The 230,686-nt window shown below is 44.2% G+C and carries 180 protein-coding genes, 26 tRNA genes and 15 rRNA genes (2 of these 221 running past the window's edge); 76 read left to right on the plus strand and 145 right to left on the minus strand.

Going from position 1 to position 230,686, the window contains the following annotated elements; genetic code table 11:
- On the plus strand, positions 1–1,038 hold the final stretch of the coding sequence (gene uvrA, locus QV280_RS11295) for an excinuclease ABC subunit UvrA (RefSeq protein WP_152822843.1). The gene continues 1,788 nt to the left of window position 1, outside the view; only the last 1,038 of its 2,826 coding nucleotides appear in the window; its start codon lies off the left edge, out of view; it ends in the stop codon at positions 1,036–1,038.
- Between the two features lie 18 nt (positions 1,039–1,056).
- Positions 1,057–2,826 (plus strand): PglL family O-oligosaccharyltransferase, encoded by a 1,770-nt coding sequence (locus QV280_RS11300; RefSeq protein ID WP_152822841.1) that lies wholly within the window; start codon positions 1,057–1,059, stop codon positions 2,824–2,826.
- A 28-nt stretch (positions 2,827–2,854) separates the two neighbouring features.
- On the opposite strand, the gene QV280_RS11305 is transcribed toward QV280_RS11300, so the two are convergent.
- The gene (locus QV280_RS11305) at positions 2,855–3,964 is read right to left on the minus strand and encodes a pyridoxal-phosphate-dependent aminotransferase family protein (protein ID WP_152822839.1); all 1,110 of its coding nucleotides are present in this window, start codon (positions 3,962–3,964) and stop codon (positions 2,855–2,857) included.
- A 275-nt stretch (positions 3,965–4,239) separates the two neighbouring features.
- On the opposite strand from QV280_RS11305, the gene lysC reads away from it, so the two are divergent.
- On the plus strand, positions 4,240–5,592 hold the full coding sequence (gene lysC / locus QV280_RS11310) for a lysine-sensitive aspartokinase 3 (protein ID WP_023405574.1): 1,353 nt from the start codon (positions 4,240–4,242) through the stop codon (positions 5,590–5,592).
- A gap of 75 nt (positions 5,593–5,667) precedes the next feature.
- Here lysC and metH read toward each other — a convergent pair whose 3' ends face one another.
- Positions 5,668–9,336, minus strand: a complete 3,669-nt coding sequence (gene metH, locus QV280_RS11315) for a methionine synthase (protein ID WP_152822837.1) — start codon at positions 9,334–9,336, stop codon at positions 5,668–5,670.
- A gap of 184 nt (positions 9,337–9,520) precedes the next feature.
- Here metH and QV280_RS11320 point away from each other — a divergent pair, with 184 nt between their 5' ends.
- Entirely contained in the window at positions 9,521–10,819 is a 1,299-nt protein-coding gene (locus QV280_RS11320) for a cation:proton antiporter (RefSeq protein WP_023405572.1), read from the plus strand.
- 72 nt (positions 10,820–10,891) lie between these two features.
- Here QV280_RS11320 and metA read toward each other — a convergent pair whose 3' ends face one another.
- From metA to QV280_RS11450, 26 genes are all read right to left on the minus strand, one after another.
- Positions 10,892–11,833 carry a homoserine O-acetyltransferase MetA gene (metA, locus tag QV280_RS11325; protein ID WP_023405571.1) on the minus strand — a complete coding sequence of 314 codons (942 nt, stop codon included), beginning with the start codon at positions 11,831–11,833 and terminating at the stop codon, positions 10,892–10,894.
- 97 nt (positions 11,834–11,930) lie between these two features.
- Positions 11,931–12,473: a hypothetical protein gene (locus QV280_RS11330; protein WP_152822835.1), complete on the minus strand. Its 543-nt coding sequence runs from the start codon at positions 12,471–12,473 to the stop codon at positions 11,931–11,933.
- 118 nt (positions 12,474–12,591) lie between these two features.
- Positions 12,592–12,668: transfer RNA gene (locus QV280_RS11335), tRNA-Asp, on the minus strand.
- An 84-nt stretch (positions 12,669–12,752) separates the two neighbouring features.
- Positions 12,753–12,868 (minus strand): 5S ribosomal RNA (gene rrf, locus QV280_RS11340).
- 92 nt (positions 12,869–12,960) lie between these two features.
- Positions 12,961–15,850: ribosomal RNA gene (locus QV280_RS11345) — 23S ribosomal RNA — on the minus strand.
- 367 nt (positions 15,851–16,217) lie between these two features.
- Positions 16,218–16,293: transfer RNA gene (locus tag QV280_RS11350), tRNA-Ala, on the minus strand.
- An 88-nt stretch (positions 16,294–16,381) separates the two neighbouring features.
- A tRNA-Ile gene (locus QV280_RS11355) sits at positions 16,382–16,458 on the minus strand.
- A gap of 99 nt (positions 16,459–16,557) precedes the next feature.
- Positions 16,558–18,110 (minus strand): 16S ribosomal RNA (locus QV280_RS11360).
- A 407-nt stretch (positions 18,111–18,517) separates the two neighbouring features.
- Positions 18,518–18,633: ribosomal RNA gene (gene rrf / locus QV280_RS11365) — 5S ribosomal RNA — on the minus strand.
- A 129-nt stretch (positions 18,634–18,762) separates the two neighbouring features.
- Positions 18,763–21,651 (minus strand): 23S ribosomal RNA (locus QV280_RS11370).
- 413 nt (positions 21,652–22,064) lie between these two features.
- A 16S ribosomal RNA gene (locus tag QV280_RS11375) occupies positions 22,065–23,617 on the minus strand.
- 405 nt (positions 23,618–24,022) lie between these two features.
- Positions 24,023–24,138 (minus strand): 5S ribosomal RNA (gene rrf, locus QV280_RS11380).
- A gap of 129 nt (positions 24,139–24,267) precedes the next feature.
- Positions 24,268–27,156, minus strand: a 23S ribosomal RNA gene (locus tag QV280_RS11385).
- Positions 27,157–27,540: 384 nt separating this feature from the next.
- Positions 27,541–27,616 (minus strand) — tRNA-Glu (locus QV280_RS11390).
- A 69-nt stretch (positions 27,617–27,685) separates the two neighbouring features.
- A 16S ribosomal RNA gene (locus QV280_RS11395) occupies positions 27,686–29,238 on the minus strand.
- The 16S, 23S and 5S rRNA genes sit together here with 4 tRNA genes alongside, the layout of an rRNA operon.
- Before the next feature lie 615 nt (positions 29,239–29,853).
- Positions 29,854–30,627, minus strand: a complete 774-nt coding sequence (locus QV280_RS11400) for a phosphoadenylyl-sulfate reductase (protein WP_023405213.1) — start codon at positions 30,625–30,627, stop codon at positions 29,854–29,856.
- Positions 30,620–32,335 (minus strand): assimilatory sulfite reductase (NADPH) hemoprotein subunit, encoded by a 1,716-nt coding sequence (gene cysI / locus QV280_RS11405; protein WP_023405212.1) that lies wholly within the window; start codon positions 32,333–32,335, stop codon positions 30,620–30,622. The genes QV280_RS11400 and cysI overlap by 8 nt, the downstream gene beginning before the upstream one ends.
- Positions 32,335–34,140: an assimilatory sulfite reductase (NADPH) flavoprotein subunit gene (locus QV280_RS11410; RefSeq protein ID WP_152822455.1), complete on the minus strand. Its 1,806-nt coding sequence runs from the start codon at positions 34,138–34,140 to the stop codon at positions 32,335–32,337. Before QV280_RS11410 ends, cysI begins: the two co-directional genes overlap by 1 nt.
- A gap of 113 nt (positions 34,141–34,253) precedes the next feature.
- On the minus strand, positions 34,254–34,484 hold the full coding sequence (locus tag QV280_RS11415; RefSeq protein ID WP_023405210.1) for a hypothetical protein: 231 nt from the start codon (positions 34,482–34,484) through the stop codon (positions 34,254–34,256).
- Between the two features lie 149 nt (positions 34,485–34,633).
- Positions 34,634–35,293 carry a TIGR04219 family outer membrane beta-barrel protein gene (locus tag QV280_RS11420; protein ID WP_023405209.1) on the minus strand — a complete coding sequence of 220 codons (660 nt, stop codon included), beginning with the start codon at positions 35,291–35,293 and terminating at the stop codon, positions 34,634–34,636.
- An 83-nt stretch (positions 35,294–35,376) separates the two neighbouring features.
- Complete coding sequence (locus QV280_RS11425; protein WP_023405208.1) at positions 35,377–35,583, minus strand: envelope stress response protein PspG; 207 nt, start codon at positions 35,581–35,583, stop codon at positions 35,377–35,379.
- 191 nt (positions 35,584–35,774) lie between these two features.
- A complete protein-coding gene (gene dusA, locus QV280_RS11430) occupies positions 35,775–36,755 on the minus strand; it encodes a tRNA dihydrouridine(20/20a) synthase DusA (RefSeq protein WP_152822432.1) in 981 nt (326 codons plus the stop codon).
- Between the two features lie 214 nt (positions 36,756–36,969).
- Entirely contained in the window at positions 36,970–37,773 is an 804-nt protein-coding gene (locus QV280_RS11435; protein WP_152822429.1) for a MetQ/NlpA family ABC transporter substrate-binding protein, read from the minus strand.
- Positions 37,774–37,950: 177 nt separating this feature from the next.
- A complete protein-coding gene (gene pgi, locus QV280_RS11440) occupies positions 37,951–39,603 on the minus strand; it encodes a glucose-6-phosphate isomerase (RefSeq protein WP_152822426.1) in 1,653 nt (550 codons plus the stop codon).
- Positions 39,604–39,816: 213 nt separating this feature from the next.
- Positions 39,817–40,911 carry an alanine racemase gene (gene alr / locus QV280_RS11445; RefSeq protein WP_023405205.1) on the minus strand — a complete coding sequence of 365 codons (1,095 nt, stop codon included), beginning with the start codon at positions 40,909–40,911 and terminating at the stop codon, positions 39,817–39,819.
- 8 nt (positions 40,912–40,919) lie between these two features.
- Complete coding sequence (locus tag QV280_RS11450) at positions 40,920–42,320, minus strand: replicative DNA helicase (protein WP_023405204.1); 1,401 nt, start codon at positions 42,318–42,320, stop codon at positions 40,920–40,922.
- A 271-nt stretch (positions 42,321–42,591) separates the two neighbouring features.
- On the opposite strand from QV280_RS11450, the gene QV280_RS11455 reads away from it, so the two are divergent.
- On the plus strand, positions 42,592–43,314 hold the full coding sequence (locus QV280_RS11455; protein WP_052029636.1) for a DUF481 domain-containing protein: 723 nt from the start codon (positions 42,592–42,594) through the stop codon (positions 43,312–43,314).
- 73 nt (positions 43,315–43,387) lie between these two features.
- Here QV280_RS11455 and rplI read toward each other — a convergent pair whose 3' ends face one another.
- The 7 genes from rplI to nsrR form a co-directional block, all read right to left on the minus strand.
- Positions 43,388–43,840, minus strand: a complete 453-nt coding sequence (gene rplI / locus QV280_RS11460) for a 50S ribosomal protein L9 (protein ID WP_023405202.1) — start codon at positions 43,838–43,840, stop codon at positions 43,388–43,390.
- A 33-nt stretch (positions 43,841–43,873) separates the two neighbouring features.
- Complete coding sequence (gene rpsR / locus QV280_RS11465) at positions 43,874–44,101, minus strand: 30S ribosomal protein S18 (protein WP_000090472.1); 228 nt, start codon at positions 44,099–44,101, stop codon at positions 43,874–43,876.
- Between the two features lie 16 nt (positions 44,102–44,117).
- Positions 44,118–44,420 (minus strand): primosomal replication protein N, encoded by a 303-nt coding sequence (gene priB / locus QV280_RS11470; RefSeq protein ID WP_021715030.1) that lies wholly within the window; start codon positions 44,418–44,420, stop codon positions 44,118–44,120.
- An 8-nt stretch (positions 44,421–44,428) separates the two neighbouring features.
- A complete protein-coding gene (rpsF, locus tag QV280_RS11475) occupies positions 44,429–44,818 on the minus strand; it encodes a 30S ribosomal protein S6 (protein WP_021715029.1) in 390 nt (129 codons plus the stop codon).
- Positions 44,819–45,159: 341 nt separating this feature from the next.
- A complete protein-coding gene (gene rlmB / locus QV280_RS11480; RefSeq protein ID WP_023405201.1) occupies positions 45,160–45,897 on the minus strand; it encodes a 23S rRNA (guanosine(2251)-2'-O)-methyltransferase RlmB in 738 nt (245 codons plus the stop codon).
- Positions 45,898–45,910: 13 nt separating this feature from the next.
- Positions 45,911–48,370 (minus strand): ribonuclease R, encoded by a 2,460-nt coding sequence (gene rnr / locus QV280_RS11485; protein WP_152822423.1) that lies wholly within the window; start codon positions 48,368–48,370, stop codon positions 45,911–45,913.
- Positions 48,371–48,471: 101 nt separating this feature from the next.
- Positions 48,472–48,897, minus strand: coding sequence for a nitric oxide-sensing transcriptional repressor NsrR (gene nsrR / locus QV280_RS11490; RefSeq protein ID WP_023405199.1), 426 nt, complete (start codon positions 48,895–48,897; stop codon positions 48,472–48,474).
- 109 nt (positions 48,898–49,006) lie between these two features.
- On the opposite strand from nsrR, the gene hmpA reads away from it, so the two are divergent.
- Complete coding sequence (gene hmpA, locus QV280_RS11495) at positions 49,007–50,191, plus strand: NO-inducible flavohemoprotein (RefSeq protein ID WP_152822420.1); 1,185 nt, start codon at positions 49,007–49,009, stop codon at positions 50,189–50,191.
- A 68-nt stretch (positions 50,192–50,259) separates the two neighbouring features.
- On the opposite strand, the gene QV280_RS11500 is transcribed toward hmpA, so the two are convergent.
- The 10 genes from QV280_RS11500 to tsaE all read right to left on the minus strand — a co-directional run bounded on the left by QV280_RS11500 (position 50,260) and on the right by tsaE (position 61,050).
- Positions 50,260–51,573: an adenylosuccinate synthase gene (locus tag QV280_RS11500; RefSeq protein WP_023405197.1), complete on the minus strand. Its 1,314-nt coding sequence runs from the start codon at positions 51,571–51,573 to the stop codon at positions 50,260–50,262.
- 138 nt (positions 51,574–51,711) lie between these two features.
- Positions 51,712–51,897: a DUF2065 domain-containing protein gene (locus QV280_RS11505; RefSeq protein ID WP_023405196.1), complete on the minus strand. Its 186-nt coding sequence runs from the start codon at positions 51,895–51,897 to the stop codon at positions 51,712–51,714.
- A 66-nt stretch (positions 51,898–51,963) separates the two neighbouring features.
- Positions 51,964–52,944, minus strand: a complete 981-nt coding sequence (gene hflC / locus QV280_RS11510) for a protease modulator HflC (protein WP_023405195.1) — start codon at positions 52,942–52,944, stop codon at positions 51,964–51,966.
- 2 nt (positions 52,945–52,946) lie between these two features.
- Positions 52,947–54,143 carry an FtsH protease activity modulator HflK gene (gene hflK, locus QV280_RS11515; RefSeq protein WP_023405194.1) on the minus strand — a complete coding sequence of 399 codons (1,197 nt, stop codon included), beginning with the start codon at positions 54,141–54,143 and terminating at the stop codon, positions 52,947–52,949.
- Between the two features lie 45 nt (positions 54,144–54,188).
- On the minus strand, positions 54,189–55,478 hold the full coding sequence (hflX, locus tag QV280_RS11520; RefSeq protein WP_023405193.1) for a ribosome rescue GTPase HflX: 1,290 nt from the start codon (positions 55,476–55,478) through the stop codon (positions 54,189–54,191).
- A 49-nt stretch (positions 55,479–55,527) separates the two neighbouring features.
- Positions 55,528–55,788 (minus strand): RNA chaperone Hfq, encoded by a 261-nt coding sequence (gene hfq, locus QV280_RS11525; protein ID WP_021715018.1) that lies wholly within the window; start codon positions 55,786–55,788, stop codon positions 55,528–55,530.
- Positions 55,789–55,951: 163 nt separating this feature from the next.
- Entirely contained in the window at positions 55,952–56,884 is a 933-nt protein-coding gene (gene miaA / locus QV280_RS11530) for a tRNA (adenosine(37)-N6)-dimethylallyltransferase MiaA (protein ID WP_152822417.1), read from the minus strand.
- A complete protein-coding gene (gene mutL, locus QV280_RS11535) occupies positions 56,877–58,913 on the minus strand; it encodes a DNA mismatch repair endonuclease MutL (protein WP_152822414.1) in 2,037 nt (678 codons plus the stop codon). The genes miaA and mutL overlap by 8 nt, the downstream gene beginning before the upstream one ends.
- The gene (locus QV280_RS11540) at positions 58,910–60,589 is read right to left on the minus strand and encodes an N-acetylmuramoyl-L-alanine amidase (protein ID WP_152822411.1); all 1,680 of its coding nucleotides are present in this window, start codon (positions 60,587–60,589) and stop codon (positions 58,910–58,912) included. The genes mutL and QV280_RS11540 overlap by 4 nt, the downstream gene beginning before the upstream one ends.
- Positions 60,586–61,050: a tRNA (adenosine(37)-N6)-threonylcarbamoyltransferase complex ATPase subunit type 1 TsaE gene (gene tsaE / locus QV280_RS11545; RefSeq protein WP_152822408.1), complete on the minus strand. Its 465-nt coding sequence runs from the start codon at positions 61,048–61,050 to the stop codon at positions 60,586–60,588. The genes QV280_RS11540 and tsaE overlap by 4 nt, the downstream gene beginning before the upstream one ends.
- Before the next feature lie 200 nt (positions 61,051–61,250).
- Between tsaE and queG the strand changes: the two genes are divergently transcribed.
- Entirely contained in the window at positions 61,251–62,363 is a 1,113-nt protein-coding gene (queG, locus tag QV280_RS11550) for a tRNA epoxyqueuosine(34) reductase QueG (RefSeq protein ID WP_152822405.1), read from the plus strand.
- A gap of 581 nt (positions 62,364–62,944) precedes the next feature.
- Here queG and QV280_RS11555 read toward each other — a convergent pair.
- The 11 genes from QV280_RS11555 to orn form a co-directional block, all read right to left on the minus strand.
- Positions 62,945–63,021, minus strand: a tRNA-Met gene (locus QV280_RS11555).
- A gap of 81 nt (positions 63,022–63,102) precedes the next feature.
- A tRNA-Gly gene (locus QV280_RS11560) sits at positions 63,103–63,178 on the minus strand.
- A 46-nt stretch (positions 63,179–63,224) separates the two neighbouring features.
- Positions 63,225–63,301 (minus strand) — tRNA-Met (locus tag QV280_RS11565).
- Positions 63,302–63,348: 47 nt separating this feature from the next.
- A tRNA-Gly gene (locus QV280_RS11570) sits at positions 63,349–63,424 on the minus strand.
- Between the two features lie 48 nt (positions 63,425–63,472).
- Positions 63,473–63,549, minus strand: a tRNA-Met gene (locus QV280_RS11575).
- A gap of 69 nt (positions 63,550–63,618) precedes the next feature.
- Positions 63,619–63,694: transfer RNA gene (locus QV280_RS11580), tRNA-Gly, on the minus strand.
- 48 nt (positions 63,695–63,742) lie between these two features.
- Positions 63,743–63,819: transfer RNA gene (locus QV280_RS11585), tRNA-Met, on the minus strand.
- Positions 63,820–63,887: 68 nt separating this feature from the next.
- Positions 63,888–63,963 (minus strand) — tRNA-Gly (locus QV280_RS11590).
- 50 nt (positions 63,964–64,013) lie between these two features.
- Positions 64,014–64,090, minus strand: a tRNA-Met gene (locus tag QV280_RS11595).
- 67 nt (positions 64,091–64,157) lie between these two features.
- Positions 64,158–64,233 (minus strand) — tRNA-Gly (locus tag QV280_RS11600).
- A gap of 118 nt (positions 64,234–64,351) precedes the next feature.
- Positions 64,352–64,897 (minus strand): oligoribonuclease, encoded by a 546-nt coding sequence (gene orn, locus QV280_RS11605; protein ID WP_023405689.1) that lies wholly within the window; start codon positions 64,895–64,897, stop codon positions 64,352–64,354.
- 168 nt (positions 64,898–65,065) lie between these two features.
- Between orn and rsgA the strand changes: the two genes are divergently transcribed.
- A complete protein-coding gene (rsgA, locus tag QV280_RS11610; protein WP_023405690.1) occupies positions 65,066–66,121 on the plus strand; it encodes a small ribosomal subunit biogenesis GTPase RsgA in 1,056 nt (351 codons plus the stop codon).
- Positions 66,122–66,191: 70 nt separating this feature from the next.
- A complete protein-coding gene (asd, locus tag QV280_RS11615; protein ID WP_367869624.1) occupies positions 66,192–67,049 on the plus strand; it encodes an archaetidylserine decarboxylase in 858 nt (285 codons plus the stop codon).
- 140 nt (positions 67,050–67,189) lie between these two features.
- On the opposite strand, the gene QV280_RS11620 is transcribed toward asd, so the two are convergent.
- On the minus strand, positions 67,190–67,837 hold the full coding sequence (locus QV280_RS11620) for a TetR/AcrR family transcriptional regulator (RefSeq protein ID WP_023405692.1): 648 nt from the start codon (positions 67,835–67,837) through the stop codon (positions 67,190–67,192).
- A 97-nt stretch (positions 67,838–67,934) separates the two neighbouring features.
- Here QV280_RS11620 and QV280_RS11625 point away from each other — a divergent pair, with 97 nt between their 5' ends.
- The 5 genes from QV280_RS11625 (at position 67,935) to QV280_RS11645 (ending at position 72,748) form a co-directional block, all read left to right on the plus strand.
- Entirely contained in the window at positions 67,935–68,837 is a 903-nt protein-coding gene (locus tag QV280_RS11625; RefSeq protein WP_447026279.1) for a 1,4-dihydroxy-2-naphthoate polyprenyltransferase, read from the plus strand.
- Positions 68,838–68,924: 87 nt separating this feature from the next.
- Positions 68,925–69,437 carry a ribonuclease E activity regulator RraA gene (gene rraA, locus QV280_RS11630; RefSeq protein ID WP_152822393.1) on the plus strand — a complete coding sequence of 171 codons (513 nt, stop codon included), beginning with the start codon at positions 68,925–68,927 and terminating at the stop codon, positions 69,435–69,437.
- A 185-nt stretch (positions 69,438–69,622) separates the two neighbouring features.
- Positions 69,623–71,038 (plus strand): SLC13 family permease, encoded by a 1,416-nt coding sequence (locus QV280_RS11635; protein ID WP_119006105.1) that lies wholly within the window; start codon positions 69,623–69,625, stop codon positions 71,036–71,038.
- A gap of 12 nt (positions 71,039–71,050) precedes the next feature.
- Positions 71,051–71,770: a glycerophosphodiester phosphodiesterase gene (locus QV280_RS11640; protein ID WP_023404498.1), complete on the plus strand. Its 720-nt coding sequence runs from the start codon at positions 71,051–71,053 to the stop codon at positions 71,768–71,770.
- A gap of 90 nt (positions 71,771–71,860) precedes the next feature.
- Positions 71,861–72,748, plus strand: a complete 888-nt coding sequence (locus QV280_RS11645; RefSeq protein ID WP_039970751.1) for a DMT family transporter — start codon at positions 71,861–71,863, stop codon at positions 72,746–72,748.
- Between the two features lie 18 nt (positions 72,749–72,766).
- Here QV280_RS11645 and epmA read toward each other — a convergent pair whose 3' ends face one another.
- Entirely contained in the window at positions 72,767–73,741 is a 975-nt protein-coding gene (gene epmA / locus QV280_RS11650; protein ID WP_152822390.1) for an elongation factor P--(R)-beta-lysine ligase, read from the minus strand.
- A 226-nt stretch (positions 73,742–73,967) separates the two neighbouring features.
- Here epmA and frdA point away from each other — a divergent pair, with 226 nt between their 5' ends.
- The 4 genes from frdA to frdD are packed head-to-tail and all read left to right on the plus strand — an operon-like array spanning position 73,968 to position 77,284.
- Positions 73,968–75,791 (plus strand): fumarate reductase (quinol) flavoprotein subunit, encoded by a 1,824-nt coding sequence (gene frdA / locus QV280_RS11655; protein ID WP_023404494.1) that lies wholly within the window; start codon positions 73,968–73,970, stop codon positions 75,789–75,791.
- On the plus strand, positions 75,791–76,528 hold the full coding sequence (locus QV280_RS11660; RefSeq protein ID WP_023404493.1) for a succinate dehydrogenase/fumarate reductase iron-sulfur subunit: 738 nt from the start codon (positions 75,791–75,793) through the stop codon (positions 76,526–76,528). Before frdA ends, QV280_RS11660 begins: the two co-directional genes overlap by 1 nt.
- Positions 76,528–76,911: a fumarate reductase subunit FrdC gene (frdC, locus tag QV280_RS11665; RefSeq protein ID WP_023404492.1), complete on the plus strand. Its 384-nt coding sequence runs from the start codon at positions 76,528–76,530 to the stop codon at positions 76,909–76,911. The genes QV280_RS11660 and frdC overlap by 1 nt, the downstream gene beginning before the upstream one ends.
- Positions 76,912–76,921: 10 nt before the next feature.
- On the plus strand, positions 76,922–77,284 hold the full coding sequence (frdD, locus tag QV280_RS11670; protein WP_023404491.1) for a fumarate reductase subunit FrdD: 363 nt from the start codon (positions 76,922–76,924) through the stop codon (positions 77,282–77,284).
- Between the two features lie 76 nt (positions 77,285–77,360).
- Here the strand turns inward: frdD and efp are convergent, their stop codons facing one another.
- Positions 77,361–77,927, minus strand: coding sequence for an elongation factor P (gene efp, locus QV280_RS11675; protein WP_023404490.1), 567 nt, complete (start codon positions 77,925–77,927; stop codon positions 77,361–77,363).
- Positions 77,928–77,960: 33 nt separating this feature from the next.
- Between efp and epmB the strand changes: the two genes are divergently transcribed.
- On the plus strand, positions 77,961–78,983 hold the full coding sequence (gene epmB, locus QV280_RS11680; RefSeq protein WP_152822381.1) for an EF-P beta-lysylation protein EpmB: 1,023 nt from the start codon (positions 77,961–77,963) through the stop codon (positions 78,981–78,983).
- A gap of 69 nt (positions 78,984–79,052) precedes the next feature.
- Here the strand turns inward: epmB and QV280_RS11685 are convergent, their stop codons facing one another.
- The 3 genes from QV280_RS11685 to QV280_RS11695 form a co-directional block, all read right to left on the minus strand.
- Positions 79,053–79,616: a VC2662 family protein gene (locus tag QV280_RS11685; protein ID WP_039970747.1), complete on the minus strand. Its 564-nt coding sequence runs from the start codon at positions 79,614–79,616 to the stop codon at positions 79,053–79,055.
- 186 nt (positions 79,617–79,802) lie between these two features.
- Entirely contained in the window at positions 79,803–81,395 is a 1,593-nt protein-coding gene (locus tag QV280_RS11690) for an ABC-F family ATPase (RefSeq protein WP_023404487.1), read from the minus strand.
- 215 nt (positions 81,396–81,610) lie between these two features.
- Positions 81,611–83,047, minus strand: a complete 1,437-nt coding sequence (locus QV280_RS11695) for an ATP-binding cassette domain-containing protein (protein ID WP_152822379.1) — start codon at positions 83,045–83,047, stop codon at positions 81,611–81,613.
- Positions 83,048–83,369: 322 nt separating this feature from the next.
- Between QV280_RS11695 and QV280_RS11700 the strand changes: the two genes are divergently transcribed.
- Positions 83,370–83,729 (plus strand): hypothetical protein, encoded by a 360-nt coding sequence (locus QV280_RS11700; protein WP_152822376.1) that lies wholly within the window; start codon positions 83,370–83,372, stop codon positions 83,727–83,729.
- A 327-nt stretch (positions 83,730–84,056) separates the two neighbouring features.
- Here the strand turns inward: QV280_RS11700 and QV280_RS11705 are convergent, their stop codons facing one another.
- The 3 genes from QV280_RS11705 to QV280_RS11715 all read right to left on the minus strand — a co-directional run bounded on the left by QV280_RS11705 (position 84,057) and on the right by QV280_RS11715 (position 87,214).
- A complete protein-coding gene (locus QV280_RS11705) occupies positions 84,057–84,911 on the minus strand; it encodes a S1 family peptidase (protein ID WP_152822373.1) in 855 nt (284 codons plus the stop codon).
- 305 nt (positions 84,912–85,216) lie between these two features.
- On the minus strand, positions 85,217–86,863 hold the full coding sequence (gene groL, locus QV280_RS11710) for a chaperonin GroEL (protein WP_152822370.1): 1,647 nt from the start codon (positions 86,861–86,863) through the stop codon (positions 85,217–85,219).
- 60 nt (positions 86,864–86,923) lie between these two features.
- Positions 86,924–87,214, minus strand: a complete 291-nt coding sequence (locus tag QV280_RS11715; RefSeq protein ID WP_021714589.1) for a co-chaperone GroES — start codon at positions 87,212–87,214, stop codon at positions 86,924–86,926.
- Between the two features lie 228 nt (positions 87,215–87,442).
- Here QV280_RS11715 and QV280_RS11720 point away from each other — a divergent pair, with 228 nt between their 5' ends.
- A complete protein-coding gene (locus tag QV280_RS11720) occupies positions 87,443–88,804 on the plus strand; it encodes an MATE family efflux transporter (RefSeq protein ID WP_152822367.1) in 1,362 nt (453 codons plus the stop codon).
- Between the two features lie 26 nt (positions 88,805–88,830).
- Here the strand turns inward: QV280_RS11720 and cysE are convergent, their stop codons facing one another.
- The 4 genes from cysE to QV280_RS11740 all read right to left on the minus strand — a co-directional run bounded on the left by cysE (position 88,831) and on the right by QV280_RS11740 (position 91,887).
- Entirely contained in the window at positions 88,831–89,652 is an 822-nt protein-coding gene (cysE, locus tag QV280_RS11725) for a serine O-acetyltransferase (RefSeq protein ID WP_023404482.1), read from the minus strand.
- 27 nt (positions 89,653–89,679) lie between these two features.
- Positions 89,680–90,705, minus strand: coding sequence for an NAD(P)H-dependent glycerol-3-phosphate dehydrogenase (gene gpsA, locus QV280_RS11730; RefSeq protein WP_152822364.1), 1,026 nt, complete (start codon positions 90,703–90,705; stop codon positions 89,680–89,682).
- Between the two features lie 169 nt (positions 90,706–90,874).
- Positions 90,875–91,351, minus strand: a complete 477-nt coding sequence (gene secB, locus QV280_RS11735) for a protein-export chaperone SecB (RefSeq protein ID WP_152822361.1) — start codon at positions 91,349–91,351, stop codon at positions 90,875–90,877.
- 62 nt (positions 91,352–91,413) lie between these two features.
- Positions 91,414–91,887 carry a rhodanese-like domain-containing protein gene (locus QV280_RS11740; protein WP_023404479.1) on the minus strand — a complete coding sequence of 158 codons (474 nt, stop codon included), beginning with the start codon at positions 91,885–91,887 and terminating at the stop codon, positions 91,414–91,416.
- 357 nt (positions 91,888–92,244) lie between these two features.
- Between QV280_RS11740 and gpmM the strand changes: the two genes are divergently transcribed.
- Both gpmM and QV280_RS11750 read left to right on the plus strand, forming a co-directional pair.
- Entirely contained in the window at positions 92,245–93,783 is a 1,539-nt protein-coding gene (gene gpmM, locus QV280_RS11745; RefSeq protein WP_152822358.1) for a 2,3-bisphosphoglycerate-independent phosphoglycerate mutase, read from the plus strand.
- Between the two features lie 65 nt (positions 93,784–93,848).
- The gene (locus QV280_RS11750; RefSeq protein ID WP_152822355.1) at positions 93,849–95,009 is read left to right on the plus strand and encodes a murein hydrolase activator EnvC family protein; all 1,161 of its coding nucleotides are present in this window, start codon (positions 93,849–93,851) and stop codon (positions 95,007–95,009) included.
- Between the two features lie 59 nt (positions 95,010–95,068).
- Here QV280_RS11750 and zapB read toward each other — a convergent pair whose 3' ends face one another.
- Positions 95,069–95,311 (minus strand): cell division protein ZapB, encoded by a 243-nt coding sequence (zapB, locus tag QV280_RS11755; protein WP_021714597.1) that lies wholly within the window; start codon positions 95,309–95,311, stop codon positions 95,069–95,071.
- A gap of 311 nt (positions 95,312–95,622) precedes the next feature.
- On the opposite strand from zapB, the gene glpX reads away from it, so the two are divergent.
- A complete protein-coding gene (gene glpX, locus QV280_RS11760) occupies positions 95,623–96,630 on the plus strand; it encodes a class II fructose-bisphosphatase (protein WP_023404476.1) in 1,008 nt (335 codons plus the stop codon).
- A 44-nt stretch (positions 96,631–96,674) separates the two neighbouring features.
- Here glpX and QV280_RS11765 read toward each other — a convergent pair whose 3' ends face one another.
- Together QV280_RS11765 and QV280_RS11770 are read right to left on the minus strand one after the other, a co-directional pair.
- Positions 96,675–97,094 (minus strand): DUF805 domain-containing protein, encoded by a 420-nt coding sequence (locus tag QV280_RS11765; RefSeq protein WP_023404475.1) that lies wholly within the window; start codon positions 97,092–97,094, stop codon positions 96,675–96,677.
- Between the two features lie 9 nt (positions 97,095–97,103).
- On the minus strand, positions 97,104–97,454 hold the full coding sequence (locus tag QV280_RS11770) for a 5-carboxymethyl-2-hydroxymuconate Delta-isomerase (protein WP_023404474.1): 351 nt from the start codon (positions 97,452–97,454) through the stop codon (positions 97,104–97,106).
- 228 nt (positions 97,455–97,682) lie between these two features.
- On the opposite strand from QV280_RS11770, the gene tpiA reads away from it, so the two are divergent.
- A complete protein-coding gene (tpiA, locus tag QV280_RS11775; protein WP_152822350.1) occupies positions 97,683–98,456 on the plus strand; it encodes a triose-phosphate isomerase in 774 nt (257 codons plus the stop codon).
- A gap of 151 nt (positions 98,457–98,607) precedes the next feature.
- Here tpiA and pfkA read toward each other — a convergent pair whose 3' ends face one another.
- Both pfkA and fieF read right to left on the minus strand, forming a co-directional pair.
- Complete coding sequence (pfkA, locus tag QV280_RS11780; protein ID WP_152822347.1) at positions 98,608–99,570, minus strand: 6-phosphofructokinase; 963 nt, start codon at positions 99,568–99,570, stop codon at positions 98,608–98,610.
- A gap of 260 nt (positions 99,571–99,830) precedes the next feature.
- Positions 99,831–100,727, minus strand: a complete 897-nt coding sequence (gene fieF, locus QV280_RS11785; protein WP_152822344.1) for a CDF family cation-efflux transporter FieF — start codon at positions 100,725–100,727, stop codon at positions 99,831–99,833.
- A gap of 90 nt (positions 100,728–100,817) precedes the next feature.
- On the opposite strand from fieF, the gene QV280_RS11790 reads away from it, so the two are divergent.
- Positions 100,818–100,970, plus strand: a complete 153-nt coding sequence (locus QV280_RS11790) for a hypothetical protein (RefSeq protein WP_172972838.1) — start codon at positions 100,818–100,820, stop codon at positions 100,968–100,970.
- A gap of 65 nt (positions 100,971–101,035) precedes the next feature.
- Here the strand turns inward: QV280_RS11790 and QV280_RS11795 are convergent, their stop codons facing one another.
- Positions 101,036–101,548 carry a Spy/CpxP family protein refolding chaperone gene (locus tag QV280_RS11795; RefSeq protein WP_152822340.1) on the minus strand — a complete coding sequence of 171 codons (513 nt, stop codon included), beginning with the start codon at positions 101,546–101,548 and terminating at the stop codon, positions 101,036–101,038.
- Positions 101,549–101,730: 182 nt separating this feature from the next.
- On the opposite strand from QV280_RS11795, the gene QV280_RS11800 reads away from it, so the two are divergent.
- From QV280_RS11800 to QV280_RS11810, 3 genes are all read left to right on the plus strand, one after another.
- Positions 101,731–102,417 carry a response regulator gene (locus QV280_RS11800; protein ID WP_152822337.1) on the plus strand — a complete coding sequence of 229 codons (687 nt, stop codon included), beginning with the start codon at positions 101,731–101,733 and terminating at the stop codon, positions 102,415–102,417.
- The gene (gene cpxA / locus QV280_RS11805; RefSeq protein ID WP_152822334.1) at positions 102,414–103,784 is read left to right on the plus strand and encodes an envelope stress sensor histidine kinase CpxA; all 1,371 of its coding nucleotides are present in this window, start codon (positions 102,414–102,416) and stop codon (positions 103,782–103,784) included. The genes QV280_RS11800 and cpxA overlap by 4 nt, the downstream gene beginning before the upstream one ends.
- A gap of 93 nt (positions 103,785–103,877) precedes the next feature.
- Positions 103,878–104,354 (plus strand): tRNA (cytidine(34)-2'-O)-methyltransferase, encoded by a 477-nt coding sequence (locus tag QV280_RS11810; protein ID WP_152822330.1) that lies wholly within the window; start codon positions 103,878–103,880, stop codon positions 104,352–104,354.
- 21 nt (positions 104,355–104,375) lie between these two features.
- On the opposite strand, the gene QV280_RS11815 is transcribed toward QV280_RS11810, so the two are convergent.
- Positions 104,376–104,864 carry an FxsA family protein gene (locus QV280_RS11815; protein WP_023404465.1) on the minus strand — a complete coding sequence of 163 codons (489 nt, stop codon included), beginning with the start codon at positions 104,862–104,864 and terminating at the stop codon, positions 104,376–104,378.
- A 329-nt stretch (positions 104,865–105,193) separates the two neighbouring features.
- On the opposite strand from QV280_RS11815, the gene aspA reads away from it, so the two are divergent.
- The 7 genes from aspA (at position 105,194) to QV280_RS11850 (ending at position 113,799) form a co-directional block, all read left to right on the plus strand.
- Positions 105,194–106,630 carry an aspartate ammonia-lyase gene (aspA, locus tag QV280_RS11820; RefSeq protein WP_152822327.1) on the plus strand — a complete coding sequence of 479 codons (1,437 nt, stop codon included), beginning with the start codon at positions 105,194–105,196 and terminating at the stop codon, positions 106,628–106,630.
- A gap of 159 nt (positions 106,631–106,789) precedes the next feature.
- Positions 106,790–108,100, plus strand: coding sequence for an anaerobic C4-dicarboxylate transporter (locus QV280_RS11825; RefSeq protein ID WP_023404463.1), 1,311 nt, complete (start codon positions 106,790–106,792; stop codon positions 108,098–108,100).
- Between the two features lie 187 nt (positions 108,101–108,287).
- Positions 108,288–110,105, plus strand: coding sequence for a protein-disulfide reductase DsbD (locus tag QV280_RS11830; RefSeq protein WP_152822324.1), 1,818 nt, complete (start codon positions 108,288–108,290; stop codon positions 110,103–110,105).
- A gap of 188 nt (positions 110,106–110,293) precedes the next feature.
- Positions 110,294–110,929: a response regulator transcription factor gene (locus QV280_RS11835; protein WP_152822448.1), complete on the plus strand. Its 636-nt coding sequence runs from the start codon at positions 110,294–110,296 to the stop codon at positions 110,927–110,929.
- 241 nt (positions 110,930–111,170) lie between these two features.
- Entirely contained in the window at positions 111,171–111,434 is a 264-nt protein-coding gene (locus tag QV280_RS11840; RefSeq protein ID WP_023404460.1) for a DUF4212 domain-containing protein, read from the plus strand.
- Positions 111,435–111,447: 13 nt separating this feature from the next.
- Positions 111,448–113,175, plus strand: coding sequence for a sodium:solute symporter family protein (locus QV280_RS11845; RefSeq protein WP_023404459.1), 1,728 nt, complete (start codon positions 111,448–111,450; stop codon positions 113,173–113,175).
- A 141-nt stretch (positions 113,176–113,316) separates the two neighbouring features.
- On the plus strand, positions 113,317–113,799 hold the full coding sequence (locus QV280_RS11850; RefSeq protein ID WP_152822321.1) for a hypothetical protein: 483 nt from the start codon (positions 113,317–113,319) through the stop codon (positions 113,797–113,799).
- On the opposite strand, the gene QV280_RS11855 is transcribed toward QV280_RS11850, so the two are convergent.
- Both QV280_RS11855 and QV280_RS11860 read right to left on the minus strand, forming a co-directional pair.
- Positions 113,769–117,236 (minus strand): PAS domain-containing hybrid sensor histidine kinase/response regulator, encoded by a 3,468-nt coding sequence (locus QV280_RS11855; protein ID WP_152822319.1) that lies wholly within the window; start codon positions 117,234–117,236, stop codon positions 113,769–113,771. The genes QV280_RS11850 and QV280_RS11855 overlap by 31 nt on opposite strands.
- 124 nt (positions 117,237–117,360) lie before the next feature.
- Complete coding sequence (locus QV280_RS11860) at positions 117,361–118,545, minus strand: 3-phenylpropionate MFS transporter (RefSeq protein WP_023404456.1); 1,185 nt, start codon at positions 118,543–118,545, stop codon at positions 117,361–117,363.
- Between the two features lie 190 nt (positions 118,546–118,735).
- Between QV280_RS11860 and QV280_RS11865 the strand changes: the two genes are divergently transcribed.
- The 11 genes from QV280_RS11865 to QV280_RS11915 all read left to right on the plus strand — a co-directional run bounded on the left by QV280_RS11865 (position 118,736) and on the right by QV280_RS11915 (position 130,012).
- Positions 118,736–120,556 carry a DUF294 nucleotidyltransferase-like domain-containing protein gene (locus QV280_RS11865; RefSeq protein ID WP_152822317.1) on the plus strand — a complete coding sequence of 607 codons (1,821 nt, stop codon included), beginning with the start codon at positions 118,736–118,738 and terminating at the stop codon, positions 120,554–120,556.
- Positions 120,557–120,558: 2 nt separating this feature from the next.
- A complete protein-coding gene (locus tag QV280_RS11870) occupies positions 120,559–121,197 on the plus strand; it encodes a 3'-5' exonuclease (protein WP_023404453.1) in 639 nt (212 codons plus the stop codon).
- 355 nt (positions 121,198–121,552) lie between these two features.
- Positions 121,553–123,502: an acetate--CoA ligase gene (gene acs, locus QV280_RS11875; protein ID WP_023405475.1), complete on the plus strand. Its 1,950-nt coding sequence runs from the start codon at positions 121,553–121,555 to the stop codon at positions 123,500–123,502.
- A gap of 322 nt (positions 123,503–123,824) precedes the next feature.
- Positions 123,825–124,274, plus strand: a complete 450-nt coding sequence (aroQ, locus tag QV280_RS11880) for a type II 3-dehydroquinate dehydratase (RefSeq protein WP_152822315.1) — start codon at positions 123,825–123,827, stop codon at positions 124,272–124,274.
- A 54-nt stretch (positions 124,275–124,328) separates the two neighbouring features.
- Positions 124,329–124,793: an acetyl-CoA carboxylase biotin carboxyl carrier protein gene (accB, locus tag QV280_RS11885; protein ID WP_023405477.1), complete on the plus strand. Its 465-nt coding sequence runs from the start codon at positions 124,329–124,331 to the stop codon at positions 124,791–124,793.
- 14 nt (positions 124,794–124,807) lie between these two features.
- Entirely contained in the window at positions 124,808–126,151 is a 1,344-nt protein-coding gene (gene accC, locus QV280_RS11890; protein WP_023405478.1) for an acetyl-CoA carboxylase biotin carboxylase subunit, read from the plus strand.
- Between the two features lie 136 nt (positions 126,152–126,287).
- Positions 126,288–127,178 (plus strand): 50S ribosomal protein L11 methyltransferase, encoded by an 891-nt coding sequence (gene prmA, locus QV280_RS11895; protein WP_152822313.1) that lies wholly within the window; start codon positions 126,288–126,290, stop codon positions 127,176–127,178.
- A 131-nt stretch (positions 127,179–127,309) separates the two neighbouring features.
- Positions 127,310–128,275 (plus strand): tRNA dihydrouridine synthase DusB, encoded by a 966-nt coding sequence (dusB, locus tag QV280_RS11900; protein WP_152822311.1) that lies wholly within the window; start codon positions 127,310–127,312, stop codon positions 128,273–128,275.
- A 45-nt stretch (positions 128,276–128,320) separates the two neighbouring features.
- The gene (gene fis, locus QV280_RS11905) at positions 128,321–128,617 is read left to right on the plus strand and encodes a DNA-binding transcriptional regulator Fis (protein ID WP_017027299.1); all 297 of its coding nucleotides are present in this window, start codon (positions 128,321–128,323) and stop codon (positions 128,615–128,617) included.
- Positions 128,618–129,322: 705 nt separating this feature from the next.
- On the plus strand, positions 129,323–129,688 hold the full coding sequence (locus QV280_RS11910) for a hypothetical protein (RefSeq protein ID WP_152822309.1): 366 nt from the start codon (positions 129,323–129,325) through the stop codon (positions 129,686–129,688).
- A gap of 15 nt (positions 129,689–129,703) precedes the next feature.
- Positions 129,704–130,012 (plus strand): hypothetical protein, encoded by a 309-nt coding sequence (locus tag QV280_RS11915; protein ID WP_152822307.1) that lies wholly within the window; start codon positions 129,704–129,706, stop codon positions 130,010–130,012.
- Between the two features lie 92 nt (positions 130,013–130,104).
- Here QV280_RS11915 and QV280_RS11920 read toward each other — a convergent pair whose 3' ends face one another.
- The 6 genes from QV280_RS11920 to QV280_RS11945 form a co-directional block, all read right to left on the minus strand.
- On the minus strand, positions 130,105–132,711 hold the full coding sequence (locus QV280_RS11920; protein WP_152822306.1) for a YfjI family protein: 2,607 nt from the start codon (positions 132,709–132,711) through the stop codon (positions 130,105–130,107).
- 209 nt (positions 132,712–132,920) lie between these two features.
- On the minus strand, positions 132,921–133,475 hold the full coding sequence (locus QV280_RS11925; protein WP_152822305.1) for a hypothetical protein: 555 nt from the start codon (positions 133,473–133,475) through the stop codon (positions 132,921–132,923).
- A 2-nt stretch (positions 133,476–133,477) separates the two neighbouring features.
- Complete coding sequence (locus QV280_RS11930; RefSeq protein WP_152822304.1) at positions 133,478–133,657, minus strand: helix-turn-helix transcriptional regulator; 180 nt, start codon at positions 133,655–133,657, stop codon at positions 133,478–133,480.
- 78 nt (positions 133,658–133,735) lie between these two features.
- Positions 133,736–134,230, minus strand: a complete 495-nt coding sequence (locus QV280_RS11935; RefSeq protein ID WP_152822303.1) for a hypothetical protein — start codon at positions 134,228–134,230, stop codon at positions 133,736–133,738.
- Between the two features lie 4 nt (positions 134,231–134,234).
- Positions 134,235–134,765, minus strand: a complete 531-nt coding sequence (locus QV280_RS11940; protein ID WP_152822301.1) for a hypothetical protein — start codon at positions 134,763–134,765, stop codon at positions 134,235–134,237.
- Complete coding sequence (locus QV280_RS11945) at positions 134,766–135,977, minus strand: tyrosine-type recombinase/integrase (protein WP_152822298.1); 1,212 nt, start codon at positions 135,975–135,977, stop codon at positions 134,766–134,768.
- 670 nt (positions 135,978–136,647) lie between these two features.
- Between QV280_RS11945 and QV280_RS11950 the strand changes: the two genes are divergently transcribed.
- The 5 genes from QV280_RS11950 to QV280_RS11970 all read left to right on the plus strand — a co-directional run bounded on the left by QV280_RS11950 (position 136,648) and on the right by QV280_RS11970 (position 142,046).
- The gene (locus tag QV280_RS11950) at positions 136,648–137,364 is read left to right on the plus strand and encodes a histidine phosphatase family protein (RefSeq protein ID WP_152822296.1); all 717 of its coding nucleotides are present in this window, start codon (positions 136,648–136,650) and stop codon (positions 137,362–137,364) included.
- A gap of 443 nt (positions 137,365–137,807) precedes the next feature.
- Positions 137,808–138,857, plus strand: a complete 1,050-nt coding sequence (gene cobT / locus QV280_RS11955) for a nicotinate-nucleotide--dimethylbenzimidazole phosphoribosyltransferase (RefSeq protein WP_152822294.1) — start codon at positions 137,808–137,810, stop codon at positions 138,855–138,857.
- Between the two features lie 184 nt (positions 138,858–139,041).
- Entirely contained in the window at positions 139,042–139,827 is a 786-nt protein-coding gene (locus QV280_RS11960) for an adenosylcobinamide-GDP ribazoletransferase (RefSeq protein ID WP_023405473.1), read from the plus strand.
- Entirely contained in the window at positions 139,827–140,489 is a 663-nt protein-coding gene (locus QV280_RS11965; protein ID WP_152822292.1) for a bifunctional adenosylcobinamide kinase/adenosylcobinamide-phosphate guanylyltransferase, read from the plus strand. The genes QV280_RS11960 and QV280_RS11965 overlap by 1 nt, the downstream gene beginning before the upstream one ends.
- Positions 140,490–140,498: 9 nt before the next feature.
- Entirely contained in the window at positions 140,499–142,046 is a 1,548-nt protein-coding gene (locus tag QV280_RS11970) for a cobyric acid synthase (RefSeq protein ID WP_152822290.1), read from the plus strand.
- Positions 142,047–142,049: 3 nt separating this feature from the next.
- Here QV280_RS11970 and yddG read toward each other — a convergent pair whose 3' ends face one another.
- The 3 genes from yddG to zntR form a co-directional block, all read right to left on the minus strand.
- Positions 142,050–142,928, minus strand: a complete 879-nt coding sequence (gene yddG / locus QV280_RS11975) for an aromatic amino acid DMT transporter YddG (RefSeq protein ID WP_367869623.1) — start codon at positions 142,926–142,928, stop codon at positions 142,050–142,052.
- A 118-nt stretch (positions 142,929–143,046) separates the two neighbouring features.
- Entirely contained in the window at positions 143,047–144,324 is a 1,278-nt protein-coding gene (locus QV280_RS11980; RefSeq protein ID WP_216643783.1) for an SO_0444 family Cu/Zn efflux transporter, read from the minus strand.
- Entirely contained in the window at positions 144,321–144,749 is a 429-nt protein-coding gene (zntR, locus tag QV280_RS11985) for a Zn(2+)-responsive transcriptional regulator (protein WP_023405468.1), read from the minus strand. Before zntR ends, QV280_RS11980 begins: the two co-directional genes overlap by 4 nt.
- Positions 144,750–145,184: 435 nt before the next feature.
- Between zntR and purH the strand changes: the two genes are divergently transcribed.
- On the plus strand, positions 145,185–146,777 hold the full coding sequence (gene purH / locus QV280_RS11990) for a bifunctional phosphoribosylaminoimidazolecarboxamide formyltransferase/IMP cyclohydrolase (protein WP_152822286.1): 1,593 nt from the start codon (positions 145,185–145,187) through the stop codon (positions 146,775–146,777).
- Between the two features lie 93 nt (positions 146,778–146,870).
- Positions 146,871–148,160: a phosphoribosylamine--glycine ligase gene (gene purD / locus QV280_RS11995; protein WP_021714635.1), complete on the plus strand. Its 1,290-nt coding sequence runs from the start codon at positions 146,871–146,873 to the stop codon at positions 148,158–148,160.
- A 101-nt stretch (positions 148,161–148,261) separates the two neighbouring features.
- On the opposite strand, the gene QV280_RS12000 is transcribed toward purD, so the two are convergent.
- Together QV280_RS12000 and QV280_RS12005 are read right to left on the minus strand one after the other, a co-directional pair.
- On the minus strand, positions 148,262–148,957 hold the full coding sequence (locus QV280_RS12000; protein ID WP_152822284.1) for a DUF1481 domain-containing protein: 696 nt from the start codon (positions 148,955–148,957) through the stop codon (positions 148,262–148,264).
- Positions 148,958–148,996: 39 nt separating this feature from the next.
- Positions 148,997–149,269 (minus strand): HU family DNA-binding protein, encoded by a 273-nt coding sequence (locus tag QV280_RS12005; RefSeq protein WP_021714637.1) that lies wholly within the window; start codon positions 149,267–149,269, stop codon positions 148,997–148,999.
- Positions 149,270–149,530: 261 nt separating this feature from the next.
- Here QV280_RS12005 and QV280_RS12010 point away from each other — a divergent pair, with 261 nt between their 5' ends.
- On the plus strand, positions 149,531–150,649 hold the full coding sequence (locus tag QV280_RS12010) for a CNNM domain-containing protein (RefSeq protein WP_152822282.1): 1,119 nt from the start codon (positions 149,531–149,533) through the stop codon (positions 150,647–150,649).
- Positions 150,650–150,718: 69 nt separating this feature from the next.
- Here QV280_RS12010 and QV280_RS12015 read toward each other — a convergent pair whose 3' ends face one another.
- Positions 150,719–151,306, minus strand: a complete 588-nt coding sequence (locus QV280_RS12015; RefSeq protein ID WP_023405464.1) for a YjaG family protein — start codon at positions 151,304–151,306, stop codon at positions 150,719–150,721.
- A gap of 79 nt (positions 151,307–151,385) precedes the next feature.
- Here QV280_RS12015 and QV280_RS12020 point away from each other — a divergent pair, with 79 nt between their 5' ends.
- Complete coding sequence (locus QV280_RS12020; protein WP_152822280.1) at positions 151,386–152,312, plus strand: D-2-hydroxyacid dehydrogenase; 927 nt, start codon at positions 151,386–151,388, stop codon at positions 152,310–152,312.
- Positions 152,313–152,388: 76 nt separating this feature from the next.
- Here the strand turns inward: QV280_RS12020 and pyrE are convergent, their stop codons facing one another.
- Positions 152,389–153,030, minus strand: a complete 642-nt coding sequence (pyrE, locus tag QV280_RS12025) for an orotate phosphoribosyltransferase (RefSeq protein WP_021714641.1) — start codon at positions 153,028–153,030, stop codon at positions 152,389–152,391.
- 113 nt (positions 153,031–153,143) lie between these two features.
- Positions 153,144–153,860, minus strand: a complete 717-nt coding sequence (gene rph / locus QV280_RS12030) for a ribonuclease PH (RefSeq protein WP_023404626.1) — start codon at positions 153,858–153,860, stop codon at positions 153,144–153,146.
- 147 nt (positions 153,861–154,007) lie between these two features.
- Between rph and QV280_RS12035 the strand changes: the two genes are divergently transcribed.
- Complete coding sequence (locus QV280_RS12035; protein ID WP_152822278.1) at positions 154,008–154,874, plus strand: YicC/YloC family endoribonuclease; 867 nt, start codon at positions 154,008–154,010, stop codon at positions 154,872–154,874.
- 84 nt (positions 154,875–154,958) lie between these two features.
- Here QV280_RS12035 and QV280_RS12040 read toward each other — a convergent pair whose 3' ends face one another.
- The 8 genes from QV280_RS12040 to QV280_RS12075 all read right to left on the minus strand — a co-directional run bounded on the left by QV280_RS12040 (position 154,959) and on the right by QV280_RS12075 (position 168,284).
- A complete protein-coding gene (locus tag QV280_RS12040) occupies positions 154,959–158,099 on the minus strand; it encodes a DUF3427 domain-containing protein (protein ID WP_152822276.1) in 3,141 nt (1,046 codons plus the stop codon).
- A 93-nt stretch (positions 158,100–158,192) separates the two neighbouring features.
- Positions 158,193–158,264 (minus strand): SEC-C metal-binding domain-containing protein, encoded by a 72-nt coding sequence (locus QV280_RS12045; protein ID WP_152822441.1) that lies wholly within the window; start codon positions 158,262–158,264, stop codon positions 158,193–158,195.
- Positions 158,265–158,317: 53 nt separating this feature from the next.
- Positions 158,318–159,628, minus strand: a complete 1,311-nt coding sequence (locus tag QV280_RS12050; RefSeq protein ID WP_152822275.1) for a type II toxin-antitoxin system HipA family toxin — start codon at positions 159,626–159,628, stop codon at positions 158,318–158,320.
- Positions 159,618–159,908, minus strand: a complete 291-nt coding sequence (locus QV280_RS12055; RefSeq protein ID WP_152822273.1) for a helix-turn-helix domain-containing protein — start codon at positions 159,906–159,908, stop codon at positions 159,618–159,620. The genes QV280_RS12050 and QV280_RS12055 overlap by 11 nt, the downstream gene beginning before the upstream one ends.
- Positions 159,909–160,084: 176 nt before the next feature.
- Complete coding sequence (locus QV280_RS12060; RefSeq protein WP_152822271.1) at positions 160,085–160,510, minus strand: hypothetical protein; 426 nt, start codon at positions 160,508–160,510, stop codon at positions 160,085–160,087.
- A 460-nt stretch (positions 160,511–160,970) separates the two neighbouring features.
- Positions 160,971–161,384, minus strand: coding sequence for a hypothetical protein (locus tag QV280_RS12065; protein WP_152822269.1), 414 nt, complete (start codon positions 161,382–161,384; stop codon positions 160,971–160,973).
- A complete protein-coding gene (locus QV280_RS12070) occupies positions 161,375–167,698 on the minus strand; it encodes an RHS repeat-associated core domain-containing protein (RefSeq protein ID WP_152822266.1) in 6,324 nt (2,107 codons plus the stop codon). Before QV280_RS12070 ends, QV280_RS12065 begins: the two co-directional genes overlap by 10 nt.
- A gap of 184 nt (positions 167,699–167,882) precedes the next feature.
- Complete coding sequence (locus QV280_RS12075; RefSeq protein WP_152822263.1) at positions 167,883–168,284, minus strand: hypothetical protein; 402 nt, start codon at positions 168,282–168,284, stop codon at positions 167,883–167,885.
- Between the two features lie 345 nt (positions 168,285–168,629).
- Between QV280_RS12075 and QV280_RS12080 the strand changes: the two genes are divergently transcribed.
- The 6 genes from QV280_RS12080 to trmH all read left to right on the plus strand — a co-directional run bounded on the left by QV280_RS12080 (position 168,630) and on the right by trmH (position 174,701).
- Positions 168,630–169,526 (plus strand): MBL fold metallo-hydrolase, encoded by an 897-nt coding sequence (locus QV280_RS12080; protein WP_253912605.1) that lies wholly within the window; start codon positions 168,630–168,632, stop codon positions 169,524–169,526.
- A gap of 34 nt (positions 169,527–169,560) precedes the next feature.
- Complete coding sequence (locus QV280_RS12085; RefSeq protein ID WP_152822259.1) at positions 169,561–170,694, plus strand: Lcl C-terminal domain-containing protein; 1,134 nt, start codon at positions 169,561–169,563, stop codon at positions 170,692–170,694.
- A 206-nt stretch (positions 170,695–170,900) separates the two neighbouring features.
- Positions 170,901–171,524, plus strand: coding sequence for a guanylate kinase (gene gmk / locus QV280_RS12090; RefSeq protein WP_152822257.1), 624 nt, complete (start codon positions 170,901–170,903; stop codon positions 171,522–171,524).
- A gap of 58 nt (positions 171,525–171,582) precedes the next feature.
- Positions 171,583–171,855, plus strand: a complete 273-nt coding sequence (rpoZ, locus tag QV280_RS12095; RefSeq protein ID WP_017027279.1) for a DNA-directed RNA polymerase subunit omega — start codon at positions 171,583–171,585, stop codon at positions 171,853–171,855.
- A gap of 36 nt (positions 171,856–171,891) precedes the next feature.
- Positions 171,892–174,012: a bifunctional GTP diphosphokinase/guanosine-3',5'-bis pyrophosphate 3'-pyrophosphohydrolase gene (gene spoT, locus QV280_RS12100; RefSeq protein WP_152822255.1), complete on the plus strand. Its 2,121-nt coding sequence runs from the start codon at positions 171,892–171,894 to the stop codon at positions 174,010–174,012.
- Positions 174,013–174,014: 2 nt separating this feature from the next.
- Positions 174,015–174,701 (plus strand): tRNA (guanosine(18)-2'-O)-methyltransferase TrmH, encoded by a 687-nt coding sequence (trmH, locus tag QV280_RS12105; protein WP_152822253.1) that lies wholly within the window; start codon positions 174,015–174,017, stop codon positions 174,699–174,701.
- A 40-nt stretch (positions 174,702–174,741) separates the two neighbouring features.
- Here trmH and radC read toward each other — a convergent pair whose 3' ends face one another.
- Entirely contained in the window at positions 174,742–175,416 is a 675-nt protein-coding gene (gene radC, locus QV280_RS12110) for a RadC family protein (RefSeq protein WP_152822439.1), read from the minus strand.
- A 176-nt stretch (positions 175,417–175,592) separates the two neighbouring features.
- On the opposite strand from radC, the gene coaBC reads away from it, so the two are divergent.
- From coaBC to lpxL (QV280_RS12135), 5 genes are all read left to right on the plus strand, one after another.
- Positions 175,593–176,795: a bifunctional phosphopantothenoylcysteine decarboxylase/phosphopantothenate--cysteine ligase CoaBC gene (gene coaBC / locus QV280_RS12115; protein WP_152822251.1), complete on the plus strand. Its 1,203-nt coding sequence runs from the start codon at positions 175,593–175,595 to the stop codon at positions 176,793–176,795.
- Between the two features lie 10 nt (positions 176,796–176,805).
- The gene (gene dut, locus QV280_RS12120; RefSeq protein WP_152822249.1) at positions 176,806–177,261 is read left to right on the plus strand and encodes a dUTP diphosphatase; all 456 of its coding nucleotides are present in this window, start codon (positions 176,806–176,808) and stop codon (positions 177,259–177,261) included.
- A 49-nt stretch (positions 177,262–177,310) separates the two neighbouring features.
- Positions 177,311–177,901, plus strand: a complete 591-nt coding sequence (gene slmA / locus QV280_RS12125; protein ID WP_023404601.1) for a nucleoid occlusion factor SlmA — start codon at positions 177,311–177,313, stop codon at positions 177,899–177,901.
- A 15-nt stretch (positions 177,902–177,916) separates the two neighbouring features.
- A complete protein-coding gene (gene lpxL, locus QV280_RS12130; RefSeq protein ID WP_023404600.1) occupies positions 177,917–178,861 on the plus strand; it encodes an LpxL/LpxP family Kdo(2)-lipid IV(A) lauroyl/palmitoleoyl acyltransferase in 945 nt (314 codons plus the stop codon).
- Positions 178,862–179,039: 178 nt separating this feature from the next.
- On the plus strand, positions 179,040–179,984 hold the full coding sequence (lpxL, locus tag QV280_RS12135; protein WP_152822247.1) for an LpxL/LpxP family Kdo(2)-lipid IV(A) lauroyl/palmitoleoyl acyltransferase: 945 nt from the start codon (positions 179,040–179,042) through the stop codon (positions 179,982–179,984).
- 141 nt (positions 179,985–180,125) lie between these two features.
- Here lpxL (QV280_RS12135) and hemE read toward each other — a convergent pair whose 3' ends face one another.
- Together hemE and nudC are read right to left on the minus strand one after the other, a co-directional pair.
- Positions 180,126–181,190 carry a uroporphyrinogen decarboxylase gene (hemE, locus tag QV280_RS12140; protein WP_021714669.1) on the minus strand — a complete coding sequence of 355 codons (1,065 nt, stop codon included), beginning with the start codon at positions 181,188–181,190 and terminating at the stop codon, positions 180,126–180,128.
- Between the two features lie 114 nt (positions 181,191–181,304).
- Entirely contained in the window at positions 181,305–182,099 is a 795-nt protein-coding gene (gene nudC, locus QV280_RS12145) for an NAD(+) diphosphatase (RefSeq protein WP_152822245.1), read from the minus strand.
- Positions 182,100–182,270: 171 nt separating this feature from the next.
- On the opposite strand from nudC, the gene QV280_RS12150 reads away from it, so the two are divergent.
- Complete coding sequence (locus QV280_RS12150) at positions 182,271–182,762, plus strand: Rsd/AlgQ family anti-sigma factor (protein ID WP_023404597.1); 492 nt, start codon at positions 182,271–182,273, stop codon at positions 182,760–182,762.
- A gap of 210 nt (positions 182,763–182,972) precedes the next feature.
- Here the strand turns inward: QV280_RS12150 and rpoC are convergent, their stop codons facing one another.
- The 13 genes from rpoC to QV280_RS12215 all read right to left on the minus strand — a co-directional run bounded on the left by rpoC (position 182,973) and on the right by QV280_RS12215 (position 196,861).
- Positions 182,973–187,181, minus strand: coding sequence for a DNA-directed RNA polymerase subunit beta' (gene rpoC, locus QV280_RS12155; RefSeq protein WP_367869622.1), 4,209 nt, complete (start codon positions 187,179–187,181; stop codon positions 182,973–182,975).
- An 81-nt stretch (positions 187,182–187,262) separates the two neighbouring features.
- Positions 187,263–191,291, minus strand: coding sequence for a DNA-directed RNA polymerase subunit beta (gene rpoB / locus QV280_RS12160; protein ID WP_023404595.1), 4,029 nt, complete (start codon positions 191,289–191,291; stop codon positions 187,263–187,265).
- 231 nt (positions 191,292–191,522) lie between these two features.
- Positions 191,523–191,891: a 50S ribosomal protein L7/L12 gene (rplL, locus tag QV280_RS12165; protein ID WP_023404594.1), complete on the minus strand. Its 369-nt coding sequence runs from the start codon at positions 191,889–191,891 to the stop codon at positions 191,523–191,525.
- A 57-nt stretch (positions 191,892–191,948) separates the two neighbouring features.
- Positions 191,949–192,443 (minus strand): 50S ribosomal protein L10, encoded by a 495-nt coding sequence (rplJ, locus tag QV280_RS12170; protein WP_021714676.1) that lies wholly within the window; start codon positions 192,441–192,443, stop codon positions 191,949–191,951.
- 274 nt (positions 192,444–192,717) lie between these two features.
- Positions 192,718–193,422, minus strand: coding sequence for a 50S ribosomal protein L1 (gene rplA, locus QV280_RS12175; protein WP_023404593.1), 705 nt, complete (start codon positions 193,420–193,422; stop codon positions 192,718–192,720).
- A 4-nt stretch (positions 193,423–193,426) separates the two neighbouring features.
- Positions 193,427–193,855, minus strand: coding sequence for a 50S ribosomal protein L11 (gene rplK, locus QV280_RS12180; protein ID WP_021714674.1), 429 nt, complete (start codon positions 193,853–193,855; stop codon positions 193,427–193,429).
- 141 nt (positions 193,856–193,996) lie between these two features.
- A complete protein-coding gene (gene nusG, locus QV280_RS12185; RefSeq protein ID WP_023404592.1) occupies positions 193,997–194,545 on the minus strand; it encodes a transcription termination/antitermination protein NusG in 549 nt (182 codons plus the stop codon).
- Positions 194,546–194,556: 11 nt separating this feature from the next.
- Complete coding sequence (gene secE / locus QV280_RS12190; protein ID WP_023404591.1) at positions 194,557–194,934, minus strand: preprotein translocase subunit SecE; 378 nt, start codon at positions 194,932–194,934, stop codon at positions 194,557–194,559.
- Between the two features lie 256 nt (positions 194,935–195,190).
- The gene (gene tuf / locus QV280_RS12195) at positions 195,191–196,375 is read right to left on the minus strand and encodes an elongation factor Tu (protein WP_023404590.1); all 1,185 of its coding nucleotides are present in this window, start codon (positions 196,373–196,375) and stop codon (positions 195,191–195,193) included.
- A 104-nt stretch (positions 196,376–196,479) separates the two neighbouring features.
- Positions 196,480–196,555: transfer RNA gene (locus QV280_RS12200), tRNA-Thr, on the minus strand.
- A 12-nt stretch (positions 196,556–196,567) separates the two neighbouring features.
- Positions 196,568–196,642 (minus strand) — tRNA-Gly (locus QV280_RS12205).
- Positions 196,643–196,677: 35 nt separating this feature from the next.
- A tRNA-Tyr gene (locus QV280_RS12210) sits at positions 196,678–196,762 on the minus strand.
- Between the two features lie 23 nt (positions 196,763–196,785).
- Positions 196,786–196,861: transfer RNA gene (locus tag QV280_RS12215), tRNA-Thr, on the minus strand.
- A gap of 201 nt (positions 196,862–197,062) precedes the next feature.
- Between QV280_RS12215 and coaA the strand changes: the two genes are divergently transcribed.
- Positions 197,063–197,986, plus strand: a complete 924-nt coding sequence (coaA, locus tag QV280_RS12220) for a type I pantothenate kinase (protein ID WP_152822935.1) — start codon at positions 197,063–197,065, stop codon at positions 197,984–197,986.
- Here the strand turns inward: coaA and birA are convergent.
- Together birA and murB are read right to left on the minus strand one after the other, a co-directional pair.
- On the minus strand, positions 197,975–198,934 hold the full coding sequence (gene birA / locus QV280_RS12225) for a bifunctional biotin--[acetyl-CoA-carboxylase] ligase/biotin operon repressor BirA (RefSeq protein ID WP_152822933.1): 960 nt from the start codon (positions 198,932–198,934) through the stop codon (positions 197,975–197,977). The genes coaA and birA overlap by 12 nt on opposite strands.
- On the minus strand, positions 198,921–199,982 hold the full coding sequence (murB, locus tag QV280_RS12230; protein ID WP_152822930.1) for a UDP-N-acetylmuramate dehydrogenase: 1,062 nt from the start codon (positions 199,980–199,982) through the stop codon (positions 198,921–198,923). Before murB ends, birA begins: the two co-directional genes overlap by 14 nt.
- 97 nt (positions 199,983–200,079) lie before the next feature.
- Here murB and QV280_RS12235 point away from each other — a divergent pair, with 97 nt between their 5' ends.
- Positions 200,080–200,505 carry a GNAT family N-acetyltransferase gene (locus QV280_RS12235; protein ID WP_039970797.1) on the plus strand — a complete coding sequence of 142 codons (426 nt, stop codon included), beginning with the start codon at positions 200,080–200,082 and terminating at the stop codon, positions 200,503–200,505.
- Between the two features lie 103 nt (positions 200,506–200,608).
- Positions 200,609–201,949: a CDP-diacylglycerol--serine O-phosphatidyltransferase gene (gene pssA / locus QV280_RS12240; RefSeq protein WP_152822928.1), complete on the plus strand. Its 1,341-nt coding sequence runs from the start codon at positions 200,609–200,611 to the stop codon at positions 201,947–201,949.
- A 291-nt stretch (positions 201,950–202,240) separates the two neighbouring features.
- Here the strand turns inward: pssA and QV280_RS12245 are convergent.
- The 14 genes from QV280_RS12245 to QV280_RS12310 form a co-directional block, all read right to left on the minus strand.
- A tRNA-OTHER gene (locus QV280_RS12245) sits at positions 202,241–202,330 on the minus strand.
- A gap of 133 nt (positions 202,331–202,463) precedes the next feature.
- Positions 202,464–202,540 (minus strand) — tRNA-Trp (locus QV280_RS12250).
- Positions 202,541–202,599: 59 nt separating this feature from the next.
- Positions 202,600–202,676: transfer RNA gene (locus QV280_RS12255), tRNA-Asp, on the minus strand.
- A 60-nt stretch (positions 202,677–202,736) separates the two neighbouring features.
- Positions 202,737–202,852 (minus strand): 5S ribosomal RNA (rrf, locus tag QV280_RS12260).
- Between the two features lie 128 nt (positions 202,853–202,980).
- Positions 202,981–205,869, minus strand: a 23S ribosomal RNA gene (locus QV280_RS12265).
- Positions 205,870–206,247: 378 nt separating this feature from the next.
- Positions 206,248–206,323 (minus strand) — tRNA-Ala (locus QV280_RS12270).
- Between the two features lie 88 nt (positions 206,324–206,411).
- A tRNA-Ile gene (locus QV280_RS12275) sits at positions 206,412–206,488 on the minus strand.
- A 99-nt stretch (positions 206,489–206,587) separates the two neighbouring features.
- Positions 206,588–208,140 (minus strand): 16S ribosomal RNA (locus QV280_RS12280).
- Between the two features lie 405 nt (positions 208,141–208,545).
- Positions 208,546–208,661 (minus strand): 5S ribosomal RNA (rrf, locus tag QV280_RS12285).
- Between the two features lie 129 nt (positions 208,662–208,790).
- Positions 208,791–211,680 (minus strand): 23S ribosomal RNA (locus QV280_RS12290).
- Between the two features lie 390 nt (positions 211,681–212,070).
- Positions 212,071–212,146, minus strand: a tRNA-Val gene (locus QV280_RS12295).
- A 64-nt stretch (positions 212,147–212,210) separates the two neighbouring features.
- A tRNA-Lys gene (locus QV280_RS12300) sits at positions 212,211–212,286 on the minus strand.
- A gap of 2 nt (positions 212,287–212,288) precedes the next feature.
- Positions 212,289–212,364 (minus strand) — tRNA-Glu (locus QV280_RS12305).
- A gap of 127 nt (positions 212,365–212,491) precedes the next feature.
- Positions 212,492–214,044, minus strand: a 16S ribosomal RNA gene (locus tag QV280_RS12310).
- A 656-nt stretch (positions 214,045–214,700) separates the two neighbouring features.
- Here QV280_RS12310 and QV280_RS12315 point away from each other — a divergent pair.
- Positions 214,701–215,171 carry an RNA recognition motif domain-containing protein gene (locus QV280_RS12315; RefSeq protein WP_152822891.1) on the plus strand — a complete coding sequence of 157 codons (471 nt, stop codon included), beginning with the start codon at positions 214,701–214,703 and terminating at the stop codon, positions 215,169–215,171.
- Here QV280_RS12315 and murI read toward each other — a convergent pair.
- Positions 215,143–215,940 (minus strand): glutamate racemase, encoded by a 798-nt coding sequence (gene murI / locus QV280_RS12320; RefSeq protein WP_023405293.1) that lies wholly within the window; start codon positions 215,938–215,940, stop codon positions 215,143–215,145. The genes QV280_RS12315 and murI overlap by 29 nt on opposite strands.
- A gap of 217 nt (positions 215,941–216,157) precedes the next feature.
- Here murI and trmA point away from each other — a divergent pair, with 217 nt between their 5' ends.
- On the plus strand, positions 216,158–217,267 hold the full coding sequence (gene trmA / locus QV280_RS12325; protein ID WP_023405292.1) for a tRNA (uridine(54)-C5)-methyltransferase TrmA: 1,110 nt from the start codon (positions 216,158–216,160) through the stop codon (positions 217,265–217,267).
- A 57-nt stretch (positions 217,268–217,324) separates the two neighbouring features.
- Here the strand turns inward: trmA and QV280_RS12330 are convergent, their stop codons facing one another.
- Together QV280_RS12330 and fabR are read right to left on the minus strand one after the other, a co-directional pair.
- Complete coding sequence (locus QV280_RS12330) at positions 217,325–217,684, minus strand: YijD family membrane protein (protein WP_023405291.1); 360 nt, start codon at positions 217,682–217,684, stop codon at positions 217,325–217,327.
- The gene (fabR, locus tag QV280_RS12335) at positions 217,681–218,310 is read right to left on the minus strand and encodes an HTH-type transcriptional repressor FabR (RefSeq protein WP_023405290.1); all 630 of its coding nucleotides are present in this window, start codon (positions 218,308–218,310) and stop codon (positions 217,681–217,683) included. The genes QV280_RS12330 and fabR overlap by 4 nt, the downstream gene beginning before the upstream one ends.
- 177 nt (positions 218,311–218,487) lie before the next feature.
- Here fabR and sthA point away from each other — a divergent pair, with 177 nt between their 5' ends.
- Positions 218,488–219,888 (plus strand): Si-specific NAD(P)(+) transhydrogenase, encoded by a 1,401-nt coding sequence (gene sthA, locus QV280_RS12340; RefSeq protein ID WP_023405289.1) that lies wholly within the window; start codon positions 218,488–218,490, stop codon positions 219,886–219,888.
- 37 nt (positions 219,889–219,925) lie between these two features.
- Here sthA and dinF read toward each other — a convergent pair whose 3' ends face one another.
- The 3 genes from dinF to QV280_RS12355 all read right to left on the minus strand — a co-directional run bounded on the left by dinF (position 219,926) and on the right by QV280_RS12355 (position 222,453).
- Entirely contained in the window at positions 219,926–221,293 is a 1,368-nt protein-coding gene (gene dinF, locus QV280_RS12345; RefSeq protein ID WP_152822877.1) for an MATE family efflux transporter DinF, read from the minus strand.
- A gap of 95 nt (positions 221,294–221,388) precedes the next feature.
- Entirely contained in the window at positions 221,389–222,006 is a 618-nt protein-coding gene (lexA, locus tag QV280_RS12350) for a transcriptional repressor LexA (protein ID WP_023405287.1), read from the minus strand.
- Positions 222,007–222,096: 90 nt separating this feature from the next.
- A complete protein-coding gene (locus QV280_RS12355) occupies positions 222,097–222,453 on the minus strand; it encodes a diacylglycerol kinase (protein ID WP_152822879.1) in 357 nt (118 codons plus the stop codon).
- A gap of 166 nt (positions 222,454–222,619) precedes the next feature.
- On the opposite strand from QV280_RS12355, the gene plsB reads away from it, so the two are divergent.
- A complete protein-coding gene (plsB, locus tag QV280_RS12360) occupies positions 222,620–225,043 on the plus strand; it encodes a glycerol-3-phosphate 1-O-acyltransferase PlsB (protein WP_023405285.1) in 2,424 nt (807 codons plus the stop codon).
- A gap of 232 nt (positions 225,044–225,275) precedes the next feature.
- Here the strand turns inward: plsB and ubiA are convergent, their stop codons facing one another.
- The 7 genes from ubiA to ftsE form a co-directional block, all read right to left on the minus strand.
- On the minus strand, positions 225,276–226,127 hold the full coding sequence (gene ubiA / locus QV280_RS12365) for a 4-hydroxybenzoate octaprenyltransferase (RefSeq protein WP_152822881.1): 852 nt from the start codon (positions 226,125–226,127) through the stop codon (positions 225,276–225,278).
- Positions 226,117–226,668: a chorismate lyase gene (locus QV280_RS12370; RefSeq protein WP_152822883.1), complete on the minus strand. Its 552-nt coding sequence runs from the start codon at positions 226,666–226,668 to the stop codon at positions 226,117–226,119. Before QV280_RS12370 ends, ubiA begins: the two co-directional genes overlap by 11 nt.
- A gap of 97 nt (positions 226,669–226,765) precedes the next feature.
- Positions 226,766–227,602 carry a rhomboid family intramembrane serine protease GlpG gene (glpG, locus tag QV280_RS12375; RefSeq protein ID WP_152822884.1) on the minus strand — a complete coding sequence of 279 codons (837 nt, stop codon included), beginning with the start codon at positions 227,600–227,602 and terminating at the stop codon, positions 226,766–226,768.
- Positions 227,599–227,922 (minus strand): thiosulfate sulfurtransferase GlpE, encoded by a 324-nt coding sequence (glpE, locus tag QV280_RS12380; RefSeq protein WP_152822885.1) that lies wholly within the window; start codon positions 227,920–227,922, stop codon positions 227,599–227,601. The genes glpG and glpE overlap by 4 nt, the downstream gene beginning before the upstream one ends.
- A gap of 366 nt (positions 227,923–228,288) precedes the next feature.
- The gene (gene rpoH / locus QV280_RS12385) at positions 228,289–229,149 is read right to left on the minus strand and encodes an RNA polymerase sigma factor RpoH (protein ID WP_023405280.1); all 861 of its coding nucleotides are present in this window, start codon (positions 229,147–229,149) and stop codon (positions 228,289–228,291) included.
- A 166-nt stretch (positions 229,150–229,315) separates the two neighbouring features.
- Positions 229,316–230,248, minus strand: a complete 933-nt coding sequence (gene ftsX / locus QV280_RS12390) for a permease-like cell division protein FtsX (RefSeq protein ID WP_023405279.1) — start codon at positions 230,246–230,248, stop codon at positions 229,316–229,318.
- Positions 230,238–230,686, minus strand: partial view of a cell division ATP-binding protein FtsE gene (gene ftsE / locus QV280_RS12395; RefSeq protein WP_023405278.1) — the 3' portion only. The gene runs 226 nt beyond the window's last position; 449 of the gene's 675 nt are visible here — the last part of the coding sequence; the start codon falls outside the window, past its right edge; it ends in the stop codon at positions 230,238–230,240. The genes ftsX and ftsE overlap by 11 nt, the downstream gene beginning before the upstream one ends.

Raw genomic sequence — 230,686 nt, forward strand, 5'->3', positions numbered from 1 at the left:
GAAATCGCGATTCCGAAAAAGCGAACTCCTGTCGATAAAGAGAAATTGATCGTGCTAAAAGGCGCGTCAGGTAACAATTTAAAAACTGTTGATCTGACTATTCCTTGTGGATTGTTTACTTGTGTCACTGGGGTATCAGGTTCGGGTAAATCAACCTTAATTAATGACACCTTCTTTAAAATTGCACATAGAGAACTCAACGGCGCAACCACCAGCAATCCAAGTGCTTACGACACAGTAGATGGCTTACAGCATTTTGATAAAGTGATCGATATTGACCAAAGCCCTATCGGTCGCACCCCAAGATCAAACCCTGCCACTTACACCGGAATCTTCACGCCAATTCGTGAGTTATTTGCCGGCACTCAAGAGTCTCGTTCTCGCGGTTATAAACCAGGTAGATTTAGCTTTAATGTACGAGGTGGCCGCTGTGAAGCGTGCCAAGGCGATGGTGTAATCAAAGTTGAAATGCACTTCCTACCAGACGTTTATGTACCTTGTGACTCTTGTAAAGGCAAACGCTACAATCGTGAAACCCTAGAAGTTAAATACAAAGGTAAGTCCATTGATGAAGTGCTGAATATGACGGTGGAAGATGCGCATGCTTTCTTTGAACCTGTACCTGTCATCGCCAGAAAGCTAAAAACTTTAATTGATGTGGGGCTTTCGTATATTCGTTTAGGACAAGCGGCAACGACGCTATCAGGCGGTGAAGCGCAGCGTGTGAAACTAGCCCGAGAATTATCTAAGCGTGATACCGGAAAAACCTTGTATATTCTGGATGAACCTACCACTGGATTGCACTTTCATGATATACAACAGTTACTTACTGTTTTACATCGCCTGCGCGATCACGGTAATACAGTAGTAGTTATCGAGCACAACCTTGATGTGGTAAAAACCGCAGACTGGATTGTCGATCTTGGCCCTGAAGGGGGGCAAGGTGGTGGCGAAATTGTCGCAACCGGTACACCAGAGCAAGTAGCAAAAGTCAAAGGCTCGCATACCGCTCACTTTTTAAAGCCTATGCTTAAATAACAACAAAGGACGCAACCAATGGCAACCCTGTTAACTACAGGTACATTACTTGAAAAAAAGACTCCTAAAGTACCGTTTAACAGGCGTTTTCTGCTGTTTATGGGGATTGTCTTCCTCATCGCGACCCACTTCTTCTCCCCCAACCCTGGGGGAGCAGGTTTAGCACTCTCTTTTAATCCTCCAGTATGGGCATTTTTGAGTATTGCACTTGGTATTGCCATGTATCAAACCGCCAATAATCGCGCCATCAAATACTCAAAAATGACCGTGGCTCTGTTTATCAGCTGTTTGTTGATGACCTTGCCCGTACTATTACCCAATGCCAATGTTGAGATTGTACTGCCAAGGTTAATGGGATTATGGGCCGGCTTTTTTCTGTTCCTATCTTTTCAGCAATTTCGATTTAGTAATGAAGAAAAGCAGCGACTGCTGTGGTTTATTTTATTTTCGGTCGCCATTGAAGCGCTATTTGGTTGGGTACAATACAAATTACTGTCACCGGGTAATCCATTTGGTTACGACACACTTAGAAATCGTCCTTATGGCATCTTTCAGCAACCTAATGTCATGGCTAGCTTCTTAGCCACAGGACTGGTGCTTTCTGGATACTTACTCGCAAGACAGCCTCACGACAAATACTTAAAGTGGCGACAAAAAATCTCCTTTTTGTATGCCATTCCGCTACTTACAATCCCTTTATTAGTGGTATTGGCTTCTAGAACCGGTTGGCTAGGTGCCATCATTGCGGTTGCTATGGTCTCGCCTTATCTGTATCGCTTTGCCCTGCGCTCACGAGCCATCATTTGGTCTGCAGCAGTTTTGATTGGACTCGCTATTGGCGTCGGCTTGACCTTCACGGGGAGCAGTCAGTCATTAATCAGCCAAAAAGCCGACTTAGAAAGTGCACGTGCTTATACCTTCCCTCAGGGGATCGATATGATTATCGAACGCCCTATTTCAGGTTATGGCTACGGAAAATTTGAATCGGCTTATATTGTCTATACCGCAAGACAGCACCAAATAAATCCTGACTACCCTGCCGGTTTACCTTCAATGGATCATCCACACAACGAGCTACTAATGTGGGGAATTGAAGGAGGCATATTACCTTTAATCGGAATATTTCTGGCGATGGGATTTGTGCTATACCGCTTGTATATGGTCAGGCAGGGTACTCGTGTTGGCATCTTGGCACTCTTCATACCGATAGTGCTACACACACAATTAGAATACCCCTTCTATCACTCTGCTATCCATTGGGTATCATTTATTATTCTGCTGTATTGGGTCGATCAACGCACCGCACGTTATCGTCCACAAAGCTTTGGCCGCATAAGTAAAATGTTTCTACGCAGTGCCAGTTTGATATTACCTATATTAACCTGCGTCTACATGGTGACAGCGCTACAGACCAATTATGTTCTAACTCAATTTGAACATTCTAAGCCTAAAAACCCAGATATCTTAGACAGAGTAACAAATCCAATTGCATGGAAAGATCGTTACGAATGGGATATTAACAGCACCTTGTTAAACATCGGTATTACCACCAATCAAAAACAGCATATTCAAACCTACGTTGATTGGTCACTCCCGTTTATAAAAGACAAGCCACGCCCTGCGCTATACAAAAACTTAATACTGGCGTATTTAGCTCTAGACCAACAGCAGATGGCGAATGCAATTCGTAGTGAAGCGGAGTTTTTATTCCCTAAAGTGGACTTTAGCACTGTATCGTTACAGAGAATTAAAGTCAGTAAGGCGCAACCTACCACCAGCGACGAGTAATCCCTCACTGGTGGTTTAGCTCTCTTAGTTACAACACCTCTTTAAGTGCCTGCAAGCAAAGTGCGACATTTTCCTTGCGGGCGCCATAGCCCATCAAACCGATGCGCCATGCTTTTCCTGCTAAATCTCCCAGCCCCGCGCCAATTTCCAGATTGTACTCATTTAATAGGCGTTGACGCACAGCGCCATCATCGACCCCTTCAGGAATATAAATCGCATTTAATTGTGGCAATCGATATTGCTCATCCACTACAAATTGAATACCCAGCTCAGATAACCCTTGTTTCAATATTTGATGAGCATCGGCATGACGTTGCCACGCCTGCTGCAACCCTTCCTCTTTTAATAGCAATAAGGATTCGTGCAGCGCATACAAGCTATTAACTGGCGCTGTATGATGGTAAGCACGTTTACCTGCGCCGCTCCAATACCCAAGCACTAAGCTTTGATCTAAGAACCAGCTTTGTACCGAGTGAGTTCTCGATTCAATTTTTGCTAGTGCTTTCTCTGAAAAGGTCAAAGGAGACAATCCCGGAGTACAAGATAAGCATTTTTGGCTACCCGAATACACCGCATCCAACTGCCATTCATCAACCAATAGCGGCACGCCGCCTAGTGAAGTGACGGCATCAACAATCACCAGCATATCTTGCTCTTTTGCTATTTTTGACAATGCTTGCGCGTCACTTAGAGCACCGGTTGATGTTTCGGCGTGCACAAACGCAACCGCTACCGCGTCAGGATGTTCAGCAACAGCACTGGCCAATTTAGTCGCTGATACCGGTGCGCCCCATTCATCGTCCACCACAACTGCAATACCACCACAACGCTCTACATTTTGTCGCATTCGTTCGCCAAACACACCATTGCGGCAAACAATCACCTTCTCTCCCGGTTCAATAAGGTTTACAAAACACGCTTCCATCCCTGCACTGCCCGGCGCTGAAATCGCGATGGTAAATTCATTCTCGGTCTGGAAAGCATATTTTAGTAGCGATTTAAGCTCATCCATCATGCCGATAAACAAAGGATCTAAATGTCCAATAGTTGGACGTGACAATGCTTGTAATACTTGAGGGTAAATATCTGAAGGACCAGGACCAAGTAGAGTTCGTTTAGGAGGATTGAAGCTGCGCATAGTAAAGCCTTAATTTTAAATAAGAATAAATAGCTTATTGCATAAAAAATCGTCGTCAATAAGCAAAGCTCAGAAGTATGCGGTAGGTAAAAAAGCCAAGATCGGGATTAAGATATTGACATAATTTATACAAACCAGTTCAATGAAGAGAAGAGATAAATACCTCAGGGCAAGCTCTTATTATCAAATGTGTGATTAATAAAACGCATTTGAATCTCATACTGTTAACTCAGTATGGGTATTTGCACATTCTAAAGGACTAATGGAGAGATACAGTGAGCGCAATTAACGTTGCTAAATTTGGTGGCACCAGTGTGGCAAACTTCGAGGCGATGAGCCGATGTGTGACTATTGTAGAAAACAACCCTCAAACTAAACTGGTTGTCATCAGCGCCTGCTCTGGCGTAACCAATATTTTAGTTGAGCTTGCGAATGGTGTTACAGAACAAACCAAACGCGAACAACTTCTACAAACGTTAGTTGATATTCACTTCTCGATTATCAATCAGTTAAAACACCCAGAAAAAATCAACAATGAAATCAATGAAATACTGACCAAGATTTCTCAGTGTGCTGAAAGAGCGGTGAGTGAACCGAGCGAACAACTCACTGACCAATTGGTCTCTTGTGGCGAGCTAATGTCGACGCATATCCTGTGTCAGTTAATGTGCGAAAAAGGCCACAATGCGCAACGCTTTGATATCCGTACGGTAATGAAAACCACATCGGTATTTGGTAATGCTGAACCTCTACTGGATGAAATTAGTATTGCCGTACAAACGCACCTAGCGCCACTTTGCAAAGAGTCGATTGTCGTGACTCAAGGCTTTATTGGTTCAGACCTTAATAATAAAACCACGACTCTAGGTCGTGGCGGCAGTGACTATAGTGCTGCTCTTATTGCTGAAGCTATTTCAGCCTCTGGACTGGAAATTTGGACTGACGTACCGGGCATTTATACCACTGACCCACGTATTGCGCCGCAAGCGCATCCAATTAAAGAAATCAGTTTTGCTGAAGCATCAGAAATGGCCAATTTTGGTGCCAAGATCTTACACCCATCCACTCTAGTACCGGCGTTAAGACACAAAATTCCTGTGTTCGTTGGTTCTTCAAAAGAGCCTCAACTAGGCGGAACTTGGGTTAAGCAAGAAGTCGAAAGCGCACCACTATTTAGAGCGGTGACACTGCGTGGTAATCAAACCATGATCACTTTAAAAAGCCTAAATATGTTCCAAGCCAGTGGCTTCTTAGCCAAAGTATTTACCATACTGGCGCAACATAAAGTCTCGGTTGATCTGATTACCACTTCAGAGATCAGTGTGTCACTGACTCTCGATCATACCAACACTCAAGGTGGCTCACCTAAACTGCCACCAGCGGCTCAACAAGAACTGGAAAAACTCTGTTCTGTGGTGGTTGAACATAACCTGAGTCTTGTGGCGCTTATTGGTAACGAGATGGGACAAGCCAAAGGTGCGGCGAAGCAAATTTTTGGTACACTAGAAGATTACAATCTACGTATGATCTGTTACGGCGCAAGTTGCCATAACCTGTGTTTCTTGCTGCATGAGTCTTATGCACGTAACGCAGTGCAGCACTTACATAGAGAGCTGTTTGAAGGCTAATGCTTGAAAGCTAGTTAAGTGGATAACGAACTATAAAAAATGGGGCTATTTAGCCCCATTTTTGTTGTTTACTTGCTAGTTGTTCAGGTTTGGACCTAACCACTTCTCAGCCTCTAACCACTCCCAACCTTTACGCTCGGCATAGTCTTTAGCTTGATCTTCTTGGATCTGTGCAATCGCAAAGAAACGACTGTCAGGATGAGAGAAATACCAACCTGAAACAGAAGCTCCCGGCCACATGGCGTAACTGGTCGTGAGCGACATACCAATACGCTCTTCAACCTGCATTAAATCCCACAAAGGGCCTTTCTCTGTATGTTCAGGACATGCAGGATAACCCGGCGCAGGACGAATACCTTGATACTTTTCACGAATAAGATCATCGTTACTCAATTGCTCATCAGGGCTGTATCCCCAAATTTTAGTACGCACTTCTTGGTGTAGATATTCTGCAAATGCTTCAGCTAAACGGTCGGCCACAGCTTGAATCATGATGGCATTATAATCATCACCCGCAGCTTTATAGTTATCCGCCAGTTCACGCTCACCAATGCCACCGGTCACCGCAAACGCACCTACCCAGTCTTTTACTCCACTCTCTTTCGGAGCAATATAGTCACTCAAACAGTAGTTAAATCCTTTCGGTTTTTTGGTTTGCTGACGAAGGTGACACAAGGTTTTAGCTACTGTAGTACGAGACTCGTCGGTATAGACTTCAATATCATCACCCACGCTATTGGCAGGGAATAATTGACAGATACCATTGGCTTTTAGCAGACCTTCTCGCTCCACTCTATCCAATAGATCATTGGCATCTTTAAACAAACGACGAGCTTCTTCGCCTACTTCTTCATGATCGAGAATGGCAGGGTATTTACCCATCAATGTCCAAGTCATAAAGAAAGGAGTCCAGTCGATATATTCACGTAACACCGACACGCTCATATCTTTAAGGATAACAGGCTCTAATTGCTTAGGCTCAGGAGGAACATAAGACGACCAATCAATATCAACCTTATTTTCACGAGCTTTTGCGATTGTAGTTGGCGCAGTCTTGGGACGCTTTCTCGCATGTTGGTCACGAACACGTTCGTAATCCAAATCCAATTTTTCGATAAATGCAGGTTTCAACTGATCAGACAATAATGCAGAACAGACACCCACCGCACGAGAAGCGTTGTTTACGTATACCACTGGCTCAGAGTAGTTTTGTTCAATCTTCACCGCGGTATGCGCTTTAGAGGTGGTTGCGCCACCAATCAGTAGTGGCAGTTTAAACCCTTGGCGCTCCATCTCTTTGGCTACGTATACCATCTCATCTAATGATGGCGTGATAAGCCCAGAGAGACCGATAATATCGACGTTTTCTTCCTTGGCGACCTTCAAGATTTTATCACAAGGCACCATTACCCCAAGGTCGATGATCTCGTAGTTATTACACTGCAGTACTACGCCAACAATGTTTTTACCGATATCGTGAACATCACCTTTAACGGTGGCTAATAGTATTTTACCGTTGGTTTGACCGACTTCTTTAAGTGCATCGATAAACGGTTCTAAGTGACCGACAGCTTGCTTCATTACACGAGCAGATTTTACGACCTGAGGTAAGAACATCTTACCTTCACCAAATAAGTCACCGACGACGTTCATGCCATCCATTAGAGGGCCTTCAATCACCTCCAGTGGTCTACTTGCTTTAAGTCGCGCCTCTTCTGTATCTTCAATAATAAATTCAGTGATGCCTTTAACCAGTGCATGCTCAAGGCGTTTTTCAACTGGCCAGCCACGCCATTCTAGCGCCGTACCATCATCTTTAGGTCCAACACCGTTTTCACGGTATTCATCCGCAATATCAAGCAATCGTTCAGTGCCATCCGGACGACGGTTAAGAACAACGTCTTCTACCGCTTCACGCAGTTTATCTGGAACGTTATCGTAAACCTCCAACTGACCTGCGTTTACGATCCCCATATCCATACCGTTCTTGAAACAGTGATATAGGAATACTGCATGGATGGCTTCACGTACGTAGTTGTTACCACGGAAAGAGAAGGAAACGTTAGACACCCCTCCCGAAATCATCGCATGCGGAAGCGTACGCTTAATATCGGCAACCGCTTCGATAAAGTCGACCGCATAGTTATTGTGCTCATCAATGCCGGTTGCTACCGCAAAGATATTGGGGTCAAAAATAATGTCTTCAGCAGGAAAGCCAACTTCATCAACCAAAATATTGTAGGCATTGGTACAAATCTCGACTTTACGCTCGCGAGTATCAGCTTGGCCTACTTCATCGAAAGCCATCACGATAACCGCAGCGCCATAGCGGCGAATCAGCTTAGCTTGAGCGACAAATTTTTCTTTGCCTTCCTTCATAGAGATTGAGTTCACAATCCCCTTACCCTGAATACATTTTAGACCGGCTTCGATAACCTCCCATTTCGAGGAATCGACCATGATAGGCACTTTAGAAATTTCAGGTTCTGACGCACAAAGATTCAAGAAGCGAACCATACAGGCTTCAGCGTCAAGCATCCCTTCATCCATATTGATATCGATGATCTGAGCGCCGTTTTCTACCTGCTGACGAGCCACATCTAACGCTTCTTCATAAAGCTCTTCTCTTATTAGACGTTTGAAGCGAGCGGAACCGGTAACGTTGGTTCGTTCACCAACGTTCATAAACAGTGATTCTTTTTCTATAGATAGCGGTTCTAAACCAGATAAGCGACAAGCAGGTTTGATATCAGGCAGTGCGCGAGGAGTCGCTTTTTCGACTGCGTCTGCCATAGCTCGAATGTGCTCTGGCGTAGTACCACAACAGCCACCAACAAGGTTAAGAAATCCTGAATCAGCCCATTCTTGAATGTGCTCTGCCATATCTTCAGCAGAAAGATCGTATTCACCAAACGCATTCGGTAAACCGGCATTCGGGTGAACCGATACAAAAGTTTCTGAAATGCGAGAAAGCTCTTCCACATACGGGCGAAGCTCATCTGGGCCTAATGCACAGTTCAAACCAAAAGAAATTGGATTTACGTGACGCAGAGAGTTATAAAACGCTTCCGTTGTTTGTCCTGAAAGGGTACGTCCGGAGGCATCGGTAATAGTACCGGAGATCATCACTGGCAATGTCTGGCCAATTTCATCAAATACGGTTTCAACAGCAAAGGCACACGCTTTAGCGTTGAGAGTATCAAAGATAGTTTCGATAAGAATAAGGTCTGAGCCACCTTTGATTAACGCTAAAGTAGATTCTTTATAAGCGATAACCAACTCATCAAAGCTCACATTACGAAAGCCTGGATCATTAACATCTGGAGAGATAGAACAAGTTCGGTTAGTTGGGCCTAAAACACCCGCTACATATCTAGGTCGATTTGGCGTCTTTTTCGTCCATTCGTCTGCAGCTTCACGAGCCAGTTTTGCCGCCACATAGTTAATTTCTTCACTCAACGCCTCCATATCGTAGTCTGCCATGGCAATGGTGGTCGAGTTGAAGGTGTTCGTTTCTAGAATATCCGCGCCGGCTTCTAGATAATCACTGTGGATCTGTTTAATCAACTGTGGTTGAGACAGAACAAGTAAGTCATTATTCCCTTTTAAATCACAATGCCAATTGGCAAAACGAGCGCCCCGATAGTCTTCTTCTTCTAATTTCAGGTTTTGGATCATGGTGCCCATACCACCATCGATCAAAAGAATATGCTTCTTTAATTGCGCTTCGATCTGTTCTCTCATATTGCATCCTGCTCAGACGTGCTATTACTAACTTATTAATATCATCCTATCACAGAAAAATTAGATTCCTAGACGTCTAAAGCATGCATATTAACGCTATGATGCAGTAGTAAAGGTAGTTTTATTTGATATCACTATTAATTTGTCTCACAGTATTGAGACTTGCGAAACATAGGAGAAAGGAATGGACGCCTACCATACGCTATCTTTTTTAGCTGCCGGCGCGGTATTTATCGCATTTATAAACAGCAAAATAGGGAAGATGCAAACTACGATAGCTATCACCGCAGGTGCGATGTTGCTTTCGTTAGCGCTTATCATTGCAGGTCAAGCGGGATGGTTTAAGTTATCCCATGTAGCCCGAGAAACTATCGCATCAATTAATTTCGAAGACTTCTTGTTAAAAGGAATCCTTGGCTTTCTGCTCTTTGCGGGCGGTTTAGGTATTCAACTTAACCATTTAAAAGATCAAAAATGGGAAATCTCGTTTCTGGCGTTAGCCGCCACCTTGTTTTCCACTTTTGCAATTGGGTTTTCTTTACACGCTATCTTTGCCTTAATCGGCTTTAATTTAGATATTATTTATTGTTTGTTATTTGGGGCACTCATCTCGCCAACCGATCCAATCGCGGTACTGGCTATCGTAAAGAAGTTACAAGCCCCAACGCGTATTTCGACGCAAATAGAGGGAGAGTCACTGTTCAATGATGGCTTCGGTTTAGTCATATTTGTTACCCTTTATAGCATTGCCTTTGGTAACGATGCTCCTACATTGAACTCTGTTTCAATTTTATTCCTACAAGAAGCCATTGGTGGTATTGCTTACGGTTTTGTTCTAGGTCTTATATTCCATAAACTCATCAGCTTAACCGACGATCATTCAATGGAACTACTATTGACTCTAATCGTTCCTTCCGCTGGATATGCACTCGCTGAACTATTGGGCGTATCCGGTCCACTATCTATGGTGGTATCAGGGATCATAATTGGTAACTGGACTCGAAAATCTGGTTTTACCGAAGAGAGCCATCGTCATTTAGACCACTTTTGGGAGTTGATTGATGAGTTTTTAAATGGGGTGTTATTCCTGCTTATCGGTATGTCGATGTTGTTGTTTGAGTTTCACAAAGAAGACTGGCTGATGATGGTCGTGGCTATCCCACTGGTATTAATTGTTCGCTACATCAGCATTAAGCTGTCATATGCCTGCTTTAAGCAATTTAGATACTACAATCCAATGTCTGTGAAAATTCTTACGTGGGGTGGACTAAGAGGCGGATTAGCACTAGCAATGGCGTTATCAATACCCGCTGGGATTATGGTAATCCCTGAGAAAAATATCGATGTCAAAGAGGTCATTATTGTTATGACCTATGCGGTAGTAATGTTCTCTATTTTGGTGCAAGGGATGACAATCACACCATTGATCGAAAAGGCGAAACGCTTAGAGCCAGCTGCTACAGAAGAAAGCGACAGTAAATAACAACCTTCCCTCCAAATACACAAAAGGCATACTTAACAAGGTATGCCTTTTTGTTTTTAACTAAACCTATATCTATTCGTCGATAGTAAAGTTCTTCTCTGAGAACTTATCCAAATCATAAGGCGTCTGTTGGTAAACACAGTAATTTAGCCAATTGCTAAATAATAAATGTCCGTGACTACGCCATGTAGCATGTGGATCATTGCTCGGATCATCATCAGGATAGTAGTTTACTGGGATTTGCGGATCCATGCCTTCACCACAGTCTCGAACATACTCAGTATGAAGGGTGTGTGACTCATACTCAGGATGTCCTGTCACAAATACATTACGCTTATCTTGTGTTGCGGCTAAATAGACTCCGGCCTCTTTAGAGGTGGCTAAAATGTCTAAGTCTGTATTCTCTGCTAGATAATCAGATGAAAAGTCAGCATAACGAGAGTGAGGCGCTAAGAAGCAATCATCAAAACCTCTTAATAGCGGATGGTACGCATTGTGCGTCTCATGGCTGTATACGCCCGATAGCTTTTCTTTACGTGTTCTTTTAGGTAAGTCATAAAGTAGCTTTAATCCCGCTTGTGCAGCCCAGCACACATACAAGGTTGAAGTAACGTGCTCTTTTGCCCAAGACATAATAGTTTTGAGGTGATCCCAGTAGAATACATCCTCAAACTGAACTAAACCTAATGGCGCACCTGTAATGATAAGCCCATCGAAGTTGCGCTCTTTAACCGCTTCAAATTGTCGATAGAAGTTATCTAAATGCTCTGTTGGAGTGTTTCTGCTCGGTCTGTTATCGATGCGAAGTAACTCAATATCAACCTGTAGCGGACTATTCGATAGTAGACGTAAAAATTGGGTTTCAGTCTCTATTTTCTTTGGCATCAGATTTAAGATCAGTACGCGCAATGGACGAATCATTTGCGTCGATGCGCGAGTTTCTGACATGACAAAGATGCTTTCGCCTCTGAGTATATCTGTTGCAGGTAATTGATCGGGAACTCGAATAGGCAAAACTTAACTCCTCTAAGCATCTAGACGTCTATACGTTTCTACATTTAGACTACTGCAATATAGAGAAGGTGTCGAGTACGAATATGCAATCTAAGAGTTAATCACGTGACCACTGATACTCAGAAGGTTGCCCAAGTTGTTCAAAGTACTGCGAATGTAGTTGTTTGAATTGATCTTTCTTAATATCAGCAATATTCCACTCCGCAAAATCAATACTTAATTTTTGCCCATCAAAATCAATGATCGCGCTGTTCAAATGAGAAGTTACCACACTAAAGATCATCTCATTACTACCTTTGCAGTTAAACGTAACTGTTTGAACTGGCTTTTGGTTAAGTTGTAATTGCCCTTGTTTCGAGTCAGAACAGGTTTGGAAGCGCGCGAGATGCAATACCAACTTATTATTCATAGTGGTATACACAGAGACTTCTGTGGAGGGAAATAAATAGACTTTACGCAACAGTAATTGATGAGTGTCACTGGTACGGGCTATCTGTACACCGCTATTTATAAGAGGAAAACCAAGCCACTGCCAGTCATAGCCTTTGTCTTTATAAGTGAGTAAGCCAAACAAGCTAGCAAAGGCAACTAAAGAACAAATAGAAAATAAAAGGACGACTAATATAAATAACTTTTTCATCGATTTAGATAACCATTTATTTCTTAAATATGATTAAAGAATACCATCAAAGAGAAGAGTTAATGAAATACTATAGACGAAAAAAAGCCCTAGCATTTCTGCTAGGGCTTCTTATTAGTGGCGGAGTGGACGGGACTCGAACCCGCGACCCCCGGCGTGACAGGCCGGTATTCTAACCAACTGAACTACCACTCCGCACCAATTTGTTACTAAACAAGGTCTTATAAATGCCTTATCCAGTTTTTGTCTCTAGATATAAAATCTAAAAACGTAATTAAATCCCGATAATGTCCTACTCTCACATGGGGAAACCCCACACTACCATCGGCGCTATTATGTTTCACTTCTGAGTTCGGCATGGAATCAGGTGGGTCCACAATGCTATGGTCATCGAGAAAAATTTTAAAATTTAGAAAGCTGTTATTTAAAAGTTCGTATCACACATTCAAAGTTCTACTTTGAGTCCACAAAACCCCTTGGGTGTTGTATGGTTAAGCCTCACGGGCAATTAGTACAGGTTAGCTCAATGCCTCACAGCACTTACACACCCTGCCTATCAACGTTCTAGTCTCGAACAACCCTTTAGGACACTTAAAGTGCCAGGGAAGACTCATCTCAGGGCTCGCTTCGCGCTTAGATGCTTTCAGCGCTTATCGATTCCGAACTTAGCTACCGGGCAATGCCATTGGCATGACAACCCGAACACCAGAGGTTCGTCCACTCCGGTCCTCTCGTACTAGGAGCAGCCCCCTTCAATCTTCCAACGCCCACGGCAGATAGGGACCGAACTGTCTCACGACGTTCTAAACCCAGCTCGCGTACCACTTTAAATGGCGAACAGCCATACCCTTGGGACCGACTTCAGCCCCAGGATGTGATGAGCCGACATCGAGGTGCCAAACACCGCCGTCGATATGAACTCTTGGGCGGTATCAGCCTGTTATCCCCGGAGTACCTTTTATCCGTTGAGCGATGGCCCTTCCATTCAGAACCACCGGATCACTATGACCTGCTTTCGCACCTGCTCGAATTGTCATTCTCGCAGTCAAGCGGGCTTATGCCATTGCACTAACCACACGATGTCCAACCGTGTTTAGCCCACCTTCGTGCTCCTCCGTTACTCTTTGGGAGGAGACCGCCCCAGTCAAACTACCCACCAGGCACTGTCCGCAATCCCGATTAGGGATCAACGTTAGAACATCAAGCATACAAGGGTGGTATTTCAAGATTGCCTCCACAAACACTGGCGTGCTTGCTTCAAAGGCTCCCACCTATCCTACACATGTAGGGTCAATGTTCAGTGCCAAGCTGTAGTAAAGGTTCACGGGGTCTTTCCGTCTAGCCGCGGGTACACTGCATCTTCACAGCGATTTCAATTTCACTGAGTCTCGGGTGGAGACAGCGTGGCCATCATTACGCCATTCGTGCAGGTCGGAACTTACCCGACAAGGAATTTCGCTACCTTAGGACCGTTATAGTTACGGCCGCCGTTTACCGGGGCTTCGATCAAGAGCTTCGACCTAAGTCTAACCCCATCAATTAACCTTCCGGCACCGGGCAGGCGTCACACCGTATACGTCATCTTACGATTTTGCACAGTGCTGTGTTTTTAATAAACAGTTGCAGCCACCTGGTATCTGCGACTCCTAGTAGCTCCATCCGCAAGGGACTTCACCGCCAAGAGCGTACCTTCTCCCGAAGTTACGGTACCATTTTGCCTAGTTCCTTCACCCGAGTTCTCTCAAGCGCCTTGGTATTCTCTACCCGACCACCTGTGTCGGTTTGGAGTACGATTCCTTATAATCTGAAGCTTAGAGGCTTTTCCTGGAAGCATGGCATCAATGACTTCACTGCACGTAGCAGCTCGACATCGTATCTCAGCGTTATGAAAGTCCGGATTTACCTAAACTTTCCGCCTACATACTTGAACCTGGACAACCATCGCCAGGCCCACCTAGCCTTCTCCGTCCCCCCATCGCAATTATAAGAAGTACGGGAATATTAACCCGTTTCCCATCGACTACGCCTTTCGGCCTCGCCTTAGGGGTCGACTTACCCTGCCCCGATTAACGTTGGACAGGAACCCTTGGTCTTCCGGCGTGGGGGTTTTTCACCCCCATTATCGTTACTCATGTCAGCATTCGCACTTCTGATACCTCCAGCAGCCCTTACAGACCACCTTCAACGGCTTACAGAACGCTCCCCTACCCCGCATACAAAAGTATGCAGCCGCAGCTTCGGTGTATAGCTTAGCCCCGTTACATCTTCCGCGCAGGCCGACTCGACCAGTGAGCTATTACGCTTTCTTTAAATGATGGCTGCTTCTAAGCCAACATCCTGGCTGTCTAAGCCTTCCCACATCGTTTCCCACTTAGCTATACTTTGGGACCTTAGCTGGCGGTCTGGGTTGTTTCCCTCTCCACGACGGACGTTAGCACCCGCCGTGTGTCTCCCGGATAGTACTCAATGGTATTCGGAGTTTGCAAAGGGTTGGTAAGTCGGGATGACCCCCTAGCCTTAACAGTGCTCTACCCCCATTGGTATTCGTCCGAGGCGCTACCTAAATAGCTTTCGGGGAGAACCAGCTATCTCCAGGTTTGATTGGCCTTTCACCCCTAGCCACAAGTCATCCGCTAATTTTTCAACATTAGTCGGTTCGGTCCTCCAGTTGATGTTACTCAACCTTCAACCTGCCCATGGCTAGATCACCTGGTTTCGGGTCTAATTCTAGCAACTCGACGCCCAGTTAAGACTCGGTTTCCCTACGGCTCCCCTATTCGGTTAACCTTGCTACTAAAATTAAGTCGCTGACCCATTATACAAAAGGTACGCAGTCACGCTTCGAGGCGCTCCTACTGCTTGTACGTACACGGTTTCAGGTTCTATTTCACTCCCCTCACAGGGGTTCTTTTCGCCTTTCCCTCACGGTACTGGTTCACTATCGGTCAGTCAGTAGTATTTAGCCTTGGAGGATGGTCCCCCCATGTTCAAACAGGATATCACGTGTCCCGCCTTACTCGATTTCACTTAAAACAACATGTCGACTACGGGGCTATCACCCTTTATTGCGGCACTTTCCAGAGCCTTCGTCTGTGTCATTAAAAGCTTAAGGGCTAATCCAATTTCGCTCGCCGCTACTTTCGGAATCTCGGTTGATTTCTCTTCCTCCGGGTACTTAGATGTTTCAGTTCCCCGGGTTTGCCTCATTAACCTATGTATTCAGTTAATGATACGTGCTTATGCACGTGGGTTTCCCCATTCAGAAATCCCAGACTCAAATGGTTATTACTACCTAATCTGGGCTTATCGCAAGTTATTACGTCTTTCATCGCCTCTGACTGCCAAGGCATCCACCGTGTACGCTTAGTCACTTAACCATACAACCCCAAAGGGTCTTGCTTAACGCAATACGTTTGCTACAACGTAGTATGACGTTTCCAAGGTGCGTTATCTCTTTATTATGAGCGAGATAACTATTGTTCATTTCCGCTTTAAAAAGCAGAAGCAAACATCGATTTTGCCGGACTCAAATTTGAATAACATCAGGCAATGATGTTATTCCCAAGAACACTTGAATGTGTGTTGGTACCTACATCTTAAAGATATAGGATTTGAGAACTTTTAAATTTGATAAGTAATAAATCAATTACTTATCGTCAGCTTTCCAAATTGTTAAAGAGCATGTTTATTTCCTAAAAGGAATATAACCATTTTTAAGAGTACTTAAGCAAATACGCTTAAAGATGGTGGAGCTATGCGGGATCGAACCGCAGACCTCCTGCGTGCAAGGCAGGCGCTCTCCCAGCTGAGCTATAGCCCCATCTTGGTATTTTTTCTTAGACAAGGCAGATTGTGAGGCCGTGTACATCAGTACACAACGAATAATCTAACGCAGTATAAGGAAAAATTGGTGGGTCTGAGTGGACTTGAACCACCGACCTCCCGCTTATCAGGCGAGCGCTCTAACCAGCTGAGCTACAGACCCAATTTTTCACAAAATAGCTAAAAGCTATTTCGTAAAATACTCTCTTACTTTCTAAACCATATCAATCTGTGTGGACACTCATCGTGAATAATCATCGTATAAGGAGGTGATCCAGCCCCAGGTTCCCCTAGGGCTACCTTGTTACGACTTCACCCCAGTCATGAACCACAAAGTGGTGAGCGTCCTCCCGAAGGTTAAACTACCCACTTCTTTTGCAGCCCACTCCCATGGTGTGACGGGCGGTGTGTACAAGGCCCGGGAACGTATTCACCGTAGCATTCTGATCTACGATTACTAGCGATTCCGACTTCATGGAGTCGAGTTGCAGACTCCAATCCGGACTACGACGCACTTTTTGGGATTCGCTCACCATCGCTGGTTGGCTGCCCTCTGTATGCGCCATTGTAGCACGTGTGTAGCCCTACTCGTAAGGGCCATGATGACTTGACGTCGTCCCCACCTTCCTCCGGTTTATCACCGGCAGTCTCCCTGGAGTTCCCACCATTACGTGCTGGCAAACAAGGATAAGGGTTGCGCTCGTTGCGGGACTTAACCCAACATTTCACAACACGAGCTGACGACAGCCATGCAGCACCTGTCTCAGAGTTCCCGAAGGCACCAATTCATCTCTGAAAAGTTCTCTGGATGTCAAGAGTAGGTAAGGTTCTTCGCGTTGCATCGAATTAAACCACATGCTCCACCGCTTGTGCGGGCCCCCGTCAATTCATTTGAGTTTTAATCTTGCGACCGTACTCCCCAGGCGGTCTACTTAACGCGTTAGCTCCGAAAGCCACGGCTCAAGGCCACAACCTCCAAGTAGACATCGTTTACGGCGTGGACTACCAGGGTATCTAATCCTGTTTGCTCCCCACGCTTTCGCATCTGAGTGTCAGTATCTGTCCAGGGGGCCGCCTTCGCCACTGGTATTCCTTCAGATCTCTACGCATTTCACCGCTACACCTGAAATTCTACCCCCCTCTACAGTACTCTAGCCTGCCAGTTTCAAATGCGGTTCCGAGGTTGAGCCCCGGGCTTTCACATCTGACTTAACAAACCACCTGCATGCGCTTTACGCCCAGTAATTCCGATTAACGCTCGCACCCTCCGTATTACCGCGGCTGCTGGCACGGAGTTAGCCGGTGCTTCTTCTGTCGCTAACGTCAAACGATAAAGCTATTAACTTTAACGCCTTCCTCACGACTGAAAGTACTTTACAACCCGAAGGCCTTCTTCATACACGCGGCATGGCTGCATCAGGCTTGCGCCCATTGTGCAATATTCCCCACTGCTGCCTCCCGTAGGAGTCTGGACCGTGTCTCAGTTCCAGTGTGGCTGATCATCCTCTCAGACCAGCTAGGGATCGTCGCCTTGGTGAGCCATTACCTCACCAACTAGCTAATCCCACCTGGGCATATCCTGAAGCGAGAGGCCCGAAGGTCCCCCTCTTTGGTCCGTAGACATTATGCGGTATTAGCTATCGTTTCCAATAGTTATCCCCCACATCAGGGCAATTTCCCAGGCATTACTCACCCGTCCGCCGCTCGACGCCGTTATCGTTCCCCGAAGGTTCAGATAACTCGTTTCCGCTCGACTTGCATGTGTTAGGCCTGCCGCCAGCGTTCAATCTGAGCCATGATCAAACTCTTCAATTAAAGTTTTTTTGGTCTTTCGACCGGCTCAATGAATACTGACTTCAAAACTGTTCCTTACTCGAAAGTAAGAAGTAATTTTAAAGCTATTATCGTTCCAACAGAACGATAATGAATTGACTGTGCTCTTATTGGTTTTTACTTTTAAAAAAGTAAAACAAAACAGCTCAAGGCTGAATTCCAATTTGATTTTGGTCACTCAGTTCATTGATAAATCTTTTCGATTATCATCAACGAGTGCCCACACAGATTGATAGGTTTAAATTGTTAAAGAGCGTTGCTTTCCGTGTCGTAACACGTGAGCAGGAGGCGTATATTACGCTTTCTACTTTGAAAGTCAACATAAAATTCTGAATTAAATTCAAAACCTTATGGTAACTTCTTTCATTCAGAAAGAAGTAGAAATTAAAGCCTGGCGATGTCCTACTCTCACATGGGGAAACCCCACACTACCATCGGCGCTATTGTGTTTCACTTCTGAGTTCGGCATGGAATCAGGTGGGTCCACAATGCTATGGTCGCCAAGCAAAATTTTGCTTTACTTTCAGCTTTTCAAAAAAGCTAAAGGTAAAATAATCTAGAAAGCTGTATTTAAAAGTCTCTGTTACACATTCAAAGTTCTTACTTTGAGTCCACAAAACCCCTTGGGTGTTGTATGGTTAAGCCTCACGGGCAATTAGTACAGGTTAGCTCAATGCCTCACAGCACTTACACACCCTGCCTATCAACGTTCTAGTCTCGAACAACCCTTTAGGACACTTAAAGTGCCAGGGAAGACTCATCTCAGGGCTCGCTTCGCGCTTAGATGCTTTCAGCGCTTATCGATTCCGAACTTAGCTACCGGGCAATGCCATTGGCATGACAACCCGAACACCAGAGGTTCGTCCACTCCGGTCCTCTCGTACTAGGAGCAGCCCCCTTCAATCTTCCAACGCCCACGGCAGATAGGGACCGAACTGTCTCACGACGTTCTAAACCCAGCTCGCGTACCACTTTAAATGGCGAACAGCCATACCCTTGGGACCGACTTCAGCCCCAGGATGTGATGAGCCGACATCGAGGTGCCAAACACCGCCGTCGATATGAACTCTTGGGCGGTATCAGCCTGTTATCCCCGGAGTACCTTTTATCCGTTGAGCGATGGCCCTTCCATTCAGAACCACCGGATCACTATGACCTGCTTTCGCACCTGCTCGAATTGTCATTCTCGCAGTCAAGCGGGCTTATGCCATTGCACTAACCACACGATGTCCAACCGTGTTTAGCCCACCTTCGTGCTCCTCCGTTACTCTTTGGGAGGAGACCGCCCCAGTCAAACTACCCACCAGGCACTGTCCGCAATCCCGATTAGGGACCAACGTTAGAACATCAAGCATACAAGGGTGGTATTTCAAGATTGCCTCCACAAATACTGGCGTACTTGTTTCAAAGGCTCCCACCTATCCTACACATGTAGGGTCAATGTTCAGTGCCAAGCTGTAGTAAAGGTTCACGGGGTCTTTCCGTCTAGCCGCGGGTACACTGCATCTTCACAGCGATTTCAATTTCACTGAGTCTCGGGTGGAGACAGCGTGGCCATCATTACGCCATTCGTGCAGGTCGGAACTTACCCGACAAGGAATTTCGCTACCTTAGGACCGTTATAGTTACGGCCGCCGTTTACCGGGGCTTCGATCAAGAGCTTCGACCTAAGTCTAACCCCATCAATTAACCTTCCGGCACCGGGCAGGCGTCACACCGTATACGTCATCTTACGATTTTGCACAGTGCTGTGTTTTTAATAAACAGTTGCAGCCACCTGGTATCTGCGACTCCTAGTAGCTCCATCCGCAAGGGACTTCACCGCCAAGAGCGTACCTTCTCCCGAAGTTACGGTACCATTTTGCCTAGTTCCTTCACCCGAGTTCTCTCAAGCGCCTTGGTATTCTCTACCCGACCACCTGTGTCGGTTTGGAGTACGATTCCTTATAATCTGAAGCTTAGAGGCTTTTCCTGGAAGCATGGCATCAATGACTTCACTGCACGTAGCAGCTCGACATCGTATCTCAGCGTTAAGAAAGTCCGGATTTACCTAAACTTTCCGCCTACATACTTGAACCTGGACAACCATCGCCAGGCCCACCTAGCCTTCTCCGTCCCCCCATCGCAATTATAAGAAGTACGGGAATATTAACCCGTTTCCCATCGACTACGCCTTTCGGCCTCGCCTTAGGGGTCGACTTACCCTGCCCCGATTAACGTTGGACAGGAACCCTTGGTCTTCCGGCGTGGGGGTTTTTCACCCCCATTATCGTTACTCATGTCAGCATTCGCACTTCTGATACCTCCAGCAGCCCTTACAGACCACCTTCAACGGCTTACAGAACGCTCCCCTACCCCGCATACAAAGTGTGCAGCCGCAGCTTCGGTGTATAGCTTAGCCCCGTTACATCTTCCGCGCAGGCCGACTCGACCAGTGAGCTATTACGCTTTCTTTAAATGATGGCTGCTTCTAAGCCAACATCCTGGCTGTCTAAGCCTTCCCACATCGTTTCCCACTTAGCTATACTTTGGGACCTTAGCTGGCGGTCTGGGTTGTTTCCCTCTCCACGACGGACGTTAGCACCCGCCGTGTGTCTCCCGGATAGTACTCAATGGTATTCGGAGTTTGCAAAGGGTTGGTAAGTCGGGATGACCCCCTAGCCTTAACAGTGCTCTACCCCCATTGGTATTCGTCCGAGGCGCTACCTAAATAGCTTTCGGGGAGAACCAGCTATCTCCAGGTTTGATTGGCCTTTCACCCCTAGCCACAAGTCATCCGCTAATTTTTCAACATTAGTCGGTTCGGTCCTCCAGTTGATGTTACTCAACCTTCAACCTGCCCATGGCTAGATCACCTGGTTTCGGGTCTAATTCTAGCAACTCGACGCCCAGTTAAGACTCGGTTTCCCTACGGCTCCCCTATACGGTTAACCTTGCTACTAAAATTAAGTCGCTGACCCATTATACAAAAGGTACGCAGTCACGCTCTAAGGCGCTCCTACTGCTTGTACGTACACGGTTTCAGGTTCTATTTCACTCCCCTCACAGGGGTTCTTTTCGCCTTTCCCTCACGGTACTGGTTCACTATCGGTCAGTCAGTAGTATTTAGCCTTGGAGGATGGTCCCCCCATGTTCAAACAGGATATCACGTGTCCCGCCTTACTCGATTTCACTTAAAACAACATGTCGACTACGGGGCTATCACCCTTTATTGCGGCACTTTCCAGAGCCTTCGTCTGTGTCATTAAAAGCTTAAGGGCTAATCCAATTTCGCTCGCCGCTACTTTCGGAATCTCGGTTGATTTCTCTTCCTCCGGGTACTTAGATGTTTCAGTTCCCCGGGTTTGCCTCATTAACCTATGTATTCAGTTAATGATACGTGCTTATGCACGTGGGTTTCCCCATTCAGAAATCCCAGACTCAAATGGTTATTACTACCTAATCTGGGCTTATCGCAAGTTATTACGTCTTTCATCGCCTCTGACTGCCAAGGCATCCACCGTGTACGCTTAGTCACTTAACCATACAACCCCAAAGGGTCTTGCTTAACGCAATACGTTTGCTACAACGTAGTATGACGTTTCCAAGGTGCGTTATCTCTTTATTATGAGCGAGATAACTATTGTTTATTTCCGCTTTAAAAAGCAGAAGCAAACATCGATTTTGCCGGACTCAAATTTGAATGCATTCTGGCAAGAATACATTCCCAAGAACACTTGAATGTGTGTTGGTACCTACATCTTAAAGATATAGGATTTGAGAACTTTTAAATTTGATAAGTAATAAATCAATTACTTATCGTCAGCTTTCCAAATTGTTAAAGAGCATAAAGCAAAAAGCTTTAATCAATAACCGAAGTCATTAATTAAAGCTCTAGTACTTTAACTAAAATAAACCATCAATCTGTGTGGACACTCATCGTGAGTAATCATCGTATAAGGAGGTGATCCAGCCCCAGGTTCCCCTAGGGCTACCTTGTTACGACTTCACCCCAGTCATGAACCACAAAGTGGTGAGCGTCCTCCCGAAGGTTAAACTACCCACTTCTTTTGCAGCCCACTCCCATGGTGTGACGGGCGGTGTGTACAAGGCCCGGGAACGTATTCACCGTAGCATTCTGATCTACGATTACTAGCGATTCCGACTTCATGGAGTCGAGTTGCAGACTCCAATCCGGACTACGACGCACTTTTTGGGATTCGCTCACCATCGCTGGTTGGCCGCCCTCTGTATGCGCCATTGTAGCACGTGTGTAGCCCTACTCGTAAGGGCCATGATGACTTGACGTCGTCCCCACCTTCCTCCGGTTTATCACCGGCAGTCTCCCTGGAGTTCCCACCATTACGTGCTGGCAAACAAGGATAAGGGTTGCGCTCGTTGCGGGACTTAACCCAACATTTCACAACACGAGCTGACGACAGCCATGCAGCACCTGTCTCAGAGTTCCCGAAGGCACCAATTCATCTCTGAAAAGTTCTCTGGATGTCAAGAGTAGGTAAGGTTCTTCGCGTTGCATCGAATTAAACCACATGCTCCACCGCTTGTGCGGGCCCCCGTCAATTCATTTGAGTTTTAATCTTGCGACCGTACTCCCCAGGCGGTCTACTTAACGCGTTAGCTCCGAAAGCCACGGCTCAAGGCCACAACCTCCAAGTAGACATCGTTTACGGCGTGGACTACCAGGGTATCTAATCCTGTTTGCTCCCCACGCTTTCGCATCTGAGTGTCAGTATCTGTCCAGGGGGCCGCCTTCGCCACTGGTATTCCTTCAGATCTCTACGCATTTCACCGCTACACCTGAAATTCTACCCCCCTCTACAGTACTCTAGCCTGCCAGTTTCAAATGCGGTTCCGAGGTTGAGCCCCGGGCTTTCACATCTGACTTAACAAACCACCTGCATGCGCTTTACGCCCAGTAATTCCGATTAACGCTCGCACCCTCCGTATTACCGCGGCTGCTGGCACGGAGTTAGCCGGTGCTTCTTCTGTCGCTAACGTCAAACGATAAAGCTATTAACTTTAACGCCTTCCTCACGACTGAAAGTACTTTACAACCCGAAGGCCTTCTTCATACACGCGGCATGGCTGCATCAGGCTTGCGCCCATTGTGCAATATTCCCCACTGCTGCCTCCCGTAGGAGTCTGGACCGTGTCTCAGTTCCAGTGTGGCTGATCATCCTCTCAGACCAGCTAGGGATCGTCGCCTTGGTGAGCCATTACCTCACCAACTAGCTAATCCCACCTGGGCATATCCTGAAGCGAGAGGCCCGAAGGTCCCCCTCTTTGGTCCGTAGACGTTATGCGGTATTAGCTATCGTTTCCAATAGTTATCCCCCACATCAGGGCAATTTCCCAGGCATTACTCACCCGTCCGCCGCTCGACGCCGTTATCGTTCCCCGAAGGTTCAGATAACTCGTTTCCGCTCGACTTGCATGTGTTAGGCCTGCCGCCAGCGTTCAATCTGAGCCATGATCAAACTCTTCAATTAAAGTTTTTTTGTTCCTAAGAACGGCTCAATGAATACTGACTTCAAAACTCTTTCTTTATAAATAAAGAAGTAATTTTAAAGCTATTATCGTTCCAACAGAACGATAATGAATTGACTGTGCTCTTATTGGTTTTCACTTTTGAAAAAGTAAAACAAAACAGCTCAAGGCTGAATTCCAATTTGATTTTGGTCACTCAGTTCATTGATAAATCTTTTCGATTATCATCAACGAGTGCCCACACAGATTGATAGGTTTAAATTGTTAAAGAGCGTTGCTTTCCGTGTCGTAACACGTGAGCAGGAGGCGTATATTACGCTTTCTACTTTGAAAGTCAACATAAAATTCTGAATTAAATTCAAAACCTTATGGTAACTTCTTTCATTCAGAAAGAAGTAGAAATTAAAGCCTGGCGATGTCCTACTCTCACATGGGGAAACCCCACACTACCATCGGCGCTATTGTGTTTCACTTCTGAGTTCGGCATGGAATCAGGTGGGTCCACAATGCTATGGTCGCCAAGCAAAATTTTGCTTTACTTTCAGCTTTTCAAAAAAGCTAAAGGTAAAATAATCTAGAAAGCTGTATTTAAAAGTCTCTGTTACACATTCAAAGTTCTTACTTTGAGTCCACAAAACCCCTTGGGTGTTGTATGGTTAAGCCTCACGGGCAATTAGTACAGGTTAGCTCAATGCCTCACAGCACTTACACACCCTGCCTATCAACGTTCTAGTCTCGAACAACCCTTTAGGACACTTAAAGTGCCAGGGAAGACTCATCTCAGGGCTCGCTTCGCGCTTAGATGCTTTCAGCGCTTATCGATTCCGAACTTAGCTACCGGGCAATGCCATTGGCATGACAACCCGAACACCAGAGGTTCGTCCACTCCGGTCCTCTCGTACTAGGAGCAGCCCCCTTCAATCTTCCAACGCCCACGGCAGATAGGGACCGAACTGTCTCACGACGTTCTAAACCCAGCTCGCGTACCACTTTAAATGGCGAACAGCCATACCCTTGGGACCGACTTCAGCCCCAGGATGTGATGAGCCGACATCGAGGTGCCAAACACCGCCGTCGATATGAACTCTTGGGCGGTATCAGCCTGTTATCCCCGGAGTACCTTTTATCCGTTGAGCGATGGCCCTTCCATTCAGAACCACCGGATCACTATGACCTGCTTTCGCACCTGCTCGAATTGTCATTCTCGCAGTCAAGCGGGCTTATGCCATTGCACTAACCACACGATGTCCAACCGTGTTTAGCCCACCTTCGTGCTCCTCCGTTACTCTTTGGGAGGAGACCGCCCCAGTCAAACTACCCACCAGGCACTGTCCGCAATCCCGATTAGGGACCAACGTTAGAACATCAAGCATACAAGGGTGGTATTTCAAGATTGCCTCCACAAACACTGGCGTGCTTGCTTCAAAGGCTCCCACCTATCCTACACATGTAGGGTCAATGTTCAGTGCCAAGCTGTAGTAAAGGTTCACGGGGTCTTTCCGTCTAGCCGCGGGTACACTGCATCTTCACAGCGATTTCAATTTCACTGAGTCTCGGGTGGAGACAGCGTGGCCATCATTACGCCATTCGTGCAGGTCGGAACTTACCCGACAAGGAATTTCGCTACCTTAGGACCGTTATAGTTACGGCCGCCGTTTACCGGGGCTTCGATCAAGAGCTTCGACCTAAGTCTAACCCCATCAATTAACCTTCCGGCACCGGGCAGGCGTCACACCGTATACGTCATCTTACGATTTTGCACAGTGCTGTGTTTTTAATAAACAGTTGCAGCCACCTGGTATCTGCGACTCCTAGTAGCTCCATCCGCAAGGGACTTCACCGCCAAGAGCGTACCTTCTCCCGAAGTTACGGTACCATTTTGCCTAGTTCCTTCACCCGAGTTCTCTCAAGCGCCTTGGTATTCTCTACCCGACCACCTGTGTCGGTTTGGAGTACGATTCCTTATAATCTGAAGCTTAGAGGCTTTTCCTGGAAGCATGGCATCAATGACTTCACTGCACGTAGCAGCTCGACATCGTATCTCAGCGTTAAAAAAGTCCGGATTTACCTAAACTTTCCGCCTACATACTTGAACCTGGACAACCATCGCCAGGCCCACCTAGCCTTCTCCGTCCCCCCATCGCAATTATAAGAAGTACGGGAATATTAACCCGTTTCCCATCGACTACGCCTTTCGGCCTCGCCTTAGGGGTCGACTTACCCTGCCCCGATTAACGTTGGACAGGAACCCTTGGTCTTCCGGCGTGGGGGTTTTTCACCCCCATTATCGTTACTCATGTCAGCATTCGCACTTCTGATACCTCCAGCAGCCCTTACAGACCACCTTCAACGGCTTACAGAACGCTCCCCTACCCCGCACACAAAGTGTGCAGCCGCAGCTTCGGTGTATAGCTTAGCCCCGTTACATCTTCCGCGCAGGCCGACTCGACCAGTGAGCTATTACGCTTTCTTTAAATGATGGCTGCTTCTAAGCCAACATCCTGGCTGTCTAAGCCTTCCCACATCGTTTCCCACTTAGCTATACTTTGGGACCTTAGCTGGCGGTCTGGGTTGTTTCCCTCTCCACGACGGACGTTAGCACCCGCCGTGTGTCTCCCGGATAGTACTCAATGGTATTCGGAGTTTGCAAAGGGTTGGTAAGTCGGGATGACCCCCTAGCCTTAACAGTGCTCTACCCCCATTGGTATTCGTCCGAGGCGCTACCTAAATAGCTTTCGGGGAGAACCAGCTATCTCCAGGTTTGATTGGCCTTTCACCCCTAGCCACAAGTCATCCGCTAATTTTTCAACATTAGTCGGTTCGGTCCTCCAGTTGATGTTACTCAACCTTCAACCTGCCCATGGCTAGATCACCTGGTTTCGGGTCTAATTCTAGCAACTCGACGCCCAGTTAAGACTCGGTTTCCCTACGGCTCCCCTATACGGTTAACCTTGCTACTAAAATTAAGTCGCTGACCCATTATACAAAAGGTACGCAGTCACGCTCTAAGGCGCTCCTACTGCTTGTACGTACACGGTTTCAGGTTCTATTTCACTCCCCTCACAGGGGTTCTTTTCGCCTTTCCCTCACGGTACTGGTTCACTATCGGTCAGTCAGTAGTATTTAGCCTTGGAGGATGGTCCCCCCATGTTCAAACAGGATATCACGTGTCCCGCCTTACTCGATTTCACTTAAAACAACATGTCGACTACGGGGCTATCACCCTTTATTGCGGCACTTTCCAGAGCCTTCGTCTGTGTCATTAAAAGCTTAAGGGCTAATCCAATTTCGCTCGCCGCTACTTTCGGAATCTCGGTTGATTTCTCTTCCTCCGGGTACTTAGATGTTTCAGTTCCCCGGGTTTGCCTCATTAACCTATGTATTCAGTTAATGATACGTGCTTATGCACGTGGGTTTCCCCATTCAGAAATCCCAGACTCAAATGGTTATTACTACCTAATCTGGGCTTATCGCAAGTTATTACGTCTTTCATCGCCTCTGACTGCCAAGGCATCCACCGTGTACGCTTAGTCACTTAACCATACAACCCCAAAGGGTCTTGCTTACGCAATACGTTTGCTACAACGTAGTATGACGTTTCCAAGGTGCGTTATCTCTTTATTATGAGCGAGATAACTATTGTTCATTTCCGCTTTAAAAAGCAGAAGCAAACATCGATTTTGCCGGACTCAAATTTGAATAACATCAGGCAATGATGCTATTCCCAAGAACACTTGAATGTGTGTTGGTACCTACATCATAAAGATATAGGATTTGAGAACTTTTAAATTTGATAAGTAATAAATCAATTACTTATCGTCAGCTTTCCAAATTGTTAAAGAGCATGAATTTACTATCTATAAAGACAGTGAAACCATTTTTAAAAACACTTAACTCTTCGTTTAAGAAGAAATGCGCTTAAAGATGGTATCCCGTAGGGGAGTCGAACCCCTGTTACCGCCGTGAAAGGGCGGTGTCCTAGGCCTCTAGACGAACGGGACATAGGAATAACTCTCAACTTTCTAAACCATATCAATCTGTGTGGACACTCATCGTGAATAATCATCGTATAAGGAGGTGATCCAGCCCCAGGTTCCCCTAGGGCTACCTTGTTACGACTTCACCCCAGTCATGAACCACAAAGTGGTGAGCGTCCTCCCGAAGGTTAAACTACCCACTTCTTTTGCAGCCCACTCCCATGGTGTGACGGGCGGTGTGTACAAGGCCCGGGAACGTATTCACCGTAGCATTCTGATCTACGATTACTAGCGATTCCGACTTCATGGAGTCGAGTTGCAGACTCCAATCCGGACTACGACGCACTTTTTGGGATTCGCTCACCATCGCTGGTTGGCTGCCCTCTGTATGCGCCATTGTAGCACGTGTGTAGCCCTACTCGTAAGGGCCATGATGACTTGACGTCGTCCCCACCTTCCTCCGGTTTATCACCGGCAGTCTCCCTGGAGTTCCCACCATTACGTGCTGGCAAACAAGGATAAGGGTTGCGCTCGTTGCGGGACTTAACCCAACATTTCACAACACGAGCTGACGACAGCCATGCAGCACCTGTCTCAGAGTTCCCGAAGGCACCAATTCATCTCTGAAAAGTTCTCTGGATGTCAAGAGTAGGTAAGGTTCTTCGCGTTGCATCGAATTAAACCACATGCTCCACCGCTTGTGCGGGCCCCCGTCAATTCATTTGAGTTTTAATCTTGCGACCGTACTCCCCAGGCGGTCTACTTAACGCGTTAGCTCCGAAAGCCACGGCTCAAGGCCACAACCTCCAAGTAGACATCGTTTACGGCGTGGACTACCAGGGTATCTAATCCTGTTTGCTCCCCACGCTTTCGCATCTGAGTGTCAGTATCTGTCCAGGGGGCCGCCTTCGCCACTGGTATTCCTTCAGATCTCTACGCATTTCACCGCTACACCTGAAATTCTACCCCCCTCTACAGTACTCTAGCCTGCCAGTTTCAAATGCGGTTCCGAGGTTGAGCCCCGGGCTTTCACATCTGACTTAACAAACCACCTGCATGCGCTTTACGCCCAGTAATTCCGATTAACGCTCGCACCCTCCGTATTACCGCGGCTGCTGGCACGGAGTTAGCCGGTGCTTCTTCTGTCGCTAACGTCAAACGATAAAGCTATTAACTTTAACGCCTTCCTCACGACTGAAAGTACTTTACAACCCGAAGGCCTTCTTCATACACGCGGCATGGCTGCATCAGGCTTGCGCCCATTGTGCAATATTCCCCACTGCTGCCTCCCGTAGGAGTCTGGACCGTGTCTCAGTTCCAGTGTGGCTGATCATCCTCTCAGACCAGCTAGGGATCGTCGCCTTGGTGAGCCATTACCTCACCAACTAGCTAATCCCACCTGGGCATATCCTGAAGCGAGAGGCCCGAAGGTCCCCCTCTTTGGTCCGTAGACGTTATGCGGTATTAGCTATCGTTTCCAATAGTTATCCCCCACATCAGGGCAATTTCCCAGGCATTACTCACCCGTCCGCCGCTCGACGCCGTTATCGTTCCCCGAAGGTTCAGACAACTCGTTTCCGCTCGACTTGCATGTGTTAGGCCTGCCGCCAGCGTTCAATCTGAGCCATGATCAAACTCTTCAATTAAAGTTTTTTTGTTCCTAAGAACGGCTCAATGAATACTGACTTCAAAACTCTTTCTTTATAAATAAAGAAGTAATTTTAAAGCTATTATCGTTCCAACAGAACGATAATGAATTGACTGTGCCAATGATTAAAAATCATTGTATTGGTCACTCAGTTCATTGATAAATCTTTTCGATTATCATCAACGAGTGCCCACACAGATTGATAGGTTTAAATTGTTAAAGAGCGTTGCTTTGCGACGCTTCCTTTTGTGAGGAAGCTCTCAAAGCGGACGGCCATTCTAGCGATTTGAACCTCAGTGTCAAACACTTTTTTGAATTTATTTTCGAATCGAACTTAAACTCAAATGGTTCGGCTAGTTAGCCTACTGATTCACTGCGAAGCGTTGTGCGCTCTACCGTGTCAGTGAGGCGCATTATAGAGATGCTCAGCTTATTGGCAAGGCTTTTTTTCAATAAATATAATAAAAAAAGCCTTTCGTTCATTTTTTGAGTGAAACGCTTATTTATCTATTTTTACCCCCTACTTAGGTACAGGTTATCCACAGACTTATCCTTAAAACCCAAAAAACCGCCTAATTTGGCGGTTTTTGAATTTACTTTATATAAGGAAGAATTAGATCCCTGAGCCGTCAGATTCTCCATTATCTTCATGAAGACCACATTCTCTCTTCAAACCAAAGAAGCGAGTATCTTGTTCTTTCATGCCTTCTTGGTATTTTTCAGTGGTATGTACATCGCCAATAGAAACGTATCCCTGAGCTTTAAGTGGGTGCTGAGGTAATTGATGTTCTTCTATATAGCTATTTACTTGCTCACTCGTCCAATCAACGATTGGTAAAAACTTAAATACGCCATTTTGAATAGATAGCACTGGCAACCCACCACGTGAATCGGACTGACTTCTTCTTAGGCCAGAAAACCAAGTACCCACTTCCAACTCTGATAGCGCCCTATGCATTGGCTCTACTTTGTTAAGTTTATTGTATTGGGTTATCCCCTCTACACCTTTAGTCCATAGTTGACCAAATCGAGCTTCTTGCCATGCAGAACTTAATGGGCTGCTATATACCTTTAGGTTTAAGCTCAATAATTCAGTCAGCTCATCAATAAACTGATACGTTTCTGGAAATAGATAACCGGTATCAGTCAAAATCACAGGGATATTCGGTTGCTGTCTAGAAACTAAGTGCAGCATCACGGCCGCTTGTGCGCCAAAACTTGAGGAAAGAGCGAAGCTTCCTTGTAAGTTTTCTAGCGCCCAAGCAATTCTTTGTTCAGCTGAAAGATCTTCTAGATCGGCATTCAGTTTTGCCAACTCAAGAGTTTGCTGCACCTTATTTAGGTTCACTATTTCTTTTAAGTTTAATTTCTGTGTCAGTTCAAGCATGGAAATCCCTCTTCGATACTATGACTTCTTTTACGATGCCATCACGAATGACAAAGTCCCCAAATGCTTCATCAGCTAAACGCTCTGCAGCCCATCGTTCCACCAGCGAATCGATGTCTTGTAGAATTTGTGCGGAACTGATGTTCTCTTTATATAGCTTAGGTACTCGTGTACCGGCTTTATTACCGCCAAGGTACAAGTTATATCTGTCTGGTGCTTTACCGACTAAACCGATTTCAGCCAACATTGCTCGGCCACAGCCATTAGGACAACCCGTTACTCGTAAGATAATGCTTTCATCATCACTGATTGAATGCTTTTTCAATATGCCTTCAACATCAGTCACAAATTGAGGAAGGAAGCGTTCTGCTTCTGCCATTGCTAATGGACAGGTTGGGAATGCTACACAGGCCATTGAATCTTGACGCTGTTTAGAGGTTGTTGGATCAAGCAAGCCATGCTCGAACGCTATCTTTTCAATCTTCTGTTTATCTTTTAACGGTACACCTGCCACGATGAGGTTCTGATTTGCTGTCATACGTAAATCGCCAGTGTGGATTTTGGCAATTTCAGCAACACCTGTTTTCAGTGGTTTACCTGGGTAATCTAATAAGCGGCCGTTTTCAATAAACAGCGTTAAGTGATGCTTACCGTCTATACCTTCTAACCAACCAAACTTATCGCCACGGTTAGTCAGTTGATAAGGTTTGATCGGCTCAAAGCTTACGCCTGAGCGTTTCTCAACTTCTTGTTTGAACACATCAATGCCAACGCGATCTAATGTGTATTTGGTTTTTGCATTTTTACGATTTGAGCGATTACCCCAATCACGTTGAGTCGTGACTACGGCAGCGGCAATATCTAATGTGTTCTCTAGAGAGATATAACCAAACTCATCCGCTTTACGTGGGTAAGTTGAGTTATCACCATGAGTCATGGCCAGTCCACCACCCACTAACACATTAAAGCCAACTAACTTGCCGTCTTTTGCTACTGCGACAAAGTTAAGATCGTTCGCGTGTAAGTCAACATCGTTGTCTGGCGGTACAACGACTGTTGTTTTAAATTTACGTGGCAGATAGTTGCTACCTAAGATTGGTTCTTCGTCTGTAGTCTCAAGCTTCTCACCGTCTAACCATATTTCAGCATAAGCTCTGGTTTTTGGCAGTAGGTGCTCACTGATCTTAGTGGCCCACTCATACGCTTGCTGATGCAATTCAGACTCAACAGGATTACTACTACATAGCACGTTACGGTTTACGTCCCCCGCTGTGGCAATAGAATCAATACCAATTGAATTTAGAGTTTGGTGCATCAACTTAATGTTTGGCTTCAATACTCCATGAAACTGGAATGTTTGACGCGTAGTAAGACGGATGCTGCCATAGAGCGAACTTTCAGTTGCAAACTTGTCGATAGCGAGCCATTGCTTAGGAGTAATCACTCCCCCAGGCATACGTGCACGCAGCATCACATTATGCAGTGGTTCCAATTTTTGCTTAGCACGCTCATTGCGGATATCTCTATCGTCTTGCTGATACATGCCGTGAAAACGGATTAACTGAAAATTGTCCGCGTCGAACCCACCGGTAATCTCATTTTTGAGGTCGTTGGTAATGGTACCGCGCAAAAAGTTACTTTCTCGTTTTAATCTTTCATTATCAGAAAGTGGGCCCAACTCGTTGCCCAACACTGCTTGCTTTTCCATTAGTACACGTCCCTTTGGTATCTTTTCTGTTTACGAAGGTCTTTTAGCCATTCTTCTGCACTTTCTACGTCTAGCCCACCTTGCTGTTGTGCAATTTCAAGTAAGGTTGCTTGTACATCTTTAGCCATTCTTTCTGCGTCACCACATACATAGAGGTAAGCGCCATCTTGCAGCCATTGCCATACTTGCTGTGCATTTTGTTTTAGCTTGTCTTGCACATAGACTTTATTGGCACCGTCGCGGCTAAAGGCGACATCCAACTGGCTCAATAGGCCATCTTTTAGGTAACGTTGGAATTCAACTTGGTATAAGAAGTCTTGAGCAAAGGTGCGGTCACCGAATACTAACCAGTTTTTACCTTCTGCTTCTCTAGAGTCTCGCTCTTGTAAGAAACTTCTAAACGGTGCAATACCCGTTCCAGGGCCAATCATAATAACGGGCGCATTATCATCGGTTGGCAGTTTGAAGTTATTGTTGTGTTCAATGAACACTTTTACTTCTTCACCCTCTTCCAGACCATTGGATAAGAAACCAGAAGCGCCACCAATTCTTTGACCTTTACTTGTTTCGTACTCCACCACACCGACAGTTAGGTGTACTTCTTCATCCACTTCAGATTGAGCTGATGAGATTGAATATAAGCGAGGAGTTAAACGTCGCAGCATAGCAGTTAGCTCAGTTGCGGTTAGCTTGGCTTTCTTCTCTGAAATAACGTCAATGATCTGAGTTTTCGCGGCGTATTCTCTTAGCTTGTTTTTGTCTTCCACAAGCTTAAGCAGTTTCTTGCTCGCTGACTTCTCGGCGTATTGAGTAATAAATTGCGGATTAGATGAAGTCACTTCAAACTGTTCAATCAGCGCTTGCTGTAATGAAGTTGGTTTACCGTCTACCTCGATAGACTCATCTTTATCTAAACCAACCGCGGCAATGATTGAATCCACCAGCTGTGCATCGTTTTTATACCAAACCCCTAATGCATCACCCGGTTGATAGGTAATGCCTGATTCTTCTAGATCGATTTCGATATGACGAACGTCTTTCGTTGAATCGCGGCCAGTGATTTTTTGGTTGGTCAGTAAGGTCGCGGTATATGGTGATTGCTTAGTGTATTCAGAAGCACTGTTAGAAAGTGGCAATTGAACAACGCCATTACTCGCTTCTACATTAGATTCTTTAAATAGCTCACCGATAGTGCTCAGTGCTTGAGACTGCCAGTTCGCCACAGGTGATTCGTAATCCACATCACAGTCGATTCGTTCTAGGAAAGGCGTTGCCCCTAACTTACTCAGAGCAGCATCAAAATCCTTACCCGTTTGGCAGAAGAATTCGTAGCTAGAGTCACCAAGTCCGACAACCGCGTATTGCAGTTTGTCCAGTTTTGGCGCTTTTTTAGAATTGAGGTAGTCATAAAACTCTATCGCATTGTCAGGAACTTCACCTTCACCATTGGTAGAGGCAACGACAATTAAATGCGTTTCGTTTTTCAGGTTCTTAAGTTTGTAATCAGCCGCATCATAAAGTTTAGCTTCGAAACCTTCTGCCACTACTTTGGCGTGCAGTTGTTTGGCGACGCCTTTGGCATTCCCAGTTTGAGAAGCAAAGATGATCGTCAACTGTGAAGGTGTTCCTACTGCAACTTGCGTCTCTGGAACAGAAGCAACAGCATGATTTTGACTAATACCGTAGAAATAGCCACTAACCCAAGCCAACTGTTGTGGCGATAGTTCGGAGGCAGCTTGTTTTAATTGGTTTGCTTGATTATCACTAAGTGGGGAAGCAAAGCCGGAAAGATCCTTGAGCAACATGGTCACGTTTTCCCTGTATATTACATGACCACTAGATTACCTACTATTTGTAATAGCAATAAAGAATAAAGGGGTATGTTTAATAATAAAAAGGAATGAAAAAACCATTTCGCCTATAGGGATTCAATTCTTACTTGGCTAAAACCCACTGCCATTGCGCTTTTTGAGGCTGAATCTAAGTCGTTGTAATAGCGTTGTTCGCCTTGCGGATCAGTAAGCGCAAGCATACCGCCGTGGCTGTCTCGAAACTCTACAACCCACTGCCCATCTAGGTCTGCTTGTTCCACAATAGCTTCCACCAAGCGCTCAGAGCGATATAACACACGAAGTTCATTGATTGTCATATAAAAGCTTGCTCCTGTTTTCTTCTATTAAGAATGGACCAAACTGCTAAAAATGCGAATTGAGAAGAGCTATCAATTAGAAAACAAAAGAGCATAAAAAAACCAGCCTTTTATAAGAGACTGGTTTATATATCGATCAAATAACACGCTTAAAAAGCAACTTGCACACCGGCAAACCAGCCATCCACAAAACCGTAGGCTTTCTTATCCACTTCTTTAAAGGTGTAATCGAGCACTCGGTATCCACCGCGTAATACTATGTCGGCAGAGTCAAATGCCACAGTGTATTGAATGGCACCGGTTAAATCCGCCGACTTCAACTCATCGGTCTCACCAAAATCAAACTCGCCAATGACAGCAAAGTTACTATTTGGCACTTGGATTAAGGCATTTGCGAACCAACTGAATATCACACTATCAAAATCGATAGTGGTATTGGTTTCAGGATCGTAAAACCGGCTATCTCGATAATCCGTTAAAGTAAACCCAGCATCAAATTCAAGATTTTCAGTTCGTAACGGGCGGTAGTAAAAGGTGTAGTCAAACTTATCATGGGCAAGAAAGTCGGTATCTAGCCCTGTGTAACGAATTCTGAAATTAGGTAGGTAGGGAACATCATGTTCAATTTGCGCAGACAACACTGGTAATTCATCATCAGCAAAGCGAGTTTCTCGAATTTTAGTACTGCCCCAGAACATATCGGCGGTAACTTTGCCATGAACACCGGGTTCAATCACTTTTGCTTGTACCGACCAAGAAGCGCCCAATGCAGCAGTTCCTATTGCCGCAATCAAAGTCCATTTGCTCATTATCTACCTCTAAGAAAACCAAAATCGTTACTTTATAAGCAGATAGTAGCATAGGTAAACTTTAGATAAATCAATAAGCAAGCTTATGAACAAGCTCTGTTACGCTTAATTAGCCAATAAACAATTAATCCAACCACCAGATAAGGCAGAAAATTAAATGCTGCTCCTAGCAAGCCTACGATCACGCTAAAGGTAAAGACTGCAAGAAATGCCATAAAGAAGCCAAAGAATGTTAAGCCAACAAAGAAAAATACACCGAAGAACATCACTAGCATCAGTAGCTCAAACATGGTTACTCTCCAAAATTCATTTGAGATCAAAAACTTGTTCCAAGATCCCCTCTAGTTACTATAAAGCAAGTACCTTGCCAAAACAGCGAAAAATATAACCACTTGATAAGTAAACAAAAAAAGCCATCACATAACATGATGGCTTTTCTATAAAACGAAACTTGGTAAAAACAACCAGTTATTGGTTAATTCTACACACCTAACTCTTTAGGTATTTTAGCCAGTGCGGCTTCAACTACTTCGATACCCGAACCTGGTTTGTGCGCGTTTTCGCTGATGTAACGACGCCATTGACGCGCACCCGGCATACTTTGGAACAAACCTAACATATGACGAGTAATATGCCCCAAGTAAGCACCTTCCGATAGTTGTTGCTCAATATACGGGTACATCAGCTCAACTACTTCGCTACGTTTAATAATCGGTTTATCTTGACCAAAGATCAGCTGATCAACCTCAGCTAATAGATATGGATTTTGGTAGGCTTCACGGCCAATCATTACCCCATCAAGATGTTTAAGATGCTCTAGTGTTTCATCTAATGTTTTTACGCCACCATTTACCGCGATATCAAGATGCGGAAAGTCTTTCTTGATCTGATAAGCGCGCGGGTAATCCAAAGGTGGAATTTCACGGTTTGCTTTAGGGCTTAAACCACTTAACCATGCTTTACGAGCATGAATAGTAAAGTGCTCACAACCGCCCTTCTCGTTTACCGTTGATATAAAGTCTGTCAAAAACTCATACGAGTCTTGTTCATCGATACCAATACGGGTTTTCACCGTCACTGGAATATCAACCACAGACTTCATCTCTGCCACGCAATCTGCCACCAGCTGAGGATCGGCCATTAGACATGCACCAAAACGACCGTTCTGCACTCGGTCAGAAGGGCAACCTACGTTTAAGTTCACCTCATCATAACCACGCTCTTCAGCAAGCTTGGCACAATGAGCAAGATCTTTGGCATTGGAACCACCAAGCTGCAATGCAATCGGATGTTCTTGCTCGCTAAAACGCAAGAAATCACCTTTACCATGAATAATGGCACCGGTGGTCACCATCTCGGTATATAACAGAGTATTCTGCGACAGTAGTCGATGGAAGTAACGACAATGGCGATCTGTCCAATCGAGCATTGGGGCGACAGATAAACGAGATGATGGATACATAGCTAAGACCTTTTGTTGAACCACGTAGCACGAGACCAAGTGATTGAGTCCGTGTTTTAAGAAAAAGTGACCTTCACTTCTACTTTGAGGTGCGGATTATACGGTTTGGTTGAACCGCCATCAATAATAGTCTTTATCTATATACAACAAAGCCCACCTCGATATGCTCTCAGTGGGCTTAAATCTTGTTGTTCTATGTTGTTGCTAATGCAGATTAGAACGCAGGTTCTATCGTACCTTTGAAGGTTTTCGCTAAGAAATCACGAGTGGCTTGTGATTGGAAGATTTTCACTACTTTCTGGTAGGTAGGATTGTCTTTTTGATCTTCACGAGCGGCGATAACCATAACCGCAAGTGGTGCATCTTTGGCTTCTAAATAGATGCCTTGTTTTTTAGGGTCTAAGCCTGAAGACATCACGTAGTTCATGGTGATAGCGGCGGCATCCACATCATCTAAAGAGCGAGGCAGTTGCGCGGCGTCTACTTCGACAAACTCTAGTTGTTTAGGGTTGTCGATAATGTCTTTTAATGTGGCTTTAGAGCCTACACCCGGTCTTAGTGTAATTAGCTTTGCGTCAGCAAATAGTAGTAAACCACGACCGCCATTGGTTGGATCGTTTGGAATCGCAACACGCGCTTTATTTGGCAAAGCTTCAATAGAGTTAAATTTGTTGGAGTAGATACCCATACGCATCAGTATTGAACGGCCAATAGATACTAGATGAGAATCATGCCCTTGGTTGTAATTGTCTAAGAAAGGTTGGTGCTGGTAGCTGTTTAAATCAATGCTACCATCGTCGAGTGCGGCATTTGGCGTCACGTAATCAGAGAATTGCACCACTTCTATATTGATGCCTTGCTTGGCCGCTTCTTTGGCTACGGCTTCAACCACTTGAGCGTGCGGCCCAACTGTTGCGCCAATTTTGATGGTTTTCGCTTCTTCTTTACCACACGCTGTTAGCCCTAAAGCCAATGCTGAGATAAATGCCAAACTCACTACTCGTTTAAAACCTTTCATTGTTACTCCGTATATCCATATGGGACTTCTAGCCATCTAAAAGGCTATATTACTCTTTTGGATTCGGAATGCAATTAGCGACTTACAATTTCCTTAAAAGATAGGCAACAAAAAGGCCAGCACTTGGCTGACCTTTATTTACTAACCGATACCCGTATTCGCTTAATATCTTAGATTTTAAGCACGCAGTTGTTTAAATGCGTTGATTAGACCGTTAGTTGAGCTATCGTGTGAATCAACTTCTGTACCGTCTGCTAGCTCAGGTAAGATTTGGCTTGCCAGTTGCTTGCCTAGTTCTACGCCCCACTGATCAAAGGTAAAGATATTCCAGATAACACCTTGTACAAAGATCTTATGTTCGTACATTGCAATCAGGTTACCTAAAGTGCGTGGCGTAATTTGCTTCACTAAAATAGAGTTTGTTGGACGGTTGCCTTCAAACACTTTAAATGGCGCTAGCTCTGCAATTTCTTCCGCTGACTTACCCGCGGCAACCAACTCTGCCTCTACAACTTCACGAGACTTACCAAATGCTAGCGCTTCTGTTTGAGCGAAGAAGTTAGACATCAATTTCTGATGATGATCGCCCGTTGGGTTGTGGCTGTTTGCAGGAGCAATAAAGTCACAAGGAATCAGTTTAGTGCCTTGGTGGATCAACTGGTAGAAAGCGTGCTGACCGTTAGTACCTGGTTCACCCCAGATAATAGGACCTGTTTGGTAATCCACTGCATCGCCGTTGCGATCTGTGTATTTACCGTTAGATTCCATGTTGCCTTGTTGGAAGTAAGCGGCAAAGCGGTGCATGTACTGATCGTACGGAAGAATCGTTTCTGACTCTGAACCGTGGAAGTTGTTGTACCAAATACCAATCAAAGCCAAGATAGTTGGGATGTTGTTCTCTAGCTCTGTCGATTTGAAGTGGTTATCCATTTCATGAGCGCCGGTTAGTAGCTCAATGAAGTTGTCGTAACCTACACCTAATGCAATAGACAAACCGATTGCTGACCATAGTGAGTAACGACCACCAACCCAGTCCCAGAACTCAAACATGTTGTCAGTATCAATACCAAACTCAGACACAGCCTGACCATTAGTTGATAGCGCGGCAAAGTGTTTAGCGACATGCGCTTCATCTTTAGCATCTGCTAGGAACCAATCACGCGCACTGTGTGCATTGGTCATGGTTTCTTGTGTGGTAAAGGTTTTAGAAGCCACTAAGAACAGCGTTGTTTCTGGGTTCACTTTTTTCAGTGTTTCAGCAATATGAGTGCCGTCAACGTTAGAAACAAAGTGTAGGTTTAGATGATTTTTATATGGTGAAAGTGCTTCTGTCACCATGTATGGGCCTAGATCAGAACCACCGATGCCGATGTTAACAATATCGGTAATCGCTTTACCTGTGTAGCCTTTCCACTCACCGCCAATCACGCGATCAGTGAATGATTTAATTTTGTCTAAAACCGCATTCACGGCTGGCATTACATCTTCGCCGCCGACAACAACTGGTGTGTTGCTACGGTTACGAAGTGCAGTATGAAGAACTGAACGACCTTCTGTTTTGTTGATGGTCTCGCCAGAGAACATGGCGTCGATTGCTGACTTAAGCTCTGTTTGTTTTGCAAGATCAAACAGGTGCTGCATAGTCTCGTCGTTCACTAAGTTCTTTGAGTAATCGACTAAGATATCGTCACCAAAACTTTTTGAGTAGTTCTCGAAGCGCTTAGAATCTGCAGCAAACAGATCTTTCATTTCGATATCTTGTGCTGATTCAAAGTGAGCAGTTAAGGCTTTCCATGCATCAGTGTGCGTTGGATTGATGTTCTTCAACATTATGAGTTCCCATTATTTTAATTTTAGTTTCGCCCAATAAAGTTATTGAGCTCCCCTGATACGGACTTTAACGGCGACAGTTAATTAGAGTGTCGTCCAAATAATTCTTTTAATATTTATTGTTACTCACTTGGGCTTAACAATGGCATCCAAGTGTTTTCATCGATAAGTATTTTCATCGATTATAGAAGAGTCGCCTCTTCATTTAATAGGCTAAATAGCATCTTTAATGTAAACAGGTATCACACGAGAAGTCAGTTTAGTCACTAATTCATAGCTAATTGTACCTACATATCTAGCCACTTCTTCTACTGGCAAAGACTCTCCCCAGAGCACTGCCAAGTCACCAACTTCATCTTTAGCATCTGGTCCAAGATCAACGGTTAACATGTCCATTGATACTCGTCCCGAGATTGGAACCTTACGTCCATTTATCCACACCGGCGTACCATTTGGTGCCGTGCGTGGGTATCCATCACCATAACCTACGGCAATAACGCCTATTTTGGTATCGCGTTCACTAACCCAATTAGCCCCATAACCTACACTTTCACCCGCTTTTAGCTCATTAACAGCAATGAGGTGAGAGCTTAAAGTCATTACTGGGCGATAACCCATTTGCTGAGCATCGTTATCATCAAATGGCGATACACCATACATAATAATCCCTGGACGTACCCACTCAAAGTGGCTATCACTGCGCGACAAAATGCCAGCTGAAGCAGCAATTGAACGCTCTCCTTCACACTGTGACGTCGTCGCTTCAAAAAGCTCTATTTGCTGTGAAGTAATTGGATTATCAGGCTCGTCAGCACAGCCAAAATGGCTGATGTAACGCAATGGATGCGCAACGTTTTTGCAATTGTGTAAGCGCTGAATGTATTCATCGTATTGCTCTGGACGCACACCTAAGCGATGCATGCCTGTGTCCATTTTTAACCACACTACCACAGGGTTTTCTAGCTCAGCTTGCTCTAAAGCAATTAGCTGCTCTTCACAGTGCACCACTGTCTGAATATTATTGGTGACCAAAATTGGCAAATCACTGTCAGAGTAAAAACCTTCCAGTAATAAAATGGGCTTCACAATACCACCGGAGCGCAGTTGCAGTGCTTCTTCGATACGAGCAACCGCAAAGGCATCTGCTCCTTCCGCATTTTTAGCCACTTCCAGTAAGCCATGACCATAACCGTTAGCTTTTACTACTGCCAACAAACGACTATTAGGTGCTTGTTCATGTAATCGTTGAATATTATGACGTAATGCATCTGTATTGATAGACGCAACAGCAGCCCTTAATTTACCCATGATATTTCCTACTCATCATCATAATCAAATGCAGGGCCAGCATAGTTATCAAAGCGTGAATACTGCCCTTGGAATGTTAAACGAACTGAACCAATTGGGCCGTTACGCTGTTTACCGAGAATAATTTCAGCAGTACCTTTCATGGCGCTATCTGGGTTATAAACTTCATCACGATAGATGAACATGATCAAATCGGCATCCTGCTCGATCGCACCGGATTCACGTAGATCTGAGTTGATCGGACGTTTATCGGCACGCTGCTCCAAGGAACGGTTAAGCTGTGAAAGCGCCACCACTGGAACGTTAAGTTCTTTTGCTAATGCTTTTAATGAGCGTGAAATTTCAGAAATTTCTAAAGTACGGTTGTCTTGCATACCCGGAACACGCATCAACTGCAGGTAATCGACCATGATGAGGCTTAGGCCACCATTGTCACGCGCGATACGACGTGCGCGTGAGCGAAGCTCTGTCGGTGTTAAGCCTGAACTATCATCGATGAACATATTCTTCTTCTGCATAAGAATACCCATGGTCGATGAAATTCGTGCCCAATCTTCGTCATCGAGCTGACCAGTACGGATTTTGGTTTGATCAACGCGAGACAGTGACGCGAGCATTCTCATCATGATTTGTTCTGAGGGCATCTCTAGAGAGAATATCAAAACGGGTTTATCCGAATCCATGGCAGCGTTTTCACACAAGTTCATGGCAAAGGTGGTTTTACCCATTGATGGACGAGCTGCTACGATAATAAGATCGGAAGGTTGTAAACCTGCCGTTTTCTTATTTAAGTCATTGAAACCTGAGTTAACACCTGTCACCCCGTCTTGTGGGGTTTTGTATAGAGTTTCGATACGTTCTAGAGTTTTCTCAAGGATGTTGTCAACGCTTTGTGGACCGTCTTTCTCGTTTGAACGCTCTTCAGCAATGGCAAACACTTTGCTCTCAGCAAAATCCACCAGATCACTCGAAGAACGACCTTGAGGATCGTAACCCGCATCGGCAATCTCATTGGCCACACCAATTAGGTTTCGCACCACGGCTCTTTCTGCAACAATCTCTGCATAGGCATTAATGTTGGCCGCACTCGGGGTGTTTTTAACCAGATCAGCTAAGTAGGCAAACCCACCAACATCTTCAAGCTGTTCACGACGCTCTAAAAATTCAGATAAGGTAATTAAATCCAATGGCTGACTATCTTCAAGCAGAGTTTTAACTGCTTCAAAAATCAGTCTATGAGGTCGACTGTAGAAATCGATTGCCATTACTTTCTCGGCAACCGTATCCCAACGCTCGTTATCCAGCAACAACCCGCCAATAACTGACTGCTCAGCTTCTAATGAATGGGGTGGAGCTTTGATTGCTTCGACTTGGGAGTCTTGTTTTTTATTCGTTCGTTGATCTGCCATGGATGTGCTCAGTGACCTTCTATTCTTTGCATTATACCAATGCTAAACATGATCTGTTTAGAAAATTATTTTTAATAGATGAGGTCATAAAAATAGACACTATTATTTGCAACTTTAAGAAAGATATTATTAGGATAGAAAGTGCATAAACGTCTATCATTGTTTACCTCATCTTGACGTATTTTTAGTAGGTTTAAGTACAATTCATAAGCAATATTTTAGTTTGAGGTATTTTGTGTCAAAAAAATTGCTATTTTGTCTGGGATCACTGCTGTGCTCAGCACCCCATGCGGAAGAGCTGACTGATACCGATATCGCAAGCCCTTCCCCCTTCAAAAGCGAAGTTGAATTTGGCTATCAAGCCCATTCAGGTAATTCTGATTCCGAATCTCTCAATGCACGTCTTAGCGGTGAATACATTAAAAATCGCTATCGTCTGACTGGAGAATGGAAATATTACTTATTGTATAAAGATGGTGCAGAAGACAAACGACAATCGACTTATGATCTACAGGGGGATTATAAGCTAGGTCCTAAAAGCTACGCTTACTCTAACTTCAATGGTTACGACTCTAAATACAGTGCCTATTTTACTGACTATACCGTATCTGCTGGTATGGGTTATCAGATAACCAATACCAAACACTTGTTGATTGAAGGCGAATTGGGACCGGGTTATCGATACCAAGAACCTAATTTAGAAGAGATTGATGATGACGATATCATCATGAAAGAGACGGTGCAGGAAGCAATTATCAGGGGTAATTTATCTTTGGTTTGGAAACCGATTAAGTCTCTATCGATAGGAACCGATGTCACTGTAGTCGCAGGTGAAAGTAACACTAGAACCGATACTGAGATTTCAGTGATTAATGAAATTACCGAAGATATTGCATTAAAGTTGGTACACAACCGTCAATACCACAACAAAGTTCCGGATGGACTGAGCCATACTGATTCGGTGTTTTCCGTTAACCTACTGTTCTTGTTCTAACATTTAACAAATTTTGGGCATAAAAAAACACCGACCAAGGCCGGTGTTTTAAAGTCATCTTCAGAGTAAAAAATTACTCTGCAGCAACAACTTGTAGTTTCACAGTAGCGAAAACTTCAGAGTGAAGTTGAACGCTTACTTCGAACTCACCAGTGTTACGTAGTGCGCCTTCTGGAAGACGAACTTCGCTCTTAGCAACTTCAACGCCAGCAGCAGTAACTGCGTCAGCGATGTCACGAGTACCGATAGAACCGAATAGTTTGCCTTCGTCACCAGCTTTAGAAGCAATAACAACTGCTTCTAGAGAGTTAACTTTCTCAGCACGTGCTTCAGCTGCAGCTAGGTGCTCAGCAACTTTAGCTTCAAGTTCAGCACGACGTGCTTCAAACATTTCAACGTTTGCTTTAGTAGCCATTACTGCCTTATTTTGAGGAATAAGGTAGTTACGAGCGTAACCAGATTTAACGTTAACAGTGTCGCCAAGTGCACCTAGGTTACCGATTTTATCAAGTAGAATAACTTGCATTATTTAATCCTCTATTCTTAATAAACCGACCGATTACTGATGCTTATCAGTGTACGGAAGTAGTGCTAGGTAGCGAGAACGCTTGATTGCACGAGCTAGTTGACGTTGGTATTTAGCGCTTGTACCAGTGATACGGCTAGGTACAATTTTACCAGCTTCAGTGATGTAGTTTTTAAGAGTTGCTACGTCTTTGTAATCAATCTCTTGTACGCCTTCTGCAGTAAAACGGCAGAATTTACGACGACGGAAGAAACGAGCCATGGGCTATCTCCTGATCTTAAATTTGAGTGATATCTTCGGCATGTAAAACCAATTTTCCCAAACCGTTTCGGCTTGTTTGATAAGCGACAAAGCCACTTACCTTGATTGAACTGCCTTTAACTAGTTCTTGAGTTAATGTGTGCGACCTTTTACCACTCACCACCACTGGCATTCGACAGTAAACCTGTCTCGGAAGCTCGGCTTCCATTACATTTGAGCGATGCTCGAGCCAAAATTGGCAATGTAAAATCCCTGAGGGGCTTCGTGTTCGAATAGGATCTTTAGCAACAATGCCGCTTAAATCCATTCGATTGGTCATACAATCAATTACTCAGCAGATGCTTCTGGCTTAGCTTCAGTACGCTCTTCGCGACGAGGAGCACGCTCTGCACGCTCTTCTTTTTGCTTAAGCATGATTGATTGCTCAGTCACAGCGCCTTTAGTGCGCATGATCATGTTGCGTAGAACTGCATCGTTAAAACGGAAAGCAGTTTCTAGCTCGTCGATCACAGCTTGATCAGCTTCAACGTTCATAAGAACGTAGTGAGCTTTGTGAAGCTTGTTGATTGGGTAAGCCAGTTGACGACGACCCCAGTCTTCTAGACGGTGTACAGTACCGCCAGCTTCGTTGATAGAACCAGTGTAACGCTCGATCATGCCAGCAACTTGCTCGCTTTGATCAGGGTGCACCATGAATACGATTTCGTAATGACGCATGTGTTGCTCCTTACGGATTATTAGCTTCCACGAGTGGCCCGGTCGTCCAGAGGAAGCAAGGAACTAAAGATAAATGACCGAGTTTTAAGGACGGCAAATAGTACAGAAACCGTTCAATAAGATCAAGCAAAAACACCGTTTCTGCACAAGATAGTTTGTCAGTCCGACTATTCGCCCTTTATTCCAAGCACTTAGATTCATAACTCTTTGTATTTTAAAGAGGTTATATGCAAATGATGAAAATAAAAATCACAGGTATAAAAATGGCTACAAGCCACCGTTTGTTACCACAAAAATAGGAGCCGAAGCTCCTATCTCATTTAATGCTATCGACAACAAAATTAGCTTAGACGCTGTCTTACCGCTTCAAACAAACATACTCCAGAGGCAACGGATACGTTCAAGCTAGAAACAGAGCCGGCCATTGGGATCTTGATTAAGTCATCACAAGTCTCGCGGGTTAAACGGCGCATGCCATCCCCTTCGGCTCCCATTACAATTGCCAATGGGCCTGTTAGCTTGCTTTGATAAACATCATGAGTGGCTTCGCCTGCGGTACCAACAATCCATACATTTTGCTCTTGTAGGTGACGCATAGTGCGCGCAAGGTTAGTGACACGAATCAAAGGTACTGTCTCTGCCGCGCCACAAGCAACTTTGCTTACTGTCGCGGTTAATGGTGCAGACTTGTCTTTTGGAACGATGACAGCGGCGACACCGGCTGCGTCAGCATTACGTAGACATGCGCCAAGGTTGTGCGGATCGGTTACGCCATCCAAAATCAGCAGTAGTGGATTTTGCTCAGCAGCCAAAATGGTATCTAGGTCATTTTCATTCAAGGCTTTGGCCGCTTTAACACGTCCTATAATACCTTGATGGTTTGCACCTTTTGCTTTGTCATCCAGTGCTTTGCGACCCATTTGTTGGATAGAAACACCGTAAGATTGCAATAGATTGATTAAAGGTAACAAACGGTCGTCCTGACGCCCCTTTAAAACAAATACTTCAATAAAACGTACAGGATCTTTTTCCAACACAGCTTTCACTGCATGGATGCCATAAATATATTCGTTACTCATTTAATTGCTTCTCTTATTTCTTAGGGGCGCGAGCTGTATTCTTTTTGCCACGAGCTTTGTTTTTCTTCGCTTTGTTTGATTTTGGCTTTTTAGGTGCAGGCGCACTGTCCTTACTGCCATCAGGGCGAACGGTTGGTTCAACCTTAGCTTTGGCACGTCTAGAGCGTCTTCCCTCTGACGAGCCTGATTTTTTCTTATCATCAAAACGCTTAGCATCTTCAACTAAACGTTTCTTGGCGGTTTTGCCTTTGCCTCTTGGAGTGCGTTGGCTACCCACCATTTCAAAGTCAATTTGCTTGTCGTTCAAATTAACGGCTAATACTTTCACTTTTACCGTGTCACCAAGGCGATAAATTTGCCCAGAGCTTTCACCCACTAAACGCTGACTGATCGCATCATAGCGATAATAGTCATTAGCTAATGTTGATATGTGCACCAATCCGTCAATGTGCAGCTCTGTTAATCGGACAAAGAATCCAAAACCCGTCACATTGGCAATCACACCGTCTAGCTCTTCACCGACGTGATCTTGCATGTACTCACATTTGAGCCAATCAGTCACATCGCGAGTCGCATCATCGGCGCGACGCTCAGTCATTGAGCATTGCTCACCAAACACATCCATATCATCAAATGAGTAATGGTAACCCCCCGTTGGTGTCCAACGGTCGGTATTGCGCCCTTCTTGCTTGGCAATGAGGTACTTAATTGCACGGTGCAATAGCAAGTCAGGATAGCGACGAATCGGTGAGGTAAAGTGTGCGTAACGCTTCAGAGCCAAGCCAAAGTGGCCGGCGTTATCTGGATTATACACAGCTTGTTTCATCGAGCGTAGTAGCATTGTTTGAATAAGCTCTTTATCCGGACGCTGAGTGACGATGTGCATGAGATCGGCATAATCCGTTGGGGATGGTGCTAAACCACCATTCAGGGTTAAACCAAGCTCACTCAGGAAGTCTTTAAAGCCCACTAAACGCTGTTCACCTGGAGTTTCATGCACTCGGTACAACGCAGGCTCTTTGAGTTTTTCAACTAAAGAGGCAGAAGCGATATTTGCTAAGATCATGCACTCTTCAATCAGTTTGTGCGCATCGTTACGTACCACAGGTTCAATGCGATCAATTTTTCTATCGGCATTAAAGATGAATTTGGTTTCGACCGTTTCAAACTCAATCGCACCACGCAGGTCACGCGACTGTTTAAGAGTGCGATACATATTATGCAGTTCTTGCAGATGTGGAACTAACGTCTCATAGCGTTGATTTAACTCTTGGTCGCCATTAAGAATATCGTTGACCTTGTTGTAGGTTAAACGCGCGTGAGAGTTCATTACCGCTTCATAATGCTTATAACCAGAAAGCTTACCGCTTTCAGAGACGGTCATCTCACACACCATACACAAGCGGTCGACTTGTGGATTAAGCGAACATAAACCATTCGACAACACTTCAGGTAGCATAGGTACAACCTGAGATGGGAAATACACTGAGTTACCGCGATTAATCGCTTCTTTATCTAGCGCAGAATCTGGGCGCACGTAGTAACTCACATCGGCAATAGCGACCCATAAACGCCAGCCACCGCTTTTTTTCTTTTCACAATAAACCGCATCATCAAAGTCACGCGCATCTTCACCATCAATAGTCACTAATGGTAACTCTCGAAGATCTACCCGACCTTTTTTCGCTTCTTCTGGAACCTCTTCTGCCAGAGAGGTTATTTGCTTGGTAACTTCTTCTGGCCATTCATTAGGGATTTGATGAGTACGGATGGCGATTTGAGTTTCCATGCCCGGCGCTAGGTTTTCACCTAACACTTCAACCACTTTACCTGTCATTCCGCGAGAACGATTACCGCGGTCAGTGACTTCAATTACGACCACGTTCCCCATTCGAGCGCCCATTCGGTGCTCTTTAGGAATAAGAATATCGTGATGAATTCTAGAGTCATCAGCCACTACGTAAGCATGACCAAACTCAAGGAAGAAGCGCCCAACAATTTTCATTGCTCGCTCTTCAAGTACGCGAACAATTCTGGCTTCTTTGCGGCCGCGTTTATCCGTGCCTGATTGTTGCGCTAGTACATAGTCACCGTGGATGATGCTACGCATTTGATGAAATGGTAGAACTAAGTCCTGCTCTTTGCCGATAACGCCTTCAGGACGCACCCATCCAAAGCCATCTTTATGACCGATGACATAACCTTTGATCATTTCGAGTTTATCAGGAAGGGCGTAACATTGACGGCGAGTGAAGACTAGCTGACCATCACGCAACATAGCGTTTAATCGGCGACGTAAGCCTTCATATTGATCTTCACCGGCCAGTTCAAGAGCGGTGAATAGATCGTTGCGATTCATTGGCACCCCCGCACTCTCGAGAAAGCTTAAAAGAAACTCTCTGCTTGGTACTGGGTTCTCGTAATTTTTAGCCTCTCGATCTGCATGGGGGTCAAGAGATTTAGAATCGGACATGGGCGTGCTCATTAAATAGAATAATTAAGTAAAGTATATTCTAGTAATGCGCCACAAGGAAAAAATGCTTTAACAATTAGTAAAATAACTCGGTTATGGGTCTATCCTTTCGACAAAAGAATCATCAAATCGGAATTATTATCAACTAAGTCGTCTAGATAACATTTATCCAACTCTGCTAAAAAAGCCTCTTTGGCTTTGTGCAGGTAACTTTTAAGACGGCAAGCCGGAGTGATATGACAAAATTCCGGAGCACAATTGATGACCTTCATCGGCTCTAATTCACGAATGACATCACCAATATTTATCTCATTGGCTGGCTTATTAAGTCTAATACCACCATTCTTACCGCGAATCGTTTCAATAAATCCCTTCTGTCCTAGCTTATTCACGATTTTAACCATGTGGTTACGTGAAATATCGAATACCTCACTCACTTGAGTGATATTAGTAAGCTCATCCTTTTTAAGGGCAGCCAAATAAATAAGTGTTCGTATCGCATAGTCAGTAAAGCTAGTAATTTGCATAGTGGTACTCCGTATCAACCTCACAGTGTAATTCTTTTGTTGACTTTAATATACAATTTATACAACACTGAACATGAATATAAAATACACCTTTAAATGGAATACTAAGATGTTGGAACAAAAGACGATCGATACAGTTAAAGCCACTGCTCCTCTTCTAGCAGAAACTGGCCCTAAATTAACCGCTCATTTCTATGACCGTATGTTTGCTCACAATCCAGAGTTAAAAGATGTATTCAACATGAGTAACCAACGCAATGGCGATCAAAGAGAAGCGCTATTCAATGCCATTTGTGGTTACGCAGCTAATATTGATAATCTCGGTGCTCTATTACCTGTAGTAGAAAAAATTGCACAAAAACACACTAGCTTTATGATCACGGCAGAACAATACAACATTGTTGGTGGCCACCTTCTAGCAACGATTGATGAACTTTTTTCTCCTGGTCAAGAAGTGCTAGATGCTTGGGGTGAAGCGTACGGCGTATTAGCGAATATCTTTATTCAACGTGAAGAAGACATTTATGTTGATAACGAACAACACACTGGCGGTTGGCGTGGACTGAGAGATTTCGAAGTTATCGAAAAAACGCAAGAGAGTTCAGTTATTACTAGCTTTGTACTACAGCCTACTGATGGCAAAGCGGTAATGGATTTCAATCCTGGACAATACTTAGGTATTTACATCAATACTGAGAAATTTGAAAACCAAGAAATTCGTCAATACAGCCTTTCTGCTGCGCCAAATGGTAAAACTTACCGTATCTCAGTAAAACGTGATGGCGAAGGCCGAGTGTCTAACTTCTTACATGATGACCTACAACAAGGTGACATCATTAAAGTCGCGCCACCGGCGGGTGACTTCTTCTTGCAAGCCCAATCAGATAAACCTGTGGTACTGGTTTCTGCCGGTGTTGGCCTTACTCCTATGCTATCTATGCTAGAAGCACTGCAAGGTTCTGATAAAGCAGTGACTTGGTTACATGCGGCTGAAAATGGCGAACAACACGCTTTTAAAGATCACGTCACTGAACTGTGTAACAAACACAGCAATCTACAGCAGTTCACTTGGTACCGCGCACCACTAGAAAGTGATAAACAAGCAGAAGATTTCCAATTTGAAGGCTTGATTGATCTGTCTCAGCTAAACCAACAACAACTACCAAACAATGCCGAAGTGTATTTCTGTGGTCCTGTTCCTTTCATGCAATTTGCAGCAGAACAATTGGTTAAACTTGGCTTTGATAAAGACCAACTTCACTACGAGTGTTTCGGTCCACATAAAGTGCTTTAATCCATTATAGCAATCACAAAAAAACCGGCGAAAGCCGGTTTTTTTATTTAAGGTCAATCATTTAATGATTAGTTAAATGGGTGAACCTTAATCATAGTCTCGTTACGATCAGGGCCAGTCGAGATGATATCGATAGGCACGCCTGTTAGTTCTTCAATACGTTTGATGTAATCTAGAGCTGCTTGTGGCAATTGCTCAAGAGATGTAGCACCAAAGGTGTTTTCAGACCAACCAGGTACGGTTTCGTAGATAGGCGTTGCTTCTTCAAATGCTTCAGCAGCCATTGGAGAAACTTCTAGTACAGAACCGTCTTTCATCTTGTAGCCAATACAGATTTTTAGCTCTTCAAGACCATCAAGTACGTCTAGTTTAGTTAGACAGAAGCCTGAGATTGAGTTGATTTGTACAGCACGACGCATTGCAACAGCATCAAACCAACCAGTACGGCGTAGGCGTCCAGTTGTTGCGCCAAACTCATTACCCACTTCACCTAGGTGTTTGCCGATAGGATCTTGTTTTTCTAGACCATCGTACAATTCTGTTGGGAATGGACCTGAACCAACACGAGTACAGTAAGCTTTTGCAATACCTAGAATGTAACCGATATGACGTGGACCAAAACCAGAACCAGCGGCTACGCCACCAGCAGTAGTGTTTGAAGAAGTTACGTACGGGTAAGTACCGTGGTCGATGTCTAGAAGAGTACCTTGTGCACCTTCAAACATGATTTTATCACCACGTTTACGAGCAGCATCTAGCTCATCAGTCACATCGATAACAAGAGACGTTAGAAGGTCAGCATAGCTCATCGCTTGCTCAAGCACTTCTTCGTAGCTTACTGTGTCTGTTTTGTAGAAATGTTCTAATTGGAAATTATGGAATTCCATAATTACTTTTAGTTTCTCAGCGAATGCTGCTTTATCGAATAGGTCGCCAACGCGTAGACCGCGACGAGCAACTTTATCTTCGTATGCTGGACCAATACCACGACCGGTTGTACCGATAGCTTTTTTACCAAGAGCAAGCTCACGAGCTTGGTCAATAGCGATGTGGTAAGGAAGAATTAACGGACACGCTTCTGAAATGAATAGACGCTCGCGTACTGGAATTCCGCGCTCTTCAAGAGGCTTCATTTCATTTAGAAGGGCTTCCGGAGAAAGTACAACACCGTTACCAATAATGCATTTAACATTATCGCGTAAGATGCCTGATGGAATTAAGTGTAAAACGGTTTTTTCACCGTCAATAACTAGAGTGTGGCCTGCATTGTGACCGCCTTGATAGCGCACCACATACTTTGCATCTTCAGTTAAAAGGTCAACGATTTTACCTTTACCTTCGTCACCCCATTGGGTGCCTAAAACAACTACGTTATTTCCCATCTTTCCGATTCTGATTGCTAGTTAAAAAAGGATTTTAGCACCGAAAAATTAAATTTGCAGTCATTTTTTAAGCACTCGCTATAAAATAATTAGAGATATTCAAATTAAGTTCAGTGTAAAACCCTAAGTTGCCCACCTTTACAGCAACATAAAAGTGATCACAGCTCCAGCAACGACTAAACAACCGCCCAACCTACGTAACTGGTTATCTGGCTGTTGGCTCATTTGTGCCATCATTTTTCGCCATGCATTAGGTGCTAACAGCGGACCTAAGCCTTCTAAAACCAACACTAAGCCAATGGCTATCCAAATTCCTTGCGACATTACGCCTATTCCTCTATCAACAAAAAAGGCTCCTAAACAGGAGCCTTTGTAATACTTTAATCTAGTTTACTTCTTTGGTGCGCCGTTTGAATCATTCATGAAGCGGAAGAAGTCACTCTTAGGATCGAGAACCATGATGTCCCCTTTCTCAGAGAAAGATTTCTCATACGCATGCAATGAACGAACAAAGCTATAGAACTCAGGATCTTTACTGTAAGTATCAGAATAGATCTTAGCCGCTTTAGCGTCTGCATCACCACGAGTAACACGAGCAGTACGGTCAGCTTCAGCTAGAACTGTTGCCACTTCTAGCTCAGCTTGAGCACGGATAATCTCAGCCTTCTCACGACCTTGAGAACGGTGCTTACGTGCAACTGATTCACGCTCAGCACGCATACGACGGTAGATAGATTCAGAGATTTCATCCGGTAGGTTGATTTTCTTCATTCGGAAATCAACCACGCGAACACCTAAATCATCCATCGCACTTTGACGAGTATCGTCGAGTACTACAGACATGATCTTGTCACGCTCACCATCAATCTCTACCGCAGCACGTGCTGCTTCAGAAACTGTATCGTCTAGCTCTGACTCGTCAGGTAACACGGCTTTGTTACGAGGACCCGATACAATCTGTTTGATTTCACGAGAACCGATTTCAGCACGAAGCACGTCAGTCACTTTACGCTCTAACAGCGCCTGTGCAGTCAGTGCGTTACCGCCACCTGTTGCTAGGTAGTATTGACCAAAGTCTTCGATACGCCATTTCACGTACGAATCAATGATAACGTCTTTTTTCTCTGACGTTACGAAACGGTCAGAACGACCATCCATAGTTTGAATACGTGCGTCTAGACGCTTAACGTTATCAAACAAAGGCATTTTGAAGTGCAGACCTGGCTCGTAGATACGAGAAATATCATTGTTATCTTTTAAGATACGACCAAATCGAACAACGATACCGCGCTCACCTTCAGGGACCACAAATACCGACATTAGCATCAGTGCTAGTGCAACCACCAATACTGGGATCATTAACTTACGCATTCCTAGTATCTCCCTTCACGAGTAGTCGTTGTTGTACGAGAGTTAGTCGCTGGTGCAGTTGTTTTCGCTTTATCTGCATCTAACTCGATCTTATCGTAGGTTGACGATGACTTACTTGAACGTTTAGTTGCTGAACTTTCTTGGCCTGCCAATTTATCAATTGGTAGGTAAAGTAGGTTGCCACTAGAGTCAGAATCAATCAGTACTTTCGATGTATTCGAGTACACTTCTTCCATTGTATCTAAATACATACGATTACGAGTGACTTCTGGTGCTGCCTGATATTCAGGAAGTAGTTTTTCAAACTGAGCCACTTGACCGTATGCTTCGTTTACTACACGTTCGCTGTAACCAAGCGCTTCTTTCTTCAAACGCTCTGCACGACCGGTTGCTTTAGGCAAGATTTCATTCTTGTAAGCTTCAGCTTCACGAATGAAACGCTCTTCATCCTCACGCGCCGCAATAGCATCATCAAATGAATCTTTAACTTGCTCTGGTGGACGTGCTGACTGGAAGTTCACGTCAACAATCTGAATACCCATGTCATAGTTATCAATGATACTGTTTAGGGTTTCTTGAGTGCTTTGACGAATTTGTTGACGACCACTGGTTAAGATGCTGTCCATCAATGAATCACCGATTACCGCACGTAGTGCAGAATCTGTTGCTTGACGTAAGCTGTCATCAGCGTTAGTTACGCGGAACAAGTATTTATATGGATCGGATACTCGGTACTGAACACCCATACCAACGGTTACTACGTTCTCATCTTTCGTTAGCATCAAGCCAGAAGCTTGAAGTGCACGAATGGCTTCAACGTTAACTGTGGTTACTTCATCAATAAAGCGTGGACGCCAGTTTAGGCCTGGATCAACGATACGGTCGTATTTACCTAAACGAAGCACTACGCCTCGCTCAGCTTCACCAACGGTATAGAAACCAGAACCAACCCAAATGACAACAGCCACTAATGCAATCAATCCAAAACCAATTGCACCACCACCGGTAGAAGATGAACCCCCACCGCGCTTACCAAATTTGCCACCCAGCTTTTGACTCAGCTTATTAAACACTTCATCTAAATCTGGCGGCCCTTGATTGCGACCACCGGATTGCTGTTTACCACGATCATTATTACCCCAAGGGTCGTTATCGCGGCCATTATTTCCATTATTATTTCCAGGCTCGTTCCACGCCATTAGAAATCTCCATCACTAGATATGACGTTATAAAGTAACAGTCTTTTAGATGACTATAAAGTCATCCAACTGCGCTTCTTCTCTCTTTTGCAATCTAGCCCAATCGGCTTGTTGCATACGAATATCGATCAATAAGTTGCCTTCTGAATCATATGCCTCTTGTCGAATAGATTTCATATTGAAAAATACACTGCGTAAACGCCCTTGATGTAAAGGCGGAATGCACAAACTATATTCGACCATTTGACTGGCTAAACGCTCAGTTAATGCTTGAAACAGTAGATCTAAACCCAAGCCTTCCATCGCTGAAACCCATACGATGGTCGGTACGCCCTCTTCGTTATATTCAATACGAGGAGATTGCTGTTCCATGTTGTCTATTTTGTTCATCACAAGCAAAACAGGGATTTCATGCGCATCGATCTCTTCTAAGACGATATCGACAGCTTGGGTATTCTCTCTGAAACGCTCGTCGCTGGCATCTATAACATGTAACAAAATGTCAGCTTCTTGAGTTTCTTGCAAAGTGGCTTTAAAAGCCGCGACTAAATCATGCGGAAGATGACGAATAAATCCGACCGTATCCGCTAAAATCGCCAAACCCACATCTTCTAACTCTATTTTACGTAGAGTCGGGTCCAAAGTAGCAAATAGCTGATCAGCAGCATAAACGCTGGCTTCGGTGATCCGGTTAAATAAAGTGGATTTGCCCGCATTGGTATATCCTACCAAAGAGACAGTTGGAATTTCTGCACGCTTTCTCGCTCTGCGACCTTGCTCTCGTTGCTTCGCTACCTTTTCTAAACGACGTAGGATGGCTTTGATTCTATCTCGGAGTAAACGTCGGTCGGTTTCAAGCTGGGTTTCACCCGGCCCTCTTAAGCCAATACCGCCCTTTTGTCTCTCTAAGTGAGTCCAACCACGAATTAATCGGGTAGAAAGATGGCGCAATTGTGCCAATTCAACTTGCAGCTTACCCTCATGGGTTCTAGCGCGTTGAGCAAAAATATCCAAAATCAAACCAGTGCGGTCTAATACACGACATTTACACAATTGTTCGAGATTTCGTTCCTGAGCAGGAGAAAGAGAATGGTTGAAGATAATGATCTCGGCATCAAGTAGCTGAACAAGATCAGCAATTTCTTGAGCCTTACCTTCGCCCACATAGTATTTAGCATGAGGGGCTTGGCGACTGCCTGTTACTGTTTGCAGGTTGTTTACTCCTGCAGAAGACACCAACATTTCAAATTCGGCTAAGTCTTCCCACTCCCCTTCTTGTGTAAAGTTAATATGAACAAGTATCGCCTGTTCACCTGATTCATACCGGTCAAACAAGCGATAAGCTCCTTACACAATTTTTTTGATAATTAAGTAACGTATTCAATTAGTCTTCTGATTTCTCTTGAGTGCGATCTGCACGTTCATTACCACTGTGATGAGCTACTGCACGAGCAGGAACTACTGTCGAAATAGCATGCTTGTATACCATTTGATTAACAGTATTTTTAAGAAGGATCACGAATTGATCAAAAGACTCAATTTGACCCTGAAGCTTAATGCCATTGACAAGATAAATAGAAACCGGCACTCGCTCACGACGCAGTGCGTTTAAAAACGGGTCTTGTAAAGATTGCCCCTTTGCCATTGTTATTTTCCTTATTAGTATGTTGTTGTAATTATTTAGCAAGTGACAGTAGAAAAATTGTACTGCTTGCGCATCCTAGCTAAACCATACAATACCTCAAAAATTACTACATTCCGTGTAGAGGTATTGTTTATGCAAAACGATCATATTATACACAGCAAATTCAATTAGATGCTATGACATTTGCGATAGTTTCTACTCCTTGATCGATATTTAGACTATCAAGCCAAGTTAAGTCATCCCAACTACGAAGCCAAGTAATTTGGCGTTTCGCTAGCTGTCTAGTGGCACAAATCCCTTTAAATATTGCTTCATCAAAACTGTATTCACCTTCAAGGTATTCCCACATTTGACGATAACCCACACAACGAATTGCTGGAAGATCTGCATTTAAATCAGTGCGTTGATGTAAGGCTCTCACTTCCTCTTCAAAGCCTGCTTGCACCATGTTTTCATAGCGAAGTTCGATTCTGCGATGTAATTCAGAGCGTTCTTGAGGCGCTATTGCAAACTGCTTCACATTGTATGGAATCGGCTCGCCTTTTTGCTGAGTGAGCTCAGTTAAAGACTTTCCGGTAATGCGATACACTTCTAATGCTCGAGATAAACGCTGTGGATCATTGGGGTGAATACGCTCCGCCGATACAGGATCAATCTCTCTGAGTTCATCATGTAAGGCTTGCCAACCTTTCTCTTGCGCTTGTTGCTCAATTTGAGCGCGAATGGCTTGGTCTGCCGCTGGCAATGGCGAAAGTCCTTCTAATAGAGCTTTGTAATACAACATAGTTCCACCGACCAACATAGGAATTTTGCCTTGTGCGGTGATCTCTTGCATGAGCTGTAAGGCATCTCGACGAAAATCCGCCGCAGAATACGCTTGTGAAGGGTCGATAATATCAATCAGACGATGTGGTGCGGCTGCCTGCTCTTCGGCTGTAGGTTTTGCTGTGCCTATATCCATCCCTTTGTACACTAGGGCTGAATCGACACTGATTAGCTCAATAGGAAAGCGACGGCGTAAACGAATCGCCAATTCAGTTTTCCCTGAAGCCGTTGGGCCCATTAAAAATATAGCCAAAGGCAATTTATCATTCATGTAATAGCGCTTTAATTGGTGTGGAAAAATCCACTAATTGAATAAGTTGAGTATCTTGTAAGTCTAGACCTTGCAATGACACGCCTTCTAGATCAGACAATAACTGCACAGCTTCAGATAAAGTGTAGACCTTATTTTGCTCTGCCACTTGAGAAGCAAGCCATAAGCTTAATTGCTCAAACGACATGGCTTGACCACGGCTTAACTGAGTCAGTAATTGAGAAAAAAGTTGCTGTAAATTGTGTTGTCTTAGAGGCTGAGGAACCGCCATGATCATCACTTTTGATCCCGCTTTAAACATTAGCTGAATGGCAAAGCGTTGTAGCATAGGTTGAATTTGTTTTAGCTGCTCAATATCGTCACTGCTGACTTTTAATGCCAGCGGTATCAATAGGGGCTGTTTTACCAATTGTCTTTGTTCTACGGACAACTGACCACGCAGTTTTAAAGTTTCAGCTCTGGCCAGTGACAGCAATGCACAACCTGCATTGGTATTAATAAGTAAGTAACGCTCATTGACAACCGTTAGTGCTTTGCCAAGTTGCGTCACTGACTTAGGCAGCGCAAGACTAGCAGTACCGGCCGTGTTCGATTCACTTGCTACCTTTGATGGTGCAATACGGGCACTTTGACTGACGCTTTGCGTCGCTAAATCAGGTTGAGATGAGTCGGCTTTATCTACCGTCATCAGTTGTTGGTAAACTCTGGCCTCTCTTTCGGTTACTTGCGATTTTTCAGGTCGCGGAGCGCTTCTTTTAGTCGCGCTCTGCCCACTCGTCTGCCCACTCGATCCTGCATTGTAACTTGAGTTTGAAGCAGAATCAGCACCCCAGCCCGAACCAGAATTTGGTTGCGGTGCTTTATTTGGATAAGCCGGAGACTGCTGTATCGCTTGCGCTTCATTTTGTGAAAGGCTTGCTTCTGTAGCGCTAGCACCAGAGGTACTAGCAGGCTGGATTTCATCGCTGTCCACAACCGGATGAGGAGTGGCATAAGCACTCTCACGTCTTTCTTGTGAGACGAGTTGCTGTGATTGAGCTAATGCATCCACCAAAGCTTGGTAGATAAAATCATGCACCACACGCCCTTGATGAAAACGCACTTCATGCTTAGCCGGATGTACATTCACATCCACCTGATACGCATCTATCTCGATAAACAGCACGTAAGCAGCATATTGATCGGGTCTTAAGGTGTGCTCGTAGCTTTGACGAATAGCATGGTTGATTAACTTATCGCGCATCATACGTCCATTGACGTAGCAATATTGCAAATCACCTTGTGAGCGAGCCGCCAATGGTGTGGTTATCCAACCATACAGTTTTAAATCTTGGTGCTGCAGTTCCACTCTGAGCATGTTGTCAGCAAAATTCTTGCCGCACACCGACTGCACCCGTTGTTCTATTTGACGATCGGTTTTTGCCGCGCGGTATTGTTTAACCAGCTTGCCATTATGTCTAAGGTTGATCGTGACCTGAAAACAGCTTAACGCGATTCGCTTTAATAGCTCTTCAATATGGGTAAATTCTGTTTTTTCGGTACGCAGGAATTTGCGTCTGGCAGGGGTATTAAAAAACAGGTCTAACACTTCAACCGAAGTACCAATAGGATGTGCGGTCGGTTGCAGTTTAACCTGCATATCACGCCCTTCAGAATACGCAGACCATGCCTGTTCTTGCGTTGCTGTGCGTGAAGTGAGCGTTAAGCGAGATACCGAGCTAATACTGGCGAGCGCTTCTCCGCGAAATCCTAAGCTCATGATCGCTTCAAGGTCATCTAGGCTAGTGATCTTTGAGGTGGCATGTCGGCTCAAAGCCAATTGCAGTTCATCTTTAATGATGCCCTTGCCATTGTCTCGAATGCGAATCAGCTTACTGCCGCCTTTCTCAATATCGATATCAATACGAGTCGCGCCAGCATCTATGCTATTTTCGACTAGCTCTTTCACTACAGAAGCGGGTCTTTCAACCACCTCTCCTGCGGCTATTTGGTTGGCCAGTCGTGCTGGCAGAATTTTTATTTCACTCATCGGTTTGGAATAATCAGCACTTGCCCAATGGCAAGTTCATCAGAGCGGAGTTTGTTAGCACTGCGAATGCTACTGACCGAAACACCGTATTTGGAGGCTATCTTACCTAAGAACTCGCCTCGCTGAACTTTATGCTTACGTATCGGAGCATCTTTCACTGCCACCGTTATTTTCAGCTTTTGCCCAACATGTACTTTGCTGGATTTTAATTTGTTCTCACGCTGAATGGCCGCCACAGAAACCTTGTACTGCTTGGCAATCTTGCCAAGGTATTCTCCGGACTTCACTACGTGGGTAATAGATTTAGTTTCAACCGTATTTAAGTGCGTTGTCGATGCTGTTTTTACCCCCGGAATAGTGAGCTTTTGCCCTACTTTTACCGTATCACTTTTCAAGTTATTGGCAGCCTTAAGGGCGCTAACTGAAACCTTATGATTTTTCGCAATCTTAGATAAGAAGTCGCCACGTTGAACAACATACACTCCGTGATGATGAGGAACGGACTTATCAAAGCCAGTCCCTTCTGGCGGGTTCTCTTTTAGGTAAGTCACTACCGCACGAGTTATCGAGCTGGCTAACTTATCTTGATATGAACGTTGGAACAGCAGTTTCTCTTCGGTTGGGTTAGAAATAAAACCGGTTTCAACCAAAACCGATGGAATTTGTGGAGAACGTAATACCGCCAAACTCGCTTCACTCGGTTTATCTTTATGCAGTCGCGCGACCTTTTTCAACTCACCCAAAATCTCAGTCGCTAGCTTTTCACCTTCGCGTTTAGAGTGAGTAAATTGCAAATCCAATAAGGTTTGGTTTACGTTTCTATCAGGACGAGTCACCGTCGATGTGCCACCTAGCTTGCGTGACTGACGTTCTTGGTTTTCTACCCAGCGTGAAATTTCAGTATTTCTACGACGGTCGTTTAAGAAGAAAACCGACGCGCCTCTTGGGCGTGGTGAAGTAAAAGCATCCGCATGGATAGAGATAAATAAGTGCGCTTTATATTTATCGGCAATCGCCACACGCTGATCAAGCGGCACATAGTAGTTACCAGTACGGGTTAATTTTGTTCTGATACCCGGCACAGCATTTAATTGCGCAGCTAATTTCTTCGCAATGCTTAAAGTCACGTGCTTTTCGTATTTTTTACTGGGACCAATAGAGCCCGGATCTTTACCACCATGACCCGGATCGATAGCAATCAATACTTCTTTGCGGTGCGGAATACTGGTTTTAGTAGCAACCACTGGTTTAGCTTTCGCAGTCGACGCCGCCTGCTGACCGTTTAATGGAATATCCACCACTAGTCTGTGCCCAGAACCATTGCCCGGTTTTAGCTTAAACACATTTGGTGAGGCTTTGCCTTTCAATTCAAATACCAAGCGCACGGTATTTTTACTTGGAGGGTTACTGACTCTTACCTTGCTCAACAGAGGACTCTTAGTGACCGACTTAGGTAACTTGGCGCGATTGGTAGCGTTTTTGATGTCCACCACAATGCGCTCGGGACTGCCTAGCGTAAAGAAGCTGTAATCAGCGGCTTTCGTTAGGTCGATAACCGCTCTGGTATCCTTACTGGTCGTCGAGATACGAATGTCTTTAATTTCATTTGCTTGCACAGTGGCAAACAAAGAAGAAAGAAAGAGCAAAGTAAACGCCCATACTGAATTCTTAATCAATTTAGCTCCAGCTTTTTCATCAGTGTTAATCCGTTTTCACTGTTTGCAGTAACAGTCACTACTCGCCCTGTACCTTGATAGCGAATATCAAGTTCCAAATCCGCCTTAGGCAATAAACCTTGACCTTTTTCTGGCCATTCAACCAAACAGATAGCATCCGGCGTAAAGTAATCACGAATCCCCATAAATTCTAGCTCTTCAGGATCGGCTAGGCGGTAAAGATCAAAGTGATACACTTGCCATTGTTGTAAATCATACGGCTCAACCAGCGTATAAGTCGGACTTTTTACATTTCCTTTATGACCCATAGACTGAATAAAGCCACGGCTAAATGTGGTTTTGCCTGCCCCAAGATCACCATGTAAGTAAATGGTAGTCTGCTCAGAGCATAGGGCTGAGAGTTTTGCCCCAAGTTTTACCGTATCGTGCTCATCTTGAAGAGAGAAATGCTTCTGGGTCATAAAAGGTTGGTCTTCGGTTGATTTTATAAATAATGCTCTAATTATCTCTACTGAGCGCGTTTTGTCGAGTAAACCCGCCTCTTTGAGAGACGATGAACAAATAAATTTCATTTATAACTATAAAGGAAGCACTGTCGATGTTACCTGTTAGTGCGTTTATTCGCTAAAATAGGGTTATATTCCTTTAATTGACGTCATCCATGAATCTTCACCATTTAGCAGAACAAATCAAACTTTGGGGCAATGAGCTCGGCTTTCAAAAAGTCGGAATTACCGATCTTGATCTGTCTAAAAGTGAACAAGCTTTAACTCAATGGTTGGAGAAGGGTTATAACGGCAATATGGAATGGATGGAGCGTAATCTAGATAAACGCTTATATCCCGATAGATTACATCCCGGTACTCTTCGAGTAATCAGTGTGCGATTGGATTACCTTCCCCCTGAAGCCCGCTTTGCTAGCAATCTCAGTGACCCAACAGAGGCTTATATCAGCCGCTATGCTTTAGGTCGAGACTATCACAAGCTAATGAGAAATAAACTAAAGAACTTGGCTCAGAAAATCGAACAAGAACTTGGTGAACTCAACTACCGCCCCTTTGTTGATTCTGCTCCTGTAATGGAGCGTCCATTAGCTGAGAAAGCAGGATTAGGCTGGACAGGGAAGCACTCACTACTGTTAAACGACGATACGGGATCTTGGTTCTTCCTTGGAGAACTGCTGATTGGGTTACCTCTACCGATTGATGAACCAGTAGAGAGTCAGTGTGGCAAATGCCGCTCCTGCATTACCAGTTGCCCAACAGGGGCGATTGTCGAAGAAGGTACTGTCGATGCTAGACGATGCATTTCGTATCTGACTATCGAGTATGACGGCATTATTGATAGCGAACTATCCGATGCAATGGGGAACAGAATCTACGGCTGTGATGACTGCCAGTTAGTCTGTCCTTTTAACCGCTTTGCCAGCATTACTGAACAATCTGATTTCCATCGCCGAGAAAGTATCGAAGATAGTAATTTGCTGTCTTTGTTCGCATGGAGTGAGGCTGAATTTTTGAAGAACTTTGAAGGCTCAGCTATTCGTCGTATTGGCTATCTACAATGGTTAAGAAATTTGTCTATTGCTATGGGAAACGGCAATTATTCAGCCGAGGCTATCTCAGCACTGGAGAGCAAATTAGGAATGGGTGAGGTACTTGATCATCATATCAACTACGCCATTGAACGTCTTAACTCACAAAGTGAGTTCACATCCAAAAAACAACAGCGACTGATTAGAATAGTACAAAAAGGGCTGCCACGAGATGCTTAAATGCCAGAGATTGGTATCACTCCATGAAAAGCTATAGGCATGAGATATTGGATAAGCCCTATCCCTCAGAATAAATCCCCATAAACCTACGCAAATACTCCCTTATAAAAACATAATAGGACGCAAACTTAGCGAAATGTCGCAAGTCGGTGCGCAATGTGGAAAAAGAAAATAAAGCAAGGCTCGTTTAAGCAATGTCTAAAGTTAAACACAGACACGAAATATGATAAAGATCAAATAAAACAACATTAAAGATCGAATAACTATATTGCATAGATCGACAGATATTGTAATTTATTCTTTTATTTCAATAAGTTAATGGCTTTCAGGTGTTTTGCTATTACGTGGTTACGACATTAGATCTTGACAAAAGATCTTAAAAAAACTGTGTGTAATATTTTTATCAACCAAGTTATCCACAGATTGGTTTTTGTGGATAAGTCTGTGTGTTAATTCTTAATTGAATGTGAGAAACACTGTAAATACTAACGTTTTATAGGGAAGTAACAATAAGGAAGAAGAGCATAGTGTTATAGAGCAGGTATAGACCTTAAATTCGAAATCGTTTTAAGCGCCTAAATTGGTTGCGGGGGCTGGATTTGAACCAACGACCTTCGGGTTATGAGCCCGACGAGCTACCAAACTGCTCCACCCCGCGTCCGTATTGTATTACCGTTAAAGTACGATAAAGACTACTTCTCTACTCAATTATTTTAAAAGATAAGGAGAAGAGAGAATTTGGAGCGACACACGAGGTTCGAACTCGTGACCTCAACCTTGGCAAGGTTGCGCTCTACCAACTGAGCTAGTGTCGCATTCCGTGACTACCTGATGCTATGAAATCATCAAATTGTCTAAATGTGGTTGCGGGGGCTGGATTTGAACCAACGACCTTCGGGTTATGAGCCCGACGAGCTACCAAGCTGCTCCACCCCGCGTCCGTATTGTGCCATCGTTAAGTACAATGGAAACTTTGAAGAGAGTTTGGAGCGACACACGAGGTTCGAACTCGTGACCTCAACCTTGGCAAGGTTGCGCTCTACCAACTGAGCTAGTGTCGCATTCCAATGACGACTCGATTGTTATAAAACCATCAAGTTATCTAAATGTGGTTGCGGGGGCTGGATTTGAACCAACGACCTTCGGGTTATGAGCCCGACGAGCTACCAAGCTGCTCCACCCCGCGTCCGTATTGTGCCACCGTTAAAGTACGATGAAGACTTGCTTTCGCTCTCTTAAAAGAGAAGAGAAAGTTTGGAGCGACACACGAGGTTCGAACTCGTGACCTCAACCTTGGCAAGGTTGCGCTCTACCAACTGAGCTAGTGTCGCATTCCAATGACGACTCGATTGCTATAAAACCATCAAGTTGTCTAAATGTGGTTGCGGGGGCTGGATTTGAACCAACGACCTTCGGGTTATGAGCCCGACGAGCTACCAAGCTGCTCCACCCCGCGTCCGTATTGTGTCACCGTTAAAGTACGATGAAGACTTGTTTTCACTCTCTTAAAATAGAAGAGAAATTTGGAGCGACACACGAGGTTCGAACTCGTGACCTCAACCTTGGCAAGGTTGCGCTCTACCAACTGAGCTAGTGTCGCATTCCGTGACTATCTGATTGTTATAAACAAACCATCAAATTGTCTGAATTTGGTTGCGGGGGCTGGATTTGAACCAACGACCTTCGGGTTATGAGCCCGACGAGCTACCAAGCTGCTCCACCCCGCGTCCGTATTGTGTCACCGTTAAGTACGATGAAGACTTGCTTTCACTCTCTTAAAAGAGAAGAGAAATTTGGAGCGACACACGAGGTTCGAACTCGTGACCTCAACCTTGGCAAGGTTGCGCTCTACCAACTGAGCTAGTGTCGCTTCGTAAACGAGTTTAATTCGTTTAGGGGTGCGAATTATAAGAGGTTATTTCTGTGATGCAAGCCTTAATTTTACTTTTCTTTGTAGTTTCGCTTTAAGTGTGCAAAAAATAGTCACACTAGATATTCATAATTGTCTTTCTGTAGTAACGAAGCTCTGCTATAGACTCTCGAATATCATCCAACGCAAGATGCACGCCTTGTTTAGTGAAGCCATCTAAAACTTCTGGTTTCCAGCGACGAGTCAATTCTTTTAAGGTGCTGACATCCACATAACGGTAGTGGAAATACTGCTCTAGCTCAGGCATATGCTTGTACAAGAAGCGTCTGTCTTGCCCAATACTATTGCCACAAATAGGTGAAGCGCCTTTGGGTACCCATTTTTCTAAGAATTCGATCGTCAACGCCACCGCTTGATCTTCGTTGATATCGCTGTTTTTAACGCGTTCAACTAAACCGCTGTTGGTGTGGGTATTGGTACACCAATCGTCCATTTTTGCCAGTTCTGCATCAGACTGATGAATGGCAATCACAGGCCCTTCAGCTAAAATATTGAGCTCACTATCCGTTACGATAGAGGCGATCTCGATGACTTTATGAGTTTCAGGATCAAGCCCTGTCATTTCCAGATCAACCCAAATCAAATTTTTATCGTTCAACACCATGGATTAAATTGCCTATTATTGTTGTAAGGAAACCTCAGTAGTCTTACTGAAATGCAAAAAGTAGATTCGCTTAATTGTGAGCAGATACTGCTTAATCTCGCATCTTGAGGTCAATTAGGTATATCATACCCGTCAATTATAGAAAGCCAACCGGACACTAAAGAATACATGGCTAAAAAGAAAAAGCTAACCAAAGGACAAGTACGTCGTGTACGCGGAAATCAGAAAAAGCGACTGCAACAAGACAATGCTGTTCAATGGGATGAGCAAATGCTCGGTGAAACCAAAAAAGGCTTGGTCATCACTCGATTTGGGCAACATGCTGATATTGAGGACACTGAGACTGGTGAAATTCATCGCTGTAACTTACGTCGTGGTATCGAGAGTTTAGTCTCCGGTGATCGTGTGCTTTGGCGCATCGGATTGGAGTCTATGGCGGGTATTTCTGGAGTTGTTGAAGCGGTAGAACCTAGAACGTCTATGCTCACCAGACCGGACTACTATGATGGTCTAAAACCTGTTGCGGCCAACGTTGAGCAGATGGTCATTGTATCCTCAATACTGCCTGAACTGTCACTGTCTATTATCGACCGTTATTTAGTGGCCTCTGAAACGCTAAGCATTGCGCCGTTATTAGTGCTCAATAAAATTGACTTAGCCACCGATGAACAGCTACCTGTCCTGAAAGAGCAATTAAAAATTTACAGCGATATTGGCTATAAAGTGTTGTTGGTCAGTAAGGAAACAAGAGAAGGTATTGAAGCGTTAGAAGCCGAATTGGCTGGAAAAATTAACATTTTTGTTGGGCAATCCGGTGTCGGTAAGTCGAGTCTAGTCAATGCGTTAATGCCAGAGTTAGACGTTGAAGAAGGTCTTGTCTCAAGCAACTCAGGCTTAGGTCAACACACCACAACCGCGGCGCGTTTGTACCACTTCCCTGCTGGCGGCGATTTGATTGACTCCCCAGGAGTGCGAGAGTTTGGTCTTTGGCACCTTGAAGCCGATGAAGTCACTACGGCGTTTGTGGAGTTCCGCGAATTCTTAGGCTTATGTAAATTCCGTGATTGTAAGCATGCCGATGACCCCGGTTGCGCGCTGCAACAAGCTATTAGCGATGGCAAAATACATCCTAATCGTTTTGAAAATTACCAACGAATTATTGAAAGCATGGTGGAAAACAAAGCTAACCGCCAATACTCAAAAAATAAGAAACTGGATCAGTAGTTTACTTAGACAAATAGCCTTAGTTTAAGTAACATTCTGCCCCAATTTAGGAATAATGGACCTTATTGTGATTGATAAAATCAAAGTCGGTGCCCAATACTGGATGCCACAACATGGCCTTACCCGCCTAGTTGGAAAGCTAGCATCTGCGAAACTTGGCGTAGTAACCACGTCGATTATTCGTGGCTTCATCAAGCAATACAAAATTAACATGGATGAGGCGTTGCACTCAGATCCTGCATACTTCGCTACTTTTAACGACTTTTTCGTACGTGAATTGAAGCCGGGGCTAAGACCTATCGCAGAAGGCGAGAGTGTTATTACGCACCCCGCTGATGCTTGCGTAAGTCAATTTGGCCCGATTGAAGATGGCAAATTGATTCAAGCTAAAAACCACGACTATTCTGCTTGTGAGCTACTTGGTGGCGACTCTGAATTAGCTGCAGATTTTACAGACGGCAGTTTTGCTACCTTGTACCTGTCACCAAGTGACTACCACCGCGTGCACATGCCATGCGACGGCACATTGAAGCAAATGATCTATGTACCGGGTGACCTGTTCTCTGTGAATCCATTAACGGCAGAAAACGTAGAAAATCTCTTTGCACGAAATGAACGTGTGGTGTGTATTTTCGATACGGAATTTGGCCCTATGGCGCAGGTATTAGTCGGTGCCACTATTGTGGGTAGTATCGAACTGACTTGGGCTGGAACCGTCACACCACCTCGTGGTAATACGGTATATCGTTGGGATTACCCAACCGAAGGCGAAAAAGCCATTCACTTCAAAAAAGGTGAAGAAATGGGTCGCTTTAAATTGGGCTCCACGGTGATTAACTTATTCCCGAAAGATGCCATCGAGTTTGACTCTAGCATGCAACGAGAAGCCACTACTCGCTTAGGTACAGCCTACGCTCACAAACGCTAATCTAACGTTTGTAAAAGACATAAAAAAGGAGCTAACGCTCCTTTTTTTTATACCAATCACACTAAGTAAGTGATCAGAACTAGCGCAGGGAAAATGCTCGAGAACAAGCTAGAATGACCCGTTATTTAGTACGATTGGTATTACTCAGCTTCTGCTGTACAGGTCATTTGTAACCCTTCTTCAAGCAAAAGTAGTTGCTCTCGACCCAATTGAGTTGCCACAGGTTTTACCATAGCCAATATCTGCAACATTCCTTGCATAATCATCGACTCAGTCACCTTTTGATTGGCACTCATCGCCGATTGATAAGCTAGCCAACCATTGGCAATAAAGTGCAAATTAGTCACAAAACGAGGCATGTTATCCGGTTCAACCACAATCAGGTTGAGCGTGCGAAAAGACTCTACAATTGCCACTAAGTTGATACGTAGCTTCTCTTGAACTTGGCAGTAGGCACTGTGTAGCTGTGCATCTCTACTGACGATATCGGCAAGGTTTGCATAGAAAAAACGGTATTTCCACATCAAGGAAAAAGTAGAATTCACATAATGCTTCAATAGCACTAAACTTTGCTCTTGGCTTTCATAAGGGCGGAATCTATCCAGTAACTCTGAAGTGTAGTCTTTGAAGATGGCGCGGATAATTTCTTGTTTGTTTGAGTAATGGTAATAAAGATTGCCGGGACTAATTCCAAGGTGTTCTGAGATATGATTAGTCGTGATGTTGCGCTCACCATGTTGGTTGAATAATTCTAGCGCTCCATACACAATTCTTTGCTTTGTTTTCATTTTGCTTCTCAATACCTTACTTAGGCCATTGTAATTTGATCAAATGGAAAATAGATTTGCTATACTCAATCACTGTCATTTTAACGTAAAAAGCTATATTACTTTGTCTGCTTCTCATTGGTTATCAGCCGCTCGACCTAAAACATTACCACTGGCTCTCACTTCCATCGTAACCGGAAGTTGCTTGGCCTATACCCATCAGCATTTTTCATGGAGTGTCAGCCTGCTTGCTTTGCTGACCGCGACTCTATTGCAAATCTTATCAAACCTTGCCAATGATTATGGTGACTCCCAACAAGGAACTGATAATCAAGATAGATTGGGGCCGACGAGAGCGATACAGTCGGGTGAGATAAGTCCGACACAAATGAAGATAGCAATGATTGTGTGTTCGCTCCTGAGTTTACTTTCAGGATTGACACTAATTCTATCATCTTTAACCACCATAGTAGATATAGGTATCTTCCTTGGCTTAGGCGTTTTAGCTATATTCTGCGCCATTGCTTATACCGTAGGTAAACGACCTTATGGGTATATGGGATTAGGCGATCTGGCAGTTTATGTCTTCTTTGGGCTACTAGGCGTGGGTGGAACCTATTACCTGCACGCACTCAGTATCACCGCTGATTTATTACTGCCTGCCACCGCCACCGGATTACTGGCTGTCGCGGTTCTCAACGTCAACAATATGCGCGATCTTGATAATGACCAAGCATTTGGAAAAACAACCGTAGCGGTTCGTTTAGGTTTAGGAAAAGCTAAGCTATATCATGCGCTATTAATCTCTTTAGCTTGGCTGGCATATCTTACCTTTGTACTCAACGGTCACTGTAACCCATTGAGCTTATTGCTTACTGTTGCTATTTTAGTGCCGAGTGTATTGCATTTGCGTGCCCTCAATCGTGCGCAAGACAGTTTAGCTATTGCCCCATTGATGGCTGGAGTGGTAAAACTGGCATTAATCGCTAATGTATTATTTTCTTTAGCTATCATTGTTTAGTAAAAAGGTTAACTTGCGTCAATTATCAATTGCCATTGCAAGATATACTCTAGTTTGGGAATACTAACTTAGAAGGTGACACCGATTATGGAATACAATACTTCAGCCCTGTGTGATGTTTACTTAGATCAGGTTGATGTCGTAGAACCAATGTTTAGTAATTTTGGTGGTAGTGCGTCATTTGCCGGTCAAGTCACCACCATTAAATGCTTTGAAGACAATGGACTGATACGCGAAGTTCTCGATCAAAACGGGCAAGGTAGAGTATTACTTATCGACGGCGGTGGTTCCTTACGACGCGCATTGATTGATGCTGAAATTGCTTCTCTTGCAGAAGAGAATGAATGGGAAGGCATTGTAGTGTACGGCTCAGTTCGTGAGGTCGACGAACTAGAAGATATGAATATCGGTATCCAAGCGCTGGCTTCTATCCCTGTTGGTGCAAGCCAAACGGATATCGGTGAAGTGGATGTACCGGTTAACTTTGGTGGCGTGAGCTTCTTGCCTGAAGACTATATCTACGCCGACAACACTGGCATCATCTTGTCACAAGAAGAATTAGACACAAATTTCGAGATAGAGGATGAAGACGTCGCCTAAGCGTCGGTACTTCTTAAACCTTATCCAACAAGAAAGCAGTTCGAGATAATCGAGCTGCTTTTTTTTGATTAAAAGCAAAATACTTACAAATAAATAGCATTACCTGTTAAAAAGGTGCAAGAAAGCCAAACACTTGCAACAAGTTTTCGATAACCTGCAACTTCGCATGAAAAGGAAGTGATGGGATGAACAAAGAAAACTCAAATCAAATAGCTAAAATAGGTTTTTGCCTCTTAATACCTATTCTCATACTCGCTATGCCCAGTGCGTGGATCCCAATCCATGGTATTACGGTAGTGCAGCAACGCCTGTTAGCAATTTTCGTGATGTCTGCATTATTGTGGGTACTTGAACCTGTCCCTGTGTTTGCGACCTCCATTTTAATTATTACCCTTGAGCTGATTTTCTTATCCGATAAAGGGCTGACCATTTTAAGGGTCGATCACGCCAATGAAGCCTTTGGTACGCTGATCCCCTATACCGATATATTGGGCTCATTCTCATCACCGATCATCATTCTTTTTATGGGTGGTTTTGCCTTAGCAATTGCAGCCTCTAAATATCAGCTGGATAACAACTTAGCGCGAGTGTTGTTAAAACCCTTTGGCACCAAACCTAAGTACATCATGTTAGGCCTAATGTTGATTACCGCTGTGTTCTCAATGTTTATGTCAAATACCGCCACCACAGTGATGATGCTGGCGCTACTTGGGCCAATTGTTGCCTCAGCCAAACCCGGCGATCTTGGGATTAAAGCGTTGGTATTGTGTATCCCTATTGCGGCTAACACCGGTGGTATTGCAACGCCCATTGGTACACCGCCAAACGCCATTGCTTTGCAGTATCTGACTGGGGAAAACAGCATCGACTTTTTAAGTTGGATGCTGTTTGGTTTGCCGTTTGTCATTGTGCAACTGGCCATTGCGTGGGTACTGTTACAAAAACTATTCCCGTCATCTGAAGAAAAAATGGTGTTGTCTTTAGAAGGTACATTCCTAAAATCATGGAAAGCGATTGTGGTCTACGTTACCTTTGCCCTGACCATCATCCTTTGGATGACCACTAAACTGCACGGCATGAATACCTATGTGGTATCCGTTATCCCATTGGCTGTATTTACCCTAACGGGGATTATGGGCAAAGCTGAAATTAAGCAGATCAACTGGGATGTACTGTGGTTGGTCGCCGGTGGTATTGCCATTGGTTTGGCTTTGGATAAAACAGGACTTGCCAGTGCTTTAGCGCATTCGATTGATTATCAGAGCCTGTCTCCGGTTGCAGTAGTCATCACCTTATCGATTATTTGCTGGCTGATGGCGAACTTTATGTCCAACACCGCAACCGCTAACTTATTGATGCCGATTGCAGCCGCCATTGGCGCCTCTATGCCAAGCCTAGTGGCGGTAGGTGGTTTGCAAGGGCTATTAGTGGTCGTCGCCTTCTCTGCGTCACTGGGTATGATTTTACCTGTGTCCACGCCTCCTAACTCGCTAGCGTATTCAACCGGCTTAATTGAAAGCAAAGATATGGCAAAAACTGGGGTTATTTTGGGTATCGTAGGTTTGGCTCTGGTGTATATTGCTATGTTCCTACTGACTTAAAAAGGAAAAACCATGCTGGTGATTGCGCACCGAGGGGCGAGAGAAACTCACCCAGAAAACACTTTGCTTGCCTTTGAACAAGCATTGGCTGGCGGAGCTACCGCCATTGAATTGGATATCCACCAGCATCATGGCGAGTTATGGGTTATTCATGATAGCTGGGTCAACCGTACCACCAATGGCTCAGGTCCACTCAACTGGTTTTCGCTAGAGAAACTCAAAAAGCTCGATGCGGGGCAAGGCGAACACATACCCACGCTCAAGGAAACCTTCCAGAGCTTATCCGGTCGCTGCGCCTTAAATATCGAACTCAAAGGCATGGATGATATGGCGCTTTTGCTGGAGCATTTAGATTATGCCATTACCCACTGTCAGTTCAGCAATGAACAATTGCTTGTGTCCTCGTTTAATCATCATTGGCTAGCCGAGTTAAACCGTCTACGTCCTGCAACCAAAATAGCGGCCCTAACCGCCAACAAGCCGATTGGCTTATGCCAGTTCGCCGAGCAGTTAAATGCCTATAGCATCAATGTTGATATCGATGTGGTGGACAGTGAAATGGTGCAGGACGCTAAAATGCGTGGCTTAAAAGTGTTTGTGTATACCGTCAATCGTCCGCAAGATTGGCAACGTCTGCACAACATGGGAGTGGATGGTGTTTTCTGTGATGCACCAAGTAACGCCGTTGACTACTTCTCCCCTAATACCGTTCAGCGTCCATTCTGGCCTTAGAAGGATAAAAATACCATAAACGCAAGGGTTTCTAATCGACACGATATGGGGCATATTGACGCTACCTTTTAAGCAACTTCAATAATGACCATGGGATACGAATGGTTGGCCCTTGCTGCGGCCTTCTTATGGGCAATATCTAGCCTTATATCTGTCAAACCTGCTCGCCACTTAGGGCCTTTTGCCTATAGTCGCTGGCGAATGGGCTGTACCGCCGTCATGCTTACCGCAATGGCATTTATCACCGGTGGATGGAGCACGGTAAGCAGTGTGCATGTCACGCCTATGGCCCTCTCAGGGCTGATTGGTATCTTTATTGGTGATACCGCACTATTTGCCTGTATGAACCGTATGGGACCGAGACGCGCTGGATTACTCTTTTCTTGCCATGCGGTTTTTTCTGCAGTGATCGGCTACTGGCTGTTCAACGAAAAATGGCAAGGGATGGAACTGCTCGGCGCCATTTTGGTGTTTTCTGGTGTGGTGATCGCCATCTTTTTTGGGCGCAAACAAACAGGACAACATGATTGGGAAGCCATACAGGGAAAAATGAACATCAGCATTGGCATTGGTCTGTTGGCCGCACTTTGCCAAGCCTTAGGTGGCATTATTGCTAAACCGGTAATGCAAACCGATATCGACCCTATTGCCGCCTCAGCCATTCGCATGATTACCGCTTTTGTTGCCCACTCTCTATTTTTAGCTTGCGGAGCCAAACAAGCAAAAGCGGTCAACCGTATTAACTTAAAGATTTTTGCTATTACGGCGCTAAATGGATTTTTGGCGATGGCAGTAGGAATGACATTGATCTTGTATGCGTTGCAAGAAGGTAATGTGGGTATGGTTGCGCTGCTCTCATCGACCACCCCTATTATGATACTGCCGCTATTATGGTTTATTACCAAACAACGACCAAATCGCTATGCGTGGTATGGCGCGATTTTAGCCGTTGTTGGTACTGGCTTGATTGTCAGTTAGGTACGCGGTTAGAGAGCGTTAAGCGCGAGAAAACGTAAACGCAGTAATATCGTTGATATGCTGTTGCTGACACGCCAGCATAATCAATCTATCTATGCCCAATGCAACACCAGAACACTGCGGCAAGCCATGTCGCAGTGCTTCAATCAAATGGTAATCAATCGGTTGTGGTGTTAATCCCATTTGCTGACGTTTCGTATTGTCATCTTCAAAGCGGCGTAATTGCTCTTCAGGGTTATCGAGTTCATGGAAGCCATTAGCTAACTCTATGCCTTTAAAATACACTTCAAAGCGATCAGCCACTCGCTTATCACCAGCATTGATTTTCGCTAGCGCAGCTTGTGATGCAGGGAAGTCATAAACAAAAGCCGGCGCTTCTTGCCCTATTTTCTCTTCTACTCCCACACTAAATAACAGCTGTAGCAAAGTATCTCTGTCCGATTCTGTCTCGGCTATATCGGCTAACCCCAACGAAACGGCTACCGCTTTTAACTCAGACATACTCGCTTCCAGTGGGCAGACATTGAGCACCGAAAGAAAAGCTTGTTGATAAGTCATGCGATGTGCCTTGTTGCAACCTAGAACCAATTGCAACAGTTGTTCCATTTCATCCATTAGATCATGGTGATCAAACCCCACTCTATACCACTCTAAAAGAGTAAATTCAGGGTTGTGGTAGCGACCTGCTTCTTCATTACGAAACGCCTTCGCTATTTGATAAATACAACCGCTTCCGGCAGCAAGCAGACGTTTCATATGAAACTCTGGGCTGGTCATGAAGTACAGTTTTTTACCATCAGCATATCCAGGGCCGACAAACTCAGTTTGAAAGGTATGCAAATGAATGTCAGTGACTGTCGCATGACTCATAGCCGGCGTATCGACTTCTAAAACATTTCTCTGGGCAAAGAATTGTCTAATTTTAGCTACGATTTCTGCTCTTCTTTTTAACGCCTGAATGCTAGCGGAAGGCTGCCAATTGGAAATAGTCATATAACGCCCTTTGCGGTAAATGGGATTTTATTCATTGAATCGGCCCTTATTTTTGCATGATTATGATCACATACCCCACTCTTTTTAAGGTTTTTATGTTCTACTACCCCCAAATGACTAGATAAATCAATTTTTTCACGACACGTATCCATTAAAATAGCTGATAACATTTTAATATTTCGATAATCACAAGCAGGTAAAACTGCCTACAATCTGGAGGATAACTGTGAAAGTATTACACACAGATATCGCGGTCATCGGCGCAGGGGGTGCCGGTCTTCGAACTGCTATCGCAGCAGCAGAAGCAAACCCTGAATTGGAAGTTGCACTAATTTCCAAAGTTTACCCAATGCGCTCGCACACTGTAGCGGCTGAGGGTGGATCTGCAGCCGTAGTCAAAGAAGAAGACAGCTTAGACAACCATTTCAATGATACTGTTGGTGGTGGTGACTGGCTTTGTGAGCAAGACGTAGTTGAATACTTTGTCGAAAACTCAACCCGTGAAATGATCCAAATGGAACAATGGGGTTGTCCATGGAGCCGCAAAGAAAATGGCGAAATTAACGTTCGTCGTTTTGGTGGTATGAAAGTTGAACGCACTTGGTTTGCCGCAGATAAGACCGGCTTCCACATGTTGCATACTCTTTTCCAAACCTCGATTAAATATCCACAAATCAAACGTTTTGATGAGTACTTTGTAGTTGACCTTCTCGTTGTCGATAACGAAGTTCAAGGTTTAATTGCCATTCATATGGCCGAAGGTGAATTAGTCACCATCAAAGCAAAATCTGTTGTACTTGCAACCGGTGGCGCAGGTCGTGTTTACCACACTAATACCAACGGCGGCATCGTAACAGGTGACGGCATGGCAATGGCTTATCGCCATGGTGTACCTCTTCGTGACATGGAATTTGTTCAATATCACCCAACAGGTTTACCGGGTACGGGTATCTTGATGACCGAAGGTTGTCGTGGTGAAGGTGGCATTATTGTCAACAAAGATGGCTACCGTTACCTACAAGACTACGGTATGGGACCAGAAACACCTGTTGGCCAACCGAAAAACAAACACATGGAGCTTGGCCCTCGCGATAAAGTATCGCAAGCATTCTGGCACGAGCAACAAAAAGGCAATACCATCAAGCACCCACTGGGTGATGTAGTGCACCTAGATCTTCGTCACTTAGGTGAAGAGTATCTGCAAGAGCGCCTACCTTTCATCTGTGAACTGGCTAAAGCGTATGTCAACGTTGATCCAGCAAAAGAGCCTATCCCTATCCGCCCTACGGTTCACTACACCATGGGTGGTATTGAAACCAACCAAACTTGTGAAACACGCATCAAAGGTCTATTCGCGGTTGGTGAATGTGCTTCTGTTGGTCTGCATGGTGCAAACCGCTTAGGTTCTAACTCTTTGGCAGAGTTTGTCGTATTTGGTCGCGTTGCCGGTGAACACGCAGTGAAACGTGCCACTGAATTTGAAGGTTGGGACGACGACGCAATTAACTCTCAAGTAGAGTTGGTTGAAGCGCGCATTCAAGCTCTACTGGATCAAGAAGGCGACGAAAACTGGGCAACCATTCGTACTGAAATGGGTAACACCATGGAAGCTGGCTGTGGTATCTACCGCAGTGAAGATCTTATGCAAGAGACCATCGATAAGCTGACTGAGCTAAAAGAACGTTATAAGAAAATTAGCATCAAAGACAAAGGCAAAGTGTTCAACACTGACCTACTGTACGCTATCGAAGTGGGTTACGGCCTAGAAGTCGCAGAAGCTATGGCTCACTCAGCATTGCTGCGTAAAGAGTCTCGTGGTGCTCACCAACGCCTTGATGAAGGTTGTACAGAGCGTGATGATGAGAACTTCTTGAAGCACTCTCTAGCATTCTATGCACCAAACAAAGGGCCTAGTATCGACTACAGCCCAGTTAAAATCACCAAATCACAACCTAAAGCTCGCCTGTACGGTGAGGCAGCTGAAGCAGCTGCTGCGGAAGAAAAAGCAGCAGAAGACAAAGCAGCGAATAACGAGAAGGAGCAACAGTAATGCCAGCTCGCATTCAAAAAGTAGATATTCTGCGTTACGATCCAGAGAAAGATGCAGAACCGTACATGCAATCCTTTGAAGTGCCGTTTGATGAAACTATGTCTGTACTAGATGCGATTGGTTACATCAAAGACCACCTAGACAAAGACTTAGCCTATCGCTGGTCTTGCCGAATGGCGATCTGTGGTTCATGTGGCATCATGGTGGATAATGTTCCAAAACTTGCCTGTAAAACCTTCCTACGTGATTACCCAAATGGGCTCACGATTGAACCGCTAGCAAACTTCCCAATCGAAAAAGATTTGATTGTAGATATGACGCCATTTATTGAGCGCCTAGAAGCTATCAAACCTTACATCATTGGTAATGACCGCACTCCAGAAGATGGCACTAACCTGCAAACTCCTGAGCAAATGGCGCGTTATAAGCAGTTTGCCGCTTGTATCAACTGTGGTCTTTGCTATGCAGCATGTCCTCAGTTTGGTTTGAATCCTGACTTCCTAGGCCCAGCGGCGCTAACCCTAGCGCATCGCTACAACCTAGATAGCCGTGATAACGGTAAACAAGAACGTATGGAACTTATCAACGGTGACAACGGCGCTTGGGGCTGTACATTTGTCGGCTACTGCTCTGTGGTATGTCCGAAGAGTGTTGATCCTGCAGGTGCGGTAAACCAAGGTAAGATTGAATCATCAAAAGACTTTGTGATTGCTATGCTGAAACCGGAGGATGCGTAATGAGTAATCGTAAACCTTACGTACGTGATATGAAGCGTACTTGGTGGAAGAACCATCCTTTCTATCGTTTTTATATGGTGCGAGAAGCAACGGTTTTACCGTTAATTCTATTTACTCTCTTCATCACTATCGGTTTAGGCTCACTGGTTAAAGGACCAGAAGCTTGGGCAAGTTGGTTAGAGTTTATGAGAAACCCTATCGTCATTCTTATTAATATTTTGGCGTTGTTAGGCAGTTTGTTTCACGCATTTACCTTCTTCAACATGATGCCGCAGGTAATGCCGATGCGCTTCAAAGGGAAGGCCATCGATGGAAAAGCTATCGTACTAGCACAGTGGGCTGTTGTGGCCTTTATTTCTCTAATTGTTCTCGTCATTGTATAAGGAGTCGAATGTGATCAATAAACATCCAAAGCGTTCTGACGAACCCGTATGGTGGGGGCTGTTTGGTGCCGGTGGTTCATGGTTTGCCATGATCACCCCTGTAACGATTTTTGTGCTTGGTATTCTTGTACCACTTGGCATTATCGATGCTAATGCAATGAGCTACGAGCGAGTGTCTGCGTTTGTAAAAACCATCATAGGGGCATTGTTTGTTATCGCAACTATTGCGCTTCCTATGTGGCATGCAATGCACCGTGTACACCACGGTATGCACGACCTTAAACTGCACACTGGTGTTGCCGGTAAAGTGGCTGCTTACTTCATTGCAGCGTTCTTTAGTGGCTTAGCTGTAGTATTTGTCTTCATGGTGTAAGCCTAGACTTAGATTTAAGACAAACAAAAGGCCGCTGTGAAAACAGCGGCCTTTTTAATGTTTGCTTGTCAGTGGATTATTTTACACGTCCAACGTATTCGCCAGAGCGAGTATCACACTTAACAATTTCACCAATCTGGATGAATAAAGGAACACGAACAACAGCGCCTGTTGATAGTGTTGCTGGCTTACCGCCTGTACCTTGAGTATCACCTTTCAGACCTGGATCTGTTTCAACAACTTCAAGCTCAACAAAGTTTGGTGGAGTAACTACAATCGGGTTACCGTTCCAAAGAGTGATCATACAAGTGTTGTTTTCAACGAGCCATTTAGCGCTATCACCAACAGCTTTAACATCAGCAGCAATTTGCTCGAATGTTTCGTTGTTCATAAAGTGGTAGAATTCGCCGTCTGAATATAGATAATCTAGGTCGATATCTAGAACGTCAGCAAGCTCAACAGATTCACCAGACTTAAATGTTTTCTCTAGAACCTTGCCTGATAGTAGTTTACGAACTTTAACACGGTTAAATGCTTGGCCTTTACCCGGTTTTACATATTCGTTTTCTAGAATTGAACATGGCTCGTTATCGAGCATGAACTTTAAACCGCCCTTGAATTCATTGGTACTTACAGTAGCCATTTTTTCCTCTTTTTATTCTTAGAGTAAGTTTTAATGTCGCATATAATAACCCAAAAACCGGTATCTGTTGAAAAAAACTGGTTGCAACAATTGGCTAATGGGATCTCCGATCCTACCGAACTACTCTCAATGCTTAATATTGACCCTCAAGATTGGGCAAATAGTTTGTCAGCTCGCAAACTTTTCGCACAGCGAGTGCCTGTAAGCTTTGTTGAGAGAATGGAAAAAGGCAATATCAACGACCCTCTTTTGCTACAAGTTTTGCCTGTCGATGCCGAATTTAATGAAGTGGCTGGATACAGCAAAGATCCGCTACAAGAACAAGACAATGAACAGCCAAGCCTACTGCACAAATACAAAAACCGTGTGCTATTGGTATTTAAAGGCAGTTGCGCTATTAATTGCCGCTACTGTTTCCGTCGCCATTTCCCGTACGCAGATAACAAAGGCAGTAAGTCTATTTGGCAAAACAACTTAGACTACATTGCCCTGCACCCAGAGATAAACGAAGTGATTCTCTCTGGTGGTGACCCATTAATGGCCAAAGATCATGAACTGCAATGGTTCATCACCCAATTACAGCAAATTGAGCATGTACGCACTTTGCGTATTCACTCTCGATTGCCAGTGGTGATTCCTGACCGAATTACTGACTCACTTTGTCGCATGCTACAAGAAAGCTCTTTAAACACGGTATTAGTCACTCATATTAATCACCCGAATGAGATCAATGCTGAGTTGGCAGTAGCCATGTTTAAGCTAAAACAAAGTCAGGTAACCTTGCTCAATCAAGGGGTCATGTTAAAAGGCGTGAATGATGAAGTGTCAGTGTTAAAAGCCCTCAGCGAGAAGCTTTTTAATGCCGGAATTTTACCTTATTACATGCACGTATTAGATAAAGTACAAGGCGCAGCGCATTTTTATATCAGCGATGACCAAGCTCGAAGCTTAATCGCAGACTTAATGAAAGAAGTTTCTGGCTATCTGGTGCCTTCGCTTACCCGAGAAATTGGTGGTAGAGCCAGCAAAACGCTATTAGATCTGCATTTAGAATAGAAAAAACCTCGGCGAGACACTGTCTCGTCGAGGTTCAATAATAAGGTGTGTAAAATGTTTTAACGTCGATTACTTAGCAAAGTTCACGATAGGGAAACATTTAAAGAAGCCATTGTCAGCACAGTTAATTAGACCGATCTGTACGCCATCAATTTTTTCTGTTTTGTTGAAGATACCTAGCTGGAAGTTAGATTCTTTAGAAAGGCTCACCACGGCTACATCAGCAATAGTTTTCCCTTTAGAGATGTTAGCCACCCCCAAGTTTAGACCTTTCACATTATTGGTAATGTTAACCGCACTAATGTTAGCACCTGTTGTATTACCTGGGTTCCAGTTAAATAGACCTAATGCCGCACCGGTCATTTGTTTATTAACTTTAGAACCGCCAAAGAAAAAGCTTAAGTTAAGCCCAGTCATGTTATCGCGCTCGGACATACCTAACACTGAGATATCTAGCCCTGTAACTTCACGAACTTGACCGTGCAATACAGACAGACGTACACCGCCTACTGAATCTGCATTTGGCGCATTAAATCCATTTAGAGAAGAGAACATTACCGGCGCACTTTCAGCCATAGCAAAAGGTGAAGCAAGGGCTAGTGTCGCTGTTACTGCTAATAGTCGTTTTTTCATTTTAAAATCCATCTTATTGATTACAACTCTATTTGGTTTGAGTCTCAAACCGTCACCAATTAAGCATAAAACAAAATAAACTGATTGCATATGAAATATAATTATTTCATGTATTTATCCATAAAAAAGCCCCTGCAATTGCAAGGGCTGTCATCAATCAAAAAACGTAATTAGGCTTGGCTTTACTTAGCTCTCAATACCACGGTTTTTCAAGAACTCAGCGTAAGTACCACGGAAGTCGTTGATCTTACCGTCTTTAATTTCAAGAATGCGTGTTGCCAACGAATCTACAAATACACGGTCGTGAGAAACGAAGAACAAAGTGCCCTTGTAGTTCTCTAGCGCCAAGTTTAGCGATTCGATAGATTCCATATCCATGTGGTTAGTCGGTTCATCCATCAATAAGATGTTTGGCTTGTGCATCATGATCTTGCCTAACAGCATACGACCTTGCTCACCACCAGACAGCACCTTAACTGGCTTCTTGATATCGTCTTGACCAAACAACATACGGCCTAAGAAGCTACGTACCACTTGCTCATCGTCGCCTTCTTGACGCCATTGCGCCATCCAGTCAAACACTTTTAAGTCTTCTTCAAAGTCGTGTGCATGATCTTGAGCGTAGTAACCAATGTTTGAGTTTTCAGACCACTTGTACTCGCCGCTACGAGGGGCAATTGAGCCGGCTAATGTGTTCAACAGCGTTGTTTTACCTACGCCGTTTTCACCGATAATAGCAACGCGCTCGCCCACTTCAAAAATGGCATTAAAGTCAGCATATAAATCGTCTTCAAAACCTTGAGTTAGGTTTTCAATCACCAAGGCATTACGGAACAACTCTTTAGATTGCTCGAAACGAATGAATGGGTTTTGACGACTTGATGCTTTAACTTCATCCAATTGGATCTTATCAATCTGCTTAGCACGAGAAGTGGCTTGTTTCGCTTTTGAAGCGTTCGCTGAGAAGCGAGAAACGAAAGTTTGCAGTTCAGCAATTTGCGCTTTTTTCTTAGCGTTATCAGACAATAGACGCTCACGAGCTTGAGTCGCCGCAGTCATGTATTCGTCGTAGTTACCAGGGTATAGACGCAACTCACCGTAGTCTAAGTCAGCCATGTGAGTACATACTGAGTTTAAGAAGTGACGGTCATGCGAGATGATAATCATGGTGCAGTTACGTTGGTTCAACGTCTCTTCCAACCAACGGATGGTGTCCATATCCAAGTTGTTGGTAGGTTCATCGAGTAGCATGATGTGCGGGTCAGCAAATAGTACCTGCGCTAATAGCACACGCAGTTTCCAACCGGGAGCGACTTCGCTCATCAGGCCGTAATGCTGCTCTTCAGGAATACCTACCGCAAGCAATAATTCGCCCGCTTTGGCTTCCGCCATGTAACCGTCCATTTCTGCGAACTCAACCTCAAGGTCAGCCACTTTCATGCCATCTTCTTCACTCATTTCAGCCAATGAGTAAATACGGTCACGCTCTTGCTTTACCGCCCAAAGCTCTTTGAAACCCATAACCACAGTATCGATTACGGTAAATTCTTCGTAAGCAAACTGATCCTGGTTTAGTTTAGCCACGCGTTCATTAGGATCGTAGCTAACATTACCACCAGAAGGCTCAAGCTCACCGCTTAAGATCTTCATAAACGTGGACTTACCACAACCATTTGCTCCGATCAGACCATAGCGATTGCCTTCGCCAAATTTAACCGAGATATTTTCAAATAAAGGCTTAGCGCCAAATTGTTGAGTGATGTTAGCTGTGGAAATCAAATCAGACCCTTATGCGTTGAATATTTTTAACCGCGCAAAGGTACTCGTTTGCGGGAAAAATAGCCAGTAAAGTTTGAGCTAGAGCACAGGTTTATTCGGTTATAACACTCGCAGGAAGGGAGAAATCGCTTATTCAGGCACATTCACATCATTTATGCCCTCTAAGTAAGTGCCCAGTAAACTGAGCCCCTACTTAAAGGTATTGGCAATAACGACTAGCTGATCACCAGTTGATGGCCTTCGGCGACAGGTTCAAAGTCAATGAAGTGGTCGATGGCTTCTAAGGCATCTTCTGCGTAGTGGGTCACGTACAGCAGTTGGCTCATGTTGGTTTTGGCGATGCGATTTAGCACAAAGAACACCAACTTACGGTTAATGTAATCAAGCCCTTGGTACGGTTCATCTAGCACGAGCAATGCCGGTTGCTTAATCAAGGCGCGGCCAATCAGTAATAGTCGCTGCTGTCCGTAATCTAAACTCTTAAAGCCAATCTTCTCAAATTCGCTCATTTCCAGCACTTTTAGCCATTGCTGAGCAAGCTGAATCTGTTTCTTACTCGGCTTTTCATACAAGCCGATACTATCAAAGAAACCCGACAGCAATACGTCTAGCGCACTGCAATTCACGCGATACTGCAAATGCAGTGCAGACGAGACTATGCCGATTTGCTTCTTGATATCCCAAATGCTTTCGCCAGAACCGCGCTTCATACCTAGCACAGAAATGTCATTGCTGTAGCACTGCGGATGGTCACCCATAATCAAGCCTAACAAGGTGCTTTTACCACAGCCATTTGGCCCACGAATTTGCCAGTGCTGACCAATTTTAGCTTGCCAAGTAAAGTCTTTGAAAATCACCCCATCTAGATATTCCACTTTGACGTTTTGCATATCAATTAAGGGATCAAGCAGCTGCTTTTGCTCATGGTAAGACTCAAGAAGCTCAAACACACCACCGCTCTTTTGTTGTGACAGTTTCTTGATGTGTTGCTTGATAGGATGGTTGTGCCACTCTTCTAAGGTCATGGTTTGGGTCAGCGAGTGGTGGTCAAACAAAGCCACATGGCTGATACAAGTTGGCAGTTCATCTTCACGAGAAGTAATGACAATCAGTTGCATCTGCTCGGCGCACACGTTAAGTAGCTGACTTAGAGCCAGTCGGTGCGCAGTATCTAACCCTGTATAAGGTTCATCAAGAATCAGCAGTTGCGGCTTAGTCACTAAGGCGCGAGCAAGCATAGCGCGACGTGTTTCGCCCGTAGAAAGTTGACGGAAAGGACGCTGACGCAATTCACCCAGATCCGTTTTCTCAATCACTTCTTCTAGCTCAGCTTGAGTACAACCCATGTTTAAGATCAGTTGCTCAACCGTTGAACCGTAATCAATGCGGTCTTGAAAGTCGGTTTCGTCTTTAGCAATCTCTTCTTCTAACAAGCGTTGCTGATGAAGCAAAGAGACACACGCGATACGTTGCGGGCTATCCAATACCTCACCTGAGTTCGCTTCGAGTTCGCCACTTAACAACTGAACAATTAGCGCTGAACACTGACTTTGTGAAGAAAATATTCCCCAATGTTGGCCGGCTTCAATGTGCCAATCAGCGATAGACAGCTCCGCCATGCCGTCTTTGTACTTCAATTTTTGTATGTGCATCTTCTTTCTCTAACTGTTCAGATGAACTTAGTGTGCAAGATATTGGCAAAGAACACTAGTGGAACTGATTTTGCAGATATTACGACCATAAAAAAGCGCCACTCAAATGAGTGGCGTTTTATATGCGATTTAGCTCTCTTGGATTACAAGAATGGAAAGCTAATGCAATGCTTTAGCATTACATCATGCCACCCAAAAACTCTTTCAGGCCAGCTATTGCCTACACACAAGGGCTAGCGCTAACACTGGGGTCAACATCGAGGACTACAATGGGGGCAACTTGTCCAATAAATACATCCAACTAAAGACCTATCTCTTCAACATGGGTATACCAAAAGCATTAGCACACCTATATCCACACAAGACCTATATCACTAAAAGTCTCCAGACCACCTGTATCCAAACAGGTCAGATTCGTAGTGATAAGATCATAGGTGAGATAGCCACCCCAAAAGAGCATGCTTTCATCAATGGTCGCGCTGCATTTCTTTCATTTGTTGATGCCCTCCAAGAAGCCAAGCAAGAAGCTCAGACGTTTCAAGCAAAAGACGTTTACATTGAAGATGATCTAATGGCGTTCTTTGTATGCAAAGGTAAGACCGCAGCACAACGTACCGTCCCACGATGTGATGAGCTAGCTAATGAGATAAAAGAGCGAATCTATCAGCAAAGACAAATCTAAATGCTTCCATAGCTTCCGTGTTCATATGGCTACAGCCTTTGGTCGCACTGGTGTTGATGAGCTAGCCGCTGCCTTCTTCCTTGGTCATAAAGATGGAAATACTTTGTCTTACGGTTACTACACTAAGGAATCACGATAAGAGCCATAGCGATATGGATATGCTTGATGTTGAGACTTTTAGAGTCCCGTTGTGAATCACTCCAAGGGCACATCACGAACTCACCACGTACCCTTATATTATCGCTAAGTGATGCTGTACACAGGTGAGCTCCTTCAGGGAGTCTTAGGGTGTACACAACACCACTCTAACGTATCCTGAGTCAGGTTTTAACTACCAGACTGCGTCTCTACTAGATTTTTAAGGATAGGTTCAAAGTCACCTAGCTTACTAACATGAATAACCAAGCCTAGATTGTTAGGTATTGAGGAGATTGATATTGGTTTATTTGCCGTTGGTACATTTACAACATGTACTTCCCCTGTTGCTGTATGTTGGGGTCCAGCATATAGAGTCCCTAATAAGGCTACTCTTGTCCCAGTACACAACGATCCAGAAGAATCCACAAAGCTCCCTATGTTAGCCAAGAAGACCGGAGATCCACTAGAGCCGGGAAAACATGCTGCATCAATCATAAATTCTGGTTTGCCGTTGTAAGGCAATTTAGGATGTGTAGCAGTTATTCCTTTTCGGATAATCGGCAAATTATGTGTCTCATCCCATATCCCATTGGGATACCCAATCATGATGATCTCTTCCATGGTTGGAAGCTGGTTCAATAGAGTATTATCAGCCTTAACCCCCTTCCCTAACATAACACTATGAATCTTTATTCCTTGCTCATTAGCTTGGTGCATAATTGGTCCAAGCGGAAAAATTGCAAGGTCTACGTTAGGATCTGGATGCTTAATCCACATAGACTCAAACTGGTCATAAACAACTGGAAAATGCTTCCCTAGATCGACTCCCCCTTCCTCATTTTGCACGGACAGATAAAACTTACCTTTTTTGGCACCTCTAATGACATGCTTGTTAGTGACGATACATGGTACATTTCGACCATCATCCTCTTCTAAAAAAGCATAAAAATAGCCAGAACCAGAACTTATCCCCTCGTCTGTCTCACACTCTATCCTAAGGGTACTGTGAACCAATTGCTCAACTGGGTTTACATACTTCGACATTCAAAAATCCTTCTCGCCTAAGCCTCAGAAATCAAAATTAACCTACTGAACCTCATGCATTATTCAGCACAAAAAACCACATTTCAAAAACACGTTTTGTGTGAAAAGCACCAGACGCCGTAATCACCTGACACTCTTCCCCTCTCCGCACTGCCCCCATGACTCATTGAGACAGTATCAAAGAGGTTTAGTGGTCAATTTCCATACCACCCATAAACTAAAAGGCTACCGTAGGGGTCAACATTAGTGTCAACACGGTAGCCTTAAGATAATGATTTAATTGATATTTAAATCTTGAGTGATTATTACATCATGCCCGGCATGCCGCCCATTCCACCCATGCCGCCCATATCAGGCATTGCAGGAGCATCGCCTTGTGGCTTGTCAGTTACCATAGCTTCGGTAGTGATCATAAGACCGGCTACAGAGGCTGCAAACTGAAGTGCGCTACGAGTTACTTTAGTTGGGTCAAGGATACCCATCTCTAGCATGTCGCCGTATTCGCCAGTAGCTGCGTTGTAGCCGTAGCTGCCTTCGCCTGCTTTAACGTTATTTGCCACAACAGACTCTTCGTCACCTGCGTTAGTCGTGATTTGACGAATTGGTGATTCCATTGCACGTAGAGCTACGCGGATACCGACGTTTTGCTCTTCGTTGTCGCCAGTTAGCGCTGTTAGTTTTGAAGCAGCGCGGATTAGTGCAACACCACCACCTGCAACAACACCTTCTTCAACCGCGGCGCGAGTCGCTTGTAGAGCATCTTCTACACGGTCTTTTTTCTCTTTCATTTCAATTTCAGTAGCTGCGCCAACTTTGATTACTGCAACACCGCCAGCAAGTTTTGCTACGCGCTCTTGAAGTTTTTCTTTGTCGTAGTCAGACGTTGCGTCTTCAACTTGTTGACGAATTTGCGTAACGCGACCGTTGATAGCCACTTCATCACCCGCACCATCGATGATGGTTGAGTTTTCTTTGGTTACTGTCACGCGTTTCGCTTGACCTAAGTCTTCTAGAGTCACTTTTTCAAGGTCTAGGCCGATTTCTTCAGAAATCACAGTACCGCCAGTTAGGATAGCGATATCTTGAAGCATTGACTTACGACGATCACCAAAGCCAGGTGCTTTAACAGCTGCAACTTTAACGATGCCACGCATGTTATTCACAACTAGAGTAGCTAGTGCTTCACCTTCAACGTCTTCTGCAATGATAAGCAGTGGACGAGATGCTTTAGCAACCGCTTCTAGAGTAGGAAGTAGCTCACGAATGTTTGATACTTTCTTATCGATAAGAAGGATGAATGGGCTATCTAAGTCAACACTGCCTGCTTCTTGGTTGTTGATGAAGTAAGGAGATAGGTAGCCGCGGTCAAACTGCATACCTTCAACTACGTCTAGCTCGTCTTGTAGAGCCTGACCTTCTTCAACAGTGATAACGCCGTCACGGCCTACTTTTTCCATTGCTTCAGCAATGATGTTACCTACAGTCGCATCAGAGTTTGCAGAGATAGTACCCACTTGTGCGATAGCTTTAGTATCAGCACATGGTTGAGATAAACCTTTAAGCTCTTCAACAGCCGCGATAACCGCTTTGTCGATACCGCGCTTAAGATCCATTGGGTTCATACCCGCAGCTACCGCTTTAAGACCTTCAGTGATGATAGATTGTGCTAGCACTGTCGCTGTGGTTGTTCCGTCGCCCGCAGCATCGTTTGCTTGAGAAGCCACTTCTTTAACCATTTGCGCGCCCATGTTTTGGAACTTGTCTTCAAGCTCAATTTCACGCGCTACAGATACACCATCTTTAGTGATTGTTGGTGCACCAAAAGATTTGTCTAATACTACGTTACGGCCTTTAGGACCTAGCGTTACTTTTACTGCGTCAGCTAGAACGTTGACACCTTCTAGCATTTTGATTCGTGCGTCATTACCAAATTTAACGTCTTTAGCAGCCATTTTTATATTCCTTTCTAAATTCGATTCTATTTTTTAGTTGTTGATTCAGATAATGGTTACTTATTCAACAATTGCCATGATGTCGTTTTCAGACATGATGAGCACTTCTTTGCCATCAATCTTTTCAGTTTTAGTGCCGTAGCCTTCAGCGAAGATTACTGTGTCACCAACTTGAACGTCTAGAGGTTGCACTGTGCCGTTCTCTAGGATGCGACCTTTACCGACAGCAAGGATTTTACCGCGAGTAGATTTCTCAGCAGCAGAACCAGTTAAAACGATGCCGCCAGCAGATTTTGATTCAACTTCTTGACGCTCAACGATAACTCGATCATGTAATGGACGAATATTCATCGATTGATTCTCCTAAATTGTATTTCTAACAAATGATAAAATGCCGTTTCTTGGCTAGTGAAGAATATGTTGGGGGCAATCCGGATGATCCCAAGGGTAGAAGCTGAGTTTTTTACAAAAACTTCATATTAATGTGCACTTTGATTACTTAAGTGCTTTGTTTGCCCCTCTGGTTGAAAGCACGCTTACAGGTTATTCTATGCTTCCATCCAAACCAGCAGAATCTAGATGCACGATAAACACGGACTATTAACCGACCCCATCGACAAAGTGTTGCGTCAAATGACGCTACCTATGGTGCTGGGTATCGTCGCCATTTTAATGTTTAATCTAGTGGATACTTTCTTTATCTCGCTGCTTGGCACCGATGCGTTAGCGGCGATCAGTTTTACCTTCCCAGTTACCTTTGCCATGAACTGCATCACTATGGGCATTGGCATGGGGCTATCCACTCATGTGGGGCGTTTCTTAGGGCAAAAGCAACCAGAGCAAGCGGCGCGATTTTCCAGTCACGGTATTTTGTTGGCGGTGCTCATAATTAGCATCACCTCGCTCATTGGCCTGCACACCATTGAGCCTTTGTTTACTCGTCTTGGAGCTGAACCGAAGCTATTGCCTCTTATCGATCAATATATGGCGGTCTGGTATCTGGCAATCCCATTATTGGTTATCCCGATGAGTGGTAACGCCGCTATTCGAGCCTGTGGAGACACCAAAACCCCCGCCAAAATCATGATTACCGCAGGGGTAATTAATGGCGTATTAGACCCACTTCTTATTTTCGGTATTGGCCCGTTTCCTGAGCTTGGTATTCAAGGGGCGGCAATTGCGACTGGGATCAGTTGGTTTGTCGCTATGCTAGCCTCATTTTATATTCTAGTAGTGCGCGTTAAATTACTGGCTAAGCCCAAGCCAAAACAACTGCTCAGTGACTGGAAAAACATTCTTAAAATCGGTACTCCGGCTGCATTATCAAATGCGCTTAATCCGATCAGCGCCGCTATTTTAATGATGATACTGGCCAGTCACGGTACAGCGGCGGTTGCCGCCTATGGCGCAGCGCAAAGAATTGAGTCTTTGTTATTAATCGTGCTCATGGCACTGACCTCAGTTTTAACACCCTTTATGTCGCAAAACCTCGGCGCAAATAACCCACAACGAAGTTTCAAAGCACTGTTTATGTGTATGCGTTTCTCTGTTCTATTTCAGCTGTTGGTCTTTATTGTGATGGTGCCACTTAGCGCACCTTTTGCCAGCTTATTTAGCCAAGAAGAGAGCGTGCGTCACTTGTTATGGTTATATCTAGTATGCGTGCCAATCAGCTACGGCTTTCAAGGTGTAGTAATGTTACTGATCAGCAGTTTGAATGCTATGCATAAACCTATGTCTGCGTTCATCTGGAGCTGTTTGCGCTTGTTTGTATTTACTTTACCTTGCGCATGGTTAGGTAGCCGATACTTGGGGATTCAGGGGCTATTTATTGGAGTGGCAATAGGCAATGTTTTAGGCGGGATCAGTGGCTACTTGTACGCGTATGCACTGCGCCGTAACACCTTAAACGAAATAAGCCCAACACTAATTACTAAATAACGATTTACTGCATTTCTAAGAAACTACTAGATCCCGTCACCATGGATAAAGTTCTGTGAACGACCATTAAAGTTTTGATCCATATCTTCCGCAGGTTTATCCGATTTTGGTTTGCCGGTAATTTTAGCCGGAACGCCCGCCACAGTGGTATGCGGAGCTACGTTTTGCAATACCACAGAACATGAGCCGATTTTCGCGCCTTGTCCCACTTCGATATTACCCAGTACTTTAGCACCCGCGCCAATCATAACGCCTTCACGGATTTTAGGGTGACGATCGCCACTCTCTTTACCAGTACCGCCTAGCGTGACATCTTGTAAAATAGACACATCATTTTCTACCACGGCTGTTTCGCCAATAACAATCCCCGTGGCATGGTCGAGCATAATGCCCTTACCAATTTTAGCGGCTGGATGAATATCAACCTGGCAAGCCACTGAGATTTGGTTTTGCAGATAAGTGGCTAACGCCACTCGGCCTTGTTTCCAAAGCCAGTTAGCAATGCGGTAGCCTTGTAAAGCATGATAGCCCTTTAGGTACAGCAAAGGAGCTGAGTACATCGCAACCGCAGGGTCTCGGTTAACAGTGGCACAAATGTCACAGGCTGCTGAGTCCGTGATACTGGGATCTGCGGTTAATGCTTCTTCAATCACATCGCGTACACCCATGGCAGGCATACTGGCGGTTTTTAACTTATTGGCAAGGATGTAACTCAATGCCGCCGCAAAGCTGTCGTGATTAATAATGGTCGCATGATAGAAGCTAGCCAGCATAGGCTCTTGCTCTGCTTGTTTACGAGCCTCATTGACAATGCATTGCCATACATCGTTAGCTTCACACTCATCCATCTCAACTATCCTTTTTTACTAATATTCTTATCGTTCTGCTTTTTTATCGCGGGCTAACAAGTCCTGCGCAGCAGCATTGGCATCTTTACCTTGATAAAGCACTTGGTAAATTTGCTCCACGATTGGCATTTCGATGCCTTCACGGTTGGCCAGTAGCCATACTTCTTTGGTGTTGCGGTAGCCTTCAACCACTTGCCCAATCTCTTGCTGTGCAGTGTCTACGTCTTGACCTTTACCCAATGCCAATCCAAAACGACGATTGCGCGATTGGTTATCAGTACACGTTAGCACTAAATCACCAAGACCTGCCATACCCATAAAGGTTTCCGGTTTCGCGCCTAATGCTACGCCTAAGCGAGTCATTTCAGCAAGGCCACGAGTAATCAATGCGGTACGAGCGTTAGCACCAAAACCAATGCCATCAGACATACCGGCGCCAATGGCAATGACATTTTTCACCGCGCCGCCCAATTGCATACCGATGAAATCATCATTGGCATACACGCGGAAAGACTTACTGCAGTGAATTTTATTTTGTAGTTCAGTGGCAAATTGTGGCTCAGAAGACGCTACCGCAATCGCAGTCGGTAAACCCATGGCCAATTCTTTGGCAAATGTCGGGCCAGACAATACCGCCAACGGATACTGATCACCGAGTTTCTCTTGCGCAACATCTTTTAATAGACGACCTGTTTCAGGCTCTAAGCCTTTCGTTGCCCAACAAATACGTGAATCTGCTTTTAAATGTGGTTTTAAGCTGTCTAATACAATGCCAAAAACATGGCTTGGTACGACAACCAGTAGATCTCGACTAGCGGCAACGGCTTTTTCTAAATCACATTCCACAATCAGTGAATCAGGAAAAGGCACATCCGGTAAGAACTCTTTGTTCATTCTATCCGCTTGTAGCTTCTGCATGTGTTCGCGCTCATGGCCCCAAATAATGACTTCTGCGCCATTACGAGCGAGCGAGATAGCCAATGAAGTGCCATAAGAACCGGCGCCAATCACTGTCATTGATGTGCCTTGAAACTCACAATTTGATGCTGCCATATTCAAATCCATTATATGTGGTGAAAGGTCTAAAGACCCTTGAAATTAAAATCTACTGAATTTTAAAAGATAGTGTAAATAAAAAATGCACACCGTATCAAATGATTAGATGCGGTGTGCATTGATATTTTCAAGTGAATTTAATCAAAAAGATTAAATTAAACTCTAATTATGCGTCAGCTTGTGGCTGTTCTTCTTGTTGCTGTTGGCTTTGTAGGTAGTTCATGAACAACGCATCAAAGTTTACAGGAGCAAGGTTTAGTTGAGGGAATGTACCCTTAACAACTAGGCTTGAAATAGTTTCGCGAGCGTATGGGAACAAGATGTTCGGGCAGAATGCACCTAGGCAATGTGCAAGTTGACCTGGTTCCATATCTTCAGCTGTGAAAATACCACCTTGTTGAACTTCACATAGGAAAGCTGTTTCGTCAGCATTTTTAACAGTTACTGTTAGACGAAGAACAACTTCATAAACGCCTTCACCTAGTTGAGCACTTTTAGTGTCTAGGTCTAGGTTTACATCTGGTTGCCACTCTTTTTGAAACATTGCTGGAGAGTTTGGCGCTTCGAAAGAAAGATCTTTCAAGAAGATACGTTGAATTGTGAAGTTCTGTTGTGGTGCTTGAGTCGCTGCTGCTTCAGACATTTTTTAATCCTTAATTTGTATATCTTGGTATAGGGCACGCATCTGCTGCCCTATGATTATTTTTATTCAGCTAGAGCTTTTTGCTTTTTCTTCTTACGTGGTTCTTTTTTAGCACGCACTAAAGGTAGATTTGCATCACTCCAAGAAGATAAGCCATGTTTCAACACGAATACTTTTTCAAAACCAGCTTTAGCTAGTACGTTGGCATTCTCAATTGCAGTTTGACCTGTCTTACATACAACAATGATTGGGTCGCTTTTTCTGTTTTCAAGCGAACCTAATGTACCTTCTTTGATTTCAGAAGGTAAAATGTGAACTGAGTCAGTAATATGACCTTTTTTGAAGTCATCATTAGTACGAACGTCCACTACGACACCGTTTTCACGGTTGATTAGCATGGTCATCGCCTGAGTATCAACTTCAGTATATCCAGCGGTGGAAGATTTGAAGATATTCATCACTAGGGCGACAATAATACCAACCCAAACAACACACAGAATCATATTCTGGTGAGCAAAATCGAAAATTTCTTGCATCGTCAGATACTCTTTTTAATTCATAAACCGAAAAATTTAGCAGGCAGTATACCATTACAAACGTAGGATGCGAGATTGAGCCTGGGGTGATTGCTTTTTAAAAAGGAAACATAGATCACGAATACAGCACTATTCACTGCTTAGTTTTATAAATGAAACGTGAACGCAACCTAATTGATCGTAAATTCACACCTTCTTTGAAATTTAATTACTCTTGCTGTATAAAAATCATCCGGATTTACCCATTAGAAGTCAGCATTGAAAAATTTATTTAACCTTAAAGTGCTTCAATTGAGGTAATCTGTAGTAAAATCACGTGAGTTAAAGTTATTTAAAATTAAACAACGAGGTCAAACTATGTCAGCTAAGAAGCCTATGGCTCTAGTGATCCTTGACGGTTACGGATACCGCAAAGATAAAGCCGATAACGCTATCGCAAATGCAAACACACCCATCCTAGACAACCTAATTGCTACTCAGCCAAATACGCTTATCTCTGCTTCTGGCATTGACGTTGGCCTACCTGATGGTCAAATGGGTAACTCTGAAGTAGGTCACACCAACATTGGTGCTGGTCGCGTGGTTTACCAAGATCTAACTCGTATTACTAAGTCAATTGCTGACAAAGAGTTCCAACAAAATGAAACTCTAGTTAACGCAATGGATAAAGCTATCAAGTCTGGTAACGCTGTTCACATTCTAGGTCTAATGTCTCCAGGTGGCGTTCACAGCCATGAAGACCACATTTATGCCGCTGTTGAAATGGCAGCAGAACGTGGCGCAGAAAAAATCTACTTACACTGTTTCCTAGACGGACGCGATACTCCACCTCGCTCTGCTGAAGGTTCACTACAACGTTTCCAAGATCTATTTACTAAACTAGGTAAAGGTCGTATTGCCTCTCTTGTAGGCCGTTACTACGCAATGGATCGTGATAACAACTGGGATCGCGTTCAACAAGCTTATGACCTATTAAGTGAAGCTAAATCTGACTTTACTTTTGATAACGCTGTTGCGGGTCTTGAAGCCGCTTATTCTCGTGATGAAAACGATGAATTTGTTAAACCAACTGAAATCAAAACAGCAACAGAAGAATCAGCCGCTATCGTTGATGGCGATGCTGTTATCTTCATGAACTACCGTGCTGACCGTGCTCGTGAAATTACTCGCACTTTCGTACCTTCATTCGATAACTTCGAACGTAACGTATTCCCACAAGTAGACTTTGTTATGCTAACTCAATACGCAGCAGACATCCCTCTACTATGTGCATTCCCACCAGCATCTCTAGAAAACACTTACGGTGAGTGGTTATCTAAAGAAGGTAAAACTCAGTTACGTATCTCTGAAACAGAGAAATACGCACACGTTACTTTCTTCTTCAATGGTGGCATTGAAAACGAGTTTGAAGGTGAAGAGCGTCAACTTGTTGCTTCTCCAAAAGTAGCAACTTACGACCTACAGCCTGAAATGAGCTCATTAGAATTGACTGACAAGCTTGTGGCTGCGATTAAATCTGGCAAATACGATGCGATTGTTTGTAACTACCCTAACTGTGACATGGTTGGTCACACTGGCGTTTACGATGCAGCAGTTAAAGCAAGTGAAGCTCTAGATGAGTGTATCGGTCGCGTAGTTGAAGCAATCAATGAAGTGGATGGTCAATTGCTAATTACCGCAGACCACGGTAACGCAGAAATGATGGTTAACCCTGAAACAGGTGGTATCCACACTGCACACACTAACCTTCCTGTTCCTTTGATCTACGTTGGTAACAAAGACCTAGAATTCAAAGAAAACGGTAAGCTTTCAGATCTAGCACCAACTATGCTTGAGCTATCTGACATCGAAATCCCAGCAGAGATGTCTGGTCAGGTTCTTGTAAATCTGAAATAATCTTTGCTAAGAACGCTTTGCTACAGTGTACACTGTAGCAAAGAAAGCCAAGTTAAAGATTTAGGATGAATCTCATTCCTCAGAAAGTACCATTTTCGAAAAAATTAAACGCCAGTGTGCTATGCGCTGGCGTTTTGTTATACCTGTCGTCTTCGCTATTTTTCTCGCCAAATGCAAACGCCAACCCTGAAGAATTAAAAGGGGTTAAAGGTGAGATAACTCGTCAGCAAAAAAGTCTTTCTCATCAGCAGAAAGAACTGGATAAGCTGCAAAAACGCCTAAAGACTGACGAACTCTCAATTGCCAATGCAAGCAAGAGCTTGACCCAGACTCGTTCATCATTAAAACGCTCAGAAGCCAATCTGAAAGTTTATGATAAACAGCATCAAGAATTATTAGATAAAACTCAGTCACAAGCTGAAGCGCTACAAAAGCTGGTTAAGTCTTACTACATGATGCACACCAGTGCCAAAATCGAGAGCTTTCTTAGTCATGAAAGCCCTGAAGAAAAAGACCGCATCAGCCAGTATTATCAACATCTTGCTAAACAGCGCACCGCGACTATCACTGAACTGCAAAAAACCAATGCTCAGTTGGAACAAAAAAACCAACAGTTAGTGGCCGAACAACAACAAATCGAAGCCCTGCTAAGCAAACAAACCCAACAACTTAAGAAACTGCGCACTTCACAAGCCAACAGAAAAAACACGGTAGCGAAAATTAAGCGCGGTATCGCAGGCGATCACGCCTACCTCAATGAGCTAAAACGTAACGAATCTCGACTCAAAGCCGAAATTGCCAAAGCCGCTAAGCGTAATTCTGTTCCTATGGATGGATTAGCACGACGCAAAGGTCACCTACCGTGGCCAATCAAAGGTAAGGTACTGCACAACTACGGCACACGACAAAGTGGCCAAGTGTACTGGAAAGGCGTAGTTATTAGCGCCCAATATGAACAGCCAGTAAAAGCGGTTTATCCGGGTACTGTGGTATTTGCAGATTATTTACGTGGTTACGGTTTAGTGCTACTACTTGACCACGGTAAAGGCGATATGACGCTCTACGGTTACAACCAAGTATTGACCAAGAAAGAAGGCGATAAGGTGACAGCAGGAGAGACCATCGCTCTGGCCGGAGATACAGGTGGACGTTCGACTCCTTCCCTCTACTTTGAATTAAGGCGCAACAGTAAAACCCAAAACCCGCGCTATTGGTTGAAACACTAAAGACAGAAACGCCAGCTTAAAGCTGGCGTTTCTGTCTTTAGCAATTGGAAAAGTAAAACTTATTCTACTTCTTCCATTTTGCCTAGCATGCTGCGAATGCGTTCTTGCCACGCATCATGCTCTGCTTGAACTTGTTGTGCACGCTGTTCAGTTTCAACTTTCTCGTTGCGTAGTTGCTCAGCTTCATTAGCAAGGCTTTGCTTCTGCTCTTTCAGTTCTTCAACTTCCATTTGTAACAGAGTAATTGTATCTACTGCTGTCTGCACTTTGGCTTCTAGTTTTTCTAACACTTCTAAAGACATGTTGGCCTACCTAATTCGTTATCCATATATAAAGACTGACTTCTCAACCATTCTACCCACACGCATGTATATAAACACACCTAAAAATTTAATTCTGGTTTAAATGGCCAAAAAAAACACGATTCTAATCAAATTTTGACAATCACAAACCTTTCCTCACCATTCTTGCTGTTGTCGATGAGGCAAAACCGATAAATATTCAAGAAGGCGAGTAAACTTGAGCAAATCACGCAAACGTTTACGTGAAGATATGGTAGAATCTCGGCGATTTTTTGAACCCTTTATGTGAACCCCCCTCAATTGGAGTCGATATGAAACGCGATTTAGCAATAGCATTTTCTCGTGTAACAGAAGGCGCAGCTCTAGCCGGTTATAAATGGCTTGGACGCGGAGACAAAAACGCAGCAGACGGCGCGGCTGTGGAAGTTATGCGTACCCTACTGAATAAAACTGAAATTAGCGGTGAAATTGTTATTGGCGAAGGTGAAATCGATGACGCGCCGATGCTATACATTGGCGAGATGGTCGGTATTGGCGGCGATGCAGTAGATATCGCAGTTGATCCGATAGAGGGAACTCGCATGACGGCTATGGGGCAATCCAATGCCTTAGCAGTACTTGCGGCAGGCGAAAAAGGCAGCTTCCTAAAAGCACCGGATATGTACATGGAAAAACTGGTTGTCGGCCCTGGCGCAAAAGGCCACATTGACCTGACTAAACCACTTGCTGAAAACCTAGTCAATGTAGCAAAAGCATTAGATAAATCTCTGCATGAGCTGACAGTGATTACTCTGGCAAAACCTCGTCACGATAAAGTAATTAAAGAGATGCAAGAGATGGGCGTGCGTGTATTTGCTGTGCCAGATGGCGATGTAGCGGCTTCTATTTTAACCTGTATGCCAGACAGTGAAGTAGACATGATGTACTGCATTGGCGGCGCACCAGAAGGTGTTGTTTCAGCCGCAGTTATCCGCGCTCTAGACGGTGACATGCAAGGTCGTCTTCTTCCTCGTCATGAAGTGAAAGGTGATGATGCAGAAACTCGTGCTCACGGTGAAGAAGAGTTAAAACGCTGCGCTGAAATGGGCGTTGAAGCTAATGTGGTATTGGCTTTGTCTGATATGGCAAGCAGTGACAATGTACTTTTTGCTGCTACTGGTATCACCAAAGGTGACTTGCTAGAAGGCATTACTCGTCAAGGCAATATCGCTACTACAGAAACACTATTGATTAGAGGCCGTTGTCGTACAATCCGTCGCATAAAGTCTATTCATTACCTTGAGCGTAAAGACGACGAAGTTAAAGGTCACATCCTATAACTCGCACCTACTCGCAAAAAACGCAGCCTCGGCTGCGTTTTTTATTACCGGTAAGCTTCCCCGTAATCATTCTTACCATCACTGCCCTTTAACAAGCCACACTCCACCAAAATCCAAACGCCACATATCAGAGCAATCAACGACAAGATTCGAGAAACCCCGTCACCAGTTTCGGCCTGCGCCGAAAATGGCACCAATAAGCGGCCAATAATCAATGGTATATTCAGTAATAAAAAGCGGTTTGATTTATTGCGATCGTGCCAACGTTTAGCCGTTACAGCTAAATCTGGATAAAATAAGATCAGTGATAAAACTGGAATCGCATACAGCGCCATCCCCGGTGATATATGGGCTAACATAGACCCAACAGCAGAAAGGAATAAATAATAGCTGATATTCCAAATCCAAAACTGCTTTCGCCCTATACGCCCATCAAACGAAAATAAGAAAAATTTATAGTCCATTGCTCATTCCTAAAGATTACATTGTTTATGGAAGCACTCTTTGTCCATCTCACGCACATTGACACTCAAACTGCCTACCCAACTGGCTTGGTCGACTAATAATTGAAAAATGCTCTCTGACAATGCTTTTTTTTGTTCGTTGTTACGTCCTTCAAGGAGTTCGATACTGACATGGATAAAGTTATGTTGGTCTTCACTCTCGCCAATCAACCATAAATGCGTTCGTAAGGTGCGCGAACGAATGGAATTACACTCAAACAGTTCACTATCAATCATAATTTGATGCATGTCTTGCAGCACACTATGAATATTCAATCGCCCTTCTAGAGCATCACTGTACTCCATAACTAAATTAGGCATAACAAACACTTCCTTGAAATAAAACCTCATCCTGATGAGGTATAAACCATACACTAAACGCTGCCTACGACAGTCAATTTCCCTTTATTTTTGCCAATGAGATCACCTCACACTTTTTGCTTACAAACTGAGCTGAATAAGAAATCATTGCTTCCATGATCTATGGACTTTTATCTGTTATATTGATCCACAGCGTATATTTTTTACTAATTTAGAAGGGAGTATTTTATGCGTCATCCTGTAGTTATGGGAAACTGGAAACTAAACGGTTCCAAAGAAATGGTAGTAGATCTACTAACTGGCTTGAATGCTGAACTTGAAGGCGTAACAGGTGTTGATGTAGCAGTGGCTCCGCCAGCGCTATTCATTGACCTTGCAGAACGTACTTTAACGGATGCAGGTAGTGCAATCATCCTTGGTGCACAAAACACAGATATTAATAACCAAGGTGCTTTCACAGGCGACACTTCACCAGCGATGCTAAAAGAGTTTGGGGCAACTCACATCATCATTGGTCACTCAGAGCGTCGTGAATACCACAAAGAGTCAGACGAGTTCGTAGCACAAAAATTCGCTTTCCTAAAAGAAAATGGCTTAACTCCTGTACTATGTATCGGTGAGACTGAAGCTCAAAACGAAGCAGGCGAAACTGAATCTGTATGTGCACGTCAAATTGACGCTGTTATCAACCTACTAGGTGCAGAAGCACTTAACGGTGCAATCATTGCTTATGAACCAATCTGGGCTATCGGCACAGGTAAAGCAGCAACAGCTGATGATGCACAGCGCATCCACGCTTCTATCCGTGCTCACATCGCTGAAAAGAACGCAGATGTCGCTAAGAACATCGTGATTCAATACGGCGGTTCTGTGAAACCAGATAATGCTGCAGCTTACTTTGCTCAACCAGACATCGATGGTGCTCTAGTTGGCGGCGCTGCACTTGATGCGAAAAGCTTTGCCGCTATCGCTAAAGCAGCCGCAGTTGCTAAAGCACAATAATCGTCTTAATGGACTGTCTTGATTGGCAGTCTTAATTGACAAAAGTACAAAGGTCAGCTTCGGCTGGCCTTTTTCGTTTTGGTACTATACAAAACAAAAAAAACGCTACCAAAGGCAGCGTTTTTCACTGAATAATTTCTATATGGCTTGCTTAGAAAAGCTCATCCGCAACCATGTAAAGATCATTACGCACTGGACGACGCATATTTTCAATTGCATCGATAATGTCGTGATGAACCAACTCTTCTTTTTGGATACCCACACAACGTCCACCATGACCTTCTAGAAGAAGGTGTACAGCGTAGTTACCCATGCGAGAGGCCAAGATACGGTCAAATGCAGTAGGACGACCGCCACGTTGGATATGACCAAGAACCGTAGCACGAGTTTCACGTCCAGTCGCAGCTTCAATATCTTTTGCCAAATCATTGGCATCAAACATCAATTCAGTCAAAGCAATGATTGCGTGCTTCTTGCCTTTTTTGATGCCTTCTTCAATATTAGCAATCAGCTCTTCTTTGCTCCATTGACGCTCAGGAGTGATGATGTACTCACAACCACCCGCGATAGCAGACATTAGAGTCAAATCACCACAATGGCGACCCATGATCTCAACGATAGAGATGCGTTGGTGAGAAGATGAAGTATCACGTAGGCGGTCAATCGCATCGATAACGGTATTAAGCGCCGTTAAGTAACCAATGGTATAGTCTGTACCAGCAATATCATTATCGATAGTGCCCGGCAGACCAATACATGGGTAACCCATTTCAGTCAGCTTCTTCGCCCCCATGTAAGAACCATCACCACCAACAACCACTAGTGCTTCGATGCCATGTTCTTTTAGGTTTTCGATAGCTTTAGCTCGCACTTCTTCGTCTTTAAACTCAGGAAAACGAGCTGAACCTAGGAATGTACCGCCTTTATTGATCACATCCGATACACTCGAACGATCTAATTTTTCGATGCGGTTTTCATACAAGCCTTGGTAGCCATCGTAGATGCCATAAACCTCAACACCTTTTGACAACGCTGTACGTACAACCCCTCGTACCGCAGCATTCATACCTGGTGCGTCACCACCACTTGTTAGTACACCAATTTTTTTAATCATGTTGCCCCTCATTATTGGGATAGATCTAATTTATATTTTAATTTTAAGTGCCTTGTCATCGGCAAGAATTCTATCAGTCTCGCTCAAGCCCCCTTCTGGCTGTATTGAGCAAAACTACAAATCTTTCTCTTAATTAGAGTATTACAGTTTCCTGCAAAGTTAAGGTTGATTCAAATCAGAATCCGAAAACTTAACTTTCACCCTTCAAGATAGCGAATTTTAACTAAATCTCATAAACAATTCGTTGCAGTCCGATATGGTTATTTGTCCTGCCTCTCGTATTTAGCAATCACAGAAAGTGGATCTTGATGAATCAGCACATCACACCCCTCAAAATGTTGCTTTAGTTTATCTTCAACTTCATCCGCTATGTTATGAGCATCTATTAAAGGAAGCTGATCATCAAGTTCGAGATGTAACTGTATAAAACGAGTCGGCCCAGACTGACGAGTTCTCAAGTCATGAATGCCGTATACCCTATCTACTGAACTGGCGATTTCTTCAATCTCAATTAACTCAGAATCCGGTAATTGACGGTCTAATAAAGACTGCACAGCCTCAACAATCATCTTAAACGCACTCACTAAGATAAATACGCCAATACCTATCGCAAAGATGGCATCCGCTTGAGTAAATCCATACATGCTCAATATCAATGCCACTAAAATTGCGCCATTCATATAAAGGTCAGTTTGATAATGCAGAGAATCTGCGGCGATGGCTTGGCTACCCGTTTGACGAACGACATATTTTTGGAAAGTTACCAGACCAAAGGTAATCAGCATGGCAAACAAGCTGACATAAATACCCAGTTCAGGTTGATTGAGTGCTTCTGGACGGAAAAAACGTTCAAAACCGCTCAATATCAAGAAGAATGCCGAGCCAGAAATAAACATAGATTGTGCAAGCGCGGCTAATGATTCAGCCTTACCATGACCAAAAGTATGCTCATCATCCGCCGGTTGCAGGGCGTACTTGAGTACCACTAAATTGATTGAAGAAGCGGCAATATCCAGTAGTGAATCGACCACTGAGGCTAATAAACTCACCGAGCCTGTTACCCACCAAATCGCTATCTTTACTACCAAGAGCAAAGTTGCAACCAATGTGGCAGACCACGCAGCAATCGTAACTAATTTCTTATATCGTGGGTTCATAATCTTTATTGCAGTAAATTTGCACAAAGTATACACCGAAATATAACATCGATGTAATCCCAGATAGAGGATAAGTGGAAGGAAAAGAGAATGAAAAAGTGGCTACTTAATCTAATAAAACAATATGTTAGGTGGTGTGAGAGCTTAGGTTTAACTCCAGAAAATAGACGTAGCTGCGTGCCTTATCGCCGCGATCCTGCAACCACTAAAGCGAACACTACCAACAAAAAACGCAGCCTATAACGGCTACGTTTTTATTGGCAGAAGTACGGGACTTCAAAGAAAATCTAGGCTATCTCATCATTAGCTTATTGGCTGTCTTTTTTAGCCATTTTCTTTTCCATTTTCTTCTGCATTTTTTGCTCACATTTTTGTGCTTTTTCGGCTCTCTTCTCTACTAGCTGTTGCTTTTGCTCAGCAGTAAGAACACTCATCATGCGGTGCGTAGTGCGCATTTTTTCTACTTTCATTGCCGTACGCTCAGCCACCATTGAAGACGCTAGCTCTTTGGCTTTTGCTTCGTCAAAATCAGCGGCAAGAACCAATTGTTGCTCTTGGTCTTTCATCGCTTTCATTTGCTCATGCTTGCTCTCACCTTGGGCTTGTTTCGAGGCACGCACTTCATCACGAATGGTTTTTAGCTCTGTTTTTTGTGCATCGGTTAAATCAAGTCCACGAAACATGTTTTTACCGTGCATTTGACCGCTACACTCTTTAGCGCCTTTATCGCCACCTTTTTTACCGTTAGCCAGTACAGCAGTGCTCGCAAATGCCAAAGGAACCATCATTGCTACCGCTAACCATTTTTTATTCATTGTCATGAGATCTACCTCGATAATTAAAATTATTCACTACTGTTTTTAGTAGATGACTTTAGAATAATAGTCTGTTTGTAAAGTGCGGTATGCAAAACGTAAAGATAAGTAAATCACTTCCACCCTCCTTTACAATGCTCGTACAATCTATGCATCAACAGATATCCAGCACAGTGAGATTGAATTTTATGCCACACATTTTACTAGTCGATGACGACACCGAACTAACCGCTCTGTTGGAAGATATATTGACCTATGAAGGGTTTACGGTTTCCCAAGCCAACAACGGCTTAGAAGGACTAGCGGCTATCAATGACAGTATTGATCTCATACTGCTTGATATCATGATGCCTAAAATGAGTGGCATGGAAATGCTTAAACACCTGCGTGAAAAATGGCAGACACCAGTTTTATTTCTGACCGCCAAAGGGGAAGAAGTCGATCGAGTGATAGGTTTAGAACTTGGCGCTGATGACTTTTTACCGAAACCATTTAGTGACCGAGAATTATTGGCTCGCATCAGAGCGATTTTACGCCGCACTCAAGGCACTACATCCGCGCAAACAGACGATGACAACACCAACGATATTGAGCTGAATATCGGTGCTCAAGAAGCTTACTGCCAAGATAAGTTACTTGAGCTCACTAGCACAGAATTTGCATTATTAGAGCTGTTCTTACGTCACCCTGGAACCGTTCTCACCAAAGAAAGCATCAGTGTCGAAGTACTCGGCAAACGCCTTGCCGCATTTGATAGAGCGGTGGATATGCACGTCTCTAATTTACGTAAAAAGTTGCCTGAAAGAGAAGATGGTAAACCGCGCATCAAAACACTGCGTGGCAAAGGCTATCTGTTTGTCGAGACCAGCAAATGAAGTTGCCTAAATTCAACAGCTTTTATGGGCGCATCTTTGCCATTTTTTGGTTCACCATTTTAATGGTGCTACTGGCAGTACTTGGCTTACAAAAACTTGACCCACGTAAATCGCACTCCATCAATAGCTCAGCGCTGCATAAAATCACTCATCTCGTCAATTCTGTAGAGTTGGAATTAAACCACAGCTCTAGCCCTTCCCGCGCCCTGAAAACACTAGAACGTCGCCGCTTTGGTAGCAAAGATTTTCGTTTGTATCTGGTCAATTCTGAGGGGAGTTTAATCAGCAGAGAACACGGTGCTAAACGCCAAGCTCTGCAAGCGATGGCGGCAGAATACAGTAATACCCAAGAACCCAGTCAAAAGTTATATGGACGCTATATGGTGGCAGGGCCTTTCCCTATTTTTGTAAATGGTGAAAATTATCGAATCTACGCCGGCTTTACCGCTAAACGATCGCCTCCCCTCTTATATCTGCTGTTAGATGCACCGTTTAAATTAATGCTATTTATTATGATCATCAGTACTCCGTTACTGCTGCTCAGCGCATGGAGTTTAAGCCGACCTGCTCGCCGACTAGAACATGCCGCCAAGCGCGTGACACATGGTGAATTTGAAGTTGACCCTAGCCTTGAGCAAGGTACTAACGAATTTAAACAAACTGGGGCCAGCTTTAATCAGATGGTGCTATCCATCAACCAAATGGTTTCTGGTCAACAAAAGTTACTTTCGGATATCTCACATGAATTGCGCTCACCATTAACTCGTCTGCGAATGGCGAATGCGCTAGCCACCCGAAAACAAGGCACATCAAAAGAGCTGGAGCGTATTGAAACAGAAGCCGAAAGATTAGAACAAATGATCAAAGATCTTTTGGACTTATCCCGCATGCAAATTGACAGTCACCACAACCGTATTCACATTGATGCGCCCTCACTGTGGGATGATATTTTATCTGATGCGCAATTTGAGGCAGAACAAAACCAAATTAACCTGACCTTTGAAGCAGTGCCGGAAGTATTTTTAGTTGGTAATAAAAAGCTATTAACCAGCGCCTTTGAAAACATAGTACGTAACGCGATTCGTTATGGTCACTCACAAGTGAGCGTATTGTTTTCAGTGACCGCTGACCAAGTGACCTTTATCGTTGAAGATGACGGCCCCGGTGTGCCAGACGATGAGCTAGAAAGCATATTCCGTCCTTTCTATCGCGTTTCTACCGCGCGAGATAGAGACAGCGGTGGCACGGGCCTAGGCTTAGCAATCACTGAAAATGCCATTTTACAACACAACGGTATGATTGAAGCTAGCAAAGGCTCAACCTTAGGTGGATTAAAAATGACGGTACACCTACCTATTCAAGCATAACAGCGCAACAAAATAAGTGACGATTGGAGGCGGTGCACCCAAAGCCGGTTTGGGTATATACTGCCCCAATATATTTTAACTACGTGACCACTTATGTTTGATATCGCTTTATACGAACCAGAAATTGCGCCTAACACAGGTAACATCATTCGACTGAGTGCCAATTGTGGTGCCAACTTGCACCTAATTGAACCTTTAGGTTTTGATTTAGAAGAGAAGAAAGTAAGACGTGCTGGCCTTGATTACCACGATCTTGCACGCGTTACTCGCCACAAGAACTATCAAGCTTTTATCGATTTTTTAAATGAAAGAGATGGGGATTACCGAATTTTTGCCTGTACGACTAAAACCACAGGTCATCATATCGACCCTCAGTATCAAGCAGGTGATGTACTGTTATTTGGACCAGAAACTCGCGGACTTCCTGCTGAGTTAATTGAGTCTATGCCGATGGAACAGCGCATTCGCATTCCTATGATGGCAGATAGCCGTTCACTCAACTTATCCAATGCGGTTGCCATTATTGCTTTTGAAGCATGGCGTCAAATGGACTTTGGCGGCGCTGAATAAACAGCGCCTCCTTAAAAAGCATTAATTTAGACGATCTTTATCTTGGTCGTCTTTTTTCTCAAACTCGCCCTCAAACACATTTCCGTCACCTTTATCTTGGTTTTGAAATGGATTGCCCTGTCCGGCGTTAGTATGAAAACCAGAATGCATGCCATTGACTTGCACTCTTTTCATTAATTGCTTAGCAATAATGGCTCTTGGTTTAGGTAATAGAACGATCATCCCTAAGGTATCGGTCATAAATCCAGGCGTCAGTAAAAGCACACCTGCGACCGCTAACATCACACCTTCAACGATTTGCTGAGCAGGTAGTTCACCTTGTTGTAAACGCGATTGCACCGAAAGCAAAGTCGCAATACCTTGACTCCGCACCAAAGAAGCACCAATCAAAGCAGTAAAGATGACAAGGAATATTGTCGTCCAAACACCAAGAAATCCACCTACTTGAATAAATAGGCCAATTTCCACTATTGGCACCAATATAAATAACAACAATAAAATAGGAAACACGTATCCTCCTCAAAATTAGGTGCTCAGTTTAAGCTCAAAAAGGGGGTAAGCTCAATTGTTATATAACGCTGAGCACATCTCATATGTGAGTCACCTCACTCCTAGAGCATTTCAGTCACAATCTCTAATAAACTTGTCTATTTTTAGGTGCCAAAGGTGATCCATTCATGAGTTTTTTAGGCACAGTTTAGTATTATTGAGCTTCACAAAATCTAGTCTGATTTTTACACCAAAATAAACTGCCGAATGGACTCATCACTTATTGTTTAGCGCACCCTAATCGCGCTATCAAACATTCAATATCACTAAGAAAAATAAAGGTCCATGCTATGACGACAACTCCTACTCAGTCAGCAACTCGTATAGAAGAAGATCTCCTTGGCCAACGTCATGTTCCTGCCGAGGCTTATTATGGCATCCATACTTTACGTGCGATTGAAAACTTTAATATTTCTAGTATGACCATCTCTGATGTACCCGAGTTTGTTCGTGGTATGGTCATGACGAAAAAAGCGGCAGCTATCGCCAACCATAAACTTAGCGTACTTAAACCTGAAGTGGCGGAATACATCATTAAAGCCTGTGATGTGATTCTTGATACAGGGCGCTGTATGGATCAATTCCCTTCCGATGTATTCCAAGGCGGTGCGGGCACTTCGGTAAATATGAATGCCAATGAAGTAATTGCCAACCTAGCATTGGAATTGATGGGTAAAGAAAAAGGTCAATACGACATCATCAACCCAAATGATGACGTCAATAAAAGTCAATCCACCAACTGTTCATACCCTACGGGCTTCCGTATTGCGGTGTACAACAGTGTTATCAAGCTTATTACCTCTATTGAGTACCTTAAAGGGGCATTTGACGCTAAAAGCACCGAGTTCAATAGCATTCTAAAAATGGGCCGCACCCAGCTACAAGACGCTGTGCCTATGACAGTAGGGCAAGAATTTAGAGCTTGGTCTGTGACGCTTTCAGAAGAAATTCGTAACCTGCAATATACCGCAAAATTATTGTTAGAAGTAAACTTAGGCGCAACCGCTATCGGCACCGGCTTAAACGCGGCTGAAGGCTATCAAGAGCTTGCTGTACAAGCATTGGCTGATGTTACTGGCCTAGACTGTGTACCAGCAGAAGATTTAATTGAAGCCACATCCGACTGTGGTGCTTACGTAATGATGCACGGCGCACTTAAACGCCTAGCAGTAAAACTATCGAAAATCTGTAATGACTTACGCTTACTGTCATCTGGCCCTCGCGCAGGTCTAAACGAAATCAACTTACCTGAGCTGCAAGCCGGTTCTTCAATTATGCCAGCCAAAGTAAATCCAGTTGTACCAGAAGTGGTTAACCAAGTTTGCTTTAAAGTATTAGGTAACGACAACACCATCTCTTTTGCAGCAGAAGGCGGTCAGCTACAACTTAACGTGATGGAACCTGTTATCGCACAAAGTATGTTTGAGTCTTTAGATATTCTTAGCAATGCTTGCGTGAACCTACGCGATAAGTGTATTGACGGCATTACCGTGAACAAAGAAGTGTGTGAAAGCCACGTATTTAATTCAATCGGTATTGTGACCTATCTAAACCCATACATTGGGCACCATGAAGGGGATATTGTCGGCAAAATCTGTGCTGAAACAGGCAAGAACGTCCGTGAAGTTGTACTGGAACGAGGACTGCTTACCGAAGCTGAACTGGAAGATATTTTCTCTGTAGAGAACCTAATGACGCCACAGTATCGAGCAAAACGCTTCGATTAGCACCGAACAATCACTCAACGTGAATAGAAGTGAGCCTATGCTTGTCTAGATGACACTCACTTCTATACTTACAACAATTCAAATACATATTTCTAGAGCTCAAAGTTTCGACTTTGGGCTTTTCTTTCTTACAATCAACTCACTCAAAGGAAAACAACAATGTTAATAGTAGAACTTCTGGTCGTCTTGGTATTCATATACCTAGGTGCCAGAATTGGAGGAATAGGAATCGGCCTTGCTGGTGGCTTAGGTGTCATTGCTCTGTCCATCGGGCTAGGTGTTCCCACCAGCCAAAGCTATATCCCTATCGACGTTATTTTAATTATCATGTCGGTGATTACCGCCATTGCAGCTATGCAGGTTGCCGGTGGTATGGACTGGTTAGTACAAATTGCAGAAAACTTTTTACGCAAAAACCCAGAGCGCATTACGTTTTATGCTCCTATCGTTACCTTCCTAATGACCGTTATGGCAGGTACTGGACATACCGCATTCTCCACACTCCCTGTTATTGCTGAAGTAGCAAAAGGCCAAGGCATACGCCCTTCAAGACCACTTTCAATTGCCGTTGTCGCCTCTCAAATTGCTATCACAGCTTCACCTATTTCAGCGGCTGTGGTGGCTTTCTCTACCATGCTAGAACCTCAAGGCGTTCACTACCTAACCTTGCTCGCCATTTGCATACCTACTACTTTTATTGCCTGTATGGTAGGTGCATTTGTCGCAAACTTTATTGGTTGCCCGCTTAAAGACGACCCTGTGTATCAAGAGCGTCTTGAACAAGGGCTGATTAAGCTCAATACCGCTGAGCATAAGCGTGAGATCCTGCCAACAGCAAAACGTGCCACCTATATTTTCTTAGGTGCTATCGTGCTGGTTGTGTCATACGCGGCGGCAATTTCTGGCTCGGTCGGCTTAATTGAAAATCCAGCCATCGGGCGTAACGAAGCCATTATGGCAGTAATGCTAGGCGCTGCAGCCGTCATCGTACTGACCACTAAAATTGATGCAGCAATGATTCCTGCGGCCGCCACCTTCCGCTCAGGTATGACAGCTTGTGTTTGTGTATTGGGTGTTGCGTGGCTTGGCTCGACCTTTGTTAATGCGCACGTAAATGACATCAAAGAGTTCTCTAGTGCTCTCCTATCTGATCACCCATGGATGCTAGCGCTAATATTGTTCTTTGCGTCTATGTTGTTGTATTCACAAGGTGCCACCACAGTGGCGTTAATGCCAGCGGCATTGGCTATTGGTGTCGCACCACTCACCGCAGTGGCCTCTTTTGCTGCAGTAAGTGCGCTATTTGTATTGCCGACTTACCCAACACTGTTAGCTGCAGTAGAAATGGATGATACTGGCTCAACACGCATTGGTAAGTACGTCTTCAACCACCCATTCTTTATCCCAGGCGTTGCGACAATCTCAACCTCAGTTGCGTTAGGCTTTATGTTTGGTAGCTTGCTTATCTAACCTCTCTAGCGGGATTATTTAGGGGCACATTTAAGTGCCCCTTTTTCTTTTATCCTACTCAGCAAATTGTAAAAGCCTGCCAAACAACGCAGAAAAATAACAAGCGCATGATAGTCAGTAGGCGAACGAAACTTAATCCGCTACTATCGGGTCTACTAGTTATCTGAACCTAATTGATACAAATACTATGCGCGCTGTTTTTATCTCACTCTTGTTACTTTGTTTCTCGCAGACAACCTTGGCCGCTTTCAATAGCGAATCAAACTCGCCATCAAGTCCTGCGCCAGCTAACAACTTCGATCAAGCCAGTTTTGGGCAACCTAGCTTTGTGCGAGTTGATCAAGCCTTTCCATTCGATTTTATTCAGCAAGGCAATCAAGTTAAGTTAACTTGGCAAGTCACTGATGGTTACTACCTGTATCAATCTCGATTTAATGTCAGCGCAGAAAATGCCACTTTAGGTGAGCTATCACTGCGAGACGGCACACCTTACCAAGATGAATTTTTTGGCTTAGTCAATATCTACACAGAACCTGTCACCATCACTGTGCCTATTACTGGGCAAGGCGAACACTCACAACTCATAGTGCAATATCAAGGCTGTGCCAAAGCCGGTTTTTGCTACCCGCCAGAAACTAAAGTCATCGATCTGCAAACTATCGATAACCTCGCAACACTCGACTCTTCTAAGCTAGCGACAAATACAACAGCCACATCACAGAGCGTCTCTCAAAATGCTCAGCCTAAAAGCGAAAGTGATATGGCAGCAATGCTTGGCGACTCAATCTGGACGCCGCTTATCTTCTTAGTGCTCGGCATTGGCTTGGCCTTTACGCCGTGCGTACTGCCTATGTATCCAATTTTAACCAGTATCGTATTAGGCAACGGGAAACTGTCTCCTGCCAGAGCACTGTCGTTGTCTTTTGTTTACGTACAAGGGATGGCTCTAACTTATACCTTACTCGGGCTGGTCGTCGCCTCCGCTGGCATGCAGTTTCAAGCGGCATTGCAACACCCAGCGGTGCTTGTCACCATTAGTGTGCTGTTTGTATTGCTGTCGTTATCTATGTTCGGCTTATACAACCTGCAACTACCAAGTAGCCTGCAAACCAAGCTCAACGAAATCAGCAATAAACAAACGGGTGGACGTTGGTTGGGTGCATTTGCAATGGGCGTAATATCCGGCTTAGTGTGCTCACCTTGCACCACCGCCCCGCTTTCTGGTGCGCTATTGTATGTGGCACAAACGGGCGATTTGTTCACCGGAGCCATCACCTTGTATGCGCTGGCATTAGGTATGGGCATACCTCTGATTGGTCTGGCGGTATTTGGCAATCGCTTCTTGCCAAAAGCTGGTCTATGGATGGATAAAGTTAAAGTGCTATTTGGCTTTGTGCTATTGGCCGCGCCACTGTTTTTCTTAGAGCGAATCTTAGCTGAACAATGGATCACAGCACTTTGGTCTATTTTAGGTATTAGCTTCTTTGCTTGGCTGTATCATTCTAAAAATCATCTACCGTTTGGCAGTTGGAAGCAAAGCCTTATCGGCATTATTGCGGTACTTGGCTTAGTTGGCTCAGCACAACCGGTATGGAACAAACTGCTAGGGCTTGAGAGCCCAGTTGAAGCGCCGAAAGCGCAAATTGAGTTTATTCGCGTCACCACAGTTCAAGACCTGCAACAAGAATTAGCCAAGGCGAAACTGGCGGGTAAGCCTGTATTATTCGACTTCTACGCAGATTGGTGTGTGGCCTGTAAAGAATTTGAAAAATACACTTTCCACGAAGCAAATGTGGAACAAAAGCTCAGCGGATTTGTACTACTGCAAGCCGATGTCACCAAAAATCAGCCGCAAGACATCGAGCTATTAAAACATATGCGCGTGCTAGGTTTGCCAACTATCGAGTTTTGGGATGCGCAAGGTCAGCACCTACCAGCGGCTAGATTGACCGGTTTTGTTAAGGCCGAACCTTTCCTAAGTCATCTGCAACGTTTTAATCTATAAACGCTTTAGTCTATAAACGGACTACCCACTCAAAAAGAGACGCCCACTAACTAATTTAGTGGGCGTTGTTACTTCTACAGAAAATAAATATAGAGGTAAGCCAGAGTTTTAATGACCGATTCTTGTTGAACAATATAAAACTATCAATAATCACTAAGACTCCCATTTTATACATGAGTACAAGTGATATGGATGCCACTTACACGATTGTTATTGCTGACGATCACCCCCTCTTCCGAAATGCATTATTTCAGTCGGTACACATGGCTATTAGTGGCGCAAACCTTCTGGAAGCGGACTCTCTCAATAGCCTGCTCGATATACTGCGTAAACAAGACGATGTGGATCTGATTCTGTTAGACCTAAAAATGCCAGGCGCGAATGGCATGTCTGGCTTAATGCAATTGCGCAGTGAATTTCCAGACATCGCAGTGGTAGTCATATCGGCCAGTGAAGAGCCTTCAGTGGCGAGCCAAGTAAAAAGCCACGGCGCCTTTGGTTTCATCCCAAAATCTAGCGATATGCGCAGCCTGATCAGTGCCCTAAATCAAGTATTAAATGGCGATCAGTTTTTCCCGGAAGGATTAGCAAAGCAAGCAGAACGTTATAGTGATATTACCGATAAACTGGCTTCGCTTACCCCACAACAATATAAAGTATTGGCGATGCTTGCCGACGGTCTGCTCAATAAACAAATTGCCTACGAACTGGATGTATCCGTTGCTACAATCAAAGCCCACATGACGGCTATTTTTCGCAAACTAGGTGTCACTAACCGCACGCAAGCGGTGATCTTATTACAACAATCTGAAATTGAATCCTAAGCGCCTTATATCTCTTTGATTAGGAAATAAATCTGTTTCCTAATCTCTCCCCTTATTAGACCTTTGGCTAATATCCAGCAAAACCCAGTTCACACTTTCCTAGCACACCAAAACAAACCATTGATTTTTATTGTTTTTTAATCATTCGCACTCAAGACCAAAGTTCAAATGAGTTATTAACACCTCACTGCTATCGTATGTTTGAAACATTTTATTAACAAACATACGTAAGGAGACGGCAATGGCGTTTGAAAATGAAGAACGAGCCAAAGCCTACTGGAGCAAGAATGTTCGACTCATGGTCAGCCTAATGGTGATCTGGTTTGTTGTGTCATTTGGCTGCGGTATTTTATTTGTAGACGAACTCAATCAATTTCAACTTGGTGGTTACAAACTAGGATTCTGGTTTGCACAACAAGGTTCCATCTACTGTTTCTTGGGCATTATTTTCTACTATGCGTGGAAAATGCGTCGAATCGACCGCGAATTTAACGTAGAAGAATAGGGAGCAATTAAAGATGGAACTTAAGACAATTACCTACCTAGTAGTGGGGGCAACATTCTTGCTCTACATAGGTATCGCAATTTGGGCGCGCGCAGGCACGACCAAGGAATTTTATGTCGCGGGTGGTGGCGTACACCCTATCGCAAACGGTATGGCAACCGCTGCCGACTGGATGTCTGCCGCGTCATTTATCTCAATGGCAGGGCTTATCGCCTTTATGGGATACGGCGGTTCTGTATTCCTAATGGGTTGGACCGGCGGTTATGTACTACTGGCCTTATTATTAGCCCCTTACCTACGTAAGTTTGGTAAATTCACTGTTCCTGAGTTTGTTGGCGAACGCTTCTACTCAAAAACAGCACGAGTGGTGGCGGTTGCCTGTCTTATCATCGCCTCGGTCACTTATGTTATCGGTCAGATGAAAGGCGTTGGTGTTGCGTTTGGTCGTTTCCTTGAAGTGGATTATGCCACCGGGCTTGGCATAGGTATGTGTATCGTATTCATCTACGCTGTTATGGGTGGAATGAAAGGCATTACCTACACTCAGATAGCTCAATACTGCGTCCTCATTCTTGCATACACTATTCCAGCAGTATTTATTTCACTTCAACTCACAGGTCACGCCCTTCCGCAAATTGGCTTAGGGAGCACCATGACCGGAACCGATGTCTATCTACTGGATCGGCTTGACCAAGTGGTGACCGAACTCGGCTTCAGTGAATACACGACCCATGTGCGGGGAGATACGCTCAATATGTTCGTGTACACCATGTCACTGATGATTGGTACTGCAGGTCTGCCACACGTAATTATTCGTTTCTTCACTGTACCAAAAGTGCGTGATGCACGAACCTCAGCCGGTTGGGCTCTGGTCTTTATCGCAATCCTTTACACTACAGCACCTGCTGTTGCGGCAATGGCTCGCTTGAATCTAATGGACACGGTTAATCCTGCATCTGGGCAACACTTGGTGTATGACGAACGTCCTGCATGGTTTAAAAACTGGGAAAAAACCGGCTTACTTGGCTTTGATGATAAAAACGCTGATGGACAAATTCAGTACACCTCTAGCGCTGAAACTAATGAGTTAAAAGTAGATAGAGACATCATGGTATTGGCCAACCCTGAAATTGCGAAACTACCAAACTGGGTGATTGCCTTAGTGGCAGCGGGTGGACTGGCAGCGGCACTTTCTACCGCAGCGGGGTTACTACTGGCCATCTCCTCCGCCATATCCCATGACTTAATCAAAGGGGTCATAAACCCCAACATATCGGAGAAAAAAGAGTTACTTTCCAGTCGGATAGCCATGGCTGTGGCAATTGGGGTCGCGGGGTATCTGGGACTCAATCCACCGGGCTTTGCTGCGGGGACGGTGGCCCTAGCCTTTGGTCTCGCCGCCTCCTCCATCTTCCCGGCCTTGATGATGGGTATCTTTAGTAAAGGCATTAACAAAGAAGGCGCGATTGCAGGGATGATCGCAGGTATCAGTATTACTTTGTTCTATGTATTCCAACACAAAGGCATCTTGTTTGTCGCAGATTGGACCTACTTGCAAAGCTGGGGAAGCAACTGGTTCCTAGGTATTGAACCAAATGCATTCGGTGCGATTGGTGCACTGTTTAACTTCATCGTGGCATTTGCTGTGTCTAAAGTTACAGCAGAAACACCGCAAGAGGTAAAAGACCTTGTAGAGCATGTACGAGTTCCAGCAGGAGCTGGCTCTGCTCAAGACCATTAATAGATTCTATCCAATCTAGTCCACAAAAGCCCCTTAGGGGGCTTTTTTAATAGCATAAGTCGAGTATGGTAAGAAGATGGATATGCAATATCATCCCTATACTTTATACCAACTCTTTTACATTGACGCTAGGATGCAAAAATGTTCAAAAACAAACACTTTATCGTTGCTTTAATAGTTGCACCCATCTTGGCTGTAATTACCTATTTTGGCATCGATATGGCCGTCAGTGAGAAACCTCACGCGGCTAAACAAGGCGAAAGCTACAAGCTGATCAGTAAATCAAATTGCCGTTACACCAGTGGTCTATGTGACTTTGAAAACGGTGAATTCAAGATTCAATTTCGTTCAGAAAAGCTCACTGAAAATACCTTAGATCTCACTCTAAAAGCGAAATTTCCTCTGCAAGGCATAAAAGTCTCACTGGATGAAAACGGCGATACTAAACCAATAAACATGACCGCCACCAGTGCAGACAAACGCAACTGGGCTGTCTCATTGCCTGCAAGTAATCTCGACACTAAACAGCTGCGCGTGGTTGCTCAAGCCGACAACACCTATTACTTTGGCGAAACCGACACTACCTTCGTGGTTTATGAAACGTTATTTACCGAAGACAAATAACGTTCAGCGTTATTCAAAAGGGTCCGAAGTTTTAATGGTTTGACCGGTTTTGCCAGAAAATCAAAGCCTTCGTTTTTCACTTGTTCAATAATATCTGGGGTGCGATCAGCACTGATGATCACCCCATGAAAACTGCCGCCTAATAGCTGACGAAAACGTTGCAGCACTTGTAATCCTGTCTTGCCATCTTCTAATCGATAATCTGATAAAATCACATCCGGTTGCCAATCATGCTCTAATCTAAGCAAACTCAACTGCAAATCAGTGGCTAACCTGACATCACAGCCCCAACGCTGTAATAGGTTTTCCATGCCTTCCAATATCGAGGTTTCATCATCAACACATAATACGCGCAAACCGCTTAAAGGAGTCGCTATCGGCGCAACAGGGCTGGATGAAGGCGTGGATAACAGTGTTTTCTCTGCTAGAGGAACCGTCACCGAAAAGACACTTCCTTTGCTCGGCCAAGAGCGCAATGAAATGCGATGCCCTAATAACTGCGCTATCCCTTTAGATATGGCAAGCCCTAAGCCCAAGCCTTTGTCTGAGCGAATTTGATTGGTACGAGTAAACTCTTCAAATATCAGTTGCTGTTTGTCTTCTTCAACCCCAACGCCGTTGTCCCACACCTGAATAGAAAGAGAGTTACCTTCTCGTCGTACGCCCAATAGCACTTTACCTTGCGGACTATAACGAAAGGCATTAGTTAAGAAGTTTTGTAGTACTCGACGCAGTAACTTAGGATCAGATTCAACAAATTGTTGGGTAGGAATGGTTCTAAAATTGATGCCTTGCTGTTCTGCAATCACGCCAAATTCAGCGTCCAGATTTAATAGCATTTCGCGCAAAGCAAAAGCCTGCACTTTGGTGGGTAACTTGCCCGACTCTAAGCGCGAGATATCCAATAAATCACTGATCAGCTCTTCCGCCGCTTCCATGGCGCTTTCAATATGCCGAGCCACGCGCTGAGTTTCATCATCTTTGGCTACTTCTGATAATGAAGAGGTAAACAATCGCGCTGCATTTAACGGTTGCATCAAGTCATGACTCACCGCCGCCAAAAAGCGAGATTTAGATTGTGACTCTTGCTCAGAGCGTTGCGTGGCAATCGTCAACTGACGGTTTAATTGCTCTAGCTCATAGGTTCGCTCTTGCACTCTTTCCTCAAGAGTCACATTGGCATCTTTTAACGCCTGCTCCGCCTGACGATACACAGTAATATCGCTAAAGCTCATCGCAAAACCGCCGCTTGGCATCGGGTTGCCTTGTACTTCAATCACTCGCCCATCGGCTCTTTGACGAGAAGAGGTATGGTGACTGCCGCGCTGTAAGTGCTCGATTCGGCGCTGCACATGAACCTCGGGATCACCGGGGCCACAAAGCCCTTGTTCGGCGTTATGGCGAATAATATCGGCAATCGGTCTGCCTACCTGAATCAAGCCCACCGGAAAATCAAACAGCTCAATATAGCGCTGATTCCAAGCCACCAGCCTAAGCTGCTTATCCACTACCGCAATGCCTTGTTCTATGTGTTCAATCGCTCCTTGCAATAAACTACGGCTAAAATCGTACAGCTCGGAGGCTTCATCCACTATGGTAGCCACTTCTTCCAACTGCATGTTCTTACCCTGCAAAGCAGAAGTGAGCACTAACTTTGCTGAAGAGGCACCAAATACACCCGCCAATACTCGCTCGGTATGTCGTATCAAGGTTGAAGGTGCGTATTGATTTGGCATCAGCACTTGTTCTTGCTGACTCCAAAACTGGTTAAAGGCACTGCGCACTCTTTGCCTGCCAACAAATTTGGACGCCACCAACTCCAGCTCTGCCACTGTGACTCGGCTTTGGTAAAGGCTGGTATTATCTGACTCAGGAAGTGGCGAACCGACAAAAGCCGCCGATTGTAAGCGCTCACTAATGTTTGAACGAGTTAATATCGAAACCAACACATAGCAGGCACTATTGGCGCTAATGCTGAGCAACATGCCCCAATCGGAGTTTTTGATCTGCAAATTCGCCAATAACTCTGGCGGGGAAATAATCCAAATCAGGATATTGGTTTGTGCATCTCCGGCCAAAATACCGGTTTGGCTCATCAGCGTTACTAGCCACAATACAAAACCCACCACTAGGCCCACATACACACCATTGCGATTGCCGTGTCGCCAATACATACCCCCGAGCAATGCCGGAGCAAATTGAGTCACGGCGGCAAAAGAGAGAAAGCCAATCGCCGACAAACTACCAATGCTATCGAGCACCTGATAAAAGAACCACGCCCCAACAATCAGTAGCACAATCAAGATGCGGCGAATCACCAAGAGACGCCCAGAGAAATGGCGGAAGTTATGCTGTGACAGTTTCATTCTGCGCAATAGCAGTGGCATGACTAAATCATTAGACACCATAATCGCCAGCGCAATAGTCGAGACAATCACCATGCCACTGGCCGCCGACACACCGCCAATAAACGCCAGTAACGCTACCCCATCTGCGCCCATGGCAAGGGGGAGACTAATCACATAACTGTCGGCTGAACTGCCCGGCAACAAACTGGATCCAACCCACGCAATCGGCAATACAAACAAGCCCATCAGACCTAAGTAAGCCGGAAATACGCGGCGCGCAGTGTGTAAATCGTGCGCTCTTTCGTTTTCCACCACCATGGTATGAAACTGTCTAGGCAAACAAAAAATCGCCATCATGGTCAGTAAGGTGTGAATCAATAAGGTAGGAATATTGGGGGCGGCGTAGGTTTGCTTTGCCACCTCCCACAGTTGAATGTCTGTGCGTTGCAGTACCACCAGCACCACAAACAAACCGACAAACAAAAAAGCCACTAACTTGACGATAGACTCAAACGCAATCGCCATCATCATGCCGCGGTGATGCTCAGTATTATCAATATGGCGCGTACCAAACAAGGCAGTAAACGCAGCTAATGCAATCACCATTAACCAAGAAACATAGAATTTATTCGCACCGTCTTCACCCAGTATTTCAGGTACTGCCAACTCAATGCCCATCATAATACCGCGCATTTGTAAGGCGATATAAGGCAGAATTCCCACTACAGAAATCAAGGTAACAAAGACGGCTAAGCCTTGCGCTTTGCCATAGCGAGCTGCGATAAAATCGGCAATGGAACTGATGTGTTCTCGCTTTGCCACCAAAATCATGCGCGCTAATACGCGCCAGAAAAACACAAAGACGATGATAGGAGCGAGATAAACAGGCAGGAATGCCCAAGGGTTGTTGGCGGCTTGGCCTACCGTACCAAAAAAGGTCCAAGAGGTGCAGTAAACCGCAATCGACAGGCTATAAATCCACGGACGCCAATTGGCTAGCCATTGTGGTCGCTTATCCCCATACCATGCGATTAAAAAGAGCAACACCAAATAAAGCAGTGATGCGGGGACAATCACCCATCCTTGCATAAGTCATCCTTAACTCGTATCAACGTTCATCTCATCAGCAAATCCACTGCATTGAATAATACCGACAACGTCGGCAAGTAGATTTATTGCTATAAGACTAGTCAAGGATCGCTTTATAGTTCAGTTAGTTAGCTTGTTTTTGTGGTTCAATGCTCACTTCTTCAATATTGCTCGCTGGTGCATCCAGTTTGATGAACATCGCCAGAAGCCCCATCGCCGACATCGCCCAAAATACATTCGCTCCCCACAGCTCATAACCCCAACCACTCAAGGCGGTCATGGCAGCCATTACCACCCCAAGCGGAATCGCATTGTATAACGCCTGCAGCGCCACCATTTTGTTTGTTGGCGAGTTTTGGATATAACGAATAGCGGCAATATGCGCCAAAGCAAAAGTGATGCCGTGGAGTAGTTGTATTAACACTAGCGCAAACAACATAGTGGTCGAAGCGGTTAAGCCCCAACGCACGATCACACCGGCCGAAGCGACTAAAAACAGAGCGCGCAGTGACCACTTACCAAACCAACGATTGCTAAAGGCAAAAATCGCTACCTCGGCAATCACGCCTAAGCTCCACAGATAACCAATAATGTCAGCAGTGTAGCCGGCTTCTTTCCAGTGAATAGAGCTAAATCCATAGTAAGCAGCGTGACTGCCCTGAATCAGCGCAATCAAAGCAATGAACTTAATCACTGGCCACTCACGCAATAACTGGCTCAGCTTTGGTCGCTTCGATTCAGTATTGCCTTGTGTCACTGGCATCGGCGTAGGATTACGCATCGACACTAGGATAGAAAATGCGATCCCGGCTAAAGCGGTATACACAATGAAATCTACGCCAAAGTGCGCCACCAAAAAACCCACCACCGTCGAACCGACAATAAAGGCAATCGAACCCCACAGACGAGTTCGACCATAGTCGAGCATTTTTAAGCGTGCATAGTGATTCGCCATCGCATCAGACAGCGGCACTATCGGCCCGCAACACAGGTTAAACAAAATGGTCGCCACCGCCATGAGCCAAAAACTGCCACCAGTAAAAAAGTGAAAGGCGATAAATGCCAGCGAGGCCAGACTCAATACACGCAAGGTCGGAATTAAATGTTCAACCTTATGGATACGAGGCGTAATCACTAGGTTGGCAACACAACGCGTAGCAAAAGCAACACCGAGCAACAAGCCAATGTCAGATGCAGAGATACCTTGGTCTTTAAACCATAGCGCCCAAAACGGCAGATACACGCCATAGGCAAAAAAGAACCCCAAGAAATACTGGGAAATCCACGCATAAGGTGACGGCTTCAACATTCATAATCCAACAATAAACTGATTTAGGGCGCAATTATGAAGTGAACCTTGTGGAATAAAAAGGGATAACTGTTATTTCACCTTTTCCCTATTCGGCCAATCTCCTATTAGACCAAAGTCGTCTGGAGCTTATTGGAAAATTTGGCACACTAGTCACTATTAAGGTTTGTCGCCAAAGGATGAAGTCTGCATGCCTGAGAAATTTAATACCCAACATCCCCCTTTTGACCGCCTCAACTCGCAGCAAATAAAGCAGTTGAAGGCTTCGTTAGACATTGCCTACTTTCGCGCTGGCGATATTTTGATAGACAGCGGGCAATCCAGCACCCACTTATATGTGCTAATTAAGGGCGCAGTAGAAGAAAGGCAGCAAAGCGAAGTGTTTGCTCACTACGGGCACGATGATCTCTTTGATGTGCGCTCACTGTTTGAGGGAAAAGTTCGCCATCAATACGTCGCCCTCGAAGATGTATTGTGTTACCTACTACCCAGTGAGGTTTTTCTTGAGCTGTTCAACAAGAACCAATCCTTTGCTGACTATTTTGATAGCCGTTTATCTAAGCGCCAACAACTCATTACCGAAGCAAAAAAACAGCAAAACCTTGCCGAATTTATTCTGACTAAAGTGGATGAGTCTATCTATCATCCTCCGTTAATTTTAACGCCAGACACCAGTATCCAACAGGCGACGATGCTACTCAACAATGATGATATTGATGCCGCATTAGTTGAACTTGCCGCAGACGATCCCCGCGTGCAGCAAGCACCTAGCGCCTCTCCGTATGCCATAGTTACCCGCACCAATCTGTTGCATTCGTTAGTGTTACAACAGCTAACGATGAGCACGCCGGTGGCGGATATCTCTACCTTCCCTGTTTATGAAATCAAGCAAGGTGACTTTATATTTAACGCTATGCTCACCATGACTCGTCACAAAATGAAGCGAGTCATGGTGGTTAAAGACAAACAAGCGGTTGGCATGTTGGATTTAACCCAAATACTCAGCTCATTCTCTTCGCACTCTCACGTTTTAAGCCTGAGTATTGCCCGAGCAAAAAGCATCGCAGAGCTGGCGCAAACTTCGCAACGCCAAAATGACTTTGTAAAAAGCTTATTGGTGAATGGCATACGCACTCGATTCATCATGGAGCTTATTTCAGTACTCAATGAGCAGATTATTGAGAAAGCCTTTCAGCTCATTGTGCCTAAAGAAATTCAGCCTCACTGCTGTCTACTGGTATTAGGCTCTGAGGGGCGCGGTGAACAGGTGCTAAAAACTGATCAAGACAATGCTCTGATTATTGAAGATGGTTATGAATGGCCGCAGTGCCAATCGATAATGAATGAACTCACCGAAACCTTATTACAACTTGGCTACCCACTGTGCCCCGGTCAAGTCATGGTGAATAACCCGCTTTGGGTGGCAACCCAAAGCCAATGGCAACACAAAGTAACGCAATGGATAGCAATGAGTAATGCCGACTCGGTGATGCAGCTTGCCATATTCTCCGATGCTCTGCCTGTAGCAGGCAATAAACAGCTTGTTGAGCCAGTTTTAGACGCCTTACATACTAGCCTAAAAGGGCGAATGCTCACCCTGTCGGACTTTGTCAGACCGGCACTGCAATTCTCAGTTCCACTAACCTTATTTGGCAAAGTAAAAGCACGCAAAGATGGCTTAGATATCAAGCAAGGTGGCATTTTTTCTATTGTGCATGGCATTCGAACGCTAGCGTTAGAACATGATATTCGTCAGCGTAATACCTTTGACCGGATCCAAGCTCTGCACCAACTCGGTTGCCTTGAAAGTGACACTGCCGATAACCTCAGTGAAGCCCTAAAACTCTTTTGTAAACTGCGTCTAGCTCAACAACTGGCACATCAAGATGCGTCAAATAACCTCGACCTCAGCGCTTTAGATAGAACCGAGCGAGACCTGCTCAGGCACAGCTTGCATGTGGTGAAAAAATTTAAGCAATTCCTTAGCTACCACTATCAGATAAGGGATTAATTATGAACTGCTTACTGAAACAATACTGGCATTGGAAACTGCAAGGCTCCCCTTTTCAGTCATTATTTGCACACAGCGATAGTGACAATAACGAATATGTCTCCATTGATTGTGAGACCACCAGCTTAGAGCCCACCCGAGCGGAGCTTGTCACTATTGCCGCCACTAAGATCATTGATAATCGAGTCATCACTAGCGCCCCTTTACACATCAAACTCAAAGCCCCGCAGTCATTAGACGAAAGTTCAATAAAGGTGCATCAAATACGCCACCAAGACCTTGGTGATGGCTTAGACGAAAAAGAAGCGCTACAGCAGTTGCTTGATTTTATCGGCCAGCGCCCTATTGTGGGCTATCACATTCGTTACGATAAACGCATTCTGGATATCGCGTTTAAAAAGCATTTTGGCTTTCCGTTGCCCAACAACATTATTGAAGTCAGCCACATCTACCAACAAAAGCTCGAACGACACCTGCAAAACGCCTACTTCGATTTAAGCCTGGAAGCCATTTGCCGTCATTTAGAATTGCCTATACGAGATCATCACAATGCACTGCAAGATGCGATCACCGCCGCCTTGGTTTTTGTGCGCCTCACCAAAGGTGATCTACCTAGTCTCAACATGCCTCATATCAAGTAAAGATCAGCCTCTCAACTTACAAAATAACGGTTAATTTTCACGGTGATAACGGCCATCTCATCCTAAAGTCTAATTGTGGAAATAGCCTAGGTGATAGAAAGTGATATCTATTACTTATACCAATCACACTAAATAAGTGATCAGAGCTAGCGCAGGAAAAATGCTCGAGAACAAGGCAGAATTTTTCGATAAGTAGTTATTCTACAATCAAAAATTCTAACGCCGTTATCGAGCATTTTAACAAGCTAGAATGACCAGTTATTTAGTACGATTGGTATTACAACAATCGTCAGATAGCGAAACAGCGGTTAAGCCAGCGTGTAAAGAAATAGCCGTATTCACAAGGAGATCAGCAATGAGTGAAACCCACATCTATCCAGTAAAACAGAACATAAAATCGGTCACCCATGCAGACAACGATACCTACTTGAGCATGTATCAGCAGTCCGTCAGTAACCCAGAAGCATTTTGGGCGGAGCATGGCAAAATTGTCGACTGGATTAAGCCCTTCACTAAAGTCAAAGAAACCTCTTTTGACACTGGGCATGTAGGTATCAAATGGTTTGAAGATGGCACCTTGAACGTTTCAGCCAACTGTATTGACCGTCACCTTGCGACACGCGGCGACGAAGTAGCGATTATTTGGGAAGGCGATGACCCCGCCGACGATAAAACTCTCACCTTTAATGAACTGCACCAGCAAGTGTGTTTATTTTCCAATGCGCTAAAAGCCGAAGGCGTAAAAAAAGGCGATGTGGTCTGCCTGTATATGCCAATGGTTCCCGAAGCGGCCGTCGCTATGCTGGCATGTACTCGCATTGGCGCGGTGCATACTGTGGTGTTTGGCGGTTTCTCACCTGAAGCACTGGCAGGACGCATTGACGATTCAGATGCAAAAGTCGTGATTACCGCCGACGAAGGCGTGCGTGGTGGACGCGCGGTGCCACTCAAGAAAAACGTAGACCAAGCATTGAGTAACCCCAATGTCACTACCATAAACAAAGTGATTGTTTTTCAGCGCACTGGCGCGGATGTGGCTTGGAATGCCGATGTGGATGTTTGGTGGCATGACGCTATCGCCAATGTAGACGCGGATTGTCCTCCTGAAGAAATGAACGCCGAAGATCCCCTATTTATCCTTTATACCTCTGGTTCAACGGGCAAACCGAAAGGGGTACTGCACACCACTGGCGGCTATCTTGTGTATGCCACCATGACCTTTAAATACATCTTTGATTACCAACCGGATGACATATTCTGGTGTACCGCAGATGTAGGTTGGATAACCGGTCACTCATACCTAGTGTATGGGCCTCTTGCCAATGGCGCGACTACCATCTTATTTGAAGGTGTTCCTAATTATCCCAACACTAGCCGCATGAGTGAAGTGGTTGATAAACACCAAGTCACGTTGCTCTATACAGCGCCGACCGCTATTCGCGCACTAATGGCAAAAGGCGATGAAGCCATTCAAGGCACCAGCCGCGACAGTTTGCGTATTATGGGCTCAGTGGGTGAACCGATTAACCCGGAAGCGTGGGAGTGGTATTACAACACCATTGGCGATGCCAAATCTCCAATTGTGGATACTTGGTGGCAAACCGAAACCGGCGGAATCCTCATCTCGCCACTTCCTGGGGCAACCGACCTAAAACCGGGTTCTGCCACTCGTCCATTCTTTGGCGTACAACCTGCGCTGGTGGATAACATGGGGAATCTAATTGAAGGTGAAGCGTCAGGCAACTTGGTGATTCTGGACTCATGGCCGGGACAAATGCGTACCGTGTATGGCGATCATGACCGTTTTGAACAAACCTATTTCTCTACCTTCCAAGGCATGTACTTTACCGGAGATGGCGCACGACGAGATGAAGACGGTTACTACTGGATAACAGGACGCGTGGATGATGTACTGAATGTATCCGGTCACCGCATGGGAACCGCCGAATTAGAATCCGCATTAGTCGCGCACCATAAAATTGCTGAAGCCGCTATTGTGGGAGTCCCGCACGATATTAAAGGCCAAGCCATTTACGCTTACATCACTCTCAATGCCGATGAATACCCAAGTGCGGAACTGCACAAAGAAGTGAAAGAATGGGTAAGAAAAGAAATTGGCCCTATTGCCGTTCCAGATACCTTGCACTGGACAGATTCGCTACCCAAAACCCGTTCCGGTAAGATCATGCGCCGTATTTTGCGCAAAATTGCCACCGGAGATACCAGCAATCTTGGGGATACCTCAACACTGGCCGACCCAAGCGTGGTAGAAAAATTGATTTCCGAAAAAAGTGAACTGGTTTAACCACCGATAGCAAAGTAAATAGCCGTCACATCGTGACGGCTTTTTTGTTTAAAGACGGTTACAAATTAACCATAATAAAATTAATTAGTTAACCTATGATTACTTAATCGGCATTCTGCATAATTAAATAATGACGTGACTAGACTAACTTTCAATCACTTATATGTGATTAGACCAGTAATTTGCTGTTAATTTCGCTGAATTAGCTATAATCATGCGCTAATTTGTCTTTTGACATAATTCTGACTGGAAATTATTCAGGATTCGTAAAATAATTAAAGGCAACAGTGAATAACTCACATTAACGGAAGATAGCGACAAGATGACTACAAAATCACGTGTTCTACTCCTAAACGGTCCAAACTTAAACCTACTCGGCAAACGAGAGCCAGAAGTTTATGGTTATGCGACATTAAACGATATTATCCATGATCTGCAGCAACAAGCCGATCAAGCAGGAATAGAACTGACACACGTTCAGTCCAATCGTGAATACGAACTCATCGACGCTATCCATAATGCCATGGGAGAGATCGATTTCATTATCATCAACCCAGCCGCATTCACCCACACCAGTGTTGCTCTAAGAGATGCACTACTCGGGGTCAATATTCCGTTTATTGAAATACACCTATCCAACGTACACGCCAGAGAACCATTTCGTCATCACTCCTATTTATCCGATAAAGCGGTTGGGGTGATATGTGGACTCGGGGCACAAGGATACAACTTCGCATTGTCGGCAGCGAAACAACACCTGCAGGCAAAATAAATCTAAGCCATCTCGATAACACCGAGAGGCCACACACAAGACAAGAGAAGAATCATGGATATTCGCAAAATAAAGAAGTTAATCGAGCTAGTAGAAGAGTCTGGAATTGCAGAACTTGAGATTTCTGAAGGTGAAGAATCAGTACGTATCAGCCGTCACGGTAATGCACCTGTTGCACCAATCCATTACGCAGCAGCACCTGCACCTGTAGCAGCGCCAGCTCCTGCACCTGTAGCTCCTGCAGCAGCACCTGTTGCTGAAGCGCCTGCAGCTCCTGTTGATAACGGTCATAAAGTTCTTTCTCCAATGGTAGGTACTTTCTACCGTGCTCCTGGTCCAGATACAAAATCATTTGTAGAAGTAGGCCAATCTGTTTCTGCTGGCGACACTATCTGTATCGTTGAAGCAATGAAAATGATGAACCAAATTGAAGCCGATAAATCTGGCGTAGTTACTGCAATTCTTGTTGAAGATGGTGCTCCGGTAGAATTCGACCAAGCTCTGATCGTTATCGAATAATAGAGGTCGACATTATGCTAGACAAATTAGTCATCGCGAACCGAGGCGAAATTGCGCTTCGTATTCTTCGCGCATGTAAAGAGCTAGGTATTAAAACCGTAGCCGTTCACTCAACAGCTGACCGTGATCTTAAACACGTTCTACTTGCTGATGAGTCAATCTGTATCGGTCCTGCTCGCGGTATCGACAGCTACCTAAATATCCCACGTATCATTTCAGCAGCAGAAGTTTCTGGTGCTGTAGCGATCCACCCAGGCTATGGTTTCCTTTCTGAAAATGCAGATTTCGCAGAACAAGTAGAAAAATCAGGCTTCATTTTTGTGGGTCCTAAAGCTGAAACCATCCGCATCATGGGTGACAAAGTTGCTGCTATCAACGCAATGAAAAAGGCAGGCGTACCTTGTGTTCCGGGTTCTGACGGTCCTCTTGATGACAACGCGGCAGCAAACAAAGCTCATGCTAAACGTATTGGCTTCCCTGTTATCATCAAAGCCTCTGGCGGCGGCGGCGGTCGTGGTATGCGTGTAGTTCGCTCTGAAGATGAACTAGTAGAAGCTATCGCTATGACTCGCGCAGAAGCAAAAGCTGCTTTCAACAACGACATGGTTTACATGGAGAAATACCTAGAAAACCCTCGTCACGTTGAAGTTCAAGTAATTGCTGATGGCCAAGGTGGCGCAATCCACTTAGGCGAACGTGACTGTTCAATGCAACGTCGTCACCAAAAAGTAGTCGAAGAAGCACCAGCGCCAGGTATTACTGACGATATGCGTAAGTACATCGGTGAGCGTTGTACTCGTGCTTGTCTTGAAATCAACTACCGCGGTGCAGGTACTTTTGAGTTCCTATACGAAAACGGCGAGTTCTACTTCATTGAAATGAACACCCGTATTCAGGTAGAGCACCCAGTGACTGAAATGGTAACTGGCGTTGACCTTATTAAAGAGCAGCTTCGTGTTGCTGCAGGTCAGCCTCTATCATTCACCCAAGATGACATCAAAATTCGCGGCCATGCTGTTGAATGTCGTATCAATGCTGAAGATCCAGAGCGTTTCCTACCTTGCCCAGGCAAAATCGAACGTTTCCATGCTCCAGGTGGTATGGGTGTTCGTTGGGAATCTCACATCTACTCAGGTTACACAGTGCCACCTCATTACGATTCAATGATTGGTAAACTGATCACCTTTGGTGAGAACCGTGATGTTGCTATCGCACGCATGAAAAACGCACTTAGCGAAATGATCATTGAAGGCATTAAAACTAACGTGCCTCTACAACTCGACATCATGAATGACGAGAACTTCCAACATGGTGGTGCAAACATCCACTATCTTGAGAAGAAGCTTGGTCTGCAATAAGTATTAACTAAATACTTAGCGTAATTAAGGGTGTTAGCCAACCATGTTGGCTAACACCCTTTTTATTTGTATAGATGAAGTTGGTTAAATTTACTGCTAAAATCCACGCCAATTATCAATACGCAGAGTGAACTCCATGCCTTGGATTCAAATCAAACTTAACGCCACTGACAAAAATGCCGAGCAAATCGGTGATATGTTGATGGAACAAACTGGTGCCCTTTCCGTTACCTTCCTAGATGCTAAAGATACGCCTGTATTTGAGCCACTACCGGGTGAAACTCGCCTATGGGGTGAAACAGACATCCTAGCCCTGTATGACGCAGAAGCGGACACACAGTGGATTTTACAGCAAATCGAAGCAAGTCAGCTTCTTGAGCAAGGCTTTGCGCACAAAGTAGAGCAGCTTGAAGATAAAGACTGGGAACGCGAGTGGATGGATAACTTCCACCCAATGAAATTTGGTGAGCGTTTATGGGTATGCCCTAGCTGGCGTGAAATCCCTGAGCCAGATGCCGTCAATGTTATGCTTGACCCAGGTTTAGCCTTTGGCACCGGTACACACCCAACCACTTCACTTTGCTTAGAGTGGCTAGAAGGGTTAGACCTTGCAGGAAAAACTGTGGTCGATTTTGGTTGTGGCTCAGGCATTCTCGCGATCGCAGCGATCAAGCTAGGCGCGAAAAAAGTGATCGGGATCGACATCGATCCGCAAGCGATCCTTGCCTCTACCGCTAATGCTGAGCGCAACGGTGTAAAAGAGCAATTAGAACTATACCTACCGCAAGACCAACCTGATGGTCTGATTGCCGACGTTGTTGTAGCTAATATTTTAGCCGGTCCATTGCGTGACCTGTCCGCTGTAATCAAAGCACTGGTTAAAGAAAATGGTGAACTTGCTATGTCTGGCGTGCTCGATACACAAGCAGAAGATGTCGCAAATTACTATCGTGACCAGTTTAATGTAGACCCTATTGTAGAGATGCAAGAGTGGTGTCGCATCTCTGGAAAAAAGCACTCTAGTTGAGTCACATCAAAATTTGTGTAAAAAACAGCCAAGTTCGCAAATATTTTTTGAAATGCTCAAATATTAGGCTTTTCACGCGCGCAAAAAATGCGTAAAATGCGCGCCCTTGCTGTTAATAATGTGACCATGATTTGAAAATCGGTAAATACGAACTTAAGAATAATTTGATTGTAGCACCTATGGCTGGCGTTACAGACAGACCCTTTCGAGAGTTGTGTCTTCGATACGGTGCTGGTATGGCTGTCAGTGAAATGATGCTCGCCAACCCTAAGACATGGAATACATCAAAATCACTGCAACGAAGAGTACATGAAGCCGAATCGGGCATTCGCTCAGTACAGATTGCAGGATCAGATCCACAATTAATGGCAGAAGCTGCGCAATTTAATGTAGAGAGCGGTGCGCAAATCATCGATATCAACATGGGTTGCCCAGCTAAAAAAGTGAACAAGAAACTAGCGGGTTCAGCGCTACTAAAGCATCCAGAGCTTGTTGAACAAATTCTGAAAGCGGTAGTAGATGCGGTAAATGTCCCTGTGACATTAAAAACCAGAACCGGTTGGGATACAGAGCATAAGAACTGTGTCGAAATCGCTAAAATAGCCGAAGACTGCGGCATACAGGCTCTCGCTCTACATGGTAGAACGCGAACTTGTATGTACAAAGGAGAGGCCGAATACGAGAGCATCAAAGCGGTTAAGCAAGCTATTTCGATACCTGTAATTGCCAATGGCGATATAGATAGCCCCGAAAAAGCAAAGCATGTACTGGAGTTTACCGGTGCAGACGCCTTGATGATTGGTCGTCCCGCCCAGGGTCGTCCGTGGATTTTTCAAGAAATCCAACATTATTTAGAAAACGGCACCACGATGCCCGAGCCTCCTATGCAGGAAGTAAAAGACATCATGCTTGGTCATGTTCACGAGCTTCATCAATTTTATGGTGAGTTCTTAGGTCCGCGCATTGCAAGAAAGCATGTGGGTTGGTACCTAAAAGAGCACGAACAAGCACGTGAGTTTCGCCGTGTCTTCAATGCCATCGAAGTTGCCCCTGCGCAATTAGACGCATTAGAAGAGTATTTCAATTCCTATCATTGATAGGGATATGGTTGCATTATAATTACGAGAAGAGCTAGATTGAATATGTTCGAACAAAACCTGACTTCTGAAGCACTAACAGTTACTACAGTAACAGCTCAAGACCAAATCGCGCAAAAACCACTTCGCGACTCAGTAAAAGTTTCAGTTAAAAACTATCTTGCACAATTAAATGGTCAGGATGTAGACGACCTTTATGAGCTAGTGCTAGCTGAGGTTGAACAACCACTACTAGACATGATCATGCAATACACTCGCGGCAACCAAACTCGCGCTGCATCTATGATGGGTATCAACCGTGGTACACTTCGTAAGAAACTTAAAAAATACGGCATGAATTAAGAGGAATTAACTTTTCTCAATAAATACAAGGGGTTAGCTTTATTGGCTAGCCCCTTTTTCATATTCAAACCCACAGATAAACCCACCAAATACAAACCACCAGCAAAATTTGCATAAAAAAAAATCATGCTAGCCAGACTGTGTTTTTCCATACATCCCCATTACATAGATAAGCATTTGCTAATATAAAGGGTTTCAGAGAGGTTTACAGAAAGTTATCTTTTCGGGTGTGGCTATCCCTGCGACCCTGCGTTACCTGCGAATAAAGAAAACATAAGACTGGCTAAGTGAAAATGATAATAAAAACCTTAGTCTTAGTTAGGATTTGAATATTAGCGAGTACTAATAAAATATCAGGAAAATTAAGGATTTTGGGAAATTTGAGCATAATGTTTTCTTAGGTTTTGCCCGCCGATTTTTACTAAGTTTTATGAGGTTTTCGACTGCCACAGCCTTAACAATTTTTAACAGTTTGGCGTCACCTTTTTTTATACGCATAGACAAATATCCAACTGGGGGGGGCGTTTTAGTGAGTGGAGGATTTTACCCCGCTTAGCGGCGCGCAATTCGCAGCACTGAAAGGGATTATCTGCGATTATGACAAGTTTTGTATGATTTTACGGGGCGGTATGCAGAAAAGGTTATAAAGCTTTGTTATGTTATTCCGCACAAAATAACGAGTTAAATAACTAAAAGGACGTAACAATGAGCAAATTGAAAATAATCGCTAGTGAAGATTTTATGCATTTTTCGGGTAGCTATATGCTGGGTGAGTTTAAGATGTCAGTTCCAGGGAAGATTTTACAAGAAAAAATCAAAGTGTCAGAAGTGAAAACAGTTGAAGAAGCATCTGAAGAGTCAGTAATCAGTATTGGCGGGGCAGCAGGATGGGGCGTTGCGGGTAGTGTCTTACTTGGTCCAGTAGGTTTATTAGCTGGCTTGATTTTAGGCGGAAAAAGTAAAGATACTACTTTCGTATGTGAATTTAAGGACGGACGAAAATTCATTGCAACAGGACGAACTAAAGTTTTTGAAGATATAAAGAAAAAAGTCTTAGCTGCTTCATTTTAATAATAGGGGCAACAGATGAAAAAACAACTAGCAATAATCGCACTACTAACATCAACTAGCTCAGTTGCAGATATAAGGGATGTAAGCGATTGCACTCAGGTAGGTAAGCTTGCAAGGGTGTTCATGGAGCTAGCTCAATACCAAAATTCACTAACGGATATCTTCGAAACAGCAACCCCCCCGTTAACCGAAAAAGAAGCTGAGATGCTTTTTGATGCTTTTGAGCAACCAAGGATCAAGGAGGGTAAATATCTCGATATCCCTCAAGCCAATGCATTTTCCAATAAGTGGTTTTTAAAATGCATTAAGTCGAACCAATACTAATAATAACCCTCACAATTATTATTCTGACTGATTTTTATTAATTCAAAGCTGTTAACTGACATAAAAAAACCGCCCTCACGAGCGGTCATTATTTAGGATTGATAATCGGGGTGAACCCAGAACTGAACAGTAGGACGCCCTTTCCCGCTAGCTGGTGGCTTGGTCACTTCCTTTAAGTATCCACGCCCCACAAGCTCTGCTATTGCTTCCTCCCTTGAATCCTTAGCGGCTAAACCTTTCCAGTCCTTTTGGCTCAATACGTGCCTAGTGAAGTAAGGCGAAACTTGAGGCAATCTATCAAGTAAGGTCTTTGCAGGTGCTAGAGACTGCTCAGCATCAAAGTAAGTCATTATTCTGCTAGCATGGCTCTCTAAATACCCCATCCATTTAATTGCACGCTCTAGGTGCTCAATATCTATAACAGTGTTTGGCTCTGGCTTGCTTCCCACCAAGGTTGCACCACATTCACCAATCAAGTGGAATACTAAAGATAGCTTTGCGCATAGAGCATCGTATTTACCGATCATGCTTTGCCATTCTGGTGTTGATGTGTTTTTTCTATGTACTAGATGCTTCGCCCACGACTCCCACAGATCCTGCGCATCATCAGCAAACTTACAAATAAGCGGCTCATCCAATTCACCAAGATAGGCTAGAGCATCAAACGTACTCTTTGCTGTCATTTCTGCTAATACATCAGGCGCTTTGTCTACATACTGCATGCCCGAGAAATCAGGATAAACCATCAATTGCATGATTCTCTCTAGTAATCCATCGTCACCGGTACCGCTAGATTTACCTGCTAGTAATGGGGTTAGCTTGGCTGGTTGTATTCCTCCCAGAACAGAAATAACAACCCTCTCTAACTCTACGTTTTTACGAGTCACGCGCTCTTGAGAGTAGCTACCAGAACCGTTAAAGCCCTCTAGGTAAAATCCTCTTTCATGCTGCCTATCTGCTCGCTCCATATTGGCTAACCAGCTAGAAAGCTCATCACGAAACATTAGCGCACCTAATGGGTTTTGCTCTAACCGAATAGCAAGAGCCTCACTTGTTGAATCGTTGATAACCACTTTTCGGATCTTAGGTGGCTTGGGTTGTATTTGCTTAGCTTCTCGCTGAATTTTTAACGCTTGTTGCTTGTCTCCATTTTCTAAAGCCTCTTTTGCTTTTAGCTTGGCTTGGTCTATTTCATCCTCTGCTAGTTGCACCTCAAGCTCAAACAAATCCATCTTTTCAGCGTTAAGTTTATCTATTACATTTTTTTGTGCGTGCTCAATAAGTTTACGACCACAATTCAATGATGGCGTTTTCTTAGTTGATGGCTGACCAACAGCGCCACCCCACATTGTTGGAACAATTCTCCATCCAGTATCAAGGCGCTTCGGTTGTATCTCGGCAGATCCACCAATTAAAGCCCCAGCGCAAATAACACAAGATATTGCTGCAAAGTCCACTGGCGCTTTATCCATTCGATAGGAATAATCAACTACATAGTTACGCAACTGCTTAGGTAGTAATTCATCATCAAAGCTCGCAACAGGATTTAATTTAGAAACTAGCTCTACAGGTGTAGCCCATTCGGTTTCCTCATCATTCAGACTATTAAACTCCTGATTTGCTGCCTTAATATTCTGATCGTTTATTTTCTGGCTGTGTGCTCTCTGGTTATGCTTTGTGATACTCACGCCATCAACATTCCTAAGATCTTCGCCTAGCGTCTTTAGTGCTTCACCAGTATTGCCCGAGTGCTCAAAATGGCAGTACAAATCAAACTTATCATGAGAAAAACCATCACTTAACGGATCGCTTGTATGCCCTGAAACATAACGACCATACAAGCAATCCCTATAAGAAATTGAGACACCAGCTACCCCACTTTTACTGCTAGGGTGCAGCCATTTCTTACCCCGCTTTTTAAAGCCATAACTTGCTAGAAGCTCATTCCATTCATTCGAGCTATTAAACACATCAATAGGCGAGATTTGCCCCGCAGTCAGGCTAATATTCTTAGGCTTTGCTACCTTAGCTTTCGCCTCCTGCTCTAGGTTCTCTCTGCGTTGTTCCTGATCTAACAGAACCGCTTGTTGTGCAAAGTATGAATCAAACACATCTAACGGATCGCCCTTTTCAATAGCAAATTGATAGCAATCTCTATTAAGCACAGATAGCGCTGGCATGTATGAAATTTGCTGACTTCTGCTTGTGCAATCATCACCATCTAAAGCCACAACTAAAGCGGTTTGCAACGCTTGCCAGTGGTCTAAATCAACAGCATTAGCAATTGGGACAATAACTCTCCAACGCTTATCATCAGGCTTACAAGATACCGTAGAGTAAATGTAATATGTGTTTATTCCGTTTAACTCTAAGTCACTTTCAACATCACGAATATCGCTATTTCCATCATCAATATCAGCAACTAACAGCGTGTAATTTGAATGACTTTCAATATCTGATTTAAGTTTTGAGCGACCAATATCTGACGGCAGAAACCAAGGGCAATTAGCTTTAGCCTGTCTTAGTTTTTGATTTGCATCAGGTTGGTACTGTGAAAGGTCTACGGGGTTCTTTATCGCCTGCTCAAGGTCATTAAAGCTAGCTAAAGCAAAGCCGCTTGTTTGGCTGTGATTACTTCCAGTAGTAATTATTTTGCTATCACAGTAATTATTTTTTGCGACAGTAGGGGAATTTTGCATATAATAATTCTCGATGATGGCTGTTGGAAAGTCGCCAAACTTAAGACCAACAGCCTGATTTGTTTATAAAGCCTTACAGTTTATGTAAGGCTTTTTCTCGTTTAACGGATCGTAGTTAACTGTTAATGAACTAAGCAAAATAGAACAACCCTTGATATCAAAGGCTTCTTGGTGGTGATAATTAATAAAATTGCAATTTAAACCCACCTTTAAACCCTCGCTTTCTTTTCTTGCTCAAACATTCCACACTTAATACAACCAGCGTAAAACAAGTCACTACTTAACTGCTCGTATCCGCAGTGTGAGCACTTAGAAAACTCAGATGAGCTTTTCTTTGTCATCCTCCTATCAACTGCTTTAGCTCGCTTCAGTGTCCAATCAATACCGTATCGCTCAATGCTAAGCTCTAAATTCCGCTCTGTGCGTTCCTCCTGCCTCTTTGCGTTCTCTCGCTTAATTTTTTTGCGTTGAGTGCTTCTATCATTAAGCAAGCAGTGAAGATCGGCTAACTTAATCAAGTGTGCTTTATTACTACCTACTCCAGTGCTTACTGAAGTAATCGGCATCAACCACTTCAAACGCAGGACACTAATTATTGCGTCCTCTTTGTCTAGTTGTTGGGTTGCGGTATTTCTTCCTGCTGGCTCAAACGTTTCTCCATTCATTAGCTGAATAAGAACACCTAGCTTGTCTGCTTTCATTAAACGAACTTCTTGCCATAACTCAGGGTGATCACTCATTAATGTTTCAACTGAAAACTTCATAGCTAAGCCTCCTGCTGTTTGTTGAGCCATTCGCGATAAACTTCTTGAGTCCATCCAAGAGTTCGCTTACCTAGCATTACGCCTTTTGGAAACTTCCCTTGCTTAACCCAAACCCACAGGGTTCGCCTATCTCGATTTAATAGCTCGCACATCTGAGCGATTGATATTAGTTTTTCTGGCATATCGGATACCTCCTTTTATGTCTCGACAAGTCCGATACGACCAATGTACATCTATGGTTGTTCTAAGTAGGGGTACTTTTATAACGGTAAAAATACCCCTTCCTCTATTGACTCCCAAAAGAATTGAGGTTGGTACTTAAGCGCACGCTCAACATTACCTTTATCACGCTTCCAATTTCTGTAACTAGACTGAACACTATCAACGCCAAGGCTACTCATACCAGCAAAAAGCCTACAGACATAATTAATACTCCGTTCGCGGTCATCTCCGCACTCTAATACCCGGTGAATGTTTAAATTTCGCTTCATTATTTTATTCGTCACTCTAGGTTTACTCTTAACCTCACCCACGCCCATTAAATACTCATGCACTTGATAAGCTATTAATTGCTGGCTAGGTGTTGCTTCTGCACACCGAAATGCCTCCCATGCACCGAATATTGCAATCATTTGCTTTGCTAACTCTGTTCCGCGGTAGGATTTATTCTTTAACCTATTGTCCCACTGGCGAATAACATCTCTTGTCTTTGTATCAACTGCAGTTATTTCAATTGTTTTTGATGAGATAATCATTAATCTACGCCTTGGTCATCCATTTGATTGCTCTGCGAAACATAGAGCTAACATTGCTCTGAACTAGCTCATCCTTACAGTAAGGGATCGCATTCTTACTCTTATCTAGGATATGATGTAGAACGCAATTTTCATGGTGGTATCTGATAGCACGCTCAATATTATCTTTATCACGCTTCCAATTTCTGTAACTAGTCATAACGCTTCCTGCATCGAGTGATTTACGCTTAGCGACTTCTTTACAAGCCTTATTAATGGTCATTTTTTTATCTAATGGGTTTTTCACCATTCTGTGAATAGCGTAATTCCTAGTTATTGGTTTCTCGTTGCCAATATTTGTATTATTCATTAAATATCTATGTACTTGATAAGCAATAAACTGCTGATTCATAGTTGCCTCACAAGCCCTAAACGCCTCCCATGCGTCCATAATCTCTGTTATTTGTAAATCTAACTCTGTTCCGCTATGAGATTTCGCCTTATCTCTACGATCCCACCGGCGAATGATTTCAATTGTTTTTGCTGGATCAATCATCTATCTAAACCCCACTACATTCGTTTGATGTTCTTTTTCTGCTAGCTTTGATTGCCATAAATCTAAAGCTACTCTCTTTTGTTCAAGGTACTGAGCACGGTTATAAATACCTGCTACCCCTTTAATTGAATGCCCTAACAGCTGTTCTATGATATGAGGCTCTATTCCTGAATCATTCAAATGAGTAGCCAGTGTTCTTCTAAGATCGTGAAGCCTCCATTCGTCATGCCCTAACTTTTTAGGGATTAATGCCCCAGCAGACGACACCGCAGGCGCGTGCTTTAGTTCCCCTAAAAGGTATTCATTGCTTGTTTGCGACAAAAGACTAGCTAGATATTCTTTTAATGATTCTGGTATCGGTCTAACTATCTCAGACCCATTTTTAGAGTGAGCTTTTGGGCAAGTCCAAACCATGCGCTCTAAGTCCCACTCATCAACTTTACTTAGCCTGACTTCTTGTGTTCTAGCTCCAAAGCAAATGAGCAACTTGACCAACTGGCGATAATACCAATTACCTTTATCGCTCTCACACCATGCGTAAGCCTCGCGAATCTCGCTCATAGATAAGAACCTGTCTTTCTTTTGTTGCTTTTCGCCAGCATCGGTAATAGTTAGATCATCAAGCGCGTGACTGGTGCAAAAATGGCGCTTCCTACAGTAAATTAAAGCCTGCTTTGCATTTCCGAAAATGTACCCAGCAGCTACTGGGGCAGGTCTATGATGAGTCCCTTTTTTAATATCATCGAACACCTTTACCCATGCGCGTGTTGGCACTTCCTCACAAGGCAGATCACCGATAAATGGGAAAATATGCTTTTCAAACTGAGCCAAGTGTTTATCTGCGTTAGATCGCTTATCTCTAGCAAAATCATCAATCCAATAATTCAACGCACCTCGAACTGTCACCGCTTCGCGTATGGATGTTTTGTTTAAAACGATTTCGCTTCTAGGGTTTCTTCCCTCATCAAGCCACGCTCGACACTCCCCAGCCTTAGCTCGAGCCTCAGCAAGTGACATTCCACCAGCTCGCCCCGTGTACTCGCCTAGTGTTGCTGTTTGTGCCTTTTGGTTGTAACGATAGCGATAAATGAAAGACACCTTTCCGCTACTTCGCCAAAGTGCCGCCAGTCCATTTCTATCTGATATTTTTTTAGGTGACTTTGAGTCATGCCCTTTTAGAAGTGATCGTAATTTTGAGTCAGTCAATGCCATAAAATCTATTTCCGCAGGTAATGCAGGTTCGCAGGTAAGGGGTTAACCTCGTTTAAAATCCATATTCCGCAGGTTTCGCAGGCTTGCAGGTGTAGCCACATGCAAAAGCAATCAATTAAGTGGGTTCAATTCAGTATCAAACCCACATATAAACCCACGTTTTATGTTCTAAACAACAGGATACGATTAGATAAAGATAGACACAATAGACCCATAAGCCATTGTAGATAAAGGAATTTAGATAGATTAAACAAGGTAATGCGAGATAAGGCTAGACGGTAGTGTAGTTAATACGGCATGAACTAAGCATTAGTTTTAGTTTTAGTCGCTAGAATCCTAAGGCTTACCAAATTTGGTAAGCCTTTTTTTATACCCACACTCCAACCCTGCAAAAATGATCTGCTATCATTCCATTTATATAGTTATTGGGCTTATATAAACAAAAAGCTAGTACACCTGTCACAATCCACGATCTGTTTAATACTCCACCTAAAACACCACAAATGATCGCTTATCATTTCATTTTTATAGTTATTGAGCTTAAAGGTTCAAAAAGCTTGTACGTATGTACGCGTATCTCAAGGAATATTAGTGACTTTCTGCTGTTTCCCCTGTTGAATAGATTACAGAGAATAAAAAAGTAAATATGAATAGCTCAAGGTAGATTGCAATGAAGCAGCTAAAGTTGTGGATGTTACGTCATGGTCAATGTGAAGGTGGCAACATTTTAAGGGGACAAGTGGATGTGTTGCTCACTCAAGTCGGGCAAGCACAGATGGATAAGGCGTTTTCTGCTATTCCTCAATTGCCCGCTGAGATCGTCAGTTCACCTTTGCAACGATGCGCTCTTTGGAGCAATAAGACCGCTGTAGAGAACAAGCTAGTGATGAGCACTCTTAACGGTTTTGCGGAGATGGACTTTGGCGACTGGGATGGCAAAACCTTTGATGAGCTTTATCAGCACTCGGCGAAAAAAATGGATGCCTTTTGGCGTAATCCTTGGCAGATAAAAAACAGCCCTCCCAACGGCGAAACTTTAGCTGACTTTGAGTTAAGAGTATTAAACGAGTTATCTCAACTGTTAGAAAGTCATGCCAATCAAACAACGCCCTCAGAGGATGCCACAGCGTCTGTGCTAATGGTGACTCACGGCGGAGTCATCAAGGTCATTCTAGGGCATATATTAAAAGCTCAGCAAAACAACGGCCTTTTTAGTCAATTCACCTTACCTTATGCCGCGCTACTGGAAGTTGATATCTACTTTTCAACACCTAAGCAAGCATCAAATACATATAGCCCATCAACAGCAGCAACAAAAACATCACTAGAGGAGGTACAGCAGCAGCTGCAAGCCTATCAATTCTGCATGCACTGGCCAAAGCTATGAATATCCTAATTACTCGCATTAAGCTGACAATAAGCGAAATAATCCTTGGCATCATAAATGGGTATTTATAATTTATTACACTTTGTAGTGCCATTCATTGAGTAGTGACGCATCAATTAGTAACACATTGAATAGTAAAGAATAACCTGCCAGTATGGTTTGCTGTTATCAGTAGTTTCTGATTACTGAATAGACCTTATACCAATCACACTAAGTAAGTGATCAGAGCTAGCGCAGGAAAAATGATCGAGAACAAGGCAGAATTTTTCGATAAGTAGTTATTCTACAATCAAAAATTCTAACGCCGTTATCGAGTATTTTAACAAGCTAGAATGACCAGTTACTTAGTACGATTGGTATTACTTAGGTTAATACTTACCAATGACAACATCAGGTCAGATAACCTCAATTATAAATACATGAGTCATAGCATAGGAGTTGCAATGTTTTCTGTAGACCCGGTTAACCACGCGTTAGACGAACAAATTAGTCACATCATTGATCAAAAAACCAAACCATTAGGCGCTCTAGGGCAACTAGAAACACTTGCTGCGCAAATTGCCAGAGTGCAAGCCGTTGGTAAAGATAGCCTTGCTAGACTCACCATCACCAAGCCTGCCATGCTGGTGTTTGCTGCCGACCATGGTATTGCTGAATATGGTGTATCTATCGCGCCAAGCGCTGTCACCACGCAGATGGTGTACAACTTTGTCGCAGGTGGCGCGGCCATCAATGTATTTAGTCGTCAGGTAGGTTTTAATCTGGAAGTGATTGATTGCGGTATTTTAGAGCCGCTTGCCGATCCGACTGGAGTAACAGAACAACGCTTAGGTGCAGGTACCGCCCCTATTCATCTTGCGCCAGCAATGAGCCTTACCCAAGTTGAACAAGGCTTTAATTACGCGACCGAGCTGGTTCAGCGCCATCATCAATCAGGTTGTAATTTAATTGCGCTAGGCGAAATGGGGATCGGCAATACCTCGTCAGCTGCGGCAATAATGTCGGCACTGTTAGATATGGAAGTAAGCCAATGTGTTGGACGCGGCACTGGAATCGACGATAAAACCTTACAGTTAAAAACCAAACTGCTTAATGAAGCACTTACGTTGCACCGTCAGCAATTAACCTCTCCTATGCAGGTTTTAGCGCATGTTGGCGGGTTCGAAATTGTACAAATGACCGGAGCAATCCTCGCCGCCGCAGAAAGAAAAATGTTGGTTGTCGTAGATGGCTTTATTGCTACTTCGGCAGCATTAGTTGCTGTTGAGTTATACCCAGAAGTTCGTGACTATCTTATTTTTGCTCACCAATCGAATGAAAGCGGTCATAAGCTAATGCTAGCGCATTTACAGGCAACACCTCTGCTACACCTAGATTTAAGATTAGGTGAAGGTACAGGTGGCGCATTAGCGTTACCGTTAATTCAAGCTGCGACTAATTTTTATAATGATATGGCCAGCTTTGGTGATGCAGGAGTTAGCAACATCACCTAAAGAATGTCAGCTAAAAATTACACCAATAAAAAAGACTAAACGACAGCAAGCACCCCTGCATTTGCTGTCAGTTTTAGGCTTACATTATGTTGAGCATACCGCAATCTTGTATTACTCAACGCCGTTAATGTGCAGCTTATGTCTATATAAGCTGCTGTAAATCAGTTCAGAAAAAGGAACCCGAATGTCGGTAATCTCAAATAAATATCGCCAGCTAAATCTACTACTGGTCGCCGTCAGTTTTTTCACTCGAGTTCCAGTACCGCATTGGGTTGACTACGGCGAAGATCACTTAAACCGTGCCAGTCGTTATTTTGGCGCGGTCGGTGTGTTAGTGGGTGGCGTAAGTGCCTTGGTGTTTTATTTAGCCCAACTTAGCTTACCGGCATCAGTGGCGATTATCCTTGCCATGATCGCTAGCGCATTACTTACCGGATGTTTTCATGAAGATGGTTTGGCTGACACCGCAGATGGCCTAGGTGGCGGTTGGAGCGTAGAGAAAAAACTCTCCATCATGAAAGACTCTCGTCTTGGCACTTATGGCGCTTTAACGCTCATGCTGGGCCTATTTTTAAAATGGCAATTGCTGGTTGAGCTTTCGGTATTCGGACCTGCGGCAGTATGTAGCATATTGGTTTGTAGCCATGTATTAAGTCGCGTGGTCGCATCTAGTATGATTTTCAGTGAAAAATACGTGCAAGATACCGATGCCAGTAAAGTAAAACCCTTAGCCAATGAGCAACAGCCAAAAGACCTATATATTTTATTATTTACAGGCTGTTTAGCCTTATTTGGCTTTCACGGTATGCTCGCGCTGACTTTAGTCATCAGTTTATTTTGTGTTCGATACGCTCTTTGCCTATTCTTCAAACGACAAATTGGTGGTTACACTGGTGACACGCTCGGTGCAACACAACAGATAACTGAAATTATCTGCTACATCATCATTTTAAGCGTCGGATTTAGTTAATGATTCAATTAGTTATTGGTGGTGCTCGTAGCGGTAAAAGCCGCTACGGTGAGGCTAGAGTTGCCGAGTTTTCAGCCGAGGGACAAGAGTGTATTTACTTAGCCACAGCCCTTGCCTTTGACCAAGAAATGCGAGAACGAATTAAACGGCATCAACTTGATCGTAGCCATGCCCGTCAAGTAGCTAATCAAACAGCCAGCCAAACAACCGACCAAGCTAGCCCACCAGTAAATTGGCAACTGATTGAACAGCCGCTGTATGTGGCAGAATCCCTACTCGCTCTTGATAAACCCAATCAAACCATCTTCATCGATTGCTTAACCTTATACCTCACTCAGCATCTCTGTCGTGATGCTGAGCAAATCGATTTTGTCGAACCACCATTGTCAGCCCCTCTAGTACACATTTCCAACGACTCTGCTTATCCAAACCTAAGTAGCCACTGGCAAGAGCAAAAACAACGCCTATTAGAGGTGTTACCTAAGCTACAAAGCAATGTCATATTAATCAGTAATGAAGTAGGTTCTGGGATAGTGCCGATGGGCGAACTAAGTCGTGAATTTGTCGATGAAGCAGGTTGGTTAAATCAAGCGGTGGCGGCGATTGCCGATGAAGTCACCTTAGTTGTAGCAGGCATTCCAATGACACTAAAAGGACAATAACAAAACCTAATGAGTAAATTACATTCCGCTAAAAATCCACCGCAGATTCGCGGTTCTTTGATGGTGCAAGGCACAACCTCAGGTGCAGGTAAAAGTACCTTAGTGGCAGGTCTGTGCCGTTTGTTTACTCGTTTAAACTACAATGTTGCTCCTTTTAAACCGCAAAACATGGCGTTAAATAGCGCCGTCACCATCGACGGTGGCGAAATAGGTCGCGCGCAAGCATTGCAGGCCATTGCTTGCCATTTGCCTCTGCATACCGACTTTAATCCGGTGCTGCTCAAACCCAGTTCTGACACTGGTTCACAGGTAATAATCCAAGGAAAAGCGCTAACCACTTTAGAAGCCAAATCTTTTTTCGGCCCTGAAAGTGAGGATTACAAATCCAAAGCCATGGCGGCCGTCATGGATTCTTATGCGCGTCTACAACAGCAATATGACATGGTGTTAATTGAAGGTGCTGGTAGCCCAGCCGAGATTAATTTACGTCAAGGCGACATTGCCAACATGGGCTTTGCCGAAAAAGCGGATTGCCCCGTCATCATCATTGCCGACATTGATAAAGGCGGCGTATTTGCCCACCTTGTAGGCACCATTGCGCTATTAAGTGAATCTGAACAAGCCCGAGTAAAAGGCTTCGTAATCAATCGATTTAGAGGTGATATTAGCTTATTGCAATCAGGCATTGATTGGCTTGAAGAGTATACTAAAAAACCAGTATTAGGCGTGTTGCCCTATTTACACGATTTACATCTGGATGCCGAAGATGCTTTGATTGATGACGAAATTAATCAAACAGATCTCCACAATAACAACACACTTAATGTGCTTGTGTTGGTCTTCCCTCGCATCAGCAATCACACCGACTTTGATCCGTTGCGCTTACATCCTCAAGTCAACTTCCGCTATATCACTTTAAACGATGATATCGAACAAGCCATTCAAGGCACCGACCTGATTATTGTTCCGGGCAGTAAAAATGTCCGTGCCGATTTAGCCTTTATGAAAGAGCAAGGCTGGGATGAAGCCATCAACCGTCATTTACGCTACGGCGGTAAAGTCATGGGGATTTGTGGTGGCTATCAAATGCTAGGACAAGAAATTGATGATCCCGATGGTATCGAAGATATCGCAGGCTGTTCACAAGGCTTAGGGTTACTGCCCGCCTACACTCAGCTAAAAGCTGACAAAACCTTATCCCAAGTTCAGGGCGAACTACAGATTGGTGCTGATAAAGTGCCTTTCCAAGGCTATGAAATTCACTGTGGTGAAACCACACAACGAGACGACTCAAACTTACTCACAAAGCTTGCTCCGATTAGCTTTGAGTCAGGAATCACAGATGGAATGCTCAGCGCTGATCAGCGCATTTTAGCCACCTACGTACACGGCATATTTGATTCGCCACAAGCCTGTCAATTACTGCTGAAATGGGCCGGGTTGAAACAAGCCCAAACCCTAGACATTAACCTCATTCGAGAACAGCAACTAGAACGCTTAGCAGATATTTTAGAAGAGCACTTAGATATGGATAAATTAAGTCGCTTGATTCAATAAAATTTATTGGGTCACTCGCCAACAAATCAAAGAGCCAATAACCACCATCACTACCCCTTGCCAAAAGCTCGCCGATAACGCGACCCCGAGAATGATTGAGGAAAACAAAGTCGAGAAAATCGGGGTAAAGTACGACAAAGTAGCAAGCAACAACATGTTGCCCTGCATTATGCCACTGTTCCACAAACCATAACCGCTAGCCATAATGACCGCAGCGAGCAATAAGTAAAAGGTCGATTCGAGATTAAACGACAATGCAGGCTCACTAGAAAATGCATAGCGAATCCATAACACGCTTGCCGTCATAGCAAAGAATAAAGTAATCGCATTTTTACCCTGCGACAGTCGTTTCGTAATGTTGCAATAAATAGCCCATAAGAACGCGCCAATTAAAGCCATCGCATAAGTGGCAGGATTGCTTTGTACATTCTGTGCCAGTTGCGAAATCGATAAAGATTGATCGCCCGTTATCGCCCATGCCACGCCAATAAATGCCAACGCCACACTAGGATAAACCCAAGGATTGGTTTTCTTACTACTGCTTATTACTGCAATCAAAACCGTTAACGCAGGCCATAAATAATTAATTACGGCCATATCTAGCGCTTGTTGTCGGCTATTTGCCATCCCTATCGCTAAAGACAAGCACACTTCATACGCGGCAAATAAACCACCTGCCACCAGCACATACCGCTTTGATAAGGTTTTTAGCTGTGGGCTTCCTACTACGCAAATCAACACTAGCGTCGCCACAGTGTAAATACTGGCCGCGCCGCCAATAGGCCCTAACAGCTCTGCCACCTTACGGGCAATGCCAATAACACAGCTCCACAACAAAATGGCGGCAATACCGTATAGGGTGTATTTATGTGCTTGCAAAATTCATCCTCATTATTTGAGTCAGTATCTTAATCAATATTGATACGACTGCCAGCATAAATCACCAAGCATAAAAAAGGCCTGCATGTATGTGCAGACCTTATTAATGGGGATAGCTAAATTAATGTGCTAGAGAGCGATTCAACAACGTTCTTTTGGCTTTATTTAAGTAATGACGCAACATCAACAGCGCTAACACCACCGCCGATGAAATGCTTAACCAATGCGGTAGCACTTCATGTTCACCAGCACTTAGCGGTTGCACAGAAAATCCGTATGCTGAAACCAGATAGTCCGTAGCCAAACCAAACACTATCGCAGTCCCCACAACGCCGACCACGTAGGCAAATAAAGAACGCTTACCTAGCTCTTTGCCTACCACACCTAACGTCGCAATATTGGTTGCAGGTCCTGCCAACATGAACACCAGTACCGCGCCAGGACTGATGCCGGACATTAATAAGCCAGCGGCAATCGGCGTGGATGCTGTAGCGCAAATATACATAGGCACACTAATAACCACCATCAACAGCATGCTCCAAATGGTGCCGCCCCACTGTGCTAGAAAATCAGTTTCTATATAAGTTTCAATTAATGCTGCAAAAAACAAACCGATTAATAGCCAAGTGCTGATGTCTTTAACTAGGTCAGTGGCTGCAAAGCTCATTCCTGATTTCAATTTGCCTAATGCCGATGAAGAAGCTGGCGACTTAGAACAGCAAGAGCTTTGCTGTGTTGAACAACAAGATGACGTAGCAGGTTTAGGCTCTACTGGCTTAGGTTTAGAAGAGCAACACGATGTTTGCGTTGTAGAGCAACAAGACGATACTGCTGGCTCAGCCTTTACGGGTTCAGATTTAGCAGAACAACATGATGACGTGCTAGAGGTCGGTACTTTCGCAGCATTTGGCTTTATCGCATTCACCGCAAAGCCCGCACCTTTATTTGCCACAGGTTTTAAATTACTTGCTGTCAGGGTTGGTTTTACTTTATCAGCATGCTGATCTTCTTTACCTACCAATAGCCCCGCCACAATCGCACTGCAAATGGCGGCGATAGGGCGAATGATCGCCATAAATGGCCCTAATAAAGCGTAAGACACCGATACAGAATCAATGCCCGTTTCAGGAGTTGCCACTAAAAATGAAGTGGTCGCGCTTTTCGATGCACCGCTACGACGTAAGCCAAGAGCGGCAGGAATTACGCCACACGAACAAAGTGGTAAAGGTGCGCCAATAAACGCCGCTTTAATTGTTGTCTTCGCCCCCTTGCCCCCTAAATGCTTAGCCAGCAAATCAGTAGGAACCCACTCTTTTAACAGACCTGCCACCAATAAGCCCAATAGAATCCAAAAGCCGGACTCGATAAACAAATCAATAAAGTTATTTAATAAACTCACTTCGCTTCCTCATTTACATCACAATCAGCGCTGTCTAGCGCCTCTAAGATACAACAGTGAGTGGCTGGCTCGTCGCCACCACAACAAGATGCGCTCAACTTACTTAGTGAGCTTTGAAAAACTTGCAGCTCTTTAATCTTCTCTTCTACGTTAGCCAGTTTAAGATCCACAATGTCTTTGGCTTCATGGCAACTGTAGCTATCACGATCAATTTGAATAGAGAGCAAATCGGCTATTTCGGTTAAGGTAAAACCAATTTTCTTAGCGCGTATGATAAAGCCCAGTCTATTGGCATCTAATGCGGTATAGACTCGATAGCCACTGGCATTGCGCGAGCTCGGCTTTAAGATGCCGTGCTTTTCATAAAAGCGTAATGTGTCTGGCTTGATATCAAATAACTTTGCCAGTTCGCCTATTTTATACATCCCTTTCTCACCAAATTTCCGATTAACTCTATAAGTATAAACCTTAGATGTAACTCCAAGGTCAAGCAAAGACTGCATCATTATTTGCAATAATGTTTAAGTTATTTTTTCTTCACTCTGAGCGCCAATAACGGCAAAGAGACAGTTTTTTGACAATAAAATGCAAATGCCAAACGATTGCGCGAGCTTTTTAGTAAATTATTCGATAAAATACGCGCCATTCAAATTGATGAATTTTTACTCGCGAAAGGTTTTTGTCAAAGTGGTTTAACAGTCTTCATCCAGACTCGACTTTAACAAACATCTTTTCATCCAACTTGATTCCAAAATCAGCAGTGGTTATGAAGATGCACCCTGTAATCAAAATTATGATTCAGAGCTTCTTTTTACTCTGTCGATAGCGGATACATTTAAGTACTTGAGGAATATGGAAGCATGAGTAACGCTCGCCCAATTCGCCGCGCTCTTATCAGCGTATCTGATAAAACTGGCATCGTAGAATTTGCTAAAGCCCTAGCTGAACGCAATGTTGAACTTCTTTCAACTGGTGGCACCGCTCGCCTGCTTGCTGAGCAAGGCCTAGCTGTGACTGAAGTGTCTGACTATACTGGCTTCCCAGAAATGATGGACGGTCGTGTTAAGACCCTTCACCCTAAAGTACACGGTGGTGTACTAGGTCGTCGTGGCCAAGATGATGACATCATGGAAAAACATGGTATCAACCCTATCGATATGGTTGTTGTTAACCTATACCCATTTGCTGAAACAGTAGCAAAAGAAGGTTGTACTCTGGCTGACGCTGTTGAGAACATCGATATCGGTGGTCCAACAATGGTTCGTTCTGCGGCTAAAAACCACAAAGACGTGACTATCGTAGTAAACGCTCACGATTACGAGCGCGTGATTACTGAAATGGACGCAAACGACAAGTCTCTTACTCTAGAAACTCGTTTCGACCTAGCTATCTCGGCCTTTGAGCACACCGCTTCTTACGACGGCATGATCGCAAACTACTTCGGCACTATGGTTCCATCTTACGGTGAGAACAAAGAAGGTGACCAAGAGTCTAAATTCCCTCGTACGTTCAACCAACAGTTCGAGAAGAAACAAGACATGCGTTACGGTGAGAACAGCCACCAAGCAGCCGCATTCTATGTCGAAGCAAACCCTGAAGAAGCATCGGTTTCTACCGCGCGTCAAATTCAAGGTAAAGCACTTTCTTACAACAACATTGCAGATACTGACTCTGCACTTGAGTGTGTGAAAGAGTTCGACCAACCTGCATGTGTGATTGTTAAGCACGCTAACCCTTGTGGTGTAGCACTAGGCGAAAACATCCTAGAAGCTTACGACCGTGCATTCAAAACAGACCCAACATCTGCATTTGGTGGCATCATCGCCTTCAACCGCGAACTTGATGCAGCGACTGCAACTGCAATCACTGAGCGTCAATTTGTTGAAGTGATCATTGCGCCTTCTGTTTCTGCTGAAGCAGTAGAAATTGTAGCGGCTAAGAAAAACCTACGCCTTCTAGAGTGTGGTGAGTGGACAACTAAGACAACTGGCTTTGACGTGAAACGCGTTAACGGTGGTTTGTTAGTTCAAGACCGCGACCAAGGCATGGTGTCTGAAGCTGACCTTAAAGTAGTATCAAAACGCCAGCCAACGGCTGAAGAGCTAAAAGATGCACTGTTCTGCTGGAAAGTAGCAAAATACGTGAAATCTAACGCGATTGTTTACTCGAAAGGTGACATGACTATCGGTGTCGGCGCAGGCCAAATGAGCCGCGTTTACTCTGCAAAAATTGCAGGTATTAAAGCGGCAGACGAAGGTCTACAAGTTGAAGGTTGCGTAATGGCATCAGATGCATTCTTCCCATTCCGCGACGGTATCGACGCGGCGGCAGAAGCTGGCATTAAATGTGTTATCCAACCGGGTGGCTCTATGCGTGACCAAGAAGTTATCGATGCCGCTGACGAACACGGCATGGCGATGATCTTCACAGGTATGCGTCACTTCCGTCACTAATTGTTCTGAGTTTTCTAGACGATTAGCAATGTAATTAAAATTAGCCTCTCAGATTTGAGAGGCTTTTAAGAATTTAAAAGTTGAGGATTAAACATGAACGTATTAATCATCGGTGCTGGCGGTCGTGAGCACGCTCTAGGCTGGAAAGCCGCGCAAAACCCAAATGTTGAAACTGTTTTTGTTGCACCAGGTAATGCTGGTACAGCGCTAGAACCAAAACTTGAAAACGTAAACATTGGCGTTGAAGATATCGCAGCTTTAGTGGCTTTTGCCAAAGAAAAAAGCATCGAGCTAACTATCGTTGGCCCTGAAGCACCATTGGTTATCGGTGTGGTTGATGCCTTCCGTGAAGCCGGTCTTCCTATCTTTGGCCCAACTCAAGCAGCAGCTCAGCTTGAAGGTTCAAAAGCGTTCACTAAAGATTTCCTAGCTCGCCATAAGATCCCTACGGGTTCTTACGCTAACTTCACTGAAATTGAACCAGCACTTGCTTACGTACGTGAGCAAGGCGCACCAATCGTAGTGAAAGCTGACGGCCTTGCAGCAGGTAAAGGCGTTATCGTTGCGATGACTCTTACTGAAGCTGAAGACGCAATCAAAGACATGCTAGCGGGTAATGCCTTTGGTGATGCCGGTAGCCGCGTTGTTATCGAAGAGTTCCTAGAAGGCGAAGAAGCGAGCTTCATCGTTATGGTTGATGGCTCTAGCGTACTGCCTATGGCTACTAGCCAAGACCACAAACGCGTGGGTGACAAGGATACAGGTCCTAACACTGGCGGTATGGGTGCTTACTCTCCAGCGCCAGTAGTCACTCCAGAAATCCACAACCGCATTCTTGAAGAAGTCATCTACCCTACCGTGCGCGGTATGGATGCAGAAGGTGCTCCTTACACTGGTTTCCTATACGCAGGTCTAATGATTGATGCTGACGGTACACCGAAAGTAATCGAGTACAACTGCCGCTTTGGTGACCCAGAAACTCAACCTATCATGATGCGTATGGAATCGGATCTTGTTGAACTTTGCCTAATGGCAATTGACGAGAAACTGGACGAAGCCGAATCTAAATGGGACCCTCGCGCTTCTATCGGTGTGGTTCTTGCCGCTGGCGGATACCCTGCTGACTACGCAAAAGGCGATGTGATTTCTCTACCTAGCACTGAAGTTGAAGGTCAAAAGATCTTCCATGCAGGTACGGCAAACAACGAAGCGGGCGATGTAGTGACTAACGGCGGACGCGTACTTTGTGCTACAGCGCTAGGTAACAGCGTTTCTGAAGCTCAACAGCGTGCTTACGAACTAACTAAACAAGTATCTTGGGATGGCATGTTCCATCGCAACGATATTGGCTACCGCGCGATTGCTCGCGAACAGCAAAAATAGTCTCGCTACGCTAAAACGACAAAAGCCACTTCATTGAAGTGGCTTTTTTAATAAATGATGCTTTGCAATCAAGCGTACTCGAAAATTCGCGACGCTAACGGCTAACTTTCTAAGTTAGGCTTCTCAATACAATCTACATTGCCGTGTTTCAGTATCAGCAATTTATCAACTACGATTTTTTTGCTCTGATACTCACCGACAAAGGCGGCAAAGTTTTCTTCATCTTTTAAGCGATCAATCACTACCGTAGGTAATTTTTCTTTCAGTTCAATATTATTGAATGCACGACCTTCACAAGTCATAAAGACTCCGCGCTCCCAGTAACCTTGAATCAACTCGACCCCTTGTTTTTGTTGCACCTTACTGGTACTCACCAAATCGTTGGCTTGTTGTTTCACTTCATCGATTTGGGTTTTATCCATCGGGATGACTTTGCCATTAAGACGTAAGCGTTGATATACCGCCTCGCCATTGCCACTAAAGCGCAATGTCATTTGATAAGGAACGAGTTTGTCTGTGCTGGTGAGTCTTTCACCGGTGCGGATAATTTCTTGGAGATTATTATCGCCCCAAACATAATGACTTTTGTACCAAGTCTTATCTTTGAAAGTCACACTATCTGAGCTGGTCTCTGGAGAATTGACGCGTTGAGTTAACCAGTACAGAGCTGTTTTTGAATCGTCAGCATAACCGCCTGAATATTCAGTAAGTGAACTTGCTTGACGCAATGGAGTTGTAGCAGAAGAGCAACCCGCTAGGGTTAAAATAGCTAAAGCAGAAGTAATGAGGTGTTTCATAAAAAATACGCCGAGCGATGACACTCGGCGTATTTTACATTAATTAACTGAATCTTTCAGTGCTTTCCCTGCTGTAAATGCAGGAACATTTGCCGCTGCAATTTGAATCTCCTCACCAGTCTTAGGGTTACGACCAGTGCGTGCGTTACGATGAGATACTTTAAATGTACCAAAACCAATTAGTTGAACTTGGTCGCCTTCTTTAAGAGCACCAGTTACGCCTTCTAAAGTCGCTTCAAGAGCTGCTTTTGCTTGAGCTTTTGACAAATCTGCTTTTTCTGCAATTGCATCGATTAATTGGGTCTTGTTCATTAGGGTTTCCCTTCTAAAATGTTTGAGAACAAAGCCACTCTAAATCATAAAGGCTCCATCTGGCAAAGGGTTGCAGGCGATCTTTAGGTTCAAGCGAACACTTTTTGACTCATTCTGCAATTCAACTCACAAATTCACCACCATCATTTGGCTCGATGCTTGTATTTTCAACACTTAGCACCTACTTACAAACTATCCATTGTTGATAATAGCGAACCACCGCATAATCAACTTGTTTAATAAATAATCACTTAAGGTTCTATGTTACTTCTTACAATTTATGTTTCTATCGCCATTGGCGTTTCATTCATCTGCTCAGTGTTAGAGGCTGTTCTGCTGAGTATTTCGCCAAGCTACATTGCGCAATTGAGACAACAAGGTCACCCGGCCGCGAACCGATTAACCAAACTAAAATCCGATATCGATCGTCCACTTGCTTCTATTCTTACCCTAAATACCATTGCGCACACTATAGGCGCGGCGAGCGCAGGTGCTCAAGCCTCCATCGTGTTTGGCAGTGAATGGCTTGGTGTTTTCTCTGCGGTACTGACTTTGGGTATTTTAGTACTCTCTGAGATTGTGCCAAAAACCATAGGCGCAACTTACTGGCGTCAACTGGCCCCTATCTCGGCAAATATTTTAAATTGGATGGTTTGGGGTCTAAGACCCTTTGTCTGGTTTTCTGAGCAAATCACAAAACGTCTATCGCGTGGCAATGTTGAACCTAAGCTACGTGATGAAATGTCCGCAATGGCAATTTTGGCAGAAGAGTCGGATGAGTTTGGTGAAGACGAAACGCGCATTCTCAACAACTTGCTTAACCTGCCAAATGTGTCCGTGACCAAAGCCATGACTCCAAGACCAGTAGTGTTTCGTGTTAATGCCGCTCTTTCTATTAATGAGTTTTTAGACAAGCACCAAGAAACGCCGTTTTCCCGACCTTTGGTGTATGTGGAGCAAAAGGACAACATTTGTGGCTTTGTGCATCGATTAGAGTTATTCAAACTACAACAGCAAAATAAAGGCACTGAGCTTTTGGGCAATGTGATGCGCCCTATTCATGTGTTTTTGAATAACAGCACTTTGCCTAAAGTCTTCGCCAATATGTTGGCGCAAAGACTGCACATTGCGCTAGTGGTTGATGAGTACGGCACAGTGCAAGGTATTGTGACCTTGGAAGACATTTTTGAGTTTCTATTGGGGCAAGAAATTGTCGATGAAGCCGATAAAAACCGCGACATGCAGCAAGTGGCTCACGACCGCTGGGAGCAATGGACCAAAAAACATGGCGTGATCATCAACAATGATGACGAAGAACCAAATCCAGAGCAAAACAAAGAACAGCCCAACTCAGCACACTCTGATTCGACCGATAAATAATAAACCCAATAATAAAAACGGGAGCCTGATTAGGCTCCCGTTTTTGTTGGATACTTTGGAACAGTCAGCTTAAAGCTGTACACCAATATTACTGATGCCATCATCACGCAGTTCTGCGCGTAAATCTTTGATCAGTTCAATATTACGTTCGGTGCATTCACGTAATGGGCGCGCAATGGCCCACTGCACATCCCACTCTTCACAAACGGCTTCATTTTGTTTTTGGTTGTCGTTAGTAATTTCGTCACTGCCTTGCGCCACTTCAAGATCGGCCACTGTCATCACAGACTGCTGACTGATGTTTTGTACCGCTTCGGGTAGCAAGTCACGATCTAATAGCGCATGAATGAGCTCAGCAAGCCCCATACAAGCATCGATAGCAGGGTAAACACCGTAAAACTCAAACTCATCAGCGTTGGGAACCAGTTCTTCAAGCTTCTCTAATTGGCGCTCAAAGTTTACTTTGGCACTCTTTACGGTAAGCAATTCCCAAATGCTATCGAGAATATCTCGGTAGATTCGTGCCTCGGCAAATTCCGTTGTTTGACAAAACATGGCATAGTTTGGATACATACGTTCACACAAACTGACCATAAAAGTGATTTGTTGCCAAGGTTCTAGTTTCTCAATACGAACCTGAAGAGGATTCTGTAACATAACGACTCACAATTGTGGGAAAACAGCAAAAGTGTACTTGATAACACCCAAATAACAAAGAAACAGGGACTGGCTTTCGATGAAAACTGCTACTCAATACCTTTATGTCTTGTCTAAAAACAAGTCTGAGTATCTAGAATTACTCAAAAATGCTGATTTACCACAATTGGAAATCACCGAAGATCTTTCATTAGCCAACATTCTATTGGCCTCCCCACCTATGGCGGCCAAGGTCATTGACCAGTGTCCCAAACTAGAATGGGTGCAATCCATCTACGCCGGTGTCGACCCTCTCACTCAGCAACCGCCACGTGATGACTACTTGCTAACTAACGTAAAAGGCATATTCGGCCAACCGATTAGTGAATACGTACTGGGTTACTCTATCGCCCATTTTCGCCACTTTGATATTTACCAACAGCAACAAAAACAGCAGTTGTGGCAACCTCATCCTTATGTGTGCTTAAACGAAAAAACATTGGTGATATTAGGTACAGGCTCTATCGGTGCGCATCTTTCAGTAGCGGCCAAAGCCTTTGGCTTAACTACTATTGGGGTGAACTCTAGCGGAAAAACACCAAGCGAGGGACAGTTTGATCAAATACTGCCAATCGCAGAATTACATCACGCCTTGAGCTTGGCGGACATTGTGGTATCAGTATTGCCAAAAACAGCGCAAACCAAACAAGTGCTCAATAAAGAGAGTTTAAGCCACTGTAAACAAGCCTTGTTATTTAATGTCGGACGTGGAGATGCCATTGACTCACAAGGGTTACTCAGCGCTTTAGAGGAAGGCCACCTAGAACATGCCTTTTTAGATGTGTTTGTAAACGAACCCATTTCTCAGCAATGCCCTTATTGGCAAAACCCAAAAGTTACCGTGACTCCGCACAATGCGGCGCACAGTTTTCCGTCTCAGGTAATGGGGTTGTTTAAAGACAATTATCAGCGTTGGCTCGAAGGTAAACCTTTGCTGGCTATGGTTGATTTTAATAAAGGTTACTAAAACGAAAAAACGCCACGATTGTGGCGTTTTTCATTATATCTTAATGCTTTATTACTGTGCGCTTGTAAGCAAAGACTTACACGCCGTATTGAGCACGGTAAGCTTTTACTGATTCAAGTTGCTCAGCATTATCACCCTTCTCTTCTAGGAAGGTAATAAGGTCAGTTAGGCTGACAATAGAGATGATTGAACAGTTAAAATCACGTTCAACTTCTTGGATAGCCGAAAGCTCGCCTTTGCCTTTTTCTTGACGATCAATGGCAACTAATACGCCAGCCAGATCAGCGCCGTTGGCTTGGATGATTTCCATAGATTCACGGATAGCAGTACCTGCAGTGATCACATCATCCACTAGCATAATGCGACCTTCTAGTGGGCTACCGACAAGGTTGCCACCTTCGCCGTGATCTTTAGCTTCTTTACGGTTAAAGCAGTATGGCTTATCAGTATCATGATGATCTGCTAGTGCTACTGCAGTGGTAGTAGCAATTGGGATGCCTTTGTACGCAGGGCCAAATAGCACATCATAATCAATGGCAGAATCAGCTAGTGCGGCGGCGTAAAAACGGCCTAAACGTGCCAAATCACGACCAGTGTTAAACAGGCCAGCGTTAAAGAAGTAAGGGCTAGTACGGCCCGATTTTAGAGTAAACTCTCCAAACTTAAGAACTTGTTTCTCAAGTGCAAACTCAATAAATTCACGCTGGTATGCTTTCATTCTTTTCTCTCTTATTAGGGTCTAAATATTTCTATACTTAGTGTTATTGATATTAATGAACACATCTCCAAATGGAGATAAAAAAATAGCCCCGCTAGGAGCTATTTCAAAAACTATTCTGCCAGTGCCGCTTTTTGCACTTCGATGATATCCGCAATGCCCTTTTGAGCCAGAGCCAATAATTCCATCAATTCTTCATGCGAGAACGGTTCGCCTTCGGCTGTGCCTTGAACTTCAATCATTTTACCTTCTTCGGTCATAACGACGTTCATGTCAGTATCAGCCGCTGAGTCTTCTACATACTCAAGGTCACAACGCCCTTCACCTTCAACAATACCCACAGATACCGCTGATACATGGCCTTTCATAGGGTTCGCTTTTAGCTTGCCTGCTGCAACCAATTTTTGGAACGCATCTGCCATAGCCACGCTAGCACCAGAAATCGAAGCAGTACGTGTACCGCCGTCAGCTTGGATTACATCACAATCTACTGTGACCATGATTTCACCCATCGCTTCTAGATCAACCACAGCACGTAGGCTGCGAGCGATCAGACGTTGGATTTCCATAGTACGGCCGCCTTGCTTGCCACTGGCTGCTTCACGACGGTTACGAGTATGAGTCGCACGAGGTAACATGCCGTATTCCGCAGTTACCCAACCTTTACCTTTGCCTTTCAACCAACGAGGTACATTCTCTTCAACAGAGGCATTACACAATACCTTGGTATTACCAAACTCCACCAATACAGAACCTTCTGCATAAGCGGTGTAGTTGCGAGTCATTTTAATAGGACGAACCTGATCTACTGCACGATCGTTTGGACGCATTGAAAGTCACCTAAATTATTGGGTATGAAATTGATCGAGATTATATAGCATCATGAAACAGGATGCGACTTTAGGGAGTCGCTAGGTTTTGTGCTAAGATTGCCCGCAATATAGACGCACACCGATGTGATGAATAAAGGTAATTCAATGATCTACAGCATGACCGCTTACGCGCGTAAAGAAGTGAAAGGCGATTGGGGTAACGCAGTATGGGAAATCCGCTCTGTGAACCAACGTTATTTAGAAACCTATTTCCGTTTACCTGAGCAGTTCCGTGGCCTTGAGCCTATCCTTCGCGACCGCTTTCGTAAGCGTTTAGCTCGCGGTAAGGTGGAATGTCACCTACGCTTCGAAGCAAACCCAAGCGCTAAAGGTGAGCTAAGCATCAATGAAGACCTAGCACAACAAGTCATCAATGCCGCTAAACAAGTAATGGAAATGACCGGTGAAGACAACCGCATCAACCCATTCCAAGTGATGCAATGGCAAGGCGTGATGGAAACACCAGAGCAAGACATGGACAGCGTAAACAAAGATCTGTTAGCGGGCTTTGAAGATGCCATCGCTGACTTCCTTGACGCTCGTGCAAGTGAAGGCGAAAACATGAAAGCGTTAATCGACCAACGCTTAACTGCCATCACCGACGAAGTGGTTAAAGTGCGCGCTCGCATGCCAGAAATCCTACAATGGCAACGTGACCGTCTACTGAACAAATTTGAAGAAGCCTCTATCGAACTTGATTCATCTCGCGTTGAGCAAGAACTTATCGTTCTAGCACAAAAATCTGACGTAGCAGAAGAACTAGACCGCCTAGACTCTCACGTAAAAGAAACCACCAGCATTATGAAAAAAGGTGGCGCAGTAGGCCGCCGTCTAGACTTCATGATGCAAGAATTCAACCGTGAGTCGAATACGCTAGCATCTAAATCGATTAGCACGGATATCACCGCTTCTGGTGTTGAACTTAAGGTGTTGATTGAGCAGATGCGTGAGCAGATTCAGAATATTGAGTAATTGAATCAATAGCTAAAAGCGGGGTCAGGTCTTGAAATTTGCAGATGCAAATTTCAAGACCTGACCCCGCTTTTTATTTTTAAATTATCCCACCGCTAATTTTGCAGCTTGTTGCCACATGAAGTTTGGCATGGCATGCCTTAATCTCCATGTGATACTCATAGGTTGTGAACCTGTGTGACTGACATAGTCAACTTCCCCATAATTCACGAAGCCCATGGTACGACCGTACTGATCGTTTATTTGCTCACGCACGAATAAGAACAAGCGTTTTTTATTCTGTCGGTGCTGTATGTAACTTAACCCTTTACCGCGGTCTGGGCGGGCTCTATTTTGAGATTGCCAATGGAATAAGTGCTCATTAATCGCATAATCATGATACATAGTTGTAGGTGAAAACTGCTTTCCTTCTTTTTCCAACGTCACAAATAGCAGTTCAATGTTCTGTTCTTTAAGATCAAACACGCCCTCTCTTGCTTGAGGTTTTCGTTCAAACGTTATCGCCCCAAAAGCTACCAAAATTTGTTCGCGCGCATACCGAGCATGTAACTTTAAAGGCACACTTAGTAAATCAGAAATAGTTAATTGTTGATATTTGGTTTTGTTCAATAACCAATCTAAAACACTCGCAAGCTCAGACGCGATATCTAGCTTTCGCAAAGAAGAGAAGCTCTCGGCTAATGACTCAAACCCTACAGTAGACCCTGTGTTTTGCCAGAAATCGTAGTGGCACATAAGTGCCTGCCGATAATTATTTTCCGGTAACTCAAAATTGGTAAGGCAGAGGTGTTTTAAAAAGCTCAAATAATCATGATCATCACAAGCTAAAATACGATTAAAAACCGCTTTTTGAAACATCTTCCAATGTAGGTTATTTGATGAAGACTCGCTCACTTTATCTTGTGATCTCTCAACTAGCTCCTCCCAACAACCTCTTTTATACATATCGTTCAAATCAACATGAGGGTGTTGGATTAAAAAGTTAGATAGAGTCAAAGGTAACTCTGAGTGTTGCGGGTACTGCCTAATCATACTCATCAAACGAACTAGGTTCATAGATGCTTGTTTAATATTTCGCAATACCATAGCTTGAGTTTGTTTAGTCAACTCGATACGACAACCCAGAGGTGCATCAGGAAATCCTTGCTTAATCTCATCAGTAATTGCTCGTTTACTTTTTCCTACGAGAGCTCTAAATTTATTAGCAAAATCATATTCAGGACGAGAATTACCCACAAAATCTAAAACCGTACAACACTCTTTTCCATCTGCTAGTCTCAAACCTCGACCGAGCTGTTGCAAAAATATAGTCAAACTCTCGGTAGGTCTTAAAAAAAGCAAAGTATCCACTTCTGGAATATCGACACCTTCATTAAATATATCAACAACGCAAAGCACATTAATGTCACCAATACGTAGACTTTGCTGCTTTTGTTGGCGCTCATCACTATTATCGCTTGTTAAGATATCGGCTTTAATTCCCTTCAATAGGAATTGCTGAGTCATATATTGAGCATGCTCACAGCTCGCACAGAAAGCCAATGCTCTCATACCGCTTAAGTCTGTAATGATCTCTTGTAGGCTCAGTAATATCTTATTAAAGCGACTTTGATTGTGAGTATAGACATTGGTAAGTTGTGCAATATCGTAGCGACCACGACTCCAAGGGATTGTCCTTAAATCTGTATCGTCATCGATCCCAAAGTATTGAAATGGACAAAGGTGACGTTGATTAATGGCTTCGGGTAAGCGCAATTCAGCGGCTATCACGCCACCAAAATCACTTAAGATATCTCCGCCATCATGGCGCTCAGGGGTGGCAGTTAACCCAAGTAAAATATGCGGTTGAAAGTGTTTTAATATTGCTCGATAGCTACTAGCCGCGATGTGATGCACCTCATCGACAACGATATAATCATAGTAATCTGAGGTGAGATTTAACTGTTCAATATTTCGGTTAAATGTTTGCACTGACACAAATAACTGGCGGTAGTGTTCAGGTTTGTAATTACCAACCCAAAGCTCACCAAAATCACTGTTTCTCAGTACACCACGATAGGCAGAGCAAGCTTGCTTTAGAATCTCTTCTCTATGTGCAATAAACAAAAAAGTAGCATTAGGGTTTTGTTTTCTAAAACGAGCGAAGTCAAATGCAGAGATTAAGGTTTTTCCTGTCCCTGTAGCCGCCACGACAAGGTTCCTAAACCGTTTATGAATGCTTCGTTCGACAGCTAATTGTTCTAATATGTCGTTTTGATGTGGAAAAGGGGTGATATCAAAAAAGTGAGAAACTTCTTTATGGGTTTCGCCTCTCTCCTGCTTTAAAGCATGCTTCAGTTTTTCGACACTTACCGTATCACCAGTAAAAACTTCAAAATCATGGGATGCCCAGTACGTTTCAAAGGTGCTTAAAGACTTTTGAATAATATGAGGTATCTCTTGTGAGGTAATTTTTAAGTTCCACTCTAATCCATTGGTTAAAGCCGAATGGGATAAATTGGAAGAGCCTATATAACCGGTGTGATAACCCGTATCGCGCAAAAATAGATAGCTTTTCGCATGCAAACGTTCGCGAGTGGTATTGTAACTGAGCTTAACTTGGGTATTAGGTAGGCTCGCCAAATACTCTACCGCTTTAGCATCTGTCGCCCCCATGTACGAAGTAGTGATAATTTTAAGTTCACCACCACTATTGGTAAATGCTTCCAACTCTTTGCGAAAAATGCGTATCCCTGTCCATTTGATGAATGAGACCAACCAATAAATTTTATTCGCAGACAAGATTTCTCTTTTTATCTCAGACTCTAGAGATAGACCCGCATTACTTCCACAGAAAAGCTCACTTTGAGTTAGCCCAGTCAAAGGGAATATATCGTCAATGTAGTTCTTTAGATCCGCAGAAACAGGGTTCTCTAGTTCATACAGAGCCGTTAAGATTTTCCCCTGACTATTGAGTAAGTTATCTTCTATCAGATCTTTGTCTTGAATCTGCTCTTTTAGCCACAAAAGCAGTTGATTAGAGAGTGCTATTTGATGGTGTAATCTCTCATCACTAGCAGGCACTGCATCAATCGCATATTCAATAATTTGCGATAAAAAACGCGAAAGCCAAACCGATGCCTCTGCTCCATCTAACGCGCGTTCACCAACATAATAACGTTCACGATCTACTCTATTTTCTATCAATTGAGTAATGAGTTGTTCATAAATGCCAATCTGTTGCATGCGTTACTTCTATCTCTATATTTTGATTTATTACACCAGGTTGCAATCGAAGAAGCGAATCTAATCTCATGACATATCGTGATTAATTGCGCCTCAGAGCAAACAACAGCGTTTGTACTTTTGACCAATACCACAAGAGCAAGGTTCATTTCGACCTGGTTTCATGCTTTATCTACTTGCTTTATTTATCCTAATCCTACGTCTTAAAAAATGTCACCTCAGGCAAAGAGTGCGGCATTTTCCTGCTTACGCTCTGTGAGCGTTTTCTCAATCGCTAATATTGTCGTCTTGCTAACCGCATATTGCTCGGCTAAATACGTAAACTGACTAATGGCATCAACCACTTCTTGAATGCATTGTTGCGCATCTTTCCAAGTAGCAAAGCCTGCACTGGTAGCTAACTTTTGTATCATTTTTAGTGGTGGCGCCTTTCCATATCCAGCAAAGGCGGTGGCATGCTCATTAAAGGGATGAGGGCTAAATGTCACATCGTAAAATGGTGCGGGTTGCCAACTGCCATCATCGTCTTGTAAAAAGCCCCAGTTTTTACTGTGATCGTCTTGGTTCGCGGCGAATAAGTTAAACATTGCGCGACGAAACTGAAGCTGCCCGACAGCTGGTGACTTGCACAGTTGACGACTAGCTTTAATCAGATCGCTATAGTCTAAGCTAGGGCTTCTGAAGTCGGCATCTAATAAGCCACAAGCACTGTGCATATGTAAGCGCCCTGCTTTATCCGGATCAGGTAAATAATCAAAACGCTTTAATGCTAACCAAGCTTTAGCTCCGCTACTTATTGGGGCTTTAATTAACTGCCAAATTGGTGGCTGGCATTTTGCTTGTTCAGCCATTTCTAAATAGACGGCTTCACACAAGCCTTCTTCATGACCCAACGCCAAGTTCTTGGAGGTAAATTTAACGAGCCATGCTTCATCGCCAGGTTGTGCATAGGTACGACATTGCGTCGTATCTCCAACTGGCATATAGATTTGTGCTTTAGGACGAGCACCACCAGAGCTTCCAACTGCAACCAAGGTTGCTAACACTTGCTGAGTGCTACCATCTAAATCGTCAGAGAGAGCTTGGTCAAACAATGTTTGTGCTTCGAGCCCAAGAGTTGCCAAGTCAATGTCTGAACGCTGGGTTAATGAGAGCTCAGATACAGGGGTAAAAGACAATGCCCCCACACCTTGTTGCCCAACAAACGCCAGTCTATCCATTGCTGTTACTTGCGCTGGCAATATACCTTGTTGGCGAAAGACGCGATCTTGCAATAACAACCCCCAACCATCGGGAAGGCTGTCACCAAAAACACCATGAATACCTTGATGAGGATCTTTCGGTGCTTGCTGTAATCGCGTATCACCTTGAAGAGTAAAAGGTGATAAATTGCCAAATCTACTTAGATAGCTTTTATCATATTGAAAGAAAACACCTTGATGGTTTTGTGCTAGTACACCCACCGATACGATTTCTCCCGTTGTGAGAGTTCGTTCCACATTCAGCTTTTGAATGGATTTAAAACTCATCTTTAAGTACCTCTTCGATACTGGTTGGTAAAGTGGAACGATCAGTAGTTACTTGTGTCAGTTGATAAAGTCTGTCTAATGAATCCAGCGATTGCCATAAAAGCAATAGTTGGCGAAATGAGATTTGCCCAGTGAGTTCAAATTTTTTAATTGTCGAAGCAGGTACACAACTACGTAGGGCAAGTGCCTCTCGCGATAGCTTCGCTTGCTTACGTAATCTACGCAGGTGAATAGCAAAGGCTTGACTTACATCGGCATCATCTAAAAGCAAAAAGTTCATAAGCAACTCAAATGGACACAATAATATCCATTATAGCGCCAAAGCCTTAGTTATGGACACAATAATATCCATTAAGCATAAAGAATAGCCACATTACTGGGTAAGGTGCTAAAGCGGGGTCAGGTCTTGAAATTTGCACGCAAGGGAACTTGCGTGCAAATTTCAAGACCTTACCCCTAGTGACTAAATCTCTTACTAAAAGTAATCACGTTTGGAATTAATCCAAACGGTTCAGGGTTTAGACTGACAAACATCAAAGACCACTTATTATTGTTATCTAGATATAGTTGTAGCCGAAGAAAGGTTGCTCCTTTCTCATAATTAACCGCCACAAAGGCAATAGAAACTCTAGGAGTTACCTCCTCTATTGCTATCGTATCGTAAGAGATTGGCTTTCCATATCGTGATTCATAGCGTTTCAGAGTATCAATAACAGGTGCAGGTGCATCGCTGAATGGAGACCAATACTTAGCTGTCTTTTCAGCTGAATGAGTGAAGTAATAACTCACTTTATCATTCACTAATTCTTTTACAGAATCAGAAGCGAGGGTGAAAGGCGAGAAATTCATGATGAACAATAATGTAATTACTCTTAATGACATATTGATCCTATATTTAACCTAACGAAGTAATATTTGCTTTTTCTTATTAAAAATAGTATCTACAAAGCAAAGAATAAAATACTATACCCTTTCAATAACCAGTCGCTTATAAATCTATACACTTATGACTTCATTCACATACTCATATTAATAAATTTCATCTGTGTAAGACAAAAAATAGAAGTATTATCACTTACGTTTATAACCATAAAACAAAAAATAACAACTCATGATAATAAAGACTATATATTGAATAAAAGAAGCTATATATGGCATTTCCCAAGCTTTATATTTACTTCGATCCAATGTTTCACCGGTAACAATTAATTCATATAACTGAGAAGCAATAAAGAATATTGTTAAAACTAACAACATTCTAATTAACACCAATTTGTTAGCGGATACATAAATTACAGTAAGTTTCATATCGTCAAAATAACCTTTAGTAATAATAGGAAAGTCATTCACAATTCAATAAATCAAGATCATAAATTACATTTTCAGGAACTTTATCTACTGTTGCCAAGTTAATCCTCCATTGAGCATTCTTCTCTTTATAAACCAGTAGTTTTAAATACGCTGCACCTTTCTCTAGGTTCATTTCAATATATATGTAGTTTGAACGATTAGAGATCTTTTTAACCAATAAAATGCTGTGTTCTTCATACCTGCCAAAAGTATCCTCTAGACCTTTTATGTATTTATTAAATTCAGGGGGTGCACTTCCAAAAACCTTTTCACTTGCTTGGAGTAGAGGAACTCCAATGAAGTTATTCATTTTCCCACTGATATATTTTTCTATTGACTCATCAGCTTGCCCTGTTCCTGAAAATCCAAATAGAATAAACATACATAAAAATTTAATTAACGGCATAATGCAATTTCTCCCCTTTTAACACTATTTATAGAATCACCAACACTTGACAGGCCATCTGAAAACAAACCATCTACTTTCGATTTTGAAATTCCTGACTCTACTCTAATAGGAGCTGACAATCCGATGTCCAACCCAATATCAACTCCGTAAGACTTTCGTCCATCACTATCGATACTAATTTCACCACCTCCAATAGGGGAACTAGCTACAATACTTCCATCAATCCCAACGCCTTCAAGATCTTTTACATTATCAATACTAGGATGGTGCTCAATAGATATTCCTACAGATACTCCAAGTGACGCACCAGCACTCACACCAGTTTCATTGTATGAATATGCCTCATAATCCCCCGAGTCACCTTGTATTATTGCTACGCCTCTTTTTTCATACATCTTAACTCCAGCACCAAATTCAACTTTTGCTGCCACAATCGTAGTCGCTAATCCAAATGGGTCCACGTACCCCAACGGATTACCACTCACATAACCATAGGACATTTGTTGGTTAGGATCACGTAGCAGCATGTCGGTATTAAGGCTGGTTGCTTTTATTAGCTCATGTTGAATTTCAGTCGGGAGGTATGTGTCCTTTAAGCTCCAGTAGTCTGGCTGGATAAAACGACTGCTGTGCGGGTTGTACCAACGGGCGTCTAAGTTGACTAGTCCTGTGCTGCTTTCGGTGTACTTGCCTGTGTATTGATATGGCATTAGTTGACCTAACTGCTTGTTCGCATTAACACCCGCATTGGCTTTCCAAAAGGTTTTATCATTGTGCTTACGATAGGTTTGACCAAATGGGCTGTAGCCTAGTCGCATAGCGGAAGTGCCAGTGCTGTCTAACACGTGAATAGTGCTACCTAAGCGATCATGATGATTGTAAAGGTGTCTGGTATCTGCACCCTTAGTGCCACTCGCTTGCACTAGGCTTGATGCTGAATCATATAGAGATTGATGCAGCACTTTGCCATAGGGGAGATTTGAATCAGGTAATAGAGTCAGGGATCTAAATGAAGTAAACCCTGCACCGTTATCTTGCCACTGGCCTTGCTCTTGGCGACCGTCATAATGACTATATAAAGTGGTTTGATTGAGTTGAGCTGACTGATTAGAGTTACCGTTTTGCTTGATGGCAGTTTGGGCTGTGCGCACCGTCTTCACTCGGCGGGATCTTGCATCATATCCATACTGAACACTTGAACCATCGGGGTTTATCACTTCAGTCATTCGGTTTAGCGGATCATGCTGATAGCTCTGCACTTCATAGCCATTGCTAACACTCGCTAGGTTGCCATTGGCATCGTATTGATAAACAAAGTTATGAGAGTCGCTTGAGTCATCATTTTCACAGCTATTATCGTCACAAGAAAAGCCCGGTAGTCTATGCCCTTGCATCTCGACTAACTGATTGGCTTGGTTATAACTGTATGTATAGGTGGTTGTTTTGGCCTGCTTTTGCGTAAGATTCCCTACATCATCCCAGCTAAATTCGATGTCGTCTTGATTGGGATAATCAGCGCTGATGATTCGATTGACTTGGTCATATTCAAAATAAGCCCATTGATCACTATCAGCGTGTTCAGTCTTCCTATTTTGTGCGGTGACATTACCCGCGCCGTCGTATTGATAACTAAGCACCTCGATGGTGTTCCAAGTGTCTCGCCAGCGATTACCTTTATATTCTTGCTGTTCGATAACAATACTGACAATTCGACCGACTGCATCATATTCTAAGCTTCGGCGGCTTCGGTTTGGGTAATCAATCTGTTGAAGTTGACCGCTTGCATCGTAACTAAGCTCAAAAGCAAGATTGCCGTCAGCCGTATTACGTTCAAGCCTTACTATTTTCCCCTCTGCATCGCGATGATAATAAACACCTTCATCATCACTAACTTGGCTATAGGTTCTTTCTCCAAGCGCATTGTATTCATAGTTAAAACTTTGCCCTAGCTTGTGATTATCAACCTGAATTAATCGCCCCGCAGGATCATAGTGATAATTTTCTGCTAACTCAGGGCCATCAATATTGGCAAGACGTCCTAGTCCATCGTAGTTCAATACCTCACTATGCCACTGCCCTTGATGGGCGTATTGACGTTCAGTAACATGACCTCGCTGATCATATTGAAACTGGATATCGGTATTTTGTTCAGGTTGATAAACATGTGTTACCTGCCCAGCTAAATCATAGTCATAACGCCACTGCTCACCCAATTCGTTGGTAAAGGTGGTTAACCTTGCCATATCGTCATAGCTAAATGACTGCTGAGTCCCTGCTGCCGAAGTAATGCTTGTTAACTTATTTGCGGCATTGAACGCATATCGAGTGACACTATTATTTGCCTGTTCTATCTCAGAGATATTGCCGAACCCATCGTATTGATAACGGGTTGTCTGATTGAGTTGGTTGGAATAATCCGTCACCTGATTACGGAAATTGTATCCCCAACGCTCACTGGCATTGAGCGCGTTTGTTTGATGGGATGTCCGCCCAAGTGCATCATATTCAAAATGGGTTGTGTGACCTAACGAGTTGGTTTGAGAGATCAATTGATCAAAAGCATCATATTGTTGCTGAGTTTCTTCACCTAGACGGTTGGAGATAGTCATTGGCCTACCGGCATTATCTAAGCGAATATGAGTCATATTGCCAGCCGCATCTTTGGCGCCAATCAAGCGACCTAATGAATCTAATAACCTATGCTGAGTATGGCCGAGTTGATTACTACTCGATGTGAGTCGCCCCATTGCATCGTATGCATATTCAGTTGATGCGTGATGCCCGTTTTCGGGGTCAATAACTTGAACAATTTGGTTATCAGCGTTATAGGTGTAATGCCAACGATAGCCGTCAGCATCGGTATAACTCACTATATTATCATTGGCGTCATACTTCCAAGACTGTTGATGTCCAAGGGGATTCACTTCGGATACTTTCCTGCCTGCCATATCATAATAAAACTGATAAGAAGCGCCGTCAGGCATCGTCATTGAACTTAATAATCCTAAGTCGTTATAACGGTATGTATTAGCGCTACCAAGGCGATAATAAGGCAGTTGCTCAGTCAACAATCGTCCTTCACCATCGTAGGTAAAGTAACTTTCTCTAGATTGCTGTCCTTGGGTTGTGACTATTTCAGCGGTCATCAATCCTGCAAGATTGTAATGCCTCAATACCTGACTGCTATCTGGATAGATAATGGATGAAAGTAAACCCTGCTGATTATATTCAAACTGCCAACTTTGCTCAGCCGCATCCTTATATTCAATTAAACGTCCAAGCAAGTCGTAGACTTTGTTACTTTGGCGATGGTTACCAAGCAACATAATGCTTTTGTCTGTATCAGATTGAATTTGTGTGACCACTAGCTGACTCGCTTGCTGATCGTATTGCCACTGAGTTTGCAGCCCTGATTTATTGATGTGTAAAGTTTTACGCCCTAACCCATCATATTGAAATTGCTCAACACCTCCCTCAGAGTCTGTAATTAAGACAACCTGACCGAACACGTTGTATTCAAATAGATATTCGCCACCACTGGCGTCGCTATACAAGGTTGGGAGGCCTTGCCAATTATAATCATGTCGAATGCGGTCTTGAGTGCTATTCGGCATTGATATTGATAGAGCAAGCCCCAATGAATTTGGCGTAAAATATGTAGCATTCCCATTGCCATCGTTACTTTCAATGATGTGCCCAAGTTCGTTATATCCATATTGCTTTACATACGCCGCCCGCTCATGATCGTAAGTGGCATACGCTCTTCCCGCATCATCATAATAATGCTCAACTACATTCCCAATTGGGTTAGTAGTGGATTGCAATTGGCTGTCAGGGTAATACTGAAAGTGAGTCGTACCTCCTAAACTATCGGTTTCCGCAATGCGATTACCTGATGCGTCATAGGCATACGATTTACTGACGTCTGTATCATTAATAGAAGAGTGAATTAACCTATTCCGTGAATCATATTGGTATTGCCACACTGCGCCATGCGGAAGCGTCACCGACACTAAGTTATTTTCTGAATCATAGCGGTACTGAGTAAGATATTCGGTCTCTCCAGTTAAGGAAGGCATGAGCACTTTCTTGGTAGCAATTTTATTTCTTGGCGTGTAAGTCAGATAGGTTTTAACACCGGAGAAGTCTTGCCGGTAAGTGAGCAAACCGTTGGAATTGTACTGCATGATTGACTCACGGCCTAACGGATCAATGATGCGTGTCGGTGAGTCTAAATCTCGACCGTCGTCACTGTGGTATTCATAATGTGTAACGCGCCACTGCTGCTGGGGAAGAGCGCGAGATCCTTCTGCAACTTTTAATATTCGGCCTATTTTGTCAAATTGTGTTTCTCGAATGTATCTTTGCTCTACGGGTGTTTGAGGATCAAATTGCTCAATGCGAATTGGGTATCCTAAATCGTCATACTGATATTCAGTGTAATTACCCACTTCATCGATGCGTCGAATCAACACGTTATCAAGCCAATGCTCTTCCACCACCGAGCCATCCGCTAATTCAATGCTTTCTACTCGGCCAGTGTTGTCATAAACAAACTGCGTTTCATCGCCAATATTATTAATCGTTGACAGTACTCTGCCCGCGTCATCCCGCTCTATATCTGTGCTGCGCCCCATTGGATCAGTTGTCGATATTACGCGGCCGTGCAAGTCATAACTGTAGAGAGTGGTGTGCCCCAATTCGTCATATTCAACTATCAAGTTACCTTTATCATCGTACACCTTGTGAATTTCACTTCCGTCAGATTCATATGCTTTAGATGAAATCTGATTGTGTGCGTTGTACTGATAACGAGTGCGGGTATTGTTTCGGTTTATCACTGTGGTGGTTCGATTTGGAAAATCATACTCGTAGTTAAACTGATTACCGGAAGGATCTATCTGAGTATCAACCACCGTTTTGTTGTCTTGCTGGCGATAAAGATAAAATGCGGTATTACCTTCACCATCGGATTTCAGAGTTAAGGCTAAGGGATTATCTTGATAAGCGTATTGGTAATGATGTTTAGCGCCATTGAATTGCACAACATCACTCAGTTTCCCAAATTGATACGTGTAGCTATGTGTTCGCTCTTCTTGATCGATAATTTCCGTTAAGCGACCATCAGTATAAGTAAAGGAAAGAGCCCGTCCCAACTCATCAACCATACGTATTGGCTGTTGCTGACTATCTCGATAAATAGTCACGCTACGGCCATCATTTTGATGTACTTTGACTAAGAAGCCTTGGTAGTTGTATTGATAGGTTACGCCCTTGGGAGTAGAGACAATAAAGAACCCGTTTTCATCAATTTCTAAGTGGGTATTGTGCCCTATAATCGGTGTGATGTTTGACGTGGAAGGCTCAACACTAAACAGCTTTCTACTGCCATTAGGAGCGACCCATTTTAACTTATGTAGCCCAATCTCATACTCAATTGGATAAGCTGTATCCACTACGTAGCGGTTACGTTCTCGATAATAATTCGATTGTTGATGCTGGCTTGTTAACTCATTAATCTTTGTTTGAATCTGATCTCTACTCGCAATATAAATTGTCCGCTGCGCCTGAAGCTCAGAAATGGCCGCTGATAATCGCTGCTGTACTTGCTCTTCATTGTAAGCAAGGCGACCTGTGAAAGAGTTGCTTAATTTATCAATGCCTTGGTCAATGCCATCGATAATCGTTTGGTACTGATTGACTGAAGCTTGGTTTAATTCAATTAAAGGCTGTATATCAACATCTACACCCCAAATAATTCGGCTATCTAAAGAAGAATGCCAACCCGCACCTAGCGACCATGCAGAGCCTTGGCTGATACGATGCTGTCTAACTAAAGAAAATACCGGATGGGTATAGTCAATCTCACGTGTTATTTTGCACCCAGAGTACAATTCAACAGGACAATCACTTTCGTCCCCTTCTGCACTCGCTTCACTGGCTTGTTGTTGCTGTTGTTCATTATCGCTTTGTGTATCTGCTGTTTGAGTATCGGCTGCATCCGCATTTCTGTCTGCCTCCAATCCAGCAGCATCAGCAGCGTCTATAGTAGTGTTGGTAATGCCCGAAATTGCGGATTCAATGGCAGCTCTATCTACATCAACAGGATCAGGGGCAAAGTCATCATCAAGATCGCCTCCATTGTTATTGCTGTCGTCATCATCGTTGTCTGGAATATTAGGCTCATTAGGCCCGTTACACGACAGCGCGCCCTGACATTCAGTTAATACTGATATTTCAACAGCATATGCACGCTTGTCTGAATACTCTAATAGGAAAAAAACAACCAATAATCCAAACAGTTTTCTCATACCCTACCCAACACAATCCAATGATTTGCTAGTCAGTGTATGAAGCGAGGAATAATTGCAGGTTTGATATTGTTAGATCTGGATTCCAACTTTTGGCTATTTGGGGGTCAGGTCTTGAAATTTGCACGCAAGAAGACTTGAGTGCAAATTTCAAGACCTGACCCCTTATGCTGCCCCCTGGGATTTATTTTTTATCTATGCTGTAAGTGTCGTAGTCGCGTAGTAGGAAAAGCACAAAACAAGCAGCTAGCATTGGCCATGCTGTGAAGAATAATAAGTTATTGAATGGATCAAAATACTTAGTTAATGATGACAAAGTAGAAGCGCCATGCAGGACAAAAACAGCCCCATAAGTAACTGTTTTCCACTTTCCAAGTAAGAATGCCGCTAAAAACAACATTTGCGCGATACCTATCACAATCATTGTATTGATAGAGACATGCAAACCATAAAAGCCTGACATCACCCTAACGGCGTGTTCGGGCACAATAATCTTATCTAAGCCCCAAAAGAAAAATACGATAAAGACAGTAATTCGTAGCGATAATAAGCTAATGGATAGCTTGCTTTGCAGTTTTTGGTCCATTGAGATACCTGTTTAATTTGCTCAATAATATAAAGAGCTAGAGTGGGTGAGTCTTACAACCTTCGCTCAATGAGACCTTGGCCTTGATGTTTTTATTTCGGCTATATCGAAGCCAAATGTAAGCAAACATATCCCGGGGTCAGGTCTTGAAATTTGCAGTTAATCCACTTCGATTTACTCACCTCTAAAAATCGATATGCAAATTTCAAGACCTGACCCCCAGTGTTCTGTAAATTCAGGTAAAGCTAATATCGTTAAATGAGTTCGGTTGCTATTGTCACTCTAACGCAGTGAATTTAACCGATTGATTTAGAGGTATTAATGCCCTTTTCTTGCAAACAACTAATGCTTGTAGCCACATGCTGTTTTGCCAGTGTGCCTTATGCGCAAGCATCGACAATGAACACCACCATTATTGGTTCGGGTTCTCCTGACTACAATCCAGAGCGAGTCAGTGCCGGGGTACTCATTACTCAAGGGGACACTAAAATTTTGGTGGATATGGGAGATGGCGTTAATCGTAATCTCAACAAACTTGGCGTTAATACTCGCAAGCTAGATGCATTACTTTTTACTCATCATCATTTAGACCACAATGCGGATTTTTCGGTATTGCTTAGCCGAGTATTGCTCGGACGAGGAGAAACACTGATTGCAGGCCCAAAGCAGACCAAAGCTTATGTCGATAGCAATCTAAGCCTATATGCGGAAGACCTTAACTATCGCCTTGGTAAAACCAATCGCACATTAAAACAACGAGAAAAACACCTTACGGTCAATGAACTAAAAGGCGGTGATTCTTTTACGTTTAATGGCATAAAAATATCCACCCTTTCGGTACCTCATACCATAGAAACCCTAGCCTTTCGCTTTGACTATAAAGACCAGTCAGTCGTGATCAGTGGTGACCTAAGCTCAGGCCCAGGGTTTGCAGAATTTGCCAAAGATGCAAACTGCTTAATTATGGATTCTGGCGGCATGATAATGAACAACGGTAAGAATAAAAAAGCCCCGAAAAGAACATCGGGCAAATCAAAAACTCACGCGCATTTAAACATCAGAGAGTCGAGCCAAATCGCCGCTCAAGCCAATGTCGATAAACTTGTATATACCCACTTTAAACGTGGTGAGATAAATGAAAAAGCCAGCTTAGAGATCATCAATAAAAAATATCAAGGTGAAGTCATTTTTAGTACTGACCTTATGCCTTTAGATTGTGCCAATACAGCGCCGAAAGAATAAACTTACGATAAAAATTTAAGCAATAAGGAATCTTATGTCTTACCTACTTCGAAATATCGCCGTTACCATCACCTGTTGTTCTGCAATGCTATCTGTTGCCAATGCCGCAACACCTAACTATCCCGTAGTATCAATAGAACAAGGGCAATATCAGAATAACAATGACAATACCATCACCGATAAAACCACCGGCTTAATGTGGCAAAAAGACTATCAAGTGATGAGTTTTGACGAAGCGATAAAATACGCCAACTCCGCCACATTCGGCGGACATAACGACTGGCGCGTGCCGAATATCAAAGAGCTGTATTCACTGATTTTATTTACCGGCGTTGATGCCAGTAATCGCGATATGTATAAGGTTCCTAATGGCTCAAAACCTTTCATTGATACTGACGTATTTGATTTTGCCTACGGTACTAATGGCAAACGCGTGATTGATTCACAATACCTGTCGACCTCTATTTACTCAGGTAAAGTGATGGGTAAAGACAGAGCCGTATTTGGGGTTAACTTTGCTGATGGGCGCATTAAAGGGTACCCATTAGTGCAACCGCGCACTAAAGAAGACAACCAATTTACTGTGCGCTTAGTGCGGGGCAACACTGACTACAGCAAAAACCATTTTACAGATAACAATAACGGCACCATTAGCGATTCAGCCACTCAGCTAATGTGGTCGAAACAAGACAGCCAAATGGGATTGGATTGGGATGACGCTAAACAATGGGTCGCTAAGCTAAATAAAGACAAATATTTAGGTTATAACGATTGGCGTTTACCTAATATTAAAGAGCTGCAAACCATCGTAGATTATGATCGCTCCCCTAAAGCGACGGACTCTGCGGCCATTGACCCCGTATTTGCCATCTCGACCATCAAAGATGAGCAAGGCAATGACAACTACCCTGCTTTTTGGAGCAGCACCACTCACCAAAAAACCGGTCGTAAAGCTCAATCACAAGCCGCATATTTTTGCTTTGGCGAGTGTCTTGGATACATGAAACGACCAAACTCTAGCCAAAGAAAGTTGCTCGATGTGCATGGCGCAGGTGCTCAACGAGCTGAGCCAAAACAAGGCGATGCGAAAGATTATCCAAACGGTTTTGGCCCGCAAGGCGACGTCATCCGCATCAAAAACTACGTTCGAGCTGTCCGCAACATCTAATCGCAGTTGCGGGGTCAGGTCTTGAAATTTGCAGGCTAGATTTTATCTAGCCTGCAAATTTCAAGACCTGACCCCCTATATCCTAACGAATTTCCATGCTATCCTTCGCAACCATTTTTCTAGGGTTATGTCTACATCAATCCTAGTGCTATCATTATTGTCCCTTGCGCAATAACATTGTTAATCACTATCTCGGAGCTCTACGAATGGGAAAAGGCACCCTTTATATCGTTTCTGCACCTAGCGGAGCGGGAAAATCTAGCCTGATATCAGCTATGCTGGAAAAAAATCCGGTATACGCAATGAAGGTTTCTGTGTCTCATACTACGCGTACTATGCGCCCGGGTGAGGAAGATGGCATTCATTATCATTTTGTAGAGCGAAATGAATTTGAAACCTTAATCGAAGATGGTGTTTTCTTAGAACACGCTGAAGTCTTTGGCAATTACTATGGTACATCTCGCATTTGGATTGAAGAAAACCTAAAACGCGGCATTGATGTATTCTTAGATATTGATTGGCAAGGTGCGCGTCAGATTCGCAAGCAAATGCCTCACGCGAAGAGCGTTTTCATCCTGCCACCATCAAATGGTGAGTTGGAACGTCGCCTAAATGTGCGTGGTCAAGATAGCTCAGAAATTATCGCCAAACGAATGAGTGAGGCGAAATCAGAAATGTCACACTATGATGAATATGACTACATCATAGTTAATGATGATTTTGACGCTGCTTTGATGGATTTTAGGGCTATTCTGCGTGCAGAACGCCTTAAACAAGACAAACAAACAGCAAAATACAGTGGAATGCTATCAGCTTTACTAGCAGAGTAATCTAGAAAGCTGTATAATTTCCCGTCATTTAAAATGTAATTTAGTAATTGGAGTCCTCATGGCACGCGTAACTGTACAAGATGCTGTTGAAAAAGTTGGTAACCGTTTCGACCTTGTTCTAATTTCTGCTCGTCGCGCACGTCAAATGCAAACTGGCGGCAAAGATGCCCTAGTGCCAGAAGAGAACGATAAGCAAACAGTAATCGCTCTTCGTGAAATCGAAGAAGGTTTGATTACTAAGGAAATCTTGGACGCTAAAGATCGTCAAGAACAACAAGAGCAGGAAGCAGCAGAACTAGCAGCCGTAAGCAGCATCGCTCACACTCGCTAATCTGCACAACATTTCGTAACCTTTTAGGCCCGTAATTTGTATCTATTTGATAGCCTTAAAGATGTTGCCAAAGAATATCTATCAGAGCCTCAAATTGAGGCTCTACGACATTCTTACTCGGTAGCAAAAGATGCCCACGAAGGGCAGACTCGCTCTAGCGGTGAACCTTACATCATCCACCCTGTGGCTGTTGCAAGAATCCTCGCTGAAATGCGCCTTGATCTTGAAACCCTACAAGCGGCTCTACTTCATGATGTCATTGAAGATACAGAAGTCACCAAAGAAGAACTTGAAAACCTCTTTGGCACTGCTGTTGCTGAGCTAGTGGATGGCGTTTCTAAACTCGACAAGCTGAAATTCCGAGACCGTAAAGAAGCCCAAGCGGAAAACTTCCGTAAAATGGTGCTGGCTATGGTTCAGGATATTCGCGTTATCTTGATTAAACTCTCTGACCGTACGCACAACATGCGCACTCTGGGAGCACTTCGTCCTGATAAACGTCGTCGCATTGCTCGAGAAACTCTAGAGATCTACTCACCTCTTGCTCACCGTCTGGGTATCCACAACATTAAAACTGAGCTCGAAGAGCTTGGCTTTGAAGCCCTCTATCCAAACCGTTATCGCGTATTGAAAGAAGTGGTGAAAACCGCTCGTGGTAACCGTAAAGAGATGATCCAACGTATCCACTCAGAAATTGAGGGACGTATGGAAGAGTGCGGTATCAAGTTTAGGGTTTTAGGTCGCGAGAAAAACCTCTATTCCATCTACAACAAAATGAAGACCAAAGAACAGCGTTTCCATACCATTATGGATATTTACGCGTTCCGAGTCATCGTTGATGATGTAGATACTTGCTATCGCGTATTGGGACAAGCACACAGCTTGTACAAACCACGCCCTGGCAAAATGAAAGACTATATTGCGGTACCAAAAGCCAATGGCTATCAGTCACTGCACACCTCTATGGTTGGCCCACATGGTGTTCCTGTTGAAGTGCAAATTCGTACTGAAGACATGGACCAAATGGCTGACAAGGGTGTCGCGGCACATTGGTCTTATAAGAGTAACGGTCAACGCTCTGGTACAACGGCACAAGTCAAAGCGCAACGTTGGATGCAAAGTTTACTTGAACTACAACAAAGCGCAGGTAACTCATTCGAATTTATCGAAAATGTTAAATCCGATCTGTTCCCTGATGAAATCTACGTATTTACACCAAAAGGTCGTATCGTAGAGCTTCCTGTTGGCGCAACTGCGGTTGATTTTGCCTACGCGGTGCATACTGATGTTGGTAATACCTGTGTCGGTACTCGTGTTGACAGAAATCCATATCCTTTAAGTAAAGCTCTGAAGAGTGGACAAACCATAGAAATCATTAGTGCGCCGGGTGCCAGACCTAACGCCGCTTGGTTGAACTATGTAGTCACTTCACGCGCGCGCACTAAGATCCGTCAGGTTCTTAAAACCATGCGCCGAGAAGACTCTGTCGCCTTGGGCCGCAGACTGCTTAATCACGCTTTGGGTCGTCACTCAATTGAAACTATTTACCCAGAAAACGTCACTCAAGTCCTTAGCGATCTTAAACTAGATAGCGTTGACGATATGTTAGCGGCTATTGGTCTTGGTGAGCTAATGAGTATTATCGCAGCACGTCGATTGCTTGGTGATGCAGACTCTCTCACAGAGACCAGTTCTGTAGAGCCTCGCTCTGAGAAGAAACTCTCTATCAAAGGTGCTGACGGTATTCTTCTGACTTACGCGAACTGTTGTCACCCAATTCCAGGGGATCACATTTTAGCGCACGTTTCTCCGGGTCGAGGTCTGGTTATTCATAGAGAAGCCTGTCCAAACATCCGTGGTTATCAGAAAGAACCTGATAAATACATGGCGGTTGAATGGGCAGACAGCCACGAGCAAGAGTTTATCACCGCTCTGCAAATTGATATGCAAAACACCCAAGGTGCACTAGCAGGATTAACCAATGTTATTTCTCGCACTGGGTCAAATATCCACGGCATCTCAACAGAAGAAAAAGACGGCCGTTTATATATGGTCACTCTCTCTTTAACAACCAAGAACAGGGTTGACCTTGCGGGCATAATGAAGAAGATTCGTGTCATGCCACAGGTATTAAGAGTTCGTCGTCGCCGTAGGTAAAAATGAGTCCAGAGCGTTATCAAAAAATCGTTGCAGTTCTAAATTCACGTCAGGTTGATCTGACTCTTTGTTTAGAACAAGTCCACAAGCCTAATAACGTATCTGCAGTGGTTCGCACTGCAGATGCGGCAGGTTTGCACAAAATTCATGCGGTGTGGCCGGATGAAAAAATGCAAACCTTAGGTCACACCTCAGCAGGTGCAAGAAACTGGGTAGAAGTTGAAACTCACCGTAGCACTCAAGAGGCTTATCAGAGTTTAAAAGCGCAAGGTATGCAAATACTGGTCACTAACCTCTCTGATAGCGCGGTCGATTTTCGAGAAGTGGATTACACCAAACCCACAGCAATTGTATTAGGTGGCGAGAAGCACGGCACCAGTGATATTGCGATAGAAATGGCCGACCAAGATATTGTCATTCCTATGGTAGGAATGGTGCAATCTCTAAACGTTTCTGTGGCTAGTGCTTTAATTTTGTTTGAAGCGCAACGTCAGCGTCACAACAAAGATATGTACAGCAACCCACCACTAAAACTGCCTGAGCAAGTGATTCACAAAACACTTTTTGAGCGCGGTCATCCGGTATTGGCCAAAGTGGCTAAACGTAAAAACTTACCATATCCACCCTTAGATGATGCTGGGCAAATTATTGCTGACCCAAGTTGGTGGGCAGAGATGCAACGTAAGTAATTGCTTACATCTACTCTACTGCACCAAGCATAGTAATTACTTACATCCAACCTCGTTCAGCAAACGACACCACTTCACCATCGCCAACCACAAAATGATCTAATATTCGGATATCCACCAGCGCTAATGCATCAATAAGACGTCGCGTAATGCGCCGGTCAGCTTGGCTTGGCTCTGCTACTCCTGAGGGGTGGTTGTGAGCTAAAATAATCGCGCAAGCATTATGCTGTAATGAACGTTTCACTACTTCTCTAGGGTAGACATTGGCGGCATCGATAGTCCCTTCAAACAGCGACTCATGATCAATCACCCGATGTTGATTGTCTAAAAACAGCACATAAAACACTTCCCTTTGTTTATCTCGTAATAGACTCAATAAAAATAACTTCGTCTGCTGAGGGCTTGTTAAGGCATCGCCTTTCTCTAAAGTCTCGGCTAAATAGCGTTGTGTCATCTCTATAAACGCTTGCAGTTGCACGTATTTGGCTTGCCCTAACCCTTTATGCTGACAAAATTTATCTTCTGACGCCGTCAACAAATGCCGCAGTGAACCAAACGATTTCAATAGGTAATCAGCCAACTCTAAAACATTCATTCCTTGGCAACCGGTACGCAAAAAAATCGCCAACAACTCAGCATCGGTTAACGAGTTCGGTCCTTGATTTATGAGTTTTTCTCGGGGAAGAGATTCCTTAGGCAAATCTTTTAATGTCATCCCTACTCCTTGCTGATCATCTGCAAAAATGTAGTATTGACGCAGAATGAACATACCGACCGATATAGAGTACAAATTTGGCATCTAAGTCGCAGCCCATCCGTCTACTTGTCAAACTCTAACTCCAGTACAATATATGGTATGGTTACCTTATTAATTTAATTGAGAAAATGAGCATGCAACCTCTTGAAGGTAAAAAAATAGTTCTCGGTATCAGTGGTGGTATCGCGGCGTATAAATGTGCTGAATTGACTCGACGCTTATCTGAACGAGGCGCTCAAGTCAAAGTTGTAATGACGAAAGCAGCTAAGGAATTTATTACCCCATTAACCATGCAAGCAGTATCAGGACATCCTGTTGCTGAAAGCTTATTAGACCCCGCAGCAGAAGCCTCTATGGGGCATATCGAAATTGCCAAATGGGCCGATCTAGTGCTACTTGCTCCCGCAACTGCCGACCTTATCGCGCGTATGGCAGCGGGTATGGGCAACGACCTTTTAAGTACCTTTGTGCTTGCCACTGACGCGCCTGTTGCGGTGTCTCCGGCAATGAATCAGCAGATGTACAGCAACCTTGCGACTCAAGAGAATATCGCCACTTTACGCCGTCGTGGAATGTTAATTTGGGGCCCCGCTTCTGGCGAGCAAGCGTGTGGCGATGTCGGCGCAGGCCGAATGTTAGAACCGATGCAGCTAGTTGATTTATGCATTACTCATTTTCAACCAAAAATTCTGCAAGGTAAAAAAATTGCCATCACCGCTGGTCCAACCCAAGAAGCTATTGACCCAGTTCGATTTATCTCAAACCATAGCTCAGGGAAAATGGGCTTTGCTTTAGCCGAACAAGCGGCAAAACTAGGCGCTGAAGTCACGCTAATTAGTGGCCCTGTTAACTTACCTACGCCAAGCAATGTCAAACGCATTGATGTGTTAAGTGCTCAGCAAATGCATCAAGCCGCAGTTCAACACGCTACCGAGCACGATATTTTTATCGGTTGTGCCGCCGTTGCTGATTACCGCGCGGCAGAAGTTGCTGAACAGAAAATGAAAAAAGTTGCCGGCACTGATGAGTTGGTGATCCGCATGGTAAAAAACCCAGATATTATTGCCACCGTAGCAAGCTTGCCTGAAAACAGACCTTTTACTGTTGGTTTTGCTGCCGAAACACAAGATGTAGAAAAGTACGCGATGGATAAGCTTGCGAGAAAAAATCTAGATCTAATCTGTGCAAACGATGTTTCGCAAACTGGTATTGGCTTTAATTCTAACGATAATGTCCTCAGCCTTTACTGGGCGAACGGACAGCAACACTTCTCTCTAGCCAGTAAGCAAATACTGGCTAAAGGCATCTTAGAACAAATTAATGAACTCACCCAATAAGCATAACGTCATGAAAGAAATTGATTTAAAAATCCTAGATTCACGTATTGGTAAGCAATTCCCATTACCTCAGTATGCGACTGAAGGCTCTGCTGGCTTAGATCTTCGAGCTTGCCTAGATGAAGCATTAATTGTCACCCCAGGACAAACCCACTTAGTACCAACTGGTCTTGCGATCCACATTGGAGATACTGGCTTAGCCGCTACGATTCTTCCTCGCTCAGGCCTTGGACACAAGCACGGCATTGTATTGGGTAACCTAGTCGGTCTTATTGACTCGGACTACCAAGGACAGTTGATGGTTTCAGTATGGAACCGTGGACAAGATACCTTCACTATTGAGCCGGGCGATCGTATTGCACAATTAGTGTTTGTGCCTGTCGTACAAGCTAAGTTTAACCTTGTGGATGATTTTAATGCCTCTGAACGAGGTGAAGGTGGTTTTGGTCACTCCGGTAAAAACTAACTGAAACCAATTTCTACAGTCAAAGAACAAACAAAAAAGGACGTAATAAATGACAGGCAAACGTAGTTCAAATCGTCGTGATGAGATTTTGCAAGCTCTTGCTTTGATGCTGGAATCTAGTGATGGAACGTCCAGAATTACTACGGCTAAATTAGCTCAACAAGTGGGTGTCTCAGAGGCTGCTCTTTATCGCCACTTCCCTAGTAAAGCCCGCATGTTTGAAGGTTTGATTGAGTTCATTGAGCAATCCGTTCTCTCTCGCATCAACCAAATCATGGATCAAGAAAAAGATACCATGGTTCGTTTGCATGAAGTGCTTCGCTTTATTTTGTTATTTACAGAGCATAACAAAGGGCTTTCTCGCATCCTTTCTGGTCATGCTCTAATGTTTGAGAATGAACGACTTAGAGATCGTATCAATCAACTGTTTAGCAAAATTGAAAGTCAGATAAAGCAAATTTTACGTGAGCGAGTGCTTCGCGAAGGTAAAGGTTTTGCCACTGATGAGAAAGTACTGGCATCAATTGTACTAAGCTATGTAGAGGGTCGCTTAAACCGCTTTGTTCGTAGTGACTTTGTTATCAAACCATCCGCTGATTTTGATGAATATTGGAGCATGTTAAATCAGCAACTAGCTTAATCTGTTGGAAAGAATATGGATAAATACGCCCCACCTAAGTTTTCAATCAAGCTACTGCATCCTAGATATTGGGTAGTTTGGTTTAGTTTTGGTGTTCTTGCTTTGTTTGTAAACCTAATGCCTTATTTTGTATTGCTTAAGGCAGGTCACGGTTTAGGTAAATTAGGCATGAAACTGGCAAAGAGCCGAGTGAAAGTGGCTAAACGCAATTTAGAGCTCGCCTTTCCAGAAAAATCCGCTGAAGAGATCACCCTTTTAGTAGAAGAAAACATAAAAAATACTGGCCTTGCCTTTATGGAAATGGGCATGACTTGGTTTTGGCCTACGTGGCGTCTAAAACGTCATATCCGTACGGTAAACTTACAGCAAGCAATTGATTTTGAAAATGAAGGTAAAGGCGTTCTGCTCTGCCACCCTCATACTCTTAATCTAGAAATTAGCGCTAGAGCTTTTGCCGCACTCGGTTATCCCGGCAGTGGTGTTTATCGCCCGAATAATAACCCTGCTTACGATTTGGTGCAGTACTGGGGGCGAACCCATAATGGTAACAAGCTGATCGACCGTAAAAATGTAAAAGAGATGATTCGCACTCTCAAGCGTGGCGAACGCCTATTTTACTTAGGAGACCATGATTACGGCCGCAACAAAGCTGTGTTTGTGCCTTTCTTTGCGGTGCAAGATGCTTGTACGACTACCGGAGCTAACCTGCTGTTTAATGCCACTGATTGTGCCATGATTCCAGTGACAGGTTTCCGCTATGAAAAAGGTCAATATGAGTTAAATCTTGCTGACTCCATCCACCAGCAATTTCCCAAAGACGATGTGGAAGCTGGAGCCATTTTGATGAATAAGGCTTATGAAGAAGTCATATTACGCAAAGTTGATCAGTGGATGTGGGTGCACAAACGTTACAAAACCATGCAAGATGAAAGCATACCTAGAGGTATTCGCTACAAATAGTCGCATTTAGGTAAGATATTCCACATTATTTGTACGGTTACATATCCTAAAAGTGTTAAGCTAGATTCTACTATCACAACATAAGTGGTTCTTTCCTGAGAGTCACTTATATTTTCGGTCATTACATGACCTCCCCGCCAGTCTAATCAGCTTGCATCTCACCTCTATTTAGGATCCTATGAGTAAATACGATAGCCCCACGTTTAGCATGAAATTGCTACATCCAATGTACTGGGGAGTTTGGTTCGGTTTTGGGTTATTGGCCTTAGTGGTTAATGTACTGCCATTTGCTCTGTTGCTTCCTCTAGGGCGAACTTTAGGTCGAATGGCAATGCCATTTGCTAAAAGCCGCGTAAAAGTCGCTAAACGAAACCTGCAGTTAGCCTTTCCTGAGATGCCTCAAAGTGAAATTGAGCGCATTGTTATCGAAAACTTCAAAAACACGGGCTTTGCTCTATTTGAAACAGGCATTACCTGGTTTTGGCCCACTTGGCGACTGAAACGACACATTAAAGTGCATAACGCTGAAGCGATTATCGAGTACGCAAAACAGAAAAAAGGAGTGTTGGTTTGTCACCCCCACGCTCTTAACTTAGAAGTTAGTGCGCGTGCTTTTGCTGTTTTGGGCTACCCCGGTCATGGTGTATATCGTCCTCATTCCAATCCTGCCTATAACTTAATCCAGTATTGGGGACGCACTCATAACGGCAACAAGGTGATTGATCGTAAGAATTTAAAAGAGATGATCCGCACCCTAAAAACTGGCGAACGTCTTTTTTACTTGGGCGATCATGACTATGGTCGTAAGAAGGCGGTATTTGTGCCCTTCTTTGCGGTTAAAGAGGCTTGTACAGTAACCGGTGCCAATATCCTTGCCAGAGCTACAGATTGCGCAATAATTCCCATGACAGGCTATCGTGACAGCGATGGGAAGTGGGAGTTGTACTTTGATGACTCTATCCACGAAAACTTCCCTATGGACGATGTAGAAGCTGGTGCGGCTTACATGAACAAAGCGATAGAAGTGACTATTTTACGTAAGCTAGAACAATGGATGTGGCTACATAAACGCTTTAAAACGCCTAAAGATGAAAGCCAAGCAAGAGGGCTTTTATACAAATAAGCCTTGTTGTGGGGTGTGGGTTGTGGCCATTGTCGTAGCGACCCATTACTTAAAAAATTATTCGTAATAAAAACGATAGATACAAAAAGGGTCGGAACCTGCTACTAACAAGTTCCGACCCTTATTTTATTCTAGTGATTTTTATTTGTGATACGGCTTAGATAAATCGTGTACCGCTTCAACAAAGACACCCGCATTTTCAGGTGGCACATCTAAGTGAATACCGTGGCCAAGATTAAATACATGACCAGTGCCTTCACCAAATCCTTCAAGAATAGTACCCACTTCCTGACGAATTCGCTCTGGCTGAGCGTATAAGATAGATGGGTCCATATTGCCTTGCAGGGCAACTTTATCACCGATACGTTTCTTCGCATCTGCAATATTAATCGTCCAATCTAGCCCAACCGCATCACAACCTGTAGCGGCAATTGACTCTAACCACATACCGCCATTTTTAGTAAATAACGTCACAGGAACACGGCGACCTTCATTCTCACGAATAAGACCATCGACAATTTTATGCATGTAACGCAGTGAGAACTCATTGTAATCACGAGGAGTTAGAACACCGCCCCATGTATCAAACACCATCACTGATTGTGCACCGGCTTTGATTTGTGCGTTTAGATACTCAATGACACTATCCGCTAACTTATCTAGCAATAGGTGTAGTGTCGCAGGCTCTGCATACATCATTTTTTTGATCTTAGTGAATGCTTTAGAGCTACCACCTTCGACCATGTAAGTGGCAAGAGTCCAAGGGCTACCTGAGAAGCCAATAAGTGGCACTTCACCTTGTAGATCTTTGCGAATTTGTCGAACTGCATTCATTACGTATTGCAGTTCACCTTCTGGATCAGGCAAGCCAATCTTGTCGACATCAGCCTTACAAGTAATTGGACGCTCAAACTTCGGGCCTTCCCCTGTTTCAAAATACAAACCTAAGCCCATTGCATCAGGAATGGTCAAAATATCTGAAAACAGAATTGCCGCATCTAAAGGAAAGCGACGTAAAGGTTGTAATGTTACTTCTGAAGCCAACTCGGCATTCTTGCACAGGGACATGAAATCACCAGCAACTGATCTTGTTGCTCGATATTCTGGCAGGTAACGACCTGCTTGACGCATCATCCATACTGGCGTGTAATCAACCGGCTGCTTCAATAAAGCTCGCAGGTAACGATCATTTTTTAGTTCAGTCATTTCTAGGCCTTACTTAGTCCCTAACTACGAAAGCGTTATGTTACCACTTTTAACTTATGAGCTGTAATTAAGGATTGCGCAGTTGATCAAGTTATACGTACTAAAATCTGAAGGTTAGCTATTGCTATGGGTTATCACGTTTACCGTGGCATCAATCAGTGCTTTAGCGATTGTGCCACTTGGAGCCACCTCAGGTAAGTCATCGTAATCACACCATTTTGCGTCACTGAGCTCATTGTAATCCGGCTTAATTTCCCCACTTTGATACTCAGCTAAAAAGCCCATCATCATGCTGCTAGGAAATGCCCAAGGCTGGCTACCAAAATATTGAATATTTTGTATCTCAATTCCCGTTTCTTCTTTCACTTCTCGTGCCACACATTGCTCTAAGGTCTCTCCCACTTCGAGAAAACCGGCAATCACGGTATACATATTGCCTTTGTGTCTTGGATGTTGTGCCAGCAAGATTTGTTGCTCTTTGCGTACAGCAACGATAATGCATGGAAAAATACGAGGATAATGAAGAGTGCGGCATTGCTGACACTGCATCGCCAGTTGGTTGTGGTTAAAGCTGTTTCTACCACCACAACACCCACAAAAGCGCTTAGTTTGTGTCATATGTCCATATTGAACCGCTTTGCTCACCAACAGGAACAACGGCTCGGGCAACTCTAATAACGCTCGCAGTGACACCATTGGTAATTCGGCTTCGATATCACAATCATTCAGCCAATAGACAGGATGCCCCTCATAGAACCCTATTTTTATCGCACCATCAAGTGCTTGCTCCAAACCATGACCAAGTGACTCGGCGCAACCAAAAGGCACTTGCATATCTTGCATCCAGACGTCACTACCATTGACCACCAGCCAATAACCCATCATTTGATGTTTACTTTTTTTTAACATCTCATCATCTCTTTACTTGCAGTTCTACCATTTTACTGGCAATCTAAATCTATACCAGTCGCACAATGAATTGATTGAAAGCTGTTGGTGTAAAACATAATTTCGATATTAATATGGAACCCTCTCGTTGTATTCGAGAGCTTTACCTGACCGGTAAAGGATCATGAGGACATGGTCATGCTAAAGAAATTCAGACAAGTACAAGAAGAATGGGGTGGCTCAAGTGAGGTCATTGACCATTGGCTAGAGACGCGACAAGCGTTACTAGTGAGATACGTGAAACTTGCCGCATTACAGCCAGCTTCGGTTGCATCTAATGTGGTCACCTTGCCATCCAAAGAAGAACTTCACGAGTTTTCTCAACATCTCGTCGATTACATCTCTGAAGGTCACTTTAAAATCTATGACATGGTCATGGATAAGTGGAGCTCTACGGGCTTTCAGTCCACTGAGGAAATCAGCCACACCTACGCTAAGATTGTACTCACAACCGAACCTTTGCTGAGCTTTACTGATAAATATGCAGAAATCAGTGATGACGACCTGCATGACTTTGAAAGTGATATGTCTAAGGTTGGTGAAGTGCTAGAACTTAGGTTTGAAGTAGAAGACCTACTTATTAAATTAATTGCCGATAGTCTAGCGATTCCACCCGGCGCTTAGAGTGCTACTTTGATAAAAAGCCTAGGATGCCCACTGCTTCCTAGGTTTCCTTACGAGCTCGATACCCTCACCTAATCGGAAATTGATTAACCGCTTGTCTGTTAGCACAGTACCTTTATATCTCCATTTTGCTCACACTATAATCTTTGAATTTCAGGCATTAAAAAAGGCACCCTAAGGTGCCTTTTTGCTACTCACTAGAAAGCCTGATTACTCGTCAGAGAAACCTGCGTTCAATAGTGCAGCTAGGTTATCCGTTGCTTGTTCAGCAGATGGACCCGCTTGATCTTCACGCTTAGCTTGACGCTCTTGGTGGTAAGCAAAACCCGTACCCGCTGGGATCAGACGACCCACGATTACGTTTTCTTTCAGACCACGTAGCTCATCACGCTTACCAGAAACCGCAGCTTCTGTTAGTACGCGAGTTGTCTCCTGGAACGATGCCGCAGAGATGAACGACTCAGTTGCTAGAGATGCTTTAGTGATACCTAGTAGCTCACGCTCAAAGCCAGCTGGCTCTTTGCCTTCTGCTTCTAGGGCACGGTTAGCAATCTTAACTTGTGAGTATTCCACTTGCTCGCCAGGTAGGAACTCAGAGTCACCAGTGTGCGTAATAGTACACTTACGTAGCATTTGACGAACGATAGTCTCGATGTGCTTATCGTTAATCTTAACGCCTTGTAGACGGTAAACTTCTTGTACTTCGTTAGCGATGTACTGAGTCATAGCATGAATACCACGTAAACGTAGGATGTCATGTGGAGTCTCAGGACCATCAGCGATTACGTCACCACGTTCAACCTTCTCACCTTCGAATACGTTAAGCTGACGATGCTTAGGAATCATCTCTTCGTAAGTGTCTCCACCTTCACGAGTGATTACTAGGCGACGTTTACCTTTCGTTTCTTTACCGAATGACACAGTACCTGTGTGCTCAGCAAGAATCGCAGGCTCTTTCGGCTTACGTGCTTCGAATAGGTCGGCTACGCGTGGTAGACCACCGGTGATATCTTTGTTTCCGCCAGATTTCTGAGGGATACGTGCAAGAGTGTCACCAACGCCAACTTCAGCGCCATCTTCGATGTTTACAATCGCTTTACCCGGTAGGAAGTATTGAGCTGGCATATCAGTACCAGGGATCATTACATCGTTACCTTTGTCATCAACAAGCTTGATAGCTGGACGCATGTCTTTACCCGCAGCAGGACGTGCTGCTGGGTCAGTTACTTCACTTGAAGATAGACCTGTAAGGTCATCAGTGTGACGAGCAACTGTTACGCCATCAATCATATCAACGTACTGGATGCGACCTGCCACTTCAGTGATGATTGGCAGTGTATGCGCTTCCCAGTTAGCGATTACATAACCAGATTCAAGCTTAGCTGATTCGATATCGCTTTCTTTGATGTTAAGAACTGTACCGTACGGCAGTTTGTGTTTCTCTTTTGTACGACCTAACGCATCAACGATGGTTAGTTCAGACGCACGAGAAGTCACAACTAGTTTGCCTTCTTTGTTCACAACGAATTTAACGTTATGAAGGAAAGGAGTACCGTCGTTCTTAGTTTGAATGCTGTTCTCAGCAGCCGCTGTCGAAGCAGCACCACCGATGTGGAACGTACGCATTGTAAGCTGTGTACCAGGTTCACCGATAGACTGAGCAGCGATAACACCAACTGCTTCACCTTGGTTCACTAGGTGACCACGTGCTAGGTCACGACCGTAACACAATGCACAACAACCAAAGTCAGCGTCACAAGTAACTACTGAGCGAACTTTCATTCGATCTACAGAGTTCTCGTCCATTACCTGACACCACTTCTCATCAATTAGAGTATTACGTGGAATCAGAACTTCTTCAGTACCTGGTTTCAGAACGTCTTCAGCAACAACACGACCTAGAGCCAACTCAGAAAGTGGAACTTTAACGTCACCACCCTCGATATGAGGCATCATTTCAACACCTTCATGGGTGCCACAATCGTGTTCGTGAACTACAACGTCCTGTGCAACGTCTACTAGACGACGCGTTAGGTAACCGGAGTTCGCTGTTTTCAGTGCTGTATCCGCAAGACCCTTACGAGCACCGTGCGTTGAGATAAAGTACTGAAGTACGTTTAGACCTTCTTTAAAGTTTGCTGTGATTGGCGTCTCGATGATTGAACCATCTGGACGAGCCATCAGACCACGCATACCCGCTAGCTGACGAATCTGCGCTGCAGAACCACGAGCACCGGAGTCGGCCATCATGTAGATGCTGTTGAAAGACTCTTGTTGTTCTTCTTCACCATCACGGTTAATCACAGTTTCTGAAGATAGGTTATCCATCATTGCTTTCGCAACACGGTCGTTGGTAGACGCCCAGATATCGATAACTTTGTTGTAACGCTCACCCGCAGTTACCAAACCAGATTGGTATTGCTCTTGGATTTCGCGTACTTCTTCTTCAGCTGATTCAATCTCATCGTATTTAGCTTGAGGAACCACCATGTCATCGATACCAACAGATACGCCAGATAGTGCAGCGTATGCAAAACCTGTGTACATGATTTGGTCAGCGAAGACTACAGTGTCTTTCAGGCCAAGCTTACGGTAAGCCTCATCAAGAAGTTTAGAAATCTGTTTCTTACCTAGTTTTTGGTTTACTAGTTCAAACGGTAGGCCCGCTGGAACGATCTGCCAAAGCATTGCACGACCAACCGTCGTATCAAATAGCTTAGTTTCGGTAGTCAGATTACCTTCATCATCTTTGATGGTTTCAGTAAGACGAACTTTAACACGTGCGTGTAGTTCAGCGGTCTTAGTGCGGTATGCCTTTTCAGCCTCTTCTGGGCCAGCAAGGTACATGCCTTCACCTTTCACGTTGATCTTATCACGTGTCATGTAGTAAAGACCCAATACAACGTCCTGAGAAGGTACGATGATAGGATCACCTGACGCTGGCGACAGAATGTTGTTTGTCGACATCATCAGTGTACGTGCTTCTAACTGAGCTTCCAGAGTTAGAGGTACGTGTACCGCCATCTGGTCACCATCGAAGTCGGCGTTATATGCCGCACACACTAGTGGGTGAAGCTGAATCGCTTTACCTTCGATTAGTACTGGTTCGAACGCTTGGATACCTAGACGGTGAAGTGTAGGTGCACGGTTCAATAGTACTGGGTGTTCACGAATAACTTCGTCTAGGATATCCCAAACAACCGCTTCTTCGCGCTCTACCATTTTCTTAGCCGCTTTGATCGTTGTCGCTAGACCACGAAGCTCAAGCTTGCTGTAGATGAATGGTTTGAATAGCTCAAGTGCCATCTTCTTAGGAAGACCACATTGGTGCAGACGAAGGTATGGACCTACTGTGATTACAGAACGGCCAGAGTAGTCTACACGCTTACCAAGCAAGTTCTGACGGAAACGACCTTGTTTACCCTTGATCATATCAGCAAGAGATTTAAGAGGACGTTTGTTAGAACCTGTGATAGCACGACCGCGACGACCGTTATCTAGAAGGGCATCAACAGACTCTTGCAGCATACGTTTTTCGTTACGTACGATGATGTCCGGAGCTGATAGCTCTAGTAGACGCTTCAAACGGTTGTTACGGTTAATAACACGACGGTATAGGTCGTTCAGATCTGAAGTCGCAAAACGACCGCCATCTAGTGGAACTAGTGGACGTAGATCTGGTGGAAGTACTGGAAGTACAGTCAGAATCATCCATTCTGGGTTGTTACCCGAAGAAACAAATGCTTCAACTAGCTTCAAGCGCTTCGTAACTTTTTTACGCTTAGTTTCAGAGTTAGTTGTTTCTAACTCTTCGCGCATTAGTTCAGCTTCTTGCACAAGATCCATGGTAGAAAGCAGATCTTTGATCGCTTCTGCACCCATCTTAGCAGTGAACTCGTCACCCCACTCTTCTAGCTTGTCTAGATACTCTTCTTCAGTAAGCATCTGACCTTTTTCTAGATCTGTCATACCCGGTTCTGTTACTACGTACATTTCGAAGTAAAGAACACGTTCGATATCACGCAGTGGGATATCCATTAGTAGACCGATACGAGACGGTAGTGATTTTAGGAACCAAATATGAGCTACAGGCGACGCCAGCTCGATGTGGCCCATACGGTCACGACGAACTTTAGTTTGTGTAACTTCTACGCCACACTTCTCACAGATAACACCGCGGTGCTTCAGACGCTTGTATTTGCCACATAGACATTCGTAATCTTTGACTGGGCCAAAAATACGCGCACAGAACAAACCATCACGTTCAGGTTTGAACGTACGATAGTTGATCGTCTCTGGCTTTTTCACTTCACCAAAAGACCATGAACGAATCATGTCCGGTGAAGAAAGACCGATTTTGATTGCATCAAATTCTTCAGTCTTGTGTTGTGCTTTAAGAAAGTTTAGTAAATCTTTCACTGTCAGCTCCTGCAAGGAGTTAAAAGGCGCTCGAGGAGCGCCCTCTTACCAAGTAATCACTTTTCTCTTATAAGAAAAGAATTACTCTTCGTCTTCTAGCTCGATGTTAATACCTAGCGAGCGGATTTCTTTCAACAATACGTTGAATGATTCCGGCATGCCTGGTTCCATCGAGTGGTTACCATCTACGATGTTTTTATACATCTTAGTACGGCCATTCACGTCATCCGACTTAACGGTTAGCATTTCTTGTAGAGTGTAAGCAGCACCGTATGCTTCTAGTGCCCATACTTCCATCTCACCGAAACGCTGACCACCGAACTGAGCTTTACCACCAAGTGGTTGCTGAGTTACTAGGCTGTAAGAGCCAGTAGAACGTGCGTGCATCTTGTCATCAACCAAGTGGTTCAGTTTCAGCATGTACATGTAACCTACAGTTACAGGACGCTCAAACGCATCACCGGTACGACCATCAAACAAGGTAAGCTGACCAGATTCTGGTAGATCGCCTAGTTTCAGTAGTTTCTTGATGTTCGTCTCAGAAGCACCATCAAATACTGGAGTCGCAATTGGTAGACCGCCACGTAGGTTCTTAACTAGCGTACGAACTTGATCGTCCGATAGTTCAGCAATATCTACGTTTTGACGAGTATCACCAAGATCATAAACCTTCTGTAAGAACTCACGGAACTTAGCCAGTTCCTGTTGCTCTTTAACCATTTGGTTGATCTTGTCACCGATACCTTTAGCTGCTAGACCCAAGTGAACTTCAAGGATCTGACCGATGTTCATACGTGATGGTACACCTAGTGGGTTCAGAACGATATCGACCGGTTGACCTTTCTCATCGTAAGGCATGTCTTCAACAGGGTTGATCTTAGAGATTACACCCTTGTTACCGTGACGACCCGCCATCTTGTCACCAGGCTGGATACGACGTCTAACCGCTAGGTAAACTTTAACGATCTTAAGAACGCCAGGAGCTAGATCATCACCTTGAGTGATCTTACGACGCTTAGTTTCAAATTTCTTATCGAAATCAGCTTTTAGCTCGTCGTATTGCTCTGCAAGTTGCTCAAGTTGAGATTGCAGTGCGTCATCTTCAAGATTTAGTTCTAACCACTGTTTGCGGTTAATAGTGTCCAGTTTCGCTTCTGAGTAACCACCAGCAATCAATACAGCACGAACACGGTTTAGAAGGCCACCCTCAAGAATCTGGAATTCTTCAGTAAGGTCTTTCTTCGCTTCTTTAAGCTGCATTTGCTCAATTTCTAGAGCACGCTTGTCTTTCTCTACGCCATCGCGAGTGAAGACTTGAACATCAATGATGGTACCTGAAACAGAGTTAGGTACACGCAGTGAAGTATCTTTAACGTCAGATGCTTTTTCACCGAAGATAGCTCGTAATAGTTTCTCTTCAGGAGTTAGCTGTGTTTCACCTTTAGGCGTCACTTTACCAACTAGGATGTCGCCACCCTTAACTTCAGCACCAATGTAAACGATACCTGACTCATCTAGTTTAGATAGAGCAGCTTCACCTACGTTTGGAATATCAGCAGTGATTTCTTCAGAACCAAGCTTAGTATCACGCGCCACACAAGAAAGCTCTTGGATGTGGATAGTAGTAAAGCGATCTTCTTGTACTACACGCTCAGAAACTAGGATTGAATCCTCAAAGTTATAACCATTCCAAGGCATGAATGCGATACGCATGTTTTGGCCAAGAGCCAATTCGCCAAGGTCGGTAGAAGGACCATCTGCTAGAACGTCACCTTTCGCTACTGGTTCGCCAGGTAGCACGGTTGGACGTTGGTTAATACAAGTGTTCTGGTTAGAACGCGTGTATTTAGTCAGGTTGTAGATATCGATACCAGCTTCGCCAGGTACCAATTCATTTTCGTTAACCTTAACAACGATACGTGATGCGTCTACAGACTGAACCGTACCGCCACGTTTCGCTACCGCTGTAACACCAGAGTCAACCGCAATGTTGCGTTCAACACCAGTACCTACTAGAGGCTTATCAGCCTTAAGTGTAGGAACTGCCTGACGTTGCATGTTCGCACCCATCAATGCACGGTTTGCATCATCGTGCTCTAGGAATGGGATTAGAGATGCAGCGATAGATACTACCTGGTTCGTCGCGACATCCATATAACTCACGTTTTCACGTGGGTGCAGACCTGATTCACCCTTCAAGCGGGCAGTGATCAATTCGTCAGCAAATAGGTTGTCTGCAGTCAGTACTGTGTTCGCCTGAGCGATAACGTATTGACCTTCTTCGATTGCAGATAGGTAATCAACATCTTCGGTTACTACACCGTCAACAACGCGACGGTAAGGGGTTTCTAGGAAACCAAACTCATTACAACGTGCGTACGCAGATAGTGAGTTAATCAAACCGATGTTTGGACCTTCAGGAGTTTCGATCGGACATAGACGACCGTAGTGCGTAACGTGAACGTCACGAACCTCAAAGCCAGCACGCTCACGAGTTAGACCGCCAGGACCTAACGCTGAGATACGACGTTTGTGAGTAACTTCTGAAAGCGGGTTGTTCTGATCCATAAACTGAGACAACTGTGAAGAGCCAAAGAACTCTTTCACTGCCGCAGAAATTGGCTTAGCGTTGATTAGATCTTGAGGCATGATTGCATCAAGGTCACCAAGGCTTAAACGTTCTTTAACAGCACGTTCAACACGAACAAGACCAACACGGAATTGGTTTTCTGCCATTTCGCCTACAGAGCGAATACGACGGTTACCAAGGTGGTCGATATCATCAACTTCGCCTTTACCATTACGGATAGAGATGAGTTTCTTCATCACTTCAATGATATCGGTTTCGTCAAGAATACCTTGCTCACCTGCGTCTTCACGCATGATAGAGCTGTTGAACTTCATACGGCCTACCGTTGATAGGTCGTAACGTTCTTCAGAGAAGAACAAGCTTGCGAATAAAGATTCAGCTGCTTCTTTCGTTGGTGGCTCGCCAGGGCGCATCATGCGGTAGATTTCTACCAATGCAGATAGACGGTCAGTAGTACTATCACCACGAAGTGTATCTGACATGAATGGACCGTGATCTAGGTCGTTCGTGAACAGTACTTCTAGTTTAGAGTGACCAGCTTGCGCTAGGTTCGCTAGGCTTTCTAGGCTGAACTCTTGGTTCGCGCCTACAACGATTTCGCCAGTGTTTTCGTCAATGTAGTCTTTAGAAGCTACTTTACCAACGATGTACTCAACAGGTACTTCGATGAACTCAACGCCATCTTTTTCAAGATTGCGGATATGACGAGCTGTAACACGACGGCCAGCTTCAATGTAAGTTTTACCGTTTGCTTCAATATCAAAAGAAGCAGTTTCGCCACGTAGACGCTCTGGTACCAACTCCATCATTAGAGTTTGGTTTTGAACTTCAAAACGCACTTTTTCGAAGAACAGATCTAGGATCTCTTCAGTCGATTTACCCAACGCACGTAGGATAATAGACGCAGGAAGTTTACGACGACGGTCGATACGGACAAACAGGCTATCTTTTGGATCGAATTCAAAGTCTAACCATGAACCACGGTAAGGAATAACGCGCGCGTTATACAGAACTTTACCAGAAGAGTGAGTCTTACCCTTATCGCTGTCGAAGAATACACCAGGGCTTCTGTGAAGCTGGGATACGATAACCCTCTCGGTACCATTGATCACGAAGGTACCATTGTCAGTCATGAGTGGAATTTCACCCATGTAGACTTCTTGTTCTTTAATATCTTTTACAGTACCAGCTGGTGCGTCTTTGTCGAATACAACTAGACGCAGCTTAACGCGCAGCGGTTTTGAATAAGTGACACCTCGGATTTGACATTCTTTAACATCAAATACTGGTTCACCAAGACGGTAGCTAACGTATTGCAGCTCAGAATTGCCGTTGTAGCTCTGAATTGGAAAAACAGAACGAAAAGCAGCTTCTAGACCGTATTGTCCTTCAGGATCCTGTTCGATGAATTTATCGAAAGAATCAAGCTGGATCGATAGCAGGTATGGAACGTCCAATACTTGTGGACGAGTACCAAAATCCTTACGGATGCGCTTTTTCTCGGTATAAGAGTAAACCATGGGGTTCCTCAGCTCGCTGATAAGTGACCCAACTGTCGATTATTTGCACAAAACAAAAGACAGAGACTAACAACTGTTTAAAGTAACAATACTCAAAAGAAATAGAGTATTGGTTTTGCTCGGATTAAGGCGACGAAACAGTGAAAAAACGCCAGAACCCTACAGCGCAAAAAGGCCGGTGGTTAATAAACCACCAGCCATTAGCCATACGGCTAAGAAATCAAGTAATAATTACTTAACTTCAACAGAAGCACCAGCTTCTTCTAGAGTAGCTTTAAGAGCTTCTGCTTCTTCTTTAGAAACAGCTTCTTTAAGCGGTGCAGGAGCACTATCAACTAGACCTTTAGCTTCTTTCAGGCCAAGACCTGTAGCGCCACGTACTGCTTTGATTACAGAAACTTTGTTTCCGCCAACTGCAGTTAGGATTACGTCAAATTCAGTTTGCTCTTCAGCAGCGTCGCCGCCAGCTGCGCCACCAGCAACTACTGCAGCTGCAGCAGATACGCCGAATTTTTCTTCCATAGCTTCGATAAGCTCAACAACTTGCATTACAGACATTTCTGCAACTGCGTCTAGGATTTGCTCGTTAGTAATAGACATAACAATTCTCTTTTAAGTCAACAATAAGTTTATTTTGCAACCAGTAAAAAGCAAGGCTTAAGCCGCTGCTTCTTCTTTTTGATCGCGTAGTGCAGCGATAGTACGTACCAGCTTGCCTGCAGAAGCTTCTTTCATGCACATCATTAGGCGTGCGATAGCTTCGTCGTAAGTTGGTAGAGTCGCTAGTACATCTGCGTCAGTAACCGCGCCTTCAAATGCAGCAGCTTTGATCTCGAAATCTTTGTTCTCTTTAGCGAAGTCTTTGAAAAGACGCGCTGCAGCACCTGGGTGCTCATTAGAGAATGCAACTAGAGTAGGACCGGTAAAAGTGTCAGATAGACACTCGTAATCAGTACCTTCTACTGCACGGCGTGCTAGAGTGTTACGAACAACTCTCATGTAAACACCAGCTTCACGAGCTTGTTTACGTAGAGAAGTCATCGCGCCAACAGTAACGCCACGAGAATCAGCTACAACTGCAGAAAGTGCACCACTGGCAGCTTCGTTGACTTCAGCAACAATTGCTTTTTTGTCTTGAAGGTTTAAAGCCATTTTGGATTTACTCCTGGTTGTCGTTACACCACTCACCAAAATTGGTGAGAGTAAAAACGGTGCAGTCCCAGAAGAAAGGCAATCTTTTGCAAGTTTGCTTTCTGTCAGATCGGGCACCATCTACGTAGGTTTACTATTAAGTCACATCGCTAAAAAAAGCCTGTGACGCCTACGGTCTTGGACGGAGACTCACTCTTACATCGAAATGTTTGAGTTAGCCCCAACCACAAATATTAGGCGCGAGATTATACACTAATTTCGCGCCTAAGCAAGATTAGCTTGCTTGAGTGTTCAGGCTAGCCTGATCAACAGCAACACCAGCACCCATTGTAGTAGAGATGCTAATTTTCTTCAGGAAGGCACCCTTCGCTGAAGACGGCTTAGCTTTCTTAAGAGCAATTAGAAGTGCTTCTAAGTTCTCTTGAAGCTCAGATGCTTCGAAAGATGCTTTACCGATAGTAGTGTGGATGATGCCGTTTTTGTCGTTACGGTAACGAACCTGACCTGCTTTAGCGTTCTTAACCGCTTGAGCAACGTTAGGAGTTACAGTACCAACTTTAGGGTTTGGCATAAGACCGCGTGGACCTAGGATAGTACCTAGTTGACCAACAACGCGCATTGCATCTGGAGAAGCAACAACAACGTCAAAGTCCATTACGCCTTTCTTAACTTGTTCAGCTAGGTCTTCCATACCAACGATGTCAGCACCAGCTTCTTTCGCTGCTTCTGCGTTTGCACCTTGAGTGAACACAGCAACGCGAATTTCACGACCAGTACCGTGAGGTAGTACAGTTGCACCACGTACGTTTTGGTCTGATTTACGAGCGTCAATGCCAAGGTTAACAGCAACGTCAACACTTTCATTGAATTTAGCTGTTGCTAGTTCTTTAAGAAGTGCAACTGCTTCGTTGATTTCGTACTCTTTAGTAACGTCAACTTTTTCGCGAATAACGCGCATACGCTTAGTAAGTTTTGCCATTGTCTTAACCCTCTACCACTAGGCCCATTGAACGAGCAGTACCCGCGATAGAACGCTTCATCGCTTCGATGTCAGCGCCAGTCATGTCTGCAGCTTTAGTTTCTGCAATCTCTTGAACTTGAGCGTCAGTTACAGTACCAACTTTCTCAGTGTTAGGACGACCAGAACCAGACTTGATGCCAGCTGCTTTAAGCAGAAGAACTGCTGCAGGTGGAGTCTTAGTTTCGAACGTGAAAGAACGGTCGTTGTATACAGAGATAACAACTGGGATTGGTAGACCTTTCTCAACAGATTCTGTTTTTGCGTTAAACGCTTTACAGAATTCCATGATGTTCACACCGTGTTGACCTAGAGCAGGACCAACTGGTGGCGACGGGTTCGCCATACCTGCTGCAACTTGCAGTTTGATATAAGCTTCAACTTTCTTAGCCATGATATTTCCTAATTTTGGGTGGTAACGCTGCCATACGGCCAGCTCCCCGTTGTATTAAAACGCCTTACTTCACATAAAGAAGTAAAGAGGCGCGAATTATAGATACAATTCACGCCTCAAACAAGCCCTAAAGCCTATTTTTTAGTCAACTTTTTCAACTTGACCAAATTCGAGTTCTACTGGTGTCGCACGACCGAAAATCGATACCGACACTTTTAGGCGACTCTTCTCATAATCTACTTCTTCAACAGTACCGTTGAAGTCAGCAAAAGGACCGTCATTAACACGAACAACCTCACCCGCTTCGTACATAGTACGAGGACGAGGAGCTTCGCTAGCTTTCTCAAGACGATTCAAGATAGCGTCAGCTTCTTTGTCAGTGATAGGTGCAGGTTTATCTGAAGTGCCACCAATAAAGCCCATAACGCGTGGAACGCTACGCACAAGGTGCCATGATTCATCGTTCATGATCATTTGAACAAGCACATAGCCTGGGAAGAATTTACGTTCGCTTTTACGACGTTGACCTGCACGCATTTCGACAACTTCTTCAGTTGGAACTAGTACATCGCCAAAAAAGTCTTCCATATCATGCATTCGGATATGTTCACGAAGGGAAGTAGCTACGCGACCTTCAAAACCAGAAAAAGCCTGAACCACATACCAACGTTTCTTTGGTGCTTCACTCATGAATTAAACCCTCACACTCCAGTCGCTAGAGAAACAAGACGAACCATAATTCCGTCAATGCCCCAAAGCGCTAGAGCCGTAACAATACTTACAGCCAATACGATCAAAGTCGTTTGCATAGTTTCTTGGCGAGTTGGCCAAACAACCTTGCGGATCTCCATACGAGATTCGCGAGCAAAGACGATCGCTGTTTTACCTTTGGTGGTCGTAGCTGCCACACCAAGAGCGATTGCAATTAATGCAACAACACTCGCAGCGCGAATCACTACAGACATTTCACCATATAGATGATTACCTACAACAGCAGCGGCTAGCAGAGCAAAAACGACAATCCACTTGAAGATGTCTGCTGCACTTGAGCTATCAGGAGTTTCTGCATTTGCTTTCATAAACTAACCTGTGACAAGTCTTACTATAGACGACAATAACCCCGCTGTTGCAGGGCCTATTCATTAATGCTGTAAATCAGCACATTCCTTTAGAACTTTCTTTCTAATACAGGCTACAAAACCCACAATAGAAATCAAAATTCTTAAAATTCTTCGCTTGTTTAATGACAATAAAAGCAATTTACCTTCCCATCATAAACAATAGCGCAGAAAAAGGGCATCAAATGATGCCCTTTTGTTTAGATTTCGTCAATTATTAATCGAAAATCTTAGCAACAACACCAGCACCAACGGTACGGCCACCTTCGCGGATTGCGAAACGTAGACCTTCGTCCATTGCGATTGGAGCGATTAGCTCAACAGTCATTTGAACGTTGTCACCTGGCATTACCATTTCTACGCCTTCAGGTAGAGTGATGTCGCCTGTTACGTCAGTTGTACGGAAGTAGAACTGTGGACGGTAACCTTTGAAGAAAGGAGTATGACGGCCGCCTTCATCTTTAGAAAGAACGTATACTTCTGACTCAAATTTAGTGTGTGGGTTGATAGAACCTTTAGCAGCAAGTACTTGGCCACGTTCAACGTCATCACGCTTAGTACCACGTAGTAGTGCACCAACGTTCTCACCAGCACGACCTTCGTCAAGCAGTTTACGGAACATTTCAACACCAGTACAAGTAGTAAGAGTTGTTTCTTTAATACCAACGATTTCTACTTCGTCACCTACGCGTAGGATACCGCGCTCGATACGACCAGTAACAACAGTACCACGACCTTGAATTGAGAATACATCTTCAATTGGTAGTAGGAACGGTTGGTCAACAGCACGCTCTGGAAGTGGGATGTAAGAATCTAGTGCTTCTGCAAGCTCAACGATCTTGTCTTCCCACTGCTTCTCGCCGTTTAGAGCGCCAAGTGCAGAACCTTGGATTACTGGAAGATCATCTCCTGGGTATTCGTACTCAGAAAGAAGTTCACGAACTTCCATTTCTACTAGTTCAAGTAGCTCTTCGTCATCAACCATGTCACATTTGTTCATGAATACGATGATGTAAGGGATACCAACCTGACGACCAAGTAGGATGTGCTCACGAGTTTGTGGCATAGGGCCATCTGTAGCAGCAACAACTAGGATACCGCCGTCCATTTGAGCAGCACCAGTGATCATGTTTTTAACATAATCGGCGTGTCCAGGACAGTCTACGTGTGCGTAGTGACGTTCAGGAGTATCGTACTCTACGTGAGAAGTAGCGATTGTGATACCGCGCTCACGCTCTTCAGGAGCGTTATCGATAGATGCGAAATCTTTAGCTTCACCACCGTATACTTTTGACAAAGTAGTACAGATAGCAGCAGTTAGAGTTGTTTTACCGTGGTCAACGTGGCCGATAGTACCAACGTTTACGTGCGGTTTCGTACGTTCAAATTTTTCTTTAGACACGAGCGTGTTCCTCTAGGTACGGTTTATAAAGTGGCTTTGTAGACCACGCAACCAAATAAATTGGATGTAAAGTATATATCAAAAGGAAATAATTGCTTGAGAGCTGGTGCTGATAGGCGGATTTGAACCGCCGACCTCACCCTTACCAAGGGTGCGCTCTACCAACTGAGCTATATCAGCACACGAATAGGTTGGAGCGGGCAGCGGGAATCGAACCCGCATCATCAGCTTGGAAGGCTGAGGTAATAGCCATTATACGATGCCCGCAACACGTAACTCTGTGAGCTATTTCCTTAAGAAAATGGTGGTGGGAGATGGATTCGAACCATCGAAGGCAGTGCCGTCAGATTTACAGTCTGATCCCTTTGGCCACTCGGGAACCCCACCAAATTTTGCTTTCATAAAGAAAGTGGTGCCGACTACCGGAATCGAACTGGTGACCTACTGATTACAAGTCAGTTGCTCTACCTACTGAGCTAAGTCGGCACATAAGTGGAGCGCATTCTATGGGATGATTTCGAACCTTGCAATAAGAAAATGCAAAAATATGATACTTTTTGCTTTTACATTGAGCCAAGACTGATTTTTCATCATGTTTCCGCTAAATCATCACTCCTTTTCCTCGTCACAATTGAAATATTTATCTCTTCATGTATGTTGATGCGACGCACAAAAGGAAGGATCCCGATGACTCCACATATGAAATTCAATCGACAGCAATGGTCTAAGCTAAAAGCTTCTGTACCTATGGTGTTAAATGATTCTGATATCGAAGAGCTACGTGGTATCAATGAGAACCTTGATACGACTGAAGTGGAAGAGATCTACCTTCCTTTATCTCGATTAATTAACCTCCATGCTGGCTCACAACAGCGGCGCCAAAGGGTGTTAGATACTTTTCTGCATCGAGAGGATAGTCATAACCCATTTATTGTAGGCATTGCCGGTAGTGTTGCTGTGGGCAAAAGTACCACGGCGCGTGTTATGCAAGCCCTACTCTCTCGTTGGGGCGATCATCCGAAAGTGGCGTTGATTACGACGGATGGTTTTTTATATCCAAATAAAGTTTTGCAAGAGAAAGGCATTATGGATCGCAAGGGATTTCCTGAATCCTATGATATCCAGCGCCTAGTTGATTTTGTTTCTGACGTAAAAGCCGGAAAAGCGAAGGTTAAAGCGCCGATATACTCTCATCTTACTTACGATATTACCGATGAAGTTGAAGTAGTAGATAGACCTGACATTCTCATTTTAGAGGGTTTAAACGTACTGCAGTCGGGAATGGATTATCCTGATCAGTCACATCGAGTGTTTGTGTCAGACTTTCTCGACTTTTCTATTTATGTCGACGCGGATAGTTCATTAATTGAAGAGTGGTATATTAATCGCTTTCTCAAGTTCCGTTATGGGGCGTTTAAAGAGACTAACTCTTACTTTGGTCATTACACTAAACTCACCAAAGAAGAAGCGGTGACTAAGGCTCACTCTATTTGGTGCGAGATTAATGGTAAAAACCTCATTGCAAACATATTGCCAACCAAAATGAGAGCGAACCTTATTCTGAAAAAAGCGCTCGATCACAAAGTTAATCAAATTCTTCTAAGAAGCTGATCTTACTGATATTTCGCCACCAATAAAGGATTCGATATCAGTACCTGTATCGAGTAACAAAGCGCCTTGTTCGTTAATTCCTTTACATACTCCAATGACCTGCCTATTGCCCATAAGTAACTTAATAGGTTGGTCTAGGAAGTTATCATAGTGATTCCACTGACTTAAAAAGGGCTTCAATCCTTTTTGCTCATAGATAGAAATAGCATTACGTAAAGTCTCAGTCATGGTGACTACAATGTCATTACGCGCAATCGGCTGTGTGGTTGAGATTTCTTTAAGGCTAGTCCAAGGTTGATCGATACCTTGGACATGCTCAGGCATAGACACATTCAAGCCAATACCAATCACTAAGTTTGCCGCATCTCCTGCCTGCCCTGACAGTTCAACGAGAATCCCTGCTAATTTTTTATTGTTGTGATACACATCATTTGGCCACTTTAGCTTTAGACCATCGATACCCAATTGCTCTAGAGCATCCACCAAAGCCAATCCAATCACTAAACTGATACCCATAGCGGCGGGTAAACCGGCTTCAAGACGCCAATACATTGAGTAATAGATATTAGAGCCAAACGGAGAAACCCATTCACGTCCTCTGCGCCCACGCCCCTGCGTTTGATATTCTGCAACACATACACTGCCCGACTGTAGATCTGCTTGACCCAACATGCGTTGATTAGTGGAATCAATGACCGGGATCACCTCAATAGGCGAACTTAGCCGATGCTGTAATGCTTGTTGATCGAGTAAATCTAGAGGCTGCTCCAATCGATAGCCTTTACCTTTCACGCTATATACATCAATACCTAAATCTTGAATGGCTTTTATATGTCGCGCTATCGCCGCTCTTGATACACCAAACTTCTCACCCAATTGTTCACCAGAGAGGAACATACCGGAACTCAGCTCATCGATTAGCTTGAGTTTAAAGCTAAAGTCTTTCATTGCTTGCACCTTGAAATAGGCTAACTAAGTTGGTTTCTTGCTTACTTCCCATAAAGCGTACTTCGTGTTCTAACTCAATTTGGTATTTCTGCAGAATGGTTTCTCTTACATGCCACGCTACCGCCAACACATCCGTCGCGACTGCCTGATTGAAATTAACGATGACTAAAGCTTGCTGAGCATGCACACGTGCCCCGCCATGGGTATAACCCTTCAATCCTGCATTATCGATGAGCCAACCTGCAGCGACCTTCATTTGCTCTCCTGCTGGATAACCTACGATATTAGGATAGCGCTTCTGCAGTTCGGTAAACTGTGCAGTCGGAATAACCGGGTTTTTGAAAAAGCTCCCCGCATTACCCATAACCTTAGGGTCAGGGAGCTTAGAGCGACGAACTTGGCAAACTGCGTCAAAGATCTTTCTTGCAGAAGGCTCACCTTCTATGAGTTGCTGTAGAGCGCCATAGGCGGTTTTTGGTGTCCATACTTTAGAGAGCTTAAGCCCTACCTTAGTGATCAACGCCTTGCCAGATAACTGCTGTTTAAAGATAGAGTCTCGATAAGCAAAGTAACACTCATTACAAGATAAGCGTTTTAGGGTTAATGACTCTAAATCAAGATATTCAACAAAATCACAAACATCTTTAAACTCAATACCATAAGCGCCAATATTTTGAATAGGGGCTGTTCCTGCACATCCTGGGATCAAGGCGAGATTCTCTAAACCAAACATACCTTTATCAACAGCCCACTCCACTAAGCTTGGCCAGTCTTCGCCTGCAGCAACTTCCAGTAGAAAATGTTGCTCATCCTCTTTTATCTCTCTGCCCTTCAATCGATTTAGAATAGCTACACCGGCGAAATGTTCGGTAAATAGCATATTGCTGCCCGTACCAAGAGGTAACTTAGGCAAGTTCTTCCATTCTGAGTGAGTATATATTTGGATAAGATCGTCTAGCGAAGCTGCTTCTACAAGAAAGTCACAGTGGGCTTTAATTGAAAAGGTATGATAGGAAGACAGCTCAGCTTGAGGGGTAACGTGCATCATAGTGTTAATTGTTCCATTCCCAATTAGGGTTTCTAAAGGGTAATATTGACCGCTTACCTTTATAATACTGGAACAAGGTCCTTTGCGCAGTTAATTAATGAACAGTCTTACCATCAAACATTTGGAGCCTATACGACTCCCTATCTTAAAGAAGCTCTATAAGTCCCATTACCCTTCCACCAAGATCAAAGCTGGAGAGCAAATTCTCGTGGCTGAAATCAATTCTAGTATTGTGGGAGTCGTGAGATTTAGAACTATCGATAAATGGCAGTTGCTCACCGGAATGATGGTCATACCTGAAGCAAGACAGCAAGGCATTGCATCACGTCTATTACAACACTGTAAAACCGATATCCTTAATGACAGCGTATACTGTTTTGCTTATCAACATTTGCAAGCAATGTATGGTGCGCATGGTTTTAGATGCATTGAACTCGAAGTGCTACCTTCAACCTTACAAAAGCTATATTTGCGCTACACTCAGGCAGGAAAACCACTAATTATCATGCAATATTGCGGATAAGTGCTTTATTGGTAATTGTTTTATCAATTCATCTAGGCAGTCAAGCTTCAAATTTGATAAAATGGTTGGCTAGATCAGCCCTTTATAGGACCTAATACTCATAATGGTTTTAGCTAAGAATATCATCGATGGACTAAAAGCAGTTCCCGTTGATCCAAAAGACTTTAGAACACTTTATTCGGCAAAAGAGTTCAAAGCACAGCTACTAGAGCTTATTAAAACAGCCAAAAAGCGTATCTACATCGCAGCCTTATATCTTGAGGACGATGAAGCTGGGCGAGAGGTCTTTGGTGAGATCTACAAAGCAAAGCAAGCTAATCCTGGTTTAGATATCCAAATCTGTGTTGATTGGCATCGAGCCCAGCGCGGTTTAATTGGTGCAGAATCATCAGATGGTAATGCCGCTATGTACACCAGAATGGCTGAGTCCCATTCACATGTTGTACCTGTATATGGTGTACCTGTTCGAGGAAAAGAAGTGTTTGGTGTACTCCACCTAAAAGGCTTTATCTTCGACGATACCATTTTGTATAGTGGCGCCAGCATCAATAATATCTACCTTCATCATCAAGACCGATATCGCTTTGATCGATACCATCAGATTTATAGTCCAGCAATTGCCGATGCTATGGCTACATACATTACAGATGCTCTCGTTAAAAATCCTGCAGTGAACTCGTTAACACAGCAACAACGACCTTCGACTAAGTCATTGAAAGGCGCTATTCGCCAACTTAGAGCAAGTTTGGCGGTAACAAACTATCAATTTGAAAGCGCGGAGATCGATGCAGATAAAATCGCTATTACGCCGATTGTTGGTGTAGGCAAACGCAGAAACCTTCTTAATATGGCGATCATACAACTGATCAAAGATGCCAAAGAAGAAATTCAAATTTGTACACCTTACTTCAACTTCCCAAAAAGTGTTGCTAGAGAGCTTAAAAAAGCATTACGACGCGGTGTTAAGATTTCGATTATCGTCGGCGATAAAACAGCCAATGATTTCTTTATCGATCCAGAAGAAGAATTTAAAACTGTTGGGGGTCTACCCTATCTATATGAGATGAACCTACGTCGCTTCTTAAAAGCGAATGAAGCCAATATCGCATGTCGTAAGCTAGACATCCTATTATGGAAAGACCAAGCAAACAGCTACCACCTGAAAGGCATGTGGGTCGACAAGAAGAACATGTTGATTACTGGAAGTAACTTAAACCCAAGAGCTTGGAAACTGGACTTAGAGAACGCTCTATTGGTTAGAGATCCTAATGGTTATCTAACTACTCAGTTTGAACAAGAGTTTGAGAACATCCTTAAAGATACCCAACGTATCGGTAGCTATAAGCACATAGAGAAGATTGAACACTATCCTGAACCTGTGCAAAAGCTATTACGAAAAGTTACCCGTATAAAGGCTGACAGAGTGCTTAAACAGCTTCTGTAGTCTCTACTACCAACCTTTTCATTTATCAGCCCTCATCTTTATATGAGGGCTTTTTATTGCCCAAAATATATTGCTTTCAAACAGGATTGATAGGCAGAAATCACAGACACAAAAAAGGATTAGGGGAATCCACTGCTCTGCCAATTGGAGCTACACCCTTAGAATTCTTTAGTTCCTTAATCTGAAAAACTCGCATTCGTATATAGGCAGAAAGAGTGCCTACAACAGAAAGAAGTGAACAAAGTTCAGACACAAAAAAAGGCCTCAGTTTCTCGACTAAGGCCTTAATTATGGCAGGGGTGGAGAGATTCGAACTCCCAACACGCGCTGTCTTCAGGGATTAGCTGAATCCGCTGCTCTGCCAATTGGAGCTACACCCTTAGAATTCTTTAGTTTCTCAATCTGAAAAAACCTCGCTTTCGTATATAGGCAGGCAGAGTACTTGCAACAGAAAGAAGTGGACAAAGTATAGACACAAAAAAAGGCCTCAGTCTCTCGACTAAGGCCTTAATTATGGCAGGGGTGGAGAGATTCGAACTCCCAACACGCGGATTTGGAATCCGCTGCTCTGCCAATTGGAGCTACACCCCTAAAATTCTTCAGTTTCTTAATCTGAAAAAACCTTGCTAAAGCAAGGTTATCAGAATAAGTGGCGGAGTGGACGGGACTCGAACCCGCGACCCCCGGCGTGACAGGCCGGTATTCTAACCAACTGAACTACCACTCCGCACCAATTTGTTATCTCATTGAAGTCTTATCTGGATGCTTCAATTCGATGTAATTTAAAGCCTGGCGATGTCCTACTCTCACATGGGGAAACCCCACACTACCATCGGCGCTATTATGTTTCACTTCTGAGTTCGGCATGGAATCAGGTGGGTCCACAATGCTATGGTCGCCAAGCAAATTTTGCTTTACTTTCAGCTTTTCAAAAAAGCTAAAGGTAAAATAATCTAGAAAGCTGTATTTAAAAGTCTTTGTCACACATTCAAAGTTCTTACTTTGAGTCCACAAAACCCCTTGGGTGTTGTATGGTTAAGCCTCACGGGCAATTAGTACAGGTTAGCTCAATGCCTCACAGCACTTACACACCCTGCCTATCAACGTTCTAGTCTCGAACAACCCTTTAGGACACTTAAAGTGCCAGGGAAGACTCATCTCAGGGCTCGCTTCGCGCTTAGATGCTTTCAGCGCTTATCGATTCCGAACTTAGCTACCGGGCAATGCCATTGGCATGACAACCCGAACACCAGAGGTTCGTCCACTCCGGTCCTCTCGTACTAGGAGCAGCCCCCTTCAATCTTCCAACGCCCACGGCAGATAGGGACCGAACTGTCTCACGACGTTCTAAACCCAGCTCGCGTACCACTTTAAATGGCGAACAGCCATACCCTTGGGACCGACTTCAGCCCCAGGATGTGATGAGCCGACATCGAGGTGCCAAACACCGCCGTCGATATGAACTCTTGGGCGGTATCAGCCTGTTATCCCCGGAGTACCTTTTATCCGTTGAGCGATGGCCCTTCCATTCAGAACCACCGGATCACTATGACCTGCTTTCGCACCTGCTCGAATTGTCATTCTCGCAGTCAAGCGGGCTTATGCCATTGCACTAACCACACGATGTCCAACCGTGTTTAGCCCACCTTCGTGCTCCTCCGTTACTCTTTGGGAGGAGACCGCCCCAGTCAAACTACCCACCAGGCACTGTCCGCAATCCCGATTAGGGACCTACGTTAGAACATCAAGCATACAAGGGTGGTATTTCAAGATTGCCTCCACAAACACTGGCGTGCTTGCTTCAAAGGCTCCCACCTATCCTACACATGTAGGGTCAATGTTCAGTGCCAAGCTGTAGTAAAGGTTCACGGGGTCTTTCCGTCTAGCCGCGGGTACACTGCATCTTCACAGCGATTTCAATTTCACTGAGTCTCGGGTGGAGACAGCGTGGCCATCATTACGCCATTCGTGCAGGTCGGAACTTACCCGACAAGGAATTTCGCTACCTTAGGACCGTTATAGTTACGGCCGCCGTTTACCGGGGCTTCGATCAAGAGCTTCGACCTAAGTCTAACCCCATCAATTAACCTTCCGGCACCGGGCAGGCGTCACACCGTATACGTCATCTTACGATTTTGCACAGTGCTGTGTTTTTAATAAACAGTTGCAGCCACCTGGTATCTGCGACTCCTAGTAGCTCCATCCGCAAGGGACTTCACCGCCAAGAGCGTACCTTCTCCCGAAGTTACGGTACCATTTTGCCTAGTTCCTTCACCCGAGTTCTCTCAAGCGCCTTGGTATTCTCTACCCGACCACCTGTGTCGGTTTGGAGTACGATTCCTTATAATCTGAAGCTTAGAGGCTTTTCCTGGAAGCATGGCATCAATGACTTCACTGCACGTAGCAGCTCGACATCGTATCTCAGCGTTAAGAAAGTCCGGATTTACCTAAACTTTCCGCCTACATACTTGAACCTGGACAACCATCGCCAGGCCCACCTAGCCTTCTCCGTCCCCCCATCGCAATTATAAGAAGTACGGGAATATTAACCCGTTTCCCATCGACTACGCCTTTCGGCCTCGCCTTAGGGGTCGACTTACCCTGCCCCGATTAACGTTGGACAGGAACCCTTGGTCTTCCGGCGTGGGGGTTTTTCACCCCCATTATCGTTACTCATGTCAGCATTCGCACTTCTGATACCTCCAGCAGCCCTTACAGACCACCTTCAACGGCTTACAGAACGCTCCCCTACCCCGCACACAAAGTGTGCAGCCGCAGCTTCGGTGTATAGCTTAGCCCCGTTACATCTTCCGCGCAGGCCGACTCGACCAGTGAGCTATTACGCTTTCTTTAAATGATGGCTGCTTCTAAGCCAACATCCTGGCTGTCTAAGCCTTCCCACATCGTTTCCCACTTAGCTATACTTTGGGACCTTAGCTGGCGGTCTGGGTTGTTTCCCTCTCCACGACGGACGTTAGCACCCGCCGTGTGTCTCCCGGATAGTACTCAATGGTATTCGGAGTTTGCAAAGGGTTGGTAAGTCGGGATGACCCCCTAGCCTTAACAGTGCTCTACCCCCATTGGTATTCGTCCGAGGCGCTACCTAAATAGCTTTCGGGGAGAACCAGCTATCTCCAGGTTTGATTGGCCTTTCACCCCTAGCCACAAGTCATCCGCTAATTTTTCAACATTAGTCGGTTCGGTCCTCCAGTTGATGTTACTCAACCTTCAACCTGCCCATGGCTAGATCACCTGGTTTCGGGTCTAATTCTAGCAACTCGACGCCCAGTTAAGACTCGGTTTCCCTACGGCTCCCCTATTCGGTTAACCTTGCTACTAAAATTAAGTCGCTGACCCATTATACAAAAGGTACGCAGTCACGCTCTAAGGCGCTCCTACTGCTTGTACGTACACGGTTTCAGGTTCTATTTCACTCCCCTCACAGGGGTTCTTTTCGCCTTTCCCTCACGGTACTGGTTCACTATCGGTCAGTCAGTAGTATTTAGCCTTGGAGGATGGTCCCCCCATGTTCAAACAGGATATCACGTGTCCCGCCTTACTCGATTTCACTTAAAATGACATGTCGACTACGGGGCTATCACCCTTTATTGCGGCACTTTCCAGAGCCTTCGTCTGTGTCATTAAAAGCTTAAGGGCTAATCCAATTTCGCTCGCCGCTACTTTCGGAATCTCGGTTGATTTCTCTTCCTCCGGGTACTTAGATGTTTCAGTTCCCCGGGTTTGCCTCATTAACCTATGTATTCAGTTAATGATACGTGCTTATGCACGTGGGTTTCCCCATTCAGAAATCCCAGACTCAAATGGTTATTACTACCTAATCTGGGCTTATCGCAAGTTATTACGTCTTTCATCGCCTCTGACTGCCAAGGCATCCACCGTGTACGCTTAGTCACTTAACCATACAACCCCAAAGGGTCTTGCTTAACGCAATACGTTTGCTACAACGTAGTATGACGTTTCCAAGGTGCGTTATCTCTTTATTATGAGCGAGATAACTATTGTTTATTTCCGCTTTAAAAAGCAGAAGCAAACATCGATTTTGCCGGACTCAAATTTGAATAACATCAGGCAATGATGTTATTCCCAAGAACACTTGAATGTGTGTTGGTACCTACATCATAAAGATATAGGATTTGAGAACTTTTAAATTTGATAAGTAATAAATCAATTACTTATCGTCAGCTTTCCAAATTGTTAAAGAGCATGATTATTTCCTAAACAGAAATACCATTTTTAAAAACACTTAACTCTTCATTAAGAAGAAGTGCGCTTAAAGATGGTGGAGCTATGCGGGATCGAACCGCAGACCTCCTGCGTGCAAGGCAGGCGCTCTCCCAGCTGAGCTATAGCCCCATCTTGGTATTTTTTCTTAGACAAGGCAGATTGTGAGGCCGTGTACATCAGTACACAACGAATAATCTAACGCAGTATAAGGAAAAATTGGTGGGTCTGAGTGGACTTGAACCACCGACCTCCCGCTTATCAGGCGAGCGCTCTAACCAGCTGAGCTACAGACCCAATTTTTCACAAAATAGCTAAAAGCTACTTCGTAAAATACTCTCTTACTTTCTAAACCATATCAATCTGTGTGGACACTCATCGTGAGTAATCATCGTATAAGGAGGTGATCCAGCCCCAGGTTCCCCTAGGGCTACCTTGTTACGACTTCACCCCAGTCATGAACCACAAAGTGGTGAGCGTCCTCCCGAAGGTTAAACTACCCACTTCTTTTGCAGCCCACTCCCATGGTGTGACGGGCGGTGTGTACAAGGCCCGGGAACGTATTCACCGTAGCATTCTGATCTACGATTACTAGCGATTCCGACTTCATGGAGTCGAGTTGCAGACTCCAATCCGGACTACGACGCACTTTTTGGGATTCGCTCACCATCGCTGGTTGGCCGCCCTCTGTATGCGCCATTGTAGCACGTGTGTAGCCCTACTCGTAAGGGCCATGATGACTTGACGTCGTCCCCACCTTCCTCCGGTTTATCACCGGCAGTCTCCCTGGAGTTCCCACCATTACGTGCTGGCAAACAAGGATAAGGGTTGCGCTCGTTGCGGGACTTAACCCAACATTTCACAACACGAGCTGACGACAGCCATGCAGCACCTGTCTCAGAGTTCCCGAAGGCACTAATCCATCTCTGGAAAATTCTCTGGATGTCAAGAGTAGGTAAGGTTCTTCGCGTTGCATCGAATTAAACCACATGCTCCACCGCTTGTGCGGGCCCCCGTCAATTCATTTGAGTTTTAATCTTGCGACCGTACTCCCCAGGCGGTCTACTTAACGCGTTAGCTCCGAAAGCCACGGCTCAAGGCCACAACCTCCAAGTAGACATCGTTTACGGCGTGGACTACCAGGGTATCTAATCCTGTTTGCTCCCCACGCTTTCGCATCTGAGTGTCAGTATCTGTCCAGGGGGCCGCCTTCGCCACTGGTATTCCTTCAGATCTCTACGCATTTCACCGCTACACCTGAAATTCTACCCCCCTCTACAGTACTCTAGCCTGCCAGTTTCAAATGCGGTTCCGAGGTTGAGCCCCGGGCTTTCACATCTGACTTAACAAACCACCTGCATGCGCTTTACGCCCAGTAATTCCGATTAACGCTCGCACCCTCCGTATTACCGCGGCTGCTGGCACGGAGTTAGCCGGTGCTTCTTCTGTCGCTAACGTCAAACGATAAAGCTATTAACTTTAACGCCTTCCTCACGACTGAAAGTACTTTACAACCCGAAGGCCTTCTTCATACACGCGGCATGGCTGCATCAGGCTTGCGCCCATTGTGCAATATTCCCCACTGCTGCCTCCCGTAGGAGTCTGGACCGTGTCTCAGTTCCAGTGTGGCTGATCATCCTCTCAGACCAGCTAGGGATCGTCGCCTTGGTGAGCCATTACCTCACCAACTAGCTAATCCCACCTGGGCATATCCTGAAGCGAGAGGCCCGAAGGTCCCCCTCTTTGGTCCGTAGACATTATGCGGTATTAGCTATCGTTTCCAATAGTTATCCCCCACATCAGGGCAATTTCCCAGGCATTACTCACCCGTCCGCCGCTCGACGCCGTTATCGTTCCCCGAAGGTTCAGACAACTCGTTTCCGCTCGACTTGCATGTGTTAGGCCTGCCGCCAGCGTTCAATCTGAGCCATGATCAAACTCTTCAATTAAAGTTTTTTTGTTCCTAAGAACGGCTCAATGAATACTGACTTCAAAACTCTTTCTTTATAAATAAAGAAGTAATTTTAAAGCTATTACTATTCCAACAGAATAGTAATGAATTGACTGTGCTCTTATTGGTTTTCACTTTTAAAAAAGTAAAACAAAACAGCTCAAGGCTGAATTCCAATTTGATTTTGGTCACTCAGTTCATTGATAAATCTTTTCGATTATCATCAACGAGTGCCCACACAGATTGATAGGTTTAAATTGTTAAAGAGCGTTGCTTTCCGTGTCGTAACACGTGAGCAGGAGGCGTATACTACGCTTTCTACTTTGAAAGTCAACATAAAATTCTGAATTAAATTCAAAACCTTATGGTAACTTCTTTCATTCAGAAAGAAGTAGAAATTAAAGCCTGGCGATGTCCTACTCTCACATGGGGAAGCCCCACACTACCATCGGCGCTATTATGTTTCACTTCTGAGTTCGGCATGGAATCAGGTGGGTCCACAATGCTATGGTCGCCAAGCAAAATTTTGCTTTACTTTCAGCTTTTCAAAAAAGCTAAAGGTAAAATAATCTAGAAAGCTGTATTTAAAAGTCTCTGTCACACATTCAAAGTTCTTACTTTGAGTCCACAAAACCCCTTGGGTGTTGTATGGTTAAGCCTCACGGGCAATTAGTACAGGTTAGCTCAATGCCTCGCAGCACTTACACACCCTGCCTATCAACGTTCTAGTCTCGAACAACCCTTTAGGACACTTAAAGTGCCAGGGAAGACTCATCTCAGGGCTCGCTTCGCGCTTAGATGCTTTCAGCGCTTATCGATTCCGAACTTAGCTACCGGGCAATGCCATTGGCATGACAACCCGAACACCAGAGGTTCGTCCACTCCGGTCCTCTCGTACTAGGAGCAGCCCCCTTCAATCTTCCAACGCCCACGGCAGATAGGGACCGAACTGTCTCACGACGTTCTAAACCCAGCTCGCGTACCACTTTAAATGGCGAACAGCCATACCCTTGGGACCGACTTCAGCCCCAGGATGTGATGAGCCGACATCGAGGTGCCAAACACCGCCGTCGATATGAACTCTTGGGCGGTATCAGCCTGTTATCCCCGGAGTACCTTTTATCCGTTGAGCGATGGCCCTTCCATTCAGAACCACCGGATCACTATGACCTGCTTTCGCACCTGCTCGAATTGTCATTCTCGCAGTCAAGCGGGCTTATGCCATTGCACTAACCACACGATGTCCAACCGTGTTTAGCCCACCTTCGTGCTCCTCCGTTACTCTTTGGGAGGAGACCGCCCCAGTCAAACTACCCACCAGGCACTGTCCGCAATCCCGATTAGGGACCGACGTTAGAACATCAAGCATACAAGGGTGGTATTTCAAGATTGCCTCCACAAACACTGGCGTGCTTGTTTCAAAGGCTCCCACCTATCCTACACATGTAGGGTCAATGTTCAGTGCCAAGCTGTAGTAAAGGTTCACGGGGTCTTTCCGTCTAGCCGCGGGTACACTGCATCTTCACAGCGATTTCAATTTCACTGAGTCTCGGGTGGAGACAGCGTGGCCATCATTACGCCATTCGTGCAGGTCGGAACTTACCCGACAAGGAATTTCGCTACCTTAGGACCGTTATAGTTACGGCCGCCGTTTACCGGGGCTTCGATCAAGAGCTTCGACCTAAGTCTAACCCCATCAATTAACCTTCCGGCACCGGGCAGGCGTCACACCGTATACGTCATCTTACGATTTTGCACAGTGCTGTGTTTTTAATAAACAGTTGCAGCCACCTGGTATCTGCGACTCCTAGTAGCTCCATCCGCAAGGGACTTCACCGCCAAGAGCGTACCTTCTCCCGAAGTTACGGTACCATTTTGCCTAGTTCCTTCACCCGAGTTCTCTCAAGCGCCTTGGTATTCTCTACCCGACCACCTGTGTCGGTTTGGAGTACGATTCCTTATAATCTGAAGCTTAGAGGCTTTTCCTGGAAGCATGGCATCAATGACTTCACTGCACGTAGCAGCTCGACATCGTATCTCAGCGTTATGAAAGTCCGGATTTACCTAAACTTTCCGCCTACATACTTGAACCTGGACAACCATCGCCAGGCCCACCTAGCCTTCTCCGTCCCCCCATCGCAATTATAAGAAGTACGGGAATATTAACCCGTTTCCCATCGACTACGCCTTTCGGCCTCGCCTTAGGGGTCGACTTACCCTGCCCCGATTAACGTTGGACAGGAACCCTTGGTCTTCCGGCGTGGGGGTTTTTCACCCCCATTATCGTTACTCATGTCAGCATTCGCACTTCTGATACCTCCAGCAGCCCTTACAGACCACCTTCAACGGCTTACAGAACGCTCCCCTACCCCGCATACAAAAGTATGCAGCCGCAGCTTCGGTGTATAGCTTAGCCCCGTTACATCTTCCGCGCAGGCCGACTCGACCAGTGAGCTATTACGCTTTCTTTAAATGATGGCTGCTTCTAAGCCAACATCCTGGCTGTCTAAGCCTTCCCACATCGTTTCCCACTTAGCTATACTTTGGGACCTTAGCTGGCGGTCTGGGTTGTTTCCCTCTCCACGACGGACGTTAGCACCCGCCGTGTGTCTCCCGGATAGTACTCAATGGTATTCGGAGTTTGCAAAGGGTTGGTAAGTCGGGATGACCCCCTAGCCTTAACAGTGCTCTACCCCCATTGGTATTCGTCCGAGGCGCTACCTAAATAGCTTTCGGGGAGAACCAGCTATCTCCAGGTTTGATTGGCCTTTCACCCCTAGCCACAAGTCATCCGCTAATTTTTCAACATTAGTCGGTTCGGTCCTCCAGTTGATGTTACTCAACCTTCAACCTGCCCATGGCTAGATCACCTGGTTTCGGGTCTAATTCTAGCAACTCGACGCCCAGTTAAGACTCGGTTTCCCTACGGCTCCCCTATTCGGTTAACCTTGCTACTAAAATTAAGTCGCTGACCCATTATACAAAAGGTACGCAGTCACGCTTCGAGGCGCTCCTACTGCTTGTACGTACACGGTTTCAGGTTCTATTTCACTCCCCTCACAGGGGTTCTTTTCGCCTTTCCCTCACGGTACTGGTTCACTATCGGTCAGTCAGTAGTATTTAGCCTTGGAGGATGGTCCCCCCATGTTCAAACAGGATATCACGTGTCCCGCCTTACTCGATTTCACTTAAAACGACATGTCGACTACGGGGCTATCACCCTTTATTGCGGCACTTTCCAGAGCCTTCGTCTGTGTCATTAAAAGCTTAAGGGCTAATCCAATTTCGCTCGCCGCTACTTTCGGAATCTCGGTTGATTTCTCTTCCTCCGGGTACTTAGATGTTTCAGTTCCCCGGGTTTGCCTCATTAACCTATGTATTCAGTTAATGATACGTGCTTATGCACGTGGGTTTCCCCATTCAGAAATCCCAGACTCAAATGGTTATTACTACCTAATCTGGGCTTATCGCAAGTTATTACGTCTTTCATCGCCTCTGACTGCCAAGGCATCCACCGTGTACGCTTAGTCACTTAACCATACAACCCCAAAGGGTCTTGCTTAACGCAATACGTTTGCTACAACGTAGTATGACGTTTCCAAGGTGCGTTATCTCTTTATTATGAGCGAGATAACTATTGTTTATTTCCGCTTTAAAAAGCAGAAGCAAACATCGATTTTGCCGGACTCAAATTTGAATAACATCAGGCAATGATGTTATTCCCAAGAACACTTGAATGTGTGTTGGTACCTAACAATAAGTTGTTAGGATTTGAGAACTTTTAAATTTGATAAATAATGCTTTCTCAGTATAAAACTGGACATTATTTATCGTCAGCTTTCCAAATTGTTAAAGAGCGAGATTCAAATAAATGAACCATTTTTAAACACACTCACCTCTCTATTTCTAAGAGAAGTATGCTTAAAGATGGTGGGCGATACTGGGCTCGAACCAGTGACCCCCTCCTTGTAAGGGAGGTGCTCTCCCAACTGAGCTAATCGCCCACATTATTTGCCACTTACTTTCACTTTAAAAAGTGAAATCAAACAGCTTCCCTGTGGAAGGAAATGGTGGGTCGTGCAGGATTCGAACCTGCGACCAATTGATTAAAAGTCAACTGCTCTACCAGCTGAGCTAACGACCCAATGGTATCCCGTAGGGGAGTCGAACCCCTGTTACCGCCGTGAAAGGGCGGTGTCCTAGGCCTCTAGACGAACGGGACACTAGGTTTACTTTCACTTTTAAAAAGCGAAAACAAACTGTTGAGATGTCTTGGGGGACATCTCGAATCTCTTTACTTTCTAAACCATATCAATCTGTGTGGACACTCATCGTGAATAATCATCGTATAAGGAGGTGATCCAGCCCCAGGTTCCCCTAGGGCTACCTTGTTACGACTTCACCCCAGTCATGAACCACAAAGTGGTGAGCGTCCTCCCGAAGGTTAAACTACCCACTTCTTTTGCAGCCCACTCCCATGGTGTGACGGGCGGTGTGTACAAGGCCCGGGAACGTATTCACCGTAGCATTCTGATCTACGATTACTAGCGATTCCGACTTCATGGAGTCGAGTTGCAGACTCCAATCCGGACTACGACGCACTTTTTGGGATTCGCTCACCATCGCTGGTTGGCTGCCCTCTGTATGCGCCATTGTAGCACGTGTGTAGCCCTACTCGTAAGGGCCATGATGACTTGACGTCGTCCCCACCTTCCTCCGGTTTATCACCGGCAGTCTCCCTGGAGTTCCCACCATTACGTGCTGGCAAACAAGGATAAGGGTTGCGCTCGTTGCGGGACTTAACCCAACATTTCACAACACGAGCTGACGACAGCCATGCAGCACCTGTCTCAGAGTTCCCGAAGGCACCAAAGCATCTCTGCTAAGTTCTCTGGATGTCAAGAGTAGGTAAGGTTCTTCGCGTTGCATCGAATTAAACCACATGCTCCACCGCTTGTGCGGGCCCCCGTCAATTCATTTGAGTTTTAATCTTGCGACCGTACTCCCCAGGCGGTCTACTTAACGCGTTAGCTCCGAAAGCCACGGCTCAAGGCCACAACCTCCAAGTAGACATCGTTTACGGCGTGGACTACCAGGGTATCTAATCCTGTTTGCTCCCCACGCTTTCGCATCTGAGTGTCAGTATCTGTCCAGGGGGCCGCCTTCGCCACTGGTATTCCTTCAGATCTCTACGCATTTCACCGCTACACCTGAAATTCTACCCCCCTCTACAGTACTCTAGCCTGCCAGTTTCAAATGCGGTTCCGAGGTTGAGCCCCGGGCTTTCACATCTGACTTAACAAACCACCTGCATGCGCTTTACGCCCAGTAATTCCGATTAACGCTCGCACCCTCCGTATTACCGCGGCTGCTGGCACGGAGTTAGCCGGTGCTTCTTCTGTCGCTAACGTCAAACGATAAAGCTATTAACTTTAACGCCTTCCTCACGACTGAAAGTACTTTACAACCCGAAGGCCTTCTTCATACACGCGGCATGGCTGCATCAGGCTTGCGCCCATTGTGCAATATTCCCCACTGCTGCCTCCCGTAGGAGTCTGGACCGTGTCTCAGTTCCAGTGTGGCTGATCATCCTCTCAGACCAGCTAGGGATCGTCGCCTTGGTGAGCCATTACCTCACCAACTAGCTAATCCCACCTGGGCATATCCTGAAGCGAGAGGCCCGAAGGTCCCCCTCTTTGGTCCGTAGACATTATGCGGTATTAGCTATCGTTTCCAATAGTTATCCCCCACATCAGGGCAATTTCCCAGGCATTACTCACCCGTCCGCCGCTCGACGCCGTTATCGTTCCCCGAAGGTTCAGATAACTCGTTTCCGCTCGACTTGCATGTGTTAGGCCTGCCGCCAGCGTTCAATCTGAGCCATGATCAAACTCTTCAATTAAAGTTTTTTTGGTCTTTCGACCGGCTCAATGAATACTGACTTCAAAACTGTTCCTTACTCGAAAGTAAGAAGTAATTTTAAAGCTATTATCGTTCCAACAGAACGATAATGAATTGACTGTGCTCTTATTGGTTTTTACTTTTAAAAAAGTAAAACAAAACAGCTCAAGGCTGAATTCCAATTTGATTTTGGTCACTCAGTTCATTGATAAATCTTTTCGATTATCATCAACGAGTGCCCACACAGATTGATAGGTTTAAATTGTTAAAGAGCACACTATCGAGGCTTACCTCTCAAGTGGACGGCTATTCTAGCGTTTTGAACCGTAGTGTCAAACACTTTTTTGAATTTATTTTCTAAGAGAAGTTAAACTCAAATGGTTCAGCTAATTTGCCGACTGAATCACTGCGAAGCGTTGTCGCTGTTGCCGTGTCAGTGGGGCGCATTATAGAGACCTGCGTCACGTTGGCAAGAGGTTTTTTAAAGATTTATTTCAAATGACTATAAAATAAACAATCCGCCACAACCTGACGAAATTAGACACTATTAGAGGATAAAATTGGAAAAATTATTGTGGCATGCGTAATATCTATGTGTCTGTTTTGTTAATGAATTTCACACCCATCAATTCACCCATATATAGTGATAAAAGAATTATGAACTCAAACAAATCTTTATTGATTGTCTTCATCCTTGCAATAGCTGGCTCAGCACTTGTGTCCTTCCTGTCTATAAGCCCTGGTATTGCTTTCTGTATAGGTGTCGTAGCAACTGCGTTAATCTTGTGGCAGAAGCCTGCTTCAAGTACCACTTCTAAACCTACCTCTTCTGCGCGGGTAACAACGACGACCAATACCGAAAACACTACTTTATACGTTGGCAACCTTTCTTATAAAGCGAGTGAATCTCACGTAAAGGAGCTTTTTGAGGAATACGGCACTGTTTACAGTGTTCGTTTGATGAAAGACAAACGAACAGGAAAACGTCGTGGATTTGGTTTCGTTGAAGTTGGGCATGATGATGCCGACTCAATGATCGCTACACTCAATGAATATGAATACATGCAAAGAACAATCAAAGTTCGTATTGCCAATGAACCTAAACATCCTTCAGAGGCTGAATCTTAATCTCTGAGAACCCTAACTCAGTAAATGATAATTGTAGCGCCGACTTGTGATGAGGTTCGGTGCTGCAATACACATCATAGCTTGCTTTATTTCTACTATCGGAAAGGAAACGATCTTGTAGTAGAAATTCAACTCTTCTTGATATTGCATCTCCAGAATCGATAAGCACTACCCCTTCTCCCAATACTTGGTATATCTCATCTCTTAATAGAGGGAAATGTGTACAACCAAGCACTGCAACATCGACCGAGCCTTTTAAAGGCCGTAGCACTTTTTCTAAACTTTCAAGATCTACCGGCACACCACGCAGTTTTTGCTCAGCCATATCGACTAGCTTTGTTGTGCCTAACATGACGACATCTTTACCATAAGCAAAATGTCGAATCAGTTCATGCGTATACTCTCGAGTCACTGTTGCTGGCGTTGCAATAAGACCCACACCTTGGCTTGATCTTTGAGATGCAGGTTTGATTGCAGGAACCACTCCAACAATAGGGATAGTGATTTTCTCTCTTAACTTGCTTAGAACTATAGTACTTGCGGTATTGCACGCAATTACAACCAAAGCAATATCTTGGGTTTCTACAAAGTGCTTTACATAGGATTCGACACGTCGTATCAATTGGTTGGGTTCTAATTCCCCATACGGATAGGCTTCATTATCAAATGCATAAGTACAGCTGACCCAAGGTAATCTAGCCTTGATATCTTTAAATACCGAAATGCCACCTACCCCTGAGTCAAACATCAAGATTCTAGTTTCAGACATTGGCACTCTTAATAAGGTTTGAATAAATATTGTGGTTAACTACTTTAGCAAAATACATCACATAGTTAAGCCATCAATCATTGTATTAAAATAAAATATAAGCGTAGTTTTATACGTAAGCTGTTATCTACATCAAAATAACTCATGCACACAATCTATACTCTCAATGCCGATGAGTATAGAATCTGCGCCTCTTGTTTCAATTCAGGAAAAGTGAATGGCCAACCCAAATGTAAACTCTGAGTCTTATCAGCTACAACTCGATGATAAAACAGTACGTCTACAAGAGATGTTTAGCGAATATACGATGCCAGCATTAGAAGTATTTACTTCTGATGAGGATCATTATCGAATGCGCGCAGAGTTCCGCGTGTGGCACGAAGGTGAAGACCTGTACTACGTGATGTTTAATCAAGAAACACGTGAGAAATATCGTGTTGACCAATTTCCTGTCGCGAGTCGCTTAATTAATGATTTGATGCCGCTATTAATAGAAGCGCTCAAAGAACACAACATACTTCGCCACAAGCTTTTCCAAGTCGATTTCCTCTCCACGTTAAGTGGTGAAATTTTAGTGTCTTTGCTTTACCACAAGCAACTTGATGAAGAATGGCAGCAACATGCCAAAGCACTGAAACAGCGACTTAATGATGAAGGCTTTAACTTAAATCTTATTGGTCGCGCCAGAAAGATGAAGATTGTCTTGGACAGAGACTACGTTATCGAGAAGCTGAATGTATTTGGTAAAACCTATACCTACCAGCAAGTAGAAAATAGTTTCACCCAGCCAAACGGTCATGTAGCAGAGAAAATGTTGGAATGGGCGGTGGATTGTACTAAAGATTCGAGCGGTGACTTATTAGAGCTTTACTGTGGCAATGGTAATTTCTCATTAGCGCTGGCGCAAAACTTCAATCGCGTACTTGCGACTGAACTGGCTAAACCGTCGGTTGATTCTGCACAATTCAATATTCGGGCAAATGAGATTGATAATGTACAGATCATTCGCATGTCTGCTGAAGACTTTACCGATGCAATGGAAGGCAAACGTGAATTCCGCCGTCTAAAACAAGCTAATGTTGATCTTAAGAGTTATGACTGCAACACAATTTTTGTTGATCCGCCACGCTCAGGTATGGACGAAGGCACTTGCAGAATGGTTCAAGGTTATGAGCGTATCCTCTATATCTCTTGTAACCCTGAAACGCTAAAAGATAATTTAGAAATCTTAGGTGAGACACACAACATCACTCGTTATGCGTTATTTGATCAGTTCCCATATACCCATCATATGGAAATGGGCATATTTTTAGAGCGTAAAGCCTAATAGATTAAGTAGCAGAGCTATAAGTAGATAAAAGAGCGGCTCGCCGCTCTTTTTTATTTATTTGCCTAAGTAACCTAACTTCCTACCAATCAGTACCAACAACACTAGTGTCACTACGATAGAGAAAAAGTTAGTACCCGCCTCTGGATATTGAGCTTTAATAAATGCCGAATGACCAAAGAAGCCGACGAAAAAACTGCCTACACCCAATAGAGGGAAATCTTCGTTTAGCGGATTATTAAGGTAATTTTGATAGATAGATTGAGTGGCTAACACTAAGCAAATTAGTGAGAAAATCGAAAATGCATAACCTTCTATGGACAGCGATGAGAACAACGAACTGACACTCATTCCGCACACTAAAGCTAATAAAAGCGACTTCTTATCCGACGTTGTATTTACTTTTTGATCAGTCATGAATCCCTCTCTTTCTTATTATTCTGAAACTGGTTCATTGCATGCCCCCCTAGAGAGATCATACGAACTTGTTCAATTAGCCTCTTTTGGTGAGCCATTCGCTGACTCTTCTCTACTATATCTAAGAACTCAGCACCCGAGTTAAAGACTAACGTTACGATAGCATCAGCTTGTAGTGCCGCGATTTCTCTTGGTAATTGCTGTGCACTCAGGTAATCCGCTAACTCAGTACTAAAAAATTGAATTTCTCTTGCCACTGCGCAACGAAACTCCTCTGAAGTGCCAGAACGCTCGCGCAGTAATAACCTAAAAATATCTGGGCTAGTGTCGATAAACTCCACAAAAGTTTCAATGGAGGTTTGAATCACACTACAGTCAGCCTGAATTCGTTCACGTGCTCGACGCATCAATTGGCGCAACAGCAGCCCTGCTTCGTCAACCATCACTAAACCAAGCTGGTCCATATCATCAAAATGGCGATAAAAAGACGTTGGGGCAATTCCAGCTTCTCTTGATACTTCCCGAAGACTCATACTAGAAAAGCTTCGCCCAGCAGATAATTGTCCTAATGCTGAGTCGATGATTGCTCGTCTTGTTTTTTGTTTTTGCTCTGCTCTGACGCCCATACTTTATTCATAACTATTTTAGTCTAACCACAATAAAGCATAACTGCTTCTTAGTTTGCAAACTCTGCAGACTCACAAAGTGATCTTTATTGTGAGACCGCCCACTTAGTCACCACTAACTAATTTACCTATAACGACAAGAGTCTAGAATGCTACTAACAAAACAAGGAGGTTTCTGTGAGTTCTTTATCGCATTTTGATGTAATTGTGATCGGTAGTGGCCCAGGGGGGGAAGGTGCTGCTATGGGCCTGACCAAAGCTGGGTTTAATGTAGCCATCATTGAGAAAGAAAAAAGTGTCGGAGGCGGATGTACTCACTGGGGTACAATTCCATCCAAAGCACTCAGACATGCCGTCAGTCGTTTTACTGAATTCAATAACAACCCTTTATTTAGCAAGAACAATCGCAGTTTTGATGCCAGTTTCGATGACATTCTCAGCCATGCAAAAACCGTTATTGATAAACAAACAACATTGCGACAGGGCTTCTATGACCGTAACCAATGCACCCTGATCTTTGGTGCTGCGCAATTTTCTGATGCCAATACGGTAAAAGTAACTCTAGAAGATGGACGAACTGAGCATTACTCCGCAGATCGTTTTGTCATAGCCACCGGTTCGCGTCCGTATCATCCAGATAGCGTCGACTTTAACCACCAGCGAATTTATGACAGTGACTCAATACTGTCACTCCACCATCAACCAAGACATATTATTATCTATGGTGCAGGCGTGATTGGTTGTGAGTATGCTTCCATATTCCGCGGCTTAGGTGTAAAAACCGATCTAATCAATACGCGCGACCAACTCCTCTCTTTCCTAGATAAAGAAATCTCTGACGCTCTGTCTTATCACTTTGGTAACAGTGGTATTGTTATTCGCAACGGCGAATCATTTGAAAAAGTCGAAGGAACCGATGATGGGGTCATCGTTCATCTGGAGTCGGGAAAAAAAATGCGCGCCGACTGCTTGCTGTATGCCAATGGCCGAACGGGCAACACCGATACACTCAATTTAGAAATTACCGGCTTAGCGGCCGACTCTCGTGGTCAACTAAAAATCAACAGCAACTACCAAACCGACATCGAGCATATTTATGCGGTAGGTGATGTGATTGGCTACCCTAGCCTAGCAAGCGCCGCCTATGACCAAGGGCGTTTTGTCGCTAAAGCGATTGCCGAAGGCGAATCCACTCAACGATTAATTGAAGATATCCCAACGGGTATTTATACGATCCCTGAAATCAGCTCTGTAGGTAAAACAGAACAAGAGCTAACAGCCGCTAAAGTCCCTTATGAAGTAGGACGCGCTTCATTTAAACACTTGGCTCGAGCACAAATATCAGGCAAAGACATTGGTAGTTTAAAAATCCTTTTCCATAGAGAAAGCAGAGAGATTTTAGGCATCCATTGTTTCGGAGAACGAGCGGCTGAAATTATCCACATTGGACAAGCCATCATGGAACAACCCGGTAAAGCCAATAGCATTGACTACTTCGTCAATACTACCTTTAACTACCCGACAATGGCTGAAGCATATCGAGTAGCGGCATTAAATGGCTTAAACCGCCTGTTCTGATCAAGTTATACCAACAACGTCAGTAAGCAAGCCAATATTAAGAGTGGGCAGAAGTTAAAAACTGCCCCTTTTTCCACAACTTGATAAATATCCAGCCAAGCGCTCCTCCCCTCATTGCCATAAAGCCGAGCATGGCAATCCATAAACTGTGATTTTGCAAAGACGCAAAACTAAAATAGAGGACAAAAAAAGTAATCGCAGCCAAGAACATGCTATTACGCATCTCTTTGCCTCGAGTCGCGCCAATAAAAATGCCATCAAACAGATAACACCACATTGAAACTAACGGCATGATAGCAAGCCATGGTAGATATTCGTCTGCAGTGATTCTGACACTGTCGATATCACTGATTAACGCCACTACAAGACTGCCACCAGCTCCAAATAATAGTGCAAAGCCACAACACACAATAAAGCCCCAGATAAAGGAACCCCATATAGAAAGCGCCAGCTCGACTTTATTTTTCGCACCAATGGCTTTACCAACCATCGCTTCTATTGCGTATGCAAAACCATCCATGGCGTAAGAGACCATCAATACTAAGCTCATCAGTACCGCATTGGCTGCTACAATATCATCACCAAAACTCGCCCCTTGGAAGGTCATAAATGCCAATACTGCTTGCAAGAATAATGAACGTAAAAAGATATCTCTATTTAAACGAATAAACCGCAGTACCCCAGCAAACAACTTACTCGTACCTAGAGACAGCATTTGATGTAAAGTCAGTTGAACGGACTTTTGCCACGCTTTGCGGCAGAAATAGAGACCGACAAATGTTCCTGTAAAGTCTGCAATCACCGAGGCAGACGCTACGCCGGATACTCCAAAATCTAAAACCACTACAAACAACACATCTAGCACTATGTTGGTCACGTTAGTCGCAATCACCATCCACATTGGAGCCTTTGCATCTTGATTGCCTAATAGCCAACCTAGCAATACAAAGTTCACCATCGCCGCCGGAGCACTCCACGCCCTTATGGCAAAATACTGCGAAGCGTATAACTGTACTTGTTCACTGGCATCACTAAAGCCCAAAGCCAAGGCAATAATCCCACGATGTAAGATTAAGAAAAGCACAGCAAATGACAATGCCATGAAAATACCTTGCAGTAAGATCAGGGCTAATTTCCTAGGATCTTGCGCTCCTTTAGCTTGCGCGGACAAGCCTGTTGTCGACATACGTAAAAAGCCAAATAGCCAAAACACCATACTGATCATGGTGCTGCCTAACGCCACACCACCTAAATACCAAGAGTGTTCCAAATGCCCTACCACGGCAGTATCAACTAAACCCAATAACGGTACCGTAATGTTGGACAGCACCATAGGTATTGCCAACGCAAGAATCCTCTTGTGCAGACTTAAGTCCATGAGTGAACGGATAACTGGATTATGCATAAAGCTTCCTTGGTAAATCTTAGGGCAAAAAAAACAGCGCTCCTATTAAGGGGCGCTGCATATTTAGTGAACTGTCAGTTATTGGAATGTAGTGATTACATCCAAGTACTATTACGAATAATACCGACAGCAATACCTTCAATCACTAAATGTTGCTGAGTTAAATCAACTTTAATTGGAGACAGAGCTTCGTTTTCTGGGTGCAACAAAACAGTTGCGCCTTTACGCTCCAATCTTTTCACGGTGACGTCTTCATCCACTCGTGCCACCACAACCTGTCCATCACGAACATCTTGAGTTTTATGTACTGCGAGTAGATCGCCATCCATAATACCGATGTCTTTCATACTTTCACCGTGTACTCGCAGTAAAAAGTCCGCTTTTGGCTTGAACATTTGTGGATCAACTTGGTAATGAGATTCTATATGCTCTTGAGCTAAAATAGGCTCACCCGCCGCCACATTACCGATCAGCGGTAAACCGTCATCATTAGCGGTATCTTGCAATAAAATACGGATGCCTCTTGAAGCACCAGGAATAATTTCAATTACCTGTTTTTTAGCCAGTGCTTTAAGGTGCTCTTCGGCAGCATTAGCTGAACGAAAACCCAGCGCGCGGGCAATTTCCGCTCTTGTTGGTGGCATACCAGTATCCTCAATCTTAGCTTTAATTAGATCGAATACCTGTTGCTGTCTTTGGGTTAAGGGTCTCATAGGGCACCTGTTATTTTATACAGTTAACTGTGAGTATATACAGCATGGTTAAATAATCAACCAACTAGCCCTAATAACTTGAAATTTAAGTTAAAAGAATAATGCTTCAACCCAGATATATACCACTAGGCCTAAAGCGACAAATACCGCTGCCGAACCAATATCCTTGGCACGCCCTGCTAATTCATGAAAATCAGATCCAACGCGATCCACCACAGCCTCTATAGCCGAATTCATCAGCTCTGCAATCAGCACAATAAATAAAGACAACACCATCAACATGCGTTCAACGTGACCAACATCCACCAAAAAGGCAATCGGGATCAGTAGAATAGCGAGAGTGACTTCTTGACGAAAAGCAGCCTCATGTTTGAAAGCAGCCTGCAATCCCTGTATCGAATACCTTGTCGCTTTAATAATGCGTTTGAATCCTGTATTACCTTTCATTATTCACCTATTCTTTTATCTCTTTGTGCTTTTTCAGTCATAAACCTAACATTGACGTAATTCTGGTTAAAAGGTTCGACCAGTTCTGCTATTCTTGCGACGCTTATGTTACAACCGAGCCTTGAAGAGTCTTGGACGCCAAATACAAATTGGGACAATCAATAATATGTCTTCTGGTCATACACTGACACAATCAGCTTTGCGCTTTCCATTGAAAGTACTGGTTAAGGGGAGCGTCGTACCCCCTTCGCCAATTAATAATCTCAACATAGACATAGAAAAACCTATTGTCTACGTTTTGCCATATGAATCCAATGTCGACTTGTTGGCTATTCGCAGACGAGCTATTCAACTTGGCCTACCCGATCCTCTACAACCACTTGAGCTAAGTGGCCAAAGCTTTCGACGCTATGTATTTAGCTCTATGGATGAGGACGCTAAAGACCAAGATACTCACGACTCTCTTGGTTCGCAAAGCCTGTTTACTCAGCTTCTTAAACTACACAGAGAACAGCCAGAACTCGATGTACAGCTAATACCAACCACGGTTATGTGGGGACGTAAGCCAGGCAAAGAAGGACAAGAAAAACCTTACTTAGAAAATCTGCCATCTTGGAAGAAAATGTTCGCAGTATTGTTTTCTGGTCGAGACTGTATGATTCGCTTTAGCCCGTTAGTGTCTATGCGACATATGGCTGATTCACATGGCTCTGATGAAACCATCGCACAAAAACTAGCACGTGTAGCACGCATTCACTTCTCTCGTCAAAAATTAGCCGCGTCAGGTCCAAACCTACCAAATAGAGAAGTGTTATTTAAGCGTCTGATCAAATCCGAAGCGATAAATAAAGCCATTGCCGAAGAAGCAGCAGAAAAAAATATTAGTGTAGAAAAAGCGGAGCAACAAGCACTAAAAATAATAGATGAAATTGCAGCTAAGTTTTCTTACTCATTGATCAAGCAAGGCAACCTTGTTTTAACTTGGTTATGGAACCGCCTCTATCAAGGCATCAATGTTAATAATGCTTCGACTGTACGTAAATTAGCGCAAGATGGGCACGAAATCGTTTATGTCCCGTGTCATCGAAGCCATATGGATTATCTGCTGCTCTCTTACATTCTTTATTACGAAGGCATGGTACCACCGCATATTGCTGCCGGTGTAAACCTAAATTTCTTCCCAGCTGGGCCTATCTTTAGAAGAGGTGGCGCATTCTTCATTCGCCGTAGCTTCAAAGGTGACAAGCTCTATTCGACTATTTTTAGAGAATACTTAGCCGAGCTATTTGCGAAAGGGTATTCGGTTGAATACTTTAGTGAAGGTGGACGCTCTCGTACAGGTCGCCTACTGCAAGCCAAAACCGGCATGTTAGCGATGACAGTACAAACCATGTTACGAGGACTAAATCGTCCCGTCACTTTAGTACCTGTGTATATCGGCTACGAACATGTAATGGAAGTCTCGACTTACGCAAAAGAACTGCGCGGTAAACGTAAAGAAAAAGAGAATGCTGGACAGGTACTGCGTACGATTAGAAAACTGCGCAACTTTGGCCAAGGCTATGTCAACTTTGGCGAGCCTATCTCACTGAATAACTATCTCAACGAAAATGTGCCACAATGGCGAGACAGTATTGGTGCACCAAGCTCTGTCAGACCGGATTGGATGGCGCCTACTGTTAATGCTATTGCTGAAAAAATGATGACGCACATTAATGATGCCGCCGCAGCTAATGCCCTGAGCTTATCCGCGACAGCTCTACTCGCGTCAAGACAACGAGCCCTAACCAAAGAAAGTTTGATCAATCAAATCGATTGTTATTTACGTATCCTGCGCAACACACCATACACGGATTACTCAACTGTACCGGATAGCTCAGCAGAAGAATTGGCTGCGCACGCTATCTCTTTAGATAAGTTTGTTGTCGACTCAGACAGCATGGGTGATATCGTCTCTTTAGATCGTCATCAGTCTGTATTAATGACTTACTATCGTAACAACATCATACATATGCTGGCACTTCCCTCATTAATTGCCCAGCTTATTATCCAACTACCTGACTGCACATTGGCAAAACTACAGCACAATATTTCGGTTCTATATCCGTTCTTGAAAAAGGAATTTTTCCTTTCTTATGACGATGAACAGCTTGAAGAGAAAATTGAGCTAATCGTGCAAGAGTTGTTGGCTCAGAAGCTTATTCAAATTGATGATGACGTGATTAACCTTAATCAGTCCAACATCCATACTATACAGCTGCTTTCCAGAACGATTTCAGAAACTCTGCAACGCTACAGTATTGCACTGAATCTTTTGGCTTCAAGACCTGAGGTAACTCAAGAAGATTTAGAAGTACGCTGCCAAGATATCGCACAGCGCTTAGGTCGCTTGCATGGCATTAATGCACCAGAGTTTTTTGATAAAGGGGTATTTGCAGCGCTGTTTAATACCTTAAAAGAACAGAACTATCTTGATGAAGATGGGGAGTGTGATATTGAGCGCACTGAGGAATTAGCTCTGAGCTTACTTGAGATACTTTCGCCAGAAGTAAAACTGACCATTAAAGAAGGTATCGCTCAGGCTGAGTAAGCATAATACCAATCGTACTAAATAACAGGTCATTCTAGCTTGTTAAAATGCTCGATAACGGCGTTAGAATTTTTGATTGTAGAATAACTACTTATCGAAAAATTCTGCCTTGTTCTCGAGCATTTTTCCTGCGCTAGTTCTGATCACTTACTTAGTGTGATTGGTATAACTCATCAAAGCATCAATCCCAGCTATCGATTCTACTAGTAACAGAATCGATAGCTGGGATTTTTTATAGATAAGAGATAAATAAGCCAGCAGTAACGGCAATGCCAACGTAGTTATTGTTAAGAAAAGCTTGAAAACATTGTGTACGACAGCGCGTTTTAATCAACCATTGCTGATACACAAACAAAATAGCGGCCACAAGCACCCCCCAGTAAAAGGCACCACTAAGGCCAGCACTCTCACCGACCACCAGCAGTAAAACTATAGTGGTGGCCTGCAATAACCCGATAATTAACTTATCAAAGCGACCAAACAAAATAGCGGTCGATTTAATACCTATTTTAAGATCGTCTTCTCTATCAACCATCGCATATTGAGTATCGTAGGCAACAGTCCACAATAAGTTAATCGCAAACAATAACCACGCCAATGGCGCTATATGTCCAGACTCTGCCGCCCACGCCATTGGAATCGCCCAACTAAATGCAATCCCTAATACCAACTGTGGCAAATGGGTAAACCGCTTCATAAACGGATAAAGTGCCGCTAAGGCGACACCAATAAATGACAATTGGATGGTGAGCGTATTCATGGTCAACACCAGAGAAAATGAAACAACACTCAAGACGCCAAACAAAGCTAACGCTTCTTTTGCCGACACTAATCCGCTCGGTATTGGGCGAAACTGAGTACGCTCCACATGCCCATCAAAATCACGATCGGCGAAATCATTAATCACGCACCCTGCTGAGCGCATTAAAAATACCCCCAGACAAAATACAATAAGAACTCCCCATTGAGGTTTCCCCTCTGAAGCCATTGCCAAGGCCCATAATGTTGGCCATAACAGCAAGAGGCTACCGATAGGTCGATCCATCCTCATCAGCAAATAATAGGCTCTTATTTTAGAGAGCATTAACTGTGTTCCTTTTTAAATATATTGGGGATTCTGGTAAAAAGAGTTCCGCTACCAGCATCGGTGTTTCATTCATCCATAACCGAGAACGGCGTGCTAGCAATACTTGCCCATCCACCTCAATCTCTCCCACTTGCAGAGCATCACGATACGCACCTTGCGAACGAAAGACGGTGACGCCTAAAGGCAGTTCACCTTGTTTTTCAAAATCATGTGAGTGAGAAAGCAGTGAGCTTTCTGGTATCAAAGTGCGCCCATACACCCAATCATGACGATCGCCTCGCAAGATCACTTCTCTAAGGAGGCAAACTTCTCGGGTTAAAATCTCCGCTTCTTTTGCTGACAGCATCTGCGCTTGAACTTTATTGTTGGTAAATAACTCAACACTAAAATCAACACAAGATTGAGATAGACGATGAGACAGAGAGTCTTCCTCTAACAACCAATGCTTAGCGTTTGTGTTCGGAAATTGGAATTGGCTTGGGCTTTGCCAATTGATATCACGCAAAGCCTGCTGAAATATGCTAATGGGGCTTGTCATACTAACTTCGTAACTCTTTACCAACTAATGACGCACTCTTAATGTAATGCGCCAATTGTACCAATCGCAATACCAATAAGGTAATAGAGATCACCAATTAAGTGCTCTTAGTACGATTTATGCTATCTAAGCCACCTAATACGCACCCTGCGACCAAACCAGCAAGGTGTGCGGTATTAGCAATGGCCATAAATGGTTGTACAAAACCAAGCACTAACCACACCAACATAAAACCAAGAATAGGTTTAGGTATATCTAACCCAAGTTGCGGTGCACGCACCGAAACAACCCAAATATATCCGACTAAGGCGTACACAACCCCACTAAGGCCACCAAAGTTGGCACCGTCAATCCAGTATTGAGCACAACCTGAGATGAGTGCGGAGAATAAGAAAATTTTCGTCAGGCGAGCTCGCCCTAATTTTTGCTCGATATCACCACCGAGTTGCCACCACCAAAGTAAGTTAAAGGTGATATGCAATACAGAGAAATGCAGCAGCGCATGCGAGAAATAACGCCATACCTGCCATTGTTGCTCGCTAACCGCAGGGAAATGTAGCCAAGAGAATACTTGCTGCTGCATCCCTAGAATACGAAGCCCATAAATTAGGATACATATCGTCATAATCAGCAAAGTCATTGGCCCTGCTTTGGCTTTAATCATCTGCAAAAAGCTAGGAGTGGAATAACTGAACTTTTGGGTGCGGGTTTCAGCCATGTGCCAAGAGGCGGCTTGGTATTTTTTATGGTTGGGATCTTTTAAAAACAGTTCTAGTTCTTGCTGCACTTCTGGCAACGCATCTTCATCATGCAACCAAATCGCAAACTGACCGTCCCCTTCTCCCACTTGAGAAAGAGTCACCTGCTGTGAGGCCATGTAATCAATAAAGGCTTGAGCGATACGAGGGTTGTTAATCTGTATTAAACGAATCATTCATGGACCTCGATTGGTAGCTGTTGACGCTGCCAAGCCTCAAAGCCACCATCAATACTAAATACTTGCTCAAAACCTTGGTTAAGTAAGTACTGAGCAACACCCACACTGCTAATACCGTGATAGCACATCACTAGGATAGGATCGTCAAACTCCACTGAATCCATGAATTCAGCAATGCTCTGATTGGTCAAATGAAAAGCATCTATCGCATGTGCCACAGTAAACGCTTGAATGTCGCGAGTATCAACCAATTTTGCTTGCTGTGTTGATAACATCTGGTGTGCTTGATGAACACTGATTCGTTGTATTTCTTCCATTATTTGTTTTCTCTTAAAAAATCCTATCCAAAGCCAATAAGGAATTTTATCCCTAATACAAAGAGCATAATGATCAATTTACCACCAGCTGTGGGTAAACCTGTGGATTACGTTGATAAAGTGTTTTTAGCAAAGATGATCCACAATATCTAGTATTGATCCTTAATAATGTGTTGATTTAAAATTATCTATCCCCACCAGAGATATCGATGATAACCCTTGCTTTAACTGAGTTAAAGACATGCTATCGAAATTTATCCCACAGAGTTATCCACAGAAAAACCACCTAAATAACAGGGTAAAACCGATCCTAATAAAAAAGGCCAAGATCTCTCGATCTTGGCCTTTAAAGAAATTTAATATCGCTTACAAATCGCCAACGGCCAATTTAAGCTTTTTCATCGCATTCTTTTCTAACTGACGAATACGCTCTGCCGAAACACTGTAGGTATCTGCCAGATCTTGTAAGGTAAGCTTTTGGTCATCCAACCAACGAGCACGTACAATATGCTGACTACGCTCATCAAGAGTGGCTAAAGCACTCGCTAGACGTGCATTAGTGTGGCTTTCCCAGTTATCCGCTTCAATAGAATCTGCAATGTCTGAATCTTGATCTTCAAGATACAACGCAGGTGCGACTGGATTGAAGTTCGTCGCCGTATCGTCATCAGCTGAAAACTCAAATGTGGCATCTTGAGCAGCTAAGCGAGATTCCATTTCACGAACTTCGGAAGGTGATACACCTAACTCATTCGCTACTGTCTCAACTTCACCATTGTTAAACCAACCTAAACGTTTTTTATTTTTACGCAGGTTGAAAAACAGTTTACGTTGAGCTTTGGTAGTGGCGATTTTAACAATACGCCAGTTACGCAATACGTACTCGTGAATCTCAGCTTTAATCCAATGAACTGCAAATGAAACTAGACGAACGCCCACTTCAGGATTGAATCGCTTAACGGCTTTCATTAGTCCGATATTCCCTTCCTGAACTAAATCAGCAAGCGGAAGACCATAACCAGAGTAACCACGGGCAACATAAACAACAAAGCGCAAGTGAGATAGAATCAGCTCTTTCGCTGCCTCAATTTCGCCATTGTAATGTAAACGCTCGGCAAGCTCTCTTTCTCGCTCTGCGGTTAACATAGGGTAACCGTTTGCTGAGCGGATGTAGCTATCTAGACTATCTTGAGATACCAACGCCATTGAAAACGCTTTACTAGCCATTCAATTCCTCATTCATTGAACTTTACTACTTAACATTATTAAATTAGGTATGCCTAAAAGAATAACGGACTGAACATTATGCACAGAATTCAAACTAGAGCAAGTCTTAGTCTGTGAGTTGAGACATACACATTATCCCCCCTCTATCTATTATGACCAGCAAATTCTACACAGGTTCAATTTCAGAAAGATGACGGCGCGCAGAAGCTTGAGCGGCAAAGAGACCTAAAAAGCTTCCTACTAACAAAAGGATAACGGATTCATCTAAACCCAATGGGCTAAGAATAAAGCTACTATCATAAAGTGATGCCACCGACTGCACCGTACTTCCCAAAAATAGTGATAAAGATAGAGTAATTAACCAAGCTAATAGTGCGCCCAGTAAACCAAACCACATTCCGGTATAGAGGTATGGACGTAAAATGAAGCTATTGGTTGCCCCAAGAAACTTCATCACTTGGATTTCTTCTTTTCTCGCCAATACATTGAAACGCATGGTATTACCGATAATTAAAATCACCGCCACTAACATCATGCACGCCAAAGCAATAGCCAACGAACTGCTTAGTGTTTTCACGGCATCAAAACGCTTCAACCAATCTTGATCAACACGCACATCGGTAAATACATCAACCGACTTCGCCAATTCCAGAATATGTTGCTGAGTCGCCTTGGACGCTTGCGCAGGATGAATAACCAGTAATGCCGGCAATGCGTAGTCATTCAATAGACTGATGGCGTCATTAAACCCTGCATGTGAACTTAAGTCTTGTAAGCCTTGTTGAGACGAAATGTACTCGACTTTTGAAACGGACTCATCGCTCTCTAGCTTATCCTTGATAAGCATAATTCGAGCTTCAGATGTCCCTTCTTGTAAGTAAGCACTTACCGCCGCAGGCTGACTGACTTCTTGCGCGGCATCTAAAATATTCTTGGCCACAACGTATAAGCTAGAAGGCAGTGCTAATACAATCGCAATCACCGCTAAGGTAAACAAGTTACCTAGTGGACGATCCATAATCTCGCGTAAAGAATCTTTAGCCACTATGTAGTGTGAACGAAAATACCCTATTTTCTCTACAGAACCTTTACTGGCCATAACCTGCTGCCTCACTCAAAAATCCTTGGTTCAATTCAAAACGGCGATATTGCTTACGCATTTCCATCATACCCACATCATGCGTCGCAATCAGAATAGAAACGCCTGCACGGTTAAACTCTTCAAATAAGCGGAAGATACGATTAGATAGCTCAGGGTCTAAGTTCCCGGTAGGCTCATCGGCAAGCAATAAAGTGGGTCTATTCACTACAGCGCGCGCAATACCCACCCTTTGCTGTTCACCACCAGACAGTTGCGAAGGCAAACAGCGGGCTTTTTCAAGCAAACCTGTTTTATCAAGAGCGGCACTGACTCGACGTTTAATCTCATTTTCAGCAATAGACTCTATGCGCATCGGCAATGCTACGTTGTCATAAACGGTTCGGTTCATTAACAAGCGGTGGTCTTGGAAAACAATTCCGATATTACGTCTTAATA

This window comes from Vibrio sp. B1Z05 (genome assembly GCF_052955985.1).

Coding starts and splice junctions, on each gene's coding strand:
- QV280_RS11300 (WP_152822841.1), top strand. CDS start 1,057: ATGGCAACCCTGTTAACTACAGGTACATTACTTGAAAAAAAGACTCCT.
- QV280_RS11305 (WP_152822839.1), bottom strand. CDS start 3,964: ATGCGCAGCTTCAATCCTCCTAAACGAACTCTACTTGGTCCTGGTCCT.
- metH (WP_152822837.1), bottom strand. CDS start 9,336: ATGAGAGAACAGATCGAAGCGCAATTAAAGAAGCATATTCTTTTGATC.
- QV280_RS11320 (WP_023405572.1), top strand. CDS start 9,521: ATGGACGCCTACCATACGCTATCTTTTTTAGCTGCCGGCGCGGTATTT.
- QV280_RS11330 (WP_152822835.1), bottom strand. CDS start 12,473: ATGAAAAAGTTATTTATATTAGTCGTCCTTTTATTTTCTATTTGTTCT.
- QV280_RS11400 (WP_023405213.1), bottom strand. CDS start 30,627: ATGCTTGAACTGACACAGAAATTAAACTTAAAAGAAATAGTGAACCTA.
- cysI (WP_023405212.1), bottom strand. CDS start 32,335: ATGGAAAAGCAAGCAGTGTTGGGCAACGAGTTGGGCCCACTTTCTGAT.
- QV280_RS11410 (WP_152822455.1), bottom strand. CDS start 34,140: ATGTTGCTCAAGGATCTTTCCGGCTTTGCTTCCCCACTTAGTGATAAT.
- QV280_RS11415 (WP_023405210.1), bottom strand. CDS start 34,484: ATGACAATCAATGAACTTCGTGTGTTATATCGCTCTGAGCGCTTGGTG.
- QV280_RS11420 (WP_023405209.1), bottom strand. CDS start 35,293: ATGAGCAAATGGACTTTGATTGCGGCAATAGGAACTGCTGCATTGGGC.
- QV280_RS11425 (WP_023405208.1), bottom strand. CDS start 35,583: ATGTTTGAGCTACTGATGCTAGTGATGTTCTTCGGTGTATTTTTCTTT.
- dusA (WP_152822432.1), bottom strand. CDS start 36,755: ATGTATCCATCATCTCGTTTATCTGTCGCCCCAATGCTCGATTGGACA.
- QV280_RS11435 (WP_152822429.1), bottom strand. CDS start 37,773: ATGAAAGGTTTTAAACGAGTAGTGAGTTTGGCATTTATCTCAGCATTG.
- pgi (WP_152822426.1), bottom strand. CDS start 39,603: ATGTTGAAGAACATCAATCCAACGCACACTGATGCATGGAAAGCCTTA.
- alr (WP_023405205.1), bottom strand. CDS start 40,911: ATGGGTAAATTAAGGGCTGCTGTTGCGTCTATCAATACAGATGCATTA.
- QV280_RS11450 (WP_023405204.1), bottom strand. CDS start 42,320: ATGGCAGATCAACGAACGAATAAAAAACAAGACTCCCAAGTCGAAGCA.
- rplI (WP_023405202.1), bottom strand. CDS start 43,840: ATGCAAGTTATTCTACTTGATAAAATCGGTAACCTAGGTGCACTTGGC.
- rpsR (WP_000090472.1), bottom strand. CDS start 44,101: ATGGCTCGTTTCTTCCGTCGTCGTAAATTCTGCCGTTTTACTGCAGAA.
- priB (WP_021715030.1), bottom strand. CDS start 44,420: ATGACCAATCGAATGGATTTAAGCGGCATTGTTGCTAAAGATCCTATT.
- rpsF (WP_021715029.1), bottom strand. CDS start 44,818: ATGCGTCATTACGAAATCGTATTCATGGTGCACCCTGATCAAAGCGAG.
- rlmB (WP_023405201.1), bottom strand. CDS start 45,897: ATGAGTAACGAATATATTTATGGCATCCATGCAGTGAAAGCTGTGTTG.
- rnr (WP_152822423.1), bottom strand. CDS start 48,370: ATGTCCGATTCTAAATCTCTTGACCCCCATGCAGATCGAGAGGCTAAA.
- nsrR (WP_023405199.1), bottom strand. CDS start 48,897: ATGCAAATTACTAGCTTTACTGACTATGCGATACGAACACTTATTTAT.
- hmpA (WP_152822420.1), top strand. CDS start 49,007: ATGTTGGAACAAAAGACGATCGATACAGTTAAAGCCACTGCTCCTCTT.
- QV280_RS11500 (WP_023405197.1), bottom strand. CDS start 51,573: ATGGGAAATAACGTAGTTGTTTTAGGCACCCAATGGGGTGACGAAGGT.
- QV280_RS11505 (WP_023405196.1), bottom strand. CDS start 51,897: ATGTCGCAAGGAATTTGGATAGCCATTGGCTTAGTGTTGGTTTTAGAA.
- hflC (WP_023405195.1), bottom strand. CDS start 52,944: ATGCGTAAGTTAATGATCCCAGTATTGGTGGTTGCACTAGCACTGATG.
- hflK (WP_023405194.1), bottom strand. CDS start 54,143: ATGGCGTGGAACGAGCCTGGAAATAATAATGGAAATAATGGCCGCGAT.
- hfq (WP_021715018.1), bottom strand. CDS start 55,788: ATGGCAAAGGGGCAATCTTTACAAGACCCGTTTTTAAACGCACTGCGT.
- miaA (WP_152822417.1), bottom strand. CDS start 56,884: ATGAATGATAAATTGCCTTTGGCTATATTTTTAATGGGCCCAACGGCT.
- mutL (WP_152822414.1), bottom strand. CDS start 58,913: ATGAGTGAAATAAAAATTCTGCCAGCACGACTGGCCAACCAAATAGCC.
- tsaE (WP_152822408.1), bottom strand. CDS start 61,050: ATGACCCAGAAGCATTTCTCTCTTCAAGATGAGCACGATACGGTAAAA.
- queG (WP_152822405.1), top strand. CDS start 61,251: ATGAATCTTCACCATTTAGCAGAACAAATCAAACTTTGGGGCAATGAG.
- orn (WP_023405689.1), bottom strand. CDS start 64,897: ATGGTGTTGAACGATAAAAATTTGATTTGGGTTGATCTGGAAATGACA.
- rsgA (WP_023405690.1), top strand. CDS start 65,066: ATGGCTAAAAAGAAAAAGCTAACCAAAGGACAAGTACGTCGTGTACGC.
- QV280_RS11620 (WP_023405692.1), bottom strand. CDS start 67,837: ATGAAAACAAAGCAAAGAATTGTGTATGGAGCGCTAGAATTATTCAAC.
- rraA (WP_152822393.1), top strand. CDS start 68,925: ATGGAATACAATACTTCAGCCCTGTGTGATGTTTACTTAGATCAGGTT.
- QV280_RS11635 (WP_119006105.1), top strand. CDS start 69,623: ATGAACAAAGAAAACTCAAATCAAATAGCTAAAATAGGTTTTTGCCTC.
- QV280_RS11640 (WP_023404498.1), top strand. CDS start 71,051: ATGCTGGTGATTGCGCACCGAGGGGCGAGAGAAACTCACCCAGAAAAC.
- QV280_RS11645 (WP_039970751.1), top strand. CDS start 71,861: ATGGGATACGAATGGTTGGCCCTTGCTGCGGCCTTCTTATGGGCAATA.
- epmA (WP_152822390.1), bottom strand. CDS start 73,741: ATGACTATTTCCAATTGGCAGCCTTCCGCTAGCATTCAGGCGTTAAAA.
- QV280_RS11660 (WP_023404493.1), top strand. CDS start 75,791: ATGCCAGCTCGCATTCAAAAAGTAGATATTCTGCGTTACGATCCAGAG.
- frdC (WP_023404492.1), top strand. CDS start 76,528: ATGAGTAATCGTAAACCTTACGTACGTGATATGAAGCGTACTTGGTGG.
- efp (WP_023404490.1), bottom strand. CDS start 77,927: ATGGCTACTGTAAGTACCAATGAATTCAAGGGCGGTTTAAAGTTCATG.
- epmB (WP_152822381.1), top strand. CDS start 77,961: ATGTCGCATATAATAACCCAAAAACCGGTATCTGTTGAAAAAAACTGG.
- QV280_RS11685 (WP_039970747.1), bottom strand. CDS start 79,616: ATGAAAAAACGACTATTAGCAGTAACAGCGACACTAGCCCTTGCTTCA.
- QV280_RS11695 (WP_152822379.1), bottom strand. CDS start 83,047: ATGCACATACAAAAATTGAAGTACAAAGACGGCATGGCGGAGCTGTCT.
- QV280_RS11700 (WP_152822376.1), top strand. CDS start 83,370: ATGGGTATACCAAAAGCATTAGCACACCTATATCCACACAAGACCTAT.
- QV280_RS11705 (WP_152822373.1), bottom strand. CDS start 84,911: ATGTCGAAGTATGTAAACCCAGTTGAGCAATTGGTTCACAGTACCCTT.
- groL (WP_152822370.1), bottom strand. CDS start 86,863: ATGGCTGCTAAAGACGTTAAATTTGGTAATGACGCACGAATCAAAATG.
- QV280_RS11715 (WP_021714589.1), bottom strand. CDS start 87,214: ATGAATATTCGTCCATTACATGATCGAGTTATCGTTGAGCGTCAAGAA.
- QV280_RS11720 (WP_152822367.1), top strand. CDS start 87,443: ATGCACGATAAACACGGACTATTAACCGACCCCATCGACAAAGTGTTG.
- cysE (WP_023404482.1), bottom strand. CDS start 89,652: ATGGATGAGTGTGAAGCTAACGATGTATGGCAATGCATTGTCAATGAG.
- gpsA (WP_152822364.1), bottom strand. CDS start 90,705: ATGGCAGCATCAAATTGTGAGTTTCAAGGCACATCAATGACAGTGATT.
- secB (WP_152822361.1), bottom strand. CDS start 91,351: ATGTCTGAAGCAGCAGCGACTCAAGCACCACAACAGAACTTCACAATT.
- QV280_RS11740 (WP_023404479.1), bottom strand. CDS start 91,887: ATGCAAGAAATTTTCGATTTTGCTCACCAGAATATGATTCTGTGTGTT.
- gpmM (WP_152822358.1), top strand. CDS start 92,245: ATGTCAGCTAAGAAGCCTATGGCTCTAGTGATCCTTGACGGTTACGGA.
- QV280_RS11750 (WP_152822355.1), top strand. CDS start 93,849: ATGAATCTCATTCCTCAGAAAGTACCATTTTCGAAAAAATTAAACGCC.
- zapB (WP_021714597.1), bottom strand. CDS start 95,311: ATGTCTTTAGAAGTGTTAGAAAAACTAGAAGCCAAAGTGCAGACAGCA.
- glpX (WP_023404476.1), top strand. CDS start 95,623: ATGAAACGCGATTTAGCAATAGCATTTTCTCGTGTAACAGAAGGCGCA.
- QV280_RS11765 (WP_023404475.1), bottom strand. CDS start 97,094: ATGGACTATAAATTTTTCTTATTTTCGTTTGATGGGCGTATAGGGCGA.
- QV280_RS11770 (WP_023404474.1), bottom strand. CDS start 97,454: ATGCCTAATTTAGTTATGGAGTACAGTGATGCTCTAGAAGGGCGATTG.
- tpiA (WP_152822350.1), top strand. CDS start 97,683: ATGCGTCATCCTGTAGTTATGGGAAACTGGAAACTAAACGGTTCCAAA.
- pfkA (WP_152822347.1), bottom strand. CDS start 99,570: ATGATTAAAAAAATTGGTGTACTAACAAGTGGTGGTGACGCACCAGGT.
- fieF (WP_152822344.1), bottom strand. CDS start 100,727: ATGAACCCACGATATAAGAAATTAGTTACGATTGCTGCGTGGTCTGCC.
- QV280_RS11790 (WP_172972838.1), top strand. CDS start 100,818: ATGAAAAAGTGGCTACTTAATCTAATAAAACAATATGTTAGGTGGTGT.
- QV280_RS11795 (WP_152822340.1), bottom strand. CDS start 101,548: ATGACAATGAATAAAAAATGGTTAGCGGTAGCAATGATGGTTCCTTTG.
- QV280_RS11800 (WP_152822337.1), top strand. CDS start 101,731: ATGCCACACATTTTACTAGTCGATGACGACACCGAACTAACCGCTCTG.
- cpxA (WP_152822334.1), top strand. CDS start 102,414: ATGAAGTTGCCTAAATTCAACAGCTTTTATGGGCGCATCTTTGCCATT.
- QV280_RS11810 (WP_152822330.1), top strand. CDS start 103,878: ATGTTTGATATCGCTTTATACGAACCAGAAATTGCGCCTAACACAGGT.
- aspA (WP_152822327.1), top strand. CDS start 105,194: ATGACGACAACTCCTACTCAGTCAGCAACTCGTATAGAAGAAGATCTC.
- QV280_RS11825 (WP_023404463.1), top strand. CDS start 106,790: ATGTTAATAGTAGAACTTCTGGTCGTCTTGGTATTCATATACCTAGGT.
- QV280_RS11830 (WP_152822324.1), top strand. CDS start 108,288: ATGCGCGCTGTTTTTATCTCACTCTTGTTACTTTGTTTCTCGCAGACA.
- QV280_RS11835 (WP_152822448.1), top strand. CDS start 110,294: ATGGATGCCACTTACACGATTGTTATTGCTGACGATCACCCCCTCTTC.
- QV280_RS11840 (WP_023404460.1), top strand. CDS start 111,171: ATGGCGTTTGAAAATGAAGAACGAGCCAAAGCCTACTGGAGCAAGAAT.
- QV280_RS11845 (WP_023404459.1), top strand. CDS start 111,448: ATGGAACTTAAGACAATTACCTACCTAGTAGTGGGGGCAACATTCTTG.
- QV280_RS11850 (WP_152822321.1), top strand. CDS start 113,317: ATGTTCAAAAACAAACACTTTATCGTTGCTTTAATAGTTGCACCCATC.
- QV280_RS11855 (WP_152822319.1), bottom strand. CDS start 117,236: ATGCAAGGATGGGTGATTGTCCCCGCATCACTGCTTTATTTGGTGTTG.
- QV280_RS11860 (WP_023404456.1), bottom strand. CDS start 118,545: ATGTTGAAGCCGTCACCTTATGCGTGGATTTCCCAGTATTTCTTGGGG.
- QV280_RS11865 (WP_152822317.1), top strand. CDS start 118,736: ATGCCTGAGAAATTTAATACCCAACATCCCCCTTTTGACCGCCTCAAC.
- QV280_RS11870 (WP_023404453.1), top strand. CDS start 120,559: ATGAACTGCTTACTGAAACAATACTGGCATTGGAAACTGCAAGGCTCC.
- acs (WP_023405475.1), top strand. CDS start 121,553: ATGAGTGAAACCCACATCTATCCAGTAAAACAGAACATAAAATCGGTC.
- aroQ (WP_152822315.1), top strand. CDS start 123,825: ATGACTACAAAATCACGTGTTCTACTCCTAAACGGTCCAAACTTAAAC.
- accB (WP_023405477.1), top strand. CDS start 124,329: ATGGATATTCGCAAAATAAAGAAGTTAATCGAGCTAGTAGAAGAGTCT.
- accC (WP_023405478.1), top strand. CDS start 124,808: ATGCTAGACAAATTAGTCATCGCGAACCGAGGCGAAATTGCGCTTCGT.
- prmA (WP_152822313.1), top strand. CDS start 126,288: ATGCCTTGGATTCAAATCAAACTTAACGCCACTGACAAAAATGCCGAG.
- fis (WP_017027299.1), top strand. CDS start 128,321: ATGTTCGAACAAAACCTGACTTCTGAAGCACTAACAGTTACTACAGTA.
- QV280_RS11910 (WP_152822309.1), top strand. CDS start 129,323: ATGAGCAAATTGAAAATAATCGCTAGTGAAGATTTTATGCATTTTTCG.
- QV280_RS11915 (WP_152822307.1), top strand. CDS start 129,704: ATGAAAAAACAACTAGCAATAATCGCACTACTAACATCAACTAGCTCA.
- QV280_RS11920 (WP_152822306.1), bottom strand. CDS start 132,711: ATGCAAAATTCCCCTACTGTCGCAAAAAATAATTACTGTGATAGCAAA.
- QV280_RS11925 (WP_152822305.1), bottom strand. CDS start 133,475: ATGAAGTTTTCAGTTGAAACATTAATGAGTGATCACCCTGAGTTATGG.
- QV280_RS11930 (WP_152822304.1), bottom strand. CDS start 133,657: ATGCCAGAAAAACTAATATCAATCGCTCAGATGTGCGAGCTATTAAAT.
- QV280_RS11935 (WP_152822303.1), bottom strand. CDS start 134,230: ATGATTATCTCATCAAAAACAATTGAAATAACTGCAGTTGATACAAAG.
- QV280_RS11940 (WP_152822301.1), bottom strand. CDS start 134,765: ATGATTGATCCAGCAAAAACAATTGAAATCATTCGCCGGTGGGATCGT.
- QV280_RS11945 (WP_152822298.1), bottom strand. CDS start 135,977: ATGGCATTGACTGACTCAAAATTACGATCACTTCTAAAAGGGCATGAC.
- QV280_RS11950 (WP_152822296.1), top strand. CDS start 136,648: ATGAAGCAGCTAAAGTTGTGGATGTTACGTCATGGTCAATGTGAAGGT.
- cobT (WP_152822294.1), top strand. CDS start 137,808: ATGTTTTCTGTAGACCCGGTTAACCACGCGTTAGACGAACAAATTAGT.
- QV280_RS11960 (WP_023405473.1), top strand. CDS start 139,042: ATGTCGGTAATCTCAAATAAATATCGCCAGCTAAATCTACTACTGGTC.
- QV280_RS11965 (WP_152822292.1), top strand. CDS start 139,827: ATGATTCAATTAGTTATTGGTGGTGCTCGTAGCGGTAAAAGCCGCTAC.
- QV280_RS11970 (WP_152822290.1), top strand. CDS start 140,499: ATGAGTAAATTACATTCCGCTAAAAATCCACCGCAGATTCGCGGTTCT.
- zntR (WP_023405468.1), bottom strand. CDS start 144,749: ATGTATAAAATAGGCGAACTGGCAAAGTTATTTGATATCAAGCCAGAC.
- purH (WP_152822286.1), top strand. CDS start 145,185: ATGAGTAACGCTCGCCCAATTCGCCGCGCTCTTATCAGCGTATCTGAT.
- purD (WP_021714635.1), top strand. CDS start 146,871: ATGAACGTATTAATCATCGGTGCTGGCGGTCGTGAGCACGCTCTAGGC.
- QV280_RS12000 (WP_152822284.1), bottom strand. CDS start 148,957: ATGAAACACCTCATTACTTCTGCTTTAGCTATTTTAACCCTAGCGGGT.
- QV280_RS12005 (WP_021714637.1), bottom strand. CDS start 149,269: ATGAACAAGACCCAATTAATCGATGCAATTGCAGAAAAAGCAGATTTG.
- QV280_RS12010 (WP_152822282.1), top strand. CDS start 149,531: ATGTTACTTCTTACAATTTATGTTTCTATCGCCATTGGCGTTTCATTC.
- QV280_RS12015 (WP_023405464.1), bottom strand. CDS start 151,306: ATGTTACAGAATCCTCTTCAGGTTCGTATTGAGAAACTAGAACCTTGG.
- QV280_RS12020 (WP_152822280.1), top strand. CDS start 151,386: ATGAAAACTGCTACTCAATACCTTTATGTCTTGTCTAAAAACAAGTCT.
- pyrE (WP_021714641.1), bottom strand. CDS start 153,030: ATGAAAGCATACCAGCGTGAATTTATTGAGTTTGCACTTGAGAAACAA.
- rph (WP_023404626.1), bottom strand. CDS start 153,860: ATGCGTCCAAACGATCGTGCAGTAGATCAGGTTCGTCCTATTAAAATG.
- QV280_RS12035 (WP_152822278.1), top strand. CDS start 154,008: ATGATCTACAGCATGACCGCTTACGCGCGTAAAGAAGTGAAAGGCGAT.
- QV280_RS12040 (WP_152822276.1), bottom strand. CDS start 158,099: ATGCAACAGATTGGCATTTATGAACAACTCATTACTCAATTGATAGAA.
- QV280_RS12050 (WP_152822275.1), bottom strand. CDS start 159,628: ATGAGTTTTAAATCCATTCAAAAGCTGAATGTGGAACGAACTCTCACA.
- QV280_RS12055 (WP_152822273.1), bottom strand. CDS start 159,908: ATGAACTTTTTGCTTTTAGATGATGCCGATGTAAGTCAAGCCTTTGCT.
- QV280_RS12060 (WP_152822271.1), bottom strand. CDS start 160,510: ATGTCATTAAGAGTAATTACATTATTGTTCATCATGAATTTCTCGCCT.
- QV280_RS12065 (WP_152822269.1), bottom strand. CDS start 161,384: ATGCCGTTAATTAAATTTTTATGTATGTTTATTCTATTTGGATTTTCA.
- QV280_RS12070 (WP_152822266.1), bottom strand. CDS start 167,698: ATGAGAAAACTGTTTGGATTATTGGTTGTTTTTTTCCTATTAGAGTAT.
- QV280_RS12075 (WP_152822263.1), bottom strand. CDS start 168,284: ATGGACCAAAAACTGCAAAGCAAGCTATCCATTAGCTTATTATCGCTA.
- QV280_RS12080 (WP_253912605.1), top strand. CDS start 168,630: ATGCTTGTAGCCACATGCTGTTTTGCCAGTGTGCCTTATGCGCAAGCA.
- QV280_RS12085 (WP_152822259.1), top strand. CDS start 169,561: ATGTCTTACCTACTTCGAAATATCGCCGTTACCATCACCTGTTGTTCT.
- gmk (WP_152822257.1), top strand. CDS start 170,901: ATGGGAAAAGGCACCCTTTATATCGTTTCTGCACCTAGCGGAGCGGGA.
- rpoZ (WP_017027279.1), top strand. CDS start 171,583: ATGGCACGCGTAACTGTACAAGATGCTGTTGAAAAAGTTGGTAACCGT.
- trmH (WP_152822253.1), top strand. CDS start 174,015: ATGAGTCCAGAGCGTTATCAAAAAATCGTTGCAGTTCTAAATTCACGT.
- radC (WP_152822439.1), bottom strand. CDS start 175,416: ATGACATTAAAAGATTTGCCTAAGGAATCTCTTCCCCGAGAAAAACTC.
- coaBC (WP_152822251.1), top strand. CDS start 175,593: ATGCAACCTCTTGAAGGTAAAAAAATAGTTCTCGGTATCAGTGGTGGT.
- dut (WP_152822249.1), top strand. CDS start 176,806: ATGAAAGAAATTGATTTAAAAATCCTAGATTCACGTATTGGTAAGCAA.
- slmA (WP_023404601.1), top strand. CDS start 177,311: ATGACAGGCAAACGTAGTTCAAATCGTCGTGATGAGATTTTGCAAGCT.
- lpxL (WP_023404600.1), top strand. CDS start 177,917: ATGGATAAATACGCCCCACCTAAGTTTTCAATCAAGCTACTGCATCCT.
- lpxL (WP_152822247.1), top strand. CDS start 179,040: ATGAGTAAATACGATAGCCCCACGTTTAGCATGAAATTGCTACATCCA.
- hemE (WP_021714669.1), bottom strand. CDS start 181,190: ATGACTGAACTAAAAAATGATCGTTACCTGCGAGCTTTATTGAAGCAG.
- nudC (WP_152822245.1), bottom strand. CDS start 182,099: ATGTTAAAAAAAAGTAAACATCAAATGATGGGTTATTGGCTGGTGGTC.
- QV280_RS12150 (WP_023404597.1), top strand. CDS start 182,271: ATGGTCATGCTAAAGAAATTCAGACAAGTACAAGAAGAATGGGGTGGC.
- rpoB (WP_023404595.1), bottom strand. CDS start 191,291: ATGGTTTACTCTTATACCGAGAAAAAGCGCATCCGTAAGGATTTTGGT.
- rplL (WP_023404594.1), bottom strand. CDS start 191,891: ATGTCTATTACTAACGAGCAAATCCTAGACGCAGTTGCAGAAATGTCT.
- rplJ (WP_021714676.1), bottom strand. CDS start 192,443: ATGGCTTTAAACCTTCAAGACAAAAAAGCAATTGTTGCTGAAGTCAAC.
- rplA (WP_023404593.1), bottom strand. CDS start 193,422: ATGGCAAAACTTACTAAGCGTATGCGCGTTATTCGCGAAAAAGTTGAC.
- rplK (WP_021714674.1), bottom strand. CDS start 193,855: ATGGCTAAGAAAGTTGAAGCTTATATCAAACTGCAAGTTGCAGCAGGT.
- nusG (WP_023404592.1), bottom strand. CDS start 194,545: ATGAGTGAAGCACCAAAGAAACGTTGGTATGTGGTTCAGGCTTTTTCT.
- secE (WP_023404591.1), bottom strand. CDS start 194,934: ATGAAAGCAAATGCAGAAACTCCTGATAGCTCAAGTGCAGCAGACATC.
- coaA (WP_152822935.1), top strand. CDS start 197,063: ATGACTCCACATATGAAATTCAATCGACAGCAATGGTCTAAGCTAAAA.
- birA (WP_152822933.1), bottom strand. CDS start 198,934: ATGAAAGACTTTAGCTTTAAACTCAAGCTAATCGATGAGCTGAGTTCC.
- murB (WP_152822930.1), bottom strand. CDS start 199,982: ATGATGCACGTTACCCCTCAAGCTGAGCTGTCTTCCTATCATACCTTT.
- QV280_RS12235 (WP_039970797.1), top strand. CDS start 200,080: ATGAACAGTCTTACCATCAAACATTTGGAGCCTATACGACTCCCTATC.
- pssA (WP_152822928.1), top strand. CDS start 200,609: ATGGTTTTAGCTAAGAATATCATCGATGGACTAAAAGCAGTTCCCGTT.
- QV280_RS12315 (WP_152822891.1), top strand. CDS start 214,701: ATGAACTCAAACAAATCTTTATTGATTGTCTTCATCCTTGCAATAGCT.
- murI (WP_023405293.1), bottom strand. CDS start 215,940: ATGTCTGAAACTAGAATCTTGATGTTTGACTCAGGGGTAGGTGGCATT.
- trmA (WP_023405292.1), top strand. CDS start 216,158: ATGGCCAACCCAAATGTAAACTCTGAGTCTTATCAGCTACAACTCGAT.
- QV280_RS12330 (WP_023405291.1), bottom strand. CDS start 217,684: ATGACTGATCAAAAAGTAAATACAACGTCGGATAAGAAGTCGCTTTTA.
- fabR (WP_023405290.1), bottom strand. CDS start 218,310: ATGGGCGTCAGAGCAGAGCAAAAACAAAAAACAAGACGAGCAATCATC.
- dinF (WP_152822877.1), bottom strand. CDS start 221,293: ATGCATAATCCAGTTATCCGTTCACTCATGGACTTAAGTCTGCACAAG.
- lexA (WP_023405287.1), bottom strand. CDS start 222,006: ATGAGACCCTTAACCCAAAGACAGCAACAGGTATTCGATCTAATTAAA.
- QV280_RS12355 (WP_152822879.1), bottom strand. CDS start 222,453: ATGAAAGGTAATACAGGATTCAAACGCATTATTAAAGCGACAAGGTAT.
- plsB (WP_023405285.1), top strand. CDS start 222,620: ATGTCTTCTGGTCATACACTGACACAATCAGCTTTGCGCTTTCCATTG.
- ubiA (WP_152822881.1), bottom strand. CDS start 226,127: ATGCTCTCTAAAATAAGAGCCTATTATTTGCTGATGAGGATGGATCGA.
- QV280_RS12370 (WP_152822883.1), bottom strand. CDS start 226,668: ATGACAAGCCCCATTAGCATATTTCAGCAGGCTTTGCGTGATATCAAT.
- glpG (WP_152822884.1), bottom strand. CDS start 227,602: ATGATTCGTTTAATACAGATTAACAACCCTCGTATCGCTCAAGCCTTT.
- glpE (WP_152822885.1), bottom strand. CDS start 227,922: ATGGAAGAAATACAACGAATCAGTGTTCATCAAGCACACCAGATGTTA.
- rpoH (WP_023405280.1), bottom strand. CDS start 229,149: ATGGCTAGTAAAGCGTTTTCAATGGCGTTGGTATCTCAAGATAGTCTA.
- ftsX (WP_023405279.1), bottom strand. CDS start 230,248: ATGGCCAGTAAAGGTTCTGTAGAGAAAATAGGGTATTTTCGTTCACAC.